231 protein-coding genes, 7 pseudogenes and 1 other annotated feature (2 of these 239 running past the window's edge) are annotated in these 227,483 nt (G+C 51.4%); of the genes and pseudogenes, 95 read left to right on the top strand and 143 right to left on the bottom strand.

All coding sequences use genetic code 11. The annotated features are described in order from the left end of the window. The 4 genes from dcd to cobA all read right to left on the bottom strand — a co-directional run. Window positions 1–519: the 5' portion of a dCTP deaminase gene (gene dcd, locus NF683_RS16145; protein WP_038483741.1), read on the bottom strand. 48 nt of this gene lie to the left of the window's left edge; 519 of the gene's 567 nt are visible here — the first part of the coding sequence; the start codon lies at window positions 517–519; its stop codon lies beyond the left edge, outside the window. An 11-nt stretch (window positions 520–530) separates the two neighbouring features. After that, complete coding sequence (gene apbC, locus NF683_RS16140; protein ID WP_051626459.1) at window positions 531–1,331, bottom strand: iron-sulfur cluster carrier protein ApbC; 801 nt, start codon at window positions 1,329–1,331, stop codon at window positions 531–533. A gap of 154 nt (window positions 1,332–1,485) precedes the next feature. Beyond that, complete coding sequence (locus NF683_RS16135; protein WP_089038179.1) at window positions 1,486–2,610, bottom strand: coiled-coil domain-containing protein; 1,125 nt, start codon at window positions 2,608–2,610, stop codon at window positions 1,486–1,488. 159 nt (window positions 2,611–2,769) lie between these two features. Further along, the gene (cobA, locus tag NF683_RS16130; RefSeq protein WP_089040862.1) at window positions 2,770–3,540 is read right to left on the bottom strand and encodes a uroporphyrinogen-III C-methyltransferase; all 771 of its coding nucleotides are present in this window, start codon (window positions 3,538–3,540) and stop codon (window positions 2,770–2,772) included. A 311-nt stretch (window positions 3,541–3,851) separates the two neighbouring features. Between cobA and NF683_RS16125 the strand changes: the two genes are divergently transcribed. The 4 genes from NF683_RS16125 to NF683_RS16110 all read left to right on the top strand — a co-directional run bounded on the left by NF683_RS16125 (window position 3,852) and on the right by NF683_RS16110 (window position 8,044). Next, window positions 3,852–4,751, top strand: coding sequence for a GGDEF domain-containing protein (locus NF683_RS16125; RefSeq protein WP_089038178.1), 900 nt, complete (start codon window positions 3,852–3,854; stop codon window positions 4,749–4,751). A 28-nt stretch (window positions 4,752–4,779) separates the two neighbouring features. Further along, window positions 4,780–5,118, top strand: a complete 339-nt coding sequence (locus NF683_RS16120; protein WP_089038177.1) for a 4a-hydroxytetrahydrobiopterin dehydratase — start codon at window positions 4,780–4,782, stop codon at window positions 5,116–5,118. Continuing rightward, window positions 5,119–6,309 carry an amino acid aminotransferase gene (locus NF683_RS16115; protein ID WP_089038176.1) on the top strand — a complete coding sequence of 397 codons (1,191 nt, stop codon included), beginning with the start codon at window positions 5,119–5,121 and terminating at the stop codon, window positions 6,307–6,309. Window positions 6,310–6,559: 250 nt separating this feature from the next. Continuing rightward, complete coding sequence (locus NF683_RS16110) at window positions 6,560–8,044, top strand: NCS2 family permease (protein ID WP_253920442.1); 1,485 nt, start codon at window positions 6,560–6,562, stop codon at window positions 8,042–8,044. A 6-nt stretch (window positions 8,045–8,050) separates the two neighbouring features. On the opposite strand, the gene NF683_RS16105 is transcribed toward NF683_RS16110, so the two are convergent. From NF683_RS16105 to leuC, 18 genes are all read right to left on the bottom strand, one after another. Further along, window positions 8,051–9,385 (bottom strand): MATE family efflux transporter, encoded by a 1,335-nt coding sequence (locus tag NF683_RS16105; RefSeq protein ID WP_089040861.1) that lies wholly within the window; start codon window positions 9,383–9,385, stop codon window positions 8,051–8,053. A gap of 165 nt (window positions 9,386–9,550) precedes the next feature. Continuing rightward, on the bottom strand, window positions 9,551–10,135 hold the full coding sequence (locus NF683_RS16100) for a YceI family protein (protein WP_253920441.1): 585 nt from the start codon (window positions 10,133–10,135) through the stop codon (window positions 9,551–9,553). 72 nt (window positions 10,136–10,207) lie between these two features. Then, entirely contained in the window at window positions 10,208–10,762 is a 555-nt protein-coding gene (locus tag NF683_RS16095) for a cytochrome b (RefSeq protein WP_253920440.1), read from the bottom strand. 236 nt (window positions 10,763–10,998) lie between these two features. Beyond that, window positions 10,999–12,198 carry an O-succinylhomoserine sulfhydrylase gene (locus tag NF683_RS16090; protein ID WP_253920439.1) on the bottom strand — a complete coding sequence of 400 codons (1,200 nt, stop codon included), beginning with the start codon at window positions 12,196–12,198 and terminating at the stop codon, window positions 10,999–11,001. Window positions 12,199–12,256: 58 nt separating this feature from the next. Continuing rightward, window positions 12,257–13,780 (bottom strand): amidophosphoribosyltransferase, encoded by a 1,524-nt coding sequence (purF, locus tag NF683_RS16085; RefSeq protein ID WP_089038171.1) that lies wholly within the window; start codon window positions 13,778–13,780, stop codon window positions 12,257–12,259. Between the two features lie 167 nt (window positions 13,781–13,947). After that, on the bottom strand, window positions 13,948–14,538 hold the full coding sequence (locus tag NF683_RS16080) for a CvpA family protein (RefSeq protein ID WP_253920438.1): 591 nt from the start codon (window positions 14,536–14,538) through the stop codon (window positions 13,948–13,950). Between the two features lie 3 nt (window positions 14,539–14,541). Further along, on the bottom strand, window positions 14,542–15,186 hold the full coding sequence (locus NF683_RS16075) for an SPOR domain-containing protein (RefSeq protein WP_253920437.1): 645 nt from the start codon (window positions 15,184–15,186) through the stop codon (window positions 14,542–14,544). Window positions 15,187–15,228: 42 nt separating this feature from the next. After that, window positions 15,229–16,563 carry a bifunctional tetrahydrofolate synthase/dihydrofolate synthase gene (gene folC, locus NF683_RS16070; RefSeq protein ID WP_089038168.1) on the bottom strand — a complete coding sequence of 445 codons (1,335 nt, stop codon included), beginning with the start codon at window positions 16,561–16,563 and terminating at the stop codon, window positions 15,229–15,231. Next, window positions 16,556–17,575, bottom strand: a complete 1,020-nt coding sequence (accD, locus tag NF683_RS16065; RefSeq protein WP_089038167.1) for an acetyl-CoA carboxylase, carboxyltransferase subunit beta — start codon at window positions 17,573–17,575, stop codon at window positions 16,556–16,558. Before accD ends, folC begins: the two co-directional genes overlap by 8 nt. A gap of 90 nt (window positions 17,576–17,665) precedes the next feature. Further along, window positions 17,666–18,469, bottom strand: coding sequence for a tryptophan synthase subunit alpha (trpA, locus tag NF683_RS16060; protein ID WP_089038166.1), 804 nt, complete (start codon window positions 18,467–18,469; stop codon window positions 17,666–17,668). An 8-nt stretch (window positions 18,470–18,477) separates the two neighbouring features. Next, complete coding sequence (trpB, locus tag NF683_RS16055; RefSeq protein WP_038483713.1) at window positions 18,478–19,716, bottom strand: tryptophan synthase subunit beta; 1,239 nt, start codon at window positions 19,714–19,716, stop codon at window positions 18,478–18,480. An 86-nt stretch (window positions 19,717–19,802) separates the two neighbouring features. Beyond that, complete coding sequence (locus NF683_RS16050; protein ID WP_089038165.1) at window positions 19,803–20,438, bottom strand: phosphoribosylanthranilate isomerase; 636 nt, start codon at window positions 20,436–20,438, stop codon at window positions 19,803–19,805. Next, window positions 20,435–21,394, bottom strand: coding sequence for a tRNA pseudouridine(38-40) synthase TruA (gene truA, locus NF683_RS16045; protein WP_253920436.1), 960 nt, complete (start codon window positions 21,392–21,394; stop codon window positions 20,435–20,437). Before truA ends, NF683_RS16050 begins: the two co-directional genes overlap by 4 nt. A 204-nt stretch (window positions 21,395–21,598) precedes the next feature. Next, window positions 21,599–22,990 (bottom strand): type IV pilus assembly protein FimV, encoded by a 1,392-nt coding sequence (locus tag NF683_RS16040; RefSeq protein ID WP_253920435.1) that lies wholly within the window; start codon window positions 22,988–22,990, stop codon window positions 21,599–21,601. 168 nt (window positions 22,991–23,158) lie between these two features. Next, entirely contained in the window at window positions 23,159–24,271 is a 1,113-nt protein-coding gene (asd, locus tag NF683_RS16035) for an aspartate-semialdehyde dehydrogenase (protein WP_089038162.1), read from the bottom strand. 128 nt (window positions 24,272–24,399) lie between these two features. Then, window positions 24,400–25,479 carry a 3-isopropylmalate dehydrogenase gene (gene leuB / locus NF683_RS16030; protein WP_038483705.1) on the bottom strand — a complete coding sequence of 360 codons (1,080 nt, stop codon included), beginning with the start codon at window positions 25,477–25,479 and terminating at the stop codon, window positions 24,400–24,402. Between the two features lie 42 nt (window positions 25,480–25,521). Then, window positions 25,522–26,169 (bottom strand): 3-isopropylmalate dehydratase small subunit, encoded by a 648-nt coding sequence (gene leuD / locus NF683_RS16025; RefSeq protein ID WP_089038161.1) that lies wholly within the window; start codon window positions 26,167–26,169, stop codon window positions 25,522–25,524. A 3-nt stretch (window positions 26,170–26,172) separates the two neighbouring features. Then, complete coding sequence (leuC, locus tag NF683_RS16020) at window positions 26,173–27,624, bottom strand: 3-isopropylmalate dehydratase large subunit (RefSeq protein WP_089038160.1); 1,452 nt, start codon at window positions 27,622–27,624, stop codon at window positions 26,173–26,175. A 197-nt stretch (window positions 27,625–27,821) separates the two neighbouring features. Here leuC and NF683_RS16015 point away from each other — a divergent pair, with 197 nt between their 5' ends. After that, window positions 27,822–28,721, top strand: a complete 900-nt coding sequence (locus NF683_RS16015) for a LysR family transcriptional regulator (RefSeq protein ID WP_089038159.1) — start codon at window positions 27,822–27,824, stop codon at window positions 28,719–28,721. Between the two features lie 90 nt (window positions 28,722–28,811). Here the strand turns inward: NF683_RS16015 and bla are convergent, their stop codons facing one another. From bla to NF683_RS15995, 4 genes are all read right to left on the bottom strand, one after another. After that, window positions 28,812–29,705 carry a class A beta-lactamase gene (gene bla / locus NF683_RS16010; RefSeq protein WP_089038158.1) on the bottom strand — a complete coding sequence of 298 codons (894 nt, stop codon included), beginning with the start codon at window positions 29,703–29,705 and terminating at the stop codon, window positions 28,812–28,814. Between the two features lie 64 nt (window positions 29,706–29,769). Beyond that, window positions 29,770–30,336 carry a GNAT family N-acetyltransferase gene (locus NF683_RS16005; protein WP_253920434.1) on the bottom strand — a complete coding sequence of 189 codons (567 nt, stop codon included), beginning with the start codon at window positions 30,334–30,336 and terminating at the stop codon, window positions 29,770–29,772. Window positions 30,337–30,433: 97 nt separating this feature from the next. Continuing rightward, window positions 30,434–30,973, bottom strand: coding sequence for a GrpB family protein (locus NF683_RS16000; protein WP_253920433.1), 540 nt, complete (start codon window positions 30,971–30,973; stop codon window positions 30,434–30,436). Between the two features lie 89 nt (window positions 30,974–31,062). Continuing rightward, on the bottom strand, window positions 31,063–31,959 hold the full coding sequence (locus NF683_RS15995) for a LysR substrate-binding domain-containing protein (RefSeq protein WP_253920432.1): 897 nt from the start codon (window positions 31,957–31,959) through the stop codon (window positions 31,063–31,065). Between the two features lie 150 nt (window positions 31,960–32,109). Between NF683_RS15995 and NF683_RS15990 the strand changes: the two genes are divergently transcribed. Both NF683_RS15990 and NF683_RS15985 read left to right on the top strand, forming a co-directional pair. Continuing rightward, window positions 32,110–32,712, top strand: a complete 603-nt coding sequence (locus tag NF683_RS15990) for a glutathione S-transferase family protein (RefSeq protein ID WP_089038154.1) — start codon at window positions 32,110–32,112, stop codon at window positions 32,710–32,712. A 361-nt stretch (window positions 32,713–33,073) separates the two neighbouring features. Continuing rightward, complete coding sequence (locus NF683_RS15985; protein WP_089038152.1) at window positions 33,074–33,532, top strand: MerR family transcriptional regulator; 459 nt, start codon at window positions 33,074–33,076, stop codon at window positions 33,530–33,532. Between the two features lie 311 nt (window positions 33,533–33,843). Here NF683_RS15985 and NF683_RS15980 read toward each other — a convergent pair whose 3' ends face one another. From NF683_RS15980 to NF683_RS15970, 3 genes are all read right to left on the bottom strand, one after another. After that, window positions 33,844–34,827 (bottom strand): M23 family metallopeptidase, encoded by a 984-nt coding sequence (locus NF683_RS15980; protein WP_089038151.1) that lies wholly within the window; start codon window positions 34,825–34,827, stop codon window positions 33,844–33,846. After that, window positions 34,827–35,504, bottom strand: a complete 678-nt coding sequence (locus tag NF683_RS15975; protein WP_089038150.1) for a DsbA family protein — start codon at window positions 35,502–35,504, stop codon at window positions 34,827–34,829. The genes NF683_RS15980 and NF683_RS15975 overlap by 1 nt, the downstream gene beginning before the upstream one ends. 111 nt (window positions 35,505–35,615) lie before the next feature. Beyond that, window positions 35,616–36,530 carry a cation diffusion facilitator family transporter gene (locus NF683_RS15970; RefSeq protein WP_253920431.1) on the bottom strand — a complete coding sequence of 305 codons (915 nt, stop codon included), beginning with the start codon at window positions 36,528–36,530 and terminating at the stop codon, window positions 35,616–35,618. Between the two features lie 304 nt (window positions 36,531–36,834). Between NF683_RS15970 and NF683_RS15965 the strand changes: the two genes are divergently transcribed. Beyond that, window positions 36,835–37,356, top strand: coding sequence for a glutaredoxin domain-containing protein (locus tag NF683_RS15965; RefSeq protein ID WP_446718653.1), 522 nt, complete (start codon window positions 36,835–36,837; stop codon window positions 37,354–37,356). A gap of 11 nt (window positions 37,357–37,367) precedes the next feature. Further along, entirely contained in the window at window positions 37,368–37,592 is a 225-nt protein-coding gene (locus NF683_RS21450) for a hypothetical protein (protein WP_446718652.1), read from the top strand. A 151-nt stretch (window positions 37,593–37,743) separates the two neighbouring features. Here the strand turns inward: NF683_RS21450 and NF683_RS15960 are convergent, their stop codons facing one another. Both NF683_RS15960 and NF683_RS15955 read right to left on the bottom strand, forming a co-directional pair. Then, window positions 37,744–38,244: an AAA family ATPase gene (locus NF683_RS15960; protein WP_089038148.1), complete on the bottom strand. Its 501-nt coding sequence runs from the start codon at window positions 38,242–38,244 to the stop codon at window positions 37,744–37,746. A gap of 21 nt (window positions 38,245–38,265) precedes the next feature. Further along, entirely contained in the window at window positions 38,266–39,384 is a 1,119-nt protein-coding gene (locus NF683_RS15955) for an FAD-dependent monooxygenase (protein ID WP_089038147.1), read from the bottom strand. 104 nt (window positions 39,385–39,488) lie between these two features. On the opposite strand from NF683_RS15955, the gene NF683_RS15950 reads away from it, so the two are divergent. Beyond that, a complete protein-coding gene (locus tag NF683_RS15950) occupies window positions 39,489–40,397 on the top strand; it encodes a LysR family transcriptional regulator (RefSeq protein ID WP_089038146.1) in 909 nt (302 codons plus the stop codon). Window positions 40,398–40,565: 168 nt separating this feature from the next. Here the strand turns inward: NF683_RS15950 and NF683_RS15945 are convergent, their stop codons facing one another. The 10 genes from NF683_RS15945 to NF683_RS15900 form a co-directional block, all read right to left on the bottom strand. Then, a complete protein-coding gene (locus NF683_RS15945; protein ID WP_089038145.1) occupies window positions 40,566–40,931 on the bottom strand; it encodes an SH3 domain-containing protein in 366 nt (121 codons plus the stop codon). 88 nt (window positions 40,932–41,019) lie between these two features. Further along, complete coding sequence (locus NF683_RS15940; protein WP_089038144.1) at window positions 41,020–41,361, bottom strand: 5-carboxymethyl-2-hydroxymuconate Delta-isomerase; 342 nt, start codon at window positions 41,359–41,361, stop codon at window positions 41,020–41,022. A 54-nt stretch (window positions 41,362–41,415) separates the two neighbouring features. Then, window positions 41,416–41,943: a GNAT family N-acetyltransferase gene (locus tag NF683_RS15935; protein WP_157698002.1), complete on the bottom strand. Its 528-nt coding sequence runs from the start codon at window positions 41,941–41,943 to the stop codon at window positions 41,416–41,418. 34 nt (window positions 41,944–41,977) lie between these two features. Further along, window positions 41,978–42,601 carry a peptidase E gene (locus tag NF683_RS15930; protein ID WP_089038142.1) on the bottom strand — a complete coding sequence of 208 codons (624 nt, stop codon included), beginning with the start codon at window positions 42,599–42,601 and terminating at the stop codon, window positions 41,978–41,980. Between the two features lie 255 nt (window positions 42,602–42,856). Continuing rightward, a complete protein-coding gene (locus NF683_RS15925) occupies window positions 42,857–43,291 on the bottom strand; it encodes a glyoxalase superfamily protein (protein WP_089038141.1) in 435 nt (144 codons plus the stop codon). After that, a complete protein-coding gene (locus tag NF683_RS15920; protein WP_275050941.1) occupies window positions 43,288–44,604 on the bottom strand; it encodes an MATE family efflux transporter in 1,317 nt (438 codons plus the stop codon). The genes NF683_RS15925 and NF683_RS15920 overlap by 4 nt, the downstream gene beginning before the upstream one ends. A gap of 379 nt (window positions 44,605–44,983) precedes the next feature. Beyond that, a complete protein-coding gene (locus tag NF683_RS15915) occupies window positions 44,984–45,376 on the bottom strand; it encodes a TipAS antibiotic-recognition domain-containing protein (RefSeq protein WP_089038139.1) in 393 nt (130 codons plus the stop codon). 460 nt (window positions 45,377–45,836) lie between these two features. Next, window positions 45,837–46,454 (bottom strand): LysE family translocator, encoded by a 618-nt coding sequence (locus NF683_RS15910; RefSeq protein WP_232471476.1) that lies wholly within the window; start codon window positions 46,452–46,454, stop codon window positions 45,837–45,839. An 88-nt stretch (window positions 46,455–46,542) separates the two neighbouring features. After that, window positions 46,543–47,097: a cysteine hydrolase family protein gene (locus tag NF683_RS15905; protein ID WP_089038138.1), complete on the bottom strand. Its 555-nt coding sequence runs from the start codon at window positions 47,095–47,097 to the stop codon at window positions 46,543–46,545. A 287-nt stretch (window positions 47,098–47,384) separates the two neighbouring features. Next, on the bottom strand, window positions 47,385–47,891 hold the full coding sequence (locus tag NF683_RS15900; RefSeq protein WP_089038137.1) for an Lrp/AsnC family transcriptional regulator: 507 nt from the start codon (window positions 47,889–47,891) through the stop codon (window positions 47,385–47,387). 57 nt (window positions 47,892–47,948) lie between these two features. On the opposite strand from NF683_RS15900, the gene NF683_RS15895 reads away from it, so the two are divergent. Then, window positions 47,949–49,109, top strand: coding sequence for an MFS transporter (locus NF683_RS15895; protein WP_253920430.1), 1,161 nt, complete (start codon window positions 47,949–47,951; stop codon window positions 49,107–49,109). Between the two features lie 106 nt (window positions 49,110–49,215). Here NF683_RS15895 and NF683_RS15890 read toward each other — a convergent pair whose 3' ends face one another. Together NF683_RS15890 and NF683_RS15885 are read right to left on the bottom strand one after the other, a co-directional pair. After that, window positions 49,216–49,680, bottom strand: a complete 465-nt coding sequence (locus tag NF683_RS15890) for a GNAT family N-acetyltransferase (protein ID WP_089038135.1) — start codon at window positions 49,678–49,680, stop codon at window positions 49,216–49,218. A 91-nt stretch (window positions 49,681–49,771) separates the two neighbouring features. Continuing rightward, on the bottom strand, window positions 49,772–50,251 hold the full coding sequence (locus NF683_RS15885) for a RidA family protein (RefSeq protein ID WP_089038134.1): 480 nt from the start codon (window positions 50,249–50,251) through the stop codon (window positions 49,772–49,774). A gap of 148 nt (window positions 50,252–50,399) precedes the next feature. On the opposite strand from NF683_RS15885, the gene NF683_RS15880 reads away from it, so the two are divergent. After that, window positions 50,400–50,603 carry a hypothetical protein gene (locus NF683_RS15880; protein WP_198361468.1) on the top strand — a complete coding sequence of 68 codons (204 nt, stop codon included), beginning with the start codon at window positions 50,400–50,402 and terminating at the stop codon, window positions 50,601–50,603. A 173-nt stretch (window positions 50,604–50,776) separates the two neighbouring features. On the opposite strand, the gene NF683_RS15875 is transcribed toward NF683_RS15880, so the two are convergent. Further along, window positions 50,777–51,232: a GNAT family N-acetyltransferase gene (locus NF683_RS15875; RefSeq protein WP_253920429.1), complete on the bottom strand. Its 456-nt coding sequence runs from the start codon at window positions 51,230–51,232 to the stop codon at window positions 50,777–50,779. 89 nt (window positions 51,233–51,321) lie between these two features. Next, complete coding sequence (locus NF683_RS15870) at window positions 51,322–52,044, bottom strand: DUF4336 domain-containing protein (RefSeq protein ID WP_253920428.1); 723 nt, start codon at window positions 52,042–52,044, stop codon at window positions 51,322–51,324. 431 nt (window positions 52,045–52,475) lie between these two features. Here NF683_RS15870 and NF683_RS15865 point away from each other — a divergent pair, with 431 nt between their 5' ends. Next, the gene (locus NF683_RS15865; RefSeq protein WP_253920427.1) at window positions 52,476–53,297 is read left to right on the top strand and encodes an SUMF1/EgtB/PvdO family nonheme iron enzyme; all 822 of its coding nucleotides are present in this window, start codon (window positions 52,476–52,478) and stop codon (window positions 53,295–53,297) included. Further along, window positions 53,290–53,832: a carbapenem self-resistance protein CarG family protein gene (locus NF683_RS15860; protein ID WP_089038130.1), complete on the top strand. Its 543-nt coding sequence runs from the start codon at window positions 53,290–53,292 to the stop codon at window positions 53,830–53,832. Before NF683_RS15865 ends, NF683_RS15860 begins: the two co-directional genes overlap by 8 nt. Window positions 53,833–54,036: 204 nt before the next feature. On the opposite strand, the gene NF683_RS15855 is transcribed toward NF683_RS15860, so the two are convergent. The 6 genes from NF683_RS15855 to NF683_RS15830 form a co-directional block, all read right to left on the bottom strand. Then, the gene (locus NF683_RS15855; protein ID WP_253920426.1) at window positions 54,037–54,810 is read right to left on the bottom strand and encodes a class I SAM-dependent methyltransferase; all 774 of its coding nucleotides are present in this window, start codon (window positions 54,808–54,810) and stop codon (window positions 54,037–54,039) included. Window positions 54,811–55,035: 225 nt separating this feature from the next. After that, window positions 55,036–55,401: a cupin domain-containing protein gene (locus NF683_RS15850; RefSeq protein WP_253920425.1), complete on the bottom strand. Its 366-nt coding sequence runs from the start codon at window positions 55,399–55,401 to the stop codon at window positions 55,036–55,038. A gap of 145 nt (window positions 55,402–55,546) precedes the next feature. After that, window positions 55,547–55,861: a YdeI/OmpD-associated family protein gene (locus tag NF683_RS15845; protein WP_125747370.1), complete on the bottom strand. Its 315-nt coding sequence runs from the start codon at window positions 55,859–55,861 to the stop codon at window positions 55,547–55,549. A 336-nt stretch (window positions 55,862–56,197) separates the two neighbouring features. Then, on the bottom strand, window positions 56,198–56,656 hold the full coding sequence (locus NF683_RS15840; protein ID WP_089038126.1) for a GNAT family N-acetyltransferase: 459 nt from the start codon (window positions 56,654–56,656) through the stop codon (window positions 56,198–56,200). Window positions 56,657–57,022: 366 nt separating this feature from the next. Further along, entirely contained in the window at window positions 57,023–57,550 is a 528-nt protein-coding gene (locus NF683_RS15835; RefSeq protein ID WP_198361467.1) for a GNAT family N-acetyltransferase, read from the bottom strand. Between the two features lie 351 nt (window positions 57,551–57,901). Further along, entirely contained in the window at window positions 57,902–58,384 is a 483-nt protein-coding gene (locus NF683_RS15830; RefSeq protein ID WP_253920424.1) for a GNAT family N-acetyltransferase, read from the bottom strand. Window positions 58,385–58,922: 538 nt separating this feature from the next. On the opposite strand from NF683_RS15830, the gene NF683_RS15825 reads away from it, so the two are divergent. Further along, window positions 58,923–60,236 carry a hypothetical protein gene (locus tag NF683_RS15825; protein ID WP_253920423.1) on the top strand — a complete coding sequence of 438 codons (1,314 nt, stop codon included), beginning with the start codon at window positions 58,923–58,925 and terminating at the stop codon, window positions 60,234–60,236. Window positions 60,237–60,256: 20 nt separating this feature from the next. Here NF683_RS15825 and NF683_RS15820 read toward each other — a convergent pair whose 3' ends face one another. After that, window positions 60,257–60,775, bottom strand: a complete 519-nt coding sequence (locus NF683_RS15820) for a zinc ribbon-containing protein (protein WP_089038123.1) — start codon at window positions 60,773–60,775, stop codon at window positions 60,257–60,259. 163 nt (window positions 60,776–60,938) lie between these two features. On the opposite strand from NF683_RS15820, the gene leuS reads away from it, so the two are divergent. The 5 genes from leuS (at window position 60,939) to NF683_RS15795 (ending at window position 66,578) form a co-directional block, all read left to right on the top strand. Next, on the top strand, window positions 60,939–63,524 hold the full coding sequence (leuS, locus tag NF683_RS15815; protein ID WP_089038122.1) for a leucine--tRNA ligase: 2,586 nt from the start codon (window positions 60,939–60,941) through the stop codon (window positions 63,522–63,524). Beyond that, on the top strand, window positions 63,521–64,033 hold the full coding sequence (locus NF683_RS15810; protein ID WP_253920422.1) for an LPS-assembly lipoprotein LptE: 513 nt from the start codon (window positions 63,521–63,523) through the stop codon (window positions 64,031–64,033). The genes leuS and NF683_RS15810 overlap by 4 nt, the downstream gene beginning before the upstream one ends. Continuing rightward, window positions 64,030–65,097 (top strand): DNA polymerase III subunit delta, encoded by a 1,068-nt coding sequence (holA, locus tag NF683_RS15805; RefSeq protein WP_089038120.1) that lies wholly within the window; start codon window positions 64,030–64,032, stop codon window positions 65,095–65,097. The genes NF683_RS15810 and holA overlap by 4 nt, the downstream gene beginning before the upstream one ends. 100 nt (window positions 65,098–65,197) lie before the next feature. Next, window positions 65,198–65,626 carry a PA2779 family protein gene (locus NF683_RS15800; RefSeq protein WP_089038119.1) on the top strand — a complete coding sequence of 143 codons (429 nt, stop codon included), beginning with the start codon at window positions 65,198–65,200 and terminating at the stop codon, window positions 65,624–65,626. A 13-nt stretch (window positions 65,627–65,639) separates the two neighbouring features. After that, window positions 65,640–66,578: a PA2778 family cysteine peptidase gene (locus NF683_RS15795; RefSeq protein ID WP_253921904.1), complete on the top strand. Its 939-nt coding sequence runs from the start codon at window positions 65,640–65,642 to the stop codon at window positions 66,576–66,578. A 40-nt stretch (window positions 66,579–66,618) separates the two neighbouring features. Here NF683_RS15795 and sthA read toward each other — a convergent pair whose 3' ends face one another. From sthA to NF683_RS15750, 9 genes are all read right to left on the bottom strand, one after another. After that, window positions 66,619–68,010: a Si-specific NAD(P)(+) transhydrogenase gene (gene sthA / locus NF683_RS15790; protein ID WP_038483647.1), complete on the bottom strand. Its 1,392-nt coding sequence runs from the start codon at window positions 68,008–68,010 to the stop codon at window positions 66,619–66,621. A gap of 100 nt (window positions 68,011–68,110) precedes the next feature. Next, window positions 68,111–68,365 carry a (Na+)-NQR maturation NqrM gene (nqrM, locus tag NF683_RS15785; RefSeq protein ID WP_009723507.1) on the bottom strand — a complete coding sequence of 85 codons (255 nt, stop codon included), beginning with the start codon at window positions 68,363–68,365 and terminating at the stop codon, window positions 68,111–68,113. Window positions 68,366–68,568: 203 nt separating this feature from the next. Continuing rightward, window positions 68,569–69,801, bottom strand: a complete 1,233-nt coding sequence (gene nqrF, locus NF683_RS15780) for an NADH:ubiquinone reductase (Na(+)-transporting) subunit F (protein ID WP_089038117.1) — start codon at window positions 69,799–69,801, stop codon at window positions 68,569–68,571. Between the two features lie 68 nt (window positions 69,802–69,869). Beyond that, entirely contained in the window at window positions 69,870–70,487 is a 618-nt protein-coding gene (nqrE, locus tag NF683_RS15775) for an NADH:ubiquinone reductase (Na(+)-transporting) subunit E (RefSeq protein WP_009723509.1), read from the bottom strand. Window position 70,488: 1 nt separating this feature from the next. Continuing rightward, the gene (locus tag NF683_RS15770) at window positions 70,489–71,157 is read right to left on the bottom strand and encodes an NADH:ubiquinone reductase (Na(+)-transporting) subunit D (protein WP_089038116.1); all 669 of its coding nucleotides are present in this window, start codon (window positions 71,155–71,157) and stop codon (window positions 70,489–70,491) included. A gap of 2 nt (window positions 71,158–71,159) precedes the next feature. Further along, complete coding sequence (locus tag NF683_RS15765; RefSeq protein ID WP_089038115.1) at window positions 71,160–71,981, bottom strand: Na(+)-translocating NADH-quinone reductase subunit C; 822 nt, start codon at window positions 71,979–71,981, stop codon at window positions 71,160–71,162. Continuing rightward, the gene (locus tag NF683_RS15760) at window positions 71,981–73,207 is read right to left on the bottom strand and encodes an NADH:ubiquinone reductase (Na(+)-transporting) subunit B (RefSeq protein WP_089038114.1); all 1,227 of its coding nucleotides are present in this window, start codon (window positions 73,205–73,207) and stop codon (window positions 71,981–71,983) included. Before NF683_RS15760 ends, NF683_RS15765 begins: the two co-directional genes overlap by 1 nt. Further along, window positions 73,207–74,556, bottom strand: coding sequence for a Na(+)-translocating NADH-quinone reductase subunit A (locus tag NF683_RS15755; RefSeq protein ID WP_089038113.1), 1,350 nt, complete (start codon window positions 74,554–74,556; stop codon window positions 73,207–73,209). The genes NF683_RS15760 and NF683_RS15755 overlap by 1 nt, the downstream gene beginning before the upstream one ends. 317 nt (window positions 74,557–74,873) lie before the next feature. Continuing rightward, a complete protein-coding gene (locus tag NF683_RS15750; RefSeq protein WP_089038112.1) occupies window positions 74,874–76,328 on the bottom strand; it encodes a glyceraldehyde-3-phosphate dehydrogenase in 1,455 nt (484 codons plus the stop codon). Window positions 76,329–76,582: 254 nt separating this feature from the next. Here NF683_RS15750 and mfd point away from each other — a divergent pair, with 254 nt between their 5' ends. Together mfd and NF683_RS15740 are read left to right on the top strand one after the other, a co-directional pair. Next, window positions 76,583–80,032: a transcription-repair coupling factor gene (gene mfd, locus NF683_RS15745; protein ID WP_198361466.1), complete on the top strand. Its 3,450-nt coding sequence runs from the start codon at window positions 76,583–76,585 to the stop codon at window positions 80,030–80,032. Window positions 80,033–80,138: 106 nt separating this feature from the next. Continuing rightward, window positions 80,139–81,266, top strand: a complete 1,128-nt coding sequence (locus NF683_RS15740; protein WP_089038110.1) for a L,D-transpeptidase family protein — start codon at window positions 80,139–80,141, stop codon at window positions 81,264–81,266. 89 nt (window positions 81,267–81,355) lie between these two features. On the opposite strand, the gene NF683_RS15735 is transcribed toward NF683_RS15740, so the two are convergent. The 6 genes from NF683_RS15735 to NF683_RS15710 all read right to left on the bottom strand — a co-directional run bounded on the left by NF683_RS15735 (window position 81,356) and on the right by NF683_RS15710 (window position 89,132). Beyond that, window positions 81,356–81,619 (bottom strand): Lpp/OprI family alanine-zipper lipoprotein, encoded by a 264-nt coding sequence (locus NF683_RS15735; RefSeq protein ID WP_009723517.1) that lies wholly within the window; start codon window positions 81,617–81,619, stop codon window positions 81,356–81,358. Window positions 81,620–81,841: 222 nt separating this feature from the next. Next, on the bottom strand, window positions 81,842–82,474 hold the full coding sequence (locus NF683_RS15730) for a L,D-transpeptidase family protein (protein WP_089038109.1): 633 nt from the start codon (window positions 82,472–82,474) through the stop codon (window positions 81,842–81,844). 174 nt (window positions 82,475–82,648) lie between these two features. Beyond that, a complete protein-coding gene (locus tag NF683_RS15725; RefSeq protein ID WP_089038108.1) occupies window positions 82,649–83,113 on the bottom strand; it encodes a hypothetical protein in 465 nt (154 codons plus the stop codon). Between the two features lie 53 nt (window positions 83,114–83,166). Then, a complete protein-coding gene (locus NF683_RS15720) occupies window positions 83,167–83,628 on the bottom strand; it encodes a DUF6586 family protein (protein WP_253920421.1) in 462 nt (153 codons plus the stop codon). Next, window positions 83,625–86,252 carry a type I DNA topoisomerase gene (gene topA / locus NF683_RS15715; RefSeq protein WP_038483622.1) on the bottom strand — a complete coding sequence of 876 codons (2,628 nt, stop codon included), beginning with the start codon at window positions 86,250–86,252 and terminating at the stop codon, window positions 83,625–83,627. Before topA ends, NF683_RS15720 begins: the two co-directional genes overlap by 4 nt. Window positions 86,253–86,573: 321 nt before the next feature. Then, window positions 86,574–89,132, bottom strand: a complete 2,559-nt coding sequence (locus NF683_RS15710) for a DUF3141 domain-containing protein (protein WP_253920420.1) — start codon at window positions 89,130–89,132, stop codon at window positions 86,574–86,576. A 228-nt stretch (window positions 89,133–89,360) separates the two neighbouring features. Between NF683_RS15710 and NF683_RS15705 the strand changes: the two genes are divergently transcribed. Both NF683_RS15705 and lipA read left to right on the top strand, forming a co-directional pair. Next, window positions 89,361–90,347: a LysR family transcriptional regulator gene (locus NF683_RS15705; protein WP_038483619.1), complete on the top strand. Its 987-nt coding sequence runs from the start codon at window positions 89,361–89,363 to the stop codon at window positions 90,345–90,347. Window positions 90,348–90,594: 247 nt separating this feature from the next. Continuing rightward, the gene (gene lipA, locus NF683_RS15700) at window positions 90,595–91,653 is read left to right on the top strand and encodes a lipoyl synthase (RefSeq protein ID WP_038483617.1); all 1,059 of its coding nucleotides are present in this window, start codon (window positions 90,595–90,597) and stop codon (window positions 91,651–91,653) included. Between the two features lie 114 nt (window positions 91,654–91,767). Here lipA and lipB read toward each other — a convergent pair whose 3' ends face one another. The 11 genes from lipB to NF683_RS15645 all read right to left on the bottom strand — a co-directional run bounded on the left by lipB (window position 91,768) and on the right by NF683_RS15645 (window position 102,224). After that, window positions 91,768–92,433, bottom strand: a complete 666-nt coding sequence (lipB, locus tag NF683_RS15695; protein WP_193060126.1) for a lipoyl(octanoyl) transferase LipB — start codon at window positions 92,431–92,433, stop codon at window positions 91,768–91,770. Then, complete coding sequence (locus NF683_RS15690; protein ID WP_089038102.1) at window positions 92,430–92,741, bottom strand: HP0495 family protein; 312 nt, start codon at window positions 92,739–92,741, stop codon at window positions 92,430–92,432. The genes lipB and NF683_RS15690 overlap by 4 nt, the downstream gene beginning before the upstream one ends. Before the next feature lie 145 nt (window positions 92,742–92,886). Then, entirely contained in the window at window positions 92,887–94,086 is a 1,200-nt protein-coding gene (locus NF683_RS15685) for a D-alanyl-D-alanine carboxypeptidase family protein (protein WP_193060125.1), read from the bottom strand. A 69-nt stretch (window positions 94,087–94,155) separates the two neighbouring features. Continuing rightward, window positions 94,156–95,130 carry a septal ring lytic transglycosylase RlpA family protein gene (locus tag NF683_RS15680; RefSeq protein WP_089038100.1) on the bottom strand — a complete coding sequence of 325 codons (975 nt, stop codon included), beginning with the start codon at window positions 95,128–95,130 and terminating at the stop codon, window positions 94,156–94,158. A gap of 2 nt (window positions 95,131–95,132) precedes the next feature. Then, on the bottom strand, window positions 95,133–96,149 hold the full coding sequence (mltB, locus tag NF683_RS15675) for a lytic murein transglycosylase B (protein ID WP_089038099.1): 1,017 nt from the start codon (window positions 96,147–96,149) through the stop codon (window positions 95,133–95,135). Between the two features lie 47 nt (window positions 96,150–96,196). Continuing rightward, window positions 96,197–97,360 (bottom strand): rod shape-determining protein RodA, encoded by a 1,164-nt coding sequence (gene rodA / locus NF683_RS15670; RefSeq protein ID WP_193060122.1) that lies wholly within the window; start codon window positions 97,358–97,360, stop codon window positions 96,197–96,199. Continuing rightward, window positions 97,360–99,267, bottom strand: a complete 1,908-nt coding sequence (gene mrdA / locus NF683_RS15665; RefSeq protein ID WP_193060121.1) for a penicillin-binding protein 2 — start codon at window positions 99,265–99,267, stop codon at window positions 97,360–97,362. Before mrdA ends, rodA begins: the two co-directional genes overlap by 1 nt. Window positions 99,268–99,302: 35 nt before the next feature. Beyond that, complete coding sequence (gene rlmH, locus NF683_RS15660) at window positions 99,303–99,770, bottom strand: 23S rRNA (pseudouridine(1915)-N(3))-methyltransferase RlmH (protein WP_038483601.1); 468 nt, start codon at window positions 99,768–99,770, stop codon at window positions 99,303–99,305. Continuing rightward, a complete protein-coding gene (gene rsfS, locus NF683_RS15655; RefSeq protein WP_038483599.1) occupies window positions 99,767–100,153 on the bottom strand; it encodes a ribosome silencing factor in 387 nt (128 codons plus the stop codon). The genes rlmH and rsfS overlap by 4 nt, the downstream gene beginning before the upstream one ends. Window positions 100,154–100,260: 107 nt before the next feature. Continuing rightward, the gene (gene nadD, locus NF683_RS15650; protein ID WP_193067926.1) at window positions 100,261–100,920 is read right to left on the bottom strand and encodes a nicotinate-nucleotide adenylyltransferase; all 660 of its coding nucleotides are present in this window, start codon (window positions 100,918–100,920) and stop codon (window positions 100,261–100,263) included. Beyond that, window positions 100,917–102,224, bottom strand: coding sequence for a glutamate-5-semialdehyde dehydrogenase (locus NF683_RS15645; RefSeq protein ID WP_253920419.1), 1,308 nt, complete (start codon window positions 102,222–102,224; stop codon window positions 100,917–100,919). Before NF683_RS15645 ends, nadD begins: the two co-directional genes overlap by 4 nt. A 186-nt stretch (window positions 102,225–102,410) precedes the next feature. Here NF683_RS15645 and NF683_RS15640 point away from each other — a divergent pair, with 186 nt between their 5' ends. Genes NF683_RS15640 through NF683_RS15630 form a run of 3 tightly spaced genes read left to right on the top strand, consistent with a single transcriptional unit; the run spans window position 102,411 to window position 105,612 of the window. After that, entirely contained in the window at window positions 102,411–103,268 is an 858-nt protein-coding gene (locus tag NF683_RS15640; RefSeq protein ID WP_253920418.1) for a hypothetical protein, read from the top strand. Next, window positions 103,261–104,193, top strand: coding sequence for a GGDEF domain-containing protein (locus NF683_RS15635; protein ID WP_089038093.1), 933 nt, complete (start codon window positions 103,261–103,263; stop codon window positions 104,191–104,193). Before NF683_RS15640 ends, NF683_RS15635 begins: the two co-directional genes overlap by 8 nt. 27 nt (window positions 104,194–104,220) lie before the next feature. Beyond that, entirely contained in the window at window positions 104,221–105,612 is a 1,392-nt protein-coding gene (locus NF683_RS15630) for a bifunctional DedA family/phosphatase PAP2 family protein (protein ID WP_253920417.1), read from the top strand. Between the two features lie 10 nt (window positions 105,613–105,622). Here the strand turns inward: NF683_RS15630 and NF683_RS15625 are convergent, their stop codons facing one another. The 3 genes from NF683_RS15625 to mpl are packed head-to-tail and all read right to left on the bottom strand — an operon-like array spanning window position 105,623 to window position 108,296. Then, window positions 105,623–106,246 carry a LysE family translocator gene (locus NF683_RS15625; protein WP_193059891.1) on the bottom strand — a complete coding sequence of 208 codons (624 nt, stop codon included), beginning with the start codon at window positions 106,244–106,246 and terminating at the stop codon, window positions 105,623–105,625. A 2-nt stretch (window positions 106,247–106,248) separates the two neighbouring features. Beyond that, entirely contained in the window at window positions 106,249–106,914 is a 666-nt protein-coding gene (locus NF683_RS15620; RefSeq protein ID WP_253920416.1) for a flavin prenyltransferase UbiX, read from the bottom strand. Beyond that, window positions 106,911–108,296 carry a UDP-N-acetylmuramate:L-alanyl-gamma-D-glutamyl-meso-diaminopimelate ligase gene (mpl, locus tag NF683_RS15615; RefSeq protein WP_253920415.1) on the bottom strand — a complete coding sequence of 462 codons (1,386 nt, stop codon included), beginning with the start codon at window positions 108,294–108,296 and terminating at the stop codon, window positions 106,911–106,913. Before mpl ends, NF683_RS15620 begins: the two co-directional genes overlap by 4 nt. Window positions 108,297–108,538: 242 nt before the next feature. Between mpl and NF683_RS15610 the strand changes: the two genes are divergently transcribed. From NF683_RS15610 to pepQ, 8 genes are all read left to right on the top strand, one after another. Then, entirely contained in the window at window positions 108,539–108,925 is a 387-nt protein-coding gene (locus NF683_RS15610) for a glutaredoxin family protein (protein WP_253920414.1), read from the top strand. Window positions 108,926–109,250: 325 nt separating this feature from the next. Further along, window positions 109,251–110,822 (top strand): ABC transporter substrate-binding protein, encoded by a 1,572-nt coding sequence (locus NF683_RS15605; RefSeq protein ID WP_089038089.1) that lies wholly within the window; start codon window positions 109,251–109,253, stop codon window positions 110,820–110,822. A gap of 151 nt (window positions 110,823–110,973) precedes the next feature. Beyond that, window positions 110,974–112,023, top strand: coding sequence for an ABC transporter permease (locus tag NF683_RS15600; RefSeq protein WP_253920413.1), 1,050 nt, complete (start codon window positions 110,974–110,976; stop codon window positions 112,021–112,023). Then, on the top strand, window positions 112,020–112,964 hold the full coding sequence (locus tag NF683_RS15595; protein WP_089038087.1) for an ABC transporter permease: 945 nt from the start codon (window positions 112,020–112,022) through the stop codon (window positions 112,962–112,964). The genes NF683_RS15600 and NF683_RS15595 overlap by 4 nt, the downstream gene beginning before the upstream one ends. Window positions 112,965–112,971: 7 nt before the next feature. Beyond that, the gene (locus NF683_RS15590) at window positions 112,972–113,988 is read left to right on the top strand and encodes an ABC transporter ATP-binding protein (protein WP_038483575.1); all 1,017 of its coding nucleotides are present in this window, start codon (window positions 112,972–112,974) and stop codon (window positions 113,986–113,988) included. After that, window positions 113,985–115,046, top strand: a complete 1,062-nt coding sequence (locus tag NF683_RS15585; protein ID WP_253920412.1) for an ABC transporter ATP-binding protein — start codon at window positions 113,985–113,987, stop codon at window positions 115,044–115,046. The genes NF683_RS15590 and NF683_RS15585 overlap by 4 nt, the downstream gene beginning before the upstream one ends. Before the next feature lie 49 nt (window positions 115,047–115,095). Next, the gene (locus NF683_RS15580; RefSeq protein ID WP_089038085.1) at window positions 115,096–116,007 is read left to right on the top strand and encodes a LysR family transcriptional regulator; all 912 of its coding nucleotides are present in this window, start codon (window positions 115,096–115,098) and stop codon (window positions 116,005–116,007) included. An 84-nt stretch (window positions 116,008–116,091) separates the two neighbouring features. Then, window positions 116,092–117,381, top strand: a complete 1,290-nt coding sequence (pepQ, locus tag NF683_RS15575; protein ID WP_089038084.1) for a Xaa-Pro dipeptidase — start codon at window positions 116,092–116,094, stop codon at window positions 117,379–117,381. Between the two features lie 84 nt (window positions 117,382–117,465). On the opposite strand, the gene NF683_RS15570 is transcribed toward pepQ, so the two are convergent. Continuing rightward, window positions 117,466–118,074 (bottom strand): OmpW/AlkL family protein, encoded by a 609-nt coding sequence (locus NF683_RS15570; protein WP_198361465.1) that lies wholly within the window; start codon window positions 118,072–118,074, stop codon window positions 117,466–117,468. A gap of 520 nt (window positions 118,075–118,594) precedes the next feature. Continuing rightward, window positions 118,595–119,068, bottom strand: a complete 474-nt coding sequence (locus NF683_RS15565) for a GAF domain-containing protein (protein WP_089038082.1) — start codon at window positions 119,066–119,068, stop codon at window positions 118,595–118,597. Window positions 119,069–120,028: 960 nt separating this feature from the next. On the opposite strand from NF683_RS15565, the gene NF683_RS15560 reads away from it, so the two are divergent. The 6 genes from NF683_RS15560 to NF683_RS15535 all read left to right on the top strand — a co-directional run bounded on the left by NF683_RS15560 (window position 120,029) and on the right by NF683_RS15535 (window position 126,532). Continuing rightward, on the top strand, window positions 120,029–121,381 hold the full coding sequence (locus tag NF683_RS15560; RefSeq protein WP_089038081.1) for a TULIP family P47-like protein: 1,353 nt from the start codon (window positions 120,029–120,031) through the stop codon (window positions 121,379–121,381). Between the two features lie 68 nt (window positions 121,382–121,449). Next, window positions 121,450–123,612, top strand: coding sequence for a TULIP family P47-like protein (locus tag NF683_RS15555; protein ID WP_253920411.1), 2,163 nt, complete (start codon window positions 121,450–121,452; stop codon window positions 123,610–123,612). Between the two features lie 22 nt (window positions 123,613–123,634). Further along, on the top strand, window positions 123,635–125,032 hold the full coding sequence (locus NF683_RS15550) for a TULIP family P47-like protein (RefSeq protein ID WP_253920410.1): 1,398 nt from the start codon (window positions 123,635–123,637) through the stop codon (window positions 125,030–125,032). A gap of 27 nt (window positions 125,033–125,059) precedes the next feature. Further along, complete coding sequence (locus tag NF683_RS15545) at window positions 125,060–125,578, top strand: inclusion body family protein (RefSeq protein WP_253920409.1); 519 nt, start codon at window positions 125,060–125,062, stop codon at window positions 125,576–125,578. 57 nt (window positions 125,579–125,635) lie between these two features. Beyond that, window positions 125,636–126,151 carry an AidA/PixA family protein gene (locus NF683_RS15540; RefSeq protein WP_089038077.1) on the top strand — a complete coding sequence of 172 codons (516 nt, stop codon included), beginning with the start codon at window positions 125,636–125,638 and terminating at the stop codon, window positions 126,149–126,151. 24 nt (window positions 126,152–126,175) lie between these two features. Then, window positions 126,176–126,532, top strand: coding sequence for a hypothetical protein (locus NF683_RS15535; protein WP_193067464.1), 357 nt, complete (start codon window positions 126,176–126,178; stop codon window positions 126,530–126,532). A gap of 456 nt (window positions 126,533–126,988) precedes the next feature. On the opposite strand, the gene NF683_RS15530 is transcribed toward NF683_RS15535, so the two are convergent. From NF683_RS15530 to NF683_RS15520, 3 genes are read right to left on the bottom strand one after another with little or no spacing between them, the layout of a single operon-like run. Further along, entirely contained in the window at window positions 126,989–128,038 is a 1,050-nt protein-coding gene (locus NF683_RS15530; protein ID WP_038486701.1) for a 2,3-butanediol dehydrogenase, read from the bottom strand. Between the two features lie 26 nt (window positions 128,039–128,064). Further along, window positions 128,065–128,841: an SDR family NAD(P)-dependent oxidoreductase gene (locus tag NF683_RS15525; RefSeq protein WP_253920408.1), complete on the bottom strand. Its 777-nt coding sequence runs from the start codon at window positions 128,839–128,841 to the stop codon at window positions 128,065–128,067. A 58-nt stretch (window positions 128,842–128,899) separates the two neighbouring features. Then, window positions 128,900–130,714, bottom strand: coding sequence for an NAD(P)/FAD-dependent oxidoreductase (locus NF683_RS15520; RefSeq protein ID WP_253920407.1), 1,815 nt, complete (start codon window positions 130,712–130,714; stop codon window positions 128,900–128,902). 293 nt (window positions 130,715–131,007) lie between these two features. Between NF683_RS15520 and NF683_RS15515 the strand changes: the two genes are divergently transcribed. Then, window positions 131,008–132,993, top strand: coding sequence for a sigma-54-dependent Fis family transcriptional regulator (locus tag NF683_RS15515; protein ID WP_089038074.1), 1,986 nt, complete (start codon window positions 131,008–131,010; stop codon window positions 132,991–132,993). Window positions 132,994–133,096: 103 nt separating this feature from the next. Continuing rightward, window positions 133,097–133,492 (top strand): annotated as a pseudogene (locus NF683_RS15510) (AAA family ATPase); the annotation flags it as partial. A 514-nt stretch (window positions 133,493–134,006) separates the two neighbouring features. On the opposite strand, the gene NF683_RS15505 reads toward NF683_RS15510, so the two are convergent. Together NF683_RS15505 and NF683_RS15500 are read right to left on the bottom strand one after the other, a co-directional pair. After that, the gene (locus NF683_RS15505) at window positions 134,007–135,389 is read right to left on the bottom strand and encodes a DEAD/DEAH box helicase (protein WP_253920406.1); all 1,383 of its coding nucleotides are present in this window, start codon (window positions 135,387–135,389) and stop codon (window positions 134,007–134,009) included. Next, window positions 135,386–135,997: a hypothetical protein gene (locus NF683_RS15500; RefSeq protein ID WP_230805108.1), complete on the bottom strand. Its 612-nt coding sequence runs from the start codon at window positions 135,995–135,997 to the stop codon at window positions 135,386–135,388. Before NF683_RS15500 ends, NF683_RS15505 begins: the two co-directional genes overlap by 4 nt. Before the next feature lie 102 nt (window positions 135,998–136,099). On the opposite strand from NF683_RS15500, the gene NF683_RS15495 reads away from it, so the two are divergent. Then, the gene (locus tag NF683_RS15495) at window positions 136,100–136,321 is read left to right on the top strand and encodes a helix-turn-helix domain-containing protein (protein ID WP_230805107.1); all 222 of its coding nucleotides are present in this window, start codon (window positions 136,100–136,102) and stop codon (window positions 136,319–136,321) included. Window positions 136,322–136,535: 214 nt separating this feature from the next. On the opposite strand, the gene NF683_RS15490 is transcribed toward NF683_RS15495, so the two are convergent. Genes NF683_RS15490 through NF683_RS15480 form a run of 3 tightly spaced genes read right to left on the bottom strand, consistent with a single transcriptional unit; the run spans window position 136,536 to window position 138,522 of the window. Continuing rightward, a complete protein-coding gene (locus tag NF683_RS15490) occupies window positions 136,536–137,351 on the bottom strand; it encodes a hypothetical protein (RefSeq protein ID WP_044630691.1) in 816 nt (271 codons plus the stop codon). 15 nt (window positions 137,352–137,366) lie between these two features. After that, window positions 137,367–138,101 carry a HupE/UreJ family protein gene (locus NF683_RS15485; protein WP_170968126.1) on the bottom strand — a complete coding sequence of 245 codons (735 nt, stop codon included), beginning with the start codon at window positions 138,099–138,101 and terminating at the stop codon, window positions 137,367–137,369. 52 nt (window positions 138,102–138,153) lie between these two features. Then, entirely contained in the window at window positions 138,154–138,522 is a 369-nt protein-coding gene (locus NF683_RS15480) for a hypothetical protein (protein WP_137094712.1), read from the bottom strand. Between the two features lie 133 nt (window positions 138,523–138,655). Between NF683_RS15480 and NF683_RS15475 the strand changes: the two genes are divergently transcribed. Beyond that, window positions 138,656–138,931 (top strand): metal-sensing transcriptional repressor, encoded by a 276-nt coding sequence (locus NF683_RS15475; protein WP_008957440.1) that lies wholly within the window; start codon window positions 138,656–138,658, stop codon window positions 138,929–138,931. Between the two features lie 34 nt (window positions 138,932–138,965). Further along, window positions 138,966–140,336 carry an MFS transporter gene (locus tag NF683_RS15470; RefSeq protein WP_008957441.1) on the top strand — a complete coding sequence of 457 codons (1,371 nt, stop codon included), beginning with the start codon at window positions 138,966–138,968 and terminating at the stop codon, window positions 140,334–140,336. Window positions 140,337–140,687: 351 nt separating this feature from the next. Here NF683_RS15470 and NF683_RS15465 read toward each other — a convergent pair whose 3' ends face one another. Genes NF683_RS15465 through NF683_RS15460 form a run of 3 tightly spaced genes read right to left on the bottom strand, consistent with a single transcriptional unit; the run spans window position 140,688 to window position 141,864 of the window. Then, window positions 140,688–141,128 carry a DUF411 domain-containing protein gene (locus NF683_RS15465; RefSeq protein WP_008957442.1) on the bottom strand — a complete coding sequence of 147 codons (441 nt, stop codon included), beginning with the start codon at window positions 141,126–141,128 and terminating at the stop codon, window positions 140,688–140,690. Window positions 141,129–141,141: 13 nt separating this feature from the next. Further along, entirely contained in the window at window positions 141,142–141,276 is a 135-nt protein-coding gene (locus tag NF683_RS21310) for a hypothetical protein (protein ID WP_008957443.1), read from the bottom strand. Window positions 141,277–141,312: 36 nt separating this feature from the next. Then, complete coding sequence (locus NF683_RS15460; RefSeq protein WP_044630687.1) at window positions 141,313–141,864, bottom strand: hypothetical protein; 552 nt, start codon at window positions 141,862–141,864, stop codon at window positions 141,313–141,315. 357 nt (window positions 141,865–142,221) lie between these two features. On the opposite strand from NF683_RS15460, the gene NF683_RS15455 reads away from it, so the two are divergent. Then, window positions 142,222–142,593 (top strand): copper resistance CopC family protein, encoded by a 372-nt coding sequence (locus tag NF683_RS15455; RefSeq protein ID WP_230805106.1) that lies wholly within the window; start codon window positions 142,222–142,224, stop codon window positions 142,591–142,593. A 51-nt stretch (window positions 142,594–142,644) separates the two neighbouring features. After that, entirely contained in the window at window positions 142,645–143,502 is an 858-nt protein-coding gene (locus tag NF683_RS15450) for a copper resistance D family protein (protein WP_092490837.1), read from the top strand. 149 nt (window positions 143,503–143,651) lie between these two features. On the opposite strand, the gene NF683_RS15445 is transcribed toward NF683_RS15450, so the two are convergent. Beyond that, window positions 143,652–143,993, bottom strand: a complete 342-nt coding sequence (locus NF683_RS15445; protein ID WP_231658664.1) for a hypothetical protein — start codon at window positions 143,991–143,993, stop codon at window positions 143,652–143,654. A gap of 901 nt (window positions 143,994–144,894) precedes the next feature. Then, window positions 144,895–146,172: an ATP-grasp domain-containing protein gene (locus NF683_RS15440; protein ID WP_230805104.1), complete on the bottom strand. Its 1,278-nt coding sequence runs from the start codon at window positions 146,170–146,172 to the stop codon at window positions 144,895–144,897. A 533-nt stretch (window positions 146,173–146,705) separates the two neighbouring features. On the opposite strand from NF683_RS15440, the gene NF683_RS15435 reads away from it, so the two are divergent. The 6 genes from NF683_RS15435 (at window position 146,706) to NF683_RS15410 (ending at window position 152,421) form a co-directional block, all read left to right on the top strand. Next, window positions 146,706–147,206, top strand: coding sequence for a cupredoxin domain-containing protein (locus tag NF683_RS15435; protein WP_230805102.1), 501 nt, complete (start codon window positions 146,706–146,708; stop codon window positions 147,204–147,206). 14 nt (window positions 147,207–147,220) lie between these two features. Then, on the top strand, window positions 147,221–147,886 hold the full coding sequence (locus NF683_RS15430) for a response regulator transcription factor (protein ID WP_009288249.1): 666 nt from the start codon (window positions 147,221–147,223) through the stop codon (window positions 147,884–147,886). Beyond that, window positions 147,873–149,207, top strand: coding sequence for a sensor histidine kinase (locus NF683_RS15425; RefSeq protein WP_230805100.1), 1,335 nt, complete (start codon window positions 147,873–147,875; stop codon window positions 149,205–149,207). The genes NF683_RS15430 and NF683_RS15425 overlap by 14 nt, the downstream gene beginning before the upstream one ends. 68 nt (window positions 149,208–149,275) lie before the next feature. Further along, the gene (locus NF683_RS15420; RefSeq protein WP_230805098.1) at window positions 149,276–151,099 is read left to right on the top strand and encodes a copper resistance system multicopper oxidase; all 1,824 of its coding nucleotides are present in this window, start codon (window positions 149,276–149,278) and stop codon (window positions 151,097–151,099) included. A 9-nt stretch (window positions 151,100–151,108) separates the two neighbouring features. Further along, window positions 151,109–151,879 carry a copper resistance protein B gene (locus tag NF683_RS15415; protein ID WP_050713463.1) on the top strand — a complete coding sequence of 257 codons (771 nt, stop codon included), beginning with the start codon at window positions 151,109–151,111 and terminating at the stop codon, window positions 151,877–151,879. A 131-nt stretch (window positions 151,880–152,010) separates the two neighbouring features. Continuing rightward, window positions 152,011–152,421, top strand: coding sequence for a hypothetical protein (locus NF683_RS15410; RefSeq protein ID WP_230805096.1), 411 nt, complete (start codon window positions 152,011–152,013; stop codon window positions 152,419–152,421). Window positions 152,422–152,599: 178 nt separating this feature from the next. Here the strand turns inward: NF683_RS15410 and NF683_RS15405 are convergent. From NF683_RS15405 to merT, 7 genes and pseudogenes are all read right to left on the bottom strand, one after another. Further along, window positions 152,600–152,914: pseudogene (locus tag NF683_RS15405) on the bottom strand (IS30 family transposase); the annotation flags it as partial. A 95-nt stretch (window positions 152,915–153,009) separates the two neighbouring features. Further along, window positions 153,010–153,144, bottom strand: coding sequence for a hypothetical protein (locus NF683_RS21305; RefSeq protein WP_008957399.1), 135 nt, complete (start codon window positions 153,142–153,144; stop codon window positions 153,010–153,012). A gap of 81 nt (window positions 153,145–153,225) precedes the next feature. After that, window positions 153,226–154,875: a mercury(II) reductase gene (merA, locus tag NF683_RS15400; protein ID WP_008957401.1), complete on the bottom strand. Its 1,650-nt coding sequence runs from the start codon at window positions 154,873–154,875 to the stop codon at window positions 153,226–153,228. After that, complete coding sequence (gene merF / locus NF683_RS15395) at window positions 154,868–155,113, bottom strand: mercury resistance system transport protein MerF (protein ID WP_008957402.1); 246 nt, start codon at window positions 155,111–155,113, stop codon at window positions 154,868–154,870. The genes merA and merF (NF683_RS15395) overlap by 8 nt, the downstream gene beginning before the upstream one ends. 73 nt (window positions 155,114–155,186) lie before the next feature. Then, the gene (gene merF / locus NF683_RS15390; RefSeq protein WP_008957403.1) at window positions 155,187–155,444 is read right to left on the bottom strand and encodes a mercury resistance system transport protein MerF; all 258 of its coding nucleotides are present in this window, start codon (window positions 155,442–155,444) and stop codon (window positions 155,187–155,189) included. Between the two features lie 2 nt (window positions 155,445–155,446). Further along, on the bottom strand, window positions 155,447–155,743 hold the full coding sequence (merP, locus tag NF683_RS15385) for a mercury resistance system periplasmic binding protein MerP (RefSeq protein ID WP_006911918.1): 297 nt from the start codon (window positions 155,741–155,743) through the stop codon (window positions 155,447–155,449). 13 nt (window positions 155,744–155,756) lie between these two features. Then, on the bottom strand, window positions 155,757–156,107 hold the full coding sequence (gene merT, locus NF683_RS15380) for a mercuric ion transporter MerT (protein WP_008957404.1): 351 nt from the start codon (window positions 156,105–156,107) through the stop codon (window positions 155,757–155,759). Window positions 156,108–156,180: 73 nt separating this feature from the next. Between merT and merR the strand changes: the two genes are divergently transcribed. Next, entirely contained in the window at window positions 156,181–156,627 is a 447-nt protein-coding gene (merR, locus tag NF683_RS15375) for an Hg(II)-responsive transcriptional regulator (RefSeq protein WP_006911920.1), read from the top strand. Between the two features lie 78 nt (window positions 156,628–156,705). Further along, on the top strand, window positions 156,706–158,007 hold the full coding sequence (locus tag NF683_RS15370; protein ID WP_253920405.1) for an ISL3 family transposase: 1,302 nt from the start codon (window positions 156,706–156,708) through the stop codon (window positions 158,005–158,007). Between the two features lie 49 nt (window positions 158,008–158,056). Here the strand turns inward: NF683_RS15370 and NF683_RS15365 are convergent. Then, window positions 158,057–158,767: pseudogene (locus NF683_RS15365) on the bottom strand (IS30 family transposase); the annotation flags it as partial. Between the two features lie 989 nt (window positions 158,768–159,756). Here NF683_RS15365 and NF683_RS15360 point away from each other — a divergent pair. The 5 genes from NF683_RS15360 to NF683_RS15340 all read left to right on the top strand — a co-directional run bounded on the left by NF683_RS15360 (window position 159,757) and on the right by NF683_RS15340 (window position 164,697). Further along, window positions 159,757–159,963 carry a DUF2933 domain-containing protein gene (locus tag NF683_RS15360; protein ID WP_153844206.1) on the top strand — a complete coding sequence of 69 codons (207 nt, stop codon included), beginning with the start codon at window positions 159,757–159,759 and terminating at the stop codon, window positions 159,961–159,963. Window positions 159,964–160,003: 40 nt separating this feature from the next. After that, window positions 160,004–160,348 (top strand): hypothetical protein, encoded by a 345-nt coding sequence (locus NF683_RS15355; protein WP_022522184.1) that lies wholly within the window; start codon window positions 160,004–160,006, stop codon window positions 160,346–160,348. A gap of 220 nt (window positions 160,349–160,568) precedes the next feature. Beyond that, window positions 160,569–161,906 (top strand): APC family permease, encoded by a 1,338-nt coding sequence (locus NF683_RS15350; protein ID WP_008958468.1) that lies wholly within the window; start codon window positions 160,569–160,571, stop codon window positions 161,904–161,906. A gap of 27 nt (window positions 161,907–161,933) precedes the next feature. Next, window positions 161,934–162,392 carry a hypothetical protein gene (locus NF683_RS15345; RefSeq protein WP_008958467.1) on the top strand — a complete coding sequence of 153 codons (459 nt, stop codon included), beginning with the start codon at window positions 161,934–161,936 and terminating at the stop codon, window positions 162,390–162,392. Then, complete coding sequence (locus NF683_RS15340) at window positions 162,385–164,697, top strand: heavy metal translocating P-type ATPase (RefSeq protein WP_008958466.1); 2,313 nt, start codon at window positions 162,385–162,387, stop codon at window positions 164,695–164,697. Before NF683_RS15345 ends, NF683_RS15340 begins: the two co-directional genes overlap by 8 nt. Before the next feature lie 22 nt (window positions 164,698–164,719). On the opposite strand, the gene NF683_RS15335 is transcribed toward NF683_RS15340, so the two are convergent. Together NF683_RS15335 and NF683_RS15330 are read right to left on the bottom strand one after the other, a co-directional pair. Then, entirely contained in the window at window positions 164,720–165,976 is a 1,257-nt protein-coding gene (locus NF683_RS15335) for an ISL3 family transposase (protein ID WP_253920404.1), read from the bottom strand. A 109-nt stretch (window positions 165,977–166,085) separates the two neighbouring features. After that, window positions 166,086–166,808 (bottom strand): cytochrome c biogenesis CcdA family protein, encoded by a 723-nt coding sequence (locus NF683_RS15330; RefSeq protein ID WP_022522193.1) that lies wholly within the window; start codon window positions 166,806–166,808, stop codon window positions 166,086–166,088. Between the two features lie 247 nt (window positions 166,809–167,055). Between NF683_RS15330 and NF683_RS15325 the strand changes: the two genes are divergently transcribed. From NF683_RS15325 to NF683_RS15285, 10 genes are all read left to right on the top strand, one after another. Next, the gene (locus NF683_RS15325; protein ID WP_074211540.1) at window positions 167,056–167,691 is read left to right on the top strand and encodes a peroxiredoxin; all 636 of its coding nucleotides are present in this window, start codon (window positions 167,056–167,058) and stop codon (window positions 167,689–167,691) included. A gap of 71 nt (window positions 167,692–167,762) precedes the next feature. Continuing rightward, window positions 167,763–168,170: a heavy metal-responsive transcriptional regulator gene (locus NF683_RS15320; protein WP_058579630.1), complete on the top strand. Its 408-nt coding sequence runs from the start codon at window positions 167,763–167,765 to the stop codon at window positions 168,168–168,170. A 78-nt stretch (window positions 168,171–168,248) separates the two neighbouring features. Then, complete coding sequence (locus NF683_RS15315) at window positions 168,249–170,723, top strand: heavy metal translocating P-type ATPase (RefSeq protein ID WP_172420649.1); 2,475 nt, start codon at window positions 168,249–168,251, stop codon at window positions 170,721–170,723. Window positions 170,724–170,756: 33 nt separating this feature from the next. Continuing rightward, window positions 170,757–170,882, top strand: coding sequence for a hypothetical protein (locus tag NF683_RS21300; RefSeq protein WP_258955997.1), 126 nt, complete (start codon window positions 170,757–170,759; stop codon window positions 170,880–170,882). A gap of 65 nt (window positions 170,883–170,947) precedes the next feature. Continuing rightward, a complete protein-coding gene (gene dsbG, locus NF683_RS15310; RefSeq protein WP_022522190.1) occupies window positions 170,948–171,778 on the top strand; it encodes a thiol:disulfide interchange protein DsbG in 831 nt (276 codons plus the stop codon). Window positions 171,779–171,839: 61 nt separating this feature from the next. After that, window positions 171,840–172,517: a TVP38/TMEM64 family protein gene (locus NF683_RS15305; protein ID WP_230806301.1), complete on the top strand. Its 678-nt coding sequence runs from the start codon at window positions 171,840–171,842 to the stop codon at window positions 172,515–172,517. 90 nt (window positions 172,518–172,607) lie between these two features. After that, on the top strand, window positions 172,608–173,135 hold the full coding sequence (locus tag NF683_RS15300; protein WP_053856991.1) for a DsbE family thiol:disulfide interchange protein: 528 nt from the start codon (window positions 172,608–172,610) through the stop codon (window positions 173,133–173,135). A gap of 68 nt (window positions 173,136–173,203) precedes the next feature. Beyond that, window positions 173,204–174,016, top strand: coding sequence for a prolipoprotein diacylglyceryl transferase (gene lgt, locus NF683_RS15295; RefSeq protein ID WP_022522187.1), 813 nt, complete (start codon window positions 173,204–173,206; stop codon window positions 174,014–174,016). After that, complete coding sequence (locus tag NF683_RS15290; RefSeq protein ID WP_022522186.1) at window positions 174,013–174,555, top strand: protein-disulfide reductase DsbD domain-containing protein; 543 nt, start codon at window positions 174,013–174,015, stop codon at window positions 174,553–174,555. Before lgt ends, NF683_RS15290 begins: the two co-directional genes overlap by 4 nt. After that, window positions 174,556–175,290 carry a sulfite exporter TauE/SafE family protein gene (locus NF683_RS15285; protein WP_230806305.1) on the top strand — a complete coding sequence of 245 codons (735 nt, stop codon included), beginning with the start codon at window positions 174,556–174,558 and terminating at the stop codon, window positions 175,288–175,290. It begins immediately after the preceding gene. On the opposite strand, the gene NF683_RS15280 is transcribed toward NF683_RS15285, so the two are convergent. Further along, a complete protein-coding gene (locus NF683_RS15280) occupies window positions 175,287–175,712 on the bottom strand; it encodes a MerR family transcriptional regulator (protein ID WP_044630842.1) in 426 nt (141 codons plus the stop codon). The genes NF683_RS15285 and NF683_RS15280 overlap by 4 nt on opposite strands. Window positions 175,713–175,915: 203 nt before the next feature. After that, window positions 175,916–176,323: a Cd(II)/Pb(II)-responsive transcriptional regulator gene (gene cadR, locus NF683_RS15275; RefSeq protein ID WP_004364961.1), complete on the bottom strand. Its 408-nt coding sequence runs from the start codon at window positions 176,321–176,323 to the stop codon at window positions 175,916–175,918. A 95-nt stretch (window positions 176,324–176,418) separates the two neighbouring features. Between cadR and NF683_RS15270 the strand changes: the two genes are divergently transcribed. From NF683_RS15270 to NF683_RS15235, 8 genes and pseudogenes are all read left to right on the top strand, one after another. Then, window positions 176,419–177,315 (top strand): cation transporter, encoded by an 897-nt coding sequence (locus NF683_RS15270; protein WP_004574643.1) that lies wholly within the window; start codon window positions 176,419–176,421, stop codon window positions 177,313–177,315. 3 nt (window positions 177,316–177,318) lie between these two features. Then, entirely contained in the window at window positions 177,319–177,831 is a 513-nt protein-coding gene (gene lspA / locus NF683_RS15265) for a signal peptidase II (protein WP_004863699.1), read from the top strand. A 21-nt stretch (window positions 177,832–177,852) separates the two neighbouring features. Beyond that, window positions 177,853–178,722: pseudogene (locus NF683_RS15260) on the top strand (ISL3-like element ISPpu12 family transposase); the annotation flags it as partial. A gap of 48 nt (window positions 178,723–178,770) precedes the next feature. Then, a protein-coding gene (locus NF683_RS15255; RefSeq protein ID WP_253920403.1) for an IS3 family transposase occupies window positions 178,771–179,987 on the top strand; the annotation gives its coding sequence in 2 pieces (ribosomal slippage) (window positions 178,771–179,056 and window positions 179,056–179,987; 1,218 coding nt in all). Then, window positions 179,046–179,162 (top strand) — a sequence feature (AL1L pseudoknot). (Overlaps the previous gene by 117 nt.) 38 nt (window positions 179,988–180,025) lie before the next feature. Then, window positions 180,026–180,451: pseudogene (locus NF683_RS15250) on the top strand (transposase); the annotation flags it as partial. 41 nt (window positions 180,452–180,492) lie between these two features. Then, a complete protein-coding gene (locus NF683_RS15245; protein WP_275050940.1) occupies window positions 180,493–180,705 on the top strand; it encodes an IS3 family transposase in 213 nt (70 codons plus the stop codon). A 127-nt stretch (window positions 180,706–180,832) separates the two neighbouring features. Continuing rightward, window positions 180,833–181,138: an integrase core domain-containing protein gene (locus NF683_RS15240; RefSeq protein WP_456362363.1), complete on the top strand. Its 306-nt coding sequence runs from the start codon at window positions 180,833–180,835 to the stop codon at window positions 181,136–181,138. A gap of 37 nt (window positions 181,139–181,175) precedes the next feature. Beyond that, window positions 181,176–182,141, top strand: a pseudogene (locus NF683_RS15235) (ISL3 family transposase); the annotation flags it as partial. Between the two features lie 112 nt (window positions 182,142–182,253). Here the strand turns inward: NF683_RS15235 and gmtX are convergent. From gmtX to gmtY, 4 genes are read right to left on the bottom strand one after another with little or no spacing between them, the layout of a single operon-like run. Next, window positions 182,254–182,883, bottom strand: a complete 630-nt coding sequence (gene gmtX, locus NF683_RS15230; protein ID WP_230805935.1) for a gamma-mobile-trio protein GmtX — start codon at window positions 182,881–182,883, stop codon at window positions 182,254–182,256. 15 nt (window positions 182,884–182,898) lie between these two features. Further along, window positions 182,899–185,856 (bottom strand): gamma-mobile-trio integrase GmtZ, encoded by a 2,958-nt coding sequence (gene gmtZ, locus NF683_RS15225; protein WP_253920401.1) that lies wholly within the window; start codon window positions 185,854–185,856, stop codon window positions 182,899–182,901. Next, window positions 185,748–186,623, bottom strand: coding sequence for an integrase repeat-containing protein (locus tag NF683_RS15220; RefSeq protein WP_253920400.1), 876 nt, complete (start codon window positions 186,621–186,623; stop codon window positions 185,748–185,750). Before NF683_RS15220 ends, gmtZ begins: the two co-directional genes overlap by 109 nt. Before the next feature lie 5 nt (window positions 186,624–186,628). Then, entirely contained in the window at window positions 186,629–188,065 is a 1,437-nt protein-coding gene (gene gmtY / locus NF683_RS15215) for a gamma-mobile-trio recombinase GmtY (protein ID WP_230805931.1), read from the bottom strand. Between the two features lie 129 nt (window positions 188,066–188,194). Here gmtY and NF683_RS15210 point away from each other — a divergent pair. Then, window positions 188,195–188,656: pseudogene (locus NF683_RS15210) on the top strand (AAA family ATPase); the annotation flags it as partial. A gap of 3 nt (window positions 188,657–188,659) precedes the next feature. Further along, window positions 188,660–189,838 (top strand): vWA domain-containing protein, encoded by a 1,179-nt coding sequence (locus NF683_RS15205; protein WP_253920399.1) that lies wholly within the window; start codon window positions 188,660–188,662, stop codon window positions 189,836–189,838. Window positions 189,839–189,935: 97 nt separating this feature from the next. Here NF683_RS15205 and NF683_RS15200 read toward each other — a convergent pair whose 3' ends face one another. Together NF683_RS15200 and NF683_RS15195 are read right to left on the bottom strand one after the other, a co-directional pair. Next, window positions 189,936–190,466, bottom strand: coding sequence for a cytochrome b (locus tag NF683_RS15200; protein WP_089038071.1), 531 nt, complete (start codon window positions 190,464–190,466; stop codon window positions 189,936–189,938). A 121-nt stretch (window positions 190,467–190,587) separates the two neighbouring features. Further along, window positions 190,588–191,148, bottom strand: coding sequence for a hypothetical protein (locus NF683_RS15195; RefSeq protein ID WP_253920398.1), 561 nt, complete (start codon window positions 191,146–191,148; stop codon window positions 190,588–190,590). A 169-nt stretch (window positions 191,149–191,317) separates the two neighbouring features. On the opposite strand from NF683_RS15195, the gene NF683_RS15190 reads away from it, so the two are divergent. Continuing rightward, the gene (locus tag NF683_RS15190; RefSeq protein ID WP_253920397.1) at window positions 191,318–191,710 is read left to right on the top strand and encodes a RidA family protein; all 393 of its coding nucleotides are present in this window, start codon (window positions 191,318–191,320) and stop codon (window positions 191,708–191,710) included. A 20-nt stretch (window positions 191,711–191,730) separates the two neighbouring features. On the opposite strand, the gene NF683_RS15185 is transcribed toward NF683_RS15190, so the two are convergent. Continuing rightward, window positions 191,731–193,182 carry a cobyric acid synthase gene (locus NF683_RS15185; protein WP_253920396.1) on the bottom strand — a complete coding sequence of 484 codons (1,452 nt, stop codon included), beginning with the start codon at window positions 193,180–193,182 and terminating at the stop codon, window positions 191,731–191,733. Window positions 193,183–193,359: 177 nt separating this feature from the next. Here NF683_RS15185 and NF683_RS15180 point away from each other — a divergent pair, with 177 nt between their 5' ends. Further along, window positions 193,360–194,280 (top strand): glutaminase, encoded by a 921-nt coding sequence (locus NF683_RS15180; RefSeq protein ID WP_089038067.1) that lies wholly within the window; start codon window positions 193,360–193,362, stop codon window positions 194,278–194,280. Between the two features lie 7 nt (window positions 194,281–194,287). Here NF683_RS15180 and NF683_RS15175 read toward each other — a convergent pair whose 3' ends face one another. Then, window positions 194,288–195,148, bottom strand: a complete 861-nt coding sequence (locus NF683_RS15175) for a bifunctional transcriptional activator/DNA repair enzyme AdaA (RefSeq protein WP_253920395.1) — start codon at window positions 195,146–195,148, stop codon at window positions 194,288–194,290. Window positions 195,149–195,330: 182 nt separating this feature from the next. On the opposite strand from NF683_RS15175, the gene NF683_RS15170 reads away from it, so the two are divergent. Continuing rightward, window positions 195,331–195,924 carry a LysE family translocator gene (locus NF683_RS15170; RefSeq protein ID WP_253920394.1) on the top strand — a complete coding sequence of 198 codons (594 nt, stop codon included), beginning with the start codon at window positions 195,331–195,333 and terminating at the stop codon, window positions 195,922–195,924. On the opposite strand, the gene NF683_RS15165 is transcribed toward NF683_RS15170, so the two are convergent. After that, window positions 195,889–196,803, bottom strand: coding sequence for an AraC family transcriptional regulator (locus tag NF683_RS15165; RefSeq protein ID WP_253920393.1), 915 nt, complete (start codon window positions 196,801–196,803; stop codon window positions 195,889–195,891). The genes NF683_RS15170 and NF683_RS15165 overlap by 36 nt on opposite strands. Before the next feature lie 80 nt (window positions 196,804–196,883). On the opposite strand from NF683_RS15165, the gene NF683_RS15160 reads away from it, so the two are divergent. Next, window positions 196,884–197,045: a DUF1206 domain-containing protein gene (locus tag NF683_RS15160; RefSeq protein WP_232471474.1), complete on the top strand. Its 162-nt coding sequence runs from the start codon at window positions 196,884–196,886 to the stop codon at window positions 197,043–197,045. Between the two features lie 45 nt (window positions 197,046–197,090). Here NF683_RS15160 and NF683_RS15155 read toward each other — a convergent pair whose 3' ends face one another. Then, on the bottom strand, window positions 197,091–197,576 hold the full coding sequence (locus NF683_RS15155; RefSeq protein WP_253920392.1) for an Lrp/AsnC family transcriptional regulator: 486 nt from the start codon (window positions 197,574–197,576) through the stop codon (window positions 197,091–197,093). Between the two features lie 142 nt (window positions 197,577–197,718). Here NF683_RS15155 and NF683_RS15150 point away from each other — a divergent pair, with 142 nt between their 5' ends. Then, on the top strand, window positions 197,719–198,330 hold the full coding sequence (locus tag NF683_RS15150; RefSeq protein WP_253920391.1) for a LysE family translocator: 612 nt from the start codon (window positions 197,719–197,721) through the stop codon (window positions 198,328–198,330). 335 nt (window positions 198,331–198,665) lie between these two features. On the opposite strand, the gene NF683_RS15145 is transcribed toward NF683_RS15150, so the two are convergent. From NF683_RS15145 to NF683_RS15125, 5 genes are all read right to left on the bottom strand, one after another. Then, complete coding sequence (locus NF683_RS15145; RefSeq protein WP_089040854.1) at window positions 198,666–198,983, bottom strand: antibiotic biosynthesis monooxygenase family protein; 318 nt, start codon at window positions 198,981–198,983, stop codon at window positions 198,666–198,668. Between the two features lie 91 nt (window positions 198,984–199,074). Continuing rightward, entirely contained in the window at window positions 199,075–199,482 is a 408-nt protein-coding gene (locus NF683_RS15140) for a DUF4019 domain-containing protein (protein ID WP_193060414.1), read from the bottom strand. A 170-nt stretch (window positions 199,483–199,652) separates the two neighbouring features. Beyond that, entirely contained in the window at window positions 199,653–201,062 is a 1,410-nt protein-coding gene (locus NF683_RS15135) for a YfcC family protein (RefSeq protein WP_253920390.1), read from the bottom strand. A 71-nt stretch (window positions 201,063–201,133) separates the two neighbouring features. Further along, a complete protein-coding gene (locus NF683_RS15130; RefSeq protein WP_253920389.1) occupies window positions 201,134–202,387 on the bottom strand; it encodes an allantoate amidohydrolase in 1,254 nt (417 codons plus the stop codon). A 213-nt stretch (window positions 202,388–202,600) separates the two neighbouring features. Beyond that, window positions 202,601–203,266, bottom strand: coding sequence for a DUF1028 domain-containing protein (locus NF683_RS15125; protein WP_089038061.1), 666 nt, complete (start codon window positions 203,264–203,266; stop codon window positions 202,601–202,603). Window positions 203,267–203,445: 179 nt separating this feature from the next. Between NF683_RS15125 and NF683_RS15120 the strand changes: the two genes are divergently transcribed. Both NF683_RS15120 and NF683_RS15115 read left to right on the top strand, forming a co-directional pair. Further along, window positions 203,446–204,303 (top strand): FadR/GntR family transcriptional regulator, encoded by an 858-nt coding sequence (locus tag NF683_RS15120; protein WP_253920388.1) that lies wholly within the window; start codon window positions 203,446–203,448, stop codon window positions 204,301–204,303. A 170-nt stretch (window positions 204,304–204,473) separates the two neighbouring features. Next, window positions 204,474–205,217 (top strand): class I SAM-dependent DNA methyltransferase, encoded by a 744-nt coding sequence (locus tag NF683_RS15115; protein ID WP_253921903.1) that lies wholly within the window; start codon window positions 204,474–204,476, stop codon window positions 205,215–205,217. Between the two features lie 79 nt (window positions 205,218–205,296). Here the strand turns inward: NF683_RS15115 and NF683_RS15110 are convergent, their stop codons facing one another. From NF683_RS15110 to NF683_RS15075, 8 genes are all read right to left on the bottom strand, one after another. Continuing rightward, window positions 205,297–205,782, bottom strand: coding sequence for a YehS family protein (locus NF683_RS15110; protein WP_089038059.1), 486 nt, complete (start codon window positions 205,780–205,782; stop codon window positions 205,297–205,299). Window positions 205,783–205,792: 10 nt separating this feature from the next. Continuing rightward, window positions 205,793–206,215, bottom strand: a complete 423-nt coding sequence (locus tag NF683_RS15105) for a tetratricopeptide repeat protein (protein WP_253920387.1) — start codon at window positions 206,213–206,215, stop codon at window positions 205,793–205,795. A 244-nt stretch (window positions 206,216–206,459) separates the two neighbouring features. Next, on the bottom strand, window positions 206,460–207,575 hold the full coding sequence (locus NF683_RS15100) for an alpha/beta hydrolase family protein (protein ID WP_253920386.1): 1,116 nt from the start codon (window positions 207,573–207,575) through the stop codon (window positions 206,460–206,462). Further along, window positions 207,557–210,697 (bottom strand): efflux RND transporter permease subunit, encoded by a 3,141-nt coding sequence (locus NF683_RS15095; RefSeq protein WP_253920385.1) that lies wholly within the window; start codon window positions 210,695–210,697, stop codon window positions 207,557–207,559. Before NF683_RS15095 ends, NF683_RS15100 begins: the two co-directional genes overlap by 19 nt. Continuing rightward, entirely contained in the window at window positions 210,697–211,836 is a 1,140-nt protein-coding gene (locus NF683_RS15090) for an efflux RND transporter periplasmic adaptor subunit (RefSeq protein WP_253920384.1), read from the bottom strand. The genes NF683_RS15095 and NF683_RS15090 overlap by 1 nt, the downstream gene beginning before the upstream one ends. Then, entirely contained in the window at window positions 211,826–212,584 is a 759-nt protein-coding gene (locus tag NF683_RS15085) for a MipA/OmpV family protein (RefSeq protein WP_253920383.1), read from the bottom strand. The genes NF683_RS15090 and NF683_RS15085 overlap by 11 nt, the downstream gene beginning before the upstream one ends. A gap of 122 nt (window positions 212,585–212,706) precedes the next feature. Beyond that, window positions 212,707–214,014 (bottom strand): sensor histidine kinase, encoded by a 1,308-nt coding sequence (locus NF683_RS15080; protein ID WP_253920382.1) that lies wholly within the window; start codon window positions 214,012–214,014, stop codon window positions 212,707–212,709. Beyond that, entirely contained in the window at window positions 214,014–214,685 is a 672-nt protein-coding gene (locus tag NF683_RS15075) for a response regulator transcription factor (protein ID WP_253920381.1), read from the bottom strand. Before NF683_RS15075 ends, NF683_RS15080 begins: the two co-directional genes overlap by 1 nt. 232 nt (window positions 214,686–214,917) lie before the next feature. Here NF683_RS15075 and NF683_RS15070 point away from each other — a divergent pair, with 232 nt between their 5' ends. From NF683_RS15070 to NF683_RS15050, 5 genes are read left to right on the top strand one after another with little or no spacing between them, the layout of a single operon-like run. Further along, window positions 214,918–215,484: an isochorismatase family protein gene (locus NF683_RS15070; protein ID WP_089038051.1), complete on the top strand. Its 567-nt coding sequence runs from the start codon at window positions 214,918–214,920 to the stop codon at window positions 215,482–215,484. Continuing rightward, window positions 215,459–216,484 (top strand): GlxA family transcriptional regulator, encoded by a 1,026-nt coding sequence (locus tag NF683_RS15065; RefSeq protein WP_253920380.1) that lies wholly within the window; start codon window positions 215,459–215,461, stop codon window positions 216,482–216,484. Before NF683_RS15070 ends, NF683_RS15065 begins: the two co-directional genes overlap by 26 nt. Before the next feature lie 45 nt (window positions 216,485–216,529). After that, window positions 216,530–217,333 (top strand): helix-turn-helix domain-containing protein, encoded by an 804-nt coding sequence (locus tag NF683_RS15060; RefSeq protein WP_232471472.1) that lies wholly within the window; start codon window positions 216,530–216,532, stop codon window positions 217,331–217,333. 52 nt (window positions 217,334–217,385) lie between these two features. Then, window positions 217,386–217,844, top strand: a complete 459-nt coding sequence (locus tag NF683_RS15055; protein ID WP_089038049.1) for a carboxymuconolactone decarboxylase family protein — start codon at window positions 217,386–217,388, stop codon at window positions 217,842–217,844. 45 nt (window positions 217,845–217,889) lie between these two features. Further along, window positions 217,890–218,096 carry a YrhK family protein gene (locus tag NF683_RS15050; protein WP_253920379.1) on the top strand — a complete coding sequence of 69 codons (207 nt, stop codon included), beginning with the start codon at window positions 217,890–217,892 and terminating at the stop codon, window positions 218,094–218,096. Between the two features lie 71 nt (window positions 218,097–218,167). Here NF683_RS15050 and NF683_RS15045 read toward each other — a convergent pair whose 3' ends face one another. The 10 genes from NF683_RS15045 to NF683_RS15000 all read right to left on the bottom strand — a co-directional run bounded on the left by NF683_RS15045 (window position 218,168) and on the right by NF683_RS15000 (window position 224,447). Continuing rightward, window positions 218,168–218,899 (bottom strand): carbon-nitrogen hydrolase family protein, encoded by a 732-nt coding sequence (locus NF683_RS15045; RefSeq protein ID WP_253920378.1) that lies wholly within the window; start codon window positions 218,897–218,899, stop codon window positions 218,168–218,170. Window positions 218,900–218,915: 16 nt separating this feature from the next. Beyond that, window positions 218,916–219,446: a GNAT family N-acetyltransferase gene (locus NF683_RS15040; protein WP_253920377.1), complete on the bottom strand. Its 531-nt coding sequence runs from the start codon at window positions 219,444–219,446 to the stop codon at window positions 218,916–218,918. Between the two features lie 64 nt (window positions 219,447–219,510). Further along, window positions 219,511–220,068: a dihydrofolate reductase family protein gene (locus tag NF683_RS15035; RefSeq protein ID WP_253920376.1), complete on the bottom strand. Its 558-nt coding sequence runs from the start codon at window positions 220,066–220,068 to the stop codon at window positions 219,511–219,513. A 15-nt stretch (window positions 220,069–220,083) separates the two neighbouring features. Continuing rightward, on the bottom strand, window positions 220,084–220,863 hold the full coding sequence (locus NF683_RS15030; RefSeq protein ID WP_253920375.1) for an alpha/beta fold hydrolase: 780 nt from the start codon (window positions 220,861–220,863) through the stop codon (window positions 220,084–220,086). Window positions 220,864–220,999: 136 nt separating this feature from the next. Further along, the gene (locus NF683_RS15025) at window positions 221,000–221,578 is read right to left on the bottom strand and encodes a DJ-1/PfpI family protein (protein ID WP_253920374.1); all 579 of its coding nucleotides are present in this window, start codon (window positions 221,576–221,578) and stop codon (window positions 221,000–221,002) included. A 115-nt stretch (window positions 221,579–221,693) separates the two neighbouring features. Then, window positions 221,694–222,239 (bottom strand): nucleotidyltransferase family protein, encoded by a 546-nt coding sequence (locus NF683_RS15020; RefSeq protein WP_253920373.1) that lies wholly within the window; start codon window positions 222,237–222,239, stop codon window positions 221,694–221,696. 57 nt (window positions 222,240–222,296) lie between these two features. After that, the gene (locus tag NF683_RS15015; protein ID WP_253920372.1) at window positions 222,297–222,728 is read right to left on the bottom strand and encodes a GFA family protein; all 432 of its coding nucleotides are present in this window, start codon (window positions 222,726–222,728) and stop codon (window positions 222,297–222,299) included. Window positions 222,729–222,782: 54 nt separating this feature from the next. Next, window positions 222,783–223,208, bottom strand: a complete 426-nt coding sequence (locus NF683_RS15010; protein WP_253920371.1) for an N-acetyltransferase — start codon at window positions 223,206–223,208, stop codon at window positions 222,783–222,785. A gap of 217 nt (window positions 223,209–223,425) precedes the next feature. Continuing rightward, window positions 223,426–223,989, bottom strand: a complete 564-nt coding sequence (locus NF683_RS15005) for a flavodoxin family protein (RefSeq protein WP_253920370.1) — start codon at window positions 223,987–223,989, stop codon at window positions 223,426–223,428. A 32-nt stretch (window positions 223,990–224,021) separates the two neighbouring features. Further along, window positions 224,022–224,447 carry a VOC family protein gene (locus NF683_RS15000; protein WP_253920369.1) on the bottom strand — a complete coding sequence of 142 codons (426 nt, stop codon included), beginning with the start codon at window positions 224,445–224,447 and terminating at the stop codon, window positions 224,022–224,024. A 102-nt stretch (window positions 224,448–224,549) separates the two neighbouring features. Here NF683_RS15000 and soxR point away from each other — a divergent pair, with 102 nt between their 5' ends. Next, the gene (gene soxR, locus NF683_RS14995) at window positions 224,550–225,011 is read left to right on the top strand and encodes a redox-sensitive transcriptional activator SoxR (RefSeq protein WP_172420555.1); all 462 of its coding nucleotides are present in this window, start codon (window positions 224,550–224,552) and stop codon (window positions 225,009–225,011) included. Window positions 225,012–225,085: 74 nt separating this feature from the next. Here the strand turns inward: soxR and NF683_RS14990 are convergent, their stop codons facing one another. Next, complete coding sequence (locus NF683_RS14990; protein WP_253920368.1) at window positions 225,086–225,493, bottom strand: hypothetical protein; 408 nt, start codon at window positions 225,491–225,493, stop codon at window positions 225,086–225,088. Window positions 225,494–225,668: 175 nt separating this feature from the next. Here NF683_RS14990 and rlmF point away from each other — a divergent pair, with 175 nt between their 5' ends. After that, window positions 225,669–226,613, top strand: a complete 945-nt coding sequence (gene rlmF / locus NF683_RS14985) for a 23S rRNA (adenine(1618)-N(6))-methyltransferase RlmF (protein ID WP_253920367.1) — start codon at window positions 225,669–225,671, stop codon at window positions 226,611–226,613. Between the two features lie 651 nt (window positions 226,614–227,264). Here the strand turns inward: rlmF and NF683_RS14980 are convergent. Beyond that, window positions 227,265–227,483, bottom strand: partial view of a DSD1 family PLP-dependent enzyme gene (locus tag NF683_RS14980; protein WP_253920366.1) — the end only. Its footprint extends 915 nt past the window's final position; 219 of the gene's 1,134 nt are visible here — the last part of the coding sequence; its start codon lies off the right edge, out of view — the gene reads right to left on this strand; the stop codon is at window positions 227,265–227,267.

Below are 227,483 nucleotides of genomic sequence, written 5' to 3'. Positions count from 1 at the left end.
GCGATCTTTATAAGATGTTTCACACATCTCATCCGACTCAAGGAACAGCATCTGAGCTACCCCTTCATGGGCATAAATCTTGGCAGGCAGGTTGGTAGTATTTGAAAATTCAAGCGTCACATGCCCTTCCCACTCTGGCTCAAGCGGCGTTACGTTGACAATAATGCCACAGCGCGCGTAAGTGGATTTTCCAAGGCAAATCGTCAGCACACTGCGCGGAATACGAAAATACTCAACCGTGCGTGCTAATGCGAAGGAATTCGGCGGGATAATACACACATCACCCTTAACATCGACAAAGCTTTTGTCATCAAACGCTTTGGGATCGACAATAGCCGAATGTATGTTGGTAAACACTTTAAATTCATCGGCACAGCGAACGTCGTAACCGTAGCTCGACGTGCCATAAGAAATAACGCGCTGATCATTCACATAGCGCACCTGCTCAGCTTCAAACGGTTCAATCATGGCATCGCTTTGTGCCATGCGACGAATCCACTTGTCAGATTTAATACTCATTTGTTACGTCATCACTCGCTAAAAGAAATAGTGGGGCCGCCGCTATGGCTGGCATTTACCGATTGCGCCACTTGTTTGGCAATATCTGCAAACGTGCGACTCACTGAGCTATCGGGTTCGGAAATCACGCTGGGGCGACCAGAGTCAGCTAGCTCACGAATAGAGAGCGTTAACGGCAACCGCCCAAGAACTGTCGTATCATACTCTTCCGCGATGCGATCGCCGCCACCGGTACCAAAAATAGCCGCTTCGTGGCCGCAATTTTCACAATGATAAAGACTCATGTTCTCTACCACGCCAAGCACTGGCACATTGACCTTACGGAACATCTCAATGCCTTTGCGGGCATCAAGGAGCGCAATATCCTGAGGCGTGGTGACAATCACGGCGCCTGAAACAGGCACTTTTTGCGCCAGCGTCAGTTGGATATCGCCGGTACCTGGCGGCATATCAATCAGCAGGAAATCCAGATTATCCCATTGGGTTTGTGTCAGCATTTGCTGAAACGCACCAACGACCATCGGGCCACGCCAGACCATCGCCTCACGGGTGTTAACCATAAAGGCCATCGACATCGCTTGAAGGCCGTGCGCTTCTAGCGGCAGAAACTTATTGTCCTCCGTCGCCTGAGGCCGCACGCCTTCTTTAACACCCAGCATTTGCGCTTGGCTAGGGCCGTAAATATCAGCATCCAGTACGCCAACACGATACCCCTGGGCAGAAAGCGCTAGTGCCAAGTTCACAGTAACGGTCGATTTGCCGACTCCACCTTTCCCCGATGCCACTGCTACTATATGTTTTACACCGTCCATCAATGGCACTCCTGTCTATTGCGACTAATCTATCCGTGGTTTGAATGATACTCCTAGGCGGCCCATTTCTAAACCAACATGCAAAAAGCGGATGCAGGGGCTGCCTACATCCGCTTTATTACGCTAGCAATCAGCGCACGATCAAGTGTATAGATCAGTTACTGTTTTGTTGGCCCTGCTCTTCAGAACTTGCTTCTTCAGCTTGCTCAGAACCATTCGAATCAGCGCTGCCACTCTCTTCATCTGTCAAAGAAGGCACTTCGTCATTCGCCGCATCGTTTACATGTAAGCGACCCTCCAACGAAGAAAGCTCGTCACGCCAGTCACTGAGCTGGGTTTCCAGGCGTGCAAGCTGACCTTCACGAGCCTCAATATCACTTTCAACGTTAGCTAGTTCTTCACGACCAATATCCAGCGCGACCATGAGATCATCCATCTCGCTGCGCACTTGGTCGAGGCTCTGTTGCTCTTCTTCACGCAGTTGAGTTAACGAATCAACCTCGCTTTGCAACTCATCCCGCTCACTGGTGAGCGAGTCACGCTCGCTTTGCAAATTATCTAATTCACTTTGAACGGCTGACACCTCTTCCTCAGTACCGGACAGCTGTTCGCTAGCTTCACTAATCTGGGTTTCTAAACCCGACAGTTCCTCTTGAGCGGCACGAAGCTCGTCAACGGCCTCCTGACGCTCTTGTTCAGCTTGCTGACGTGCCGATTCCGCTTCTTGGCGGGACTCTTCGGCACTTTGACGAGCTTCTTCAGCTTCCTGGCGAGCAGACTCAGCCTGGTCTCGCGCGCTTACCACTTGATCACGTTCTTCTTTTAGTGATTGCAGGTCAGCTTCAGCGCTTTCTACTTGCTCACTTAACGCATCGACTTCTTGCTGAAGTGCATCACGCTCAGCGACTAGTTCTTCAAGACGCGATTGCACCGCATTTGTCTCACCCTGAGCGGTCTCTAGATCGCTTTGTGCCTGAGCCTGCTGCTCTTCCAGCGATGCCATTTCCTCACGCATTGCACTTAAATCGGTCTCAGCTTGCTCAACTTCCGCAATTCGCTGGCTAAGCTGGTTATTATCTTGCTCGACGCTGGCTAACTGGCCCTCTAACGTTTCGACACGCTCTTGCCGTGTGCCCGAGTTCGATTGCGCCATAATTGCCCAAATAACAGCAATGGCGGCAATACCAGCAATACCTTTGACACGGTTGTCTTTAAACAGCGTTTTCATGTCTGGCTTACTCGCTGGCGCTTGATTATCCGAGTGGTTTGCTTCTGGCATACTGCGTCCCTCTCTTCTTTATTAGGCTACCGATATCAGCAGCGTTGATAGACATTTAGCACCTGACATTCTTTTACTAGCATACACATCTAGCAACATCTAGCCAGCGAACAACGTATATGACTAACGGCGCATACGGTTAGCCGCTTGTTGGTTAGCCTAGTGGTTACTTTCCTTAAAGCCTATCGCATCCGCAGCGGCAACCTCAAACCAAGAAAGCGTGGCGTGTAACGACACAACACTACCAATAATCAATAACGTAGGCGGCGTAATCTCACCTTGGTGAAATGCTTCAGGCAGCTGTTGCAAAGAACCAATATGCGTACATTGGTGCTGTGTTGTGCCCTGTTCAATCAGCGCCAAAGGGGTGCTGGATGCGAGACCATGGTCCATCAAAGCCTGGCAAATGGCCTCTAAGTTGCTCAGCCCCATATAAAATACCAAGGTTTGTCCAGGGCTAGCTAACGCCTGCCAATCAAGCGTGCTCTCTCCATGTTGCAAGTGGCCCGTGACTAAGCGAACCGACTGCGCATGGTCTCGGTGTGTCAGAGGAATGCCTGCATAAGCGGCACAACCGGATGCCGCTGTAATACCCGGGATGACTTCTACCACCACATTTTCAGCCATGAGCGTTTCTAATTCTTCTCCACCTCGGCCAAAAATGAAGGGATCTCCCCCCTTGAGACGCACAACTTGCTTACCTTGCCTGGCCCAAGCCACCAATGTCTGGTTAATTTCATTTTGAGGGACGCTGTGCAACGCCTTCGCCTTGCCAACGTAAAACCGCTCAGCCTTAGGCCCAATCAGGGCTAGCACTTCATCGCTAACGAGGCGGTCGTATAGCACCACTTCTGCTACCTGAAGCCGCTTATACGCTTTCAACGTCAATAGTTCTGGATCCCCTGGGCCAGCACCGACCAAACTTACCAAACCACCGCCAACTTTTTGAGCGCTAGCCGAGTGGCCTGTCTTTATAGTGGCTGCTTTTACTTCGCTCAAAGAAACACCCCGACAATAAAAAATGATCCAATCTATTAAAAAGCAATAGACCTTCCTGTGTCGCGCCAAAGTTTCTATGGAAGACACTTAACGTCACACCAAAATTCCTTTATAGAATATATATAGATCAATTGATTTTAAAAAAAGCAAGCATTGTCAGTAATGGCTTACATATTAGTTACGTTTTTAGGGCTAACCTTTACGATTAACTTTTATTTGGCATATGCTTTGGAGCTTCACGCATGCTCGTGAATGATACAGCCCCAGTACCGCAAAGTACTGATAGCCTGATATCCCAGATACCTGGGGTTATTTTTCAATTCTATCGATCACACTGCGGCCGTATGCACTTTCCCTACCTGGAAGGCGGGGGCGAGGCGCTGGCACACATCGACCGACAACAATTAGCGCATGACGCTGGCCAACTTATTGAACACCTAACCGGTCACGATCACCCCAAAATAATGTCATCTATTGAGCGATCTGCACGCTGGATGCTACCGCTCACGACTCGCTTCCGCCTCCCCTTCCCTAAAGGAAAGCCGCACTGGATTGCGGTAAGTGCTAACCCCTCCCCGGCATCCAATGGTGTTCGCTGGAGCGGCATCATGATGGATATTACTGATCAAGTCGCTGAAGAGCAGCGACTAAGAAAACTCTGCGACACCGACCCTTTAACGGGATTGCCTAACCGTCGCAAACTCATGGTGCACTTAACGCACCTAGCCTCATTAAGCACGCGGCATGGGACGCCTTTATCTATCATGATGGTAGATATAGATCATTTTAAACAGCTCAATGATCGTTGGGGACACTTGCAGGGCGATAGCGTACTTGAACAACTTGCCGTGCAAACTCAGCAACTCCTGCGCTGCGAAGATATGGTGGCAAGACTTGGCGGTGAAGAGTTTATGGTCGTGTTGCCGCTTACACCGCTGCAACAATGCCATAAACTCGCTGACCGTCTCCGACATGCCATCTCAAGCTACGATTTTGGAATCGGTGCCGGCCAAGTAACCGTGAGCATTGGTGTAGCGGAGTATCGGTGCGGTGAGCCTTTAGCCAACTTAATAGAGCGCGCTGATCAAGCGTTATACAGCGCGAAAGAGGTTGGTCGCGACTGCGTATGCCTTCTATCCTGATTTGAGCAATACCCAAAGGAGGCAACCCATGACAACGCTAGCTCAGAAAACCTGCGAACCTTGCAGTGGTAATGCCATACCGCTCACTTATAGCGCATGCCAACCCCATCTAGCAGCGCTTTCAGAGTGGCAGATTGTTGACCACGATGGCATCATGAAGCTGACGAGACAGTTTACGTTTCGCAACTTTGCCGATGCCCTGGCATTCACCCAGCGCGTTGGCGATATAGCAGAGCAGGCTGGGCACCATCCTGTCATTGTTACTGAGTGGGGTAAAACCACCGTGACATGGTGGTCTCATGCAATAAAGGGCCTGCATCTTAATGATTTCATTCTTGCCGCCAGAACCGACGAGGTAGCCGAATAAATGTTTGAGCAAATTGAGCGAGTCCCAGGAGATGCCATTCTCGGGCTGATCGAAGCTTTCAAAAAAGACACCAATCCCCAGAAAGTCGATTTAGGGGTTGGCGTATATCGCGATGCACAAGGCAATACGCCGGTCATGCGCGCTGTCAAGGAAGCAGAAGCTCGCCTGCTCAAGAATGAAACCACCAAGACCTATATTGGCTCTCACGGTGCCCCTGCTTACGGTGATGCTGTGCTGCCTATGGTATTAGGTGCAGATTCTTCCGTATTGAAAGCCAACCGCGCGAGCGCTACCCAGTCTCCTGGTGGAACAGGTGCACTACGCTTAGCCGCTGACTTTATTGCTCACCAGCTTCCTGGAAAAGGAATCTGGGTCAGCGATCCTACTTGGCCAAACCATCACGGCATTTTCACCGCTGCAGGTATCGAGCTTCACAAGTACCCCTACGTTGATGCTGACAACCGCCTTGATTTCGATGGCATGTTAGCGGCACTGAAAAAGATTCCTGAAGGCGACGTTGTGGTGCTTCACGCCTGCTGCCACAACCCGACCGGCTTTGACCTGTCTAAAGATCAGTGGCATGAAGTAATGGCAGTACTGAGCGAGCGCAAACTGCTGCCATTGGTTGACTTTGCTTACCAAGGTTTCGGGGAAGGCCTGGACGAAGATGCCTATGGTGTTCGTCTGCTGGCCGAAAACCTTGATGAAGTTATCATCACCAGCTCCTGCTCAAAGAACTTTGGCATTTACTGCGAACGCACTGGCTGCTTGATCCTAATTGCAAAAGACGCCGAGCAGATGGAGAACGTTCGCTCTCAGGCTGCCATTGTGGCCCGTGAGAACTACTCTAACCCTCCCGCCCACGGCGGCGCGATTGTTAGCGAAATTCTCCACGACGCTGAGCTGTCTGCAATGTGGCGTGAAGAGCTGACCGAAATGCGTGATCGCATCAATACGCTGCGTCGCGACTTCGTTGAAGCCCTTAAGCCTTACGGCCTTGCTGAAAAGTATGCATGCGTTGCAGAGCAGCGCGGCATGTTCTCTTACACCGGTTTAACTCCGGAGCAAGTAGACCGCCTGCGTGATGAGTTCGGTATTTACATGGTGCGCTCTGGCCGTGCCAACGTTGCAGGATTCTCACACGAGAATTTACCTTACCTCGCTAAGGCCATCGCTGCCGTTAACGAATAACGCCAGTGAGTTGTTAACCTTAGTGTCAACAGCTAAAACGCCCAGGCAAATTGCCTGGGCGTTTTTGTAGATGAATTGAAGATAAGCCACTGAACAGGCAAGCGATTGTTATGTACAATTGCCCGCTTGCCGCCAGAGCCTGGGGCGCCCGTGCGGCGTCCGCTACAACGCAATGCTTGACCGATCAGTCAAATCTTCGGCACACTCAGCATAGCCTTGTATACAACACACCATAACTAAGAGGCCTAACATGGCGGCTGTCGGCACTCACTATCCGTGGTACAAAAAAGAAGACACCGACGCGTTCTTCGCGCTGTTTCAAAACAATATTGCCAACTTTGTCATTATCGCAATTACCATGCTGGGCATGGGGTTTCCCACATCCATTGTGTATGGTCAGGTGTTGCCGGGTGCCGCAGTGGCAGTCATGGCAGGCAATTTTTATTACGCATGGAGTGCCGCTAGACTCGCACGAAAAGAAAACCGCAGCGATGTCACCGCGCTCTCCTACGGCATCTCCACGCCGGTCATGTTTGTGTTTCTATTCGGCGTATTGCTCCCCGCCAAGCAGTTAACCGGTGACGCGGAGTTAGCCTGGAAAGTTGCCGTGGCCGCCTGCTTTATTAGCGGCGCAATAGAAGCCTTAATTAGCATCGTTGGCCGCTGGGTGCAGTATCACCTCCCACGGGCCGCCATGTTGGGCGCTGTTGCTGGCGTCGCACTCACCTTTATTGCCGGTGAGATGCTATTTAAAACCTTGGAAATGCCTATCATTGGACTGCTGGTGCTCGGCATTATCATTGTTGGTCTTGTGGCACGCGTCAGCATGCCGTTTAAGCTACCGACATCGCTGTTTGCCATTGTGGTCGGTACTGCGATGGCATATTTGATTGGCGATGCGGGCAGCGAACGCTTTAGCGATGCTTTTACCCATTTAGGGTTCTACCCCCTGCTGCCTAATTTGGCATGGTATGAAGGGTTAGGCTTGCTGTTTAGCGGCATGCTGGCCGTACTTACCGTCGTGCTCCCCATCACCCTCTATAACGCTATTGAAACCATGAATAATGTTGAAGCGATGGAAGCGGCTGGCGATAAATACGATGTGCGTGAGTGCCAGGCAGTGGATGGAGCAGGCACGATGATCGGCGCTCTATTTGGCGGCGTATTCCCGACAACTGTTTATATCGCCACGGTGGGCGCGAAATGGATGGGCGCAGGACGAGGCTACAGCATTTTAAACGGTGCCGTTTATGCCCTCGCCACCATGTTTGGCCTGATCGCTGCCTTAGCGGCCATTATTCCGGTCTCAGTAGTGGCCCCTATCTTGGTATTTGTCGGCATGTCGATGATAGCCACTGCGTTTCAAGCGAACGATACCCGCTATTACCCGGCCATTGCGCTGGCGATGCTGCCCTACTTTGCCAACTACGTGATGACACGCTTCAACCGGGGTGCTGGTGACGTCGTCAGCGATATTTCCAGTGCCATTGTTGTCATGGGACAAGGTGCGATGTTTATGGCCATCTTCCTAGGGGCAATGACAGTGTCGGTGATCGACCATCATTTCCGGCGTGCAGCCGCATTCGCCGCTATTGCGGCAGGCTTCTCATTTGTAGGACTGATGCACGCCCCAAAACTGGCCTTTAACGCGGCGCCTGAATTTGTCATGGGTTACTTGGGCATGGCATTACTGTTTATGTACTTCTCATTCCAGGAAGCCCCCAAGAAGCACTAAACTGGATTACTTGCTGAATCCCGCCTGCCGATGCGGGCGGGATAAAATGCGCTTGAGCACTATCCAAGCAACCATACCTGCCAACACGTTACCCAATGCCGCGCCAGCGGCTAAGCCTGTCCAACCAAACAACTGCGCACCCAACCATAAACATGGTAGATAGCAAATAAACAAGCGTGCGCTTGAAAGCAGCATTGCTCTAAGTGGCCAGCCGAGAGCGTTACCTGCAGACACCACCAGCATACACACGCCCAGCGCAGCATAACTTGGCAACAAAAAGCGAATTAGCAGCGCGAGCTCACTTTGCACCTCCTGGTTCCCGGCTAACACCATAGCCACCCAGGGTGAAGCCAGCGCCAGCAACAGCCCCAGGCTAAGCTGCCATATCAACGCGACATTCACTGCCAAGCGCATCAGCTGCTGAATCTGTCCCCAGTCGCCCGCACCATAGCAACGCCCAAGCCATGGTGGTAGCGACATCGTCATCGCCAATATCACCATCAGCGAAACCGTTTCGAGACGGCTGGCAAGCCCCCAAGCCGCCACCTGGGTATCTCCTAGGCTAGCAACGGCCGCAATCGCCAACATCGCCGCCAGTGGCGGCATCAACTGACTAACCATCGCGGGAGCAGCGATACCGGTAAAAAGCCGCCACGAGCGACTAGCTTCTTGCCATAGCGCGGTATTCGTCGTCCACTTTTGATGCTTTAGTTTAATACTGCTGAATAACAGCCCCACAAAAAATGCAATGGCGGTCGCCCAAGCCGCGCCCGCTAGCCCCCAGCCCTGCCAAGAACCAATACCAAAAATAAATAGCGGGTCCAATCCCAGGTTAATAAGGCTACTGAGCACCATCATCTTACCTGGCAGCCGTGTATCGCCGTGAGCACGAAACACGCTATAGATAAAATAGAGCAGCGCGCCTAGCCAAGCTGAAAATAGCTGTGGCCCCCAGTAAGCGCGTATATAAACCAGCGCGCTATCATCGGCACCTAACAGCCTAAATATGGGCACTTGAAGAAACCAAAGCGCAATGACTAGTAGGCCGATGACAAGCCCACCGGCAATTAGCACAAGGCTGCTTAACCGCTTCGCTCGAACGTCTTCTCCAGCGCCTAAGGCGCGGGAAATAAGCGCCGCAATCGCGATCCCCATTCCCACTTGAATGCCAATAATCAGAAAGGACAACGGAAAGGTAAACGACTGAGCGGCCAAGGGCGCTGTTCCCAAACGGGCAATAAAAGCACTATCTACAAGCTGGAAACCCAATAGCGCCAACACACCAATGGCCATCGGCCACGTTTGACGCCATAAGGTTATCGCCAGCTCGCGTTGCTGCATAATGACCGCTGCCAAAGAGAAATCCTCAAAACAGAGTAGATAGCGGTGAACGCCACCTAGTTAACAATACTGACAACCTACGAGATGTAAGTTGTTTCTGGTAACTCCCAACGCAAAAGCGCCACCACCCAGGCAAGGGTGATGGCGCTTTCTGCTTACGCTCGCTTACTGACGAATGCCTTCAAACGTCACGTAAAGCTCCAGCTCGTGCATCGCTTCTGGGAAGTCACTCATATCAATACCGAAATCACCCAGCGTTAACATGGTGCTGCCTTCAAAACCTGCACGGTAATTGCCCCAGGGGTCATCACCTTCGCCCATCAAGGTAACAGGCATTTCAATTTCCTGCGTCTCGCCATGAAGCGTTAACTCACCGGTTACGACGCCTTCATTTTCACCCGTTGATTCAAAACCTGTTGAAGTAAAAGTTGCCGTAGGATATTCGCTGGCATCAAGAAAATCGCTGCTTAAGAAGTGACGATCACGCTCTGCATGATTAGTGTTCAGGCTTCCCACCTGCACTTCCATTTCTACAGAAGAGGCTTCTAAATCCTCGGGGTCATATGAAAATTGACCGTCAAACTCTTCGAAAGTACCCAGAATATAGGAAAAGCCGAGGTGGCTAATTTTGAACTGAACAAAGGCGTGCTGGCCTTCAGTATCAATTTGATATTCTGCTGCTTGCGCTTGGCTGAACGTCGCTAGCGAAGCGGCGGCAATTGCAGTAGCAAAAGCGGTTTTCTTTAACATCGTGGAAATCTCCTTTATTTTCCTAATAAACACTACGAGCAAACTATCAGCGCAGTGGACAAAAAAATTCCATTATTGCTTGCGGCCATGAGCAGGATTCACCATCCGCACGAGTGTCGAGTGGCGATCCCACCAATGATGCTTCATCGCGGCTAGCGCATGCCCTGCGGCCAATACCATAAGCGCCAGGGCGCTGTACCAGTGCACATCGCCTGCCAGACTAGCTTGATCAGGAAGCCCGTGAAGCAGTGCCGGCACTTCAAACCAATCAAACACCCTAATTCCGCGCCCATTGGCGGTAGAAATCAAATAGCCACTAACAAGCACTAACAATAACAAGACATACAACATTATGTGGCCAGCATGGGCAGCTAGACGTTCAAAGCGACTACCCTCTGCATGAGGCGTTGGTTGAATTAAGCGCCATATCAAGCGAGCAAAGGTAGCAATTAACAACAAGATACCAATCGAGCGATGCACCCACGGCCCTTGGTTATACCATGTATCGTAGTAACCAAGATCTGTCATCCACCAGCCAAGAACAAACAACCCCACAATCGTTAGTGCACTAAGCCAGTGAAGAGCAATACTAATGACTCCCCATCCACTCTGCGTGTTCCGCCACATCCTTGCTTTCCTCGTTCTAAACAGCAATTGGTCATGCCTGCTGTAAGCACATTTCTACCTAAAGCATACCGTCTTAATGATCAAAACACTGCTGAAAAAAGCAGAACACACCATTCGTAAAAAACGTTTGTTAAAAACATTGCTAAATGTTGTAGTTACAAAAACGCCGTCAGCGAAGCAAGCAATAAAAAAACCGGCCACGAATGACCGGCTTATCAAAACGCTATTTGAATCGCTCAGCCAGCCGCCAAAGCATCCAACCCAGCGGCAAGATCGCGCTGAATGTCAGCCTGGCTTTCCAGCCCCACCGCTACGCGAATCAACCCAGGGGCGATACCTGCGGCTTCTTTCTGCACATCGGAGAGACGTCCATGCGTTGTGGTGGCTGGATGGGTAATGGTGGTTTTAACATCTCCGAGGTTACCCGTTATAGACAGCATTTTGGTGGCGTCAATGACCTGCCAAGCTCCCTCCTGGCCACCTTTCACCTCAAAGCCCAATACGGCACCAAACCCTTGCTGCTGTTTTTTGGCAAGCGCATGCTGAGGATGGGCTTCTAAGCCACTGTAGTGCACTTTATTAACGGCCGGGTGTTGATCTAGCCAGAGCGCCAAAGTCAGCGCATTCTCGCAATGTGCTTTCATGCGCAACGATAAGGTTTCAAGCCCTTTGGTGAAAATCCAAGCATTAAAGGGACTCAGGCAAGGCCCGCAAGTACGTACCACACCAAACACTTCTTCCAGCACGTCGTGTTTACCAACCACCGCGCCACCAATAGCACGTCCCTGGCCATCCAGATACTTCGTTGCAGAATGGATGACTAAGTCAGCGCCAAGCGCAATTGGCTGCTGAAGTGCCGGTGTTAAGAAGCAGTTATCAATCGCCAACAATGCACCACTTCGCTTAGCAAGTTCGGCTAATGCTGGAATATCCGCGACTTCAGACAGCGGATTGGACGGTGTTTCCGCAAACAACAGCTTGGTATTTGGGCCGATGGCCTCTTCCCAGGCAGAAAGGTTAGATAGCTCTACATAACGAGTCGTGATACCAAATTTGCCCAGATATTTGTCAAACAAACTCACGGTAGAACCAAACAGCGAGCGCGATGCAACGATTTCATCGCCGGCACTTAGCAGTGCCAACGCCGTCGATAAAATGGCCGACATACCCGAACTTGTTGCCACGCATCGCTCTCCACCTTCAAGCGCCGCCAAACGGCGCTCGAAGGTATGGACCGTCGGATTAGTAAAGCGAGAATAGACGTTGCCCGGCTCCTGCCCCCCAAACTTGCGCGCGGCTTCAGCCGCGCTTTCGTAAACAAAGCTTGAAGTGGGAAAAATGGGCTCGGCATGCTCTTGCTCAAACGTACGGTGATGGCCCGCACGAATGGCAAGGGTCTCTAGCGACCAATCATCCTGGTGACTATTATCATGCATGGCTGAGCACCTTTAAAACGTCAATAAAAGTTGTAATACGAGCTATTAATCCGCGGTATTAGTCGTCAAGATCGTCATCATCTTGGTTGTGCATACCCACTAGCGCATGGTCACCCGCACTTTGATCTTTGGCTGCGTCATTACGACTCGCTTCAAGCACAGCCAAGTAGGCATCATCAATGTCACCAGTGACATAGTTACCGTCGAAGACAGAGCAGTCAAACTCATCCATTTCAGGATTAACCTCACGGCAAGCCGCTTTCAAATCTTCCAGGTCTTGATAGAAAATTCGATCCGCACCAATCAGCTGACCAACCTCTTCTTCTGTGCGGCCATGCGCAATCAGTTCTTTTGCCGCAGGCATATCAATGCCATAGACATTAGGGTAGCGAACGGGCGGAGCAGCTGAGGCGAAATACACTTTACGGGCCCCTGCATCGCGCGCCATCTGAATAATCTGCTTACAGGTGGTTCCACGCACGATAGAGTCATCCACCAGCAGCACATTTTTGCCTTTGAATTCGACATCAATGGCATTCAGTTTTTGACGCACCGATTTTTTACGCTGCGTTTGGCCAGGCATAATAAACGTGCGGCCAATGTAGCGGTTCTTCATAAACCCTTCGCGATAGGTCACCCCTAAGTGCTGCGCCATCTCAAGGGCAGAAGTGCGCGACGTATCGGGAATTGGGATAACAACGTCAATATCGTGATCAGGCCATTCATTAAGAATGCGGTCGCCAAGCTTGCGCCCCATCTGCATACGCGTGCCATACACGTAGGCACCATCAAGAATAGAGTCGGGGCGCGCAAGATAGACATGCTCAAAAATACAAGAACGCAGCACAGGTCTATCAGCACAGACCTGAGTATGAATCTGCCCCTGCATGTCGACAAAAATCGCTTCACCGGGCGAAAGGTCACGCTCCAGCTCAAAGCCGCCGACATCTAAGGCGACAGATTCCGAAGCAATCATGACCTCCTGCCCTTCGTCACTTTGGCGAGTGCCAAACACTACAGGACGAATGCCATGATGATCCCGAAATGCCACCATACCAAAACCGTTAATGATCGCGACCGCCGCGTAGCCGCCTTTGCAGCGCCGGTGCACTCTACGAACGGCATCAAAAATGTCCTCGGCTTCCAGGTGCAAACCCTGTTTACCCAACTCATGGGCAAATACGTTTAGCAACACTTCGGAGTCAGAGCTGGTATTGATGTGACGAAGGTCCGTCGAGAAAAGTTCTTGCTTTAACTGATCAGAGTTAGTCAGATTACCGTTGTGAGCCAGCGCAATACCGTAGGGAGAGTTGACATAAAACGGCTGAGACTCAGCTTCGCTAGAGGAACCTGCGGTTGGATAACGCACGTGACCAATGCCAAGGTTACCTTTTAGGCGAGCCATGTGGCGGGTATGGAACACATCTCGAACCAGCCCATTACTCTTGCGCAGTAGGAAGCGTCCCTCGCTCCAAGTCATCATGCCGGCAGCGTCCTGACCCCGATGCTGAAGTACGGTCAGAGCATCATAGATTCCCTGATTTACCGCCTGCTTGGCCAGAAGGCCCACTATACCGCACATTCAAGTTACCTCGCTTTAGTGCCATGGTTCACCGTAGCAAACCCGTACGTTCATCAAACGAATGTAAGCCACTGCCTATTTCTCGGTCGCAAAAGCGGGCATTGGTAGACAGCAGCTAACTGTATTACTAACTAAACATCACGTCGCGCCATCATTAAACAGCGCACTCACTGGCCAGCATTTTCAGATGTTGGCGTAAAAGACTGTGGAACTGGCTCTTCCTGAGCGCCGAAATCTGGCAACGAAATATCGCGGAGCGAGTCAGGTGCTTGCGGTAGCTCCCGTTCCCATTGATCTAACTGGCTTACCGCCCAATCGCGCAGCTCAATAAACGTCGGCCGTAGCTCAGCTTCTTGCCAAGCCTGTAACTCAGCCAAGGGCGTTAGTGTAATAAGGACGGTTGCCACCAATAAAATGACAGCGCCACGAGCAAGCCCAAAAGCAGCACCGGCAAAACGGTTAAGCAACCCCATACCGACCCACTCTACCGCCGCATGAACAAGGCGGATCACAATCCCGCAAAGTAAAATGACTGCAAAAATCACTAAAATAAATGCCAACACTAAGCGCGCATCGAAACTGTCGATGAACCCGCTCATTAGATCTGCTACCGGCTCTGCCAAGACGCGCGCTACCAACAATGCGACTACCCATGCGGCCAGCCCAAGAGCTTCCCTGACAAATCCGCGCATAAAGCCGGCCAGCATGGAAAGTGCTAGCACCGCCAGGAAAAGCGCGTCTATCCAAGTAAGTGCCATAAGTTAATTTCTCACTCGCACTAACAGGCCCTGTACATTGGCACGCTGTTTAATAATCGCCATCGCAGACTCGCCGTCTTCAGACGTCGCATAAGGGCCAACATAAACAGAGGTAAGGTTATTATCGCGCTCACGTAGGTAGGCGCTAAACCCCGCCTGAGTAAGCTGATCGCTTAGTCGCCTTGCGTTACCCGCATCACCAAAGCTGCCCACTTGAACGGCCCACTCGCCTTGGGAAGAAGATGTTGGGCCAGCAGCATTCGATGATGTGTTAGAAGAGCTGGTAGACGCGTTATTACGGTTATTGGCAGCCATTAACTCAGCAATTGGATCACCTGCTCCAGCACTCTGAGCATTAGAACTACTGGCTTGATCGGTTTGTGGCTGCCTTGGATTGGCATCAATTGGCACACTATTGGTCGCGCTATCTACAGAACGACCTTCACTTGAGGACGTGTTGATAGATGACGGCATTTGCGGAACCGGAACATCTTGCTGTGTTGCCTCAACAGGCCGTTCAATAACAAACGTAGGCTGAGGGCGCTCTTCTCGGGGAGCAGGATCACTCATCAACCACGGCACGAAAATCGCCAGCAACGCGAGTAAAATGACAATACCACTGATGCGTTCCGTTTTACCGTATTTCATATCCCTCTCCATCAAGCTTAGCGAGCACAACGGTTAGGCCGATTAAGCTTGCGGCAGTGTTATTTCCAACAAGGCCGCAACTGTAAAAAACGAGCCGGTAACTAACACCCGGTCGGAGGGTGCCAACTGCTCAGCCATTATCTGCACTCCAGCCTCTGGGGAACTGGCGCAACGATGTACACGCCCACCCAGAGATGTGATACGCGCCGCCAATTCGGCAGCTGACCGACCACGCTCACCCTCCAACGTCACGCATACCCAGTCAGTAATGCGGGGTAGCAAAGCGCTAATAACACCATCAGCGTCTTTATCATTGAGCATGCCGATCAACGCCCACTGCCGGCCACCTTCAGGCACCGATGGGAGTCGCCTAGCGACATAATCGGCTGCATGAGGATTATGCCCGACATCCAAGCACCACTGCCCTATCCACTGCATACGTCCTGGCACTTGCACCTCATGAAGCGCACGACGGCATGCGTCTGCATTCACCGCTAATCCGCTAAGTATCAATGCTTGGAGAGCCGTTGCTGCATTATCAATCGGCAAACCGGGATCAGGAAGGTCTGTCAGAGAAATAACCTCTCCCTGGCAGCTCAGTCCACTCCAGCTCCATTCAGACAGGCTATCAGCGGCAGAGTCATCAGCAATTGAGTGGCTAAACGCCTCACCAAGACAGTAAACAGGAGCGGCAATCGCATCAGCAGCCTCTGCTACACTGCTGGGAAGCAGTCGACTGCCCAATACGGCGGGTTTTGCAGCACGAAAGATGCCGGCTTTTTCCCGGCCAATTTGGGCAATATCAGACCCCAAAAAATTGGCATGATCCTGAGCAATGGTGGTGACAATAGCAACGTCTGCATCAATGATATTGACGGCATCCAATCGCCCACCCAGACCAACTTCGAGCAGCGCTAAGTCGAGGTTTTCCTGTGCTAGGCACCAGAGGGCGCACAGCGTTCCCGCCTCAAAATAGGTTAAGCTAATTTCAGGCGTTTGTAGCCTAGCTTCCTCTACGCGAGAGAAACCAGTCATTAGCCGCTGGTCGTCAGCATAGTCACCATTGATCGTCACGCGCTCGTTATAGCGCACTATATGGGGCGAAGTATAAGTACCTACCCGCAAACCGTGCGTGCGTGCGACAGCATCCATCATGGCAAGGGTTGACCCCTTGCCATTCGTACCCGCCACCGTAATCACCTGTGTTGCAATCGGTCGACTTAGCAACCCCATGCGCTTGGCAACTTCTGCTACGCGCTCAAGCCCCATATCAATCCCTACAGGGTGCAGGGTTTCAAGGTAGTGCAGCCATTCGGCTAAAGACCCAGGAGTTAAAGCGTCAGAAGCTAAAGATTCAGGGGCTATAGACTTAGACATTGCGGGTCGAATCGTCGCTCTTAACGGTGCTGGCTTCGCTATGCGTTTCAGGCGTATCAACGTCTGTTGCATCTACAGCATCGGCTATTGGCGCTTCATCAACCAACGGCTCGTCAATCGATGCGTCGTCACTGACATCACCTTCGCTAGGCAGCGCGATATTATGCGTCAGCTTACGCAGCACACCACCAACACGAGCACGCATATCATGACGATGCACAATCATATCTACGGTGCCGTGTTCCAGCAGAAATTCACTGCGCTGAAAACCTTCCGGCAGCGTTTCACGGACGGTTTGCTCAATAACGCGCGGGCCAGCAAAGCCAATCAAGGCATTGGGCTCGGCGATATTTAGATCGCCCAGCATCGCTAGCGACGCGGATACCCCGCCAAACACTGGATCTGTCAGCACAGAAATGTAAGGCACACCCGACTGCTTAAGCTTTTCAAGCGCTGCCGAGGTTTTGGCCATCTGCATGAGTGAAAACAGTGCTTCTTGCATCCGTGCCCCACCAGAAGCGGCAAAGCAGATCAGCGGAAGCCGCTCTTCAAGGGCAATGGTTGCCGCGCGGACAAACTTCTCGCCCACAACCGCCCCCATTGAGCCACCCATGAAGGTAAATTCAAACGCAACAGCTACAACCGGAAGCCCGTCTAGCTCGCCACGCATAGCAACCAGCGCATCTTTTTCACCGGTCTCTTTTTGGGCAGCCGTTAAGCGATCTTTGTATTTTTTAGAGTCGCGAAATTTCAAGCGATCATTAGGCTCAATCTCAGCCGCAATCTCTTGGCGATTCTCTTTATCCAAAAACCAGTCCAAACGTTTACGCGCGGTCAACCGTAAATGGTGGTCGCACTTGGGGCAGACGCTGTGGTGCTTCTCAAGCTCAGGGAGATAGAGAACCGCTTCGCACTTGGGACATTTACGCCAGAGGCCATCGGGCACGCTGGCGCGACGGTCTTTACGCTGGATACGCCCCATGGAGGGCACAATCTTGTCTAACCAGCTCATATCAAAAAGTTTCCGTATACGTCATGCTTAGCAACGCCAAGCTTGATGAGTGTCGTCAATCAATTCAGTGTAGACGATGAGGGAATGCGCTTAGGCATCCATCGCGGTGCGCATGTCGCCCAACACGCTTTTAAGCTGACCAGCAATGGTTTCAGGTGCGTCAACGCTCTCTGCAATACGGTTCACTAGCGCACTGCCAACAATCACACCATCAGCGACTTTCGCCACTTCAGCGGCGGTCACACCATCGCGGATACCGAAGCCAACACATAATGGCAAATCGGTCATTTCGCGCAAGGGCGCGAGATGCTCTGCCACATCGTCAGCATTGAGTGTAGCAGCACCGGTAACGCCCTTAAGCGAAACATAATAGAGATAGCCCTCACCGTGGGCGCATATTGTAGCGGCACGAGCATTGGAAGTGGTAGGCGCAACCAAGAAAATCGCTGCTAAATCGCGAGCTTTTAACAGCGGGCCAAGCTCATCAGCCTCTTCAGGCGGCATATCTACCACGAGCACGCCATCGACGCCAACGCTTGCCGCTTTATCAGCAAACGTTTCATAGCCAATCCGCTCTATCGGATTGAGATACCCCATCAACACGATAGGCGTTTTAGCATCCACTTGGCGGAACTCAGCGACCATATCCAGCAGATCAACCAAGCGAGTGCCCTGCTTAAGCGCTCGCTCACAGGCCTTTTGAATCACCGGGCCATCGGCCATTGGGTCTGAAAACGGCACGCCAAGCTCAATAATATCAGCCCCCGCCTCTACCAGGGCATGCATAAAGCCCACAGTGTACTGAGGCGCAGGGTCGCCGGCGGTAATATAAGGAATCAGGGCCTTACGACCCTGCTCTTTTAATTCGGAAAAACGCTGGTCAATACGGTTCATGCTAGCCCTTAAAACTCAATGCCATCGATGTTCGCAACGGTCATGATATCTTTATCACCACGACCAGAAAGGTTGACCACGATATGCTGGTCAGGGCGCATGGTCGGTGCCAGCACCTTCGCATGAGCAAGCGCATGGGCGGATTCCAATGCTGGCATAATCCCTTCCATGTGCGTCAGTTCACGAAACGCTTCCAGCACTTCTTTATCGTTTGCGGCTACGTAGTTAACTCGCCCAACATCTTTCCATAGCGCGTGTTCAGGCCCAACCCCTGGGTAGTCGAGGCCAGCAGAAATCGAGTGCGTGTCTGACACTTGTCCCGCTTCGTCAGACATTAAGTAAGTTCGGTTGCCATGCAAAACACCACGCGGCGCATTGGTCGAAAGCGGCGCAGCATGTCGGCCTGTTTCGATACCATCGCCACCGGCTTCGACACCGTACATCGCCACCGCATCATCTTCGACGAAGGGATAGAATAGGCCCAAAGCGTTGGAACCACCGCCCACACAGGCAATCAGCGCATCTGGCAAACGCCCAATTTGCGCTAATGACTGTTGGCGCGCTTCACGCCCCACTACCGAGTTGAAATCACGCACCAACTGCGGATAAGGGTGCGGACCCGCTACAGTGCCAATAATGTAGAACGTGTTATCAACGTTGGTGACCCAGTCACGCAAGGCTTCATTCATTGCGTCTTTAAGCGTACGAGTGCCTGATTCGACCGGGATCACACGTGCGCCCAATAGGCGCATACGATAAACGTTCAGCTTCTGGCGCTGAACGTCTGCCGCCCCCATATAAACGTCACACTCCAGGCCTAAGCGAGCTGCCACAGTCGCCGTAGCAACACCGTGCTGGCCTGCTCCGGTTTCAGCAATAACCCTGGGCTTGCCGGTTTTTTTGGCTAATAGCGCTTGGCCAATGGTGTTATTAACCTTATGAGCACCGGTGTGATTTAAGTCTTCACGCTTCAACCAAATTTGCGCGCCACCTAGCGACTGTGACCAACGCTCTGCATGGTAAAGCGGCGATGGACGCCCCACATAATGGGCAAGGTCACGGTCAAACTCAGCCTGGAAATCGGGATCATCACGCAGACTCAAATAGGTCTGCTCTAACTCTTCCAGGGCAAAGCTCAGGGTTTCCGACACAAACCGGCCGCCGTAGGGGCCAAAATGACCACGGGCATCCGGCATTCGGGTCAGGTCGCTGAACTTGGTTTCAGTCGCTGAGACAGTCACAGGCATACCTCACAAGATCGCCAGAACAGGCAAACAATAAATGAACTAACAATGAGGCGTAGTCACCCTGTTGGGTACGCTACGCAATGAGCTTAATGGGCGCTGGCTAACGCCACATTTTGAACAAAAGATGCCATTAACTCGGCATCTTTTATGCCATGAGATATTTCTATACCGCCAGAGACATCAATAGCATAAGGCATTACTTGGTTAACCGCAGAAGCCACATTATCAGCCGTTAACCCACCAGCCAGGATAACAGGTTTTTCTAAGGTTGCGGGGATTCTAGACCAATCAAACGTCTCTCCCGTTCCCCCTGGGATACCAGGTCGATAGGCATCTAATAGTAGCGCCTGTGCAAGCGAGTAGTCAGCCGCCGCCTGATGCAGGTCGATATCATCACGCATGCGCAGTGCTTTAATCCAAGGCCGTCCAAACTGCTGACAGAACGAGGCTGGCTCATCACCATGAAACTGAATTAAATCCAAGTAAGGTAAGCACTGCTCAATGAATTCTGCGGGCTGATTAACAAACAATCCCACTCGCGTCACAAAGGCAGGCACTTCCACTGCCAACTCTTCCAGCACAGCAGGCGTTATGCTGCGGGCGCTCTTAGGCCACATCACGAAGCCAAGCGCGTCCACACCCAGCGATGCTGCCAGCGCGACGTCCTCATGGCGAGTTAAGCCACAGAATTTAATCCGCGTACGACCAGAACGCGCGTTCATAATGAGGCCTCCTGCTGCTCTGAAGGCGCTGACTCTTGGTTTAAAAGCGTCTGACTCTTAAACGTCAACTTGCGCCGTGCCGCAATGCGCGGATTATCAGGTAACTGACGCTCCCCGGTCCACTCACCGGTAAATGCGAGCAGGTTGGGGCCTAACGGCTCTTTGGGCAGATCAAATCGTTCATCATAAAGTGAGTCTACAAAATGAAGGCCACAGGCTGGCGCTGTGACATCGCCTTTTCGGCGATTCTTCAGTGCCAGCAGGCGCGCAATGTGCCCTTCATCTTGTGAACCGCGCCCTACGCTAACCAGTGCCCCCGCAATATTGCGAATCATGTGGTGCAAAAAAGCATTGCCCTGAATATCAATGACCACTATTGGCCCATAGCGTTTCACTTCTACAAAGTGCATTTGCCGCCAAGGCGTTTTGGACTGGCAGCCCGCCGCTCGAAAGCTGCTGAAGTCATGCTCGCCTACCAGAGCCTGCGCAGCCCGATGCATGGCATCGGCATCTAACGGATCTCGACACCAAGTTACGTTGTGGCGCTCTAACACCGGACGACTAAGTTGATTCAACAAAATATAACGATAACGACGCCCAAGTGCGCCCAAGCGGGAATGGAAGTCATCGGACACAGGTTTTACCCAGCGCACAGCGACGTCTCTAGGAAGATTGGTATTACTGCCAAAAATCCAGGCTTTCTCAGAACGCTGAACAGGCGGGTCAAAATGGATGATCTGACGAGTGGCATGCACGCCAGAATCGGTTCGACCACTGGCATGAATACGCACTGGCGCGCTGGCCACTTTCTCTAGCGCATCTTCCACCGCTTGTTGAACAGAAGCTGCGTGTTTCAAACGCTGAAAGCCGCAAAAGCGCGTACCATCATATTCAATGCCCATCGCTAGGCGCCCCGTTAGGGGCTTTGTTTCGTCAAAATGGTAAAACAGCGTCATGAAGCCACGTCACATAGAAGATAGTTAGGGTGTACCATTATCCCGACGTCGAGGCTCAAATGCCACCTCTTCGACTTCCCAGCGTTCCTCGACGCTCTTTCCTCCATATTGGTTGCGCCCCACGCCTGGAAGTGAAGACGTCTCCTGCCGTTCGGCCTCAACTATCGGTACTGGCTCACTGTTAGCTGGTACTGTATCGGCCGTTTATGAATCCCGCGCTGGTGGCTCAGTAGTAGAAGAAGGCGTGGTAGTTGAAAACGTAGTAGGTGAAGACGTAGCAGGTGAAGACGTAGCAGGTGAAGACGTAGTAGGTGAAGACGTAGCGGTTGGCATCGTATCAGCGTTATAAACTGAGGAAGTGGGTGCAACATCTTCCCACTGCCGTTCACGACGCCTACGCGACCAGACTAGCGCTCCCAACAAAAGCGCTAACGCAGTACTAGCAAGCGGCCATTGATAGGCAGTAATGCGCTCAACAAGCGTGTCTGACGCACTCTGCGAACGGTTCAGGTTAAGCATCTCGTTAGCTGTATGGCTGTTTGCCATCAGCGCGGCACTCCCCGCCAGCACATCAGATACTGCTTGAGCTTGCTGAAGCTCGCGCTGAGAAGCACTCAATGCTTGTGCTAGCGACGCCACCTCTTGACGCAGCACCGCTAGCTCATCATGCATTTCTTCGCGCTCGTCAAGCGCCGCTAGCAGCCTATCCTGACCCTCCAACAGCTGTTCAGCGAGCATTTGCTCGATGGCGACAGTATCGGATGTTTGCGGGGATGGATTAGTGCCCTGGTCGACACTTTCCATGGTTGGCTCGCCCGCCTGCTCCATGCTCGAATCACTAAGGGTTTCAGGTTTTTCTTGGGGCTCGACCTGACGGCCTACAGGCTGGCGCATCGCTTGAATTGCCGGGGCAGCATTGCTGGACGTTCGTGACGCAACCTGTTGACGGGTAGGGATATTGAGCGTCTGGCCTGCACGGAGCTCATCTACATTGCCAGTGGGAAACGCAGCAGGATTAGCGGCTAAGAGCGCCGTCATCATTTGCTGAATGGTTACATCGGCTGGCTTCACCCTTGCGGCAACGCTCCAAAGAGTATCGCCACTGGCTACGTAGACAATATCGCGTGCGGCCGATGCCATAGAAGCGGCTGCGCTGCTGGTCGCTTCGGCCGAGCCAATGGCGTCAATAGGGCTACCTAACGCGTATTCGGGTGGATCAAACAACAGCGTTAAAGCGCGCGTCTGCCGCCCTTCTGGCGAAGAAATCGTTAACAGTAGATCCAACCATGGCTCATGAACTGCCTGGGAAGAGCGCAGCAAAAGTCGATGCCCGGCAGGCTGCTCCTGAACCTGAACACTGATACTTGCGGTAAGGGGTGTCCACTCCAACCCCAGCGCTCTAAACGCCGATTCGTTTGCCAGGTCGACACGTAAATCACTCAGCGCGAAATGCTCGCTTTCCTGAAGCGGCACAGTGGCTTCAAGCGGCGCATCTAACGGCGAACTTACCGTTGCCTGGCCCAACCCAAGCGCCATTGCCAGCGGGCTAATAGCGCTCAGCGATAGCCCCAACATCCCTGTTAACTGTTTTCTCATAAAGGCCTCTGCTGCCTTTTATTTGATTGCGGCTAAGCCACACTTTCTTACATTTACTTAGCAAAATTACACTCTGCATCCTTTTTACCACACCCAGAGAATAAAAAAACGGGAAGCTGCGTACAGCTTCCCGTTTTTATCAACGCCTTTATTTAAGCGTGGCGTGCTCTACTGCTCGCGTAAGATCTTCAGCATACGCTTGAGCGGCTCGGCAGCACCCCATAACAACTGGTCACCAACACTGAAGGCTGACAAGTATTCGCCGCCCATATTCAGCTTGCGAAGACGACCGACCGGTACTTGCAGCGTGCCAGTCGCAGCAGCGGGCGTTAGGCCAGCAACTGTAGCGTCTTTGTCGTTCGGGATCAGCTGAACCCACTCATTATGCTTAGCAATACGATCTTCAATCTCGTCAAGCGGCACATCTTGCTTCAGCTTAATAGTGAACGCTTGGCTGTGAGAACGCATTGCACCGATGCGCACGCAAAGGCCATCGATGGGGATCGGGTTGTTTTGCAAACCTAAGATCTTGTTAGTCTCAACGCTGCCCTTCCACTCTTCACGGCTTTGGCCGTTATCAAGCTTGGTATCGATCCATGGCAGCAAGCTACCCGCTAACGGCGCACCGAAATTATCCGTGGGGAAGTCACCACTACGCATTGCAGCCGTCACTTTACGGTCGATATCCAGAATCGCGCTAGAGGTATCTTTCAGCTCTTCGCCTACGCTGTCGCGCAGTTGACCCATCTGGTTCAATAGCTCGCGCATGTGCTTGGCGCCTGAACCGGAAGCTGCTTGGTATGTCATGGAGGTCATCCACTCGACCATGTCTGCTTCGAACAAGCCACCCAAGCCCATCAGCATCAGGCTCACGGTGCAGTTGCCGCCGACAAAGGTTTTAGCACCCTTCGCTAACTGGTTATCGATCACCTTACGATTGACCGGATCCAGAATAATGGTCGCTTCGTCTTCCATACGCAGGGTGCTGGCCGCATCAATCCAGTAGCCTTTCCAGCCCGCCTCACGTAAATCTTTATAAACCGGCTTGGTATAGTCGCCACCTTGACAGGTAACCACCACGTCCAGTGCTTTTAACGCATCAATATCAAACGCATCTTTCAGTGGAGGCACGTCCACGCCGATATCGGGGCCAGGCTGACCAACTTGGGAGGTGGTGAAAAATACCGGTTCAATACCGTTAAAATCACCATCTTCCTGCATGCGCTGCATCAGCACTGAGCCAACCATGCCACGCCATCCCACGAAACCGACTTTCAACATGTGAAGTCCTCCAACTAAGAATGAGAGCGATATTATACACAAATATTAGACACAACGTCGGCCACCCCTAGGGTGGCCGACTGTTAATACCTTTCAGCGTCAATTAGTTAGCACGCTTTATACATAATTTAATTTTTTGCGAAGGCCGCCAATACGGCATCACCCATCTCATCGGTAGAGACACGGCGCGTTCCTTCAGAGGCAATGTCAGCAGTACGCAAGCCATCATCCAATACACTGCCAACAGCGGCTTCAATGCGCTCAGCCATGGCGGTTTCATTCAATGAATAGCGTAACATCATCGCGACCGACAGCATCATCGCTAACGGGTTAGCAATATTCTGCCCAGCGATATCCGGCGCGCTACCGTGGCAAGGCTCGTACATGCCCTGCCCACTCTCGTTTAGCGACGCTGAAGGCAACATGCCAATAGAGCCGGTAAGCATGGCAGCGGCATCGGAAAGAATATCGCCAAACATGTTGCCCGTCACTACCACATCAAACTGTTTCGGCGCGCGCACCAACTGCATGGCGGCGTTATCCACATACATATGGGAAAGTTCAACATCCGGGTACTCTGGTGCTAAACGCTCCATCACTTCACGCCACAGAATAGTGACTTCCAATACGTTGGCTTTATCGACCGAGCAGAGTTTTTTGCCGCGCTTCTGAGCCATTTCAAAGGCGACGCGACCAATGCGCTCAATTTCGCTTTCAGAGTAGATGTAGGTGTTAAAACCCACCCGCTCGCCGTTGCGCTCTTCAATGCCACGTGGCTGGCCGAAATAAATGCCACCGGTAAGCTCGCGGACAATCATAATATCCAGCCCAGCCACTAACTCCGGCTTCAAGCTAGAGGCGCTAGCCAACTGCGGATAAAGCATGGCCGGACGCAGGTTGCCGAACAAACCTAAGTTTTTCCGCAGACCTAACAGGCCTTTTTCAGGACGCTTGGAAAGGTCTTCGAGTGTGTCCCATTTGGGGCCACCGACAGCGCCCAGCAAAATAGCACTGGCTGCCTTGGCTTTTTCAAGGGTTTCAGCAGGCAGTGGCTCACCGTGAACATCGTAAGCAGAGCCACCGACAAGTCCTTCTTCGACGTCGATATCCAAACCAGCTTCCTGGCAGGCCTTCAGCAAACGAGCCGCCTGAGCCGCAATTTCAGGGCCAATACCATCACCCGGCAGCAGTAATACCTTATGAGTCATGCAATTTCCTTAGCATTTCAAACGTTAAAGGTGAATGAACACTTACGCAGGCTGACGGAACAACCAAGGACGCTGCTGGCGGTGTTTTTCTTCAAACGCGCGAATTGCGTCTTCGTCCTGCAGAGTAATACCAATATCGTCCAAGCCGTTCAGCAGGCAGTGCTTACGGAACGCATCCACCTCAAATTCGAGAATTTCGCCACTGGGCGTAATGACCCGCTGATTTTCTAAATCTACGTCTAATTGATAGCCTTCGCTGCCTGCCACTTCCGCAAACAGGCGGTCAACAACGTCTTCTTCCAAGGTAATCAGCAGAATGCCGTTTTTGAAAGCATTGTTGTAGAAAATATCGGCAAAGCTTGGCGCAATCACCGCTTTAAAACCAAAATCTTCGAGCGCCCACGGGGCGTGCTCGCGGGAGCTACCACAGCCAAAGTTGCGGCGCGCCAGCAATACTTCAGCACCTTGGTACCGCGGTTGGTTCAAGACAAAATCTGGGTTCAGCGGGCGCTGCGAACAGTCTTGTCCTGGCTGGCCTTCATCCAGGTAGCGCAGTTCATCAAACAAGTTCACGCCAAAGCCAGTGCGCTTAATCGACTTCAAAAACTGCTTCGGAATAATCAGGTCGGTATCGACATTAGCACGGTCAAGCGGCGCGACGATTCCTTCTAAACGTTCAAACTTTTTCATGGCTTAGGCCTCCTGCGCGTGGCTAGTGTCGTTAGCGGGTAAGGTACGTACATCAACAAAGTGACCAGCAATCGCTGCCGCCGCGGCCATCGCAGGGCTCACCAGATGTGTGCGACCGCCGTAACCCTGGCGACCTTCAAAATTGCGGTTAGACGTTGATGCACAGTGTTCACCAGCGCCCAACTTGTCGGCATTCATTGCCAAGCACATTGAGCAACCCGGCTCACGCCATTCAAAGCCTGCTTCAATAAAGATTTTATCCAAGCCTTCTGCTTCCGCCTGGCGTTTCACCAAACCAGAGCCCGGCACCACCATGGCAAGCTTAATCGAGCCAGCGACTTTATTGCCTTTCGCTACCTTGGCCGCTTCGCGTAAATCTTCGATACGCGAGTTAGTACAGGAGCCGATAAATACTTTATCGAGCTTGATATCGGTAATTTTCTGGTTTGCCTGCAAGCCCATATATTCGAGGGCACGCGCATGGCTGCGCTGCACGGTGTCATCCAGCGCGGCTTGGGGATCTGGCACTTGGCCGGAAATACCGGTGACCATTTCCGGGCTAGTCCCCCAACTGACCTGAGGCTCGATCTCTTCAGCTCGCAGAGTAACTACTTTATCGAACTGCGCATCGGCATCGGAAACCAGGTTACGCCAATCGGCTACGGCGGCTTCCCACTGCTGGGTGGTGGGCGCAAAGGGACGCTCGGCCAGGTAATCAATCGTCGTGTCATCGACGGCAATCAGGCCCACACGGGCACCCGCTTCAATGGCCATATTGCATACGGTCATGCGGCCTTCCATAGAGAGCGACTCAATCGCACTACCGGCAAACTCAATGGCATAGCCCGTACCACCAGCGGTGCCAATCTTGCCAATAATCGCCAACACCACGTCTTTAGCGGTCACGCCCAGGCCAAGTTCGCCTTCCACGCGCACTTGCATGTTCTTCATTTTTTGCGCCAGCAAGCACTGGGTCGCCATGACGTGCTCAACTTCTGAGGTGCCAATACCATGGGCCAAGGCACCAAATGCACCGTGGGTAGCGGTGTGGGAGTCGCCGCACACCACGGTCATACCAGGCAACGTTGCGCCCTGCTCTGGGCCTACCACGTGCACGATACCCTGGCGCGGGTCGTTGATTTTGAACTCTTCAATGCCGTACTCAAGGCAGTTATCGTCCAAGGTTTGTACTTGGATTAACGACACGGGGTCTTTAATACCGCTATTGCCTTCAGCGCGCTCTTTTACCGTCGTAGGCACGTTGTGGTCAGGCGTTGCCAAGTTAGCATCTAAACGCCAAGGCTTGCGATTAGCCAGGCGCAGTCCTTCAAACGCCTGGGGCGAGGTGACTTCGTGAAGCAACTGGCGGTCGATATAGATCAACGCCGTGCCGTCGTCACGCTGTTTCACCAAATGTTGATTCCAGAGTTTGTCGTAAAGCGTTTGACCTGACATGTTGCTCTCCTGGGCATTGCCCTGCTAGTTCGGTATGGCAGCCTCTACGTGCTGCTTATGTGGCTATACAGGCAGTGTCACGCGAGTCGCGCATAAAAGCAATTCATGTTATTCATAGATTAGATTCCAAACTGGAATACTTATTCAGTAGCACCTATTAACTACCTAGTTAGAAATACCTGTTCAGGGAGTCGCAAGTGGATACTCAAAGCCTGCAAGCATTTCTGGCCGTTGCCGAAACCCAGAGCTTTTCCCGCGCGGCAGAACAACTGTATTTAACCCAGCCTGCGGTAAGCAAACGTATCGCTACTCTGGAAGACCAACTTGGCACCCGGTTATTTGACCGCATCGGGCGGCGCATTGCGCTGACCGAAGCGGGCAATGTATTACTTCCCAAAGCACAGCACATACTGTTTACCGTGGAAGACAGCCGCCGAGCACTCGCCAATCTTTCCGGCCAAGTAGGCGGTAAGCTAATGCTAGCCACCAGTCACCACATCGGCCTACACCGACTGCCCCCGCTTTTAAAGCAATACACTCACCGCCACCCGGAAGTGGCGTTAGACCTGCACTTTCTGGACTCAGAGCTAGCCTACCAAGGCGTGGTCGACGGCACGCTGGAGATGGCAATAGTCACTCTCGCCCCCCACCCCGTTGAACAGCTTCACGTGGTAGAGCTATGGCGCGACCGGCTGTGTTTTGTCTGCGCCACCGACCACCCACTGGCGCAGCGTACCCGCCACACCAGCAGCCCGCTCAGCTTGACTGAATTATGTGAATTCAATTGCGTGCTGCCAGGTGCCAAAACCTTTACCCGCACCTTGATTGGCCAACGTTTTGCCGAAGTGGGCCTACAGCTTCCCGTCAGCATGGCGACAAACTATTTAGAAACGCTGAAAATGATGTGTAGCGTGGGCCTGGGCTGGAGCCTACTACCTGAAAACATGATCGATAGCGAACTCATCGAGCTCAATGTAGACACCGCTCCCATCCAGCGCCCGTTGGGCTATCTCGTCCACACCAGCCGTACGCTTTCCAATGCCGCTAAAAAAATGATTGAAGAACTGGAAAGCACCCGCCACGCCACTCTCAACTAGCCGCACGCACCAATGTTGTGGGCACGCACCAATGTTGCGGGAAAGCGATACGCGGGCCTATCAATCACCCGCGAAGCGATGCCTGAACAATTACAAAGCGCTATCCGTCTCCACAACCTCTCGGATCACACTGCCCAATTCAGCTATCGCGCTATTTCGTTCTTCAAAGGATGCGTCAGTTTCGGTGATATAAAACGCCACAATGGTAGGCTCGCGCTCAGGCGGCCATATAACAGCGGTTATCGATCTTGAACCAAAACCACCGGCTCCCGTTCGATCTCCAATTACCCACTCATCAGGCATTTGTGACCTAAACAAGCCATCAGCCACTTCATTATTAACCAACCATTCACGCAGCTGGTTTTTCGACTGGGGCGATAACGCGTTTCCCACTACCAGCTTCTCAAGGTTACTTACCATTGCATTGGGCGTGGTGGTATCACGCTCATCATGTGGAGCAGCCTCGTTTAGCTCTGTCTCCCAACGGTCCAAACGCGTGACACTATCCCCCAAGTCTCTCACAAACGCCGTCACGGCCTGCGGTCCACCAATCGCCTGTAAGATCAGGTTAGCCGCGGTGTTATCGCTGGTTGTCATCGTCGCTTCGCAGAGTTCAAACAGCGATATTGCCCGGTTATCCGCATACGCTTCGGTAACGGGTGAATAGGTGACAATGTCAGAAGCAGATACTTTCACTTGTCTTTCGAGTTGCTCACTTCCTTCATCCACACGCTGCAGCAGCGATGCACACGCTAAGGTTTTAAAAGTGCTGGACATCGCGAACAGCTGGTCTGCGTTGTATTCCCAGCGCTGCCCAGTTTCCAGGTCATAGGCTGCAAAACCAACGCGTGCATCCAACTGCTCCTCTATACGCTCAACCTCTGTAAGCAAATTATCATCCTGAGCCATCAACACAGAAGGAACCGCTATTAAGCAAATCGATATAACCCAGCGCGAAACTCGTTGTTTGCAATCCACTTTCATCATCCTTTTAAAATCTATAATGAGGGTAGAAGGTGCCCGCCGCATACAGGGCCTGGAAGGTTTATTAATCGAGAGAAGTTGGCGGCTGGTCACTTACCAACCTTCCATACAACGCGGAATCAGAGACAACACCATTCACTTCCCATCGCTGCCGAAGCACCCCTTCTAGAGTAAAGCCAAGCTTCTCAAGCGCTTTCGCTGAAGCGTGGTTATCTGGGTCAATTTCAGCTTCAATACGACGAAGCCCCAGTGCATTAAAGCCATACTGTATCAAGGCTTCACCCGCCTCATTAATATAGCCTTTGCCCCAATAGCGTTGGCCTAAGCCAAAGCCGACCTCAGCACGCTTAGACTCTTTGTCATAACTAAACAGCATGCACTTACCCACCAGATCACTTGTTGACTTTAGATATATCCCAAGCACTAGTGACTCTTCACGCAGCATCGAAGCGTTGCTGACATCAACAAAATCCAAAGCGTCCTGAATATCTGACCAAGGTGCCGTATTCCAATATTTCATCACTTCAGGGGAAGAAAATATGTCTAGCAGGCTTTCTGAATCAGCGGCTGCTAATGGCTGCAGTGTTAGCCGTTCGGTTTCGATCACTGGGAAAAACAACCCTTCTGGCATTCATGCCTCCTTTTTTGCATGACGCCGCCAACACGTGCAGCTTTACAAGCCGCAACGTAAAGCGGTTATCACACCTAAGCTATCTATATTGCACTTCCTATATTGCACTTTTCAGTGCCTCCAGGATAAAACTCGCTTTGGCAGCCGTATAGGCTTCTCTATCTGACTTAAATTCTGCCGCCCATAACCGCTTATTCTTCTCATACCGTTGGGCTAGCTCAGCATTGGTACGCAGTATGTTTCGAAATGCCAAGCGCTGATCCCATTCACGGCTACCGTAGACCATGAGGTGTAGGTGATGCGTCCTACGCCCCTCGGCCCACCGCATAAGCCAACGCCGACCAACTAGCGAAGCGTTAAACGCCATTGATGTTCCATAGCCTGCGCGGCACAACGGTTCCATTAATTTGTCAGCACGTGACATCGAGTCCACGCCAGCCAAGATATCGATAACTGGTTTGGCAGAAAGCCCCGGTACGGCTGTACTCCCAACGTGTTCGATCGCCAAAAAATCATCTGGAAACAAATCAAAGAGACGCTCTCGCTCCTCCTCAAACATTCGTTGCCAGTTAGCATCATATGGGAAGATTACCACTTCCTCATTAATCGCCCTGTTAAGGGACTCTGCTTCATCCATCGTCACTATCCCTTGCTCTATCAACCTGATCAAAAATCACCATGGTCATGCACAACCGTCCGGTCACTGCGGCGATGTTATTACCACGCCTAAACTGAACGTTCATAGCGACAGACCTCGGTTATTTTCTGTGCGTCGTGAAGCCTAAGTGACAACGCTTTTGCCAAATCACCCGCCCAACGCACCGACACCAAAGGATGCCCAGAGGAAGAGCTGACCAGCACAATATCAATACTAGGCAGTGCCGGCATTTCATGGGCAGCATCGACTTCGACCAAATCACTCGGCAAGGAAGCCGTCGCCGCCGCCGTGATGGCCTTGCCCTGCCGAACCAACCCCATCAAAGCTCCGGTATTGGCACTGAGCGCCTTAATGCGGTAAGAGCGGCGTGTTTTGTTTAGGCCATCCAAAGCCGAGCTGTGAAATTTGCAGTCGGCTTCATACAGAGCTAAAGGCAACGTTTCGTGCTGCTGCCAGTCAAATTCCGGGTGCTGTATCCAGATTCCCTTATCAAGCATCAGCACATGGCCCTCATCACTATTGGCCGCTCGCGTCAGGATAGCCAAGTCCAGCGCTCCCTCATCCAGCTGGTTTCGCAACGTGATGGTAGGCGCGCAGATTAGCTGCAGTTGAACACTAGGATGTTGGTCATGAAGGGTATCTACCAACAAAGGTAGCAGGCTCTGGGCGTAGTCATCTGGGCTGCCAATACGCAACGTCGGTAAAGCGGCGCTCGATCTCAGTTGAACTAGCGCCTCATCATGCATTGCCAGCAATCGGCGAGCGTAGCTGACAAGACGTTTGCCCTCGTTGGTGAGCTCTAGATTGCGGCCTTCTTTAAAGAACAAGCTGCAGCCGACCTGCTCTTCCAGCCGCTTCATTTGCATGCTGAGCGCGGCCTGAGTTCGGTGCACCTGACGCGCGGCACGGGTAAGGCTGCCGGTATCAACCACGGCAATATAGGTGCGCAGGAGATCCATATCCATGTAACGAGGCCTCTATCCATCAGCCCCACTGATGGCTGATATTAGTACTATTCGTTTGTCGAACTTCGCGGAAAGCGAAACACTGTCCTCCGCGGCTTGGGTGTGAATTCCAGACCGGCCACCTTCGCGTTCAAATCACAGGAGACGACGATGATCTTGCACGACTACCTACCCTCCGGCAACGGCTACAAAGTGCGCCTATTACTGAATTTGCTGGATAGAACTTATGACTATCGCCATTACGATATCGTGCATGGAGAAACGCGAACTCCAGCATTCTTGCAGAAGAACCCCTCCGGCAAGATTCCAGTACTGGAACTCGACGACGGCCGCTTTCTCAGCGAGTCGAACGCCATTCTCTACTATCTAGCCCAAGAGAGTGATTATTGGCCGGAAGATCGCTGGGACCAGGCCCAGGCCCTGCGCTGGATGAACTTTGAACAGTACAGCCACGAACCCAACATCGCCACACCGCGCTTCTGGCTAACTCACCTTGGCCTGAACGATGAACGCCAAGCACAGCTCGCAGGTAAACAAGCACTAGGGCGCGAAGCGTTAGCGCTTATGGACGATCACTTAGCAAGGCAGGATTGGTTCGTCGCAGGCCGCTACACCATCGCGGATATCGCTCTCTTCGCTTATACCCATGTAGCGGAAGATGGCGGGTTCACATTGGCGAATTATCCCAACGTTTGCCGATGGCTGGATCGGGTAGCGTCTCACCCGAACCACACTGCGATCATAGCGGAGTAGGTACGTTTCCATGCTGACAATTGCTTTGCTTAAAATTGCCCCAGCTCAACTTCATATCGCTTTCTATTGGCTGACACAGCCACGCTGTTAAAAATCGGGTTGTCGGCGATACCTTCAGTAGATTTCCTGTGATAATGACCAAGCGCTTTTTAGCGGTTTGCCGCCAAGGGGACAAAAAACCAGCTGCGCGTGCTTGGCCATCATGGGAAATCTCTTGATAGCCTAGTTCGCTAGGAGTGCCCTCAATGGCCTGTTGCGAGTGGCCACCATGATCGTGGTGCCGCTCCTCCCAATGAGCGATGGTTTTGAAGTGCAAACCTTATAGCAACTATAGCTTCAGCCCTGCATAAGGAGTTTTACCATGTCGATGATCGGCCAAAGTATCAGCATTGGTGAGCTAGCACGACGAACCGATTGCAAACCTGAAACAGTTCGTTATTACGAGCGTATTGGGCTACTGCGCGATGCGACACGAACCAACGGGGGGCAGCGCCGCTATGGAGACGACGCGGTGCGGCGTTTGACCTTCATTCGTCATGCCCGAGACTTTGGCTTTTCGGTGGAATCAGTGCGAGAGCTTTTGGCCATGTCAGATCAACCTGAGATGCCTTGCCAAGAAGTCGATGCCATCGCCACACATCACCTAAAGAAAGTGGAATCCCGCCTTCAGCGACTGTCCGCACTGCGTGAGGAGCTTCAACGAATGGTCACGCAGTGTGCCGGTGGCAAAGTGGAAAGCTGCCGAATCATTGAGGTCATCAGTGATCATCAGCTCTGTATCACTGAAAACTCGCATGGAGGTGCTAACGACTTGAGTTAGAACTAACGCTACGCCCCACGCCCAAGAAGAAATAAGCCGCTAGCATGACACCAGCGGCGGTCCCAAGGCTAAATCGCTAACACCAAGATTTGGTGCTTAGGTAAACAAGACGTGGAGCACACCAACAGCCGTCATCAAGCCTGCCACAAGGCTTACCAAACACCGCATGGTGGCAAGAGAAACCTCTTCCACACCTACTTACCTGTGTTGCAATAGATGAGTGATTACACGGCTCGGGTTCCAAAACGAAGCAAGCACACGTTCACATTACTTACAGTCCATACAACGTTGCTAAGCACAGATGGTTATAACTAGTTATACGAGATCGAGTCATACATAGACGCCGTACCGATAGCTTGTTCCAAGCGATTTCTTGCCTCGTAAAGTGATGTTTGATATTCACTTTGAGTCAGTTGTTCGCCTAGCATGATGCGTTGACCTTGGCCAAGGGGATCAACAGGTTGGTTATTGATCCTCACTTCATAATGCAGGTTGGGGCCAGTGGTGACCCCAGAGGCACCTACCTCTCCAAGCAGCTCTCCCGCGTTGATTAAATCCCCAACCACTAACTGGGAGGAGAATCGGCTAAGGTGTGTATAGCGACTAACGACCCCTGTGTCGTGCTCCACCTCAACCACCTGCCCATATCCCCCCTGGCGACCCATAAAGGATACGCGCCCAGGTGCGATGGCGATAACTGGCGTCCCCGCTGGTGCAGCCAAATCAATTCCATTGTGAGGGCGGACTCCTCCATACACAGGATGTCGTCGATTGCCAAAGCGAGAGGTTAAGCGAGCACTAAGCACGGGTAACCGCAACGTGCCTAGTAGGGTATTGCTTTTGAAAAGAGCAACATCACCCTTTGGGGTTTCTGGCCAGATAACCTCTAAGGGCTCTGTCTGGTCAGGAAGAGCAGCATAATTGAGGCGTGGTGGCCCAACACGGGCGCCGTCCTGGCGTCGATCTTCCTCCCACACTAATTGAATACGTTCGTTGCCTGAAAGCTCCAGCGGCGCTGCGATAAACTCGCTGAGCAGTATTTCTAATTTACTGGCGAATCGCGTAGGGACATCTTCTGCTGCTAAAGCCTCGTAGAGGGTGGTATCAATGATCACATCACGACCAAAGGTCAGGGTATCAACGCTATCAAGCGGTAAAAGGCCTTCTTGCTCGCTAGCCTTTTGTAAACTGACAAGACTATGTTTAGACGGTGGCAATGAAAGATGCGCTTGCCAATTAGCTTCCACTAGCAAGGGGTAAAACCCCACCAAGCTTAGTAAATACCAGCGCTGCATCACTGACCACCCTCTTTCTCAGAATTTTCAGCTACTTCACTCTCAACGGCATCAATCAGCTCTTGCATACCAAAGGGGTCTAAAGGTTGGTCATTGACAAAAAAGGTTGGTGTTTGGCGAATCTGATTAGCTCTGACATCCGCCATGTCTTGATCAATTACCGCCTGCACCTCAGCAGAGGTCAATTGTTTTTCCGCAGCCGCTCGATCAAGGCCCGCTTGGCTAGCGATATCGAGGATAGCAGATTCATCAAAGCTGCCATGCGAAGCCCATTGGTCCTGGTGAGCTAGCAGCCTCTCCAGTACCGGCTCAAAGACGCCCTGCCGACGGGCGGCTTCTAATACCCGAATGGCCTTGTCCGATACGTCGCCATGGAAAGGGGTGTAGCGCACGATAAGTCGCACTTTTTCTGGGTAGGTCTCCAGAATGCTTTTTGTCAGGGGATAGAAAGCACGGCAGGCTTCACAAGCTGGATCGAAGAACTCCACAATCGTCACCGGCGCATCTTCTCGCCCCAAGATGGGGGAATGTGAACGCACCAAGGAGTTGTCGGCCTGGGCGCCGCTCTCATTTGCTGCCTGAGCTTGTATGTCTAAGAGCGCAGGTTTCGATACAGCGACGATGGCAGTGGCCAGCATTAACGTGCTGGCCAAGATAAAAGACGCTTTCTTGAACATTTTTTCTCTCTTTTTTAGCAATGGGGTGGAAAGCCAAGTTGAAAAATAAGCCAATTACGCTGGGAGTAGGCCGCCCGCTACCAACTTGAGCCCAGAGCCAGCCTCGGTCTATCACTCATGCCCATATAGATTGGCATTTTGATGCGCGTGGTCGCTATGCTCAAACTCTAGGCTGGAATGAGCAATACTGAAGCGCGTTTTCAACTCCTCCTTGATCTCTGCTTTGACGGATTCAAGCTGCTGCCAACCGGCTTCTGTCAGAACCACGTGGCAGTCAAGGGCTACTGTATTTTCCTGCATCTGCCATAGATGCACGTGGTGAATATCCTGGACTCCGTCGATATCTTGCACCGCTTCAACGACAGCCTTCCCGTCAATGTTCGGGGGAGAACCCAGCATTAGCGTACGGATAGGACCACCAATTTCAGAGAAAGCGAGGTAAAGAATATATAGCGCAATTCCTATGGTGATCGCGGGGTCTACCCAGCGCATGTCATACAGCAAAATAAGCGAACCTCCGATAATCACGGCGATGGAAGCAAACGCATCCGATAAGTTATGCAGAAAAAGAGCGCGGATATTGACACTCTCTTTTTGCATTGACCAAGTGAGCACGGCGGTAAGAGCATCAACGACAAGCGCGACGCCACCAATAATCACGATCGTCCATCCCTCTATCTCAGGAGGATCGATCATCCGCATAGCGCCTTCGTAAATCAGATAGACGCCGACAATAATGAGGGTGGTGTAGTTGATGAGTGCTGCCACTATCTCGATGCGGCCATAGCCAAAGGTCATGTACGCATCGGCGGGCCGCCTGGCGATTTTACGAGCGGCAAAGGCAATAACTAGCGCTGCCATGTCAGATAAGTTATGTAATGCATCCGCGATCAGAGATAGGCTTCCCGCCATAACGCCACCGACAATTTGAGCGATGGTTAAGAGTCCATTGGCCCATATGGAAATGCTGACACGCCGGTCGCCAGAGGCAGGATCAATGTGGGAATGATCATGATAATGTCCCATCGGCTACTCTCTCTAGAACTATCTGTTCTCGGTACTATAAAACCTCTAGCAACTAAAGCTTCAACCCTTGCGCACTGTCTATCTGCACCGCTGGATTGGGAAGAACATCCGCTGCCTCAAGGTAAAGCCTTGTAACCTATTGAAAAATGAAAAAAAGTTGCTATGGATCATATTCTGCCCGCTGGGTTCAGACTCGTTTCAGATTAATACCGTATAAGAAAGCAGTGACAACAACTCTTGCCTGTGTGCGGCACAAAGGTTCTATGCTTTTAATTAACACCATGTTTTTAACAAAGGAGGCACAATGCCAAGGTCAACACCTACTACCTCTGCACGGGTTTACCGGATGAAAACCGCCGAGCATATGTGCCCGTTCGGTTTGAAAACGGTTGATCTACTCAAGCGTAAAGGCTTTGAGGTTGACGATCATACGTTAACCTCCCGTGATCAGATAGACGCGTTCAAGGCTCAAGAAAACGTCGACACCACGCCCCAGGTATACATCGGTGATAGCCGCATTGGAGGCTATGAAGAACTACGCAAACACTTAGGTTTGAACGTTTCCAATTCAAAAGAAAAGACTTATCGGCCCGTGCTGGCGATTTTTGCCGTCGCTCTACTAATAGGTCTATCGATTAGCTGGGCCGTCCAGGGTTCGTTTCTCACAGCGCGCATGCCGGAATATGCAGTGGCTACCGCTATGGTGCTACTTGGCCTACAAAAACTGCAGGATGTCGAAAGTTTCAGCAATATGTTTTTGAACTACGATTTGCTGGCTCAGCGCTATGTGCCCTACAGCTACGTTTACCCTATGCCGAAACACTAGCTGGCCTGCTTATGCTGGCCGGGGCATTAACCTGGTTCGCCGCGCCGCTTGCCCTCTTTGTTGGTACGGTAGGTGCCGTCTCTGTGTTTAAAGCCGTGTATATCGACAAGCGGGAGCTGAAGTGTGCCTGCGTAGGCGGAAACAGTAATGTGCCGCTGGGCTTTGTATCGTTAACCGAAAATCTGGTAATGATCGCCATGGGTCTGTGGATACCATTACGCATGTTGGTAAGTTAAGCCTACCTTTCTTACGCTAAAGCGTAATCTGGGGCAGATAATTAACTGGACTATATTCAGGTTGTATTCAGCTAATTCAACCAAGGAGGGACGTCGGCCCACGAATGCAGATAAAACGGCACCAAACGCATCTAGATAAACAGCACGGACGTTATGTCAACGCCCGCTCGACAACCTGGACATTGAATCCCTCTGATTCTTCGGGAGGCTCAAAGTAGCCCGTTACCATCCTGAAAACCTCCTCGGTATCGAAGCTCGCCCGCTCAGGCTGCTCCCTTTGGCGCTGTTTCAGCTGTTTTAGACAAACCTCGTCTTCTGCCATCACATAGTACAGTTCGTGGGGTATCCCGCGTGGCGAGTAGATATCCTTAAACCATGCCCTTTGCTTCCTGGTATTGCCGGGGAAATCTAGAACCACAGTGGTGCCTGCCAAAAGTATTTGCTCAACGTGTTCCCTAAGCAATGGCTTAAGGCGTGACGAGTAGCTGATGTAGTCGTTGAAATCGTTGATTTCGCCAGGAAAAAGAGCAGATAACCAGTCATCCTCTGAAAGCAGCACGGCGCCGCGCTCACGCGCAATGCTGGCAGACAGCGTGCTTTTTCCAGCGCCCATCTTTCCGCAGAAAAATATTAACGTTCCATAAGAACTCATTTCTTACTCCTTTAACTACGCCTACTGCGTTTCTAATCCCTGCATCCATAACAGGCTTAATTGCTCAGCAGAAATGCCTAAAGTCGCTGGCTGAGACGCAAGTTGTGTTCCAAAAATTCTCTCGGCCACCTGTCTTCCAACGGTTTGAGCTGAGGACGTCTTAACGATTCGCTGCTGATAAAAACTTGTCAGAACACTTTCCAACTCACCTTGCTCTCCCAAAAGCCTGACAAGATGCCACGCATCTTCCAGCGCTTGACATGCTCCCTGCCCAGATGTTGGTAAAGACGCATGGGCCGCATCTCCAATAATGACAACATTGTCTTGATGCCAATAAGGCAGGGGATCAAGATCATGAACAAAAATGCGATTGAGCGATGCTGCATCATAGAATTTCAGCACGTTGCGTACCGGGTCAGGCCAGCAGCGAAAACGCTGATGCAGCTCATCATACCAAGCAGATAAGGGCCGTTGTTTATCAATATCGGCATTCCATGCGCCAGCCCAGAAACATAGCCCATTATTCATAGGGACAATTCCAAACCGCTCACCCAAGCCACGAAAATCATGGATGGCGTTATCTAAAACACCTTCATTCAACTGACTGATACCAATGATATTAATGAATCCTTGATAACGGGGGCTCACCTTTTCGGCATATAGCGTGTGACGCACCACCGAATTCATTCTCCCATCGGCTCCTACCACCACGTCAAACTCTTGCTTTAATCGGTCAATATCCTGCGCCGTCATTGGGCAACCAAGGTGTATTTTTACCCCCAAATCATCCAACCTCTTGGCCAGTATGCCCATAAGATCACGGCGCAATATTGTTATACTGGAGAAGCCACTCCGCAGGTTCACTTCCTCAATATCAAGCTCACCCTGCCAAACGCCAAATTGATCAAACTGACGCATTAAACGGGGAGCACCACCCAGGTGTTTTAGCTCTTTTTCCACCCCCATCTGTTGCAGAACAAAAATTGCATTTGGCCATAAAGTCACGCCAGCACCAATGGACGAGACCTTACTGTCACGCTCATACACGCTCACTTGATAGCCTTGTTGTGTGGCGAGTATTGCCAGCGCTATTCCAGCAACCCCTGCACCAACAATGGCAATACGATTAGTGTTTTTCATCGACCCTACCTCAATAGTTAAATTCGGTAGAGATTGTCACAAAGCCACTCTCGGGGATAAACACGCTATTATTGCGTTATTAATCCCATTTTATGAGAGAATCTATGATTGAAAAAATCGAGCTTCAATGGCTACTGAGCTTTCAGGCGGTATATGAACAGCTGAGCTTTAAGCGTGCAGCGGAGCAGCTTCAATTGCCAACATCCAATGTCAGCCGCCATGTCGCGTTATTGGAGCAACAACTTAGCTTGCGACTATTGGAGCGCACCACCCGCAAGATGATACCAACCGCTGCAGGCAAGCAACTTTATCAAGCTATCACGCCGCTCACACGAGCAATGAATGACGCACTTGAAGAAGCCTCACTGCATGGTGACTCTTTATCCGGCCACCTTAAGATCATCATGCCTGACCTCCCCTTTCTGGCCGAAATCACCGCAAATTTTTGCCTCCAGCATCCTCAAATACAACTAAGCTGCGACACCCAATTAAACCCTTCGGAAGGCTTGTTAGAAGGGTTCGATCTAGTATTACGTTTCGGTAGAGGGCCATTGGAGGATTCTGGCTGGGTCGCTAAAGAAATCCAACGCTGGCCGAGTTGCGTAGTTGCCGCGCCGCAGCTTCTTGAGCATCACCGATTGCCGAGCTCACTGGATGAACTGAGCAAAGCGCCCTGCATTACCAGCCTGTCTGTCCTGCAAGGCATGCCCTGGCGATTCAAGCATAACCAGACCATTCAGGTGCAATCCAGCTATAAGGTCAACAGTGGCTACATGGCTAAAGCTGCCGCGCTGAAGGGACTTGGCTTTGCTATTTTACCCACTCATGCATGCCAAGCAGATATAGAAAATGGATCGCTTATCAAGATTGATCTTAACTGCCAGCCAGAGGATCTCGTGTTATATGCGTTTTACTCGGGAAAAAAATACCCGCTGGAAAAAGTGAGAGTATTTTTGGAACACCTAAGATTAGCAATTGTGGATCTTGATTCAGATGGAAATAAAGTCTCGTGATGACCTCCTCTATATCAGCTTCCACCTGCTACTCAACGTCAGCCTGAAGACATATGCATGGTAGTTACGCTTATAGCCGCACCCTAAAGCCTGCGACTGGGCTACCATCATAAACGATGCGAGGAACAAGCGTCCGGCGGCAAATTGATGGCATTGCCAGCACCGCGACTACTCTTCAACCTCTTGCAAATTCTCTAATGGAACCCACCCTGATTCTTTGCTGGTAGATTTTTCACACCATAGCCATCCATTCAAAATTCTTGCGCCAGTTAGTCGCTCACCTTCCCGCACATTAAGCTCTCTAGCTGTGTAGTCATCAAGTGCACGCCCCACTGAATTTCCTAGTCGCTCAATAACTTGCCCAGGCACCCAGCCTGGTTCCTGCCCGGGAGAACTGCAGAAAAACCAGTTATCCCACTCTTCAGCTCCCTCATACTCCTCGCCAACAACAAGAGGGTCACCTTTTCTGAAAGTGATTGGGTTAGGAAACTCACTTTCATGTGAACTAACAACGAGATATTCCTTGATGCTCATATGGCTCTCTAACTCTGATTAACGCCCATTTCAGATATGCGAACTTGTGAGCATTACAATGGCCGCAGGTCGCGCATACCTCACCTTGCTATGACTCACTCACCCACTTTGAATAACTGGCACGCTCAATATCCACAACCTCGACGGTTAACGAGCAACGTGGAAGCTCAAGTGTTTGCAATTGCGCTAATACCGATCTTGAAAGCATTTGCTTTTGGGCAAGGGTTCTACCTGACAGAATTTTTAACACCACATGCACAAACTCAGACGTTGCCTGCCCCGTCAGGTAGCTTTGGTAAGCGATTGATCTGACTTTTATATCACTACCATCTGCCTCAAATAGCGCTGACGTCATGGCACCTGAAAATACCAATGGTAATATCAACTCACCGTCCAGTGATGCGGAATGCTCAACAATGCAATGTGGCACGAACTACTCCAAAATATAAACCCCAAGGAACTGCCGCCGCCATTACTGCGCTTGTCAGGGCAAAGGCTTTGAAAGGCGGAACGAAAAGTTTCCATAGCCCAATTCTCTATAGAAATTTAAAGCGTCCGCATTGAACTCCATTACCTCTAGCTTGATATCCTCAGCACCTTTCTCTTTTGCATAAGTTTCAGCAGCAGACATAAGCTCGCGGCCTAGCCCCCTTCCACGATGGCTTTCGGCCACTACTATTGTGGCTACGTGCCCACGGGGCCGAGAAGTCAGAAATGGGTATGGCGTTGAAGTTGATACCGACACAGCCACGACGCCTGTTAATACGCCATTGTCCTCCGTCACGAAAACCGCAGAGTCACCCACATTCATGAATCCCCGCCAATATGGCTCATCACGATTACTTCCATCTGGCTTCGCAAAGTCATGCGGCATATGCGAATAGTGAATGCTATTGATCTCATTAGAAAGCTGGAAAATGGCTTTCAGATCAGCTTCCCTAGCTTTACGGACAGGCAATTTACGACTTCCTTGTTCTTCTATAATAAGCTTAGCGGCGCGAGGAACAAGCACCTCGTAACCACAGTCAGCGAACAGCTGTGTCTAGTTAAGTTTTGGCCGTCCAGACGTCAAACTCATCGCCATTGATGATAATTGCTTGCGTATTACTAATTGGGCAAAGGTCTATTTTTTCATCATAGCTAGTGATTATGCTTTCAACGACTTGCTTGAAAGGAGCGTTGGTATGGTGTGGTACCGGATAAAAATCAACCATATTTAATGATGAAAAAGAGACTACACTAGGTGCCGCCGTGAAATCGTCCATGTCTTTCACATATTCGATGTTAGGTGACATAACGATAGAGCCTGCAGACTCTCCGATATACATTTTCCCTGAACTTATTTGTTCCTTTATGATTTTATCTGCACCAGTTCTCTTCAATTCTTGAAGTAAAAAGAAAGTATTTCCACCAGTGACATAGATATAGTCATTTTTTTGAAGCTTGCTGTTTATCTCTTCACTTGGAGCAGTTGAAATCTCAAGCTCATCAACAATTAGCCCACACTTCTCGAGTGCTTCTCTGCCTGCGGCCACATAAAAATTGACCTCTTCGACTAGACTTGCAGTAGGAATGAACGTAACCGTTTTTCCTACACATTTTGCGCTGGTAAATTTCACAAATAGATCGGCAACATCTACGAAAGATGAAGTTAAAAACATGTTTTTCATTCGACTTCCTTATTGTCTAAATGCTGTCATTATAGAGGCTTAACAGGCTGTAGAAAATCCATTTCCGAGCCCTATCTACCACCTTCCATGTTGGTTAGTTTTGGGTAAAGATCATTGCGATACTTCGGATGGAAAACCGATAAGTCTAACTTTTATTCGATCAGGTAATGTAGCGTGCGCTCAAACATACCTAGGTAGAGGTGTGGACGGTTCGCAACTCCCGCCCACATTACCTGGTTGAAGTGCCGGCGCTATTTACCTGCGGCGCACGAGAGGCTCGACGATTAATTGCGGCGTGCCATCCGACGTCTTTTGTGGTGACCGACCTTCTTGATCAATGACGCCCCTAATACGACGGCGCATGTTGGAGAAGCTCGCAAATTGGACGGTATCGATTGGCTGGTCCAGCTGTATCGAAAGCCTATAGCTTTTTCCCACCTTAGATATCGCAACAATCCGGCCGCTAAAATTTTGCCCCAGGTACTGGCCACGAACCTCTTCATGGATATTGAAGGGCGTTGGTTCGGCACCTGACAGCCGAGCATAAAGCGTGTTCCAGTCCCGCACCCCGTTTTGCTGGGCGATGAGCTCCAGCGCTTGAGCGTGACTAATCTGTGTTCCTGCAGCGGCAAGCGCTTGGCGCAGCGATTTTGCCTGCGCCTTGGCTTCCGCGAGCGTTTTCAGGCTCATGTCGGTTCTCCCTGTATTGCCAGCCCGAATCCGGAGCCGGTGGTATGCCGTTTCAGGCTGGCAATCACGATGACAACTGCAAGACTAGCCATGAGGCCATCGGCAATTGGAAACGCGAACCAAATCGCCTCGGCGTCTTTGGTGAACCCAAGCGCAACAATCAGTGCCGGACTCAGTAAGAAAGGTTTGGTTAACGTCAGAATCGCTGCTCTCCCCGGCTGTCCCACCGCTTGAAAATAGAGCGCTAGTACTAGAAGCGGACCAACGACGAAGTAAAAATACATCATCGGACGCAGGATCGCTCCCACTTGGGCCACTACGACGGGTTCCCGGACAAAGCCCGCCCCAATATAGTGGCTGCTGCCGAGCAGAATGATCTCAACTGCAACGCAATAAAACAGTGCTGTGCCGAGTGCGAGTCGCAGTACAGCATCCGACCGAAGGTAGAGCCCCGCGCCGACATTGTTCCCGACAATACTCTGGGTTGCGAGCGCGATAGCCATCAAGGGTAGAAAGATGAAGCTGAAGATCCGAGTGACGATCCCGTAGGCCGCGATAGTGTCGGCATAGCCAACCTCTGCTGTCAGCCGCAGGGTTGCGATCAGAGTCGCCGAGACAAGCGCGATACCGATGAAGCTGAGACTGAGAGGTGCCCCAAGGGCTAGTATAGGGCGCCAGCCCCCAGACCAGCGATATCTGCCGAGCGATGAAAGCGGCAGTAATCCGTCTCCACGCACACGCAGGCCAATCAATAGCCCCAAGCCCAGGCCCTGGGCTAGCACCGTGCCCCAGGCTGACCCGGCGACGCCGAGGTCAAAAATAACGATCAGCACATAGTTCAATGCAATATTAGCAAGCGTCACCCCAACCGACATTAGCGCAATGAACCCCGCCCGGCCCTCATTGCGCAATGCATCCGCATGCAGCCCAAGCAGGAACTGTAACGGCGTCGCATAGATCATGATCGATAGATAAGTGTGGGCCATCCCAGTGATGCCGTTCTGCCCATCCGTCAAGTAGCCAACGGCGGCACGCCCTCCTACCAGGAAGATCACGATCAGAGTGAGTGAGATACAGAGTGCCAACCCATGTGCTCGGGTGAAGACTGCCGCAGCCTGATCTCTTGCGTCCGCGCCCAGGTGACGGGCCAGAAGACTCGACATACCACCGCTGACAAGAGTCGACAGGGCAACGGTGATCATAAAGGCCGGAAAGACGATGCTGACGGCAGCTAAGGCATTGGTGCCGACGAAGTGCCCTAAAAAAGTGGCGTCGACAACATTCAGCAGCCCGTTCATTGTCATGACGAGCATCATTGGAAATGCATTAGCTAAGAAAGTTCGCCCTATGGGGGCAATCAAAAAACGATTGTCAGGTGAGTGTCGGGACGACATCATTCACTCCTCAAATGAGGCATTTCGTTCTTGATGGGGGCCTGCATTGCCCACCTACGAAATGCTTCGAGAGTGAGTATGTTCGTACCGTCGGGCTTCACCGTGACTTGCGTCTGCAGGCGGCAGGTGCCCGATACCTTTAGCCGCAGACTTTAGGACCTTACCAACGCATATGTCAAGCAGGAAGGCATCAGCCTAGTCGTAACGAGATATCTAGCTTTGAAGTTTTTATAGCCCTACCTCCTCGAGGGTTAAGGGGCAAATAATAACGCCCGAAGTATCCGCCTGCCTTTGCTTGTTATGTGTTTTTCAACTTCTGATACGCGTAGAAGCAGATTGAATCACCCACAAAGTTGATCATGTTTGAATGGTACTCAGTATGGAATATTTTCATACCTTCATTCTCACCGTAAAACAGCGCCATTCCAATATATGCTTTTTCACTAGGAACGTAGAAGCGGCTGACTATTTCATAGTGTTCAGCTATCAACTTTTGAACACCTTCATTGCTAGGATCAGCAGCATCTACATGAGAAACCATCTTTTTATAAAGAACGTCCCAGTCAGAATGTACTTTAGCTCGATCTACATGAGACCAGTTATTCGTTTCCGATAGACTCTTTGTTTGTTCTTCGCTCAATGCGACTCTACATTCTTCGCGAAATTTTTCACTTAACTCATTTATGTACATACTTTCCCTATTTCCAATAAAGTAAAAACGACCAATTCAGATTTTCACATAATACTCGCCATCATACGCTTATCGATTGCATGAATTTTATTCTCATTGAGCCTTCTCACTTGACTCAGTTTTCTTAGCTAAGCTAAAAGATGCTTCTACGTCCGGCCACACTTGGCCGAAATATTCAAAACACCCACCTTCACTATGCACTAAATTGCCTTATCAAGCCTGAATAACTAAACCATCTATGAGGGGAAGCTTTATGGTCATTCAATCCGCGAGCTTGACCATTATCACTCACAAACTATCGAAAACTTGGAAGTTCTATGAAGCTCATTTCGGCGCACGTCCAGTTTTCGACTGTGGTTGGTTTATATCTGCCGAGTCAGCTCATCAAGACCTTCTCCATGACCGGCCCGAAAACCCAAAAACCGGGTTTCGTCCGCACAAACGATCAGATTCATAGATGTTAAGCCTTTGCTATCAGATACGATCCGGCTCCAACCATTAAACCACCAGCCGTCACTTTAACTGCTCGTTCTGCTCTATGGTTAATGACAAATGACGCAACGGCCCCCGCGAAATATGCATAGCCTAATTTGACACCACCCACGGCGACTATGGTTATCATCGCAATTGCTGCGATATCCAATGTCCGGATAGTGGCCAAATCAACAAAAGTAGGGAACAAGCTCGCGTAGAAAAATATAGCTTTTACATCACCAAGAGTGAGGAGTAGGCCAGAGAAAAAGCTTGCTGATAATTTCGATGCTGACCGGCCGGAATACTCCACCTGCAATGGAGCTTTCGATCTCATGAGACTTATACCAAACCAGATCAAATACGCGCCTGCCAAATACCTCAATATCAAGAAAAAGCTACCCACAACGTCTGCCAGCGCAGTCATCCCTAAAACAGCTAGCAATACAAAGATAAGATCACCGACTACAATTCCCGCCGCCACGGCACAGCCGTTCGAGAATCCGGCAGAAGAAGCGCGAGCAACGACCAAGGCGACACTAGTGCTGGGAACTAGCGCTAAAGCTGACATCACTGTAAACAGAGCTAATATTTCGACTAAACTCATAGTAATTCCTGGGCTTAACGCCGATCAGCACGCGCGGCTACGAAATGGAGGCGCAGACGTTTAGTAGCCGTCGCGGTGGTTAGCAGTGTTAGAACAAATCCAGTGCCTGTTCAGTGCGAAGAATAGACGCATACTCTCCATCCAGGTTGGCGAGAGACATAGCATGAACCTCGCTTGCAGACCGCAGGACACCTGAATAATCCGTTTTTGGGAAGGTGAATGTACCGTCCGCCACGACATATACTTTGAGCCCGAGATTACCTGCCGTGCGCGCAGTCGCCTCCACCGAATTATTGGTGCTCACCCCGACTATCACCACTTGCCGTATGCCCCGCACATGCAACCATCTTTCGAGCCCTGAATGAACGAACGCATCTGGGACATTTTTCTCCACTACGTGCTCGCCAGCTAGCGGCGCCAACGCCTCTTGAAACTCTGCGCCAGGCTGACCCGGCCAAAATGGAGAGCCGGGAGTTCGAGAGATATGTCGAATGTGGATGATCGGGAATCCGCTCTTTCTCCATGCAGTCTGCAGATACTTGATATTGCTTTCGGCATCTGGGTTGTTCCGTTCTCCAACAGCCGGACTGCTCATGCCCTTCTGCATGTCGATAATTAAAAGGGCGACGGTTTCTTTATTCATGAGTTTTCATCTCTAACGCTGTGCTCATCAGTAAATTAGAAGCGTAGCGAGTAATTTATCCGTGTGAAACGCCTTGATACTCATAGTCACTACTGTGGCATCGACCTTTCCGATAACACTGACCCGCCCAACCGGTCATGTTTATCCCGGCCCACAAGCCTGGAGAGCTGGGCATTGCTGGCTTCACCTGGGTTAGAGAAACGGTGACCATTGCAGGATCGGCCTTGCCGCACAAGCTGTTTCACTACCGCCTGGTTGTCAGCGGTTGGGCTGAGTCGCCCTTTCCATCATTCATCTCGCTCGAAATGCAGCTCTGGCATCGGTCCTCGTTCCAGATAGGTGCCAAGCACAACATAGCTGTGGGTTGAATGTACTCCCTTGATCTTCTGAAGCTGGGACAGAAGCTTTTCAAGGCCGGCGGGCCCAGAGCAGCGCAACTTAAGGATCAGGCAGGTATCACCTGTAACCGTGTGAATCTCTTCCACATCGGCCAGTTTCCGCAGGGCAAGGATGGATTCCGTTATGTCTCCGCCCTCGGTCGTGACGTGAATGAAGGATAAGAGTGGGCAACCGATTTTTTCGCCATCAAGCTTCGCCACTGTCCCCCGAATAACTCCTTCGCGGCGCAGGCGTTTTACACGTTCATGCACCGCCGGAGGCGATAGATGGACTTGTTCAGACAGTTCGACATAAGACCGATCCGCCCGCTCGGCGAGCAGCCTTAATAACATTCGGTCAATGCGGTCAAGACCTGACCTATACGAGGTGCCTTGCCGTATACCATTCGTTTTCATCGCCACAATCCCCTAGTTCAATTGCTTTAGCCGCACCAAAAGCTAGGATACTGCTATATGACATATTACAAAAACGGTACTATTTCGAACGGCATTAGGTTAATCCAGGTAATCGCTTTGCTTTCTGGCGTTCTCCTTGTTGGATCGAATGCCTTTGTTCTGACCCCAATCCTCTCGGAAGTAGCCCAGGGGCTGGCAACGGAACCCTATCGTATCGCTTGGTCGATCTCTGCCTTTGGCGCGGCCACCGCAATTTCGGCCCTGACTCTTTCAGGGCTGATAGACAGGGCGCCAGCCGGGTGGGTCTTGGGCAGTGCCGCGTTACTGTTGGGGTTAGCGCAGGCATCAAGCGGATCAAGTCAGAACTGGATTTGGCTTTGCTTGTCGCAGGCGGTTGCGGGGATGGCGGTCGGTGTTCTTCTGCCTGGTGCCTATGCTACGGCCGTGGCGACAGCCCCGAAGGGACGTGAAGTGTCAAGACTTGGTATTGTGCTTACTGGTTGGGCGCTTTCTCTGGTATTGACAGTGCCATTGGCAGCCTTCATTGCCGAAAGGATCGGATGGAGAATGGTCTATGCGCTGCTAGCCGGGCTTTCGGTGCTGACCGCCCTAGGGCTGGTGACGGGTCTGCATGGTGTTCGCGGTGGTGTTGTATTACGTACACCTCCTTGGCGGGCACTACGGCTGCCGGGCGTGACGCGGCTGCTTTTGGTGATGTTTACCTATATGACCGCCTTTTACGGTAGTTTTGCTTTTTTTGGCGAAGGTATGCGGCAGGCTTTTCACCTTTCAGCAGAAGGTGTCGGAGCATTTGTAGTGGCTTATGGACTAGGGTTTGGTCTGGTTGGTATTGGGCTTGGGATCGTCGCGCCAAAGATCACACATCGTTATATCTTATTGGTACTGTTCAGCATCGCAATAAGTTATGCATGCTGGCATTTTGCACTTGGCATTCGACTAGTCGCGCTTATAGCAGCCTTTATTTGGGGAGCGCTAAACCAGTTGGGGCTGAATGCATTGGTCGTTTCGTTGAACCAGCACGCCGCAGAAGCGCGAGGCACTGTGATGGGACTTAACACGGCAGTAACTTATTCAGCGGTTTTTGCCGGGCCACTGGTTATGAGCCCAATCTATGCTGTCGCAGGCTTTACCTCGGTGTCCGCTCTTGCCGCCGTCTTCATTGTGATTGGCGTATTGCTCAGTTTGAAGGCCGAATAACCTCCAAATGAGTACCGTCATAAGCCCCAACCGTAAAAGCAACTCCTCCGTGATACCGCCATACAGAACGCGGTCGAGGAGTGGCACGGTGAATAGCTGCGACTTGTTAGGCTTCACGATCTTTGATCATAATTTCTGTCTGAACACCATTCCAATCTGCCAGCTCTAAACTACGCCAACCCAGCTTGCGATAGAGCCCTTGCTGGTCTGGAGTGTGCAAATATAATCTCGTAACTCCCCATTCCCACGCCTTCCTTTCTGCCACTTCACAAAGTTTAGCTGCGACTCCACGGCCTCTGTAACCCGGCATTACAAAGATTCCTGCAAGCCAAGGTGCTAGGTCTTCTCGCCCCTCTAAATCACAAACTCTCAAAGCACTCGTACCCAACGGAACGCCATTCTCATGCGCTACCCATGCGAGTGGTAACTGGTCTCGATTTTTGTGAGAAACCAGCTTCTCGTACCGTCGATCGTAGCTTTCTCCTGGGATTATATTTCTCCAGTGATCTGCCATTGCAGGTGCAAGCAGAGAGACAAACTCTGGAACATCTTCAAGATAATCAATTCTCAAGCTTGGCTCCTTAGGTTACGCCTAACGTTTGATATGAGTGACGACCGGAAGCGGGCGCAGCACGCTGGAAGGTGTCCGCCCCATGGAATGGTTAGACGTCACGGTGCGGTGAGAACTCAACGATGGCCTCAATTTCCACAGCAAACCCCTTGGGCAATGAGCCAACACCAATGGCGGAACGGGCATGCTCACCGCGCTCACCAAGCACTGCGACAAGTAGGTCAGAACAGCCGTTGATGACTTCCGTGTGAGAAGTAAAGTTTGGGTCGGCATTCACCATGCCAAAAACCTTGACGACACGCTGCACCCGCTCAAAGCTTCCAAGCGCCTCTTTGATGAGCGCCAGAAGGTACAGTCCGACCTCTTGAGCATAGACCCGGCCCTGCTCGACAGACACTTCCGCCCCTACTTTTGGGACAGTGCCTGCGTCTTCGCGCAGAGGAGCACCCTTACCAGACAGATAGAGCGTGGTCGACGAGATGACGTAGGGACGAAAGTTGCCCCTTGGTTTGGTGACGGAGGGTAGTTCTAGACCTAGCGAGCGAAGACGTTCTTCCACAGTTGGTTGCATTGTAAGTTCCCTATGTCCGCTTTTTGAGGCTCCGTGACATCTAACGCCGCATTCAGCAGTTTGTCCGCTGCAATGCTTTGATACTGCCCTCAGCTCAGACCGTTTGGTTAAGCTGAAAAGGCGACCAAACCTGACAGGAGAAGGCTCAATGAACTTTTACAGTAGCACTCATCGTCACTACTGTGGAATTGATCTGCATGCCCGTAGCCTGTATGCCTACATCCTTAATCAACAGAGGGAAACCCTGTTACATAAAGAGATTCCCGCTAGCCCAGAACCTCTACTTCGGCTAATCGAAACCTACCTGGATGATCTAGTGATCGGCGTCGAATGCATGCACTGCTGGTACTAGGTCGCTGATTTCTGTGAAGACCAGGGCATTGCTTTCATTCTCGGTCATGCCCTTTATATGACAAATTCTTCTGGAAAGAATTTAGACAGCTTTAGCTGGCCCGAAGGGAAAAATAAATCCTGCCCTTTTTGTTTTTTAAATTTACCAAAGTAGAACCTTTATTAGCAGGCGACCTACAGCACAAGTTTGAACCCTTCATGTGTGGCTTTGAATCCGAGTTTTTTATAAAACCTGATTGCATCTTGGCGCTGCTTGTCACTTGTCAACTGAACTATTGTACAGCCTTTATCTTTTGCCAACTTTATAGCATGTTCAAACATTTGCTCACCGAGGCTTTGAGCACGATAGTCGCTATGAATTCGAACACCTTCAATAAGGCAGCTCCAACTACCTAGATGTGTAAGATAAGGGATGAATGTAATTTGAAGCACCCCAACTAGCGAATTTTCCAGCTCAACGACAAGCAATTCGTTGTTTGGGTCTCGTGTAATCGCTTCGAACGCAGCAATATATGCGCTATTCAAAGTAATGGCTGAGTCTTCTCTTTGACTACCAAGCAGATCATTTGAAAGCAAAGCTACAAGACTCTCCAGATCTTCAGATTTAGCTGAGCGATACTTTAAATCCATTGAAAGTTCCTTTTTACTGCTGACTGCTAATGCCTCAAGCTGTGACGCGAAGCCTCCGGCAGCCTTGACTTTTCATGTGTGGCTATTGATTATTTTACCCATCGAAAAGCACGCTTTAATTCGGCAACACCATTCGTTTCATACCAACGACCATGGGCAATGATTACCTTATCAGGACTCCATTCCAGAATTTTATCAATCGCCTTTTTTAATTGCTTATGGCGCCCTATATATGCCATTCGCAAATCAATTGGAAGCTTGCCGTCAGGATCCAAATTACCGGCAAGCCACATGAATATCCTAATAATTAGTGATTTTTCCATTTGAGCCTCAAAGTTCTCGATTAAATCAGCAAGGATAAGCGTATTAGAACCTTTATGGTAAAAGACTACCTCTTCTAAAATCCTGCTCCCTTTAACGATCAATTGCTCTATATCCCCTCGCCATTCAATTTCTGGCTCATCTGAAAGATCCTTATCAAATTCCCAACCAGCTTTTCGCGCAGCGTCCCGAGAATCAGGAGATGCCCAGGATATTGCGTTTGGATATAGTGCTTTCCATTCACCAATCCACCAGTAGTGAATTCTGTTGGGAGACACGAGATGTTTAACTTCTCCTAGCTTTTCAATTTCTTCTTTCAAGTGCTGAGTAAGCTCGACCGGAGAATGTATAAATAATGCCCCAGAGGATAACCGAACAATCGTCATCCTAGTAGGAAAGCTTACTCCTTTAAACTTTATGAGTGGCCCATCCACAATCCAAATATCTTTGGCAACAGGTTTGAGAACCTGTATAGGCTTATATGTTTCCACTGCTTTACTCCTGCATCTTTAACTGCTTCAACCAAGATAAGTAACGCCTTGCTACTTACTTTCCTTGACCGATTTTACTTTGAAGGTAACGGTGCGAACGCCTGCATAGGCTGCGTCGGCGGCATTCTCCGCATCAATTGTTGCCAACGCCACCGATAATGTCAGGTCGGTCGCTGTTCTGCTCAGTAGCGAGGCCTTAGTCAGAGATACCGTTTTCTGCTTCCCCAAAGACTAGCCCACAATGCGACGGGAGGTTTGCTTCCGTCATGAATTAGCGATGGCTTTTAAAGCAGATTATTAACTACAATGAGCGTAACGTAAAAATCGAAAAACTTGTATTTTTCCAAAAATATAATTGAGCGCTAGTAGACCTGAGGCTTTAGATTTTGAAAAATGTCGCTGGAATTTTGTGTTTTCTTTTTTGTACACCTGTGTTTGCGCAGAATAGTTTTCATTTGCCAGGCGAGTCTAAAGTAGAGGGTGGAAGCTTTTACGTCGGCACAGTTTTCGGCGACCAAGATTATGCTGGCAATGCCAATCTTTCTACCCCGTCATTCTTGATAATGAAAACGGAAGTACCGTATCGGCTCTATCAGGAAGTGCAGTCCTGGGCATTCCAGCATGGTTATTCATTGGGCGACGCCTGTGATGGCGCCACAATTGACGGCTGTCGGTCAGACAACCAGAGTAGCGGCCAGCACCCTGCCGTTAATGTCACCTGGTGGGATACCATTTTGTTTGCCAATGCCCTAAGCGAATACCAAGGGCTGACTCCCTACTACCTAGACACCGAGGGGGCGCCGCTTAAAGCCATACCGGAAATCGATGATAGCTCCGGCATACGAAGGGAGCCTAAAGCATCGGGGTACCGTTTACCTGATATGGTTGCATGGCAAGTCGCGGCTAGAGGTGGCTATGAAGGTATTGCAGACGGCTCCTATGGCTACCCTCATTCAGGCAGTCCACAACCAGAAGCAGTCGCCAACTTCCCCTCTGAAGATGGCACCGTATCGGGTACGTTGCCCGTAGGCTCTAAGCTTCCCAATGCTTTGGATCTTTACGATATGAGCGGTAACGCGGCGGAGTGGATTGATGAAAGAAACCATTACGCTCAGGGAATCCCCATGTATTATTTTTGTGGTGGCAGTTATCAACAAGCCGTCACTAACGTGCTATCAGGTTGTGATGTACATTCTCCGGGGTTTGGAATGCCCAATATCGGTTTCCGGTTAATAAGAGCGGTCGATGAGTAAGCACCTATTCTTCCTGCTGGTTTACTTTTTTAGCACTAATGCCATGGCGTTTTCTCAGCTTGAGTTAACCGATGGCGTAAACCGTATTGATCTCAACAGAAACGGTATGGAGGATTATGTCATTGCCTCGATATATGACAGAAACATGTCATATAGTAATAATTCGCTGACCTTCTTCATTCGCTTGCCTAACGGCGAGCTCAGCATTATACCAGCAGCCAATCGAGATACATTCACTTGGCTAGATCATCGCATTTTCTCCGGCGCCATAACGATTCGGGACAACCGCCTTTTCGAGTCCGATAATGGCGTTTTTCTAGTGGTCGCCAAAAAGCATACTGAGAATAGGGATTTGTTTGGGCCTGGGCCTTTTACGTTTGAGGTTTACGGTATCCAACAATCCAGCCAACACCCCGGCGCCCCACTTTATGAGTGGTCACTATTGAAGACTTTTGAGTCGACTGGGCAACATGAGTCTTCCGAGCAGGCTTTCCTGGAAATCGACGCAGAGGCGCTGAAGCGGGGCAATAACTGAGCGCCCTAATCATTTCCTTGAGTAACGGTTAGACAACGCTTAGCATTACTTGGTTGATGCTTACGTGAACACGTAAGCATCAATGATGCCCGTCAAACAGTGTCTTCTTCTACTTCTTGTATGCTGGATTTTTTCGCCTCGCCTGAACTAGCCCAAGGTACACACTAAACCGAGAAAATCACATAATAGCTTTCGAGCAGCATGTTAGGCGATTTTTCGTGCTTTAATTGCGTACACCAATGGAACCTGTTGTCCCTTATATAACATTTGATACCCTAAGTCTGGCACCAACTCTAAACCATCAAAGCAATTATAAGGGCTATAGGGATGCTCAGAGAAAGACTCTATAGCTAACCCTGCACCAATTAAAACGCTTATAACCTCACTCATTGAATGGGACCAAGTCACCACAGTTGATTTAGTGCCATCGCAGTTTTCAGTATAAGTACCTTCCTCTTCAACATCAGGGGCACCGCGAGAGAAGTACGAGTAACCTGACAACAAGTCGCAAAAAGCATGAAACTCAATCAGATGAAATTCGCCACCAGTTTTTAATGATTTAGCGACTGTTTGTGCCCAATCCGCCAAATTGGATAGCCAGCACAAAACTCCGTATGAAGTAAATACGATATCAAATTTCTGTGTGTTTTCACGACCAAATTGAACAACGTCACTTTCGATAAAATTTGCTTTTAAGCCTAAAGACTGCTTCAGTAAGTTTGCCTGTTCGATTGCATCAGCAGACAAATCAACACCCGTGACCTCTGCACCTAAACGAGCCCAAGACAGGGTATCTTGACCAAAATGACACTGTAGATGTAATAAAGATTTCCCCTCTACATTTCCAACCTGTTTCAGCTCTACTGGGTTTAACGAGCATTTACCATTTTTGAATGACTCAATATCGTAGAACGACGATTCAACGTGTACTTTGGTTCTTTTGTCCCATGCCTCTTTATTTATGCTCAAATAATCCATTTCACGCCTATACAGTATATTTTATCGTTTAACGAGACGGTAGAAAACCCCTTTTCGAGCCGCCTCTACCGCCTATCACCCTAATTTATTTACTCAGCGAGTTATCTGCCTGAATCGTCATAATATTGGAATTCAGACGTTTGAGGGTCCACCTTAAGAGAGATGAAGCCGGAACGAAAAATACATCTCCGATGTTTGGCATTGTTAGCGAAAGATAGCCTATCGCTATATCCACACATCATTTTCCGCCCGAAGCTCGCCGCCGGAGTCCCCTGTATTGACCACGCCTTGAGGCTCAATAAGGAGGACATGGCATTCATCTTCAGCGAAGGGCCGATGCTCCACACCCCTGGGAACAACATATATCTCTCCTTCGGATAGATGAACAGTACCATCTCGGAGTTCAATGCCCATTGCTCCTTTGACTACCAAAAAAACCTCGTCCGTATCTTTATGATCATGCCAAACAAAATCCCCCTGAAACTTTGCCAGCTTGATCTGATAGTCGTTCATCTCCGCGACAACGCGTGGCGACCAGTGTTCAGCAAACTTACTGAATTTTTCGGACAAATTAACTACGTCTGATTGCATTGGTGTATACCTCCACCTTCTCGATAACGCCTTGCTCATTTACGCAACGGTTGTAGCGATTTTTTGTGCAACAGTGAACATTGTGAATGCATAAAAAGGAGCGTAGACCGCTGAATCAAATGGAGCAATTTGTTATGCATTAGTTTCATTTTGCTACTGGTTTTTTCTTTTTATCTATCAAAACATCCTGTTGCCATTTACTAGGTTTCTTGTCAGTGCGATGTATACACCCTACCCAGCAACAAGGTCTTTTTTTTCCTTCTAGAAGCTCTTCAGTAGCTCGAGCTATCCGTTTTACTCTAGTTTTCTCTTGTTTGGCGTCTTCAACCCAACAAATAAACTCATTACGGCCAATTGCCGATAAGGCTTCCCAAGTATTAATGAGGCCTTTTTCAGTTAATGCTACGGCCAAATCAACGGGCAATTCATGCACTAGGCCTCCGGAAAGTTTTGGCTTCATATTTAATCACCTAATTTCTGGTTTTGCGGGCCAACGCTCGAAATACATAAGAATGGCCGGATCGTAGGCCAGCCGTCCGGTCGGGTCGTTACGGTACTGGGAGATGGAAAACGGACAAGTCGAGCTTGTGCTCGATCAGATATAGCGTGTTCACAGATGCTTGACGGGAGCTGGTCTTGGTAGTTGATCCCCCATGGCATTCTGATCGTGGTTATAAGCCTTGAAGCGCGGCATGCTGACCACTCCTCATCTGTTTTTCCCGATCCTACCAAAACCATCGTGCCGTAAACACTTGAAGCAGTTCAAACCCAAAATACCAAGCGTTGAAAATCCGTCTTAAACGCTTTTGTTATGGGCAACTTTGACGCGCCTGACCATCTTAATGTGAGAAATTCCCGTACTCTTAGCAACGTAGGATTGACCTGAAACCTTAAAGCCCAGCTTTTCATACATTGATACGGCATGTAGCCTAGCATTTAAATAAATTTCTTCAGCTCCCTTTTCAAGCGCTTCATGTGTCAGTTTCGTTAGGACACTTGTGCCTAAACCCTGCCCTTGCATGTCTGGGCGGACTACCATCTGAGATATCTTAAAGATTCGTGGGATTGCTTCGCTTAGCCGACCATATGCGCACAACGAACCATTCTCAATTGCAGCGATATGAAAACTACTACTTTCGAGTGCATCAAACAATATTTCTCGCGGAAGACCAGGAGCTCGGAAAAATAAGTCATACCGTAAATCCAATGCTTCTTTGTATAACTCATCCGTGCTTTCTAAGTAAATAAATTCCATTTTATCTCCCTTGCCCATAACGCCTGAGTTGATTGGCGTTTGTAGAGCAGACACAGCCTACGGAGCAAACATCTATTTCCAACGACTTGATATTCCTTGAGCCTGATCCCCCAACCCAGCCCGTTTGGCTAAGCTAAAAAGGCGACCAAACCTAACAGGAGAAGCCTCAATAGGCGACCGAAGGAAATACCCTTGCGGTATTTTTTCTGTAAGCCATCAACAGCCAACGATGACAGATAAAGCAGTATCACTGCTCAGGGTCTTGATATTGACCGCTTACGCGGCCAATAAAAATACTGTGGCCTATTGACAGGCAGAAGGCTCATAGGCGCTATATGTAGTTTCTAACTTCATCAATGGTTCTGGTTAATTTATTTCTTTCTTCATGATGAAGTCATTTTGCACTTCATTACCCATTATAAAGCGATGTGAACCAAATTCGTAAAAACCATTCTTCTTATAAAAATCTATTGCTGCTAAGTTTTTCTCCCAAACACCTAACCAAGCAAAGCTTTTAATTAATTCCTTTGCTCTTTTAACCCCATGACTGAGCATAATCTTACCCAAGCCTCTAGATTTATATTGGGCCTTTACATAGATCCTTTCGATTTCTAGTCCATTTTCATTTTTTAAATCAGATTGAGCGCTATTGACATTTAGCTTAAGGTAACCAGCAAGCTCATCATCTACTCGAATAAAATAAAACTCACTATCTTCATTCATAATTTCTTGACGTATTTTATTTCGTTCAAATGCTTGATCCAGATAAGTCTTCATCACTTCATCGGAACAATACGATTTAAACGCTTCAAGATATGTCGACCTTCCAACTTCAACTAATTCGTCAAGGCTTTTAACATCACATTTTTCCAACATGATCTTTTCGTTAGTCAAAATAACCCCCTTACATCAATGTATCTTTTTCATATAACAGTTTATTAGTGCGCATGCGCATTATCCTGAAAGCCCTGTCTCTCTAAAAGCATTCCAATCTATTGATAAAAAAACACCACCATCTCCCGCCCTAAAGCCTGCTATAAAATGCGCGTGCGTGGGATAGAAAACCAACAGATCCAGCTTGTACTCGACTAGGTAGTGTATTGCATGCTCAAAGGTGTTTTTTTACAGTCTAAACACCCGCCTAAGGGGCTAGCAACGCACTGCTAACAAATACAACAACCGTATCCACTTCGGTGCAACGTGACCGGAAGCGCCGTGCGTTAATAACTCCTCTTAAGCCGTTGATTATGCCCAAAGTACTCGCTTCATTAGCTGCGCACCATCACCATAACTTTTACACACTTCTTGTTCTAATGGTGTAAAACCTTGTTTTTGCCAAAACTGCATTGAGTTCTGAACAGACACTAGCCGAATTTCTCTGTAGCCTGAGACGATGGCAACGTTCACTAAATGCGCCATCATTTTTGAGCCAATACCTTTGCCAAACGAATTACTCGACACAGCTAAATCGTGGAGAAACAAAATTGATCCTTCTGTCCCTTTCGGTAGCTTGTTGAACAATTTCGGTGGCATTTTACTGTTCCAAGAATGCGCTAACGAATATCCCATTAGTTGCTTATCATCTCTATAAATAAAACAACTACCTGGCGATCTCAGCCACTTATCCTGCAATACCTCTAGGCTCTCTGGTTCAACCAAATGGTAGACTTCTGTTTGCAGTCTCAATATCTCAGGCCAAGTTGTTTCCACGATAGATTCTATTGACATACTCTGACCTAACATACGTTGGGCATAACAGCGTGTTCTAGCTCATTAGTCCGAGGATATGCACTTGATGGCTTCACCCAGGTACGGCTTAGAGCTACCGCAGCGCTTTCGGCTAGTTAAAAAAAGGCACGCTACCGCCCCGGTACAACTGGGCTGCGTTAACACGCTCCGCTGGCGACCGTCTGTGTTTTTCTTGTCTGATACTACGTTAAGCAAACTATCTATTTTTGACATTACTCAGTTTTCTTCGACATGGCAAAGTCCTTTCGCGGGTGCCTCATTCACTCGTTCCTCGCGATATTCGTTACCGCGCGCTACAAGTTGCTTTGATTGGTTATAACGGCGCGGCTAGTGTTGGCGGCATTATCATCGCGCGCTGAAGCGCCCTCCCACAATAATTCGAGGTCTATGGGCAGCAGCACGCACCGCACTACATGAATGCACTTATTGTTACGTTTATGCGAAGTTTCCCGCGCCTTCTGCTAGCCAATTGTTGAAAAGCCTATTAGCCTGCTAACTCAACCAGCAAGGGATTGAGATGCAAGAGACAACGATGCGGCAGCGGGTGGCGGGTGTTTTGATTCTGCTTGGGCTGTTCGCTCAAATTATTGGCTTTATCGGCGTGATACCGACGGCGCAGGCGGTGAGCTATGTGCTGTGGGTGGCGGTGGCGCTGCTGTGGCGGGATATTCCGCGCCGCTCGCGCATTCAGGCGGGGGTATTGATTACCCTTGGAGTGCTGATGCTAGTGGTGGCGCGGGTGATGTATGGTGCCAATGTAAATTGGCCTGCCATGCTTCAGGGCAATGTGTTTGTGGCCACGATGCTGGTGGGCGTTAGCTTTATTTCGTTGATTGGCACCCAGGGTAATAAGCGCCCACCGGGCAAACGAGTGACCGGTGCAGATGGCGTGCTGCGCACGTGGCTAGGGGTTCACTTTCTCGGCACTATTCTGAATCTTTCGACGATTTTTATGGTGGGCGACCGCTTAGCCAGGCGCTCTCCGTTAACCATACCCCAGCTGTTGGCCTTAAATCGTGGGCTTTCAAGTGCGGCATTGTGGTCGCCCTTCTTTGCCTCTATGGCGGTGGTGATTGCCTTGGCGCCCGACGTTCAGTACGGCCAGATTGCGCTGATTGGGTTTCCGTTGGCGATGCTATCGGGGCTATTAACCACCCTAGAGTTGAGGCGTCGGTTTGATTTAACCGAGATCGACGGCTTTTCACTTTCACCACGCAGCCTGTTAATGCCGGCGAGCATGGCAGCACTGGTGATGCTGTTTCATTTTTGGCTGACGCCGTCGCTCACCATTGTCAGTATTATTACCTTTTTACTGCCAGTGGTAGCGGTGCTGAGCAACCTACGGGAAGGCACCCGCTTTACCCTGCGGCGCATTCGCCAACACACCACCACAAGGCTACCCGCCATGCGCGGGGAAATTTCGCTGTTTTTAGCGGCGGGCTTGTTAACGCTGGGGCTTTCTACCCTGGTAGCGGCCGCAGCAGGTGACGAATGGACGCTATTTGCTACCTTTGGCATGTGGCAAGCCATGGTGAGCTTTGCGGCGATTACGCTGAGTGCGCTGGTGGGATTACACCCGATCATTGGCGTTTCCGTGCTGGCATCTATTTTGAATTTAGCAAGTGGTGAGCAAACGCTGTTTGCCTTTGTTGCCCTGAGCGCCTGGGCGGTAGGCACCAGCGTTGGGCCGTTATCTGGCATTAACCTTTCGCTGCAGGGGCGCTACGGAATTAGCGGCTACCGCATGATGAAAAACAATTTTCTGTATGCCGCCATGATGAGCCTGCTCTCGCTGGGCGCGATCGCAGGCCTGAGCATCTGGGTCAATTAAGTGATGAGTGCGCTAGCCGCTTAGGTTTCGACGATTTTACTGGGAAAGCGGTAGAAATAGCGGTGGCCACACTGGTGGCATGGTTCCAGGCGCGAGACGCTTTCTAGCATCACCTGGGCATCGCAGTGTACGCACGCCATCAGGCCCGGTGCGGCAACTTCACCCTCGCAGTAGTCGGCACGAGCAGCTTCCAAGTCATCTTCGAAGCGTTCGCGCTCCACCACGCTGCGGTCGGCGATTGAAAGCAGCGATTCCGCTACCCGCCGTGAAAGGTTGTCGATATCGATGCCCAACCAGCTAGCAACCTGTTTACCGGTATCCGCCATGTAGTAGCGCATATCTTTCAGGTCACGTTCTACCCAGGCACGCAGCAGGGCTAACTCATCTTTGGTGTACTCTTCCAGCTCCGCTTCAAAGGCAACGGCGTCGTCCAAATCCTTTTGTAGATTATCCCAGGTAAGATCGTTAGCCCCGTCCTGCATACGTTCTAGCAGGCGCTCGTAGCCTTCGCGCAAACGGTGATCGTTATGTTGTTCCATGGTACCTCTCCTTTTGTCGACCCAAGGTGCGGCCTATCATCGGCTAACCGTTCAAGGATACACCTGCATAGGATACAATCGACGTTACTTATCTGACAGCCGTCATCCATTATTCACTTTGCGCCCTTTTTGGGCGAATTACCCCAAGGCATTGAAAACACCGATGGACGCACATTACAGCCCCCGTGAGATTGAACGTGACGCTCAGCAGTACTGGGATAAACACCAGTGCTTCAAAGCAGTAGAAGACGCTAACCGCGAAAAGTTCTACTGCCTATCCATGTTCCCCTACCCCAGCGGCAAGCTGCATATGGGTCACGTGCGTAACTATACTATCGGCGACGTTGTGTCCCGTTTCCAGCGCATGCAGGGTAAAAATGTCATGCAGCCCATGGGCTGGGATGCGTTCGGTATGCCTGCGGAAAATGCCGCGATTCAAAACCAGGTGCCGCCCGCGAAGTGGACCTATCAAAACATTGATTACATGCGTAACCAGTTGAAGGCACTTGGCTTTGCCTACGACTGGAGCCGCGAATTCGCTACCTGCGATACCAGTTATTACCGCTGGGAGCAGTGGTTCTTTACCAAGCTGGTCGAAAAAGGCTTGGTCTATAAGAAAATGTCCACGGTGAACTGGGACCCAGTTGACCAAACGGTACTGGCTAACGAGCAGGTAATTGACGGCTGCGGCTGGCGTTCTGGTGCACCGGTAGAGCGTAAAGAGATCCCGCTGTGGTTCTTGAAAATTACCGACTACGCCGATGAGCTGCTGGCAGATCTTGATAATGTCGAGTGGCCCGAACAGGTCAAAACCATGCAGCGCAACTGGATTGGTAAATCCCGCGGCGTTGAGATGACCTTTGATATTCAGGCGGAAGACGGCAGCGCCTGCGAGCCGCTGGCGGTGTATACCACCCGCCCGGATACGCTGCTGGGTGTCACCTACGTGGCCGTCGCCGCTGGTCACCCGCTGGCTAAGCAGGCTGCCGCGCAAAACAGCGAACTGGCAGCGTTTTGTGACGAGTGCGCCAAAGGTGGCACGTCGGAAGCCGAAATGGCTACCAAAGAAAAACTAGGCATGCTCACTGGGCACAAAGCCATTCACCCGCTAACCGGTGATGAAGTGCCGGTGTTTGTGGCCAACTTTGTATTAATGGAGTTTGGTACCGGTGCGGTTATGGCGGTTCCTGCCCACGACCAGCGCGACTGGGAATTTGCGACCAAGTACGGCGTAGAACTCAAGCCGGTGGTGGCCGATGCCAATGGCAACCAGCCGGATATTTCCGAAGGTGCTTATGTTGAGCACGGCACGCTGATTAACTCAGGCGAATTTGATGGCCTGGAATTCCAGGCGGCGTTTGATGCAATTGCCGCGAAGCTTACTGAGCTTGGCCGTGGTGAAGTAAAAACCAATTACCGTCTGCGTGACTGGGGTATTGCTCGCCAGCGTTATTGGGGTGCGCCAATTCCTGTGAAATACGGCCCGGAAGGCCAAACCGTACCGCTCTCCGATGATGAACTGCCGGTAGCGCTACCCATGGAAGTCACCGTGGATGCTTCCGGCTCGCCGCTGAAGAGAATGCCCGAGTTTTCTGAACTGGGCGATGGTTGGGTGCGCGAAACCGATACCTTCGATACCTTTATGGAATCATCCTGGTACTTCGCCCGCTTCTGCTGTGCGGATAACCACGAAGCAATGTTGGACGAGCGCGCCAATTACTGGCTGCCCGTTGACCTGTATATCGGCGGTATCGAACACGCGATTCTGCATCTGCTCTACGCCCGCTTCTTCCATAAACTGCTGCGCGATTTCGGCATGCTGGATTCCGATGAGCCGTTCCAGCAACTGCTCACCCAGGGCATGGTCATCGCGGAAACCTTCTACCGCTTTAAAGATAACGGTGGTAAGGAGTGGTTCAATCCCGCTGATGTAGAAGTCAAACGCGATGAGAAAGGTCGTCCGTTAAGCGCTGTTCTAATCAGCGACGGCCTGCCGGTAGAGATGGGCGGCATCGAGAAGATGTCTAAATCGAAAAACAACGGTGTTGACCCTCAGTCGATGATCGACAAGTTTGGTGCCGATACCGTCCGTCTGTTTATGATGTTTGCCGCACCGCCCGAGCAGTCGCTGGAGTGGTCGGATTCAGGCGTTGAAGGTGCGCACCGCTTCTTGAAACGGATTTGGCGTCAGGTGACCGAGCACCTTGCGGCTGGTACACCGGGCGAATTGACGGTTGATGCGTTAAACGACGACCAAAAAGCACTGCGTCGTAAGACCCACGAGACAATCAAGAAAGCCAGTGATGACATTGGCCGCCGCACTACCTTTAATACCGCCATTGCCGCGGTAATGGAACTCTCTAACGCAGTGGCCAAGTTCGACGATACGTCCGAGCTAGGCCTAGCGGTCAGTCGCGAAGCGCTTGAGGCATGTGTGCTGCTGCTGGCACCCATTACACCGCACCTGTGCCATACGCTGTGGCAACAATTAGGCTATGACCAGCCCGCCATTGAAGCTCAGTGGCCGAAGGTGGATGAAGCCGCGCTCACCCGCGATAGTATCGAACTCGTCGTGCAAGTGAACGGAAAGCTGCGCGCGCGCCTAGAAGCCCCGGCCAGCGCAGATAAAGCCGCCATCGAGCAACTGGCGATGGAGAACGAAAACGTCCAGCGCCATCTGGAAGGTAAAACGGTTCGGAAAGTCATCGTTGTACCCGGCAAGCTGGTTAACATTGTGGTGAGTGGATGAAACCATCCCAACACGTTACACGCCGTCGTTTCCTCGCTACCAGCATCGCCGCCTCAGCGGCGGTGTTGCTCAGTGGCTGCGGGTTTCGCTTGCGCGGTTCAGATTCGATGCCGCGCCTGCCTGCTCTGTCACTAGAGGGCGACGACAAAAGCGCCTTGGCCCAACAGCTACGCATCCGGTTACTACAGCAAAGCAGCGAGGTTTCTGATGGCGCTCCCTGGCGGGTCACGCTGGGCTCACCGACGCTTCGCCAACGCCGTATTGGCAGCGAAGGGCGTGCCAGCCAAGAACATGAGCTAACGCTAAGCACGTCTCTCTCCGTACAGCAGCGAGAGGACAATGCTTATGTGCTTAATAATGCAACGATAACGACCGATACACGCATTCGGGTCAGCGATGATGACCTGCTCAATCGCGAAACCCTCTTTCAAGAAGCGGAACAAACGCTAACGCGACAACTGGCTGAGCGCATTGTCGAAAGACTGGCGAACCTTGAGGCCATTCAGTGAAGGTATTTTCGGATCAGCTTCCCGCGGCCTTAGCAAAAAAATTGCCTAAGGTGGTGATTGTTGCCGGTGATGAGCCACTGCAACATCGTGATGCCTGTGATGCCGTGCGCTCAGCCGCGCGGCAAGCGGGTGTTGAAGAGCGGGAAGTGCTTGATGTAGAGCCTAACTTTGCCTGGGGCCGACTGCTGGAAACCGCCAGCAACCTCTCTTTATTCGCCTCTAATAAGCTTCTGGAACTGCGGTTGGGGACACACAAACTTGGCCAAGATGGCAGTAAAGCACTGGCACAGTATGCGGAATTGATGGATGGCAGTGACGACTTGCTGCTGATTAGCATGGGCAAGCTAGACGCCAAGCAACAAAAAAGCGCTTGGTTTAAAGCACTCGATAAACACGGTTTATTTGTACCTGTATGGCCCGTTGATGCTTCGCGATTAGGCTACTGGCTGCGGGATCGCGCATCGCTGCATGGTTTGCAAATTGACCTAGAAGCGGCTCGTTTATTGGGTGAGCGCACCGAAGGTAATCTGTTGGCCGCTGATCAAGAGCTGCAAAAACTCGCGCTGATTCATCCACCTAACACTCGCCTTAATGTTGAAAGCATTGCCCAAGGCGTGGAAGACAGCACCCGCTTTGATGTGTTTAACCTTGCGGATGCCTGTTTAAAAGGAGAGCCAAGCCGGACCTCGCGTATCGTTAACGGGCTGCGCAGTGAAGGGGTTGAAGCTCCCATCGTGCTTTGGGCACTCAGTCGCGAGCTACGCACCCTGCTTTCGCTGCACCAGCATTTGGATCAGGGACAAAGCTTTGAGCACGCGTGTAAAACTCAGAAACCAATGATTTTTGATAAACGCCGCCCCGCTTACCAAAAAGCGATCAGTCGCCTATCAATGAAACGTTTACACAAACTCCTGCTGATGGCCCAACGGTTAGATCTTGCTGTGAAAGGGGCTTCTGCGGTGCCCTTATGGCCAGGGCTTCATGACCTAGCCATGACCATGGCGGGCGGTAAAGGGCTGTTAGCTGAATCCCCTTGGACCTACCGCATTAGTGCAAATAATTAGCACTTTTCGTTTTCGCCTTAAATCCAGTACGGTTTATTTCTATACTATTGATTCAGGTTACAAATTACCTTGCTCCCCGATACGTCTAAGGATGAAGACAATGAAAAAAGTGCGTGCTTATCTCTCAAGCTTACTGATCGCTGCGTTAGTCATTACCAGCCTACCTGTTGCCGCTGCGCCCACAGCCCCGCAGAGTATGGACGCTACCTCTACAGACTTAGCCTCTACAAACTTAGTCTCTACCCAATCTGTTTTAGCAGGCGACCGCGCAGGTGCTGACCGCGAGCGTATCAATGAAATTCTCGCCCGTGCAGATGTGCAAGAAGAGCTGCTCAAGCAGGGTGTCGATCTAGATGACGTTGAAGCCCGCGTTGCCGCACTAAGCGATGCAGAAGCGCAGCAAATGGCCGAACAACTCGAACAGCTGCCCGCCGGCGCCGGCGTGATTGGCGCCCTGTTTGCGGTATTCGTTATCCTACTAGTGACAGACATTCTCGGCCTGACCGATGTTTATCCGTTCACTCGCTGATTTGACTGCCATGATGAAACACCTTTTAAACGCCCGCTTTGCGGGCGTTTTACTGCTTACCCTACTGCTGCCCACTCTGCTTAGCGGCTGCGCCAGAAGCCCGGTGCTGTTAGAAAGCACTAAAGCTAGCCTAGCACCGCAAACTGAGCTGACCGAAGTACCGTTTTACGCCCAGACGGCGTATCAGTGTGGCCCAGCAACACTGGCAATGGCGCTCAATCACCAGGGGGTAGATGCAGGGCTTGAGCAGTTAATCCCACAGGTATTTCTGCCTGGGCGAGAAGGTAGCGTTCAGCCTGAAATGCTAGCCACTGTGCGCCGTTATAAGCAGTTGGCGATCCCCGTTCGTGGCACCATGGATGCATTGCTCGGCCATTTGGAAGCAGGTGACCCTGTAGTGGTGATGCAAAACCTCGCCTTGCCAGCTTTCCCGATGTGGCACTACGCGGTGGCCATTGGTTTTGATTTACCTAATGAAACGCTGATTTTACGTAGTGGCGAAATCGAACGACATACGATGTCGTTTAGCCGCTTTGATGCTACCTGGGCACGCAGTGAGCGCTGGGGATTTGTGGTTAGCGAACCAGGCAGCCTGCCCGAAGGCGTTACCGCCCGCAATGCGCTGGAGGCCATTAGCGCTTACGAGGAGCAGCATGGGCCTGTAGCAACACTTTCCAGTTGGCAAGCCTTTGTAGAACGCTTCCCTGCTAATCCGCTGGGTCAATTTGCACTCGGCAATGCGCTATACGCCGATCAACAACCTCAAGCAGCGCTGGAAGCCTTCGAATCAGCCACACAGCTTGACCCTGCCATGGGCGCTGCATGGCTCAATGTCGCCATACTCAGGCTTCAGAAGGAAAATAGCGAGGGTGCGCGCGAAGCACTCACTCAGGCTGCCACCTTAGACGGTGACTGGCAGCCACGCGCGCAGCAACTGCTGGATGGTTTGTGAGGCGTGAGTATGGGGGCATAGCCCCCCTACTTAAAACATTTTAAAACACTCGGTTTAAGCCATTTTGCGCCGCCACCCGGTACGCTTCGGCCATGGTGGGGTAATTGAAGGTCGTATTGATGAAGTACTTCACCGTATTCGCATCCCCTTCCTGCTGCATAATGGCCTGGCCGATGTGCAAAATTTCCGACGCCTGGTCACCAAAGCAATGGATACCCAGAATCTCCAGCGTGTCTTGGTGGAACAAAATCTTCAGCATTCCCACCGTATCGCCGGTGATTTGCGCACGAGCAGTATCTTTAAAGAAAGCTTTACCCACTTCGTAAGGTACTTTGGCTTCGGTCAGTTCACGCTCGTTGGGGCCGAAAGAGCTGATTTCAGGAATAGTGTAGATCCCAGTGGGTACATCGCTAACGAAGCGATACTCTTTTTCCAGTAGCTCGTTACAGGAGTTTAATCCCTGGTCGTAGGCAGCACTGGCAAGACTCGGCCAACCAATCACATCGCCTGCAGCGTAAATATGCGGAATCGCGGTGCGGTAGTGCTCATCAACGCTAAGCTGGCCTCGACCGTTTGCCTCTAAGCCAATATTCTCAAGTCCAAGGCTATCGGTATTCCCGGTACGGCCATTCGCCCAAAGGAATGCATCGGCGCGGATTTTCTTGCCCGACTTCAGATTTACGGTTACGCCGGCTTCATCACCTTCGACACTTTTATAGTCTTCGTTATGGCGGATCAGCACACCGTGTTTACGCAGATGGTAGGAAAGCGCATCACTGATCTCATCATCCAAAAATGACAGCAGACTATCGCGGTTGTTGATCAAATCAACCTTAACACCAAGACCCGAAAAGATAGAGGCGTACTCGCAACCGATCACACCTGCCCCAAAGATCACCAGTGTCCGCGGGGTATGGGAAAGGCTGAGAATCGTATCAGAGCAGTAAATACGTGGATGACGAAAGTTAATATCCGCCGGACGATAAGGCCGAGAGCCGGTAGAAATAACAATTTTCTTGGCTACCAGCTCTTCCACGCCTTCCTGCCGGTCTCGCACCACCACGGTATGCTCATCTTTAAAACGCGCCACTCCATGAAACAGATCAATGCGGTTGCGCGCGTAAAACGTTGTGCGCATTTCGACCTGTTTATCGATGGTGCCACGCGAGCGCTCCATCACTTTAGGGAAAGAAAACCAGCGGGGTTCACCGATATCGCGGAACATGCGGTTGGTATTGAACGCCATGATCTGTTTGACCTGATGGCGCAGCGCTTTTGAAGGGATCGTGCCCCAGTGGGTGCAGTTACCCCCCACCTGGGCCTGCTTTTCAATAATCGCCACTCGCTTACCATGCTTTGCGGCGTTAATAGCAGCGCTTTCCCCAGCGGGACCAGTACCTATCACCACAACATCGTAATTGTGAACGGCCATACGACTTGGATCTCCTTATTCCTGACTTAAAAGCGCTCTCAACGATGGCATTTACATAAACGCTCGCGGTAAGCGAACGTCTGAGCAGCCAATGGCTAGATTAACGACGCGTTGCGTCATAACCTAGGTCAGCTCCACGGCTTTCATCGCTACGCCGACGTACACTTCCACGCTTGCGGTTTTCTTCTTCGCAAACCTCATCTTTACCGCCGCAGATGTCACAGCCTTCTTTTAGGCCTAACTGATTTAATCCACCACAGGAACCCGCAATAGGTTTGCGGCCCATTAAGACGCCAACGGCCATTGCCGTCATTACCAGTGCCATAAAACCAAATACCAGTAGCCAGATTGTCATGTTCACCTCCCAGCATTGCATTAACTGCTCACCTGCCGACAACGGTCATGTCGTTAAGTGCCGTAGAATTTTAATGCCTATTGTACCTCAGCCACTTCAAAATGATCAGGCAACTCATCGTTTTTCAACCATTCACATACAAACGGGGCTGACCAAAAGGCCAGCCCCGCTCATGCCCGAAGGCAACTTACACAATCACGTTGTTAACCGCCGAAGTCATCCAGCAGGATGTTTTCCGGCTCCACGCCCATATCGAGCAATAGCTTGATAACAGACGCGTTCATCATGGGCGGCCCACACATGTAGTACTCACAATCTTCCGGAGCTGGGTGGTCCTTCAGATAGTTTTCGTACAATACGTTGTGGATGAAGCCTGTCGGCCCTTCCCAATTATCTTCTGGCTGCGGATCGGAAAGCGCCAAGTGCCACTCAAAGTTCGGGAACTCTTCGGCTAGCTGATCATACTCTTCATTGTAGAAGGTCTCACGCCAAGAGCGCGCACCGTACCAGAAAGTAATTTTACGATCTGACTTCAAGCGTTTGAGCTGATCGAAAATGTGGCTACGCATTGGCGCCATACCCGCACCACCACCAACAAAGATCATTTCCGCATCAGTGTCTTTGGCAAAGAACTCGCCAAACGGCCCCATAACGGTCACTTTGTCGCCCGGCTTCAAATTGAAGACGTAGGTCGACATAAGGCCCGGCGGGTGGCTTGTACCCGGAGGCGGCGTCGCGATACGAATATTGAACTTGAGGAGGCCTTTTTCATCCGGGTAGTTAGCCATAGAGTAAGCGCGGATAACTTCCTCGTTATTCTTATGGGAAACTTTGAACATATCAAATTTTTCCCAATCGCCACGATACTCTTCTTCGATGTCAAAATCGGCGAACTTAATATCGTAAGGCGGCGCTACCAGCTGTACATAACCACCGGCGCGGAAGGCAACTTCCTCACCTTCGGGCAGCTTCAGGTTCAACTCTTTAATAAAGGTCGCGACGTTGGGGTTCGCGGTAACTTCACACTCCCACTTCTTAACGCCGAAGACTTCTTCAGGCACTTCTACTTTCATGTCCTGCTTCACAGGAACCTGACAAGACAGACGCCAGCCTTCTTTCTTCTCACGCATAGTGAAGTGAGACTCTTCCGTCGGCAAAATAGAGCCGCCTCCCTCTTCTACTCGGCACTTACACTGAGCGCAAGAACCGCCGCCACCACAGGCAGAGGAAAGAAAGATTCCGTTTGCAGCTAAGGTGTTAAGAAGCTTACCACCAGCCTGAGTCTGCAGGGTGTGCTCGGGGTCGCCGTTGACTTCAATCGTCACGTCCCCGCTACTCACTAGCTTGCTGCGCGCTGCCAGAATGATCGCCGTTAAGCTAATAACGATGATCGTGAACATGACAACACCGAGCAAGATGACAGATGTATCAACCATGTCGGTTTCCTATTGCTGAAGGTTTTCTGTACCTCGGCAGCCTGAGCTGCCGAGAAAACCGGCTCCGATTAAAGCTGAATGCCTGAGAAGGACATAAAGCCCAACGACATTAAGCCAACGGTAATAAACGTGATGCCAAGACCCTGAAGACCGCCAGGCACGTCGCTATACTTCAGCTTTTCACGGATACCAGCCAACGCTGTAATCGCAAGCGCCCAGCCAACACCAGAACCGAAACCGTAGATTACGGATTCACCGAAGTTGTAGTTACGCTCAACCATGAACAGTACGCCACCTAGGATGGCGCAGTTAACGGTAATCAGCGGCAGGAATACGCCCAGCGCGTTGTATAGCGCAGGAACATATTTATCGAGGAACATTTCCAGAATCTGAACCAGTGCGGCAATAACGCCGATGTAGCTCAGAAGACCCAGGAATGAAAGATCGATGTTTTCAGCACCGCTTATGCCAGTCCAAGACAAAGCGCCTTCAGCCAGCAGCAGGTTGAACACTAGATTGTTGACCGGAACCGAGATTGTCAGTACGACAATAACGGCAATCCCGAGGCCAAATGCAGCGGAAACCTTCTTAGATACCGCCAGGAATGTACACATCCCTAAGAAGAAGGCCAGCGCCAAGTTTTCAACAAAAACCGAAGCAACGAAAAGGCTTAGATAGTGTTCCATGTTACACGGCCTCCTTCGGCTTGGTGTTGTGCTTCATTTTGAACTCGTTCTCTTCTACCTGCTCAGGATTGACTGAACGTAAAACCCAGATCAGTAAACCGATAATAAAGAAGGCAGAGGGAGGCAGGAGCAGCAGACCATTGGGCACATACCAACCACCATTTTGCACTGTTGGTAGGACGGTAAAGCCAAAGATACTGCCAGCACCCAGCAACTCACGGAAGAAGCCAACGATCATTAAGATTAAGCCGTAGCCCAAGCCGTTACCGATACCGTCAAGGAACGACATGCTCGGCGTATTGGACATCGCAAAACCTTCCGCACGGCCCATTACGATACAGTTGGTGATGATCAGGCCCACAAAGACCGACAGCTGCTTAGACATTTCGTAAGCGTAAGCTTTGAGGATCTGGTCAACCACGATAACCAGCGACGCAATAATGGTCATTTGAACAATGATACGGATCGAAGACGGAATATGGTTCCGGATCAACGATACGAACAAGTTCGAAAAGGCCGTTACAAAAGTAACCGCTAGCGCCATTACCAGCGATACGCTCATGCTGGTCGTAACCGCTAGAGCAGAACAGATCCCCAAAATTTGTAGTGCAATGGGGTTGTTCTTAAAAATCGGCGCCGTTAAAACACTTTTTGCATTTACATCCGCCATGATCAAGCCCCCTCAACGTCGTCGAAGTCGGTATCGGTGTCTTCGGCATCTTCTGGTTCAGTACCACTACGGAAGTTAGCCAAATACGGAGCGAAAGCCTCTTCGCTGAACCAGAACTGCAGCATGTTGGTCACGCCGTTACTGGTTAGCGTTGCACCAGAAAGCGCATCAACTTCGTACTCGTTGCTTGCGCCACCTTTGGTCAGGTGGATTTCCGGTGAGAGGTCGCCCTCTTCGTCGTAAATCTTCTTACCTTCCCATTGAGCTTGCCAGCGCGGATTATTTACCTCAGCACCGAGACCCGGCGTTTCGCTATGGTCGTAGTAAGTGATACTGACGATAGTGTTACCGTCGCCTTCAACCGCGAGGAAGCCCATCATACGGCCCCAGAGTCCTTGCCCACGAATGGGCAGAACAATCTGCTCGGGGTTTTCAGCATCACCGACAAGATAAACAGTCGCGAAGTTCTCAACACGAGACAGGCCTGCAATGTCGCGATCACCGGAAAGCGTACGACCCGTTGCAGGATCACTCGAGGCTTCAAAGCCATCGAAGGTAGCTGGGTCGAATTGATCGGTGTACTCACCGGTATCCAGCTCAACTACACGTGCGGTAATTTGCGTGCTGAACGCTTCCTCAACATCCATGCCCGGCTCATAGAGACCCGCCACGTTAAGAATGTTGGTTTTACGATCCAATTCCTGGTTGAGCTGCTGCATAGGTCGCAGCGCAACGGCAGCCGTCGAAACGATTACCGAGCACACGATACACAGCGAAAACGCTACGGTTAGGATCTTTTTGATGGAGTTGTTACCTTGTGCCATTAGGCATTCTCCTCGGCCGCTACGCCAGTCCGCTTGAGACGGCGTTTAATATTGGCCTGGACGAACATGTGGTCAATCAGCGGCGCAAATAAGTTAGCGAACAGAATGGCCAGCATGATGCCCTCAGGAAAGGCGGGGTTTACCACACGGATCAGAACGGTCATCACACCGATCAACGCACCAAACACCAAGCGCCCCTGGTTAGTCATGGAAGCAGACACCGGGTCCGTTGCCATAAACACCATGCCGAAAGCGAAGCCACCAATCACCAAATGCCAGTACCAGGGCATTGCAAACATGGGGTTGCTGTCAGAACCAATCAGATTAAACAGCGTACTGGTGACGACCATGCCCAGAAGAACACCCAGCATGATTCGCCATGATGCAATACGCGTCCACAGCAGTACTGCCGCACCAATGAAGATCGCCAGTGTCGAGACCTCACCCACTGAACCAGGGATAAAGCCAAGGAAAGCATCCCACCAGCTCATGGTATCAGTCAGCGCTGTCATACCGTCTTGGAACGCCATGGAGAGCGCAGTTGCACCAGTATAGCCATCAGCGGCTACCCATACGGCATCACCTGAGATTTGCGCTGGATAGGCAAAGTAAAGGAACGCACGGCCAGTAAGCGCGGGGTTCAAGAAGTTTTTACCCGTGCCGCCGAAGATCTCTTTACCGATTACCACACCAAAGGTGATACCCAGAGCAACCTGCCAAAGCGGAATTGTCGCCGGCAGAATCAGCGCAAACAGTACCGACGTTACGAAGAAACCTTCGTTAACCTCATGACCACGCTTGATTGCGAACAGTACTTCCCAAAAACCACCCACCGCAAACGTGACAAGATAGATAGGCAGGAAGTAGGTCGCACCAAGGACAAAGTTAGCCCATAAGCTGCTGGGATCATGTCCACCCGCCAGGGTCATCATGATCGCTTCACGCCAACCGTTCATTGAGGCATAGCCTGCATCAATGGCGGTGTTGGCCTGCCAGCCTGCGTTCCACATACCGAAGAACATCGCCGGGAAAGTACACAGCCAAACGGTGATCATGATGCGCTTAAGATCGATACCGTCACGCACGTGGGCGGTGGTTTTAGCAACGCTGGGGGGCGAGTAGAAAATAGTATCTACCGCTTCGTAGAGCGGGTAGAACTTTTCGTACTTACCACCTTTATGGAAGTGCGGCTCGAGATTATCGAGTGTTTGTCGAATACCCATCATCAGGCCTCTTTCTCGATCATGGTGAGATTGTCACGCAGGATAGGGCCGTACTCGTATTTGCCTGGGCAAACATAGGTACACAGTGCCAAATCCTCTTCGTCTAACTCAAGACACCCAAGTTGCATGGCAACTTCAATGTCACCCACGATCAGCGTGCGTAGCAGCTGTGTTGGCATAACATCCAGAGGCATAATGGCTTCATATGCACCGATCGGCACCATGGCACGTTCAGAGCCATTGGTTGACGTGGTTGGTGCATAATTGCTCAGGCCTTTAATCTTAGAAATGTAAATGCCCATGATTGAGTGCCGATTAGCCCCCATAGACATCCATCCCAAGAAGGTGCGCTTGTTACCTTCCTCGAGCAAGCTTACTTGGTTATGGAAACGTCCCAAGTAAGTCAGACTCCCTTCAGCGGAAGCACCAGAGAACACAGAACCTGAAATAACACGGGTGTCATCGGGTTTGATGACCTCACCTGCTAACAACTCCTCCGTACTGGCACCAATACGGGTGCGCAATAAACGAGGATTTTCAGCACGCGGGCCGCCGACAGCAATAATACGGCTTGTATCAAGCTTGCCTTCTACAAACAGCTTGCCGAACGCAATCACATCCTGATAACCGATGTGCCACACTTTTTTGTGCAGGGCTACCGGTGAAAGATAATGAATATGCGTTCCTACCAAACCTGCCGGATGCGGGCCAGCAAAGCTCTCAGTCTTTACGCCGCTGACATTACCACCAGGAATGGAAGCATTAGCACCCGTACACAGAAAAACGTTGCCCTCGGTCAGGCGGGTTAGCACCTTGAGGCCGTCTTCAAATGCCTGGGAGTTTTCGTTGATCACTACCGCAGGGTCAGCGCTGAGTGGATGAGTATCCACAGCAGTAACGAAAATATCGGTAGGTGTGCTGTCGATAGCTGGCGTGCGAGAGAAAGGCCGGGTGCGCAAAGCAGTCCAAAGCCCTGACTCAACCAGTTGATCAACAACAGATTGACGTTCAAGCTGCCCTAAAGCGTCACGATCATGAGAAGCAAATGTCATCGCTTCTTCATTTTCATCGACTTTAATAACGACAGACAGCAGACGTCTCTTTTCGCCACGGTTAATAGCCACGACTTCACCGCTGGCGGGCGCTGTAAAGCGTACACCATCAATTTTCTTATCGGTGAAGAGTAATTGGCCCAGTTTGACCTTATCCCCTTCCTGAACTTCCATCGTCGGCTTCATGCCAACGTAGTCGGTGCCCAGGATTGCCACGTGGCGCACAGGCCGCGCATCTTCAATACGCTGCTCGGGCGCTCCCGTGATGGGGAGATCCAGGCCTTTTTTGACTTCGATCATAGTCTCGCCCAGTTGATGGATCGGATATACGAAGGTAAGGGGTTCGAATGCTTATTTCTGTTCAGTAAATTTTTATTGTCTGTTCAGATTGTTACCAGTCAGGCTCAAGCACGCTTGAACCACCCCGAAAAATCCATCGTATTATAAAGATAAGCGCGGCCAATGACCACATCCCTGACAGCCTCCTAAAGTGCTATAGACGCTTGAACTGATCTCGCTTTCAACACCAAAAAAGCCACCCGGAGGTGGCTTTTGGTACAACTTAGCGGTTAAAAGCGCATTAACTGCTGCTTAAACGCCATTAATGCTCAAACGGCTTAATGCGGCAGCTTCAAAAACTTCACATTAGACATATGCTGAAGAATACGAATAACTTGGCAGCTATAGCCAAATTCATTGTCATACCACACATAAACGACGGCGTGGTTACCGTTTGCGATGGTGGCTTTAGCATCGACAATACCCGCATGACGATTGCCAACAAAGTCAGACGATACAACTTCGGCTGAATCCACGAAATCAATCTGCTTCTGGTAGGAGGAATCAATCGATACGCGACGCAGGTAATCGTTCAACGCCTCTGCATCGGTGCCCTTTTCCAAGGTTAAATTCAAAATAGCCATAGAAACATTGGGCGTAGGCACGCGAATGGCGTTACCTGTGAGCTTACCTTCAAGTTCAGGTAGCGCTTTTGCGACCGCTTTTGCTGCACCTGTTTCGGTCAATACCATATTCAGCGCCGCACTACGTCCACGACGGTCGCCTTTGTGGTAATTATCGATCAGGTTTTGGTCGTTGGTGTAGGCGTGTACGGTCTCTACATGCCCCGTCACTACGCCATATTCATCATTTAGCGCTTTTAGCACTGGCACAATGGCGTTGGTAGTACAGGACGCTGCCGACACAATACGGTCATTATCGCCAATCGTTTCATGATTAATGCCGAATACGATATTTTTGATATCGCCTTTGCCAGGAGCCGTTAACAATGCTTTCTTAGCACCCTTGCACTCAAGATGCTGACCCAAGCCAGCCTCGTCGCGCCAGATACCGGTGTTATCAACAATTACAGCGTTGTCGATACCGTAGACAGTGTAATCAATTTCACTCGGTGAATCGGCGTAAATAACCTGAATCACATTACCATTGACAATCAGTGTACGCGCTTCAACGTCGACGGTAATCGTGCCATCGAAAGGCCCATGTACCGAATCACGACGCAGTAGGCTGGCACGCTTCTCAAGGTCTTTTGCCACATCGCCGCGGCCACGCACAACAATGGCCCGCAAGCGCAACAGATTACCGCCGCCCGCTTTTTCGACCATTACTCGCGCCAGCAAACGACCAATACGGCCAAAGCCATAAAGCACTACATCTTGAGGCTCGCCTTTACTGCCATTCGGCTGAAAGCCATCAATAATTTCAGCAAGCTCTTCACGCAGGAAAGCATCAAGATCACTACCACCCTGGCGCTTAAAGTTAACGGCCAGCTTACCAACGTCAACATGAGCAGGCCCGAGGTTCATCTCGCTCATCGCTTTTACGATGGGGAACGTATCTTCAACAGATAGCTCAGTGCCTTCAATTTTGCGTACAAAGCGGTGATCTTTGAGGATGCGAATGACTGACCGCTTAATCAGGGAGCGACCGAACATAGTGGCGACAACATTGTTTTGGCGATACAGCTGGCCCACCAGTGGAATCATTTGCTCAGCCAGAGCTTCGTTGCTTTGCCATTCCTGAAAAACGTTTTCGAGAGCTTGCTGACTCACGTGCGGCCTCATTGGGTAGTGAAAAGAAATTTCTTAGAACATTATCCTGGGCTTACCTACATGCCGCAATGAATGGATAGTCGCACAACATGTAGGGGTATTACAGAAAAAGCGGATTGACTACAAACCACAATAGTGTATCGGAACCACAAGGCTTACTTAACTACTAGTGGTTGCTTTGCGCAGGCCTCTGCCTGAAAGTACTGATCGTGTATGATCCAGATTCCGTTTCAGCGCAAAACGATACCGTGACTATGTCCTCTTTTTCTCTGCTCGAACCGCCCCAGCCCAAAGGGATTCGCGACACGCTCTACCTAACAGCGCCGCCGGGCAGTGCAACTGCCCTGGCGCTGGCTCAGGTCGCGTTAAGCGCACCATTATTGGTTATTACGCCGAATACTGCCAGCGCACAGCGCCTGGAACAGGATCTGGCATTCTATAGCAATGTTCCCGTCCTGCCCTTTCCAGATTGGGAAACGCTGCCTTATGACAGCTTCTCCCCGCACCAGGATATTATCTCGTCACGCCTACGCACGCTGCGCTTACTGCAGGATGGCGTACGCGGCATTGTGCTGGTGCCAATCAATACGCTGATGCAGCGCTTGCCCCCCGTATCATACATCGCTGGGCGCGTGATGACGCTAAAAGCGGGCGCCAAACTAAATCGGGAAACATTTCGCGAATCGCTATCGCGGGCAGGTTATCGTGCCGTAGAAACGGTCTACGAGCCTGGCGAATACGCCATGCGCGGCGCAATCATCGACCTTTTCGCCATGGGTATGGATGAGCCAATTCGTATCGATTTGTTTGATGACGAAATCGATACATTACGCCATTTCGACCCTGGCAATCAGCGCTCTACCCATAAAGTCGATGTGATTGAGCTACTCCCAGCTCATGAGTACTCACTCAGCCGCAGCGCCACTGCTTGCTTCCGGGAACAGTTTGAAACGCTTTTTGATGTTGATCCGCGCCAGTGCCCTCTCTATAACGACGCACTGAAAGCCATCCCGTCCCCGGGCTTGGAACAATATTTGCCACTGTTCTTCGACGAAACCGCTTCTTTATTTGAGCACGTTACCGATGACACCCGTGTAGCACTGCTGCCAGGTGTATTCGAAGCAGCTGAGCAGCACTGGCAGTCTATTGAATCACGCTACGAGAATTTGGGTGTTGACCCAACACGCCCCCTTTTACCACCGCTTCGCGCGTTCATTCCCGTTAATGACGTTTTTTCGGCGATCAAAGCTCGCCCCCGAATCGAACTAACCAAAGACAACACGCAACGCCATGCCCTGGCGCCGAAAGCCCAAGCGCTACCCTCGCTGGCAATTAACGCTCGCGCCAAGCAACCCCTTAACGAACTGGCTAGCTTTCTGGATGCGCAGCAAGCTACGCGGGTACTGTTTGTTGCCGAGTCACGGGGACGCAGAGAAGCGTTAGAAGAAGTGTTGGCGCCGCTTAAATTAAGCCTGCCCCATATTGATAGCTTCCAAGACTTTTTAAGCAGCACTGACCGCATAGCCATTACTGAAAGCTTGGTAGGCAGCGGCTTGTGGCTTACCGAACCGAATGTCGCGGTGATCAGCGAGACCGAACTCTTTGGCGATGTCGTGCGCCAGAGCCGGCGACGAGAAAAAGCGACCGACGACAACGAATTGGCCGTGCGCCATTTATCTGAGCTACGAGAAGGCGCACCAGTTGTTCACCAAGCACATGGCGTCGGCCGCTACTTGGGGTTGGAAACCCTTGAAGCTGGCGGTCAAGCTAACGAATTCCTGGCGCTTTCATATGCCGACGGTGCCAAGCTTTATGTCCCGGTCGATAGCCTGCATCTTATTTCTCGCTATAGCGGCGCTGATGACGAACTCGCTCCGCTGCATCGGTTAGGCTCAGATCAGTGGGAAAAGGCACGCCGTAAAGCGGCTGAGAAAATCCGAGACACTGCCGCTGAGCTACTCGACATCTACGCCCGGCGGGAGGCTCAGGAAGGCTTCATTTATGATACGCCGGGCGATGAATACGTTCGCTTCTCTGCCAGCTTCCCATTTGAAGAAACCCCTGACCAGCAGGCAGCCATTGAAGCAGTTATAAGCGACATGATCTCTCCTCAGCCAATGGATCGCGTCGTTTGTGGCGATGTAGGCTTTGGCAAGACCGAAGTCGCCATGCGTGCTGCATTCCTGGCCGTTCAAACCGGTCGCCAAGTAGTGGTGCTTGTGCCCACCACGCTGTTAGCCCGCCAGCACTTTGAAAACTTCCGCGACCGCTTTGCCGACACCGCTGTGAATATTAGTCTTATTTCGCGCTTCACAGGCGGCAAGGAAATGACGCAAACCTTGGAAAGCATCAAAAATGGCCAAACCGACATCGTAATCGGCACCCATAAGCTGCTGTCTAAAAGCGTTGAGCTGCCCAAAATGGGGCTTTTAATTATCGACGAAGAGCACCGCTTTGGGGTCGCACAGAAAGAGAAACTCAAAACGCTGCGCGCCGAAATCGACATTCTGACGCTAACGGCAACACCGATTCCGCGCACCTTGAATATGGCCATGAGCGGTATCCGAGATCTTTCGATTATTGCCACTCCACCCGCGCGGCGCTTATCGGTCAAAACGTTTGTGCAACAGCGAGACAGCAGCGTCATTAAAGAAGCCCTGCTGCGTGAAATATTACGCGGCGGACAAGTCTACTTTTTGCACAATGAAGTCAAAACGATTGAAAATGCTGCTGAACAGATTCGTGAACTGGTGCCAGAGGCACGGGTTGCTGTTGCTCACGGCCAATTACCCGAGCGCAGCCTTGAGCGAGTCATGTCAGACTTCTATCATCGTCGCTTCAATGTACTAGTGTGCTCTACCATTATCGAAACGGGCATTGACGTGCCCAGCGCCAACACGATTCTGATTGAGCGCGCCGATAAGTTTGGCTTGGCCCAGCTACACCAACTGCGTGGCCGCGTTGGACGCAGCCACCACCAAGCATATGCTTACCTACTAACACCGCCCCCCAAGGCAATGACACGAGATGCCGTAAAGCGCCTGGAAGCGATTAGCGCCTCCGATGATCTCGGTGCTGGTTTCACCTTAGCAAGTCACGACATGGAGATACGTGGCGCAGGCGAGCTCCTGGGCGACGAGCAGAGCGGCCAAATGGAAACCATCGGCTACACGCTTTACATGGAGATGCTGGATCGCGCGGTGAAGGCTATTCGTGCGGGCAAAACGCCTAACATTGACGCCCCCTTCAACACCGGTGTCGAGATTAGCCTCAATTTGCCAGCATTGATTCCAGATGACTATATTCACGACGTACAACAGCGCCTGGTGATGTATAAACGTATCGCCAACACCCAGAGCGACGCTGAACTTAAGGAGCTACAAGTCGAGCTTATTGATCGCTTTGGACTCCTTCCTCAGCCCTTGAAGAACCTGATACGCCAGACTAGGCTTCGCCACCGCGCTGAACAACTAGGTGTCGCGCGCATTGAAGCCGGTGAAAACCGTGGACGAGTACTTTTCAACGGCTCTACCCAGGTCGATCCATTAACACTTGTGACACTCATTCAAAAATCGCCACAGCACTACCGACTGGATGGCTCAGACACTTTACGGTTTGAATTCCCAATGGAAACTACCGAACAGCGTTTTGATAAAGTCGAAGCTCTGCTTACAACACTCAATCAAAAAGTAGCGGCGGCGTGAACCTTGGGGCAAACTTGTATGAAAGCCCTACGCACGGCCCTCTAACTGCCGCCCATGACAATGCTAGTTTGCAGCAATGTGGCGCATAAATTAATTAGGAACCACCATGAACATTCGTAAGCTATATAACGCCTGGGGCCCAACGAGCTTAGCTGTCTTACTTACAGCAAGCCTCTCTACCCCTATTTATGCACAGCCCTCAGCCGATACAGCTGAAGGCTCAACCCCTGCTACAGAAGAGGTGCTTACCAGCGCTGACCAGCTCGCTGAGCAAAGAGAACTACCCCGCGGCCATTTTCGTCTTCCTGAAGAAGGCGACATTATTGGAGAACACTACACCGTCGTCGTAGAAGATCCTGAAGACACACTCATCGATATCGCGCGACGCCATAACATTGGCTACGAAGAAATTCGTATGGCCAACCCAGGCGTCAGCATGTGGGTACCTGGGGAAGGCACAGAAATCGTTATACCTGCGCGCTATATTTTACCGCCTGCACCCCGCGAAGGCGTGGTCGTAAATTTGTCTGAACTGCGACTCTATTATTATCCGGCTGACAACCCCGGCATTGTTGAAACCTACCCTGTCAGTGTTGGCCGTGAGGAATTTGCCACACCGGTCGGCATTACCCGCACGACCGTAAAGGTAAAAGATCCTGCCTGGGCGCCGCCAGCCTCTATGCGTCGTGAAGCAGCTGCACGTGGCGAGCCAGCCCCGTCTATTGTGCCTGCTGGCCCCAACAACCCACTGGGTCGTCACGCTATATTGCTGGCGATGCCTAGCTACCTGATTCATGGTACCAACCGCCCTGAAGGCGTGGGCATGCGGGTCAGCCGCGGCTGCATCCGCATGTTCCCCGAAGATATCAAATCGCTCTACGAGCGCATGCCTACCGGCACTCAAGTCAACTTGATGGATGCACCGTTTAAAGCAGGCTGGGCAGCGGACGGCACACTGTTTGTGCAGTCTTACCCTCAGCTTGAAGAAAACGTTGGCGATTTTGAGCCACTGCTTAATGCCATCGAACGAGTAAGCGAACTGGCTGAAGACCAAGCAGAAGTTGACTATGCCCAGGTAAAACTAGCAGTAGAAAATCCGGATGGTCGCCTTATAGCGCTGTATGGCCCTCAAGCACCAGCGCCAGCCCCTGCTGAAGAAGAGCCTGTGGAGCTTGATGGATTATTCGAAGAAATTGAGCTCACAACAGCGACACAAGCCGAGGAAGAGGCATAACCTTAGTCAAAATAAAAAAACCCCGCCGAGGCGGGGTTTTTTTACATCTACAGCAACCCTAAGTTTTAACACTTAGAGCCCAGGCAGAATTACTTCTGCATGGAACGCTGGAACATGCGGTTCATTTCTTCACGGTTCTGCTGAGACATCTGCAGAGCAGCTTGCGCATCGCGCTGAGCTTGGTTAGCAGTGTTCATTGCTTGTGAAGCCATGCTGCGTGCTTCTGCGGCATCAGCCTGTGCAGATTCAGCAGTCATGCGAACTTCTTCCAGGGCGCTGGTAGAAGCACAGCCAGCCAGGATTGCCAGTGAAGCGGCAGCGGCAGTCATCTTCAGAGCAGTCTTCAGAGTCATAATGTTCTCCTTGAGTCTTCCTTGGGTACAACGTTAAGGGTATGACAAATTTAAGGCTAAAGCGTTAGCTCAATTTTGTCTACCTGCGGTGCAGGTTCTTTACAGCGACTTGTACCATGGCATTACACCAATGCACGCAAGTCAAACGCTGTTTTATAATAGACCACAGCGGTTGTCTATAGCCACGTATTTAAAACCTTTAACTTCCTTCAACAGCATAGCCTATCGGATCACTACGCGAGTGCCAACACCTACCAGCGACGCAACGCGCTCAATTTGCTCGTTGGTGACAGCAACACAACCCTGAGTCCAATGGAACCGGCCATGAATATCTGGATCACCCTCACCAATACCATGTATACCAATGGCACCGCCTAATGCCGTATTCTGCGGTGGTGAGCCGTGGCGCTGATAGTGATCAAAATAAGCATCATAATCCGCTTGGGAGTAAATGCCTTTTTCGAGCGCCATCCTCGCATGAGGTGGCGTAGGATAATCGATACCAATAAAGATATGCCACTGACTTTCGTAATTAAATCGATTAATTCGAAACTCGCCAAGCGGTGTCACGTTATCACCGCGAATCCGTTGGGTTTTCGCCCCACCTCGCCCAAGGGATATGGGCGCGTAGTGCTCAACCAACGCATTACCACGGTAGACACTCAACGTGGCGTCTTTGTCATCAATTAACACCCATAGTTCATTGCTGTGACGCGGGATACTCGCACGCGAAAGCAGCGTCTCAACCAGATCTGTGGGCTCATAATTATTTAAGCTACCGGAAGTCGCTGCACTGGCCACAGCAGGCCAGCCCAGCGCCAACGCTAAAAAACGGCGACGGTTTACAGGCATCATTATCGTTCTCTATATAGGCCAGCATCACCAGCCAACAAAGCATTTGTGGCGGTTGTTATACCTTATTCTCACACCAAATGTCAGTGCTTTCAAAAAAGCCAAAAAACAAGCCAGTGCGCCAATATGGCAACCGCGCCCTTATTAAACGGTAGCTAAATCACTTCACATACCCGCCTAGATATCTTCGAATTCTTGCATACTCGTTACTAGCTTGCGCGCTTCAGCATGATGCCCTTCTGCCAAGGCGTTAAAAAAAGTTTCCTCTGGCTCTATTTTTGCCCGTGATGCACGGTGCTCATAGAGGTCCTGTAGCTTGCGATGCGACTCAACCGCTACGCGAGTTAGTTCATCAATTGAGTCTGCTATCGTTTGTTGCGCAAGCGCCTCAAGCACTGGAGGCTGAGGAAAGTCATTAGGATCATCAAACCATATTTCCAACACTTCTTTATGATTAAAGCCATCACTAAAAAGCGCCTCTAGCCCAGTCTTCATCCGGAGCTCGCTGTCGGCTAAATACGTTAACGCCATGGCAAGACGTTGATGGTCACTTGAATCGGCTGCGGCACGATACTGACGCGCCATGCGCCCATGATAATCCGCGGCCCATTCAACGAAGTCTTTGACTTGGTTATAGCGCATCTATATCTCCTCTTGCGACTCACTCTCTCTAGGCAATACGTTTGACGTTATAACTACCACTCTTGGCTAGTTTCACGTAGCGCTGCAATATCGCGTTTTGCAGCATGAAGGTTAGTTAACAGCTGCTCAGCAACACTCACCTGGCTGCCGACAGCGATCATTGAGGGGTTCTGCACTGCGCGCTTACTTGCCCCCTCGTCACTGTGCAGCTTCTCAATTTGCCCCACCAGCCAGTGCAACCAGCTATCCGGCTGCTGCAGCATATCTCTTAAGCGCTGCAGCTCAGCAACGGCAGGGCCCTTCTCATTAAGGAGCACTTGCCAGCCATGCTCGTTAAGACGCGCATGCTCGGTCACTTCTTTGAGCAGCGAGTTTAATGCCAGCTCAAAGAGCGCCAAGGCGCTCTCTTCAATCGCCATTTGACGAGCCTGAGCATGCTCGTCATTACCTGTTGGAAGACCAACCAAAAGCTCAGCTTGATAAAGCAGTTGGTTGGTACGAGAACGTGGGCTCACTTGCGCTTATCCTCCACGTGCCATTTACCCGCCTCAAACGTGGCTTTCCAGCCGGTTGCTTTGCCTTCTTCATCGGTCATCACGTACTGCTCTTTATTTTTCCGTGAATAGCGAATTTGCGCAGGACGGCCATCCGGGTCTTCGCTGGGCGCCTTTAAGATAAAGTGATACTTTTCCGGTAGTTCGTCGGCGTGGGCTTTTAACTCTTTTACCAGCGGTGGACGAGTTTCACGGTTTTTAGGGAACTTGCTGGCCGCTAAGAACAAGCCGCTGGCACCATCGCGCAGTACGTAGTGATCCTCTACCTTTTGGCAGGCCAGCTCCGGCATCGGAATGGGGTCCATTTTGGGCGGTGCCACTTCACCACTACGAAGCAACTTGCGGGTGTTTTTACACTCGCTGTTGGTGCAGCCGAAATATTTGCCAAATCGACCTGACTTAAGCTGCATCTCAGAACCACACTTATCGCATTCGATAATGGGGCCGTCGTAGCCTTTGATTTTGAACTTGCCCGCTTCCACCTCATAACCATCACAATCAGGGCTATTGCCGCAAATATGCAGTTTGCGACCCTCATCGATGAGATAGTTATCCATGGCGGTTCCGCACTTCTGGCAACGACGCTTGGCACGGAGTGCGTTGGTTTCTGCTTCTTCGCCTGCATCTTCGGCAACAGCTTCTTCACCAGGAATTAAATCAATGGTGGTTTTACAGCGCTCTTTGGGCGGCAAGTTATAACCACTGCAACCCAAGAACACACCGGTGGAAGCCGTCCGAATTTGCATTTTGCGACCGCAACTTGGGCAGTCAATATCCGTAGGAACCGGCTGATTAGGGCGCATTCCTTCGTCGCTTTCGGCTTTGCTAAGCTCCTGGCTGAATTCACCATAGAAAGCGTCCAGCAAGGCTTGCCAGTTACGCTCACCTTCCGCAACTTCATCCAGGCTATCTTCCATTCGAGCCGTGAACGAATAATCCATCAAATCCGGGAAAGACTCTTTTAATCGTTCGGTGACAATATCACCCAATTTTTCAGCATAAAAACGGCGACTTTCCAGCTTCACGTAACCACGATCCTGAATCGTGGAAATGATGGCAGCATAGGTAGAAGGACGGCCAATGCCCTGCTTCTCGAGCTCTTTTACTAAGCTGGCTTCCGTATAACGCGGGGCCGGTTTAGTAAAGTGCTGTTGCGGGTCAAGCTTTTCAAGCGCCATTGCCGTGCCCTTCGGCAAATCAGGCAGGCTTTGGTCTTCATTTTTACCTGATGGCTTCATCACCCGCGTGTAACCATCAAACTTGAGCACTCGCCCTTTGGCGCGCAAGTCGTAGCCATCAACCTCAACACTCAGCGTGCTGGAAAGGTACTCAGCAGGCGTCATCTGACAGGCCACAAATTGTCGCCAAATCAGCTCGTAGAGACGCTCTGCATCACGCTCCATTCCAGAGAGGTCACTGGCCTTGCGCTCAACGCTAGAGGGCCTGATCGCCTCGTGGGCTTCTTGGGCGCTCTCCTTGCTGCTGTAACGGTTAGCAGAGTCTGGTAAATAGCGTGCTCCGTACTCATCACCAATAAACGAGCGAACACTCTCTACCGCATCCTTTGAAAGATTGGTGGAGTCGGTACGCATGTAGGTAATGTAGCCGGCCTCGTAGAGGCGCTGAGCCATGGTCATGGTTTTCTTAACAGAGAACCCTAACCGGCCGCTGGCAGCCTGCTGCAGTGTTGAGGTAATAAACGGCGCGGTAGGCTTAGAGCTTGTCGGTTTGTCTTCACGGGAGGTAATCGCAAGCTTGGCTTTGCGCAGTTGCTCAATGCGTGCCAGCGTGTCCTTTTCAGAGGTAGGACGGAAGGGCTTACCATCCTGACGCACCAACGCAAATCTAACCAGCTCGCCATCCGGGGAAGCGAGATCTGCATGCACATCCCAAAACTCCTCAGGAATAAACGCACGAATTTCTCGTTCACGCTCAACGATCAGGCGAACCGCGACAGATTGAACACGACCTGCTGATAAGCCCCGGGCAATCTTGGCCCACAGCAACGGTGAAAGCATAAAACCAACAACGCGGTCCAAGAAGCGGCGCGCCTGCTGCGCTTCCACTCGGGGAATATTTAGCGCCCCTGGCGACTTAAACGCATCCTGAATGGCATTTTTGGTTATTTCATTAAATACAACGCGCTTATAGCGACTGTTATCACCACCAATCGTCTCGCGCAAATGCCAGGCAATTGCTTCCCCTTCGCGGTCCAAATCCGTTGCGAGATAAACAGCATCAGCTTTTTCAGCCAGCTTCTTTAATTCAGCGACGACTTTTTCCTTACCCGGGAGCACCTCATAGCGCGCTTCCCAGCCGTTATCCGGGTCGATGCCCATCCGCCGAATTAACTGATCATGAGCCTTTCGCTTTTTGTACTCTGCTTTCTCTTCCGCCGACATCTTGCGTGTTGCCGCAGCCTGGCGAGCGCGCTCCTTCGGGTCGGAGGCTGCCTTACCTGAGCCGCTGGTCGGCAGGTCACGGATGTGACCCACGCTCGACTTTACGATGAAATCGTTGCCGAGATACTTATTGATCGTCTTCGCTTTCGCAGGCGACTCGACGATGACCAGTGACTTGCCCATAGTGCTCCACTTTCCTAATGCTCAGGCGCTATCGCCCATGCTCTGAATACGTTGTCGCCTGTTGTTACCACTTGACGACCATGAGAAAAATGCGCCTACCCTACCCCAGGCCTGCAACAAGCGCCAGTAACAACCGACGCATAAGTAACAACCGACGCATAAGTAACAAACTAATGCTGAAGCGCAAGGTGTCTATCCGTACTATTTTTCATAATGAAGTAGCTAGACACTAGACTGCCAATACGCAGACGGCAACCCAAAATACGGAAACAAAAAAACGCCCCTGTATCAAAACAGGGGCGTAGACAAACGTTACAACACTTAGCGCTTGCGCGGTGGTTTCCTACGCGATGCCGCTTTTGGTCGAGGCTTGCTTGCTTCTTTAGCTGCATCTGCTGCTACATTATTAGTAGCAGGCACCGTTTCGGTAGATGCGCGTTGGGTAGCCTCCTTTTCCGCCGATACTGTCTCTGTCGACACGCTTTCAGCTTCTGTCACCACGCTTTCAGCTGGAGAGCTTGCAGCGGTTTGCGTATCAATAGCCGCCCCTTGGTCACCTGCTTGCTTAGTGTCAGTAGCGGGTGCGCTCACGACTTTTGGCTGAGTAGCTTTTGGTTGAGCGGCTTTCGGCGGCCTTGCTTGATCAAATAGCGTCTTCACCTGTTCAAAACGCTCTGCTGCGTGCTCGGATAATTCACCGCTCGCGGCGAACACATGCATAAGGTGCTCAATATATCCGTCGATGTCACTGCTGCTTTGCCCTTTTAACAGCTCGGGCAATGACGATAGCGCTCGCTCACGATCTAATTTCAGGATAAAGAACTGATCGCGCACCAAACGCTTAAATTCACTCAACGTTGAACTAGGCTCTAGTTCAGCACGGGAAGCACGTAACCGTTTGAAATTGCGTTCATCTGTCGCTGGCGCTCCGCCTAACACATAGATAACTGAGCGCATGACTGCTTCGTGAGCGCCACCCTGGGCTATTTTATTGCGCAGCTCATTTTTGCGGTTTTCAACAAAACGCTGATGCTCTGGCTCGGCTCCAGGACGACGACGATGCACATGCGCATCGCCATGCAAACCTACCGCTGCTTGCAATAGAGGCTGTCCGTAAATGTCCATAAACAGCCTTTCCGTCGTGCTATCGCGTAAATCGCGCACGGCATTGAGATTAGCGACGATTTGATCGGAGCACATCGTTTCTAATGCTTTGAAAACATTATCTTGACCCACTTGCTGACGATTGCTGCGCACTGCTTCAGCCATCACCGGCAGCGGAACAGTCAGCGGATTACGATCAGATAGAAGCTTGTAGCCTAATCGGATAGGATGCATACGACGAATCCAGCGTGCCGCTTCTGGCGTCATCATAGCCTGCACCCAGGGTTGAACGTATAGTCGATAGAAACCAAGGTTGATCTCAGAAATACGTGCAACCGTTGCAAACCGACGATCATCCTCTGGGATATGCATTACATCCTGATCCAGCTCCTCAAAGTTACGCGATGTGAACTCAAGCAAATAATCACGCTCAAGTAACTCCGCATCATCTCGCTCGCTGACATGCGAGACCGTTGTCTCATACAGCCCGGGCGGCATAACATCGATATAGTCCATGTTGGCCGTGAACTCAGCATGCTCTTTGCGCGACACACTACCGGAAACAAAGATCCCTAAGTGCCCTGTTGTGTCGTGCATGCAGTACACGATCGTCTGCTCGTTGGCGATGATATCTTCTTCGCCTTCGTATAAATCACGAATCCAACCCAGCGCCTGAGGCGGCGGCGTTATGTCGTCACCACGCGAGCAGAATACGACAACAGGTGAGCGCACATTGCGAAGATCAATACGGCGGCCATCGCGAGTCACTAGCTGAGCCGTCGAGAGACGATTACCAACAAATAGGTTATCGACAATATATTGGATCTCTTGGCCACCTAAAACAACGTGACCGCCCCACCAGCGCTCGAACTCTAAATAGCGCTTGGATTCGGTATCAATGTTGTCATACAGATGGTACTGCTTTTTCCAGTAGGTATTGGCTGGATTGAGACGCTCGAAGTTCTGTACTAGCCAAGCACCATCAAACAGGCCGTTACCAATGTCACTCGTTAAAGCAGTAATCCAGCTTCCACCGGTCATACCACCGGTATAGCGCATAGGCGCTTTACCGTGTTCCCCGGCCCAGTAAGAAAGCGGCGCACCGGCAATAAGAATCGGACCAAACACATCCGGCTCAAGTGCTGCAGCCATCATTATTTGCCAACCCGCCTGACAGTTCCCCACCACCATTGGTTTTTCAGCTGTTTCTGGGTGCAGAGCGATAACATGACGCAAAAACGCAATTTCCGCTTCTACCACATCCTCAACGGTTTGCCCTGGTTCAGGAAAAGGCAAAAAACCAATAAAATAGCAAGGGTGACCAGCCTTTAGAGCAACCCCAAGCTCGCTATCAGGCTTGAACCCGCCGATACCAGGGCCATGACCTGCTCTGGGGTCCACGACAACAAACGGTCGTTTCTCAGGGTCAATCTGAATATGGCTGGGGGGAAGAACTCTCAGCAGCTCATAATTGGTTGGATGGGGAAGCGTGCGACCATCCATGAGCACCTCTGTATCAAATCCAAGCACGTTCGGCTTGGTTTGCTCCATATGCTCAAGATATTGATTTCCGCGTTCGCGCATAACATCCCAATACAGGACGCTACGCTCAATACTGTCGCGCCAATAGCCCGCTGCAGCCCGTCCGAATCCGAACGGATCTACCATGCTAGCAAAGGCCTCGCCGACCGGTAATGGAGCCATTTGATCAGACGCTCCTGGCCACAGGCTTTTCAGCGCGCTGCCAGGCAACAAAGGATGAGCGAGAAAGTTCATAAATTCTCCCATTGGGTTGATGCAAAGCATCCGTCCCGAAGCGTTGATGCTGCAATGCAATATAGTTTAGGCCACTCGCTGCATAACGTCGATGCTTACCTTTGCAAATTCATCATTGTTGTCATAAAGACGCCGCACATCATCGGTGGTAGCATTTCCAGCGTAATGCTGAGACTTTTTGTTTTGTGGCACTTTCTATCTTCGGAGGGTGTATACCTAGAGGTTGTTATGTCATCCCTTACACTACTCAACCGTTTGACCTTCCGACAATTACAGGTATTCCAGGCCGTTCACCGCCAGCGCTCCTACTCTCGCGCAGCCGAGCAGCTAGGACTTACACAGCCTGCGGTTAGCGCACAAATTCGTCAGTTAGAACTCGCTCTTGGTCAGCCGCTGTTTAAATATGCCGGTAAAACCCTTCACGTGCTACCTGCCGCGGATACCCTAGCGCTCTCCACACGCGAAATTTTCGGACAGCTCTCTAGACTGCAAATGAATCTCTCGGAGATTAATGGCAGCATTAGCGGTGAGCTGAACATCGCGGCAGTCTCCTCAGCCCAGTATGTGGTGCCTTATTTACTGGCACGGTTTCGAGCACGCTACCCCGACGTACGCATTCGTCTAAAGGTATGCAACCGCAGTCAAGCGCTGGAAAGGCTGGCAGAACAAAAAGATGATGTCGTGATTATGGCCATGGTGCCTGAAGACGACGACCTGGTAGTCATGCCCATTCTTGAAAATGAACTCATCGCTCTCGTATGGCCAGACCACCCACTACTTCACATGGAAGCACCCACATTAGCCGACTTTGCGCGCCATTATGTATTGATGCGTGAACCAGGTTCTGGGGTACGTATCGCATTTGAGCAACTGGCTGTTGACCAAGAAGTCGGCCTTCCCCACCGCATTGAATTAGGCACTAATGAAGCCATTAAACAAGGCGTTATGGCCCATTTAGGCGTTGCCGTTTTGCCCCGTTTGGCGGTTCAACTTGAACTAGAGCAAGGGCTGCTATCCGCGCTCCCTTTACCTAACTTCCCCATTCGACGCTCGTGGTGCACGGTGTATCGTCGCGATCATTTTCCGACACCAGTCGCTGATCTTTTTTTACGCTTTACACGGGAACACCTGCCAGATTTTCGTCGGTATTTCCAAGCCCCCTCTAGCCCACTGCCTAGCCACGGCGTTTCCTGCCTACCTTTACTGTCACTATAGTGGGCTGCCGATTGGCTGGACGGTCTTTTGGCGGTTCGATGAAGGGCGCTTAGTGTCTTGTTAACCAACAGATATGTTACATTAGTCTACTACCTACGTATCATTCAGAATCTTCAGGGTTTGGCATGTATTCGCGCAGGCGATCCAACTGTCAACGCCATGGCATTTAAACGCCATCGCCACAGCATATGGTTAGACGCCACGACGTTTGGGCATTGCCTGCCGCACAGTAGAGAGGCTCTTTTCTATGAGCAATAACCCCACAACGCGCGTCCCTAGCGGCGAAAAATTCCGCAATGAGCATGGCATGTCGGTCATTAAAGACGGCATGAAACAGCGTAAAACGTCGTCAGATGAGGCGTCTCCCAGTCTTGACCGTAAACCTAAATGGTTGCGCGCACAGATCCCTGGGGGCGAACGCTTCGAAGCCGTCAAAAAGAATGTCTCTACGCACCGCCTTAGCACTGTTTGTGCAGAGTCGCACTGCCCTAACATGGGCGAATGCTGGAGCAATGGCACCGCCACCATTATGTTAATGGGGTCTGTATGCACACGCGCCTGCCGGTTCTGTGCCGTGGACACAGGCAATCCGAAAGGCTGGCTGGATCTAGATGAGCCGGAAAACACGGCAAAATCAGTCGAGTTGATGGGGCTGCGCTACATCGTATTGACCTCCGTTGACCGAGACGATCTGGACGACGGTGGCGCTACGCACTATGCCAACTGCATTAAAGCTATCAAATCCCGCACGCCGGAAGTGGTTGTAGAAGCTCTAACACCCGATTTTGACGCTGATAAAGCCGCCATTGAGCGGGTAGTTGATTCGGGTTTGGAAGTGTTTGCACAGAACGTAGAGACGGTAGAGCGACTAACCAGCAAAGTACGCGACCCACGTGCGGGTTATCGCAAAACGCTGAATGTCTTAGCGCATGCCAAACAGTATCGACCAGACATAATTACCAAAACAAGCTTGATGCTTGGATTAGGTGAGACAGACGAAGAGATTCTTAAAACCTTTGATGACCTGAGAGAGATTGGCGTTGATATCGTGACGCTTGGACAATATTTGCGCCCAACCAAAAACCATCTAGCCGTAGAGCGCTGGGTCACCCCAGAAGAGTTTGATCGCTATCGCGTGCTTGGCCTTGAAAAAGGCTTTATGGAAGTGCCGTCCGGGCCGCTGGTTCGCTCTAGCTATCGCGCTGACCGTGTTTTTGAGAAAAACAACCTGGGCCTCGCGTCGCCTGCTGCGGTTCCTGGCCATGAGCCTGACGCTAACCGCATTCCTGCGTTTAACGTCGGATAAACCGTCTAGGCTAGTTGCCTTTTATTGACTATTTTCGCTAGCTCTATTCACTCACTATCTGCACGCAACTGGCACAGCTAACTCAGTTACAACAGTGCCTTGCGTGCAGATCGCTCATGATTGGATAAACGACACATCCACCAACTGCCGATCCAACCGCTGGGCCAGTGCAGACGCTAGTTGACTCCCCACCTGGTGAGCGACAGGCAGCGCCACTAAATCAGCCAATCGCGTTACCTGCATACCCGCATAGCCACAGGGATTGATGCGCCCGAAGGGGGATAAGTCACCATCTACGTTTAGCGCAACCCCGTGATAGCTTGCGCCCCGCCGAATTCGTAACCCTAGCGAGGCAATTTTCGCTTCGCCCTGTTGCGTATCAACATAGACGCCAGGTGCATCTGGCTTCGCCCAGGCAGACACGTCATAGAGAGCAAGTACGTCAATCACTGAGTTTTCTAGCGCAGTTACTAACTCACGAACACCAATCTTGCCACGGCGAACGTCCAGCAATGGATATAAGACAATTTGGCCTGGGCCATGGTAGGTTACCTGCCCCCCACGATCCGTTTTCACGACAGGGATATCACCTGGCATTAACACATGCTCTGGCTTACCCGCCTGGCCCTGAGTAAAAACGGGGTCGTGCTCAACTAGCCAGAATTGATCAGGCGTTGTCTCGTCCCGCGTGTCGGTGAGTTCGCGCATCGCGCTCCACACCGGCAAGTAGGCACGATGGCCAAGCTGATGCAGCTCAATAGGTTGACTAGCCAAGGTCATACCACCATGTGTACGCGACCTGTCGCCTTCAGATCATCGAACAGCTGGCGTAATTGCTGTTCGCCAGTGGCCACAATAGTGACACGCACAGATTGAAAACGGCCGTTACGGCTGTCGACGACTTGCAGTGACGTCTCATCAAAATCTGGGGAATGTTTAACTATCACTTGGCACACGCAGGCTGGAAAATCCTCAGCGGCATCGCCAACCACTTTCAATGAGTAATCACAGGGAAAAGTGATTTTAGGTGGCTCGTTTACTTCAGGCTGACGTAAATCTCTTAGCCCATTTTTCGCGCCTTTTTTCATAGCTCGCCTTTACACGGGAATATATAGATACTTCTGCTCAGGGTACGAGTGCAGTACAGCCTTATAAGATTAGTAGCTTAAGCGCAAAAGACTAAAAATTCTGCGCTTAAGCCCACTCGCTGCTACTAAGCGGTGAAATTACTAATTAATCGATGAAGTTACTGATCAAACCACTGAAGAAACGCCTTACTTGGTCAAATAGGCGCTTGAACAAGCCACCCTCTTCAACATTTTCTAGCGCCACTAGCTGGCGTTCACCGACCATTTCCTCACCTAAATATACTTCTAGCGTACCGACATCATCACCCACGGCAATCGGCGCTTGAAGGTCGCTATCCAGGTTCAAGCGAGCACGCAACTCTTCATTACGGTTGCGCGGAAGCGTCATAAATACTTCACCGTCAACGCCAACACGCAGTTCATTGATATCTCCCCCCCAAACGCGCGGCGTTGCAAGCACTGCACCACGCTCATAGAGCTTCATCGTTTCATAGAAGCGGAAGCCGTAGCTGAGTAGCTTTTGCGTTTCCTGCGCTCTTGCCTCTTCTGAATTAGTGCCCATCACGACCGAAATTAGCCGCATGCCATCACGCTCGGCCGAAGAGACAAGACAGTAGCCCGCCTCAGTTGTCCAACCGGTTTTCAAACCATCGACACTCGGGTCGCGCCATAGCAAGCGGTTACGGTTTGGCTGATCGATGCCACCAAACGCGAAGTTGCGCTGAGAGTAAATAGTAAAGTGCTCAGGGTAATCATTAATAATATGCTGTGCCAACAACGCCATATCGTGAGCGGTGGAGTAGTGATTATCGCCAGGAAGACCTGTCGGATTTTGGAAATTAGTATTGTGCATTCCTAAGCGCGTAGCATGCTGATTCATCAAATCGGCAAATGGCGCTTCGCCACCCGCTAGGTGCTCTGCCATTGCCACGCTAGCATCGTTACCCGATACAATAATGATGCCATGCAGCAAATCATTAACCGAGACTTGATCGCCTACCTCAATGAACATCTTGGAACCGCCGGTACGCCAAGCTTTCTCACTGATATTGACCATATCCGTCAAGCTAATTGTACCGCGATCTAACTCACGCTCGACCAGATAGGCGGTCATGAGTTTAGTCAGGCTGGCGGGTGGTAAGCGTTCATCAGAATTATGTTCAGCAAGAATGCGACCGCTGTTGGCATCCATTAGAATCCATGAGCTCGCCGCCAGCTGAGGAGCGGAAGGAATAATCGTCTGCGGCTGTGGTATCACCTGGGCCATGACCGGCGAAGACACCACGGCAAAAACCGCAAACAAGCAAAGCCCTGCGGTACGGCGAATAGACATCAATACATTCATTTCTTACTTCTCACAACAAAGAAAAAACGTCAACGAAGCACGTTTAATTTAGCTAATAATTGGGGAGAACTATCTCACGATAAACGCTTGTGGGAAGCCCGCCCGACGGAGTTCTTCACGTGCTTGGGTTTCCTGCTTAGGACTCACTGGCCCAACTTGCACACGATGCACGTCAGCATCACTCATCACCCGTACGTTATGCGGGAGTTCACTGACCAGACGTTGCTGCAGCTGTTGGGCTCCTTCTTCACTGCCCAATGCCGCAATTTGTAGATAAATAGCATCATCTGCTGCCACTGGCTGCTGAACAGCAGCATCTCGAACAGACCGTTCATTCACAGTAGAAGATGCCGAAGACACCTCACCAACTGGCTGGCTACTTCTACCTTGCTGAGCCAGCCATTGCTCAGGCTCGATAGCCTCAACCCGGACGGCGCCAGTGCCATTATCTAAAAAGCCTAGCCGTGCAGCCGCTGCATAGGAAAGATCTATTTCACGGTCGCTATGAAAAGGCCCCCTATCATTGACGCGCACGATAACAGATTGACCGCTGTCTAAGCTGGTGACACGAGCAAATGTTGGCAGTGGCAACGAACGGTGAGCCGCAGACATTTTATACATGTCATAAATCTCTCCGTTTGATGTGGCATAGCCATGAAACTTTTCACCGTACCAAGAGGCCGTCCCTTGCTTCACGTAGCCCGCCGCATCCGGCAGCACATGATAGGTTTCCCCCCACACTTCATAAGTGGAGCGATTACCGGAACGCGATGGCGGCTCTATGCGAGGCTCAGCGTTTGGCACTTTGCTCACATCCGGCGGCTCTAGCGGATAGGCGTCGCCCGTCATTGCATAGCGCTCCCCCGATGATGCACCATCACTACTTGCTCCACTGCTGGGCGCACCGCTCGTACTTCCAGCAGGCTTACTAGCAGGCTGATTAGCGCTATTTTGTTGAGCTTCATGGCTGGCACAGCCGCTAACCAACGCTATGATGATCACCGCACCACCTATGCCACGAGCCTCAGACAGCACTGTTCTCATAGTTAGCCCTCAACCTGCCGTGCAATCGCCTCTGACAGTTCTGTCACTGCCATTGCATAGAGATGGCTGTGGTTATAGCGGGTAATAACGTAAAAGTTATATTCCCCCAAGCGATATTGGATACTATCATCAGCAAGCTCGAGCCTTAAAGGCACCACAAGCAGCTCTGAATCCAGTGCACTCTGTGGTTCAATGCCAGCTTCAATCGCTTCAGACACAGTCACTTCAGGCTTACTGGTTTGGTTAATAGGAAGCGTATCAGGCGCTGAATCAGGGCCATCGGCCTCATGATAAATTGCCCCATCACGCTGCCAACCATGTACAGCAAAATAGTTCGCCACACTGCCAATAGCATCGACCGGATTCTCCCATAAATCTCGTTTACCATCATCGTCAAAATCGACGGCATAGGCTTGATAACTTGTGGGAATAAACTGGGGATACCCCATTGCGCCGGCATACGAACCATACAGCTCGTCAACCTCAACGCCTTGCTCATGAGCGATTTTCAAAAAAGCCGCCAGTTCGCCGCGAAAAAAGCCACCACGAACAGGATGGTTGAAGGCTAATGTTGCTAATGAGTCTAATACGAGGTGGCGCCCTTTGTGTTTACCGTAATAGGTTTCAACACCAATAATGGCAGCAATGACCTCTGGCGGGACACCATAAACGTCCTCAGCCCGAGCAAACGCATCCTCATACTCACTGATGAACTCGGCTCCCTCCTCAATACGCTGCTGAGTTAAGAATATATCTCGATACTCATACCAACGTAAGCGGCGTTCAGCCGCACCTTCCATCGCGTCCAAAACAGATTGGTTAAAGCTGGCTTGATTCAAGGCATCTGTTAGCCATTGCCGAGGAATGCCTTGTTCTGCTAACTCGTCAACTAGCTGTTGCGTACCTTCGTGCTGCTGCGGATCAAAAGGCGACGCGTCGTCAGCCCATGCAACCGTGTAAGAGCACGCCAATAACATAGCTGCTACGCAGCCGCTTGCTTTACTTCGGGCCCATTTCATTAACTTACCACTCCTGTGAAAAAGCACCGCTACTTATCCATTCGATACTAGCGCGGCAACAACCGCCGATGGGCATGTATTGACATGAGAATACCGAACCCTGCCAGCAAGGTCACGCTGGAAGTCCCGCCATAGCTCACTAGCGGCAGCGGTACGCCAACAACGGGCAAAATACCACTTACCATGCCGACATTGACAAACACATATATAAAAAACGTCAGGATAATACTGCCTGCAAAAAGTCGCCCGAAGGTGTCCTGAGCAGAGGCTGCCAGCCAAAGACCTCGCCCCACAATCATGACATACAGCGATAGCAGCACGAGCATTCCCACCAGACCAAACTCTTCACCCAGCACGGCAATAATAAAATCCGTATGGCGCTCAGGCAGGAATTCTAATTGAGACTGGGTACCCTCAAGCCAGCCCTTCCCCCATAAGCCACCGCTGCCTATCGCGGTTGTTGATTGAATAATATTCCAACCCGCCCCTAAGGGATCACTATCCGGATCCAGGAACGTTAAAACCCGTTGACGCTGATAGTTGTGCATATTCATCCATAGAACAGGTAGTCCTGCCGCAATTAAGGCACCAATTAAACCAATTAGACGCCAGGATAAACCTGCCAAAAGCACAACAATCACCGCCGCGCTGGCCACTAAAAGCGACGTCCCAAGATCCGGTTGAATAGCCGTAAGCACCACCGGCAAGCCGATGATCACCGCGCATACAAAAATATGCTTGAAACGTGGCGGTAATTGGCAACGGTTCAGATAGGCAGCCACCATCAGTGGCACCGCTAATTTCATCATTTCAGATGGTTGAAATCGAATAACACCCGGTATCTCAAGCCACCGCTTTGCCCCCATCCCCACATCACCCGCTATTTCAACTGCTAACAACATAGCTAACCCCAAGCCGTAAGCTAAGGGAGCCCAGCGCAGAAACGTGGAAGGCGATAATTGAGCAATAACCACCATAACAGCGATAGCAACACCAAAACGTATCGCTTGCGCAATCACGGTATCAATACGCTGCCCGGAAGCGCTATAAAGCACTAATAGCCCACCCCCCATTAGCAACAGCAGCAAACCTAACAGCCACGGGTCAAGGTGAATCCGCTCCCAGATGCTTTTGCGCCGAGCAATACCGCTATCGGGTGGGCGTACTGGATAACGACGCAGTGGGCGAGAGAGGGTTTGCCATGACCTCATTAGTTGCCCTCCACGTTGGCAGTATCTTCTTCCAATGCTTCTTTAACTTCTTCAGCGTCTGGCGCATCGTCTCTTAATATCCATGCATCGGTCATCGCACGCGCCAAATGAGCGGCATGCGTACTCCCGCCCCCAGCATTTTCAACAATAACTGAGACCGCAATTTGCGGATCGTCGATGGGCGCAAACGCCATAAAAAGAGCGTGATCGCGTAAACGCTCTTCAAGTTCTGCGGCGTTGTAACGCTGATCTTGACCAAGCGAGAACACTTGGGCAGTGCCTGATTTACCCCCCATACGATACTCTAGCCCCACCCCTGTGCGGCGTGCCGTGCCTTCTCTCCCGCTGATTACTTTTTCCATGCCGCTGAAAACACGGTCCCACCAGCTGTCATTATCCAACTGAATATCGGGCAGCGTATCCGGCAAATCCAGCGCTAAGGGCTCGTCACCTATTGCTAACGCAAGACGTGGCTTTATCCAATGACCGCGATTAGCCAATGTAGCCGTTGCACTCGCCAGTTGTAACGGAGTTACTTGCCAGTACCCCTGCCCGATTCCCACAGAGAGTGTTTCACCGGGATACCAAGGCTGATTAAAACGCGCCCGCTTCCAGTCACGAGACGGCATCAGGCCGGTGCTTTCGCCTTGCACGTCATGAGCAACACGTTGGCCAAAGCCAAAATTGGTCATTTGTTCATGCAGATTATCGATACCCAGATCATGGGCTAGGGTGTAATAATAAGTATTGTTTGAAACGGCAAGAGACCGCTCCATATCTACTCGGCCATGCCCCCAGCGCAGCCAGTTACGATAGCGACGAGAGTCGTTGGGCAACTGATAAAAACCAGGATCATTAATCGTGCTATCGGGTGTGATAACACCCTCGACTAGTCCCGCAAGCGCCAAAAAAGGTTTAATGGTTGAACCTGGCGGATAATGGCCACGAATTGCTCGATTAAACAGCGGGAGGTCGATATTTTCCTGCAAGCCGCGATAAGAAGCGACATCAATTCCCGTCACAAACTGATTACTATCAAAGCCAGGCGTCGAGACCATAGCGAGGATTTCACCCGTCCCAGGAACGATCGCGACGATAGATCCACGCCGGCCATCTAACAGCTCGTAAGCCAGCATTTGCATTGACTTATCAAGCGTTAAAGTAAGGTTTTCCCCAGGTACCGGATCAGTACGACCGAGCTCTCTAAGTACACGCCCACGCGCATTCGTTTCAACTTTACGCAGCCCCGCCTGCCCGTGCAGTTCCGTCTCGTAAAAACGCTCAATCCCCGTTTTACCAATAAAGTGTGTTCCCGCATATCGCCCAGCATCGAGGGTTTGCAGCTCTTCTGCGTTGATGCGCCCTACGTAGCCCAGCGAATGGGCCATCATTTCGGCATCAGGATAGTAACGGAGCAGTTGCGCCTCTACTTCGACCCCTGGTAGACGATGTCGATTCACCGCTAGCCGTGCGATTTGGTCTTCGCTCAAATCACTCATTAAAAGCGCGGGTTGAAACGGGCGTTGGCGTTGCCGTGAACGGACATTGAACGCTTCAATATCATCTTCGGGCAAGTCTAGAAGCTCAACTAACAGCGCCAGCGTTTCATCTAAATCATCAACGCGTTCGCGCACCAACGTGAGGTTATAGGTAGGGCGATTTTCGGCAAGGAGGACGCCATTGCGGTCATAAATCAACCCCCGATTGGGGGGCAGCGGTTCGACACGGACACGGTTTTTTTCGGAGCGAGTACTATATAAATCGTGCTGAACGATCTGCAAGTATGCTAATCGTCCAGTTAGCAATCCCGTCAAAACAACCACCACTAAGACGGCAAGTAGCGCCCTGACACGAAAAATACGCAATTCTTGCTCAGGGTTTTTAAGCGTGTCATGGCGCTTAGGCATGGGTAACGATGACTCTCAAATCAGACAAAAAACAATTATCGATGATAGGGATGACCTACTAGCAGTGTCCACGCCCGGTAAAGTTGCTCAGCCAGCATTATACGTACCAGTGGGTGAGGCAACGTGAGGGGCGATAAAGACCATGCTTTATCGGCCATTGCTGAAAGGGATGGCTCTAAGCCATCAGGTCCTCCCACCAACAACACAATATCTTTGCCCAACATGCGCCAAGCGTCGGCCTCGTCAGCAAGTTGCTCGGTACTCCAGGTTTTACCCTTAACCTCAAGTGCCACGATATACTCGTCGCCACGAAGCTTGTCACGTATACGCTGAGCCTCTTGTGCTCGTGCTTTGGCTATATCAGCATTTTTGCCACGCTGACCGAGTGGAATCTCTTCAATTTCAAGCGAGAAGTCTCGAGGCAGCCGTTTGCGGTAGGTCTCAATGCCCTCCTCAACCCACGCAGGCATTTTGGTGCCCACCGCTAACAGCCGGATCTTCATGACATCGTGGCTCGCTCTTCAAACCGTTTGAGCGATTCACTAATAGCCCCAGCGTCATTGGGTAGGTCTGCCCATAAGCGCTCAAGATCATAAAGGGCTCTGGCTTCAGGCAACATAATATGGACAACCACATCGCCTAAATCGACCAATACCCAGTCAGCATTATCGCCACCTTCAACACCTCGGGGCGCAAGGCCTGACGCTTTGGCCTTTTCCACAACATTTTGCGCTAAGGCAGCCACGTGGCGAGTAGACGTACCACTGGCGATTAGCATCAAATCAGTAACTTCAGTCAGCTTGGAAACATCTAACTGCGTAATATCTCGTGCTTTAAGCTCTTCTAGGGCATCAACCGCTAGATTTTTAAGTGTATCGATGTGCATGGCTCCTAAAGGCAACCCCTTGTTGTCGTAAGCTCAGCAAAAGCAAGCTCAGTGATATTCAGTCAATCAGCCGGCCATTGTAACGGCTTCTTTCCTGACTGCCAGCGCTATTCACCAGAATGATAGAAACCGTGCCGCAGAATGGCTTCCTCGACGGCCTCAGGCAGTAGATAACGAACGCTTTTGCCCTTTTCTAAACGCTCTCTTATATAAGTAGCCGAAATCGCCATCATGGAGGGCAAGGCCAGCGTCAGAACGTTACCATTAGGGCTTCGCATTAGTTCATCTACACTATCGACTTCACGATTCCCCACCAGTTCCCTTAATTCCTCAGGCCAACGCGCGTTATAGCCTGGTCGAGCAATCACAACGAGATGTGCTAAAGAGAATATCTGACTAGCTTTGTGCCATTTGGCTAACCGCAGAAAAGCATCGAACCCAATGATCATCACTAGACACGCGCTATCGCCATACGCTTGCCGCAATTCAGCAAGCGTATCCACACTATAAGAAGGCCCTTCGCGGCGTAGCTCCCGATCATCAGCCATCACACCGGGTGTGTCGCTAATGCCTAGCCTTAACAACTCAAAACGCTGTTCCGGCGACACCTGAGGCGTATCACGCAGAGGCGGCTGAGGTGCGGGAATCATATGCAAACGATCAAGCCCAAGGGCTTCACGAACCTCAACGGCGCTTCGCAAATGCCCCAGATGTACAGGATCAAATGTGCCCCCCAGCATGCCTATTCGCATGGGTGTTGAACTCATTGCCTGATTTGCCCATCACCAAAGACCACATATTTCTGCGTTGTAAGCCCTTCTAATCCAACCGGCCCTCGCGCATGCAGCTTATCGGTTGAGATACCAATTTCCGCACCCAGTCCATACTCAAAGCCATCAGCAAAGCGCGTAGAGGCATTTACGATGACTGAGCTTGAGTCGACCTCAGCCATGAAGCGTCTCGCTAGACTGATGTCTTGAGTCACAATGGCATCGGTATGATGGGAGCCATATTGCTCGATATGCTGAATCGCCTCATCCATACCATCGACGACTTTAATCGCCAAAATAGGCGCAAGGTACTCAGCGCCCCAGTCTTCTTCTGTGGCCAACGCTGCTTGGGGCAGCAATGCTCGTGTACGCTCGCAACCACGTAGCTCTACATGGTGCTCGGCGTAGGCACGAGCCAACTCTGGCAGCACGATATCGGCAATCGGCGCATCCACCAGCAGCGTTTCCATCGTATTGCAGGTGCCATAGCGATGCGTTTTGGCGTTTACCGCGATGGCCAGCGCTTTAGCGGGATCTGCCGTAGTGTCGATGTAAACGTGACAAACCCCGTCGAGGTGTTTAATGACCGGCACCGTTGCTTCGCGGGAAATGCGCTCGATCAGAGACTTACCACCTCTTGGAATAATGACGTCGACGTACTCGGGCATGCTAATCATCGCACCCACTGCAGCGCGATCGGTGGTGGCAACAATCTGTACGGATTCAGCTGGCAAGCCAACATCGGCTAGCCCCTCCTGGATACAACTGCTAATCGCCGCATTTGACGCACTGGCCTCAGAACCGCCGCGTAGCAAGCAAGCATTACCCGATTTTAAGCACAGGCTTGCTGCCTCAAGGGTAACGTTCGGGCGAGATTCATAAATAATGCCAATAACCCCTAGCGGTACGCGCATTTTGCCAACTTGAATTCCGCTTGGGCGATAGCGCATATCGTCAATTTCGCCAACGGGATCTGGCAGCGCAGCCACTTGGTGAAGGCCTTCGACCATGGCATCAATTCGCGCATCATTAAGCGCCAGACGATCAAGCAGTGCAGCGTCTAGGCCAGTTTCTTTGCCACGCTGCAAATCAAGCGCATTAGCTTCCAGTATTAACTGTCTAGAGGCCGTCAGGCGCGACGCCATTGCCTCGAGCGCACGATTTTTCAATCCTGTATCAGCACGACGTAGCTCTCGAGCAGCAGCCCTAGCGCCTTGACCGAGCACCTGGATATAAGCGGGCACATTCCCCGCAGCTAATTGCTGTAGGGCTATGTTTTGGTGTGCGTTTGAACCGCTCATACTTTCTCCCTGTCTTATTGCGTATGCAAGGCAAGTTGCATTCTATGGTAGTGGTACTAGGTGTTTGGCAGTATGTTACGCCATTAGGGCGTTATACTGACGCTATTAATGATTACATTTCGACGCCCACGCCTGGTCAAAGTGCTCCATGGGCAATCTTGAATTAAAGGTGAATAGTAAGCCACCATGCAAAACAAGTACAAAATACGCCTGCTAAGAGCCAACTTGTTCGCAGCGGCGTTAGCATTAGCGTCCTGGACATATATGGCGCAGCCAGCGGCCGCGCTAGTACTTTGGTTGTCTGTAGGCTGGCTTTTTGTTACTGCGCTATTGCTCGACTTTAGCCATCGTCGTTCTAAAGGCCTACCTTGGCAAGTGCTCACCGGGGCGCTACTGCTGGGGCTAATTGCCGTGGCTCCAGAGCGCCATAGCTTTTTAATATGGGCGTGGGCGGCAATGTTTATGCTGCCTCAGAAACGCTGGGTGGCCGTGTTCAATACGTGCGCCGCGTTGATTAGCTGGTCATTCATTGCCCCTCTTCTTAGCTTACCCGAAGCGCTGCTACTGTTGGCGGCATTGATCACACTAGGCGTGCTGTCCAGCGCAAAAGCGTGCCAGTTAATCGATATTAACGGCTCCATTCGCAAACGCCTTCGGCTAATCCCCGGGTTAAATCTATGGCCTAGCGGGCAGCTGCTGAGAGACCTCAGCCGCGAACAAACCCGTTCTGAACGTGAAGCCATCTATGCAGAGTTATTAATTATCCAAGTAAAACGCCATCAGCTTTGGTCGTCGGGGCAAAAATTATGCAGCCTCATATACAGCTTCGAACACGTTTATCGCTTAAATAATCAGACACTTGCCGCCTTGATGTTGTCGCATAACCCAAAGGAAGCCGCCCAACGCCGCAAGCTTCTCTGCGCAGGCCTCCCAGAAACACAGCACTCCCACCACCTACCACTAATGGATATAGAGCTATCGGGTCTATCCGTCGAGGCGCTAGTTCAGCTCCCGCCTCAACAACGGGAAGGTAACAATGATTGACCAACTGCGGCACAGACACCTGATGACTTTTGCCTACACCGCGAGTGTGATCCTAGTAGCAGGGTACACATTCTGGCTTTATCGCATGGGCAATTATCACGACCTTTTAGTGCCAATGTTTGTGACACTGCTGCTACTTACTGCGTTGTTAATGCACCACAGCCAGGCGTTAAAGCCTGTTATTCCCCGCGCTATTTTACTGGGTAGCAGTTATGTCATTACCCTGGCCGCCTTCTACAATCATCCTAGCACCTCTACGATTTGGATCGGACTGCCCACGGCCGCTGCATTTTTTTTACTACCGCTATCGAGCGCTTTCTTGCTAACGGTATTTTCCAGCCCCTTATGGTGGCTACTAACCCGTCACAGCGATGCATCCTCAGAGACAGTTATTGCTTATACCGCTCTCATTCTGCTGATGGCCTTACCACCATGGGAGCACGCACGACAGCGAGCATTGCTGAGGGCAACAGACCCAAACGACAATGATTGCAATGCTTACCATATTGATACGCTAAAAGAGCGTCTTCACAATGAGTTTCTGCGCGCAGCAATGCTCAACAAGCGCTTGGCAGTCTTAGTGATGCATTTACCCCAACTTGATATGGCGGAAGAGCAATTTGGTTCACGCGCAAAAACGGCGCTGCTGGGTGCGCTCTGTAACGAAGTCAATAGCCGTTGCCGCGACCACGATCTGTTAGGCCGGGCAGGCAACGCCACGTTCTGGTTAGTGCTGCCCGACACAAGTGAGAGCGGTGCTATGTTGGTGCGCGAGCGGCTTCAACGCGCACTATCACAACGTGTTCTAGTAGAAACGGGGCAGTTAGAAACCCGTATTGCTGTTTGCCTACCATGCCGAAATGAGAGCTTTGAACGCTACATAAATCGCCTGGAAGCTCGTGCAAACGCATTATCTATCGCCTAATGCGGATTAAATGGAGCAGTATTTTTCATGGCTGATGCGCTTTTTGCCCTGTCACTCTCGCCAGCTATGTTACTACTGTTGGTTGCACTGATTTCGCTGCTTGAATCCCTTGCGCTGGTTGGCTTATTGGTGCCTGGTGTTGTGTTAATTACCGCCGCTTCGTCCGTGGCGGGGCATGAAGCCATTGCCCTGCCATGGCTAATCGGTGCTGCGTTAATAGGCGCCATTCTGGGGGATAGCATTAGCTACCTGCTCGGCTACCACCATCGTGAACAGGTCACTAACCGCTGGCCTTTATCCATGCACCCAGAATGGCTTGAACGCGGCGTACGTTTTTTTAACCGTTATGGTATCCATTCAGTATTTATTGGTCGGTTTGTAGGTCCAGTCCGCCCCATTATTCCGCTTATTGCAGGTATGATGCGGATGCCAAAGCGCACTTTTTTGTGGGCCAATATCACCTCCGCAGCCCTGTGGGCTCCCGCTTATGTGCTGCCTGGCTACTTACTAGGAAGAACCTGGCAACAGCACCTCAACCTCCCCCCAAATATAGAAACGGCAATCATTACATTAAGCGCCTGTATCGTCGTGCTGGCAGTGATTTTTTCCTGGGGAAGAGCCCAGGTTGGACGCCACGGTTTCATCTACTTGGCAACAGCACGTCTTATTCGCCGTATCCCCTTTATGCGTCGGTCGTGGCTCTCAATGAGCCTTAATGATGAAGTGCCGCTAGCCTCGTTACTGCTGTTTTTGATCACGTTGGCAAGTGTCTCCGCCTGGACTCTGCTAGTAATCAATCACCAAGGCCCGCTGGCAATAGACCTACAAGCACAGCGACTGTTTAACTGGTTAACCAATGAACCACTTCAATTAATCAGCGTAGCCTTAGCTAAAACAGGGGATGCACTTGGGATTAGCGCACTACTTTTGCCTTTGGCCGTTTGGCTGATCCACCATAAACGCATCGATGCTCTCTGCCATTGGGTCTTTGCCATCGGTGGCGTTGCGCTGCTCAATACAATAGGAAAAATGGTTTTTGAGCGTACTCGACCAGCAACACCAGAGCACTTAATTGGCTCATTTTCATACCCAAGTGCACACACCTCCACAACGGTTGTTATTGTAGGGCTAGCAGCGGCTTTTATTGCGGCAGAATTGCACCGCAAACAACGCGTTTGGGTTTATTGGCTGGCCATTATCTTAGCAACACCCATGGCGTTATCGCGCTTGATATTAGGCGTTCATTGGCTAAGTGATCTCATCGGCGGCGCCCTCTTGGGCTTGCTGGTATGCGCCCTCATTCGGCTGAATTGGCAGCGACGCGTTAGAGCTCCTTTACCTCATTGCCCATGGGGCAGACTCGTGGCTTCCACCACCGCGCTGCTAGTTTTGCGGATTATCCTGCTGCCACCTGTCTAGCCATTCGGTGCTATCCCAGGGCCAGCCAGATTCCCACGCCTATCATTAATGTCCCCGCAATGCGATTAAGCAACCTTACATTGCCACTTTTGCCCAGCACGTTACGCAGCGTTTTTCCCCCTGTTGCGTAGACCAGCATGCTGGCAAACTCGATCACTAAAATAACCGCAATCAGCAGGGTTAACTGAGGCGCAAGTGGCCGACTGCCATCTAAAAACGGCGGCAACAGCACCATAAAAAAGGCCCAGCCTTTAGGGTTGGCCACTGCCGTGACTAATCCCTGAGTGGCCAACTGCACTCGCCCTGCAGCAGGTCCGGCATTCAGTTCGGCAGGAATAGCCATACGCCCTCTAGAGCGCCACATCATAATGCCCAAATAAGCTAAGTAAGCGCCGCCTACCCACTTAAACGCAATGAACAGCTCTGGCTGTCGTAGCATTAACGCGGCCACACCAGCACCTGCAGCGGCGGCCACAATACCAACACCCACTAACTCGCCTATCATCATCCACAGTGTTCGCTTTACCCCCTGGGTCATGCCCAACACCATGGCCAGCGTCATACACATCCCCGGCGTTAGTGAAACGAACAAAAAAGTGGGTACAAACACTGACAGCGTCGCCCATGACATCATCATTACTCTTCCGTGTTGTTTACTTCGTTATCTGTATCGTTCGACGTGGTTTCATACCCCTCTCCCCAACGCGGTACAAGGCGGTGGGCAATACCTAACTGATTGAGTATCCGGGCGACCACAAAGTCGATCAAATCTTCTATCCGTTCTGGGCGATGATAAAAGCCGGGGGCCGCAGGCAAAATCACGACACCCAGGCGGCTTAGCGCCAGCATGTGCTCCAGGTGAATGGGCGAAAATGGACTTTCACGCGGCACGATGACTAATGTCCGCCGCTCTTTGATGGCAACGTCAGCGGCACGCTCAATTAAGTTATTGCTCGCGCCAGTTGCGACTGCTGACAACGTACCTGTAGAGCAGGGGCAAATTACCATCGCAGAGGGAGCACCGGATCCCGATGCCACGGGCGCCATCCAGTCTTCACGCCCAAAACAGCGGATTTGACCGGGCTTGGCACCACTCTGCTCAGTAAGCGCCTCTACTAAGCGCTTTGGCTGAGCGGGTAACGACACATCCGTCTCAGTGGAAATGACCATGTGTGCCGCTTTGGAGATCATTACCCACACTTCATGCCCTGAGGCCACCAGTACGTCGATCAAGCGCAGGCCATATTGCGCCCCTGAAGCACCTGTCAGCGCCACCGTCACCGGAGGTTTAAAGTCTGTCACTCAGTTTGCTCCTTGGCAGCCAACGCACTCAATAAACGCTGGTGAACGCCCTCGAAACCGCCGTTAGACATCACAACGATACGGTCGAGTGGCGACGCGTGAGCAACAACCGCCTTAACAAGTGCATCGATATCGCTATATAGCTCAGCGCGTTCGCCTTGTTCAGCCACTAACGCCTCCATTGACCAGTCAAGCCCTACTGGTTGAAACCAGAACACTGCATCCGCATCGGCAACGCTCTCGTTTAGTCGAGCACGTAGAGCGCCTAAACGCATGGTGTTGGAACGTGGCTCAATCACCGCGAGTAGTCGCCCTTTGGTGGTGGCTGCGCGCAACCCTTTTAACGTCGCTGCAATCGCTGTTGGATGATGGGCAAAGTCATCAATAACTTGTACGCCGTCCACTTCACCGATGATTTCCTGACGCCGACGGGGCGTTTTAAAACGCGCGAGAGCGGCACAAGCGCGAGCGAGATTCACACCGCAACGGCTCGCTGCAGCAAGTGCCGCGAGTGCATTGCGCGCGTTGTGCTCACCGGTTAACGCCCACTCGACCACGCCGTCCTCTTCGCTGTTTGCCCCGATGTGAAGCACCTGAAAGCGACTACCATCCTCACGTTCCAAACGCAGTTGCCACTCGCTGCTCTCTAACGTGCCGAAATGCTCGACCGACGACCATGCCCCCATTGCCAGAACACGCTCCAGCGCTGGCTGTTGATCAGCAACCAGCAAGCAGCCTTGGCTCGGCACCGTTCGCACCAAATGGTGAAACTGGCGTTCAATCGCAGCAAGGTCAGGAAATATATCGGCATGGTCAAACTCCAAGTTGTTCATCACCGCAACCTGGGGGCGGTAGTGAACAAACTTAGAGCGCTTATCAAAAAACGCCGTATCGTACTCGTCAGCCTCGACAATAAAGGGACTGTCGTGATGACCTAAGCGTGCCGACACGCCAAAATTACGCGGCACGCCGCCAATTAAAAACCCAGGCGTTAAGCCAGCGCTTTCCAATAGCCATGCTAAAAGGCTGGCAGTGGTGGTCTTACCGTGAGTACCTGCAACGGCAATGACTTGCCTGCCAGGCAGTACATGTTCAGCCAGCCACTGAGCGCCTGAGGTATAGGGCAAACCGCTATTTAGCAGCGCCTCGACTTCCGGATTACCCCGCGATAGCGCATTTCCTACAATGACAAGTGCAGGCTGATCAGCAAGGTTTTCGGCGCGATACCCTTCCATCAAGGTGATCCCTGCCTCTTCCAACTGGGTACTCATGGGAGGATACACATTCGTATCTGAGCCGCTCACCTGATGCCCTAACTCCCGCGCCAGCAAAGCCAGGCTCCCCATAAAAGTGCCGCAGATACCCATAATATGCAGACGCATAGGTGAAGCGCTCCTTACTCAACCAGTTAACTAAGCTGCTGAGACTAGCATGCAACGTTAACTGGCTCATCTAGTTCAAGGCAGGTCTGGGCTTTAAAACTAGCGCCTAAGCTCGTTCAGAAGTGACAAAACGCCCAGTTTGATGCAGGATGCGGCTACCTTTTTGCTCATGATCTCTTAAATACGATCATTCATACATATCCTATCGCTGACCAGTGTCAGTGCTACCGAGGGAGCTTACGATGCGCGTTTTAATTCGCTATTTCTTCAGAGGTGTTCGCCTTATTCTAGCCCCCGTCATGTTGATCTCAGAGAAGCTTTCAACCCCCAAAGCGGTAGAGCGTACCGAGGAAGAACAAGCTAAGGTCGATGCTGCCTGTGAACACTTGGCCCTCTACCAGTTCCGGACGTGCCCTTTCTGTATCAAAGTACGCAAAGAGATCGCTCGGCTGGGCCTAAAGATCGAATTGCGCGATGCTCAGCTAGACCCTGTCCATAAAAAAGCCCTTCAAGAAGGCGGCGGCAAGGTCAAAGTTCCCTGCTTAAAAATTAATCATGAAGACGGCCGGGAAGAGTGGCTCTACGAGTCAGATGCCATTAACCGCTGGTTACACCAACATTTTGCTTAAAACACATTTATACAGATGCCGCTATTGAGCAAAAGCGCCTTAATAGCGGCTCACACTCCCTCCACCTTCGTCTAACCTCCCCTCCTTGCAAGGCCGTACCCAGCCCAGTCATTCAGCAGATGAATGATACCTCTCATTATTTCGATTGTATGACGCGCCCCACACTCTCTATGTTTATAGCGAACAGAATATTGTTAGAACAGCTTACAAGCTGACCGTGTCTGTTTTGCTGGTTTTTAAGAGCACTTAGTTTTAAATACACTGTTTTTAAACACACTTGCTTTGGCCAGCAAAGTGAACAATAAACAATACAAAGGGAAACATTATGACGTTTAAGAAAACGCTACTGGCTTCTGTTATTGGTGCTGTGGTTGCAGGCACGACGATGCTGCCCATGACCGCGAGCGCAGAAACCCTGCGCATTGGTTACTCTGCCGATCCTGAAACCCTCGATATCCACGAGCAGTTATCTGGCGGCATGTTGCGCCTCTCACACTTAGCGTTTGACCCGTTGGTACGTTGGACAAAAGATTTCGAGTTTGAGCCGCGCCTGGCGACCGAATGGGAACAGGTAGACGAAACCACGACACGCATGACGCTGCGTGAAGGCGTCAAGTTTCACTCAGGTAACGATTTCACCGCCAAAGACGTGGTATGGACCATTGAGCGTCTCAAAGAGAGCCCCGATTATCGCGCTATTTTCGAGCCCGTCGCAGGCGCCGAAGCAGTTGACGATTACACTGTCGAAATTACAACCACTGAGCCCTACCCGCTACTGCTCAACCTTGCGACTTACATTTTCCCCATGGATAGCGAGTTCTACACGGGAGAAACGGAAAGCGGCAATGAAAAAGCAGAAATCGTAAAAGCGGGCAACTCATTTGCATCGCGAAATGCATCGGGCACAGGCCCGTTTATTATCACTGAACGCCGCCAAGGTGTCCGCGTTGATTTTGAACGCTTTGAGGATTACTGGGATACCGAAAGCGAAGGCAACGTTTCTAAAATTGTCCTGACCCCTATTGCTGAGAATGCCTCACGCGTGGCGGCACTACTGTCAGGCGGCGTTGACTTTATCGATGCCGTACCGCCCAACGATCTGGACCGTGTTCGCGAAGCCGATAACGCTAACCTAGTAGAAGTGGATGGTACGCGCATCATTGGCTTCCAAATGAACGAAGAGCGCGTTGAAGCCTTCCAGGATGCACGTGTGCGACAAGCCGTTGATCTGGCGATTAACCAAGAGGGTATTGCCGACCGCTTAATGCGCGGCTTCGCCACGCCTGCAAGCCAGTTCTCTCCCGCAGGCTATTCCGGCCACAACCCTGACTTAGTGCCTCGTTATGACGTTGAACGCGCCAAAGAGCTGATGGCAGAAGCGGGCTACGAGGAAGGGTTCAGCGTTGACATGATCGCGCCCAACAACCGCTATGTGAACGATGCTCAGATCGCTCAAGCAGTGGCAAACATGCTGGCACAAATTAACATTAACGTTAATCTGCGCACGATGCCCCTCGCTCAATACTGGCCTGAGTACGATGAGCGCGCTTCCGACATGGCGATGATTGGCTGGCACGCTGACACCGAAGACACCGCCAACTTCTTCCAGTACCTCTCTTTCTGTATTGATGAAGAGACTGGCGCTGGCCAGTACAACTACGGCAGCTACTGCAACGAAGAAATCGACGCACTTGTGACTGCGGCAGATAGCGAAACCGATCTCGAAAAACGCAATGAAATGCTGCGTGAAGCCGAAGCCATGCTTTATGAAGACGTGGGCTACATCACGCTGCATTGGCAGAACCTTGCCTATGGTGCAGCTAACGGCGTTGATATCGAGCCGGTTGTTAACGCCCTAGACTTCCCCTACCTAGGTGATCTGGTAATTAGTCGCTAATTGCCACGCTTACTTTCAAACGTGCAAGGATGCTTCGTTCCCCAAAGCTTTGGGGAACGAAGCGTTGTATGTGGTTAACAGCCTCATCATAGGCTTCGCCCTAACTTGCAATTAACTCTCTATTAAACCTATGACATAGGTGGCGTACGCCATGATTGCTTTTTTAATCAAGCGCCTGATGCACGCGATATTGGTGATGTTTGTCATCAGTGTACTGGCCTTCGCCATCCAGGATAACCTGGGTGACCCTGTACAACAGATGGTCGGTCAGTCGGTTCCCGAAAGCGAGCGTGAAGCCATTCGCGAGCGCTTGGGCTTAAATGATCCGTTTTTAGTTCAGTATGTACGCTTTGCGAAAAACGCCGTTCAAGGCGATTTTGGCGACTCTTATTTTTATCGTGAACCTGCGCTGGAGGTTATCGCCCGGCATTTGCCCGCAACCCTTGAACTGGTGTTTGCGGCTACGCTGATTATTGTGCTTTTCTCAGTACCGATTGGCGTTTATAGCGCGATAAAACCTCGCTCACCTGTATCACGTTTTTTTATGGGGGCTTCGATCATCGGCATTTCGATACCGGTGTTTTTGACCGCCATCTTATTGATTCAGATTTTTGCGATTGGCATCACTATCACGCCGTTTCCTGAAAGTACCAGTTGGGGAGCTTGGCTCAATGGCCTGCTATCGACAGAAGGCAATATGCCGTCGTTTGGTCGCGGCTATGATTTAGTACATGTGGTAGGCCACTGGGACACTAACTTAGCCACCTGGAGTGGTTTACAGCACCTAGCATTGCCCGCGATTTCACTCGCATCGATTATGTTGCCGCTGTTTATCCGCCTGATTCGCGCAGAAATGATGGAAGTGCTGCAGTCAGAGTACGTGAAGTATGCCCGAGCCAAAGGCATTTCAATGCGACGCGTTTACTTTGTGCACGCGCTAAAGAACACCATGCTGCCGGTTATCACCGTTGGCGGCGTACAGATCGGCACCATGGTGGCTTACACCATTTTGACCGAAACCGTTTTCCAATGGCCGGGCATGGGACTGATGTTCCTTGATGCGATTAACCGAGCCGATATACCGCTGATTGTTACCTACCTGATGATTGTCGGCGTCATTTTCGTGGTGACGAACACCATTGTGGATTTGATCTACGGCTTCGTTAACCCCACCGTAAAACTAACAGGTAAGCCCGCATGACAACGCCCACAACAACGACTGCACCCAGCCGCTGGGAACGCCTGCGCGACTCTTACTTATGGTACAGCTTTAAGCGCGACCGCACGGCTCAACTGTGCCTCGCAGTATTTATTTGCTTAGTGATCGCAGCGTTTTCAGCCCCATTGCTAGCCCCTACCGATCCTTATGATCTGGCTCAAATCGACATTATGTCGTCCGAGCTGCCCCCCTTTTGGATTGAGGGTACCGATGAGCGTTACAGCCTAGGCACCGACGCCCAGGGGCGCGATTTGTGGTCGATTATTCTCTACGGAACCCGCGTATCGCTACTGATTGGCTTTGGCGCGGTCATACTTCAAGCACTGCTCGGCGTAACGTTCGGCTTAATGGCAGGCTACCTAGGCGGCCGCGTCGACGCGTTGCTAATGCGCTTGGCCGATATCCAGCTGTCATTTTCTACCCTGATGGTCGCTATCGTGGTGGGCGCTCTAGTGAAAGCCACTATGGGCAGCGCGTTTTACAGCCAATATGCCGTGCTCATGCTTATTTTGATTATCGGGTTAGCCGAATGGCCACAGTACGCACGTACGGTGCGTGCTTCAGTACTGGCTGAGAAAAACAAAGAGTACGTCGATGCTGCACGCGTCATGGGGCTACGTAGCAAACGCATTATGTTCCGCCATGTGCTGCCTAATACCATGTCGCCGATTTTTGTTATCTCAACGGTGCAAATTGCCAACGCGATTATTTCAGAGGCTGCGCTGTCATTTTTAGGCTTGGGAATGCCCGAAACCCACCCATCGCTTGGGTCACTCATCAAATCGGGCTTTGACTATATCCAATCGGGGTCTTGGTGGATCACCCTAATTCCTGGAGCAGTACTCATTGTGCTGGTGCTGTCTATCAATCTATTGGGCGATTGGCTACGTGATGTCATGAACCCACGACTCTATAAAGGCTGAGGACACCATGGCACTACTTGAAGTCTCTCAACTCGATGTACGTTTTGCCCTTCGCCAAGGTGAAGTGCGCGCTCTACGCGATGTCAATTTCACCCTGGAGCGCGGCGAGCGCTTAGGCATCGTAGGCGAATCTGGCGCGGGTAAATCCGTGGCTGCCTTCTCGCTACTTAACCTAATCGCCAAACCCGGCTTTATAGCGGGTGGCAGCATAACGTTTGAAGGCCAGACGCTTAACACCATGTCTGAGCGCGGCCTGCGCAAAATACGCGGCAACCGCATCTCGATGATCTTCCAAGATCCGATGATGACGCTGAACCCCGTGCTCTCGATTGGTGAGCAGATGGTCGAGTGTTTAAAAGCCCATCGACGGATCTCCACCAAAGAAGCCCGCGCGATTGCCCTGGACAAGCTGCAACAGGTACAAATCCCATCGCCAGAAACACGCTTGGATCAATATCCCCACGAGCTTTCTGGCGGTATGCGTCAGCGTATTATTATCGCCATCGCCCTACTGCTCGATCCCGATATTATCATTGCCGATGAACCGACTACCGCCCTGGACGTGACCATCCAAGCGGAAATCATGGCGCTGTTGCTTGAGCTATGCGAACAGCACAACGTGGGTCTGATTCTCATCACCCACGACCTGGGGGTAGTGAGTCAGGTCACCCAGCGCATGCTGGTTATGTACGCCGGTCGCGTTATTGAGCAAGGCCTCACACGGGAAATTATCAACGATCCTCAGCACCCCTATACCCAAGGGCTGATCAACGCGTTACCGCAAATGGCGACCCCAGGTGAAAAGCTCAACCAGATCCGTGGCAGCATGCCATCACTCTCTAACTTACCTAGCGGCTGCGCGTTTCATCCTCGCTGCGACTTCATCAATAGGGCAGATGGTCAACCACGGCCTGCCTGCACCCAGCAAGTGCCTGAATTTGTCGAATCCGGCAATTGCCGTGTCGCCTGCCATATGGTGGCTGAAATGCTTGAAGATCGTCGCCTGAAGGAGGAAACACAATGAGTGCTCAGGTCGAAACTCGCCACGCTGCGCCCACGCAAAATGAAGAGAGCAGCGAATCGTTACTACAAATTCGTGGCCTTAAGAAGCGCTTTTCATTATCAGGGGATTTTTTGGAACAGCTGCGCTTTAAAGGCGGCAAGCTGGTGCGTCATCAAGAGCATGTACACGCGATTAATGGCGTTAACCTTGATATCAAACGCGGAGAAGCACTGTGCGTGGTCGGTGAATCTGGCTGCGGTAAGTCCACCGTGGCACGCACGGTAATGGGCTTACTCACCCCCACAGAGGGTGAAATCCGCTATGACGGGCAGCGCATTGATAATTTGAGCTCTCGCCAGTTATTACCTTATCGCAAGCGCATGCAGATGATTTTCCAAAATCCTTATGCCTCGCTTAACCCACGGATGACGATTCAACAAACGCTGGAAGAACCGCTGCGTTTGCACCACCCAGACTGGAACCGAGAGAAGATACTCGACAAGGTCCAAGACGTTATGAGGTCGGTGGGGATAGACCCCGATTGGGGCAAGCGTTTTGGGCACGAATTTTCCGGTGGCCAACGCCAGCGTATCGCCATAGCACGCGCCCTAGCCGTTGATCCTGAGTTTATTGTTGCCGACGAGCCCATTTCGGCACTGGATGTCTCCATTCAGGCGCAAGTGCTCAACCTGCTGATGGAAGCACAGCAAGCGCGTAACCTAACCTATCTATTTATCACTCACGATTTGGCGGTTGTGGAGCACTTTGGTACCCGCGTAGCGGTGATGTATTTAGGCACGGTGTGTGAAGTGGCCACAACGGCAACGCTATTTGCGAAACCGCGCCATCCCTATACCCAGGCGCTGCTATCCGCGATTCCCCGCTTAAAAGATGACCGCCCCCAGCATATTCGTCTTACCGGAGAAGTGCCCACGCCGGTCAACTTACCGAGCGGTTGTGTCTTCCATGGCCGTTGCCCCCATGCCAACGCCCGCTGTCATCAGGAAATCCCTACCCTGCAAACACAGGGTGACGGCACTCGCGTTGCGTGCCACGCTGTTGAAGAAGGCCGGCTATGACGCCAATTTTAACGACAGCATCACGTTTGGCAGGACGACGAGGTAAGGCATGGAAATTCGCTGGCTAGAAGACTTTATCGCCCTGGCCAGAACGCGACACTTCTCTCGCGCAGCGGATGAACAGCACGTCACACAGCCCACCTTTTCCCGGCGCATTAAATTGCTAGAGGAAGAGATGGGCGTGACGCTGATCAACCGGCAGACGTTGCCACTTTCGCTAACCCCGGCGGGAGAGGAGTTCCTGACACTGTGCGAACAGGTAACCGATCGTGTGCGCTTAACCCGTGACCGCGTGCGAGAAATCAGCGCCGGACAGCAGCGCCGTATCATGGTGGCTGCTCCACAGAGCTTACTCCCGCAGTTCTTGCCAGAATGGCTCGCTGCTACGGGTTGGCAAGAGCGCATACAGCCCTATTTGCGAGCAACCGGGTGGGCGGCGAGCGACTATTTTCAAGCACTTGGTCGGGCAGAGTGCGATCTTGCTATCTGCTATTGGCCAATCGGACGTTGCGATTTAGATATCGATACCAGTGCCTGCACGTATCGGATCATTGGCCACGAGCGCTTGATTCCTGTCACAGGCCTCGATGCGAATGGCACACCTTGCGCGTTGCTACCCGGCTCGCGCCAGCAACCCGCGCCTTGTCTGGCCTATCCAAAACGCGGCTTATTGGGCTCAGCGGTAAAGGCGCATCTCGCTCGCTTACCGCAGAGCACCTACCTCACGGCGCAAAGTGAAAACCTCTATGCGGCGGGTATTAAAGAGCTAGTGCTGCTCGGCTACGGCATGAGCTGGTTACCCGAACGCAATATAGCCGCTGAGCTCGCCAACGGCACATTAATCAGAGCCGGCGATAGCCGCTGGGATGTCCCGATGGAGCTACGACTATATCGGCACCAAAACCAGCATCACGCAGAGCTGGATAGCCTGTGGAGTGAGCTTGCTCCACCACGCAGTTAAGCCCGTAGTTAAAGCACTAGCCCGACTTGATACCGTACCCTGAGCCACTAGCCAAGCCGCCATTGATAAAAGGACACCACCTGCATGTCAGCCTCTTTGTTTAACTTGCAGCGCAAACACTTAGCGCATTTACAGCAAGCCTATGCAGACCTGTTGACCAGACACGGTCTCGATAGCTTAGCCATCTATAGCGGCCACGCCAGTGCACACTTTGGCGACGACCAAACGCCAACCTTCCAAACGTACGGCCATTTTATGCACTGGGTAGGCATGGCCGATATTCAGCACAGTTGGCTGGTGATTCAACCCGGCAAGCGCCCGCAGCTGTATTTGTATGCGCCAGCAGATTTCTGGCATTTGCCTACTCGCCTGCCTGAAGAGCCATGGGTAACTGAGTTTGATATCCACCTGTGCAGCGAAAAGACCACACCAACGTTAGCGGGTCGCGCGGCAGTGATCGGTGATATTGAGGCCACCACACGCCTAGCACTAGACGCGCAGTATCAGCCCGAACCGCTGGTTAGGGCCCTCGATGAACTGCGCATGTTGAAGACCGCTTATGAAATAGCCTGTTTAAGCGAAGCCAACCGGCTTGCCATCGCAGGGCATCAAGCCGCGCAGGCTGCTTTTATTGGCGCATCAGCGGAGTTAGATATTCAGCTGGCCTACCTGGCTGCCAGCAGACAGCGGGAGTCTGATGTCCCCTATCAGAACATTATTGGGCTAAATGATCATGCGGGCGTATTGCACTACCAACACTATGATCTAAATAGCCCTACGCAACGACATAGCCTATTGGTTGACGCTGGTCGCCGTTTTCGCGGTTACTGCGCAGATATTACACGCACTTATGCAGGCCCTGACGCGCCAGGCATCTATCGCGATTTAATTGACGGTATTCACCAGGTAAAAGACACGCTAGTGGAAAGCGTTGCTCCAGGCGTCGAGTTCATTGCGCTACATGAGCAAATGCATCGTTTGCTGGCAGATATCCTTATTGCCAATGACCTTTTTCAGGGCAGCGCAGAACAGGCAATTGATGAGGGAATCACGCGAGCTTTTTGCCCACACGGTTTAGGGCATTCGTTGGGGCTGCAGGTTCATGATGTGGCAGGGCTTCGCCATCCAGATGGAACGCCCTCACCCGCTCCTGAGCAGCACCCAGCGCTACGTTTAACCCGTACGCTGCGCCCTAGCATGGTAGTAACGATAGAGCCTGGGTTCTACTATATCCCTATGCTGCTGGCCCCATTGCGCGACAAGGCACTACCGATTAACTGGAAAGTCGTTGATTCGTTAGCCAACTGTGGCGGCATCCGTATTGAAGATAACGTCGTTGTCACAGAGAGTGGCTTCAAAAACTTGACCCCCTGATCAACAAAACGCCCGACCCAAGGATTAACTCCCCAGGCCGGGCGACTATCAGATCGCGGGCAAGATCACCCTGCGCACTTCTCGTTAGAAGCGGTAGGTGACGCCACCACCGATAGTAACGGGTTCCATGTTTACTTTACCAACCTTGTTACCACCTGCATTGATGTCGGCATTCACGTCTGCATAGCTAACATAACCGTTTAACATGATGTTATCGGTAACCGCTAAATCAACCCCCGCCTGACCGATCGCACCATAGCTTTCATCAACGCTTAAGCCTGTGGGCTCGCCTGAGAAGCGAGTATAGTTCAAGCCAACGCCTACATAAGGCTGAACTTTAGAGTCTAAACCGCCCATCGGATAGTAGTTAACCAACAGATTAATCGGCAGGCGGTCTACGCTACCTGCGCTGCCACCAGGACTGGTGTTGAGGTCGTGTTCAAACTTCTCGGAGCTGTTCAGTTCAGCGCCAAGCTTATCGGTGAACAGGTAACCCGCGCCAAACGTAAATCCTCGCGCGCTTTGTACGTTTAGGTCTGCCGCGCCAACATTGCCATTTCCAGAACCCGTATCCGTTTGGGCGACACCACCACGTACGAAAACGTCACCTGCTTCGTAAGCGAGTGCTGCTTGGCTGGCGATCAATGCGCTAGCGGTAAGAACAGCAGCAGAAACTAATTTTAATTTACTCATCAGGGTCATCCTCTTACATCTTACTCGGGATTGGTGCCGGTAACTCCAGCTACCTATACAATATATACCAATCGAACAGCGTTTCCAAACTTATTGTGTTATTTTAATATAAGTTTTACATATCAAGCACTGCCGAAAAACAGAATTGGTTATAAAAGTCAAGCACAAAGGACAGACATAAAAAAAGTCCCCCGAAGGGGACCCAGGTGGAGCACGCCAGCTCACTCAGTGTATCGCTTACCGATCTCTGTCGGGGCGATGTAGCAAAGAAGGAAGAGACACCCATTTAACGCCGGTAACTCTGTTCATTTGCTTCTTACCTAATATATAGCGAACTGCGTGCCAATTTAATTTTTAATGATTAAAAACAATGTCTTATTAATAATTAAAACTGAATACTTATCGAAAGGCGTTGTTGCCAATGCCAAAGCGCACCATCTATGCGCATGACAGGTTGGTTTTGCCTCATAACGAATCGCTCAATTGGAAATTCCGTTTAACGTTGAGCAGAGAAGTGCTTCTAGCGTGATCGGTTGATCTCGTCTTCAGCACATGCTGCTAAATCTTTTAACACCTGACGCTGCTGCTCATTTAAACGCCGTGGCACGGAGTCAATAATACAAAGCGTTCCTATCCTGAAGCCATCCACCGTTGTCATTGGTATGCCCGCGTAGAAGCGTATGCCTCTATGTACTTTTACCAAAACAAAGTCTTTAAAACGACTGTCTTGGCTGGCATCTTCAATCTCAAAAATTCCTTCTTCCTGAATGGTATGGGCACAAAGCGACTCTGTGCGACACGTTTGGGTAAGCGCGATCCCTTGTCGGGATTTAAACCATTGGCGATCTTCATCGACTAACGTTACCAGCGCAGCCTCTACACCAAAAAACTGAATTGCCAGCCGAACAATTCTATCGAAACGCTCTTCTGGCGGGGTATCCAAAAGCGCTAGTTGGCGCAGCGCCTGTAGCCTTGCTTGCTCACCCTTTACCATGGCAACACCCTCTTCTTAGGTAATGGATAGCGTCATTCACGCAGCAATGCTGCTTAGATCGTTTTGATTAGTAAAATGTATGCATTAATTCATCTTTTGTCGCTGATTAGACAATTATTCTGCACTTACACTCGGCCTTCTCTGATAACTATCACTTTATAATCATCAACTTAAATCAACCCGCACATCCTTTCAAGATAACACTCAAAATGTCTATTCTCGCGCCAATAATTAATTTAACCCCACAATTATGCATAGAGCCGTTCAGCTAGGCCCTCGGGTTAGCAAAAAACGCACCATATAACGGTAAATTGTCTTGCCCCGATATCATTGCTTAGGCTGCAAACATTTAACCACCAACGTATCCCCTGCCCAGTGCTCCCCAACCATAAGGCATTTGCGGTGACTTAATTGAAACGATTGTCCTCGAGGGCATCTTCAATCTCAAAAATTCCTTATTTCTAAATCACTTGAATACAAAATATACTCTTGGAAACACGTTGACCAAGCACTAATTTCAGTAAACTTTCAAGACAACCCTCATCCTAATTGGCTGTTATTTTTAAGATAAATCATTACCACCAACTAAATTTAATAATGCAAAGACAAAACACTGGAAAATGCAATAAGATGGTCTACGCTAATTCTTAATACTTTTTAACTATTTGGAATCACCAGAATTCTAATCGGCAGCTACTTAACCCTGCGGAGGTAACTGTCTGTTCAAACAGCTTTATTCTAAGCATTTCGGGTCTTCTCATTAGGGCGAAAAATAATTTTTTATGTCTACTTTATTTCTCTTATAAGTTTTTATTGATACACATAACATCTTACTTTCACTCTGTTACATTTTCGAAGAACCTTATCGATTGTTAAAGGCTTACCTAACTAAGCATTTGATTAATTTTACTTATGTGGCGTGAGAGATAAAAAAGAGTCGGTCACAATAAAGGAGTGTGCATGGATACCTATCAGTACGACTACTCTTATGCACTGACCAAAGACAAGGTCAATGACATCATGAGTACCAACCTTGCATCGGTTTCGATGCCCCTTGTTTATACAGACCATGACTCTGTCACAGGTGCTATTACCACTATTAATGTCAACCTCGGCGTATGGAGCATGGCAGATGGGGGGCAGAACAGATTAATGAAGCTCAATATACCGATTAAAGAAGGTTTTATGAGTATATCGGGCCTGCCAGGCGTTAATGGCAGTTGGGATATGACTGGGGTTTCACTGCTGGTGGAAATTACGCTCGGCTGGCTTGGGCCCGGAAATCAACAAGAACTCGATGGCGAAGGCTCTCTGACCAGCTTAGTCTTCTCTCCCTCCGAAGCCAGCACACCCAATGACCCCGGCTATATCGCTATTCTCACTGTAACAGACCCATCAGGACAAATGACAAGTGCCGCCACCGGCATGCTAAAACAAATTGCGCAACAAGCATTTTATGAAAGCCGGGATAATCTGCAGTACATCTTCGCAGGTGTCGTTCCGGTGCCTGCTGGGGCGACCACATGGTTACGCCCATATAAGTGGCAATACTTTGTTGCATCTGGTGATATTGAAGCACTTTGCTTTCTGTCGATGCTCGATGATTCGCCATTTCCTGCCACCCCTGCGTTTGATTCCACAGCGCTGACGTCTGGTTGTAACGCTGTTGCACTGATTTCTCAACAAGCTTTTTTTAAAAACACGCTATTGCCCGGCATTGAAGACACCTTTCCCAAGGGAACATTTTCTGTACACCAAACCAACCAGCATTCGGTTATTTCTAGTAATGGGGCGTTTGATGCGCAGATTGATGGCGACAATATCAACACCGACTCCTTTTCTCTTTGGCCTTCCGATGCTGGTGACGGACTCCAGACATCCTCTGCTGGCGGCGGCCCACTTACCTTCCTTTTTGGTCTAGCCGACTTGCCAGATGCCACTTATAGCTGGACGTCAAAAACTGTCAATCCGCTTTCTTTAAATTATTCGACCGGGGTGATGACTTTTGAAGAAGACCCTAGCCCACAGACGACGCATGATCAGGATATTCCTTGGTATGACTACATCATCCTCGTTGGGCTAGGTTTAACGCTCCCCGGTCTGATTGCCGATATAACCGATGCGGTCAACCATTATGGCGACCAAGTGAATGCTGTGGGCATGGCTAATATTAACGCCGCCGTACAATCAACTTTTGATAACGATGTCGTCAACGTAGCCAGCCTCCTCGACTGGCAAATTGATGGCCAGTCGTTCAGCTTGACCGAGGGAGGCCTAGACGGAGCCCTCTATTTTCGTGGAAACCTTTCCTGACCACCCCTCTTAGCTGATCTGAGCATAAGTTGGAGTGAATACTCATACAGTGACGAAGGAGAAATACCATGACCGATAGCACTTCACTTGCCCCAGCTGCTGTAAAGGAAATTGACGCCCGTGCGGTTGCCGAGACATACAATTGGGATACCGTTGTAGCACTACATTTTGACACGACCAACCGAGCACTTACTGACAACTGGAGCAGTGTTGATGATAGAGCCAAGAACATCTCACAGTCAGCCAGCGATGATCCAAGCTACCAACTCACAGCCAGTTTGGACGCTTGGCAGCTGTCTACCGGAGGCGATGGCAAGAACATCAATATGAGCGTTCCAGTTTCTGGTGGTAACTACCTAGCAGGTGGCCAAAGTTACTCACTGGATGGGCTTGGGATGAGCGTTATTATCCAAATTAATATGGATTGGATTCCAGACCCAGACCAGAAGGCTTTTGTGATCAACGAAGGGGTTGGTGCCATCGTTGCCGATCTCGATAATAGCGTTGTGGATGCTGCGCTTATCGAGGATTTTGCAACTAACGGTGTCACGATTAGCAGTAATTCTGCGCTGTCTACCGTTACGCCAGGCGCCGCTTGGGTGGTGACCGCGGAGGACAGCTCTTTCTATTACATGTTTTATAGTGAAGACAAGGATCAGGATAAGTTTCTCTCTGTCTATCAATACACTGATTCCTTCCAGAGCCAGCTTCGTGCCCTTAGTCAGGAAGCTGGCGGAACAGCTGCCGTCGTCGTTATGAACATCGTCAATCCACCAGATGCTGGCAGTATCGGTAACGCGGTATTACCAGAGCTTCTTAGTGAGTGGTTCAATACCAATATTGGCTATTTTAACTTCGTTTTCTCAGTAATAGATCTGACTCCCCAGCTCGGCCAGTCTCCCAACTATACCTGGATTGATCCCACAGCCACCAGTTATGCCGTGGTGGACGAGCAGACCATGGAAAGTTCGGTGATGGGTGTATTGACGATGATTCAGAACAATACTCCCGGATCAAATCACCAGGTGTCACCTAATGCCATTCCAAGAGGCGAGGATGCCAACGGGGCCGATACAGGCTTGCTGATTAGCGGCCCGAACTTTGTGAAGAATATGATCCTAGCGGGTGCCAAGAACCTCTTTGACGAGGCGACAGACGAGGATTTCACTACATTTAATGATGGTCTGTCTGTAAAAAACGTCAATAAGTTGACTTACGGCTACTTCAAGATGGATGACGACCCGTCTGCCACAACGGCAGACGACGGTTATTCCTCTCAACTAGACGAAGGGATTCTCCCTGAGGGGCTGGTAAATGCCTTCAGGACTCAGGGCCAGTATGGATATATTTATAACCCTGACCTCCGAAACGATTCAGTTAAAGTCAACATCAAGGGAAGTCAATGGTTCCTAAGCGGTAACGGGGATGAGTACATCGTAGATCTCAATGACGGCAAACTCGAATTATACACCGCCACCCAAGTCACCATTGAAGCTAATCAGTTTGAAATGAGTTTGGAACACAGTTTTCTGGAAATCAAATTCATTGACTTAACCTACCACCAAAGTTGGCAATACGACGTCCATATTAATTATACCGAGCAGGTGAGCCTAGGTCTGAAAACGGTCACGACGTCTTCCGGAGACACGAAACAGATTTTCAATTTCACCCAGTCCGTACGCAATATGACGGTCAATGTCACAAAAACCCAAGCCGAAATAGACTTTGAAATTGTCATGGGAGCGGTCACCGCGTCCCTCGCCTTGATTGCTGTTATTGGCCCGGTTGTGGATGGCCTTGCTGCCTCTGCAGAAGTGACAGTTGCCAGTGTTGATGAAGGCTCGGCCCTTCTTGATGAAGAAAGCTTTTTCAGTGCACTTGGTGAGGACAGCGAGAGCGAAGAACAAAATGTCGCCAACGAAGAAGATGCGCTGGCGAATGGTGCTGAACAAGCTACAGGGCGAATGACGCGGATCAAAAATGCTTTCAATTCGACTCGCTGGAAAGTATTCGGTGGTGTCACAGCAGCTTTGACTGCAGCGTATGGTGTTGAAATGACCGTGGCGGCTATTTTGGAGTCTGTATACAAAAACGATTGGGAAAACGTGCCTGGCTTTGACGAGTTTGCCAACGATGCCATCGCGCCTTATACCTTCCCTGGTGTCAATGGATATGAGCTCAAATCAGCATGGCTCGCCGATTCTTTACAAATTGGCCTGAAAACCAAGTAAACAGCGACAAAGGAAAGCAGCCATGTCCACCCAAAATGCTGCCGCAAATACCTATAATTGGGATACCGCTTTTGCTATTCCGATTCCTGACGTCAATAAAACCATTGTGGATCAGCAGTCATCACCGCACAGCTTCTCGGTTACGGCAGAAGGTTCTTACACAGCCTCCGCTGATTTCTCGGACTGGCAAGTCTGTATGGGTGGGGATGGCAAAAACATCCGTATTTCCATCCCCATGAGCAACATCGTTGTTGACTACACCAGTGGCAGTAAGGTTACCGTTGATGCTGGCAACGCAACGATAGAAATCAACCTTCACTACATTCCCCACAGTGCCGCGAATGACGACTCATCGAACTTGGTTGCTCTGGTTGCAAAAACCAGCTCAGACAATGCCTCAACTCCAGTAGCCGCTTTGGTGGGAGAGGTATCACTCACCCCCAACCCTGGAAGTGTCACTCAGGCCGTATTTGGCCAAGCCCTTTTAGATTGGATCTGCGCTAATTTAAGCGAGTTCAACCATGTATTTTCAGTGGTTGATCTCAACCGAATGATTGACCAGGGACAGTGGGGGTTCGTAACACCAAATTATACAGAGTACGCTTACCTAGATGGCAATTCGCTAAGCGACAGCGTTCTTGGCGTGCTGACGATGACAGGTGATCGAACCGGGCAATCGTTGAGCGAGCAGGTTTCTCCTAATGCCATCCCAGCGAATAGCGAAGCCGGTTTTCTCGTCTCCCAGGAAAGAACCTTATACGATCTGGTACGACCCGCCATCATGGTTGCCTACCCTGGGCTGAATAGCGATAACTTCCTGATGAGCAATGATAAAACCAAACTTTATCTGGATCAGGGGGTATCAGTGGATATGCCTCCAGTTGAACATGATGGTTCAACTTATCACCCTATACTCACATCCCTTACAGTAGAAACCGATGGAGAAACATTCATCGTAACCAGCACAACCAGCACCTACATCACTTTTGGCATTACATCAGAGACAACCGCAACCAACTGGTACACGCTAAATCTCGGTAGCTCAAATAATGGGCAAACCATCAATTTCGTACAAACACAACCAACTGACCAGCAGTATACAGTTCACCAGGATCCGGGGGTCGTCGTTACCGAGATCATCATATCGATCATTGTCGGCCTAGTGGCCTTGATTTGCGCCCCTCTGACGGAGGGGGCATCACTCGTGATCGGTGGGCTTGTGATTGGGCTGCTATTGGGTGCTTCAGAAATTGCAACAGGTGCCATTGAGTCGGTCAATAAAGAGACATCACCTTCTGTGGATTTGCTTTTGATTAATGCCGTTGATCCTATCAAATGGACGGGAAGTGACTCGTTCAAGCTTGATTATGTACACCCAAATATTTCCTTACAGCTGGGCGGAGATCCACTCTTCGTATAACACACGCAACGCTAATTCAGGAGAACCATGATGGCTGATACTGAAAAAATCATTGATGTACTGATCGCTATTGATGCCGAGTCAGTCATTCAAAAGTACGGAACTAATACAGACTCTGATAACCCTCAGCAGATCGCTACCAGCGCGAATTTTATCTACATGATTGTGCGTAGTGACGAAGCGGTTTCTGGAAACGGCGGCGCGGAGTTGACCATTGCGGCCCAGACACTAGACGTTATTCGTTGGCGAGAAACTTCGTTGACGCTAAACGGCACTTACTCAACCATACTTTATGAGTTCGATTCGACCAATAGCGACGGCCTGATCACCCCTCCCCAGCCCATAACTGTAGAGGTAGATACCCCCTTACCGGTTGCTTCTGATCCCCTTCATCCATCAACCCAGACGATCAATGACTATTTCTGGAACTGCACGGTCACCAGAGCCGGAAATGTAACCTACCACTTCAAGTTCATGATTGTTGATCGTGATAATAATGTACAGGGTTACTATTGGTGGGATCCCTTCATTCAGATCACTGACTGATTTTATTCTCTGAACCTCTTTCAACCAAGAGGACAAATACAACAAGGAGAATGCTGCATGGAACGAAGCACCACGCCACAAATCATCGATATATTGATGGCGGTCGACGCGGATACCATCGCATCAAACTACCTCCCTGGAACCCCATCCAAGCCAACGCCGATTGACGAAACGATGATTTACTTGATCGTCCGGCAAGACAATGGGGCCTTCGGGGAGGGAACGGGGGAGCTAAAAGTAACTGCTCGTACACTAGACACCCTCAGATGGCGAGAGACATCACTTTCTGCAAATGCGACATACTCAGCAATTCTGTACCAATACGAACCCGTGGGTGGAAAACAGAACATTCTGTCAACACCTTATCCAGTTGTCGCAGAAGTCAAAACCCCGCTTCCTGTTCCTGGTGATCCTCTTCACCCTGTGACTCAAACAATCAACAGTTATTTTTGGTCGGCACAAGCGGTTGCTGAAGGGGAAATTACCTACGCGTTCAATTTTATGCTCACAGATCGGGACAACATTGTTCAGGGCTACTACTCGTGGGATCCATTTATTCAGGTCACTGCTTAACAACTTCAGCAGAAGGATATTGTCATGGCAACTGATTCTACTCACTTCGTAAAATATCGATTGAAAAGCCCAAATCTGAAGGAGCAGTACATCACCTTCAGCTCTAGAACGCCTAAAACGCTACAAATTGCCCAAGATCATCCATTAGTCCAGAAATTGGCAGAAACTGACTCCAAAGCAGCCAGCAATGTGGAGCAATTAATCCAGGAACTATTGACACATGAAAAGCGCTTTTTCGCATGGCTAGGGGCTAGCGAATCACACATGGAGCAATTTATGAATGACCCTGTCAGCGCCTTGAAGCTGGCGATACCTGACCTGCCAGACTCCTTCTTCAACGAACTTGATTCGCTGCCCAAGATATTCCAAAAAAAGACGTAGCCTAGTGCTAATGACAGTCAGTTAAGCCTAGCTGGCATTAGCCGATGGGCTGGTTTTTTTGTTTAATAAGTGCCTGACGGTGACTCCCCCCAGCCCTCCGAGCCGCCCTCGTCATTCCCGCAGGCCCTTAGCGGGAATCCATGTTGACCTGGGGTTTCGGGCTGCTGCAGGCCAAGGTCAAGGTGGATTCCCGATTACCCCACTCGGGAATGACGGTGTGGTGACTCGGGAATGACGTGCGGCGCTCGCTTTGGGAGGTGGCCGCTTTGTTATATGGGGCTTGGGGATAATGCCAGTAAGCCTTAGCTGACTGGCAGTGTAGTCTAGTGCTGTGTATTTTAGCGATCACGTTATCGAAGTATGGATCGGGTCCCCTCCCACTTCAATAAGCGCGATGCGCCAAAGGTGTAAAAAAAGGCCATCATAGGATGGCCTTTGGTCGATGCCCGTATAGCGCTATGGCGTGACGATTATTTTCACCTGCGCTTTATCACTCAACAGCGCCTCGAATCCCTCTTCAACAATATCTGCTAGCGGAATACGCTGGGTTACCATATCTTCAGCGCGGAAATAACCTCGCTGCATGAGTGCCATTACCGCCGGATAAACATGGCGATAGGCAATAATGCCCTTCATGGTACGCTCTTTAATGACCAGATCGTTGGGATGGAAACTGGCCTCCCCTTCCCAAATACTGACCACGATCACTTCTCCGCCTTCGTGAGTGCTGTGCAAGGACTGATTCAGTACGGCTGGAATCCCGGTCACTTCGAACGCTACGTCAACGCCACCGTTGCTCAACATTTGTAGCTTAGCCACTGCATCTTCTTGCTGCGGATCCACCACGATAGCGCCAAGCGCTTCGGCCTTCGCTTTACGTGAAGGTGCTACCTCGACGGCGTAAATTTGAGCGGCGCCTGCCGCTTTTAGTGCCTCGATGGTCATTAAGCCAATCGGGCCTGCGCCAAATACTGCTGCGCTATCCCCAGCCTTCAAACTACTTTGACGAACGGCATGCAAAGCAACCGCCGCTGGCTCTACCAGTGCCCCTTGCTCGAAGCTGAGGTCATCCGGCAGCTTATGCACCATATGCTCCCCCATCACGGTGAACTCCGAGAAGCCACCGCCGCCACCAGAAAGGCCATGGAAACCCAATAGTGGCGTGAGGTTGTAGCGCTCCATCTGATAAGCACCGTTCTGGTTAGGTGACAGAATCGGTTCTATGGCGACGCGATCCCCCACTTTCACCCGGGTTACTTTATCGCCGACCTCAACCACTTCACCAGCGAATTCGTGCCCCATGATAATCGGTGCTTGCTCACCGCTAATGGGGTGCGGCTTATCGACCGGAATAAAAATCGGCCCAGCGGCGTATTCGTGCAAATCGCTACCACAAATACCACACGCCGCCACCTTAACTTTTACCTCATGAGGGTCGTTAATCGTCGGTATCGGCATTTGCTCAACACGCAGATCTTTCGCTGCATACCAAACCGCTGCCTGCATAGTGCTCTTTTCGTCTTTGCTATAGGTCATAGAGAGAATCCCCCATCTACTGCAATGGCTTGTCCAGTTACGTGTTCGGCGCAAGCCAGATAGACCACCAGTTGCCCCATATCCTCAGGCGTTTGCGCTTCGCCCTGAGGCAGTAAAGTTTTTTGATGCCTCTCCCAGGAAGCCTGCTCAGTTTCCCCCTCTTCGCGCCACCTTCCAGCAAGACCATCTTCTCCCCGCCACATACCAGTGCCGACGACCCCAGGGCATAGCGCATTCACTGTCACGCCATCGGATGCGACTTCCTTAGCGACAGCATTGGTAAAGCCAATGACCGCAAACTTAGAAGCGGAATAATGGGAAAGATTAGGAAACCCAACCTTGCCAGCGATGGAAGAGACGTTAACTATCCGCCCATATCGGCGTGGCCGCATGACTTCTAACTCAGCCTGTGTACACAGAAATGTACCTTTGGCATTGACCGCCATAACACGATCCCACTCCTGCGCAGACAGCTCCTCAACCGAATGAATACTGATAATTCCTGCGTTATTGACAGCAATATCTAGTTGTCCGAAATATTCTTGCACCGCCTGTACCAGCATATGCACCGATTCGGAGGACGAAACATCGACCTGTAGCGCAATACTACGACGGCCAAGCGCTTCGACCTTAGCAGCCGTTTCTTCTGCAATTTCGATATCCAAGTCGGCGACGGCCACATCCGCACCAGCTTTTGCCAGTGCCAGAGCAATGCCCTGGCCTATGCCACGCCCTCCGCCGGTGACTAATGCAGTCTTTCCATTCAATTGCATGAGCGTCTCTCCTCTTTAATTAATTGAACCGAGCCGGTATACCGACTCGTATAAACGCTCAGCCCAAGTGATGAACTGGTTGCAGGCCATAAACAGGGGTATCTAGCCCTTCCATGCGTGCTTTTAACTGCAGCGCTAAATAACGTGAGTAGTGCCGCGACTGGTGTAGGTTGCCGCCATGGAACCACAGTGCCTCTTGCTGAGTGGGTTTCCACATATTGCGCAGCTCACCTTCCCATGGGCCCGGGTCTTTGGTGGTGTCGGAACCTAGCCCCCAACACTTGCCGACTTTATCGGCCACTTCTTGAGAAATAAGCCGCGCCGCCCAGCCATTCATCGAGCCATAGCCGGTGGCATAAACAATCAAATCAGCATCAAGCTCGCTGCCATCAGTCAGCGTGATGGAGTGAGGGTTAATTCGCTCAATGCCCACGCCGCTGCGCAGTTTGATGTCGCCACTGGCCACCAGATCACAGGCTCCCACATCGATGTAATAGCCCGAACCGCGGCGCAAATATTTCAAAAACAGCCCAGATTCATCGTCGCCGAAATCGAGCATAAAGCCTGCGCTCTCAAGCTTTTGGTAAAACTCGGCGTCACGCTTTTTAATCGCTTCAAAAGCGGGGCGCTGAAAATCCGGTAATACTTTGTACGGAATCGAAGCAAACACTAGATCGGCTTTTTCATGGGTTAAGCCATTCGCCACAGCCTCTTCCGAATAAAGTGGTCCTAACACCTCTTCCATCAGTGAGTCTGACTTCACAATATGAGTAGATGAACGCTGGAGCATGGTGACATCGGCATCGTGCTCCCATAACGCGGCGGCAATGTCATGGGCCGAGTTATTAGAGCCCACGATGACGCATTTCTTACCTTTATAGGCATCCGGCCCGGGGTGTTGGCTAGAGTGCTGCTGCTCGCCTGCAAAGTTTTCTGCCCCTGGGAATTTAGGTACATTCGGCATCCCAGACATACCGGTAGCCATTACCAACTGCTTGGGCCGTAGCGTGATCTCTTCGCCGTTGCGCTTAACCTTAACCACCCACTCACCTGCGGCTTCGTCGTAGCTAGCATTCTGACACTCGGTGGAACTCCAATAATTGAGCTCCATCACTTTTGTGTACATTTCCAGCCAATCACCCACTTTGTCTTTCGGGGCGAATACCGGCCAGTTATCTGGGAAAGGGATATAGGGAAGGTGGTCGTACCACACTGGATCGTGCAAGCAGAGTGACTTATAGCGCTTACGCCAGGAGTCTCCCGCGCGCTCGTTTCGCTCAATGATGATCGTTGGCACACCCAGTTGCCTGAGCCGTGCACCTAAACCAATACCGCCTTGGCCACCGCCAATAATCACGCAGTAAGGTTGCTGGGTGTAGCCCAGCTCCGCTTCTTCACGCTCCCGTGACTCCAACCACGTTTCACGCTGCTTATTGGCACCGTGCTCAGCTCCTTTGGGACGATGGTGATTGCACTGCTCAGGGTAGTCGTTCAGTGCTTGCATGGTAGTTAACAACGTCCAGCACTTGCCTTCTTTAAGACGCAAATAGCCTTTACCGCGGGCAACCGCGGTATTGAAAGTAAACCACGCATCGTAGATGTCGCCGTTTTCAGTGGCCTCGCCGTCTAACTGCCAGTCCGTAGGCTGTGCGTTATTGAGCGTGGCATTGAGCATGGCCTGAATTTCATCTTTGCCTTCGCAGGTTTTTAAATTCCAGGTAAACGTAAGAAAGTCACGCCAGTAGCACTCGTCTCCAAACAGAGACAGCACTCGCTCAATATCCTGGGTTTGAAGGGCAGTATCGAAATCCTGCAGCCACGCTTGAACAGTCTCCGTGGGGGTTTGCTGGACTTGTGCCGTTATCTTTGACATAGCGGGTACTCCATGTGCATTTGTTATTGTTGAGTTAACTGTGATGCACCCAATACATAGCAGCTGCCGTGCCAAACCAACCATATAAAAAATAAGCAACTGAAAAATATATAATTTATTCACATACAGACAAATAGATAAGACAGCAAAAGTGCCGTACACCTGTCACGCCGTTTACAGATTGACGTTACAGGTGTAACGCACGACTAACGGCGTAAGCAGACCACGTTGACTCTGGGGGTAAAGCGCATAGGCTGAAAGAACAATAACGACAGCGCCCAACGAGTAACGCCATGCTGCACTCCACGCTTGCACCTACACGGCTTCAATCTGAACAACGTCAACATATCGAGCATATTTTTCAGCTCGGTGAAGGGCTAGATACCCCCAGCTTGCCTGCGCAGGCCCCCATTCGTCGCTCCTGGCTGCGCTGCCTGAACGAGTATCAGCTAGACCCCACTCATCCACGCCCAGCACGGGTAGTGCCGCAGCAAACATTGATTGAGCACCGCGAGTCTGTTGATGAATTACTGCATGTCGCCCGCGCCGGGGTCGATCAGCTTTATGGTCAAATAGCGCAGCTTGGCTACGTACTACTCGTCACCGACCACCGTGGCATTACCGTTGAGTTTCGCGGCGACCCCAACCAGGACCAGCAATTACGCAAAGCAGGCCTCTACCTGGGGGCTGACTGGGATGAACGCTTTGCAGGCACCTGCGCTGTCGGTACCTGCTTGCATGATCGCCAGGCCATTATCTGCCACCGTCAAGAACACTTCGATGCATCCCATATCTCGCTGACCTGCACCGCCGCTCCTATTGCTGACCCTCAGGGTAATGTGATGGCCGTGTTAGATATCTCCGCGCTGCAGTCGCCTACCCAGCACGAAAGCCAGAATTTCAGCCTATCGCTGGTAACGCTTTATGCGCGCATGATTGAGGATGCCTATTTTCTGCAGCGCTACCGCGACTGCCTTATGGTGCGTCTAGATACCTCGCGGGAATTTGTGCACGTCAACGGGCGTGGTTTAATCGCCATTGAAGAGAATGGACAGGTCATCGCTGCCAACGCTGTAGGCCGCGAGCTAATCGCCGAACACCAGCACCGCTGGCCACCTTGGTCGGCAAATCACACCCCTATGCTGGGTGAACTGTTCGAGTGTGAGATCGCCGATATACTCAGTATTAATAGCGGTACTGATGATCAATTGCGTGCCTTCCGCGCTCGCGCCAGCAACACCATCCACTTTATAAGTTTGCTGGAACCCCGCCGCCCCCGCATGGCGCAACGGGCAACACCGCTTACTTCTGAACTGCCGGCCCCCTTAGCTCGGCTGGGTGCCGACGACCCAGCGATGCGCAAAGTGCAAAAACTAGCCGACCGCTTGCGCAATGAAGCTAACGTGAACGTACTGATTAGCGGCGAAACCGGCACCGGCAAAGAGGTGGTTGCACGGGCGCTGCACGAAAGCGGCAACCGCGCCAAACAACCGTTTATTGCCGTCAACTGTGCAGCCATTCCCGAGTCACTGATTGAAAGCGAACTGTTTGGTTACGAACCAGGCGCCTTCACCGGCGGCCGCTCAAAAGGGATGCGCGGGCTTATTCCGCAGGCCCATGGAGGCACGCTGTTTTTAGACGAAATCGGGGATATGCCGTTAGCGCTACAAACCCGACTGCTGCGCGTGCTGTCCGAACGGGAAGTGATGCCACTGGGGGCTAACACGCCAGTTAAAATCGATATTCGCGTTATTACGGCCACCCATCGCCATATCGAAGAAATGATCCAGCAAGGGGAATTCCGCGAAGACCTCTATTACCGGCTCAACGGTGCTCAGCTTCGACTGCCAGCGCTACGCGAACGCGCCGATAAACTGTTTGTTATTCGCCGCGTGTTTGAAGATGTCGCCGCCGAACGCGCCACGCAAATAGCGCCGCGACTTCGCGCAGATGCCATCAGTGCGCTACTCGCGTATTCATGGCCCGGTAATATCCGTCAGCTCAAAAATGCCCTCGCCTTTGCCCTCGCCACCTCAGAAAGTGACGAAATAACCGTTCACGACCTGCCAGAGCAGTGTCTTAGTCAGCGTATTACTCACAGCGCGGCGGCCCAACTTGAAACGAACGCCAATGAAACCCTTTCAGATTCGCTTATCCACCTACTTAAGCAACATCACTGGAATATCAGCGCGGTTGCCCGTGAGCTAGGCGTTTCGCGTCCCACGGTATACCGGCAAATGCAGCGCCAGGGGATTGTGCCCCCCAACTGGCAGGGCTGAAAGCCAATCGCGCTATCGACGAGTTGGCCTTGGGGTTTACCCTCACGTACACTTGTTTGAATCTATTTTTAAACAACGCGTTTCGACAAGCCGAGGCTCCCCCATGGCGTTTGATTCAACCTCTTCTTACATTGCAACTGATGCACTCAAACAGGCAGTCAATGCTGCTGTTGTGCTGCAGCGTCCACTACTCATCAAAGGTGAACCCGGTACCGGCAAAACGCTGCTGGCCGAGGAACTCGCCGAATCCCTGGGCACTAAGCTGATTACTTGGCATATCAAGTCCAGCACCAAAGCCGCCCAGGGGCTTTATGAGTATGATGCCGTCAGCCGCCTACGCGATTCCCAGTTGGGCGTTGAAGGGGTGGAAAATGTCGGTAACTACATCAAGCCCGGCAAGCTGTGGGAAGCTTTCACCGCGGGCGAGCGCGTGGTGCTACTGATTGATGAAATCGACAAAGCGGATATCGAGTTTCCCAACGACCTGCTGCAAGAGGTGGGACAATAGCCCGCAAAAATATACTATATGTGTAACGAATGAGTGATTTTTCATACAGCATAAGGGATTTGATATCTCTAATAATTAGTATATATACTATATTGATATACTATTGAAAACCATCTTGAGCGCAAATTAGCCATGAATGAGGTTGATCTCAAAGCTGAAGTGTTCTTAGGGTGTTCACGAAATACCCGTGTAAACTGCTGGACGATACAGATTACGATGAGCAGTCGATGAGCTTTTTAATTGCTAATGAGTATGAATATGCATGCTTCAGCACGATCAACCAACAGTGAAGCTGTTTACGCTTAGCTGGTTTTAGCAGCTTCATGGCTAATCATAACCCAACTGTCTTTTGGGACTCAGATATGATTCAGTTCAGCTCGATTAGTTTCATGCCCAGATTATACGACCTACAAGCGCCTACAATAGCTTCGTAAACCTACCAGCTAACTAAATATCTTCACCTACTGCTTAAGCTTTTGGCCTATGCCTGTTTATTGAACGGATGCTATATAAGAGACAGTAGGTGATGGTGGTAATATTCCGAGAAGCTCAGAGTAAGCAACGGCGGTTCGACCGATAACATTCCATTCTCGTTATAGCTTTTTGCCAAGGTTGATTGGTTATCATGCTCAACTGACCGACTTTCTTCATTTCGGCAGATTTGATTAGAACGTGCTTTTTCCAATTGCAGCCTCAGCTTTTGGGTTTGAAGCATTGCCTGGTCTTCGGGAAGATCGTCAGCAATTCGCTGTGAGTATTTCCGCAGTAGTGGCTCGGCGATCACATAGAGCCATGCTTGATCATCCGAGTCGCCCATTTTGCGTAAAATGCGCCCTAAAACCTGCCGGTAATGCAATTCCGTGCGAATCCTGCTTAGATACGCACATACGCATAATCGTTGAATATCAGTCCCTTCGGATATCATGCTTACCGCGACAATCCAGCGGGTACTGTTATATCGGTATTGGTCAATAAGTTGATGCGCCTTCGGTGTTTGGCTAGTCACCACTACATAGCTTTCACCCTTGTTAATCAAAAGCTCTGCGATTTGATGTGCATGTTCAATGTCAGTAGCCACTACTAGACCGCCTGCATTAGGTACACTATTCCTCTCTTGGTTAAGTCGGTCAATGCTTAGGTCTAGCACCGCATTTAGGATATCGTCGTGTCGCAACAGGTCTTCGTAGCTGATTGGCGACTCACTGAGCAACTGTTGAAATGAGGAAAACGCTTTTACTGATGCTGTACTCTCGCTCTCTTCGGTCAAACGGATCAATGGGTTATCGATAAGCGTAATTCTTGGCGAGCGACATACGCCGTCTTTAATGGCGGATTTCAGGTCATAACGGTAATCGCAGATTACCTTGCCTTCTGGATCGCTGTAGCGAGCTAATGCAATAGGTAAGTCATCCGAACGCCAAGGCGTTCCTGACAGTGCTAAGGTGTAAGTGGCTGCATTTTGGATGCGCTGAATTATTTGCTGGCCCCACGTATTGCTGAGAAGCGGATCATGGCCTGCACAGTGATGTATCTCATCAAAAATGGTTAAGGTGCGATATTCTGTGAATAACGCCCAAAAATCTTCAGGGTGATATTCCATAGACTGGTAGGTATAAGCGGCCCCAACCGATGCAAGCGTATCTCCAAAACGCTGGTTCAACACCACTGTAAAGGTGCGCTGTATGCCAGCCACCACCTCTCTGGTAGGTGCAAAGCAGATAACAAAATCTATACGTCCTTCTTCAAGGAGCCATCGCGTAATTTCAGCGGCCAAACGGGTTTTGCCGCTGGCAGGGGTTGCTTGTACGAACAAATCTCTACTCAGTAAATAGTGGGACTTCGCTAGTTCCAAGCACTCTGATTGCCATTTACGCAGCCTCGTACTCATGAACCCCTCAGCCGATGTAGTGACTTTTCTAGCGCACGTACCCGGCCCATTAAGCGTGCGCTCCGGTCGTAAGCATTACGATGATCCACCACAATACTCGGCTTGAGATCAGGGTATTCGTCCATAAGCTCTCGAAATGCCTCGACTTCACCCAGGGAAGAAAGGAATTCACTTTGCGTTTCCTGCAACATTTTCTCCAAGGCATATTGGCTAGACGCCTTCTTAGTGCTGGGATGATGTTCAATACTGACATCGTCTTTTGGAATAACGGATTTCTCTGTTGTTTCATTTGTTTGCGACACGAGCCGCTGGTGCCATGTGTCAAAACTTTCCCCCTCCAGACACAAGCTCGCATCTCTTATTGAAGGCAACACAAAATAGAGTTGGTCGCGTTTGCGTTTTTCATGATCTTTCTCCACTAAGCCAGTGTTGATTAGCTTTTTAACCCTTTCATAGATAAAACGCCGCAGATCAGCGCGATGCTCTGCGGCTATGCCATGTCGATGTGCGTACTGGTCACGGAGGCTGCGAATAGTGAATTGAGCGTTATCAGTGTTTAAAAGGAGCTCGAAAATGCGCTCATCAATCGAAGGAAGGGTAACCGACATGACCATCACCGTAGGAGAGGTAAAAACGAAAATGCGGATTATAGTCCGTGGCTAGATAGGCCGCAACGAAGGATAGTCCCGCCAAAAGGAAATGAGGCGGGTATGGGTGAGCTAGCGAAGGCGCTGGGAAGCAATATCAGGAAGAAACGAAAGGAAGAAGGTTTCTCGCAAGAGGCTTTTGCCTTGGCTGTTGGCATCGACCGAAGCTACATGGGAAGAATCGAGCGAGGTGAAGTAAGAATAACCGTGGAAAAGCTATATGAGCTCGCTGTCGTGCTCCACTGCGAGCCAGCATCTCTTCTGCCTGCCCAAGACACACTATGAAGGTAAGGGCAAAAACCGGCCAGAAGCGGTCTTTTAGATATTTCGCATATACGCCTAAATGGTTTTGCTAACTGAGCTATTGCATCATCTCATGCGCTTGAAGATGATTTTTATATCAAGTGGTATATCAATAAACCAATACAGCTATAAATACTTAATGACACTGGTTCGAAGAAAACCTCTAGCACTCAAGAGAGCGCTAGAGGCTAATCTGTTAAAGGGCCTTAACTAACTCCCCGTATTCGCCACCCACACGCAAGACAATGATCACATCGTTGTCATTGCGGTTACGGAAGAACCAGCCATGGTTGCCAGTGAAAGCGGCTTCTAGCTCACCTTCATCTTCGGGCACGCCACGGCCTTTTTCGTAGCTAATGGAGTTCCCATTGCCATCACCGTGTGTGTCAAAGTTGACAGGGCCACCTTCGGATACCCAGGCAAAGGTAGCAACCGCCCCTTCTTGCATGGTGAGTTTGTACTCCGTGCCTTCTCCTGGCGTCAGGGTAAAGCTCACCTCATCGCTCCACGGGGACGCTTCTTCCGCTTGCGCCGTCTGTGAAGCAGCTTCCTCCGTCGCTAATGCCTCCGCCAGTGCCATGCTGGCATCGGTCATCACCCTGTCAGAATCTTCGAGTGAAGGTGCTACGGGATCACTCGCTGAGGCTGAATTGGCTGTTTGGGGAGCTATCTCTGCCTCGGACGTCGCAGTCTGAGCATCAGCATCGTTTACCGGCGCAGACTGGCGATCACTGACGATTCCTTGAGATGCCGAGGGTTGAGACGCCTGTTGGGCCATGGCTTGATCGTTGGCTTGGTCGAGTTCGGCTTCCTCAGCCAACTGGGTCTTGATTTCGCCCATCTCAGTCAGCCCCAACAAGCGCCCAGCACCGGTGGGGTCAATGGCATACTCGGCAGGTAACACGACGGTGATCAGCAAAGCGACAGCAATAACGGCGGCCATCAGCGTAGAGCGAAGTAACTTACCCGTTGACGGTAGTTCGGCACGGGTTGGAAGATCAGTGTTATACATTAGGGACTCCCTCAATTAGGCAATGAAATAGCCGGTGAGTTGATAACCCACCAGTATAAAACCAGCACACATCATGGCGACGTTGGCGGTATACGCGTGGCGTAAGAAGCCCGTCGTGCGTCGCCAGAAGCCCATCACAATGAGAATGGCGCTCAACGCTAGTAGCTGGCCGATCTCGACGCCTACGTTGAATGCCAGGAGATTAGGGACGAGACCATCAGGCGAGATATCGTATTCAATGATCTTGCTCGACAGGCCAAAGCCGTGAAACAGACCGAACACCAGTGTGGCGACCTTGGTGTTGGGCTGAAAGCCGAACCAGCGCTGATACGCCCCGATGTTATCGAGCGCCTTGTAGACAACGGAGAGTCCGATGATGGCGTCAATTAGGTAGCTATTGATGCCGATATTGAAGTACACCCCTAACAGCATCGTCGTCGAGTGACCGATGGCAAAGAGGCTGACGTAAATGGCGATATGCTGCATTCGGTAGAGGAAGAAGATGACCCCTAGCAAAAACAGGATGTGGTCATACCCCGTCACCATGTGCTTGGCACCGAGATAGATGAACGAGATCAGGTGAACGCCATAGATCTCCTGGATATACCCTTTGTCGCCTTCAGCAACGGCGTGGGCAAGGGCTTCACCAGTGGCTCCCAGGAGCATCACTAGGAGTGTGAGAAGGGGTAGCGCGTGGCGTCGGATCATAGCAGACAAGCCGAACGCACCCCCTAGTTGGGATGGAAACATAAAACCTCCACGGGTCTGTCATTAAAGTTGGCCGTCAGGGGGACGGCCCCAATCATCCAGTGATGACTGGCCGTGGCGGACGCTCCAAGCGGTAGACGCGACGCAGCGGAAGACCGCTGCATTCGCCTAGCCGCAGGGCATCGCGGAAGTTCGGCTCGACGGTAATGCCTGTCCCAGGCCGATCCGCTTTTTCATGGAAATGACTGCCACTCTCATTATGCAGGTGGCGACTGTCTTCGTGCTCGTGGCCATGGGTATGCCCATGGCCCTTCTGCACATTCTCATGGAGAGACGACTCAACGCCAACCATGCTCGCTGCCCCATGCGCACGCGCCTCACCCACACTGGTGATTACCAGGCTAGGCAGGAACAGCAACAGAAAGGTCAGATAGCCAAGGCGGTGGCGCAGCCGATTGAGCATGTAGAGCAACCAGGATAAAAGTAAAAATCATAAAAATAGATAACTGTCTGCCTTGAACCATAGCGTTGGCAGAATAACGGCGATAGATTACCATCCCCTCCGGGGGGATAGGAATATAATAAGGGAAAAGAAAATGACAATGCATACTCACCAGTCACATCCCGATATCGTCAAGCGCCTGAACCGCGCTCGGGGGCACCTTTCGAGTGTGACCCAGATGGTAGAGGATGGACGCCACTGTCTGGACATCGCTCAACAACTCCATGCGGTAGAAAAAGCCATTCAGCAAGCTAAACGCACCTTAGTGCTGGATCACATCGACCACTGCCTAGACGAAGCCCTGGGTACTCAGAATCAAACGCAACGGGCACGGGCTGAAGAGTTCAAGACGATTGCACGCTACCTGTAAGCGCTTTTAGGCACCCCTCATTTGAGGAAGTTCTATGCTCGATGTACTCGCCCACCGCGTCTACCGCCATCTCTTTCTAGCGCAGGTCATTGCACTGATCGGCACTGGCCTGACCACGGTTGCTCTGGCGTTGCTGGCTCACGATCTTGCTGAAGGTCAGGCGGGCGTCGTGCTAGGCACGGCGCTGGCGATCAAGATGGTCGCTTACGTGGGCATTGCCCCTTTGGTCGGCGCTTATGCATCACGCCTGCCTCGGCGCACCTTATTGGTTAGCCTGGACTTGCTGCGTGCAGCCGTGGTTTGCGCACTGCCTTTTGTTACCGAAGTGTGGCAGATCTATGTGCTGATCTTTCTGCTCAATGCTTGTTCAGCTGGCTTTACGCCCGTTTTCCAGGCGATGATCCCTGACATTCTCGAAGACGAAGAGCAGTACACACGAGCATTGTCCCTGTCGCGTCTCGCCTATGATTTAGAGAACCTTCTTAGCCCGATGGCGGCGGCGGCATTGCTGATGGTGATGGGTTTTGATGTCCTGTTTGTAATCAATGCTCTGGCCTTCGTTATCTCTGCCGCCCTGGTTATATCGGTGATCCTGCCTGCGTCTCACCCCCTAGAGGAAGCCCCCGGCGTCTGGCGTCGCGTTACTCATGGTATGCGGATTTACCTGAAGACGCCCCGGTTGCGCGGGCTACTGGCGTTGAACCTGGCTGTTTCAGCCGCCGGGGCCATGCAGATCGTCAACACGGTGGTACTCGTACGCTCGGTGTTGAATTTGGGCGAGAAAGAAGTCGCACTGGCCTTTGCCGCCGCAGGCGGGGGCTCCATGCTAATAGCCTTACTGCTGCCCAAGGTGCTGGAACGGGTGTCCGAGCGGCCAGTCATGCTGCTGGGTGGCGTTATGATGGCACTCAGCCTCTACCTGGGCTGGCTGGGCCCATCGTTTGCGGGGCTTGTCGGGCTATGGTTACTGCTGGGCGCTGGGGCCTCGTTGGTCATGACCCCCACCGGGCGCCTGCTCAAACGTTCATGCCAGCCGGAGGAGCGTCCAGCGCTGTTTGCTGCCCAGTTCTCGTTGTCACACAGCTGTTGGCTAGTCACCTATCCGTTGGCAGGCTGGCTGGGAGTGAACCTGGGACTGACGGGTACGTTCGCTTTGCTGGGAACGGTGGCCCTGGCGGCAACGGGGCTCGCGGCCCTTATCTGGCACGCACATGACCCGATGGCTCTTGAGCACGAGCACGCTGCCCAAAGTCACACCCACCTGCACTACCACGATGAACATCATCAGCACGAACATGAGGGATGGGAGGGGCCGGAACCTCATCGCCATTCCCACCATCATTCCCCAGGCTCACATGGGCACGTCTTTGTTATCGATGACCACCATTCCCATTGGCCATCGTAAAACGAGTAAGGACGCGGGCTTGGGAAATAAACGTGGGATGCGAACTGCCAATCTTACTAACGCGGGTATACAACATGCTCACCTTTTATTAAGGCGTAATATTAATAGGAGGTTTTTGCGCAAAGTAAGCTTTAACAGGCTTGCTAGTGTGGCAATGTGTAGGTGTAAAGAAAACGACGCAATCTTATTTTTAGCTTACCGTAACGAATCGACCCGTAACGCACTAGCAAAGTAAATCCTAAGTTTAATACAGCGCTTTCGTTTTAGTAATGTATGACTTGAATGCGCCTGCTGTACTACAAGAGTCCGTTAGAACGGCGTGCAGACAGCAGGCGAGCTTTTATCACCCTACTAAAGGGTCATAAATGGCTCATCTTCCTGGCCTGTAAACGTGTACACATTGTAAGGGCTTTCTTGTGGCCCCGGCATACCCGGTGTGCCAATGGGCATACCCGCCAAACCGATACCGTCAATATCGGGTTGTTCCTCAAACAGCGCCTGCACGGCTTCCATTGGAACGTGGCCTTCGATCCAATACTCGCCCATCTCAATGGTATGGCATGAACCCAGGCCATAGGGCACGCCTGCCTGCTGCTTAATATCACCCAGCTCTACATCGTCAATAATCGTCACTTCTACGCCGAGCTCTTCAAGATGGCGTGCATAAGCGTCACAGCAGCCGCACTGGGGGTTTTTATACAATGTTGCCTCTGGCGGTAACGCCGCCTGGGCGGAGACCGCCCCAAGCAGCATGGAACCAGAGAGTAAAAGCTTGGTGCTCATATGTTGCATTATTTTCAACTCCTTAGCGTGAACGACTGAAGAGGTACTTGGCCAGCGAAGCGATCGCCAAGCCAATTAATAACAGCATGGCCAGGGGCATCAACCAGCCTAGCCACCCCATTGACCCCATAAAAGCAAAACATTCCGCGTTCATCATACCATCACTCCTAAAAAAAGAGGCAATCGCCAAGGCTTATTGCGGGCCATGGTGGCTGGGCATGCTTCCTCTCATCTGTTCACGCTGCTCATCGGTCAGTAAGTCCTGCATCTGATTATGCATGCGCACGTTATCAGCCATCATATCGCCATGAAGGTTGGCCATTTGAGCATGCAGCGCCTTTATTTCCTCTGGTTCAGGGCGTTCAGTCTGCATGGTTTGCATCATGTCGTCGCGCAGGTTCATCAATTCGCCCATCCGCTCAAGCTGGGCCGCGCGGTGTTCTTGGCGCATCTCACGCATGGTACTCATCTGCTGCTCGTCGAGCATACCGCCAATGCCGGACATACTCCCCATGCCTTCCATCATTGGACAAGGCATCATCCCGCTTTGCCCTCCCATCATCATTCCTGGGTACATGCCTTCTTGACTGCCCATCATCATGCCCGAACCCATACCGACTTGGCCGTCCATCATATTGCCCTGACCTTGGGCGCCTTGGCTCATACCTTGAGCGAAGATGGCGCTGCTGGGGACACTGAGGCTTGCAGCCAGACCAATGACAAAGATCATCTTGTGCTTAACCATGATATTTCCTCTTATCATGTTGCTGGTCGAGACATCGCCTTATCCATTAAAAATGGAAGAAGGCGGAGTTAGCTTTCGTTATAAGCCTACAACCTATAGGTGGCCCAAAGGTAAAGGAGAAACCGATCCCAATACCTAAGTGTTGTCACAGATCATTTTTTCCGCCATTTTCAGCCCTGCTTCAGGTTGGCACGCTATAACACCTACACATTTCTTTGAAGATTCATACGACGCCATGCGCCTTGTTCGCCAAACAGGGAAAATGAACGATGTAAGAAGGCTCAACCGAATCAGTTTTAGCGCCTCCGCGATGAAGTAACAATATCCATTCAACCCTGAAAAACATAAGGATACGGTATGCAAAAGAAGAAGAGTTCGCTCCCTATCATTCACGCTTCCTTAGCAACGCTGTTGATGTCGCTAGCAATCCCGGCACTGGCCCATGAAGGCCGCGTAAACACTTTACCGAGGGATGGCGTCACCATTCAGGATTCCCCAGCAGAGATTGGCATCGAGTTTGGTGGCATGATGCGCATCACCCAGTTTGAAGTGACAGGCCCAAACGGCCCCGTTCCTCTTGATGGTCAGCCAGGCAGTGAACAGGTCGAACGCTACGTCGTGAAGCCCGGTGAAATTCTTTCGGCTGGGGACTACCAGGTGCACTGGCGCGGCCTATCGGATGACGGACACATGATGTCCGACGGTTTTAACTTCTCGGTCGAGCCCTGACCCGTGGCTTGGTGGTTCTCCGTAAATAGCCTCGATGTCTGGACCGTCGCGATGATTCTCGTGGCGGCCGGGATTTACCTTAGCGCCCTAGTCGCGACGGGGGCCGTGTTGTTTCGTCTAGCGTTTCCCCGGCTCCCTGATCACGACCGGAGGCGCGTCGCCCGCATGGGTGTCCTTTCTGCCTGGGCGGGGGTCATCCTGATTCTGTTCCAGTGGTCTTTAGAAGCTGGTTACCTTGGAGGCGGCAATATAGCGGCTGCAACCAACCCAATGTTGCTCGGGATCGTGTTCGATGGCGCGTCCGGGGGTCGACTAATACTGGTGGTAGCTGGTTTGCTGCTGGTCCAGGCGATTCAGCTTAATAACTTAGCGTTCTCGAAAACAGCCAACAGCTTGAGCCTAGTAGGCGTTTTATTGGTGATGCTGGCATTCGTGCAGGTGGGGCATACAGTAAACACCCCACGCCTCGTTCTGGCTGTCTTGCTGATCGTTCACCTGATGGCGGCAGCATTCTGGGTAGCCTCGCTGTGGCCGCTGTTCCACTTAGTGGGGCAACATTACAACCACGGCAATACCGCCCGCATTCTGACCCGTTTCGGGCAACTCGCCATGGGCGGAGTTGGCGTGTTGGTACTGGCGGGCGTCACTTTGGCCACGCTGCTAACAGGCGGTCTCACACCCCTGCTCACCACGGCATATGGACAGTTCTTGATCGGCAAAGTATTGATTGTCGCGGTGCTGCTGTTATTTGCTGCCGCGAACAAGTGGCGGCTTGTACCTGCCTTTGAGAGCGGCGATGCAACAGCCCCACGACGTTTGCAGCGCAGTATTGCGCTGGAGGTGGTGCTGGTCGTGGTTATCCTGCTGATCACGGCGGTGCTGACAAGGGTGACATCACCGAATGGGTGACCGTCAGGACAACCACCTTAGGTAGTTAAGAACCTAGCTTAATAGCTATAAGCAACGCTATCCGGAAGGCAAGGCCGATGCCATCCGCGCGCGACAAGAGATGCACACCCGCCACGTGGCCGTGGTGGTTCGTGGCATCTTGATGTGGTTCAGAAATTGTAGCCCAGACCAATCGTATAAGCCCAGATACCGTCCTCCTGAAACGCATCGGTGGCATCGTCGGTATCGCTGAACAGGAACTGATACTCAGCGCGAGCGAGGAAATAGGCCTTGGGCAGAACATAGTATTTCATACCCGTTTCCCGTCCCGCGAAGGCGCTGTCTTTGACGCCGTCTCCATAGATACCACCGAGGCTAGCACCGACGAAGGGCCGCGCACGACCATCAAGGAACTGATGGGTTAGGTAACCACGGGTTGAGCCGTTCCAGAAACCATCTGTGACGCCCGCCTTCGCCTTCGACATCGGCGTAATTGACGCTTTGCCGAACACCGGCAACCATGTTATCCCTCAGATACCAACCAAGATCAACAGTCTCACGCCGAAGTTTCCGCTATTAAAATTCCGATCGTTACTGCCAGTTCCAGAGATCGAAAACTCACGGACACCCCCTTGTGGGCCGTACTCTGAGTTTTGGGCGGATGCTGCCCTAGGCAGAACAGCGAGAAGACAAAAAGCCATTGCTGCAGTGTTGACTCTATTCATGAGGAGACCCTTCCTGACATTATTAGGATTGTATTTCCATAATGCACTATTCGTTATCTAGCGCGGATAGTAACGCGACCGATACCTTGGCGATCAAACGACACGGACCCGCACCATCATGTTCAGGGTCTGACATCACACGATCTGTGCGTTAGCACACACGTATATGATGGAATCTGAAAAACTGGCTACCGGATTGAGGATATGTGCTTCACCACAGCCGATCGACTCACCATCGGCATTATGCTCGGCTACATCGTATCCGGACTGATCATTCTTAGGCATCAGTTCCCGGCTGCCTTGCTAGCAACGGTTCTTTACTGATCATTTATTAGTTCTGGTCGACCGGTCGATTCCACCGCCTCGACTGGGTCAGCGACGCGACATGGTTTCTATATGAAGGCCATCGCTCGGCTAGGTGGCTATCTATATCGCTCCAGAGATACCCCTTTAAGGGCAGCCTTCATTGACGAGGTTTCATCCGCGTAGCTGATAATATTGTAAGTTTCCAGGCTTTAAATCCAAATGCAGGAAAAACTTGCGCGCAATTGAAAGGTTGCTGGGAGCAATTTCCGAATAACTAATCGCGGGCCGAAGTGAGGCGATCGCCTTGCAAGATGAGTTCCACGCCCTATCACGATAATCGCATAAGTTGTGGGACAAACTCTTTAGATCATATTTTTGATAACTAATCTTTCATGAGAAGCACAGGTGCGAATCCCCCACCTGGCGTACGGAAATTGGTCGTCTGTCCTCGATAAAGTCTCGCTGCGGCCATTAACAGTGTGCCGCGATAGGTATACAGTCTAACGTCGACCTTGAGATTTTTACGCTGTCCATCGACCAGAACGAGGCGTTCGGAGGGAGGCACATGGGCCTGGGCAATATAGTCGCTTTCCAAGATTTGGCTGAATGTTTTTTTGGTGAGTTTACTTCCCCGGTACACTCCCTTACTTCCGTGGCCTGCGACAGGTTTGAAGAACCACTGCCGTCGCTGTTGCCAAAGGGTATCAGCATTATCAGCGCTGACCTGTAAGGTACGGGGAATACAAGAGCGAAGTAATTCGGCATTTTGAGCGCTCAACCCCCAAGCCATAAGCGTCGCGGGATCTGATAACACAGCCAAGTTGCGTTTGTCCGCGAACAATGCGTGTGCATGGGGATTTGGGGTTATGACTGCGCCTCCGTCCAACCAGGCAGAGTGTAAGGCGGAGTTTCCGGGTGCTTCGAGCCCAAAATCCACTAAGCGATTGTAAACCATATCTACTCGCTTACCGCCGCTGTATAGCATGCCTGACTCATACCGAAGGTCGCCAGGCGAGAGGATGAGAGCATCAATGCCATGACGCCGTAATAACTGCTGGGCAAGTTTGAATTCAGGATAGAGGTATTGCCCCATAGGCTGATCATCAACGATAGCTATCCTCTCCAGACGTCCATTGCCACGCTGGGCACGCCATTCGCTCTCGAACTGGGCTATCACTTTAGCCTCGAAGTCGGCAGACCCGGCCGCACTTTTAGCATCACCACAACACTGCAGTTGGGCCCGTACCAGGATCGCGTTAAGAAATGCACCTCCGGCATTGGTATTGATTTCGATGAGGCGAGGCCCGTCCTCGCCGAGATGGAAATCATAGCCCATGAAGACACCTACTGGGCCGGGGTTTAACTGTGCACTTTGCGGGGCCCAAGACAGTACTTGTCGCTGATAGTCGGGAAGAGCGGCGGCGTTTTCTATGGCCTGAACAGTGGCCCTCATCTGCTCCAGAACCTGAGATGGGACAAAGACAGCGACATTCGAGAAAAGTTGATGCCAGGTCGAACGGATAAAGGCCTCATCGGCATCGTCGCCCAACTGGTCGATAAGACTTTGGGTGGCTGCTCGTCGGTCTAGAGTGATACAGGTGCAGTGCTGGTTCAGCCTTTCTGCTTCTCTCATCCCTGGGGAGCCACTGGTCTTTTGCAAGAGCTGTCCTCTGGTTTTTTCACGCTGATCTAGATCAAACTGGCCAGCATCGGCTGGTCATTGAGTTCATGAGGGCGATATTTAACGAGCTACACCTTCTGCTGATAGATCAACGTCGATGATGAGCGCTCATGGTGCTTGTACGCTCGCATTAACATCTTGTGGCAAAACTTTCAGGAAATGTAGACACAAGGGTTAATATAGATGAAGTGGAAAGCCGACGTCCGGTCATAGCGATAAAAGTAACTAGCGCTACCATCATCATCAACAAGGGGCAACTATTTTCTACCGACAATGATGCGCAGTGATGACCAAGAGCATCCCTGCTGCCGACATCGGCAACTGAACAAATTTCACTATTAAGCGGAAGATGCTGTATTGAATTAAAAAAGGTCCCGAAATAAGGCCTTGCGCTTGCAAGTTTTCGTGATAGCTACTTATCCGGCAGGTCATATTTTTACTGTAGGTTCAGGCTCGTTTCAGGTTAACACCGTATAAAGAATGGGTGACAATAACCTCTGAGGTAAATGACCATGCGCTACACTCTTTTAACAACGTCTTTGTTTGCCCTTTCATTAAGTCTGATCACGGGCGCGGCGCTGGCTGCACCCGGCCACGGCGGTGGTGGCAATAACCTAACCGAGGCTGACGTTGACCGCACGATCAGCCTTGATGCTGGCGATATGTGGTTCGACCCTGAAACGCTAGAAATGGCGGCGGGTGAAATTGTTAAATTTGAAATCACCAACACCGGCAATTTAGAACATGAGTTTGTGATTGGTAGCAAAGAAGCCCAAGAAGAACATCGTCAAATGATGCTAAACATGGCCAACGGCGGAGGCCACGATATGTCGAATATGTCACACGGCGGCGGTCACGATATGGCCAGCATGGACATGGCAGGTGTCACCATTGCGCCTGGTGAAACCGGGACTTTATTATGGAGTGTCCCTGACAATGTTAACGAGCTAGAGTATGCCTGTAACATTCCTGGTCATTATGAATCCGGCATGTACGGTAATTTTTCTCTCTAATCTGACGCAGACCCATGAAACTGTTGCTACTCGAAGATGATGATTTGTTAGCAGAAAGCTTGGCAGAGAGTCTCAAGGACAACGGTTACCTGGTTGATTTGGCCGCTTCATTGAAAGCGGCCAAGTCGCTGATGGCAACCGAGGATTATGAGCTGGCTATTTTAGATGTCGGTTTGCCCGATGGGTCGGGGTTAGATCTTCTCGCTCATTGGCGCAAGCAGAAGCGCAGTACGCCTATTTTGATTTTGACGGCGCGCGATACCTGGGAAGATAAAGTTATCGGACTTGAAACCGGAGCCGATGACTATCTCACCAAGCCTTTCCACGAAGCCGAACTTATGGCTCGCCTGAAGGCCTTGTTGCGTAGGCAGTCTGGTCAGTTATCTCATGTGATTACGCTTAACGGTGTCTCGTTGGATGAGGCGGGTCAACGCGTGTGCTTAGAAGGAGAAACGTGGCGTTCGCTAACAGCAACGGAGTTTCGATTACTGCGCTACTTAATGCTTCATCCAGACCGTATTCACTCGAAAGATCAGCTACTAGAGCAGCTCTACGCCTTGGATCAGGACGCTGCCGCACCTAACTTGGTGGAAGTCTACATCGCTCGTCTGCGCCGTTATCTCGGTAAATCAGTCATTCAAACGCGACGTGGTCAGGGGTATTTCTTTGCTTCACATTGATAGACGCAGTTTACGCATTCGGCTACTCGCATGGTTAGGCGGCGTCGCGCTACTGGTGGTGGTCACCACGTGGCTATTGCACGGGATCTTTTTACAGAGCCTGGCAAGGGATTTTTTAGGTGAACGCTTACAACGTGAAGCAAACCACGCGGTCGCGCAGCTAGAGCAAGACCAAACGACTGTACCGACTGCGCTCGACTCGGTTAGCCAAGGCTATCAAGTCTTTCATCATCTCTACGTACTCCGTTTCAATGGCTCGGTCAGCGCTTCTGACCCGCAATGGCAGCAACAGCTGGCTCCGTTGCTAGATGAGAGCGGCGATGCCCTAATAGATGTGAATCGCGGAACACAGCACATGCTCGTCTATCGCCGCCATTTTGAGTGGCAGGGCACGCAGGGTGTGCTATTGGTGGGCGAGGATTTTTCCCAAGTAGAAGCAGGGCTTGCAGCTTTGCACTGGTGGGTTGGTGGGATCGCCGCCGTGCTTTTAGGGATGCTCATCATACTCAACATGCTAGCGGTTAACCGTGGACTCATACCACTCTGGCAACTGCGCCAACAACTTGAAGCATTGCGATCAGGCAAACGTGATCGCTTGTCATTAGTAGCCCCTTCGGAGCTAGATGAATTAGTCGACCAGTTGAACTGGTTCATGGACGACATTGATCTTCGTCTGAAGCGCTCGCGAGAATCGGTCGCCAACCTATCACACGCATTAAAAACCCCGCTGGCAGCAATTACCCAAGTACTGCGCGGCAATCGGCCCATTGATGAAAACCGACGGCATAAACTGCTCAGTCGTATTGAAGATATTAACGCTCAGTTAGCTGCAGAGCTGCGTCGTTCGCGTATTGCAGGGCCTAACGCGGGTCGAATGGCGAACGTCACGCGAGATAGTTCACGGCTCATCGAGATGTTCCGTAGTCTTTACCCTGAGCGCATTTTCAACCTTACCCACTCGGCACACGAGAAAGACCAAGTGCCTATTGAGGCTCACGACTTTTCTGAAATATTAGGCATCGTGCTCGATAACGCTGGCAAATGGTCGAATAGGTGCGTTAATTGCGATATTGCCGTCTCCACTACCACACTCACGCTCACCACTGATGATGACGGTTTCGGCGTTGCAGAAGAAGATCTTTCGCGCTTGGGAGAGCGTGGCACACGATTGGATGAACGCCGTCCCGGCTACGGCTTAGGCCTGTCGATTCTTGCGCAGTTAATTGCCCGCTACTCAGGGCACTCGCGCTTTGAGCGTAGTCCACTGGGTGGACTGCGCGTTACGGTTACGTTGCCTCTTGCAGTTGAAGTGGTCAATTAATCACTATTCAGCTTTGATTCAGCTTCTTCCATCAAGATGGTGCTATTCACCATTGACGGGAGTTACACATGGCACGCTCAAGCATCATTTCTCACCCGCTTTCTCGCCGGCAGGTCCTAAAAGGCGGCGCTGCCCTAGGAATAGGTTCCGCTGCGGCAATGGGATTAACCCCCGCCTGGGCAAACCCCTGGGGCCGTACCAACGTCTATGCTCAGGGCGTTGAAGAAGGGCCCGAGGTATCGCTGGCGATCCGCCGTGAATCGTTGCCTATTGACGGACAAGAAGCCCAACCAATTACCATTAACGGTACCAGTCCTGCCCCGCTGATTCGTTTGAAAGAAGGTCAAGACGCAGTACTGCGTGTCACCAACCTGCTGGACGAGCCCACCTCCATCCACTGGCATGGTCTCATTCTACCGCCGGAAATGGATGGTGTGCCTGGCGTTAGCTTTGCAGGTATCGCCCCTGGTGAAACCTTTACCTACCGTTTTCCCGTCCGTCAGAACGGTACCTACTGGTACCACAGCCACTCCGGCTTGCAGGAACAGCTCGGCCACGCCGGGCCGTTGATAATTGACGCCGCCGAGCGCGAACCCATCCGCTATGACCGTGAGCATGTGCTACTGCTCACCGACTGGACCTTTGAAGACCCGATGTCGGTGTTCCGTAATCTGAAAACCATGGAAGGCTATTACAACTTCCAAGAGCGCACGATTGCTGACTTCTTTGCCGATGTTCGTAACAACGGTTTTGCTCAGACCGCTGAAATGCGCGGCATGTGGGCTCAAATGCGCATGAGCTCGAGGGATATCGCCGATGTCACCGGTAGTACTTATACTTATCTTCTCAACGGCTATTCTCCTCAAGAAAACTGGAATGCCTTGTTCAAAGCTGGTGAGCGGATACGACTACGCGTGATTAACGGCTCAGCCATGTCTTTTTTCGATGTTCGTATACCTGGCCTGAAGATGACCGTGGTGGCCGCTGATGGACAACCGGTGCAACCCGTTCCTGTTGATGAGTTCCGTATTGGCGTGGCTGAAACCTACGATGTGCTGGTTTCACCTGAAGACGACCGGGCATACACCATCTTCGCCGAAGCCATGGATCGGAGCGGCTATGCACGCGCCACGCTAGCTCCACGTGAAGGCATGCAGGCGGAGATTCCTGAACGCCGTCAAATTGCAGACCGCGGTATGGAAGCCATGGGTGCCCACGGTATGGGCGGTATGGATCACTCCAACATGGCGGGGATGGATCACTCTGGCATGTCCAACATGTCGGGGATGGATCATTCCAGCATGGCTGGGATGGATCACTCCGGTATGTCCAACATGCAAGGCATGGATCACTCTACTATGGGGGGGATGGCAGCCGAGCAGGCCAAAATAGGCGCAAATGGTTTGCTTCTCGCCGGTGAAGCTCAGCCGGGCTCTCGCTATAACCAGGCGGGAATCGGCATTGATCCTGACGAACGACGCGTATTGGTTTACCGGGATCTCAAAGCGTTCACACCATGGCCTGATCGCCGTGAGCCAGGCCGTGAGCTTGAGCTGCACCTGACCGGCAATATGGAGCGTTATATGTGGTCGTTCGACGGTAAGAAGTTTAGCGAAGTGACCGGCCCTATTCATTTTGAGAAAGATGAGCGGCTGCGCCTAATTCTGATTAACGACACCATGATGGAGCATCCTATTCACCTCCACGGTATGTGGATGGAGCTAGAAAACGGCCAAGGGGAATTGATACCACGCAAACACACCCTAAATGTGAAGCCCGGTGAGCGCGTATCTGCGTTGATCACCGCAGATGCAGAGGGCAGTTGGGCGTTCCACTGCCACCTTCTCTATCACATGGATGCTGGCATGTTCCGCGTTGTTCAAGTTTCTTAAGGAGGCAGTATGAAAATTAAGCGCTACTTAACCCTCGCCAGCGCCGCCCTTGGCATGGCCGCCGCCACGACCGCTCAAGCCGAAGATGGCTATGCGGCACCAGACAGTTGGCCAGCGCCCACTGAGGAACATAATATGGGTATGGCACTGTTTGATCGGCTCGAATATAGCGTGCCTGATAAAGGCCCAGAAGCCGTGGTATGGGACTTTCAAGGCTGGTACGGCGGCGATATCAACCGCATTTACCTAAAGTCAGAAGGCGAAAATGTCCAGGGCGACGGCGAAGATGCTGAGTTTGAGTCTTTGGAACTACTCTATAGTCGTTTAGTGGCTGATTTTTGGGAGTTACAGGGGGGGATCGGTTATCAAGGCGGTGTTTTCTCCGATGATCACGCTGAACGCACCTATGGGGTTGTCGGCCTGCAAGGCGTAATGCCCTACGGCATTGAAACCGACGTGGCATTACAAGTGAGTGAAGATGGCGACGTGGCCGCCAGTTTTGAAGGCGAATACGATCTGCGCCTGACTCAGCGGCTCTACCTACAGCCGCGCACCGAAATTGCCGTGGCCGCCAGTGAAGTTGAAGAATTTGGCGTGGGCGAAGGCCTTAACTCGGTTCGTGCTGGCCTACGGCTAGGCTACGAAGTGACCCGACGCTTCGCCCCCTACATCGGTGCCTATTGGGAGAAAGAATACGGCGACACTGCAGATCTCTCCCGAGCCAGTGGCGACAACACTGAAGATACTGGAGTTGTTGCCGGTGTTAAACTAATGTTCTAACGACTCTGGCAGTGTGTAACTTTTAACGTCACCAAATGGTGGCGTTTTTTATTATTTTTATTTTTATATTCAGCTTCATTTCAAAAACCCCAGCTAATATAACCATGTAACCAACCACTGGAGTAGTTATCATGAAAGTTAAATCAATTCTCTTTGGAGCGCTTGTAGCTAGCATTCTTTCAACGCCTGCATTGGCTAACTATGGGACGATCATCCAAGATCTGCCACTACTTGAAAGAGGCGTCTCTTCTACACAATTGCTGGCCCAAGGCCAATCAAAGCGTTTCAATATTAACATTCAACAAGCGACTACGCTGAAGATAGCAAGTGAGCACTTCCCAGGCGCAACCAGCACTGGCAACCGCATTTCAGCTGTTCTTTATAATGAGGCGGGACAGCAGGTAGCAGAAGCTTCCAGCCCACGGGGGCACTTCGAACTTGTTCGTCAGCTGCAACCGGGTAATTATCAGCTTGAGGTAACAGGAAGATCAAGGGGAGGCAGTGATGATAACCGTTATTATGAACTACATGTCGCCTATTGATATCCTTTAGTCTTGACATGAATTAAGAAGGTCAGCCATGAGCTGACCTTTTTTATGAAAAACTAGTATCTCGGCAAACAAATTCAGCTTTAATTCAGGAATTTTCGCTAACTTTATAGTGCCGCAATCGGCGTAAAAACAAGACAATTGGCGGATGCAGACTCTGAGTGCAACACACTCATTGGATGGTTGATGGGCTTTCATGGTACTTGGCCATCAGCTCGCTCATCACCTCTATCGGACATTTAAATCCAAAGCGTTTTCGAGGTCGCATATTCAGCTCAAAGGCAATGGCGTCCAGCTCTTCCTGGCTATGTGCTGAAAGGTCCGTTCCTTTCGGTAAATATTGACGGATAAGACCATTGATATTCTCATTGGCCCCACGTTGCCAGGGGCTGTGGGGATCGCAAAAATAAATCGCAACGCCCGTTTCTTGAGTGATTTTTGCATGCTGTGCCATTTCACGCCCCTGATCATAGGTCATGCTTTTTCGGGTATCCGGATTATCTGGTTGGTATGCGAGAGAGAAAGGTGGCCGACAAACTCAACCCACAACGGATTAGCTGGTTGATGGCTCGCTCAGTACGCTCACTTGCTAGAGAGCAGATACTTCACCAAACAGGCGATGCCCAGGACCAGTAGCAATAGTAGGGCAATTCCGATCACTGGCATTATCCAGCCCATCGCCCCCATCATCCCGCAATCTGGTAGTGTCGTGTTCATCGTGACAGGGCTCCCTGTGGTGTCCATGCCCAAAACCCGTGGTGCCGCCGCCCAGTGGCACCACGGTCGCGCTCATATCGTTCACCCGGCACAGCAGGACAACTGCGTCACATCCTTGGTGAAAGTCTGGGCACAGAGCTTGAGCCCTTCCACCATGGTCAGGTAGGGAAACAGCTCATTGGCGATGTCGTGTACGGTCATGCGTGCGCGTAGCGCCATCACCGCCGTCTGGATCAGCTCACCGGCTTCCCCCGCCACCGCCTGCACCCCCAGCAACCGGCCCGAGTCGCGTTCGGCCACCAGCTTGATGAAACCACCGGTGTCGAAATTCACCAGCGCACGCGGCACGTTTTCCAGGTCCAGCTCACGGGTATCGACGCTGAAGCCTTGCTCGATGGCCTCGGCTTCCGTCAGGCCGACGGTGGCCACCTGGGGGTCGGTGAAGATCACCGCCGGCATGGCGCTCAGGTCCAGGGTGGCTTCGCCCCCGGTCATGTTGACGGCAGCCCGGCTGCCCCCGGCGGCGGCGACATAGACGAACTCCGGCTGATCGGTGCAGTCACCGGCGGCATAGAGCCCCGGCACCGTGGTGTGCAGATGCTCATCGACCAGAATAGCCCCATGTGCGGTTTCCACGCCGAGGCTCGCCAGGTTCAGGGCCTCGGTATTGGGTGTCCGTCCGGTGGCCACCAGCAGTTGATCCGCCCGCAAGGTGCCGGCGTTGGTGTCGACAATGAATTCATTGTCGGTGTAGTCCACACGGCTCGCCTGGGTCTGCTTGAGGACCTCGATGCCCTCGCGGCGAAACGCCGCCTCCACCGCATCCCCTACCGCCGGGTCTTCCTGGGAGAGCAGGCGGCTGCGGGCCAGCACCGTGACCCGGCTGCCCAGCCTGGCGAAGGCCTGGGCCAGTTCCAGGGCCACCACCGAGGCGCCGATCACAATCAGCCGCTCGGGAAGAGTGTCCAGGGCCAGAGCACTGGTAGAGGTCAGGTAGGGGGTGTCGGCAAGACCCGGGATCGGCGGTACTGCCGGTCGGGCGCCAGTACCGATGAAGGCGCGGTCGAAGTGGACGACCTGCTCGCCGCCCTCGTTCAGCTTGACCATCAGGCTATGGGCATCGATAAACCGGGCCTCGCCGTGCAGGACAGTGATGGCCGGGTGGTCGCGCAGAATCCCCTCGTACTTGGCGTCACGCAGTTCCTCGACACGTCGCTGCTGCTGCTCGAGCAGCTTGGCCCGATCCACCACCGGCGCCTGGGCGCTCAGGCCTGCATCGAAGGGACTTTCCGTACGCAAGTGGGCAATATGGGCCGCGCGAATCATGATCTTCGAAGGCACACAGCCTGTATTGACACAGGTACCGCCGACGGTGCCGCGTTCGATCAGGGTGATCCGGGCGCCGCGCTCGGCGGCCTTCAGGGCCGCCGCCATGGCGGCGCCGCCGCTGCCGATCACCGCGATGTGCGGGGCGTCTTCATCACGGCCCTTGGACACCGATGCGCCTGCCGGGGAAGTGGGCCCACTGTTGGCCAGTCGAGCTTGGTAGCCAAGTCGGGTCACGGCAAACGTCAACGCCGAGGCCGGTGTCCCCGGATCAACGGCTACCGATGCCGTCCTCTGAGGATAGGATACCTCCACCGACTGCACGCCGGGCAGCTTCTCCAAGGCTTCCCTGACATGATCCGCACAGCGGTCACAGGTCATGCCGCTCACGTTGAGTTCAATCATCACGTTTCTCCGAGTCTTCATTAGTAAAGCCGGCATCCTGCTTCCGCTTGTGGTATCGCGCGTAGAGAGGTAAGCCGATGACGATGGCCAGGACGGCAAACAGCAGGTAATCGAGATAGCCTGCCAACGCGGCCAGGCCCGCCGTACCGAATAGCACCAGGGCGATTGGCCCGGCGCAACACAGCACCATCAACCCGGTGCCAAGCACGACGCTTATAAATTTCTGCGAATCTTTCACGCTTATTCCTTCACCGTGACGGACAAGCTCGTAAACAACTCACCCGATGACCGCGATGTGCAGCTGCTTGATGTCACTCAGGGGGCGTATTCCTTGATTTGATAGAGCCGTTGTCACAACAGGCGTCGAACTGCTTCTTACGCCAAATCGCATAAATGGTCAGGCCGATGAAGAAGGCCAGGGCCGGCAATAACACAACGTCGAGATAGCCCGTCAGCGCCGCCAGGCCCACCGTGCCAAGCAGGATCACCAGGATCGGCGTAAAGCAGCACAATGCCACCAGGACGGTGCCGATCACGCTCACGCGCAGCAGGGTCTTGGGATTCTTCATGATCACTCTCGATCCGCTTGCGAGGATGTCGGGGTTGATGGATACCCAGCGTTGGTGGTGGCCTCGGTCAATGCCTCCACCGACGTTCGGGCGTCGTCAAAGGTGACCACGGCCTCGAGATCCGCGTAGCTCACGTCGACTTGCGAGACGCCGTCCACCTTGTTGAGGGCGGCCTTGACGGTGATCGGGCAGGCGGCACAGGTCATGCCCGGCACCGACAGCTTCACGGTCTGCAAGGCCGCTAAGGCGGGCGTGCTGAGCAGGGCGAGTAGCGCGATGAAGGCGAAACGAGCTTTCATGGTAGATCTCCTTTTAATAGAACAAGGGCAAGACGTAGGGGAATACCAGGGCGATTAGCACCAGCAGCGATACGAGCCAGAAGATCGCCTTGTAGCCCGTCCTGACCCGTGGCACGGCACACACCTCTCCCGGCTGGCACTTTTCCACTGGCCGAAAGACGCGACGCCAGGCGAAGAACATCGCCACCAGCGCGACGCCGATAAAGAGCGGGCGATAGGGCTCCAGCGACGCCAGATTGCTGATCCAGGCGCCGGAAACGCCCAGCGTGATCAGAACCAGCGGGCCGAGGCAACACGCCGAGGCCAGGAGGGCCGCGACTCCTCCGGCGGCCAGGGGCCCTCGCCCCGTTTTAGGTGTCCGCATTGACGATTCTCCTTTCGGGATGGGGGGAGCTACGATAAGGTTACTTCCGTAGCTTGGTACGGAGTCAAGCATCATGAAGAGACATGCAGATAAAGTGGCGGACACCATGACCATTGGCGGCCTGGCCAAGGCGGCCGGCGTCAATGTCGAGACAATCCGCTATTACCAGCGACGAGGGCTATTATCGGAGCCCGAACGACCTCCCGGAGGTATTCGACGCTATAGTGCCGCCGATATCGACAGGTTGACGTTCGTGAAAACGGCGCAGCAGCTGGGCTTTAGTCTGGATGAGATCAGTGACCTACTTCGGCTGGAAGATGGTGCCCACTGTCAAGAAGCCAGTGCTCTCGCAGAGCACAAGTTAGGGGACGTTCGCGAGAAGATCGACAGGCTTGAAAGAATTGAGAAGGTGCTGAGCGAAATGGTCGACCGATGCCATGCACAACAAGGCAATATCACTTGCCCGCTAATTGCGTCATTGCATGAAGGGCTCAGAGAAGCAGAAGACCCAAGGGAGTAAATCACCTTCAGTTCGTAGAAAACAACGCGGTCAAAGAGTCGCAATCATCTATGGACCATGTCGACAAGGAAAGTTTGCATGACCAGCTTGCCTGACAACATCCTGCACCTTCCCGAGTACCACGTCCTAGCCACCAAGATGGAAGAGCATGATCTCCACTACCAGGTCGAAGCTCCTGAGCCTCTAGCTTGCGAGGAATGCGGCGTTGAGAGTGAGTTTGTCAGGTTCGGCAAGCGCGATGTGGCCTATCGCGACCTACCCATCCACGGAAGGCGGGTCACCCTCTGGGTGGTCCGTCGCCGCTACACCTGCCGGGCGTGTGGAAGGACGTTCCGGCCAGCTCTTCCGGAAATGGTAGACGATCACCGCATGACGCGGAGGCTTTACAACCACGTCGAGAAGGAAGCCTTCAATCACCCCTACGCCTACGTGGCTGATACCACGGGCCTCGACGAGAAGACTGTCCGCGAGATATTCAAGAAGAAGGCTGAGTTCCTGGCAGCCTGGCATCGTTTCGAGACACCCCGCTGCCTGGGGATCGACGAGCTGTACCTGAACCGCCGCTACCGCTGCATCCTGACCAACCTGGAGGAGCGTACCCTACTGGACCTGCTGCCCGGTCGCCAGCAGGACGCGGTGACGAGGCGCCTCATGAGCATGACCGAGCGCCACCAGGTCGAGATCGTCAGCATGGATATGTGGAAACCCTACCGCCGTGCTGTCCAGGCGGTACTGCCGCAGGCTCGCATTGTGGTCGATAAGTTCCATGTGGTGCGGATGGCCAACGAAGCCCTGGAGAAGGTGCGTAAGGGACTCAGGAAGGATCTGAAGCCAAACCAGCGGCGGACCCTCAAGGGCGATAGGAAGATCCTGCTGAAGCGTGCCCACGACGTTTCAGATCGCGAGCGGCTTATCATGGAGACATGGACAGGGGCCTTCCCTCAGCTCCTGGCGGCCTACGAGCACAAGGAGCGGTTCTACCACATCTGGGACAGCACCACCCGGCGTGATGCCGAAAAGGCGCTGGCCCGCTGGATTGACGACATTCCACAGGGGCAGAAAGAGGTGTGGAAGGATCTCGTCAGCGCCGTCAGCGGATGGCGCGAGGAGGTGCTGGCCTACTTCGAAACCGACACCCCAATCACCAACGCCTTCACGGAGTCGATCAATCGGCTGGCCAAGGACAAGAACCGCGATGGCCGGGGCTACTCATTCGAGGTGATGCGGGCCCGGATGCTCTACACCACCAAGCACAAGAAGAAGGTGCCGCAGATCAAGGAATCCCCCTTCCTGGGCAAGGCCACCATGACCTACAGCATGGGTCTTCCCGAGCCTGAGAAAAACTACGGCGTCGATCTATCAACCTTCTGGGAGAGTTAAGGGTTCGAAGGAGCAAGGGGGCTCCATCTACCACTTAATCCGGATACCCGCTTTTTCGAGCGGTGGCCGGCATTCGGTTCAGGGCGGCACTAAAACCTGCTACGGCGGATGTGGCGGTGGCGTCGTCCATTTTTGCGAGGACCAGATAGCCACTGCTAAGCTCTACCAAGGTGCCTACCGCGGACGCGTTATTCTTACCTTTGATCAGATCGCCTTCCCAGTGGCCGGGCATTTCACGCTTACTGACCTCGGGCGGACGTAAGTGAATGCTGACCATGTCAGGGATCTGTCCACGTCGATCCACTTCGCCACGGCGAGGCTTGCGTGTGGTTTTACCTTGTCGCAAGCAGTGAATCAGTTCCTTGCGAAGGTGGCCAACAGGCAAGGCATAAATGGCCGTGTAGATGGTCTCTCGGCAGACGTAGGCATCGCGCAAATTAGGTAGTTTCATCGTCTTGAGCTTGCCGCTAATTTGTTCGGGAGACAAGCGTCGCCGCAACATATGCACGATGAGATCAAACCGCTCGGTGCCTGGCAAAAGCTTACGCGCAGGACGACAGACCTCTCGACGCTTTTCTCGCTGACGTTGGGCATACCGGGCGCAGTAACCGTTCTGGGCCATTTGGTTACGGCGTATTTCACGAGAGATGGTTGAAGGAGCTCGCCCCAGGAGCTGGGCAATATGCCGAAGGCTCATCCCTTGGGCTTGACCCACTTGGATGCTGGCACGTTCTTCAATACTGAGTTCGAGGTAAGACATGGGACAACACCTTAGCGAAATGCTCAGGTGTTGCACTCAGTTTCTGCGGCCAAGGTTAATAAACAACTAAGAGGTTCATAACGGTGACAACGACCCACTCCAGCGCTCGCGCTTATGGTTGCAAACAGGAGAGTACATATGTCCGTTTGGCTTGTAGATCGTTGACCTGCTCGTGCACATGGGCCTTAGGTGAACGTAAACCTGCTGACTTCGCGATAAGAGATTGACGCGTTTACAGAGCAGGAACATGTCGATACGATTTCCCAGGGATATCTGGGCTATGAACGTATTGGCGGCTATGAAGAGCTTCATGAGCACCTGGGAGTTAGCGTTTCAGACCCTAATGCGACCACCTATCGCCCTGTGCTGGCAATTTTTGCCACTGCGTTACTCATCGATTTTTCTGCCAGTTGGGAGGTTCAGTGCATAATATTCACTGCACGCGTGCTAGAGTATGCCGTAGCCACAGCGATCATACCCCCGGGTCTGCAAAAGCTGCAGGGCGTAGCGAGCTTTAGCGCCATGTTTCTCAACTATGACCTGCACGCCCAGCGCCAAGTCCCCTTCAGTTACGTTTACCTTCACGCCTAGATACTTCCGAAGCTACTAATTGCTGGCCGATACGCTTATCTGGCTGGCTGCGCCACTGGCGCTATTCGTTGGCACCGTGTGACAGGTTCTGTCTTTAAAGCGATATACCTCGATAAACGTGAGCTCAAGTGCGCCTGTGTCGGCAACAGTAATACCCATTAAGCTTTGTATCGCTCACCGAAAACCTAATGATGATGGGAATGAGGCTATGGATACCGCTTGGGTAATTATCGCCTACTTTTTGCGAGGCGCTTGATCAGGATCATATTTCCCTCCGATGCTGTTCAGGTTGCGTTCAGACAAATCATCCATGCTGTTATTGGGGTTATTTATTTGATTTTTCCCAAACCAACGGCCTTAACTGCTGTTGGCTCTTTGGGCGAGTTACTGAGGTGATTATGAGTAACAGTACAAGTAGTCGTTTGCTGATGTTGTGGGTGCCACTTGCTGGGTTTGTCATTTGGGCGGGATACCTGATTGGAACCGAGCACCGTCTCCACCTATTTCAGTTCTTACCTTTCCTCTTTTTGGCAGCATGCCCACTGATGCATATTTTCATGCATAAACACCACGGCGGTCATAAGAACAAAATAGACAAGGACTGAACCACTCTATATATACATGTACGCGCCTGGGAGAAAGACCATGAAAACGACACAACAAGAGCACCGCTTGGGTGTTTCCAAAAACACACTGGTGACTCGGAATTTAAAAATCAAGCCTAGTAAATCCAAACGCATTGAAGAAGCGCTGTCAGATATCGACCGACTCTATGGAATGGATAAGGTGGTCTACAACGAGAAAAACCGAAATATCAGCCTTGCTTACGATGCGCTGAGGCTCTGCATCGATGACGTTGAAAAAATTCTCAAGCTCCATGACATACAGGTCAGCGCTGATCGGTGGAACCGCTTTAAGAAGGAGTATTACCGTTTCGTCGATCAGAACGTTAAAGACAACGCTAAACAGGAACCTTGGAGCTGTCATTAATAGTCATAACGGCTACATGACACAACCAGGAGCAAGACTAGCTAGTTTAGGGTAAGAGCTGCTTGCCTGTGGCCTCGCAAAATCAGACCTTCCGTTAGTCATTTGCCATGTGGCTGCACATAGGTTCTATATTTAATTTATATAGCATCAAAAAACACCGCACAGGAGTCCTCGGCAGTTATTGCTGCTGTGGTTGCCGTTAATACAAGGAGTCGCTTTCATGGTTGGGCAGGATAGAACGCCACAATATAAAGAAAACAGTCTTTCGTTGGTCGGTGCCGTTGCATTAGGCACCGGCGTGATGATTGGGGCCGGTATTTTTGCGCTAACCGGCCAAATGGCCGAAATGACTGGTCGGCTATTTCCTCTAGCCTTTCTGGCCGCTGCCGTCATTGTCTCTTTCAGCGCTTATTCTTACGTTAAAATGTCCAATACCTTCCCATCAGCAGGTGGGATTGGCATGTATTTACAGAAAGCGTATGGCCCGACGCTTCCCACCGCCTTTCATGCCCTCCTGATGTATTTTTCCATGGTGATCGCACAGAGTTTTTTGGCGAGAACGTTTGGTTCCTACACGCTTGAGTTGTTTGACCTGGGGGATCGTTCACTATTTGTGCCCCTACTCGGGGTTGGTTTACTGCTAATAGCCTTTTTGATCAATTTATCCGCCAACCGCTTGATCGAGACCGTCGCCTCGGTGCTCGGATTTATCAAAATAGGTGGCATTATAGTGTTTGGTATTGTCGGCGTGTTTATTGCCGACTCCATCGAAATGGGTGCTGGCAACGATGCACCTACGCCTACGATAACGGGCTTTTTAGGTGCTACGGCGCTCGGCATACTGGCATTTAAAGGCTTCACGACGATTACCAATAGTGGTTCGGAGCTTAAAGATCCTAAGCGGAATCTTGGCAAAGCTATCACGATCTCGATTGCGCTATGCGTGGTGATCTATGCCCTTGTCGGTTTTGCCGTTGCCAGCAACCTATCTTTGCCTGAAATTATCGAAACCCAAGACTACTCCCTGGCCGCCGCTGCCCGTCCCGCACTGGGTGAAGCGGCAGTTGCGTTTACCGTCATTCTCGCCATGTTGGCAACGGCGGGCGGTATCATCGCCAGCGTCTTTGCCGTTTCACGCATGCTCGCCATGCTGACAGAAATGAAGCTGGTTCCTCACCGCCATTTCCACATGCCCGGCAGTGTACAAAAGCATACACTGGTGTACACCATCGTATTTGGCTTAGTGCTCACCGCTTTTTTTGACCTGAGCCGCATCGCAGCATTAGGCATCATTTTCTACCTGATCATGGATATGGCCATCCACTGGGGTGTGCTTCGTCATCTCAAGGACAGAGTGGGGGCTAATCCTGTTATTCCTAGCATTGCCATACTACTAGATGCTGTCGTGTTAATCGGCTTTTTATGGGTAAAAGCCATCTCGGACCCCATGGTGCTCATCGTTGCTGGCGTAGTAATGGCTACTCTTTTACTCGGCGAATGGATTTTCCTATCCAAACGCGACGCTTCAAACGATAGCGAGCACTCTCACACTCATTAACGTTAATAGCGTTATAGGAGGTACCAAATGGACGTTAGAACCTTTGGTGAATTGATCGATTGGACCCGTCAGTTACACGAGCATCTTGCAGCTTGCCTTGCTCATTGCGCCGATATACACGAAGAAGAGCGCGCTCGCATGTTGCTCAATTACTTAGCTGCACAGGAAGCGGAAATGCAGCGCGTTGTGGCGCGCTTTGAACAGACTGCTGACGCGAAAGCATTAAAAACCTACGTTTATGACTATTTGGAGCATAAACCTATCCGTACGCATCGTACCTGCGATGCGCCCTATTCCACGCTAAGTGTTGACGACATTTGCCGAGAGGTTTTTGATTTCCATGAACAAACGATAAACCTTTATCGAACCCTCGTTGGCAAAGCGGAAATTCCTGAGGCTAAAGAGCTCTTAGATTCCCTTTTAGCACTTGAAGAGCACGAAGCCATGCGCCTTGTTCGCCAAACGGGGAGAATGAACGATGTCTGAAGACCATAACGAGACAAAGGTGAAAGACCCTGTTTGTGGCATGGACGTTGATCCCCATACCTCCCGCCACCGTGCCGATCACGCGGGTAAGACTTGGTACTTCTGCTCAGAAAAGTGTCAGGAAAAGTTTATTGCCAAGCCTGATGCGTATCTTGAGCCAAGCAAACAGTCACAAGCGTCAGTACCCTCGGGGTCTATTTATACTTGCCCGATGCACCCAGAAGTTCGACGAGAAGGCCCAGGCGACTGTCCAATCTGTGGTATGGCGCTGGAACCTGAGACCGTCTCTGCTGACACCGGCCCTTCGGACGAACTCAAGGACATGACCAGGCGTTTCTGGATCGGCCTAGTACTGACCCTCCCCGTGTTTGCCCTAGAAATGGGTGGCCACGTGTTTGGCCTTATGCATTTTATTTCCCAGCAAACCTCTAACTGGATTCAACTGCTGCTGGCAACGCCGGTAGTCGTCTGGGCAGGTTGGCCATTCTTTGTACGCGGATGGCGTTCGCTAGTGCATCGCAGCCTTAATATGTTCACGCTAATCGCGATCGGTACCGGCACCGCGTTGCTCTACAGTTTGCTGGCCACCCTCACACCGGGCATCTTTCCCGACGCCTTCCGTCAAGCCGATGGTTCGGTGGCCGTTTATTTCGAAGCAGCGGCAGTGATTGTCGTTTTAGTTTTACTGGGACAAGTATTAGAGCTACGCGCTCGTGAAAAAACCTCTGGCGCTATTCGTGCTCTGCTCGACTTGGCGCCTGCTACCGCTCGACGCCTTGATGATCAGGGCAATGAGGAAGATATCTCTCTTGACCAGGTTCAGGTAGGGGATCGTCTCCGGGTGCGCCCCGGCGATAAGGTGCCATTAGATGGCGAAGTGATGGAAGGTCGCTCCAACGTTGACGAATCCATGGTTACCGGTGAACCACTAGCGGTGAAAAAGGAAGTCGGCGATGGCGTCATTGGCGGCAGCATCAATGGTCAAGGATCCTTTGTCATGCGCGCTGACAAGGTGGGCCAGGACACGATGCTGTCGCAGATTGTGCAAATGGTCGCCAGCGCCCAGCGCAGCCGCGCACCCATTCAAGGGCTTGCCGACAAAGTCGCCAGCATCTTTGTACCCGTCGTTATTCTCATTGCTGTTGTGGCTTTCATCGCCTGGTCATTGTGGGGCCCTACCCCGCCGATGGCGTTTGGCCTTATTGCGGCGGTTAGTGTTCTGATCATTGCCTGCCCGTGCGCGCTAGGTCTTGCTACCCCCATGTCAATTATGGTCGGTGTAGGGCGCGGTGCCCAGTTAGGCGTGTTGATTCGCGATGCCGAAGCTCTTGAACGTCTAGAGAAGGTCGACACCGTCGTCGTCGACAAAACCGGCACGCTTACCGAAGGCAAACCACGAGTGACCGAGTTGATTCTCACTGAAGGCATTGCTGAATCGGAGCTTTTGCGCTTGGCAGCTAGTCTTGAGCGAGGCAGCGAGCACCCCTTGGCCCATGCAATAGTCGAAAAGGCTAAAGAGGCAGAGGTAAAATTAACAGAAGCGTTGGACTTCGAGGCTCCCAATGGCATGGGCGTTATAGGCCAGATAGATGGCAAGCGTATTGCCCTGGGCAACCGGCTATTGATGGAAAGCGAGGGCGTTAACACCCAGTCTCAAGACACACATGCCGATCAATTGCGCAGCGACGGTGCTACTGTCATCTTTGCGAGCATCGACGGGAATTTAGCTGGGCTGCTCGCCATTGCCGATCCGGTCAAGGAAACCACCGAAGAAGCCATTCGTTCACTCCAGGCTGACGGCATTCGAGTGGTGATGCTGACAGGCGATAATCGCACCTCCGCCAACGCTGTGGCACGTCGGCTAGGCATTGATGAGGTCGAAGCTGAAGTGCTTCCAGAGGATAAAGGCCGAGTGATTCAGCGTCTCCGTGATGAAGGGCGCATTGTTGTCATGGCCGGCGACGGCGTGAACGATGCACCTGCGCTGGCTACAGCGGATGTCGGCATTGCCATGGGAACCGGCACCGATGTGGCGATAGAAAGCGCTGGGGTTACTCTACTGCGAGGAGATCTTACCGGTATTGCCACGGCGCATAAGCTCTCAAAAGCCACCATGCGTAATATTCGCCAAAATCTCTTTTTTGCCTTTGCTTACAACGCGGCAGGCATCCCCATTGCCGCAGGGATTTTGTACCCCTTCACAGGTATGCTGTTATCACCGATTATCGCGGCGGCGGCGATGTCACTCTCTTCAGTGAGCGTGATTGGCAATGCTTTACGACTTAGGATGATTGCTATTAAGTAACAATATCTGGTTCTTCGTCACTTCACGTGGATTTGGCCTGATCGAATAGGCGGCCCACCGGGCTGCCAATCAGGTAGATCATGGCGATAAAGTTGGCCTCGTTCCGGTAGCCACGTGCTCGTGACCGAGCCGCTTGGAACAGACCATTCATTCCTTCCAGTCTTGCGTTCGTCAGTCCCGAGAGCCAGCGTCTGACCACCGCGTCGGCGTGCCGCTCAAGCGTCGCCAGGGCTTTCCCCATCGGCTTCAGCAGTGGCTTTTCAGACACCGCCGCCTGCATGACCTTGAGGTAGTTCGTGATGCGCCACCGAGCCGCTCTGGGCGTTGGAGCCTTCTGGATCCAGCGTAGCTTCTTCTTGATCACCCAGGCATCGGCCGTGGCGCTCTGATCGGCCACCAACTCCTGGAGCGCCGAAAGCTGTTTGGGTGTCAGGTTCTTGTTATCCAGGTTCTTCAGCAGGGCCCAGCGCAGCGACTTGGGGTGCCCCTGCTCCCGGCGCTCTTTCTTGCGTACCTCGTCCAGCCGCTTGGTGAAGGTCTGTACGATATGGAACCAGTCGACCGTTACCTCGGCCTTGGGAAGGTGCTCGGTCACGCCGCTAAGGAAGGCTGGCGACATATCGCAGACGACCTCGACCACATTATTCGGGTCGCCGCCATGGGCCGCCAGGAAGGCGCTGAAAGCCTGGATGGCATCCTTGCCGCAGCCTGGGACGGCAAAGATAACCGGTTCCCGCTTGCGCTGCATGTCGAGGAACACCGTGACATAGCGATGACCGCGCCGGGAGGCGGTTTCGTCCACGCCGACCGTCACCACCTTGGACAGATCCAGTTCCCCCAACATGCGGCCAACGTAGTGGTGCACGATGCGCCATAGTCGTTTGTCGGAAATCTCCAACTGGCGGGAGACGGCCAGTACCGGCATCTCCTTGACCAGTGACATGGCCGCTTGCTCGAACAGCAGGGTAAAGTCGCTGCCCGGCCGGGCCCAGGGCACCTCTATGCGCTTGACGCCATGGTCAGGACACTTCGTGCGCGGCACGCGAGCATGCAGGTAACAGTGATGCTGAAAGAAGTTCAGATGCCGCCAGGTTTTGTCGGCAAAGTCATGAGCTTGGCAGGCCTTACCACATTCTGGGCAGGGATAGAGACTGCCTCGCTCCGCCTCGACATAGAGGTCCAGGCGGTGGGGCGACACGGCGGTATCCAGGTACTGGTTCTTGAGGATCCAGGGCGCTTCCAAGCCCAGGCCGAGTGTTAGAATCTGGGTGCCGTCCATGTCATACCTCCTGCCGCTGTGGAGGTCATATTCTGGCCCAGCTCAGGGGGCGAATTCCACACCCAACGTCGAAGAGCCAAAATTAATCTCTACTTCTCTGACGGCCTGGCTACCCCAGGGTCGCCAGGGAGGGAAAAAGGTCGACCATGATACTGGAAAGCCGCGTCATGGTACCCGAGACGATGGCGATGCCCATCAGGATCACAACCGTGCCCGCCACGGGGCGAGCATAGGCGCTCCACCTTCCTAGGCTTTGCCGATGCAGAGCGAATCGGTTAATCAGTAAAGTGCTGGCAAGAAAAGGTAGCGCTAGGCCAGCCGAGTAGGCACTGAGATATATCATTCCAGCCTGGGCACTAGCAGCATTGGACGTGGCCATCAAGATGGCGCCCAGGATGGGGCCGATACAGGGCGTCCAGCCGATGGCAAAAGATACCCCGAACACAGTAGCCGAAAGCGGAGAGCCACCCTGGACATTGGGGGTGAACTGAAAGGTACGCTGGAAAAGCGGCAATCGGAACACGCCGGTCATGAAGAGGCCCAGCACGATCACCGCCGAGCCGGCAACCCAGTTGAATTCTTGGCGATACCCTCGCATCAGTTGCCCGATACTACTGGCGCCGAGCCCGAGTAGGATGAACACGATGCTGAAGCCGAAGACGAAGAAGGCACTGAGGGTCAATGCCTCTAACCGCCTGTCGGCTTTACCGGCACTACCGCCTGTGACCACCGACAGGTAGGCCGGTAACAGGGGCAGCGTGCAGGGCGAGAAGAAGGAGACCAATCCGCCGATAAAGGCGCCGACCAAGCCGATGGAAGAGAGAGATTCCAATGTGTTATCGCAACTTAAGTTATGGAGACGGCCAACAAGGGTATTGATACCAATCCCATGGTGCTACCTCCTATCATATCCATTTTAACGCCGTAAGAATTTTAAGGCTTACAGCTGCTTTAAGGTCAACCTTTATTGACAAATTATTTGTCTCCTATCGAATTGCAAATATTACACATCAGGCTTGACCTTAAAGTTGACTTCAAAGTTATGGTGGCTACTCAATGAATGACATGAGGACATTTCCATGGCGCTACAACTGGGCGAGACAGCACCAAACTTCACGATCGAATCCACACAAGGCACGGTCAACTTTCACCAATGGCTTGACGACAGCTGGGCGGTTCTGTTCTCGCACCCCGCTGATTTTACGCCAGTATGCACCACAGAACTGGGCGCGTTTGCCAAGCGAAAGAACGAATTCACCAAGCGGGGTGCCAAACTGGTTGGGGTTTCGGTGGATCCCCTCAGCTCTCACCACGACTGGCTGGGGGATATTGAACAGACTCAGGGCACGGCCCTGAACTACCCCTTGCTGGCTGACGAAGATCAGGTGGTAGCGAAGCTTTATGGAATGATCCATCCCAAAGCCGACCCCAAACTGACGGTGCGTACGGTCTTCATCATCGATTCTGACAAGAAAATTCGTCTCACTTTGACGTATCCACCCAGCACAGGACGTAATGTCGACGAGATACTGCGGGTTCTCGATTCGCTTCAGCTAACTGACAAGCACAAAGTGGCCACCCCAGTTGACTGGCAAAACGGTGACGATGTCATCATCTCGCCATCGCTATCGAATGATGACGCTAGGCAACACTTTCCCGAAGGCTGGAACACCAAGACGCCCTACCTTAGGGTCGTGCGCCAACCGGAGCAATAGGAGCCCCGACCGGTAGATTCGTTGAGTCAGGCTGCCAGAAGCTTAGATTAATAATGTCGTGAGGTAACGCTATGCAAACACTAAGTATCGGCGAGCTTGCCGAACGAAGCGGGGTCGCTAGCCAGGCGATTCGATTCTACGAAAAAGAGAAACTTATGCCTCCTCCGAGGAGGACCGATGCCAACTATCGGCGTTACCCACTGGAAGCTGTGGATCGGTTGCAGTTTATCGTCCATGCCAAGCAGTGGGGCTTCACGCTGCAAGAGATTCGGGAGCTGCTAATGCTTCAGGATGCTAATGGCGACCGGGCGCAAGCTAAACGCATCGCCGGGGAGAAGCTGCACAAGGTGCGCGAGCAGATCAAACACCTCACGCGGATTGAAGCCGTATTATCGAAAACACTGAGCGAGTGTGCAGGCGAAGGGCCTATGCAGGAAGGCTGCCCGATTGTTGAAGCTATCGCTGAGCAGGCTGAATGATCAGCACTTTCTCGACAGCGAACATGGGGAATCAAGCTCGCATATCGGGTCGTCAATAAATAACAGGAGATCTTCATTATGGCGCAAAACGTCGATATCGAGATTCGTGGTATGTCCTGTGCTTCCTGTGTTGGACGTGTGGAACGTGCACTCAGCCAGCAGCCAGGCGTGATCAACGCTCAAGTGAACCTCGCCACCCAGAAGGCGGCTATCCAGGTCGAAGCAGTTACCACGACCACTAGCCTACTCGACGCCATTGAAACAGCGGGCTATCAACCGGTAGTGGAAAGTATCGAGATTCCTGTTACCGGCATGAGTTGCGGATCTTGTGTCTCTCGGATAGAGCGAACGCTAACGAAGCTGCCCGGCATGGTGGAAGTGAGTGTTAACCTTGCTACCCAGAAGGCCTTCGTTCGTTTCCTGCCAGGAGCCGTTTCGTTAACGCGTATTCAGCATGCCATCCGCGAAGCAGGCTATGAACCGCAGGATACCGATACGCCGCCACCAACGGACAGCGAGGATCGGGAAAGAGCCGAGCTTCGCCGTCGAGTCGTGCTCGCGGCAATATTTACGATTCCGGTAGTCATCATCGCCATGGGGAAAATGATTCCCACTTTTGACGCGCTGTTAACGAGTCTAATGCCGCATCGCGGCTGGATGGGCGTTGAGTGGTTGTTGGCCACACCGGTGCAGTTCTATGCCGGGGCACGCTTCTATCGTACTGGCTTCGCCGAACTCCGGCATTTTAATCCTGGCATGAATAGCCTCGTTATGATCGGATCGAGCGCTGCCTATTTTTATTCGGTCGCCGCCCTGCTAATGCCCGCGCTCTTCCCCGTCGGAACCGCCGTGAGCTATTTCGAAGCGGCGGCGGTCATCGTGACGCTAATTCTGCTCGGTCGCTATTTTGAACACATTGCCAAGGGCCGCACCTCCGAGGCTATCAAGAAGCTTCTGCAATTACAGGCGAAAACTGCCCGCGTCATCCGCGAAGATGAAACCGTCGAGCTGCCTATCGACGCCGTCGTCACGGGCGATCGTATTTTGGTTCGCCCAGGGGAGCGTGTTCCAGTAGATGGCATCGTTGAGGAGGGCCACTCCTACGTTGATGAGTCGATGATCAGCGGTGAGCCAGTGCCGGTCGTCAAACAGAAGGATTCCGAAGTCGTCGGTGGCACTATCAACAAGAACGGTGCACTTACCTTTCGGGCCACGCGAGTCGGTGCCGACACTGTCTTGTCGCAGATCGTCAAGATGGTGGAAACGGCCCAAGCGGAGAAGCCCCCCATCCAGCAGTTGGCCGACAAGGTTGCTGGTGTATTTGTTCCCGTAGTCATCGCTATCGCCACGATGACCTTTGCACTCTGGTTCGCTTTCGGACCGGCGCCGTCCTTGTCCTTTGCCTTTGTCACTACCGTTAGCGTGCTGCTAATTGCCTGCCCATGTGCGATGGGCCTGGCCACCCCAACGGCCATCATGGTCAGTACCGGGAAAGGGGCCGAGATGGGGGTGCTATTTCGCAAAGGGGCGGCGCTTGAGACGCTGGCCAAGATGAATACGGTGGTGCTGGACAAGACCGGCACTTTGACCCAAGGACGCCCCGAACTGACTGATTTCGAAGCTATTAACGGTCATGAAAACGACGTGCTGCGACTGGTCGCGGCGGTGGAAGCTCAAAGCGAGCACCCCATCGCTGAGGCTATTGTGCAGGGCGCCAAGACCCGTGGGCTGGAATTACCCCCTGTCAGTCGCTTTAGTGCCGAGCCAGGCTACGGCATTGAAGCCGAGGTCGACGGCCACTTGGTACATGTAGGGGCTGATCGTTACATGCGTCGGCTGGAAATCGACCTCGGCCAGGCAGAAACACGCGCCAAGGTGTTGGCCGAGAACGCCAAGAGCCCGCTCTATGCCGCGGTAGACGGTCAGCTTGCTGCAGTCATCGCGGTGGCGGATCCCCTCAAGGAGGGCTCTGCCGACGCTATCGCAGCACTCAAAGCGCAAGGGCTGGAAGTGGCCATGCTCACCGGCGATAACCGTGCCACTGCCGATGCTATCGCCCGACAGGTTGGCATCCAGCAGATTCTCGCTGAGGTACTGCCCGACCAGAAAGCGGCAGAGATCCGGCGTCTCCAGGCGGAGGGCAAGCGCGTCGCTTTTGTGGGGGACGGGATCAATGATGCGCCCGCTTTGGCCCAGGCCGACGTGGGCATTGCGATCGGCACTGGCACCGATATTGCCATCGAGTCCGGCGATGTGGTGCTGATGAGTGGCGATTTGCGAGGCATCGTCAATGCCACGGCGCTCTCCAAGCGTACCCACCGGACCATTATCGGCAATTTCGTTTGGGCCTATGGCTACAACGTAGCGTTGATCCCCGTGGCGGCGGGCGTGCTCTATCCGTTCATCGGCGTATTGCTCAGCCCCATGCTGGCGGCGGCGGCCATGAGCATTTCCAGTGTTTTTGTGCTGACTAACTCGTTGCGGCTACGCCGTTTCACATCGGATACCGGCAATGCCACACCACGTCCAAACGATGCTGTTCATCGCGCCTAAACCAAACAATGTCGTGTTAACGAGGAATTCAAAATGATGGGAAGTGAAAGCTGCATGTGGGGTATGGCAGGGATGGGCCTAATAGCGATCTTGTTGATTATTGCGCTGGGGCTTGGTGTTGCTGCGCTCATCAAATACCTGTTTTTTAATAAGAAGTGATGAAGCTGGCAACCGAATACAATCGTCCCCCTTGGGTAGATCAGAAACTAATAAAGAGAGCATCCATGAGATATATCCTACCTATCACTTATTGCCTAGCTGCTGCAGGTCTGTTAGGTCTTATAACGTTGCCTGCGTTGGCGCAGGAAGCAAGTACTGATGCCACTGAGAGTCGTCAGGCCAGCAGTGCCACGAATACTGAGTCTCCCTTGCCCAAATCGATTACCGCATTGGTGGATCAAGGGTTCACCTTCCATGGCAGCTTCGAAGCGCCTGACGGTCTCCAAGGCTATGCCTTGTCTTATGATAATGAGCCTATGGCAGCTTATATCTCCTCCTCTTCCGACTACGCCGTCATTGGTACGTTAATCGACCCGCAGGGCAATGCCGTTATGGAAAGCCAGCTTCAGGCTCTGGTGCTGGACCCCATGCTGGAAGCTACCTGGAGTGCGTTTGAAAACACTCGTTTTATCTCGGAGGGGAATGATGATGCTTCGCATATTGTGTACACACTAACAGACCCCAACTGCCCCTACTGCAATGCACTCTGGAAAAATTCGCGCCCGCTCATTGAGCAAGGCGTGTTACAGCTTCGTCACGTGCTGGTCGGTGTGCTATCAGAGGACAGTCTTCGCAAAGCTGCTGCAATCCTTGAATCCGACAATCCGGCCAGTGCTCTCGAAACTCATGAACTGGAATTTCGCAATGGCGGCATAAGGCCGGTGGAGCCGTCGGAGGAGAGTCAAGCGCTTCTTAGAAATCATGCCCAGATCATGCGTGAGGCCGGTGCTACGGGAACGCCAACCAGCTACTACCGTGATGAAGCCGGGAAAGTTCAGCGTATCAATGGCGCAGTGTCGACCGACCAGTTTCGCGAAATATTGGGCGTTGAATGATACACCATAACGGTACAGGGCTGAGATGCGAGTCTCCCCAATCACGACCACTGAGATGCACATGGCAACCAAGCTTAGCGTAAAGCAAACGCTCTTTTTGGGGCTCACTCTATTGATGGGTTTGGCGGCCCTTTATTGGATTCTGATGGAGACCGGCGCCTTGTCGGTCTTGACCGACAAGCAGGCCTTGCGTGAGTGGCTTGATAGGCTGGGCGTCTGGGGGCCGTTGGCCATCATCTTTATGATGATGGCGGCCATTGTCATGAGCCCGATTCCCAGTGGCCCAATTGCGATGGTGGCTGGTGCGCTTTACGGCCCAGTTTGGGGGACGATCTATGTCGTTATCGGTGCCGAAGCCGGTGCTCTGCTCGCTTTCTGCATTGCTCGTTTGCTCGGCTATGAAGTGATGCAACGCTGGCCGCGTTCGCGGCCCATCCTCAACTGGCTGGGAAAGGAGCGCTCTCAGACAGGCTTGATGCTCATCGTTTTTGCATCCCGATTGGTGCCCTTCCTTTCGTTTGATGCCGTCAGCTATGCGGCAGGTATCACCCCCCTGTCTTTCTGGCGCTTTTTGATCGCCACACTGGCCGGCGTGATCCCCACGGCGTATCTAATCGTCATGTTCGGCGAAGTGCTGATTACGGCCGACTCCCGTGGCCTCACAATCGCGCTGATTCTCATCAGTGGCATTACATTGCTGCCTCTGCTGGCGAAACGCTTATGGGCTCGACAGCCATGACCGATAGCAACCGAGTGCTCTAAATCAACTTTCGTAAGCATTAACAATGCTCAGCAGGCACTTACCCGCTACTACCTGTGAGACGTACACGTGAAATTTCGGACATTGCTATTTTTACCCCTATTGGGCTTTTTTGGTTTGAGCTTTTTCTTTTATCAGGGCTTATCAATGGATCCTAGCGCCAGAGATTCACCCTTGTTAGCTCAGCCGTTTCCGCCATTCAGCCTGACAACGCTGGAAGACCCCTCAAGGCTCGTTGATGAATCTCTTTTTAAAGGAAAGGTGACATTAGTCAATGTGTGGGGAGAGTGGTGTCCGACTTGCAAACATGAAATGCCGCAGTTATTGGATTTAGCCGCGCGAGGCGTCCGCTTGGTTGGGATCAACTACAAGGATACCCAGGCAAAGGGGCTCGAGTTTCTTGACGAGTTCGGGAACCCTTTTGAAGTCAACATCTTTGATCCAGAGGGTAACCTAGGTTTTGAGCTAGGTGTGTATGGCGCCCCAGAAAGCTATCTGGTCGATACCGAAGGCACTATTCGTTACAAACATACAGGTTACATAACGTCTGAAGATGTTGAGCGAGTCATCCAAGAAGTCGAGAAGTGGAAACGATAAAACGGTTATGAAAACGCATTATTTTTTTATTAATAACTCCATCTGTAACGCTAAGTTAAGGAAGGTATATGTTGCAATACCCTCAAATTGATCCGATCGCCATCGCCATAGGCCCTCTTCAGATCCACTGGTATGGCTTAATGTATGTCATCGGGCTAGTCGCTGCTTGGTGGTTGGGTCGGCATCGAGCCCACCGACTCGGCCTAAGCCACGATGATATGGGCGACCTGATCTTCTACGGCGCCATCGGCATCATCGTTGGCGGCCGTCTTGGCTATGCGCTGTTTTACGGGCTCGAACAACTGCAAGCAAACCCCCTTTGGTTATTAAAAATCTGGGAAGGAGGCATGAGCTTTCATGGCGGCCTTGCCGGTGTATTAGTGGCTGCCTGGCTGTTTGCTCGCAAACATCAACTGGCTTTTATTCAACTGACTGACTTCATTGCTCCGTTAGTCCCGATCGGCCTGGGAGCGGGTCGCCTCGGTAACTTCATCAATCACGAGTTACCGGGAAGAGTTAGTGATGTACCTTGGGCAATGGTGTTTCCATCCATGATGGAGCTGGGCCCAGAGCCACGCCATCCTTCGGCTCTCTACGAGTTTGCCCTTGAAGGTGTCGTGTTGTTTGCCGTGCTGTGGTGGCTATCGCGCCGACCGCGTCAGCGAGGCCTCATCTCTGGGTTGTTCCTGCTTCTGTACGGAGCCTTTCGCTTCATCGTGGAGTTCGTGCGCCTCCCAGACCCTCAGTTGGGATTCATCGCTTTTGGCTGGTTGACCATGGGGCAGCTGTTGACACTACCGATGCTCATAGCGGGTTTTGCTCTGGTCGCTTGGTCCAGACGTCAGCCAGTGGATAAGCCAAAGGCGGCGTTAAACTCATGAAACAAGTCTTCGCTTTTCTAATGGTGGCACTCTTTATAGTCACACCGGTAGCGGCACGTGAAGAGATATTTGGGGTTGGTGACAAAAGCTCCCCTTTTAACCGTTCGACGCAACGTGACTTTCTACCGGCTACAGAAGCCTTCCGAACCACCGCTTGGCGAGACGATGATCGGGTTTATGTCGGTTTCACCGTCGCCGAAGACTATTACCTTCATCGGCATCAGTTTGCGATTGAGAGTCTCTCTCGAAGTATCAATTTCGGAGAGCTGGCTTTGCCACCTGGTGAGCCAATGTCGCACGCATCTTTGGGGGACATTAATGTTTTCTACAATCAGGTGTTGGTGAGTGCGCCCATCGAGGCGAGCGAGACCGTGATCGGACCGTTGGCCGTCGTGGTGACCTTTCAGGGCTGTTCCGATCAAGGACTTTGCTATCCACCCGAACAGGTCGAACTTATCTCACCGTACGGCTCCCCTCCGGCGACCTTCGCCACCAGCCCCTCCCTTGGTACGGCGGATAGCACCAAAGGCGCTCCTTAAATGAATCCCGCCGACCTGAGCCTGCCGCCGCTGGCGGCGGCCTTCGTCTTCGGCTTGCTGGGAGGCGCGCACTGTATCGGCATGTGTGGCGGCATCATGAGTGCCCTGACCTTTGCTGTGCCCCCCAGCATGCGACAACCTAGCCGTTTAGCAGCTCTGTTGCTCGGCTATAATTTAGGCCGTATCAGCAGCTACATGATCGCGGGTGCCTTGGTGGCCCTGCTCGGTTCCGTGCTCAACCATGCATTGGACAGCTTCGCCCTGGTATTGCGTATCCTGGCGGCGGTCATGTTGATACTGATGGCGCTTTATATCGCCAACTGGTGGAAGGGCTTGCTACGTATCGAGGCACTAGGGCGCGTTCTGTGGCGCCGCATCGAACCAATAGGACGTCGCTTGATGCCTGTTGTAAAAGTGCCCCAAGCGTTCGCACTTGGCTCGCTATGGGGCTGGATGCCTTGTGGGCTAATCTATTCGATGCTGGCCTGGAGTCTTGCTGTAGCCGAGCCATTGCGTGCCGCCGCGATGATGGGGGCCTTTGGGCTCGGCACCTTGCCTGCCGTCCTAGCGACCGGAGTGGCAGCGCGCCGTGTCTCAATATGGATACGTAGCCCCGCGACTCGTACGCTAGCAGCGCTGCTGATTATTACGTTTGCTGTCTGGCAACTCTGGCATCTGCAATCCATGATAGGGATGGTGGATACGCACAGTGCCATGACTTCGCAGCATCACTAATGATTACTTCGCGAATCATTAGCCTCGAAAACTAATTTACCTGTCCCAAGCGATTCGATTAGTTCCTTCAGCCTGAAGCTTTCAGTCATCTTGTCTTGGTTCATGTTATCTAACCATCGCGCTATCACCTGAAGTTCTTGGGTCCGCAAGTGAAGACGTCGCCTTTGAGTGGCGAGTGGTACTGGTTCATTAAACTCTACGGTGCCTTGATCCGCCCAAGATAATATTTGTTTGATCTCTGGAAGACTAACGCCCAGCGAACGCAGGCAGTCGATAAAACGTAGGCGCCCCAAGGACTCTATATCGTAGAGTTGATAACCGTTGCGCGGGTCGCGGTGCGGTTGCAACAACCCTTCCCTTGTATAGTGACGTACCGTTTCTGCCGTTACCCCTCCCGTCTGAGCCAGCTCGGAGACTCGCATTGGCTTACCCTCATTTGTTTACTCGTAGCCAGCTTACAACCGCCAGGCTGCCCAAAGGTCAAGTCTTCAACGGGCGCTTATGGCAAACCTTTCGGTTGTACATCGAAATTTAAAATGGGTAAGCGGATTAAATGGTTGATCTTACCTTTGCATGAGAGTGAGACAGACCGGCATCTCATCGGATTATCTGGTTGATGCTTCACCTACTGCTGGTGCATGTTTCCTTCGCTAATTCCAGCAAGAACCCCACACGCCTCAACTTCCCGGTCATCGTTGCAACTCGCTCTCAGTGAAACGAGTTGTTTCTCAAGCGCTTGCAGAGCGGTTATCTGCGACCGCACATGAGAGATGTGATCATCGAGCAAGGCGTTGACGGCGGTACAAGGCTGATGAGGGTCGTCCTGATAGCTCTGTAGTTCGTGAATCTCAGCCAGTGACAGGCCCAGGATTCTGCAGCGACGGATGAAGGCCAGCCCCTCACCATGCTTCTCGGTATAGACACGGTAACCGTTGTCCTGCCGATCAGGCGGCGGCAACAAGCCCTGCTGTTCATAGAAGCGGATCGTCTGTGTTTCGACCCCTACCAACTGCGCCAACTGACCAATGCGCATCAGCCTCCTCCCCAACGGATTCTTTACTCCATTGACATTATAGTAGCTTTATAGTTTTAAATGGTACCACAACATTGTTCAAGTGGAGTCGTATCATGAGCAAATCCTGTGGTGGCGCCTGTGGCGGTGATGCAACGTCCGCAGCGGATACCGATATACAGGCCTCCTCCGAGGCGCCAGGGAGATGGGTCAGTGTTTATGCTGTGCCGAAGATGGACTGTCCATCAGAAGAACGAATGATTCGCCTAGCCCTGAACGGCTTTGAGGAGATTCGGGCGCTGTCCTTCGACTTGTCGAACCGCCGGCTGAAGGTCGTGCATGACGGCGAGGTCGAGCCCGTCACCTCGAAACTGAAGACCTTGGGGCTAGGCGCCTCGCTTCAGGAAACCGTCGCTGCAAATCCGGAGACCATCAAGGCCGCCGAGTTTTCGGCAGCTTCTGCTAAGCAAGAATCCGGGACCCTGCGCTGGTTGCTCGGCATCAATGCACTTCTGTTCGTGGTGGAAATGACTGCCGGTCTGATCGCCCAGTCCACCGGCCTGATTGGAGAATCCCTGGACAATTTTGCCGATGCGGCGGTGTACGGGCTTGCCCTTTATGCGGTTGGACATAGCGTGAAAATGCAGGTACGTGCCGCGCATCTTGCTGGTGTACTGCAACTGATCTTGGCTGTGGGCGTGCTCGTAGAGGTGGTGAGACGCTTTGTATTCGGTAGTGAGCCTGAATCGCTGGTGATGATGGCTATCGCATTCGTCGCATTGATTGCCAATACCAGTTGTCTGCTGCTCATATCCAAACATCGGGAAGGCGGGGCGCACATGAAGGCAAGCTGGATATTCTCGGCCAACGACGTGGTGATCAACCTGGGGGTCATCACCGCCGGCGCCCTGGTCGCGTGGACCGGTTCCAATTATCCGGATCTGATTATCGGCACCATCGCGGGGGGCATTGTACTTAACGGTGCCAGACGCATTTTGGCGTTGAAGGGTTAAATAATGCTCATTATTGGCAAAAAGCTCTCGCCGTATGCCCTATTGTCCATATCGGGCCTGCTGGCAGCGTCTGATCAGGCTGTAAAGTGGCTGGTGCAGCAATCAATGGCCTATGGCGAGTATGTTTCGGTGACCCCGTTCTTTAACTGGGTGCACCTATGGAACACCGGTGCCGCATTCAGTCTTTTTGCGAATGGTGGAGGCTGGCAGCGCTACTTTTTTATCGGAATCGCGGTAGTGGTCTCGATTTTTCTGATCAAGCTGATCCTTGAAAATCGTCATAAAGGAGAAGCCATCGCTTACAGTCTTATCCTCGGTGGCGCCATGGGCAACCTGATTGACCGGGTCTTTCGCGGCTATGTTGTGGATTCCTTTGATTTCTATTGGCGAGACTGGCATTGGCCGGCCTTCAACCTGGCTGATATTGCAATTGTCCTCGGTGCCTTACTTTTCGTTTCCAGCAGCTTGTTGGGTAAAAAAGCAAACACCAATGCCGAGCCGGATGGATCTGACTGACACCTACGCCTATACAACACCATGACCGAACTTCCCGACAACATCCTTCACCTGCCGCAATACCAAGTACTGGGCTGCAAATCAACCGACGACGAAATGCACTTCCAGGTGGACGTGCCCGATCCCATCGCCTGCGAGGAATGCGGCGTGCAGGGTGAGTTCGTACGGTTCGGCAAGCGTGACGTTCCCTATCGTGATCTGCCCATCCACGGCAAGCGGGTCACTCTCTGGGTGGTCCGCCGCCGATACACCTGCCGGGCCTGCAAGACAACATTCAGGCCCCAGCTACCGGAGATGGTGGACGGATTCCGTATGACACTGCGGCTGCATGAGTACGTGGAGAAGGAATCCTTCAACCACCCCTACACCTTTGTGGCGGCACAGACCGGCCTGGACGAGAAGACGGTGCGCGACATCTTCAACGCCCGCGCCGAGTTCCTGGGGCGCTGGCACCGCTTCGAGACGCCCCGCATCCTGGGCATTGACGAGCTATACCTGAACAAGCGCTACCGCTGCATTCTGACCAACATTGAGGAGCGAACCCTGCTCGACCTGCTGGCCACCCGCCGCCAGGACGTGGTGACCAACTACCTGATGAAGCTGAAAGACCGGCAGAAGGTCGAGATCGTCAGCATGGACATGTGGAACCCCTACCGGGCAGCGGTCAAGGCTGTGCTGCCCCAGGCCCGTATCGTGGTCGATAAGTTCCATGTGGTGCGCATGGCCAACGATGCCCTAGAGAGAGTGCGCAAGGGCCTCAGAAAGGAGCTGAAACCGTCCCAGAGCCGGACTCTCAAGGGAGACCGGAAAATCCTGCTGAAACGCGCTCACGAAGTCTCAGACCGGGAGCGCCTCATTATGGAGACCTGGACAGGCGCGTTCCCGCAACTGAACCGCCCCGGCTTTACCGGAGACTTCATATCTTGAGAGGATGAAGTCATGAACTCACCAAAACGATATTCCCCGGAATTGCGGGAACGGGCTGTTCGTTTAGTTATTGAACAGCAAGGCGAATACCCGTCCAAGTGGGCGGCGATCTGCTCCATTGCCAGCAAGTTCGGTTGTACACCAGAGACTTTGAGAGCCTGGTGCAAACGCACAGAACTCACGCAGGAAAACAGCTCGGTTAACCTGTCTGAACATGAACGACTCAAGCAGCTAGAGCGTGAAAACACCGAATTGAAGCGGGCCAATGAAATCCTCCGTAAGGCGGCTGCTTTTTTCGCCCAGGCGGAGCTCGACCGCAAACCCAATTGATGGTGTCATTTATCGACGAGCATCGTGCTCAGTTCGGGGTCGAGTCGATTTGTAGCCAACTGCCAATCGCCCCATCGACGTATTACCACCACAAGGCACTTGAAACTGATCCTGAACGGCGGGCAGACCGGTATCGGCAGGATGAGTTTCTTACTGCTGAGATTCAGCGGGTGTGGGAGGAAAACTTCTGCGTCTACGGTGCCCGTAAGGTCTGGCGGCAACTCCGCCGTGAAGGCGTTAATGTTGCTCGTTGCACCGTAGAACGGCTCATGCGCCGCCTTGGAATTCGTGGCGTGGTGAGAGGCCAACGACCCTTCACGACCATCAGTGATCCCGGCCAGAAACGAGCACCTGATTTAGTGAAACGTGACTTTACGGCCATGCGTCCTAATCAGCTTTGGGTGGCCGATTTTACCTATGTCGCTACCTGGTCTGGCTTCGTTTACGTTGCGTTCGTCATTGATGTTTATGCACGCTGTATTGTGGGTTGGCGTGTAGCGACATCGATGAAAACGGCACTGGTGCTGGACGCTTTGGAGCAAGCTCTGTGGGCACGAAAACACAGGCAAGGGTTGATTCACCATAGTGATAGGGGAAGCCAATATCTCTCGATCCGCTACACCGAGCGTATGGCTGACGAGGGTATCAATGCCTCAGTCGGCACCACCGGCGACTCCTACGACAATGCGCTGGCTGAAACCATCATCGGCTTGTTCAAAACGGAGGTGATCCATCATCGTGGCCCATGGAGGGGACTGGATGCCGTTGAGTATGCCACGCTGGAGTGGGTTGACTGGTTCAACAACCGCCGACTGCTGGAACCCATCGGAAACGTTCCACCAGCAGAACGAGAAAGGACGTATTATCATCAACTGGAAGAGTCGGGTGAAGCTGCCTGACTCAAACAAACCGGTCTCCGGAATAACCGGGGCGGTTCAAACTGCTGGCCGCCTACGAGCACAAGGAGCGCTTCTACGGCATCTGGGACGCCACCACACGGCTCCAGGCAGAAGCCGCCCTGGACGAGTGGATAGCCACCATCCCGAAGGGCCAAAAGGAAGTCTGGAGCGATCTGGTCAGGGCAGTGGGAAACTGGCGCGAAGAGACCATGACCTACTTCGAGACGGACATGCCCGTCACCAACGCTTACACGGAGTCCATCAACCGACTGGCCAAGGACAAGAACCGTGAAGGGCGCGGTTACTCCTTCGAGGTGATGCGGGCACGAATGCTCTACACCACGAAGCACAAGAAGAAGGCACCGACTGCGAAGGTCTCTCCTTTCTACAAGAAAACCATCGGTTACGGACTGCCGGACTTCGCAGAGGAACTCAACTACGGAGTCGATCTATCAACCATCTGAGGGTGGTATCAGATTGATGGGGTGAAGGTGCCCCATCAACCATTAAATCCGTATACCCCTATGATAATGCCTGTGCCGAAAGCTTCTTCCACAGCCTCAAGGTTGAAGCGATCCATGGGGAGCAATTTACAACGCGAAACGATATGAGGCGCCAGGTGTTTGAGTACGTCGAACTGGACTACAACAAACAACGGCGGCACAGTGCTATTGGGATGATCAGCCCAGAGGCCTTTGAAGCCCGAATGATCGCTTAAACCAGTGTCCACTGTTGCTGGGTAAGATCATCCTGGAGAAGCTCTACGACCTGGGCATCACCCCGTCGTACAGCCGGCCAAGGGGGTCAGCAACGACAACGCCTTCGCCGAGTCGGCCTTCAAGACACTGAAGTACCGGCCGGGATTCCCCGCCGACGGCTTCGCCACGCTGGCCGAGGCGCAAGACTGGGTCCAGCAATTCACCGAGTGGTACAACCATGAGCACCGGCACAGCGCCCTGCGCTACGTCACGCCGAGCCAGCGTCACAACGGCGAGGCCAAAGGCATTCTGACGCAGCGCCGAGAGGTTATTGAAGCCGCGCCACCCGGAACGGTGGTCAGGAGACATCCGGAAACTCAGCCTGCCGGATGTAGTGCACCTAAATCCCGAACGGGACTCAGTGCCACAGGCCGCAGGATTTTAAAGAGCTGAAGTCATTTTATATGGCAACTATGTTGACAGACTCCGGGCCCGGCCGGGTAGCGACTTTACCCTGCTGTTCGAGCAAGCGGCCATGTCACTGGTCAAGGAGATGCCGGTACTGGCCGTCTCCCGCCAGTTGGAGATTTCCGACAAACGACTATGGCGCATCGTGCACCACTACGTTGGCCGCATGTTGGGGGAACTGGATCTGTCCAAGGTGGTGACGGTCGGCGTGGACGAAACCGCCTCCCGGCGCGGTCATCGCTATGTCACGGTGTTCCTCGACATGCAGCGCAAGCGGGAACCGGTTATCTTTGCCGTCCCAGGCTGCGGCAAGGATGCCATCCAGGCTTTCAGCGCCTTCCTGGCGGCCCATGGCGGCGACCCGAATAATGTGGTCGAGGTCGTCTGCGATATGTCGCCAGCCTTCCTTAGCGGCGTGACCGAGCACCTTCCCAAGGCCGAGGTAACGGTCGACTGGTTCCATATCGTACAGACCTTCACCAAGCGGCTGGACGAGGTACGCAAGAAAGAGCGCCGGGAGCAGGGGCACCCCAAGTCGCTGCGCTGGGCCCTGCTGAAGAACCTGGATAACAAGAACCTGACACCCAAACAGCTTTCGGCGCTCCAGGAGTTGGTGGCCGATCAGAGCGCCACGGCCGATGCCTGGGTGATCAAGGAGAAGCTACGCTGGATCCAGAAGGCTCCAACGCCCAGAGCGGCTCGGTGGCGCATCACGAACTACCTCAAGGTCATGCAGGCGGCGGTGTCTGAAAAGTCACTGCTGAAGCCGATGGGGAAAGCCCTGGCGACGCTTGAGCGGCACGCCGACGCGGTGGTCAGACGCTGGCTCTCGGGACTGACGAACGCAAGACTGGAAGGAATGAATGGTCTGTTCCAAGCGGCTCGGTCACGAGCACGTGGCTACCGGAACGAGGCCAACTTTATCGCCATGATCTACCTGATTGGCAGCCCGGTGGGCCGCCTATTCGATCAGGCCAAATCCACGTGAAGTGACGAAGAACCAATTTTTTGTTATTCTTTATCATTAAAACTTACAATTAAATAGCGCACTTATTTATTAATACCAAATCCGGCGATGTTAAATTGAAGATTTTTAGGCGTTAATTATAGCTATTTATCGTTAGCACCTTTTGGATACCATCCACAAATCCCGGCTTGGTTACAGGCTTTCCATTAGAATCTAATAGACGACCATTTGTACCGATAGACCACCCAAAATTTGAGAGCCTGGAGCTACTTATGAAGTCAGAAAGAGCTTTTATCTCGATATCTGTAAGCGAATCATACAAGCGACATTCAACAGTCTTACTTTCTAGACGAAGATCAACCTCAACTTCTTTTACAGCTTTCAACTGATTAAGCTCGTTCCTGAGTTTCCTCTCGCTAGCAACCAGATCAAGGAGTCGATAGCGAATCTCAGGGTCTTCTATTCTTCCTGCCCAAGAAATTGGCTCAGCAGGAGTTGTATTGATAGCTTTTACGGGGTTTTCTGATTTGTAAGCATTTATTAAATCTCTGTAGACTTGCCCTGTAGCGTTTCTTATTGATTGCGTCTTAACGCCACCAAAACTCTCTGACAACCGCCCTATGGTCGCAATGCTGAAATCTTTTGATTTTCGATCAAGTTGAAAATCACATGCTTTTTTGACAACCGACAGATTATTTTTTACACGATTGCTAGGTGATTTTTCCAAAAGCTGTTCGTAAATTTTGTCAACGATTCTAGACACCTTAATACTCCGTATTTATTTTTCAGATGGAAGAGATATTGCTTTAGGTGTTTGGCCATTAAACATTAATTGAAGCCCTTCTTTAATCGCGCCCTCCTCTATCTGCAGGTCTTCCAGCGTGATCACTGCATCTTTGTCCATCAATTCGCTAACAGCATCCCAGCCTCCCAGTCTTGAACGAAGCATTTTGGTGATTTCATTTCCAATCTCTAGCTGCTGCCGCTCTGAAAGGGCAAAGAGCCCTGGCGAAAGCCCATTTTTACGAGCAAATAGATCTAATAGCTGTGTTCTTACCAGTGTTGCTTTTTGAGGTCTAGATGACTGATGGTAGCTGGCAGACTGGCAAACCATGTCAACATGCAGGAAATTACTAACTTCAGGAAAGTTCAAAAAAACACCTGCGTCCTGGTCAGTAGTTATTAAGTTGTGATGGGGGGATTTTGTAGAGTCGTTAATGCTGGAGTTTAGAATATTTATCGAATTCATGGAAAGACGAATTGCTACTATCAAATCACAGACAAGAGAATCAAATCTTGTTACCTCTTGTTCATAGTGGGCTTCAGTAAGTGCTATTTCATGGGAACCTGTGAAGTCTTGCTTTTCACGAAGCTTTTGGTACTGCTCGTCTTCCAAAGTGTCGATTTTCTGTCTTAATTCATCAATGACGATTGATGCAGCTTTGCATTCAAGTGTTATTTCGTTGCATAACATCTGAAGGCCGCCTAAAAAAGCAGGTCCTGAATAAAAAAAACGACAACGAAGACAGTTGCTATTTCCTAGATACCCTGCAGGTGTTGGATGATAAACTTTTGAGCTCTCACCTATCATATCACCGCCAATATCACACTTAGTACGTCCATTAGGACAAATCCCGTAATCCATCATGGTGTAGGCCGCTGAAGGCATTGTCGAATTATTTTTAACCAGTTCACCTCTAGAATTAACTAACTCACTTGTTATTTGGTCCATCTTTCCTTGGCGAATTAACTGATCAACTCTGTTAGCTTGGTTCTTTATGATTAAAGATTCAGCATCGTTTAACGCTTCCCTTATTTCCTCAGCAGTAACTTTTGTATAATAGATCGTCATAACTAAAGATGAGTGACCAACAAGCTTCTGAACTACTTCAGGAGCTATTTTAGCGTCTCTTATAAAAGCTGTTATAAGAGACACACGCATAGAATGAAGAGTAAAAAGGGAATGAAGATTGCTCAAAGAATTTGCATCCTTCTTCCCTTTTCTTATCATTGTAAGGGGTAATTCCTTGTCTTGAATAAGATGTAGAACTCCAGCAAAGCCAGAACTGAGTTTGGCTTGCGTCAGTGGAATACCTCCTTGCAAGGAAGGGTCTCTAAAAAGAAAGCAGCTTCTACCTTTGTACCCATATTTTCTGAGTGTTCTATCATTTTCAGTTTTGACTTGATTAGTCCATTTGGTCGGTTTCTCCAGAGGGTTATACTTTGACTGCCAGTTTCTTAGCTGAATCAAAAGGGGAATAATTCTTTCGTCAACCCATGGAATATCGTATCCTTCAAAAGCATTAGAGGCCGTTTTGTTCGTGCTAACATGGCAAACAACTTCTTTATCACTACCAGGTTTGAAGAAACCTTGATGATATTTTTTGGGAACTCGATATTCTTTGAGAAGCTGGTTGTTTACCCATTTATATTTACCATTTTCTTCCTCAAGAATCTCGTAGTCAGCCTCTCCACTATCAAGCCAACATATTTGGGAGCCTCTGAATGGCATGAAGAGCTGCGTATATATCGCCACTACCCTCACGGGTGACCAAAGTTCGAAAACTCCATCTAGTTTACGCCAAACACAATTAGGATCGCTATCGTCAATGATATTTTTATCAGCAACAAACCACTCACCCACAAAATCAAAGAAATCAGTTGCATATTTTAGTCTTTCGTACAGTTCTGAAAAAGTTAATACCTCCTTTCCTGGTGGGATAATTAAGTGCCTGGCGCGCTGTATATAGCGGAAGGGAAGTGCTGGCTTTGTTGACTCATGGTTATTAAACCTAGGCTGAAAATCAACAGTTAACACCTTCCTATTTATTGGGTTTTCATATCCTTCTAAAACAATAATTTCGCCCGTTTCCTCGCAATGGTGTGAACATAGCCTTTCAATAACGAAGTCAAAAAATTTTTGAAGATGATTTACCGATGATATATTTTTCTGTGAATCTGGCAATGAGTCTATAAAACTATTTATATCTAGCCGAGGAGACTTGGAATCACAAAGGTACTCAGGTAGCACAGGCAGAGTTTTTTTGAAAAATACGAAAAAGTTTTTGATAAGAGATCTACGTGTTGAGTAAGATCCTGTTGAGGTAAGCCAGTCGTCAGCAATTTTTACCCATGGATAGTATTCTTCATTTTCAAATACAGAGATATAAGGATCTTTGTATAAGATCCGATCTATCCTCACGTTAGGCGAAACTGTTTTTGGGTTGTTTGGAAGCTCTGGTATTTTACTAGCAATTTCATCATACTCTTCACGAGTTTTTATTTTTTTGTCATGACAATACTTCTTAATAGTCCTAAGATCCCAAAGCTTTTCTGTACTAAAATTCAAAAAATCGAAAAATGAGCTAAAACCATAATATGCTAAAGGATCCTCAGGCAAAGAGCGGTAGAGTTTACGTAGAACTTTATAATCATTGATATTTTCAATATTTACTCCTTTTTTTCTTATTAATTTAACTGCATCTAGCGGATCTTGATAAACCAAACCAACAAAGCTAGGCCAATCATAGTATTGATCATATTTTGTATAGGTACGAGGAAGTCTTTTCTCCAATTTAACAAGAACCATGTATTCAAAAGGAACTTTTATCTTAACTGATGGTGAATTTAAAAACTCAACCGCCTCCTCGTAAGAAAAATACGATAGTGACAGAAAATCTTGCCAGCTAACCCACCCTTTATTTTTGTAAGTCGTCTGTGGATGGTAAGGAAGCATCGGGTCTTTTTTCTTTTTCTTTTATAATCGGTTGGGTGCCTTATTTTTAATTTTCTTGCGGCCTCTTGTGCTTCTTTAACTGTGGGGTACAAGCCACGCAAGAATTCTTGCCAGCTTACCCAACCTGCCCCCTTGTATTTCCTCTCTGGAACTCTGGTTAACCTTGGGTCTTGTTGGTATCTTTCTACATATTCATTGTAAGTTTTTGCCTTTAGTTTCTTAGCAGCTTTAGCTGCTTCTTCGTAAGTTTTGTACAATTCCTTTTTATTTGTACCAAAGAAAGTGAACCAGTCAACCCATCCTTTTCTTTGATACTTTATATTAGGATGAGCAGGTAGCATTTTATCTTCACGGAATCTAACTTTGTATTCTGTAGTTTTTGTTATTCCAAGGTTCTGAACAGCTTTTTCAGCCTCTTCATAAGTACCATATCTTTGTTGGTCTAAAAAAATAGAAAAACCTTCCCACTCATCTGCATATATTTTCGCAGGATCAGAAGGGAGAAGAGGGTCTTCTTTATACATATTTTTGTATTCTATTGAATTCTCACATCTTAAAGCTTGCGCAGCAGCCTTAGCATCTTCGTATAATGCATATTTTTGAACACCTAAAAAAGACTTCCAGCTTATCCATTTATCTGAATATTTCATCTCTGGCTTGGCTGGCAATCGATAATCTTCCTTATACCTTCTTACATACTCTATCTTTTTAACTATGTTCAGCTTAATTGCAGCAGAACTGGCTTCTTCATAGGTTTCATACTTCATTCACGTTAGTTCCCTTCAATTAAGTCTGATTTTGCATTCTTTGATTTATCACTGACTACTAAGTTGGCTACTTTTTTTAACTCTCGCGCAATTTTTTTTGTATGCGGATCTGTGTATGTTTTCTGGCTTTCTAAAGAACGGTGATGTAACGCACCCTTAATAATATATTCGTCAATATCAGAAGATAAATTTCGCGCTTCGGCTAACCTTTGACCGTACGCATGCCTATGGCAGTGAGGTGAGCCGCCCAATTCGAGATAGTGGCTAAGACCTATTCTTTTAACTGCCTTGTTATGCTTTTGCACAAAAGATTTTATGCTTAAGGGATCTCCGATCTTATTGGTGAATAAAAATGGGTGTTCCCTTCCTGGAAGGGGCTTCACACGCTGTTTTTCGACATATAACCTAAAAAGATCATAAAAGACATCTTGTATATTATCTCCAAATAGGAAGACCGGAAAATATTTACCAACGCTAGAAACTGTAGGATTCTTCCACCCTGCATGGTAAGACCTTTTGCTGGATGTAACTCTATCTTCAAGTCCATATTTTATCTTTAGAAAGGTCTTCCTATTACAGTTAGGGTTGTTTGTTAAGTGCCGGTACCATTGTGGTGCTAGCCCCTCTCTAGGGTGATACACTCGGATTTGCTGTAACCCTTCATTGGGAATTATATCATCAACATATAGATGAAACGGCTCTGACACCCTTAAACCGCCATAGTGCATTAGCATTGTAATTAAAATATTTGACAAATCGTATTTTTCTACACTTCTGTCATTTATAGACTTTCCTTTCTTCAAAAACCCCTGCCCAAGCAAGTCCCATATTCTATCTTCTTCAAAAGGTTTTTGGGGATCTTCTATGATAGAAACTTCGTTTCTATAGCTTACAGCTCTGGTTCTGCTAACTTCATTTGCCTTGTGGTCTGTTGAGTAAGTGTGCTTCAAAAATGATCGGTTCATACGATTATTATAAGCAGCAAGATTCATTAATTTTTCTGTTTTTGTTGCAACACGCCTAGGGTTCAGCAGCTCACTTGCGCCATCTTTTTGATCATATAGCCAATCTGAGTAAAGTGTAATATGGCGAATAATCTCATTACCCGAGCCTTTAGACCTCGGCTGCCACCTAAGACCTGTAGGATCGAAGCCCTCTTCATCTACAGTCCCATCGAAAAGCCGTTGAGCAAATGTCTCAAACATAATTGCGGGATTTTTGAATATATCTCCATTGGCATATGAATAGTCAATCAACAACCTGACAGCCTGAATGGACTTGTCCATCCAACCGCTGCGACGGCCGCGCAGTCTTCTGTAGATCATGTATTCAAGGTGGGACTTCAATATAGCGCCGTTCACCGCTACCGCCTTCATAGCAAGAGAAGCGGAGTGGTTGTCTATCTTGGCTCTAACTTTAACAACAGCGCTGTTTAGATACATGATAAGCTCTACATACTAATAGTACATAGTATGTGGTTATATGTTATTTATCACTGATTGTAAAGCTGATAATTAGCTAAAATACAGGCATATTGTACATAAATAGTATGCTCAATTTAGGGGGTATTTCTGGATCGTATGGAGTTTCATGTTTATGAAACCGGCGAAACCATTCGCGCCGAACAACGCCCGATTATCGTGATCACCTCGAATAACGAGAAAGAGCTACCCGACGCCTTCCTACGTCGCTGCTTTTTCCATTACATCGAATTCCCCGACCGCGAAACCATGCAGGCGATTGTGGATGTTCACTTCCCGGATATCGCCCCCAGGTTGGTCGGCGAAGCCTTGGAAGTGTTTTTCGATCTGCGCAACGCCCCAGGGCTCAAGAAAAAGCCCTCTACCTCAGAGTTGGTGGATTGGCTCAAGCTGCTAATGGCCGACGAACTGGCCCAGGAAGCGCTGTATAACCGCGACCCGGCCAAAGCCCTACCGCCGATGGCGGGCGCACTGGTTAAAAACGAGCAGGATACTCACCTGCTAGAGCGCCTGGCGTTTATGATGCGTCGCCAAAAGAGTACGGGGCGCTAAGCCATGTTTATTGGTCTGTTTGATGCCCTCAAACGTGCCGGTGTGCCCGTTTCTCTGCGCGAATTGCTCGACCTGCACGCGGTGGTCGAACGTGGCGTCGTGTTTGCCGATATGGAAGCGTTTTATCAAGTGGCGCGTACGGTCATGGTCAAAGATGAGCGCTACTTTGACCGCTTTGATCGCGCCTTTGCCGCCTGGTTTAAAGGCCTTGAAGATATGGATTCGGCAATCGAGGCGCTCATTCCCGATGAGTGGCTGCGACGCGAATTTGAAAAGCAGCTCAGCGACGAAGAGAAAGCCAAAATTGAGTCGCTAGGTGGTCTTGAAGAGCTGATTGAGGCCTTTAAAAAGCGCCTGGAAGAGCAAAAAGAGCGCCATGCGGGCGGCAACAAGTGGATTGGCACGGGTGGCACCAGCCCCTTTGGGGCGTATGGTTACAACCCCGAAGGCATACGTATTGGCCAGGATGGTTCGCGCCACCGCCGCGCTACCAAAGTTTGGGACGAGCGGCGTTTTCGCGATTACGATGACTCGCTTGAACTGGGCACCCGCAATATCAAAATGGCCTTACGGCGGCTGCGCAAGTTTGCCCGCCAAGGAGCGCTGGACGAGTTTGATGTAGACAGCACCATCCGCGAAACCGCACGGGATGCGGGGTTACTCAATATTCAAATGCGCCCCGAACGTCATAATGCGGTTAAAGTGCTGCTGTTTTTAGATGTCGGCGGGTCGATGGATGATCATATTCGCGTCTGCGAAGAGTTATTCTCAGCGGCACGTTCCGAATTCAAACACTTGGAACATTATTACTTCCACAACTGCCTTTACGAAGGGGTTTGGCGTAACAATATGCGGCGCCGTAACGAACGCATCCCGACCATGGATGTGTTGCACACTTACGGGGCGGACTATCAGGTGGTGATTGTCGGTGATGCCGCCATGTCGCCTTACGAAGTCACTCACTCGGGTGGCAGCGTGGAACACTTCAATGATGAACCTGGCGGCGTGTGGCTAAAACGCTTGGCTGATACGTTTCCACGCTTGGCGTGGTTAAACCCCATGCCACCCCGTGCCTGGGAGTACACCTACTCGACCCAGTTAATTCGTGACGTTATCGATGACCGCATGTATCCCATGACCATGGAAGGCTTGGAAACAGCAATGCGCGAGCTAGCCAAGTAGCGCTACTTATGTAGCGGCATCATGCCTTCTAAACAAAAGCGGCGCGTCCAATGGAACGCGCCGCTTTTTACAAACTGAATCATCTAACAGATTCTTGCTAGGACATACGCGATAGGACATCGTGATTGGTTAATTTACGATGCAAGATCGCCATCACGACATGGCCCACAATCAACGCCAGTAGCGTCCAACCAAGCTCACCGTGTAATAAGCCGCCGAGCTCTGTCATCCACGTGATTTCCTCGCCGTCAAAGCCCGACATTAAGTTAATCCCCAGCACATCCAGCGCACGACCGGAACCATACTGGCGAATCAGTGCAATCGTAGGCACCGCAATCATCAAGCCATAGAGCGCCAGATGGCCTAGCTTTGCCATCACACTGACCGATGGCGGGCGACGGGAGGCATTAAGTAGTGACCAAACTGCTCTTATCACTACAAGCGTCAGCAGCAACACTCCGACGGTGTAGTGGGTGCCCCATAAAAACTCTTCCACGGGCGTATCCGACAACAGTAAATGCGCGCCGGCACTCAAAAACTGCCATACAAACAGCAGTGCCATCCCCCAGTGCAGCGCCTTACTGACGACACCATAGCGGATATTAGTATCCATTATTGCCAGCGCCATATCGGTTCCCCTTCTTATATAAGATAAATATTGTCGCTATTTTACCCAGGAAAGTGGACGACATCATGACACCAGCGTGCAAGTTCGTTGCATAAAATGGAACGGTTCGTTGTTTTTTAGCCTACAGCGTGGTCGGAAAGTTGTTTAAACCTGACAAAAAAGCCTCTTTGGCCTCAGTAAATGCAGCAGGATCATGCTTAAATCGGCGCAGTATTAGCGCTTCATCAAGGCTCAAGGTGGGCGTCAGGTCATTACTATGCTTAGCAGGATGGCGGGCGCCTAAACCAATGCGTTGCCCCTTCGCGCCATCAAACCAGCGCTTAAACCCACACTGCTGATAGAACGCTTCTTGGGTGGCATCACTTACCTCAACGCGCAGCGGGGCTTTGAGGCTTAACTCGCTGATTAAACGCGCTTTAGCACCATCAACAAACTCGCAAGCGTGGGTTACCGTCATCCCCTCGCCAGCCTCATCCAACACCAGCAATGCTAGCGCCAGGGGTTTACCATCGCCATCGACACCCGCCAACAGACGGGCTGCCTCTTGATCAAACAGCACGTTTTTCGTGCCGGTAAAAATTACCAGCGGCGCTAACCCAGCTTGCTGACCGTATACCTTGGCACACAAGGTTGCCAAACACGCATTACGCGGGGCGCTCTGACTAATATGAACTACCTTCATTACGCTCTCTCATGAGAATTTAAAATCACATCAACAACGGGGAACCCTTAAAAGTTGGCCAGCCTAGAGCAAAGCTTTCGCCAGCACCACCCTCTGCCCCAAAGGAACTACAAGCTAGTGGCAGAGTCGCACCCATCGCGACTCGCTTATTTGTCGCTAAGGAGAGCCAATGCCACAGTATATCGACGATCCCACGTTACCCAAACCGAGTTTCCCTGGTAGCCACATGGTTATCGATGACCATTATGTGTTTATTTCAGGGCTAACGGTTACGGATCTTTCTAACGGCCAAGCCACCCGTGGAGATGTCAAAGAAGAAACTCGCCTCGTCATGCGCGAACTTGAACGCATGTTAAAACAACAGGGAGGCAGCCTGGCGGATATTGTTAGAGTCGACATTCATCTTGCTGACTTAAGGCAGATCAATGCATTAGACAGTATTTACGCGGAGTTTTTTGAACCGGGCCACTACCCAGCACGCACCTGCACCGAGTCACCAAATATTTGCGGGGGCAGCACCGTCGAAATTACTTTGATGGCAAAGCGCCCACCGCAAGAATAAACACTCAGCATTCTGGGCGCTCAATGCGCCCTTAGCATCGCCAACACCGCCTCAATATCCAAGTGCGCTTCCAGCGTATCAGCCAGTCGATCAAGCGCTTGCTCGCGGTGGGCGCGATAATCGACGGGTGCCGCACTTGCTAGCCCTAACGTAGTAAGCAACGCTTGGCAGGCTTCAGGATGATCAAACAACCCATGCAAGTAAGTGCCCATCACTTGGCCATCGATACTGATAGCGCCATCCACGTGGCTACCTAAATCAAACAGCGGCCGATTGAGTGCAGCCCCGTTGCTTACACCATTGTGAATTTCGTAGCCCGTCACAGCCGCTTCTTGCCCGACCATGACGCCGCTGACATTGCGCAGCTGCTTGCCCGCGACCATTCTCGTGGATACCTGCAACAACCCCAAGCCTGCTACCTTCCCGGGCGCGCCTTCCAAGCCATCCGGGTCATCTACCCACTCACCTAGCATTTGAAAACCACCGCAAATCCCCAGCACCTTACCGCCGTAGCGCAAATGGCGAGCAATCGCGTCCCTCCAACCCTGGCGTGTTAGCCAGGCTAAATCACTGGCGGTGCTTTTGCTCCCCGGCAGTATTATTACATCAGCAGGTGGAATCGGTTGTTCTGGCCCTACAAAGGTAAGCGATACCTGGGGATGTAAACGCAGCGGATCAAAATCCGTATGATTGCTGATACGCGGCAGCGCGGGAACAATCACCTTAAGGGTGTGACTGGCTTTCTCAGCGTGAACCCGACCAATGCTATCTTCAGCATCCAGCAGTAGGCCCTGCAAGTAAGGCAAGGTGCCCAGAACAGGCTTACCAGTATAGGCCTCTAACCACTCAAGCCCCGGCTCTAAAAGGGCAATATCGCCCCGGAAGCGGTTAATAATAAAGCCTTTCGTGCGCGTCTGCTCGCTGTCGCTTAATAGCGCCAGCGTTCCTACTAGCTGAGCAAACACACCGCCGCGGTCAATATCGCCTACTAACAAAACCGGACAGTCGGCAGCTTCGGCAAAGCCCATATTAGCGATATCGCCTTTACGCAGATTGATTTCCGCCGGACTGCCCGCGCCTTCGGCAATGATCACATCAAAGCGGCTTTCCAAGGCCTGCCATGCCGCCATGACGCTCTCTTTCGCCGTGCGCTTAAACGCGTGGTAATCCAGTGCATCCATATGGCCATGCACTTTACCGCGTAAAATCACTTGGGCTCCGCGATCTGTCTCCGGCTTTAATAGCACCGGATTCATATCACTATGGGGAACCACACCCGCCGCCTGCGCCTGTAACGCAGTGGAGCGGCCAATCTCACCGCCATCACTGGTCACGGCGCTATTCAGTGCCATGTTCTGCGGTTTAAATGGCGCGACTGAAATACCACGGCGCTTTAACACGCGACAAAGCCCAGCAACCACCGTGCTTTTGCCCGCATCCGAGGTAGTTCCCTGAATCATTAATGTGGTCATGCCCGTCGGCCCTTGCTGAAAGTAGCCGAACTGTAGCCGCCGAACAGCTAGTTAGCAACGGACAAAACCTCTCAACAACGTGCATAGCCCATGGCATTTCGGTATCAACCGCCAGCAGACAAGCCTGCTCGTTTCCGCTAGGGTAGCGCCTCACGCTGCCAAACGAATTCGTATTACATGCAAGAGTTACTCAATAAGATTGCCGCCGAGCTGGCCCTTGAAACCGAGCGCGGAAATGTCGCTGACTATATTCCCCAGCTTGCCCATGTGGACCCCAGCCAATTTGCTATCAGTTTAGCTACGGTAGACGGCCAGCGCTTTTCTGCGGGCTGCGCCACCACACCGTTCTCAATCCAGAGCATTTCCAAAGTTTTTACGCTAACCATTGCGTTGGGCAAATGGGGGGATGGATTGTGGTCGCGGGTCGGGCGTGAGCCTTCTGGCGACCCGTTCAACTCTATCGTGCAGCTTGAGCATGAAGGCGGTAAACCGCGCAATCCGTTTATTAATGCTGGGGCGATTGCGATTGTTGATGCCATCATGATGGGTCACGAGCCTAAAGAGACACTGGCGGAAATTCTTAGCTTTGTGCGCTATATCGCCGACGATAACAGTATCTGTTTTGACCATCAGGTAGCGGCTTCCGAAATGCAGCACAAAGACCGCAATGCTTCTCTGGCGCATTTTATGAAAGCCTTTGGTCGCCTACGCCACGATGTCGATAAAGTGCTCGGCACCTACTTTCACCAGTGCGCAATTGCCATGAGCTGCGAACAGCTTGCTCACGCCGGACTGTTTTTGGCATCGGACGGTGTCAACCGGCCAAGTGATTTACGCGTTGTATCGCCCCAACGAGCGCGACGGATTAATTCATTGATGATGATGTGCGGCCACTACGACGCGTCGGGGGAGTTTGCTTTCCGCGTTGGCCTGCCCGGCAAAAGTGGCGTAGGCGGTGGAATTTTGGCTATTGCACCTGGGCGTGGTTCGCTTGCCGTCTGGTCACCGGGGTTGGATAAATACGGCAATAGCCTACTGGGAACTCGTGCCCTAGAAATGTTTGCCCAAGAAACCGGCTGGTCGGTATTTGGACACTAAGTCAGGGCTAATGCGGCTCAAGCTGAGGAGAATGCTGTGCCGCTTCCCAGGCCTGGACCTGTTGTTTGGTTTCAATCCCCCAGCGATAGCCGCCTAGCGCACCACTTTGCTGAATCACTCGATGGCAAGGAATCAACAGTGCAATAGGGTTAGCACCCACCGCATTTCCGACGGCTCGAGATGATTTCGGCATGCCAAGAGCCTGGGCAATTTGCGAGTAGCTCGCCAACTGCCCTTCAGGAATAGTGAGCAGCGCGCGCCATACAGCAATCTGGAAATTAGTGCCGCTCACGTGGAGCGATAGCGTGGCAGATGTCGCTTTTGTGGTCGTTTCTGCAGATGCTGTAAACAGTGCCTCTACCGCATAACGGGTGGCATCAGGGCGATGGCATAGCGTACTGCGTGGCCACTGTTTTACGAGTTCTGCCAGCAACGCTTCCTGACTGGTAGACGCCACAAAGGCCATCCGACAAATTCCTCTCGGCGTCATCGCCACCAATATTTCGCCGAAAGGTGTAGGGTGCACGCCATAGGCAATCTCAACCCCCTCCCCTTGGCGCTTAAACTCACCCGGCGTGACCGCTTCTAGCTGCACAAAGTGATCATAAAGCCGCGAGCCACCGCTTAGTCCTAGCGCATGCACGGTATTGGCAAGACTTTCTGACGATGCGATCAGTTGTTTGCCCCGCTCCAAGGTCAACGCCTGTAAAAAACGCTTAGGGCTGATACCCGCATAACGACAAAACAGTCGCTGGAAATGGTAAGCACTCAAATGCACCTGAGCCGCCACCGTTTCCAAACTTGGCTGGCTAGCGGCATTGGCCACCATGTAGGACATCGCTTTTTCGATACGGGCATAGTCATTCATAAAGACGTTCTCACCGGAGCTAAACGAGGAAAAGCACAGGGCTCTCTGAACATAGAACAAGCTTAACCAGACCGCGTCATCCGGCCTACCCGAATCTTGCGCAATATCGTGGCATCTCAATTTTGTTCAATACTCTTTTCTCGCGCTCTTGCAAGCTCTTGATTCTGTTTAGGAGGACAACAATGAGCGTTTCACTACTGTTACCGATGTCAGCATTTGCCCTTGCCGCGTCTATTTCACCAGGTCCCGTCAACCTTGTTTGCCTGAGTAGCGGCACCCACTACCCTATTGCCAAAGGGCTTATTTTTGTCACGGGGGCGACCCTGGGGTTTCTAGTGCTTTTCCTGGCGATTGGCGCGGGGCTCTACTCACTGCTAAACGTAGTGCCACTACTGGAGGAAATATTACGCTGGGCGGGGCTACTTTTTTTACTTTACTTAAGCTATCAGCTTTTCCAACATGATGGCGCTGTTCGTGGCCAGAGTACAGATAAGCCACCAGGCTTTATGACCGGCGCGATGATGCAGTGGTTAAACCCTAAGGCGTGGCTGGCGTCTGCCGCTGGCATTGGGGCTTACACCAGCAGTAATGACCCCTACCAGTTATGGCTGTTCGCTGCTCTCTACCTACCCATTTGTTGGTTGTCATTGGCCAGCTGGGTTTATGCAGGTGCTTTTCTTAGACGCTATATTCACCGTCCGTTCGTTCTGCTTACCATTAACCGCACGCTGGCTGCTGGCCTAGCTGCCAGCGCTATTTTCCTGTTGTTTGAGTAGCGGATAGCGATACTGATTGGGTGTTGCCGCCACTAACCGCTTAAATGTTCTCTGGAAGTGGGGTTGGTCGTTAAAACCGGCTAATAAAGCCGCATTAACGATCGACTCCCCCTGCCTAAGCGCCCGCTGGCCAAGCTGAACACGGCGATTAATCAGATAAGCATGGGGGGTAAGCCCATAGTGCTGCTTAAACGCACGGATAAGATGGCCAGCGCTATAGCCGGTTAACTGACATAGCGTTTCCAATGACACATCAAAAGCCGCATTCACGTCACAATAGGCAGCCGCAGCCTGCAAGCCATCCGGCGGCTGCGGCCTAGAGACGGTTGTCTCGTGGGCTAATGCCAGCATCAATGCGGTAAGAAACCCGGTAACCGACGCGTGCTTCATAGAGAGAGTGCATTGCTTATCCAATAAACAAGCCGCCATTTCACAATAGTGGGCATACAGCGCTGGCTGTGAGACCACCGCCGTATCAATATCACTCCAGGTCGGGGAACTAAGCGTGCCTATTTGATAGCGTAAATCCGCTAGCCATTGCGCATCCACATAGAGCATCAAATATGCCCAAGGTTCGTTCTCGATGGGGTTACAGGCATGCACCCAGTCGGGATTCATCATAACCAAGTCACCGGCGCTAATCGGGTAAGTCGATTCCCGATAGAAAAACGTACTGCTGCCTGACGTAATAGCCCCTACCGACCAGTGAACATGGCTATGAGGGGCATAGCACACTTGCCTCGCATCACTGATTTTACGCAGTTCGACATAAGGCAGCCGTGAGTCGCGCCAAAAAACAGGCGGCGACCCAGCACGCGGAGACCCAGCCTGAAGAGACTTAGCATGTAAAGACTTAGCACTTGGAGACTTATGGCTCATCTTCTGCTCGCATCATCAAAAAATAGCGAATAGCCTGATAACTTGACCTACGCTAAACAATAGCACAGCACACGCACAGTATGGCGCGCCGGAAAAGCACCGGCCATCGTGATGCTATTACTCTTTTTGGAAGCCAGCCCTTTGGCCAGTGGTTGCTTGCCTTTGCCGCACTGGGGCTTTTTGTGTTTGGTCTCTACAGCCTTTTAGCAGCCGTTTATCGCTGTATCAATACCAAAATGTAGAGACCATAAAATGCTTTTAAATGCCTCCACCATCTCTCGACTGGACTAAGCCTTATCGCTATTATCCAATGGCAATGTGCCATACTCTTTCACTGGCTGAATAGCAAAGTTGCTGCGAATATCGCTCACTCCTGGTAAGCGCAGCAACGTCCCCGTTAAAAACGCCTCGTAAGCTGCCAACCCAGGTACTACCACCTGTAGCAAAAAATCCGACTCACCAGACACTAGGTGCGCAGTGACTACTTCCGGCAGTTTAACCACGGCTTCTCGGAAAGCATTGGCTTGCTCTTCATGATGTCGCTCTACCTTAATGCCCACAAACACCGTTAACTCCAGCCCGACGCTTCGACGATCAAGTTCCGCGTGGTAGCCACGAATAATGCCGCTTGCTTCCAAGCGTCGCACTCGGCGTAAACAGGGAGACGGCGACAAGTTTACTTTCTCTGCGAGTTCCACATTGGTTAAGCGAGCATCCCCCTGTAGCAACGCAAGAATGCGTCGGTCGGTAGCATCTAATTGATCATTTGGCATAAATAAGCATTTCCTTACTCTTAATTGGCACAAAATATCAATAACTGATGTTACATGAGCGTAAATGGCAAGAAATCACTCACCAATTTAACGGTACCATGCCCTTTATCAAGCCACTAGGTGAAATCTTGAGGGAGCGGTGATGGAAATCGGTCTTTTTATTAGCGCATTAGCCATTGTTTACCTGATTCCAGGCCCGGATATGCTACTGGTGCTGCATACCAGCAGTACGCTGGGCCGCGGGCATGGGCTAGCCACCGCGCTAGGGTTAGCCATCGCCCGAGGACTGCATGTGGCGTTAGCCGGTTTGGGCTTGGCCGCCCTATTTGTCGCCGCTCCGTGGCTTTTTGATGCTGTTCGTTATCTCGGTGCGGCCTACTTGATTTGGGTGGGCTTACAGCTGATTCGTAGCAAACGGAGCACCGATACTAACCAGCCACAAGCATCGCTCACCGGTAGCTATTACCTAGCCTGGAGACGGGGTCTGTTAACGAACCTGCTGAACCCAAAATCGCTGCTGTTTTGTTCGGTGTTATTACCCCAGTTCGTTCACACCCAACAGGGTGACGTTGCGCTTCAATTTACTCTATTGGGGGCTGTGCTAGTGGGCGTGGGGCTTGTGTACGATGCGCTATATGCCTGCTTGGGAGCGCAGATGCAACGCTGGTTTGCCAGCCATCAAAAAAGGCAAACACTGCAACGTTGGGTATTTGGAACGCTAATTATTGGCTTTGCTCTGAGGTTAGCCTCTTAAATTTAAGCAGCAAAAAGCCTGCCTAGGCTGTAATGCCTGTCAGTTAAGGCTGACTGGCACTATCCCCTAGCCCCATATAACAAAGCGGCCACCTTCCAAAGCGAGCACCGCACGTCACTCCCGAGTCACCGCACCGTCATTCCCGAGTGGGGTAATCGGGAATCCACCTTGACCTTGGCCTGCAGCAGCCCGAAACCCCAGGTCAACATGGATTCCCGCTAAGGGCATGCGGGAATGACGAAGTGGCAGGGCCTACGGGAATGACGAGGGCTGGGGTGGAGTCACCGTCAGGCACTTATTAAGCAAAATAACGTAGCCTAGGCTACGTTAATATTTTAAATACCATAATCTCGTTCGACTTTGGCAATGCGCGTCTTAAAATGCTGGTACCACTGCTGATGGCCTAGTCGCTGGGCTTCCTGATGCTCAGCGTGGGCCTTCCACGCTTTAATTGAGGCCAAATCAGCCCAGTATGACACCGTCACACCCACTTCATTTCGGGCAGACTCTACTCCCAAGAATCCCGGCTGCTGTGCTGCAAGTTCAACCATTCTGGCCGCCATTGCGTCATAGCCGTTATCGATCTCAGTGCGTTGTGAGGTAAAAATAACCGCGTAGTAAGGCGGCTCGGGCGTGTTAGCAATACTAGGCATAGCATCACCACTTTGGTACGCGCCGGGTGCGGCATCAGTCATTTACAAATACCTATTACAAAGAAGCATTACACAGAACTATTACACAGAGCTATTGCACATAATAACCACTGACTCGCCACTCACCATTTTCAAGATGAGGTGTTACGGTTTCTACTCCTCTCGCTTTATTTTCAAACCGAGTATGGAAGATAAAAACCATGTAGTCGCCATCGGGCGCACCCGGCATAGATCGGTAGTGAGAGACTTGCACTTGTCGACGTGATTCTACCGGCCCAAACTCATTACGTGCTAACTCAATAATGCGCCTAAGCATGCTAGGCGATAGCGGCGTTTTTAGTAGCGGCGATGAGCTCTCCCAGGCTTGTTCAACCTCACCATTATCAATTGACTCTAACCACGCGAGCGCCGCTGATTCAGCCGTATTTGCAAACGCCTGAGCATAGGTGACTAGGCTAAGCAGTATCGCAGCAAGAAGGAAAGCAGGTGATTTGGGCATGGCAGACTCTGTGACGGCTTGGTGGCTTTTACCTGTTAAGTGATTATCGGACAATGACCGAATTTCTTTAGGATCAAACCACATAACAGCAAAACGAAGGGGGAAAATCCTTCTGGATTCTCCCCCGTCACTGCTGCGTCAGCCGTCAGTTAACCGCCTAACGACCGTACTTAATAACCAACGTAATAGCCTAATACCAGCGCTGCCCAGCACATAACGTAAACCAGTACCAATAAAGGGGTAATAACACGTAGCCACTGCGCGTAGGAAACCCGGCCTAGCGCTAGCATGGCAAGGGTGCCACCAGACGTTGGCACAATCAGGTTAGTCAAACCATCTCCCACCTGGAAGGACGTGATCATTAACTGACGGCTCATGCCAATTAAATCTGCTAAGGGGATCAAAATCGGCATGGTAACCAATGCTTGACCCGACCCGCCCGGAATAAACAGGTTGATCACGCCTTGAATCACACTTGAAGCGACAGCCGCCACGGCGGTAGGCATATCCCCCACCAGAGAGCTAAGGGAATTAACAATCGTATCGATAATCTGGGCATCTTTAAGGATGACCTGAATAGAGGCTGCAACACCAATCACTAAGGCACCGGCGGTTACCGATGAGGCGCCTTCCATCATCTGTCTTACCAGCGCATTGGCTCCCAGGCCGTTAGTGAGTCCAATAACAATCGCCATCAGCAAGAACATGGCGGCAATTTCATTGATGTACCAACCGCGAATAAACACACCGATTAGCATGATAATCAGGCCAGCAATAAAAATAGCTAATGTAATGATGTTCTGGCGGGTCAAGGTATAGTCTTCGAGACGCTTGGTTAGCTCGGCTGGGTTGTCATCGTGGTAGTCCATTTTGACAACGTAACGGCAGATAAAAAGCGTCAAGGTAGCCAGACACGCAACCACCATCAACGTGCGTAACCACCAGCCTGAAAACGTAGGTAATTCACCAATACCTTGCGCAACGCCAACGGTATATGGATTGATCGGCGATAAAGCGAAGCCAATGCCGATGCCCCCCACGGCCATCACAACGCCGACTAAACGAGAGCAGCCAATGGCAGAAGCTATCAGTACACCAATGGGTACGAGCGCAATATTATTTTCGAAACCAACCGCAACGCCAAAGAAGCCATAGATAAAGGTACCAGCAGCAATAATCAGGTTGCGGCTTTTAATGCTATTTTCAGCGCCGACGCGATGAACGGCGACACCAATGGCATTTTCCAGCGCGCCTGTCTTCTGCAGAATATGAAACAGCCCACCAGCAATAAACACGATAAACAGATATTGCGACGCATTAATCAGACCTTGCGGTATGGCGACGAAAATCTTGAAAAAATGCAGATTCGCAACATCTGACAAGTACATGAAAGATTCAGGAATAACGGTCGTACGACCATCGACAGTCTGACGTTCAAACTCGCCTGCGGGCACAATAAACGTCATTAGGTAGGCGGCGACCAAAATGAAGAAAATCAGCACCATCGGGTCCGGTATTTGTTTGTACCACTTACCTGATGCAGGGGCTTTTGTGTCTGAAACTTGCTGTTGTTGGCTCATAATCAACCCTTATGATTTTTGTGGCTTTATGTTGAGCTAGTTGGACAAACGTCGTGATACAAGGCTGCCAGCTATTGCTGTTGGGCGAGTCGCTGACAGGTGTTTAAGAGAACCTCAATGGCAACGCCGAGATCCTCAGGCTTGATAGCTTCGCTGGGGTGGTGGCTGATACCGCCGCGACAACGAACAAACAGCATGCCGATGTCACACAAGTCAGCCATGGCTAACCCATCATGGCCTGCGCCGCTGAACAGTACCCGTGGCTCAATTCGCGCATCCTTAAGCGCACTCTGCATGGTATCGATAAGGTGCTTGGCGCATTGAACAGCAGGTTGTTCATAGGTATGACGATGCTCAAAGCCAAGATTCAAGGCTTTCAGAGACGCGTCAATTTGGCTTAACAGTTGAGTTCTTGCTTGACGGCGAAGTGCATCATCCGGCGAGCGTAACTCAATGCTCAAGGTGGTGGTCTGAGGGATAACATTGACGCCATTAGGTGCGTTCTCAATCTTGCCCACAACACCGACGAGTTCATCGGTGCTTTTGCATAACGTATCGACCAATTGGATAACGTGGGCAGCACCCACCAATGCATCCTGGCGCATGTGCATAGGAACGGTGCCAGCGTGACCTGCCAAGCCCTTGACCATTATCTCGTGGCGTTCGATCCCAGTAATTGCACTTACTACTCCCACCGGCACATCAGCCTGCTCAAGCTGAGGGCCCTGCTCGATATGTGTTTCGATAAAAGCAATCACGTCTTCCGGTAGATAGCGATCTGCATCGATTCGTTGAGTGTCGCAACCGAAGTCAGCCAGCGCCTGCCCAAGGGTTATGTCCTGACTATCGCGGGCTTTAAGCATCTCTGGATTAAGCGTGCCCGCCAGCACTTTAGAACCAAGTAAGGTAGAACTGAAGCGTGTCCCCTCCTCGTCGCTAAACGCCACCACATCAATGTGAAAGGGCATTTCGATCGCGTTTTCATGCAAGTAGCTAACCAAGGCAAGCGGCAGAATAACGCCCATCATGCCATCGTACTTGCCTCCATTAGGAACGGTGTCCTGATGCGATCCGAGCAACAGCGTCCTGGCACCGGCTTGTGGACTGGCATAACGACCGATCAGGTTCGCGGCGTTATCCATGCGCACAGACATACCCGCGCTTTTCATCCACATTGTAAGTTCATCGAGCACAGCGCGGTGTTCAGGGGTGGCGCAGCGGCGGGTAACGCCATCGCGTTCAATATTGTCGGTTTCACTGAACTTAGCGGCATCTTCTAGCCACTTCCACGCCTGTTCTCCGGCCTGGGTTAAAGAAAGCGTCATGGTTGCCTCAAGGGGTTATTGTTTGGCTGCTGCTCAGCACGGCTATTTATCATGATAAATAGCCTATGAGAGCGTCAAACATGCTGTCAAACCCTTAAGGAGGTGGACGAGCAGGCATTCCGACTGGGAAAACAAAAAACTCAGTCAGAATAAAAGGTTAAATTTTTGGGGATTCTCGGCTTTTAGACTTATGTCTAAATTACGTGGTGGTGGTTAATGACGATGCGGATTGTCAGCGGTGGGCAGACGAGCAAGAAATGACTGAAAATCACCATCCTGCTCGATACGTAAGTGAAGTTCGCTCAGTGCAGTAATCGCGTTCGGGGCATAATCGATACGCAAATCGTAGGGCAATCCACCTGGGGCGCATACTTTCAGAGCCGCTGAGAGCGTGCCACGATGATCCCCGCCCTGCTGCTGAGCAGCACTCAGCGCGGCTATCAAAGCGCTAGCCATGTCATTACGCTGACGAGTCTCAAGATAAGCCGCCTCCATGGCGGGAATAACATCTAGACTGGTCAACATATTGCCTGCAATCAACAACCCATCGCTGATTCGCATCTCAGCAACCGAGACGTTTTCATCGCCTGTCCAGCCTGCGGCAACGCCATGCCGATCCATTAACGCCACCTGTCGCCACGCAGCGCCTTTGTCCTGTTGTTGCAGGCTACCGATAATATCCGCCACCTTTTCGCCGTTGGCTAAGCGCTGCAGCCCTTGTTCTGCACTGAATACATTGGTGCTAAAGCCCTGGGTAATAGCGGCACCAATGCCCGGTAGCAAATGGGGAACAAAACCACCCAGTGCAGGCCCTCCGGTGGCACATGCGATACCGAAAGTGTCAGATTGTTTATCCAGTGCGATCAAACTGTAGGTCATGATGGGTTACTCGATTATTAGGTAGAAGGAGTCTTTAAATTTATCATTATAAATTATTTTCACCTCGCTTCTAGCGGCTTAACGCAGCTATACACGAGGCGACATTTGCTAGACATCACGCCACTTCAAGGGGATGATTCTTACTAAAACAGCCTCTTTCAATGTTAGCTGAGACAACCATGAAGCAAGCACGCCAACCTGCTAAACCTAAGCGTACCGACGTAATCAGTGAGGCGATAAAGGAATACATTGCGCAACATCAATTAAAGCCCGGCGATCGACTTCCGCAGGAACAAGAACTGATCCAAGCGTTAGATGCATCCAAAGGTACGGTGCGTGAAGCTCTCAAAGGACTTGAAGCCCAAGGGTTGGTTCAAACGCGAACAGGCCCAGGTGGCGGTGCCTTTATCAGCGAAGTCAGTGATGATCGAGCGATGACCTTGCTGGGTAACTATTTTTTCTTTCACTCTCCCACCATTCATGACATCTATGAAGCACGTAAAGCGCTCTGGCCAGCCCTGGTAAAGAGTCTTGAAGGTGTGCTCGATGCGGATGCCTTTGATCGACTGGCGTCAGTAATGACCTTTTATGACCACCCGCCAGCATCGCTAGAAGAAGAGCGCGAGCAGCGATTGAAGGAATTGGAATTTCATTTAGTTCTGATTGATTATTGCCCTAACCCTCTATTGGCCTTGATGTGCCGATTTCCAGTGCGTTTGCTGATGAATATGACCGTCTGTCAGCGAATCTACGCACAGCCCAACCCTGAGTTACGCCGCCAAGGCTATGATTATCAACGCCAGTTACTAGAGGCGTTGCGTAAAGGAGACATTGAGCTCGGCTGCAAGATTGTCAGCGAACACATGCAGATGGCGCAAACACTTATGGAAGCCAGAGAGGCAATGCTGGAAAAAACTTTCTTTAAAGCTGGCAATGACGGCGCTATCGATAGCAATCGTGACTATCTAGCGCTAACAGGGTATGCGCAAGCTAAGCAGTTAGCTGAGCAAAATGGCGGCAGTAACTCTCTTAAATAAACACAATTAAATAAACACAATTAAATAAACACAATTTACCTATGATATCTCCCGCTTTTTGAAAAAAAGCGGGTGTGACCTTGTCCTCGCTTCTAAAACCTTGCTCGCTCGTTTACTATGCGCCACCCCAATATTTTAGCGCCCACCATTAGGCTACTATGTCCGCCAATCTGTCCGCCAACGCACTCTATACCGACCTATCTGGTTACTACGATTTGATGTGCGTCGATATTGACTACCAAGCGCAAAGCAACGCCATTCGTCGGCTCCATCAGATTTTCGGCAACGGCGGGCACACGCACCTTGATTTAGCCTGTGGCACGGGCCCTCATGTCCGCCATTTTATTGATTTTGGTTATCTCAGCAGTGGTCTTGATATTAACCAACCCATGCTGGATATCGCCGCCAAGCGTTGCCCAGAAGCGCTTTTTTCACGGCAAGACATGAGTGCATTCGAAACCAGCGAACCCCTCGACTTGATCACCTGCTTTTTGTACTCAATCCACTACAACGATGGGATTGAAAAACTAAAAGGGTGTATTTCCAGCGCCCATAGCGCACTAACACAGGGCGGCGTTTTCTATTTTAACGTGGTCGATAAAAACAAAATTAATAACGATTTATGCGTTAAACACAGTGCCAGACAAGATGACAATGTCTTCACGTTCCGCTCGGGTTGGCACTACGGCGGGCACGGCGAAAAGCAATCGCTTAGGCTGAGTATTGAAAAAACCAGCGCAGGCGCCACGCAAGTCTGGAACGACGAGCATCCGATGGTAGCGGTCAGCTTTACGGAATTAACCACCCTACTGGCGCCTTATTTTGAGGTGCATGTATTTGAGCACAACTACCAGACCATTACCCCTTGGGATAACCTTTCAGGCAATGCGATTTTCGTCTGCGTGAAGCATTAGCATCGGTAAAGCAGAGAGGCTGCCAAGGTTGCCCCTCTTGCTTTTACCTCACAGCAGATAGTGCGCAGAAGCCCAGGGCTTAAGGTGTTGCGTCTGCATCGGCCGAACCAGGTCGTAGCTGGCGCTGAATACCGAGTAAGAAATTACGCAGCATTTGATCTTTACACTCACGGTAATTTTTATGGCTTGGCTTACGGAAAAAGGCGCTGAGTTCATGCTGGCTCAGCGGTAAGCCCACCTGTTCAAACACTGCCAAGATATCGTCTGCTTTTAAATTCAGTGCAATGCGCAGCTTCTGGAACACCATATTATTGTTTAGTTGTGCTTCAGGCACCGGCTGCGGGCCTTCACGCTTGCCACGTTTAAAGCTGATAAAGCCATTCAGAAACGCCGCCAACTCTCTATTTTTCATCGTGACAAAAGCATCATCTTCGTCTTTTTTCAGCCAAGCCGTCACCTGCGCTTGACTCACACTGACGTCAGCCAGTGAGAAGATGTTCACGATGGTGCCGTCTTTTAAATCAAAGGTGTAGCGGATGCGGCGAAAAATATCATTATTGGTCAAAATAGACTTCCTAGTGGGTCGTTAGCGTTTCAAGCAACTGGTCGATTTCTGCTTTCAGCTCGTCATCTTCAATGCCTTCGGCGCTGGCTTTCGCATGTTGCAATCTTTCGATGGCGTCATCCGTTTGACCTAACTGTACTAGCAACGTTGCCATGGAGAAACCGATAGAGGCCATATGGTCTTTCGAGTTCTTGGCAATGGCTTTCTCAAGCGCCTTTTGGTAAATCGGCAGCGCATCCTCTAACTCTTCGGTAAAGTCAGCCAAGGTTTCCCACTGCTCTGGGTGGTCTTTATCGGTGTTTTCGTTGTCGGTGCAAATCGCCTGCAACTCGGCATAGAGCGGATCAAACGCTTCTCTGTCATCTTTAGCCGCGGCTTTCATTAACCGCTCAGCTAGTTCATAAACCGCTTTATATATTTTGGTGTTAATCATTACCAACCACCTTCCTTTCATTAAAACAAACATCAAAATCAACCAACAAGCCGGCTTATCTAGGTATCTTCGATAAAAACTATGGACGCCAGCTCGATAGTTAAAAGTCACGGTAGCGGTATTCCACCATAATCACGCTATTATAGCCTTTGATAGCGCACCACCGGGTGATCATTTTACCGCTTTCGATATCAGCAAGGTGGCTTTTCACTTCCTTGTGACGTTTTCCGAGAGATACACACCTTTAGTTGCTATCTACTGCGGATCTTCCTTCGGATGTGGGCTGGGTCTCCGCCTTGGGGAACCTATTCAGCCAGCTGGCTAGACTGTCGAGCACACCGTCGGCAAAAATAGCGTCGCCAAGAAACCAGATCTTGAATAGTTTCAGCCAAGCATCCGTGCCTTGATGGTCAGGTTTGACCTGATCTGACTTCATCAGGCTATGGTCGGCGCCGTCGATGCGGTGAACTTCGAAAAACGGTGCGGCTGAACGCTCAAGCAGTTGACGATAGGCAGTCGCGCTGGAAATCGGATCGACATAGGCATCATGGGAACCAAAGAGCGCCAACATAGGTACCTTGATAGCCTGCAGGTCGCTACGCCCATCGGCTTGCCAGTTGCGTTTCGCGAAGCCCCAGAAAGCTTCGCTCATTGGCTCAACGTCTACCTCACCTTCGATATGCTCCAGATAGGTTGTATAAGGTGCATTGCGCTGTATTAATGCGTTGACCTGTTCAGCGGCATACTCTTCCGCCTTGATCTCTTGCTCTGTCAGGCCTTCTGCGATCATACGTTGACGTCCAGAATAACGCGATTGATCCATCCAATTGACCGCGCCCGACAGCGAGATCAGGAAGGTAATATCATCGCGCAAGTTAGCGACCTTGGGCAGCACCCAGCCTGCCTGACTAAACCCAATCAGGCCAGTTTGCTTCTCCCCCAGGCCAACGTTTGTATGCAGAAACTCAATAGCCTCTGCAACTTCATCGGCCCGATCTGCCATTGACTGCATTCGCCAATCGCCTTCGGACTCACCCACGCCGGGTTTGTCCCAGGACAGCGAGCACCACCCTTGCTCCGCAAACAGACGCCACAGGGGTTCGTAGTAGCCATAAGCATCGCGCGGCATATCGCCGGAGCCGTGCACAAAAACCACGCATGAATCAGGCATAGCCGTCGAGCTTGGCAGTACCAATACGCCTTTCAGGGTATGACCAGCGTGAACGAAACTGATCTCCCTACGCACCAAGGAGTCATCATCAGCGATAATAAAAATTGCCCCTAAGCCCAGGCATAGCAGCAAGACAACAGCAATACGCCTAGCACTTGTGCTCTTAGTACTTACTGAGAAGAGTGGCATGGGGGTTCCTTGGTGGGTTTGGTTGACGGAGCGGCCTGGCGGGGTCGTTTCAGATCCTGGGTAATAGCCATTAGCACAGGTACCAGGAACAGCATTAGAACGGTGGAGAATAGCTCGCCAAAGGCTAGCGAGGCCGCAGCAGGCTTCAGGTATTGGGCTTGTTCGGAGCTTTCTGAGAGCAGCGGCAGCAAACCAATCACCGTAGTGGTCGTGGTAAGGAAAATCGCCCGAAACCGACTAGTGGCTGCAGCCTGAATAGCGTCATAGGGGGCCATGCCGTCGGCCACAAGCCCGTTGTGGCGGCTCAGCATCACTAGACTATCGTTCACGACCACACCGGCCAGGGCTAACATGCCGAACATCGATAGCAACGACAGAGCTAGGTCGAGATACAAGTGGCCGAGAATGGCGCCAACAAAACCGAACGGGATAATTGCTAGGATAATAAAGGGTTGCCAGTAGGATTTTAGCGGCACCGCCATGAGCACGTAGATCAGTACCATAGCGATTAATAGCGCTTTCTTTAGACCACCCTGCAGTTCACCCATTTCTTCCAGCTCGCCTCCGGGACGAACCGCCAAGTCCGGGTACTGCTGCTGGAGCTGTGGCACAAGTTGGCTCAACACGGCCCGTGCCACCTCCTCAGGGGCAACCACGTTACGATCAATGGTTGCCGAGACCAGATTGACCCAACTGTTGTTTTCCCTGTACAGCGCCTTGGGCTTGAGAACCCGCTCAACGTCGGCAATGTCAGCGAGCAAAAACCACTGGCCCTGGTGGTTGCGGACGTGGGATTGCAATAGGTCATCCATTGTATTGCGTTGCTCGATAACATATTGCACCAGGACCGTTAGCTCAGTGTTATCACGCTGAACTTTCTGCACCTCAGCGCCGCCGAAAGCAGAGCCCACCTGCATCGCGAGGGTCTGTTGATCAAATCCTAGGCTCTCGGCGGAGGGTTTAAGCGTGACCATAAGTTCGCTCTGAGCCCCAGCCATCGAGTCACGAGGGTTATGCACCCCATCAATACTACCCAGGTAATCCTTGAGCACGTTGCCAGCCGCAACCAACGTCGCCTGATCGCCACTGGTCAATTTGATCTGAAAACCGCCACCCACCTCTTCAGAGCCCGTAAAGTGTAATTCAAGGCTTCCTTCAAGCAGACCAACCTGCTGGCGCCAGCGCTGAATAACGTCTTGGACATCGATGCCTGGACGCTCTGTCACCGGCGTTAGCTCCGCATAAATACTGGCGGATTCAGCATTGCTAATCGCTTCAAAAATAGTCCGCACTGGGGCTTGATCCAGACCATATTGCTGTTGCAATAGCGCATTGACAGCGTCCCCTTCGCGGCGGATACGCTCAACATTGGCGCGAGTCAGCTCAAACGGCGCTCCAGGGTCCATCTCCAGCGTTATGCTGACAACCTGGCCGGGCACCTCTGGAAAGAACACGCTTTTCACCAGCCCTTTCATGGTTAGTCCCAAGACGAATACCGCGACGCTGATAAAAAGGATGATCACGGCATAGCGGTGGCGGACAGCCAACGTGAGCAGAGGCACGTAGCAACGGTCGCGCAGAAATAACAACACAGTTTGGGCGCCCAGTTGCACCGGCAGCCAGAGACGAGCCAGTATCCACCGTGGGGGCTTGCCAATATCAATGCTGGCAAGATGAACAGGTAAAATGAACTTACTTTCCAACAGTGAAAACAGCAGCGCGAGAATGACCACCCCCGAAAAGCTCGCTAGCACTTTACCTAAGGGATTATCGAGGATCAGCAGCGGGAAAAAAGCGGCAATGGTGGTTAGCACGCCGAAAACGGTGGCCACCGACACCCTGGCCACTCCAGCCTCAGTGGCGGCGATGGGATTATTATTGAGACGGCGTTGCTCGAATACGCTTTCCCCGACGACCACGGCGTCATCAACCAGGATACCCAACGCCAGAATGAAACCGAACGTGGTGATATCATTCAGCGAGTAATCCATCCAACCAGTGCCAGACACAGCGATAGCGCCCAATACCGAGACAGGGATGCCCATGGCCACCCAAAAGGCGAGTTTCACATCAAGAAACAGGGCTAGGATTAGCACAACCAGCACTAAACCTTGCAGACCATTTTTGGTTAGCAGGACCAGACGGTCGGCGATGTAGTCAGCGCTATCGCCCCAGGCGACCACCTCAACTCCCTGAGGCAATTGGCGGCGAAAGTCATGCAGCACATCATGAGTAACTTCGGAAATACGCAGCAGGTTTTCACGCTGACCCACTAATATTTCCATGCCCGAAGTGGGCTGACCATTAAAGCGAAACCGATAGTCACCCTCGACTGTCGTATCCTGGATAGCGGCGATGTCCCGTAGCAATACTTGATCGCCGTTATGCTCCTTGACGATGGGAATGGCCCCGAATTCGGGCGCATACTCAGTGTCACCATCGGTTCTGATATAGATTCGACCCGCGCTAGTTCTCAGGGAACCAGCCTGAAATTCCAGCGAACTGGCACGAATACGTTCCATCACATCGGGCACGGTCAGGTTTAGCTGGCGTAACTTCCGGCTGTCGACTTCAATGCGCAGCTCCTGTTTATGCAGCCCCCAGACATTCAATCTCGATAGTTCAGGCTGTGCCAGGAGCGCCCACCTTAACCGCTTGGCAAGCTCATGTAGGGTAGCCTGCTCAGCATCACCGTAAACGTTGATATAGAGCGCCGGATAGTCAAAGGCGCTGGCGTCGATTTGCGGCCTTTCGGCCCTGGCGGGTAACTCGATCCCGCTATCCATTCGCAATCGTACCTTGTCCAGCAGCCTATCAAGGCTTTGCCCACTAGCTCGTCTAAGCGTAATTGTAGAAAGGCCATCGCTGGAGACCGCTGAAAGGCTGCGAACCCCTTCCAAGCCCTCTAAAGCCGTTTCAATTTTCTGGCTGACCAGGGCATCGACCTTGTTGGGAGGTGCGCCTGGAAACACGGTAGTAATAGTAATGCTATCCGGCTCGACGCGGGGAAAGCCCTCTATACGCATGTTGTTCAGTGTGACTAGGCCCACTAACAGGATAAAGGCCATCAGTAGATTAGCGGCAACCGGATTACGGATAAACCAAGCGGTCAGTACGTGCATCACCAAGCCTCACCGATGGTTGTCCGTACACGCTGCCCCGGTAGATAGGAGGACAGCGGGACAGCAACGATTTGCCATTGATCGTTATCGGACGGCGCTCTTACCAGCACGCGGTCATCGCGGTGGGACAACACATCGACCACGCTACGAGCCAGGGTACTGCCGCCCTCTTCAACCCACCAGATCGAGCCATCGACCGTCAGTGCCGATGCAGGGATGCTAAGGGTGTTTTCCTCTATGCGGCCTTGAAAGCTAGCTTTAACGAAGTCGCCTACCAGAACAGCAGTCTCGGCACTTTGGAGATCGAGATGCACGATATAGTGGCGTGTTGTAGCATCAAGATAGCCACCGCCCTCACGTATGTCTGCCTCGCCAATGGGCTGGTCCAGGTCGTTGTAGAGCACTACTTTTTGTCCCTGGATAGGATGATTAAGCCGTTGCCAGTCGCTCTTACTGATACTGGCGGCCAACTCATAGTGAGCATCACCTATCAGCCGAGCGACCGGATCACCTGCCATTAGCATTTGCCCCGGGCTGACATAGCGCTCGACAATAAAGCCGCTATAGGGCGCTCTTACCACCGTTTGGTCGAGTTCCCGCTGCGCCATATCAACACGGGCTCTGGCAGCTTCAACCGCAGCATCGGCAATATGGCGTTGAGGAAGGTGCAGAGCCAAATCATTGGGCGGTTGTTCTCTGGCGCTTGCAAACTGCCGCCTGGCCACCTGGGTAGCGTATCCCGCCCGCTCCTGCTCTAGCTCCGCCTCACGGAACAAGCGCTCGGCATCAGCCCGTTCTGCCTGATAGCGGGTGTCATCAATGACCACCAGTGGCTCTCCCTCACTAACGCGACTGCCAGCCAAGGCGCGGTCATGCACCCTAACAACAGCACCACTGACTTGCGCTTTCAGTTCGACTGCCCAACGTGACGTCACCTCGGCATAGGCTTCAATCTGCACAGGCTGCTCACCACGGCTGACTTGCTCTACGCTAACGAGAGGCGGAAGCGGTGCCTGGTTGCGTTGCTCAACCTCACTAGGGCTCTCAACCTCAGCAAGCAGCCCAGTGACAGCTAACAGGATGCCTATTGCCAGAAACAAGGCCAGAACGCGGCTGTTGAGCAGCCTTCTAAAACGCATAGAGATAGCCTGCGCTGATAGACCACAGATGATCATTATCGACGATAGGACTATCGTGAACCTCGTCGGAAAAACGGCGCTGGCTGAAGTCAATCAACAGCCGGTGGGATTCGCCAAACGAACGGGATAGGCTAATACCGGCCTGATATTGATAGGCACCTTCAGGACGGTATGCAGGACGCCCTACCTTCGCATCATCAGCATCAACCCCAACGTAGTAGCGTGCTACCTGACTGCCCGCGTAGGTCAGTGAAACATGCGGCTCAATACGCCATTGCTGAAACTCAAGGGGATAACCGTAGCCAATTACGGCCGAGCCTCCATTATGGTTGCCGGAGATATCCTGCCGGTAGCCTAATGTCAGGTAACCTAGTGAACCAAACCAGTCGACACTCACTGCGGCAGTGTAGATGTCGTCGAGTTTCTTCATATCCTTGAGCTCAGGACTGTTACCCCGCTCAACATCGCCGAAGGCGTCATAACTAATCGCCGCGGACAAGGCCCAATTGTCTCCTCCCGCTAGATAGCTACCCAGTGAATAGTCACGAAAGAACCAGTTATCCGACTCCCACTCGATATAGGGCAGCAGACCTGCATTGTCCTTACCGCCTACGTAAAGGGACGGTTCCGTATAGGCAATAAGCCCGATAGCAAAGGTGTCGGCGCTTTCTTGATCCTGGCTGAAGGACCATGGTGAATAAGTGGCCAGAATAGCCGTCGCCAGGGGAATAAGAGAACAAATCTTCATTGGGTTGACTCCGTTTTGAATCAGTAACTCAAGGTGAAGTGAGAGGCTGATGTTTGCGGAGTCGATTGTCAGACAGAGGGTATTAAGCGGGTCTTAAGATAGTTAGGTGGGAATGGCGATAATTACCAGCGTAGGGTTACGCAAGCCCTCGGGTAGTCAAGGACGAACTCAAACTGCCAATCAAGCCGGTTGGCTATACGCTCGACCAACTGCAGGCCTAATCCGAAGCTGACCGTTTCAGATTTGCCAGCAGCGTCTACGGGGTTTGAAATAACCAACGAGTTATCTGTAATCACTAGGGTAATCGTCCCACTACTGGTGTGCTGGAAAGCATTACGGATCAAGTTGGCTAGTACAATGCGAAACAGATCATGTTCAATGTTGATACTGCTGGCCTGATCGTTAAGTGACACCTGAATGTTTTTATTCTCAACCAGATACTGCATATCCACCAACAGTTCGCTACACAATGCGCCTGGCCAGACGATGGACTTTCCAATAGGCCTGGAGGATGGGCGTGCCAGCCACAAAAGGGCTTCCGACAACAAAATCATATTGGCGCAGGCGCGACTAGCCCGCAACAGAGAAGGGAAATTAGGGTCCTCAGGGGCAGTTCTCACTCCTAACGTATCCAGGGAGGCCTGAATAATCGCCAGGGGGGTTCTCAACTCGTGGCTAGCATGGCGCAAAAACTGCTGCTCACGTTCGTTGTATTCTCTTACCTGTTGTAGTGTCGACAGCAGTTGATTGGCAATTTGGTTGAGCTCACTGATTGAGAACTGAACATCAATCTCACTGCCTGGATGCTGCTTGACCCGACTTGACCACTCCACGAGTAGCGATAGAGGCTTCACTGCGCTCTTAAATAGCCAGGAGATAACCAAAAATAGCACCAGGCTAAATATCCCAGTCACCAGGCTAGCCTCGATCAATGCCTGCTTGAAAATAGCTTCGGCCAAGGCATCAATCTTGTCAGCCTCTTCAAACTCCAACAGGTAAAGGCCACCGGTCTGCTGTTCTTGAGACCGCTCTTGAGACCGCTCTTGAGACTGCTCTTGTGACTGAACGCGCGAATAGAGCAAATAACCGTATTCACGAATACCCTGCTCATTAACTCGCTCTATTTCCAGCGGCTCCAGGGGTTGAATTTGACTGCTAGAAAATAGCTGCCGGATCTCTAAGGGAATATCATCCCACTCCCGGTAGGCGCTCACGTCACCTCGCTGCGGCAGTACATAGTCGGGGTTGTTATTGGCCGCCTGCTGCAGCTTAATCGCATCAAGATGCATATAATACTTAGCCGCCTGACCCACCTGATAAAAGCTGAAAATAGTGACCAGCGCAATCTGCCCAATAAAGATGGCAATGGCCAAATACAGCAAGTGCTGTCGAGACTGGGCGGCTAAACTACGAACCGGATTGGAAGACATCAGAGCGTCTCCACAAACAGCGACAGCCCAACCCCGACATGGGTATGAATGAGGAGCTGTTCAAAAGGTTTATCAACCACTTTACGCAGTTGGTGTAAGTGCACGTTGACGGTTCCCTCCTCCACCTCCTCACCTGGCCAGACATGCTCCACAATTTCGTTTCTCGAAACCACAACGGGCGATCGACGGGCAAGCAATAACAGAATTTTCCAGCTGGTCGGCGTCAGTTTCAGCTCCTGATCAGCACGAATGGCCCGGTGCTCTTTTGGATAGATCCTGAGATCAGCAATCCGTATACATTCACGCTCGGGGTGACGACGGCGGTACAGCGCATTCAGTCGGGCCAAGAGTAGCGGCATCGTGCAAGGCTTGATGACATAGTCATCGACACCGGCATTAAACCCCTCCATTTGATCGCCTTCCATATCGCAAGCGGTCAGCATTAGTATCGGCGTATCAACACCATTAGCCCTCAATTGCCGACAAACATCGATGCCCTGCACCTTCGGCAGCATGTTATCCAGGATCAAACCGTCATAATGCTGCTGGGATGCCAGGGTGATACCGCTGGCTCCAGTATAGGCAAAGTCGCATTCGACACGGTGCAATTCCAGGTACTCGGAAATAGCCAGTGCCAAGTCCCGGTCATCTTCAATGATTAATATTTTCATGGCGGCCGACTACGCGAAAAAAGAATAATTAGCTTAAATGGAAATGCCTTAATATTACATTAAGCCTGCCGTTTTTGAGGCGTGTGCATAAGTTGTCGCTTCCCCGCCTTAGTTTGCCGCCACCATTAATGCTATGTGGCCGAAATTGACCGCTTTTAGACCGCGCAAGGTATCGTTGGCTGAAATGGGAATAGCTAATCTGTAGCCTCACTTCAACACGATGAGATTAGCCATGACCCAGTCTAAAACCGCACTGCTATTAATTGATGTTCAAGCGTCCTTTCCCGCCCGCGATTATTGGGTAGAATCACTAGCGCAAGCATGGCGCCCCAAGCAGCGGGCGATGCTAGACGCGGCGCAGGCAAATAACATACCTGTTGTGCGCATTTTTCATGAAGAACCTGGTAGCCAAGGCGCTTTTGACCCCGCTAATGGCCTAATTCGCCCGCTTGATGGTTTTGACGATGAAGCGGCGATGACCTTCCATAAGCGTGTCCATAATGCATTCAGCGATACTGAGCTTGAAAATTGGTTACGCGAACGCGGCATTACGCAACTTGCGATTAGCGGTATTCGCACAGAACAGTGCTGCGAGACAACCACCCGGATAGCGTCAGATTTAGGTTTTAGCGTTGATTTTGTCAGCGATGCAACGCTGACGTTCCCTATGACGCGTAACGGCATTACATGGTCAGCCGATGATATTAAGGCACGTACCGAACTGGTACTTGAAGACCGTTTTGCGCGTATTATCAGCACACAAGACTTGATCAATGAGTGGCAAAACACGCGTGAGTAAAGAGCAACAAAACAGTCAACCGCTCTCCCAAAGAGCCAACACCCTGCGGATTGCGGTATTGATGATGCCTGGCCAAGTGCCACTTGACTTGGTCGGGCCTCTTCAAGTCTTACAATGTGCCGACCGGCTATCAATCGATGTTGAGGTTTGCTATGTCGGCCCAAAGACCGCTATGCCGTGGTTAGGACCGCTGACGCTTAGTGGCATTGACCCGTTACCCGAACAACTTCCTCCTCAACACCTACTGCTAATTCCAGGACAGTATCGCAATAGCGTTGAGCCATTGGCACAGCAAGAGTGTGTTAGTTGGCTTAAGGCAAACGCATGCTATGCGGAAACGCTGATGACGGTTTGCTCCGGCACGCTATTACTGGCTGACGCAGGTTTGCTGGAGGGGCGACGCTGCACCACGCATCACACATTAATCGAGCAGTTACAGGCCAAAGCGCCAAAGGCCAAGGTGCAAAGCGATTGTATTTTTATTGAAGATGGCCGCTATTTAACCAGCGCTGGGATTTCAACCGGTATAGATACCATGCTCTACTGGCTTACCCGCGCTTGCGGTCATTCATTAGCGCTAGCGGTGGCGCGAGAGATGGTGCTATATCTTCGCCGCAGTGGACAGGAGCCCCAGTTGGGAGCCTGGCTTGAGGGCCGCAATCATGTGGATGAACGGCTGCATCGCGTTCAAGATGCTATATGTGCCGCCCCCTCGCAAACCTGGCGTATTGAAACATTAGCCACTCAAGCAGCCATGAGTGAGCGCCATTTTCGGCGCCGATTCAAAAGCCTCACCGGCATGATGGTGGGTGAATACATTATGGGGTTGCGCTTGCAACGCGCTAAAACATTAATGACCGAGACGCCATGGACACTAGCAAGGGTGGCCGAAGCATCTGGATTTGGTGATGAACGGCAACTAAGGCGTATCTGGGCTCGCCATGAGAAAGTACCACCGAGTGTATGGCGTCGCGCTAGTTCTCAAAAGCTGCTGGATTGAGACAATACGAGCTACCATTAGGAAAACATATCGCTGGTTGAACCCATGACCGATCTTATCCTGCCAAGCAATGCTAACTACCTCAATTTTCGGCATCGCCTACCTGATAAGCGTTTAGCCCCGTGGGTACAGTGCCTTTGGTCAATGGGTGGCTCAGGGGATGTTACTGGCCCCAGAACCGAAAAATTTTATCCCGATGCTGGCGCTAGTCTCAGTATCAAGCTAGCTAGCTCTCACCCCATCATTACGCTCTGTTTTAACAGGCGAACGCTAATAGAAACACTCGACGCCCAAACTCCCTGTCTGGGGATTCGCTTTAAAGCAACAGGCGTTCACTGCCTGCTAGGCTTGCTACCCGAAGCATTCGCAGATAAACCGCAGCGCTTAGATAACGAGCTTGAAACACCGGCGTTACAAGGGTTAATGCCCGTGGCGGAGCACCTCTACCGCCTGGACGCACAGCAGGGTTTACGCCTGTTAGAAACATGGTTGTTACACCGGCTAAAGAGCCAGTCACTGGTCAATAGCCGCACCCTCAGGATTGTTCAAGCGATTGGGGAACTAAAGCATCCCCCTCAACAGTTAGGCGCCACACTAGGGGTGACTAGGCGAACCCTGGAACGCAAATTAAAGCGCGAGGTGGGCGTTACGCCAGGCCAATTAGTCGCCTATGCCCGACTAGACCGTGCCCGTCACAGACTGCTTGAAACTGCGCTGCCCCTAGCGGAAATAGCCCTACAATGCGGCTACTATGACCAAGCCCACTTCACTCACGCTTTTCAATCACTCGCCTATGAAACGCCCGCCGCCTATCGCAAGCGTAAACTGTCGCAAATTTACAAGGCGTAAAAAAACCTCGACGTTAAGCTGAGCTCTCAACTTACTCACCGAGGTCACTCACATGTCTACTCGTCTATCTCAGCAGTCAGTGTATCGCCTTGTCCCACGCCTAGCTAAAAACCTGACTGCATTAGGCAACGTTGCGGAAGATTCAACGCTTAATCGCACCATCGTTCACTTAGTCAACCTGCGTGTTTCGCAAATAAATCACTGCTGCTTTTGCCAACATATGCATTCCCAAGAGGCCAGAGACGACGGCGAGCATCAAGTTCGCCTAGACGTGTTACCGGCCTGGCGGGAAGCCTCCTGCTTTAGCACACAAGAACGTGCCGCACTCGCCTGGGCCGAAGCACTCACACTCATCAGCCAACAGCCCTCCATCAGCGACGACACCTATCAAAACGCGTTAACTGCCTTTGGTGAGCAGGGGCTAATTGACCTAACTGCCATTATTGTTCAAATCAACAGCTGGAATCGGATATCGGTGGGCTTTCAGTTTGCACCGGACATCCGTATCTAAGCCATCTTAGCTACTTGACAATAAAATTTCAGATGGGTAAATAAAATGAACAGTGTGACGAAACAGCGTCAACAGCTACCTAATATTCTGGGTCTCTTATCCAGTTTATGTTTTTTCTTTGGCAGTCTTTTATTCCTACCCGACAGCGCTTTCTATGCAACCGTAGGCGTATGGTGTTTTGTGATGGGCTCACTCATCATGTTTATTATTTACGCGATGAGTATGAAAAATACGGGCAAGAAATACGTCTAATTGAGCCAATACTCAACGTTAAGATAGCCGCTGGGGTTTTAGCTACCTAGCGGCTATAAGAGGCGATGCCCCTACGCAATACCAATGACGCTAGCACTTTCGCTTTGGGTATCCAGTATAACCACCCCTTCTGACTCGCTATCCATCTGCGCCAGTAATTCACCTTGGTTATTCCAAGCAGCAGACTGACCTACACTGATGAAGTTGTCGCACGGCCCAATACAATTCGCCATGATTACCGGCATCGTGTGTCGTCGGGCCACATCTGGATAATGCACCGCTCCCCTAGCAATGCCATTCGCAGGTTTAGCGACGCTGGCCAGATAAACCTCAGCAGCTAGCGCAACCGCTTTATCAGCGTGGTCTATCTGGAGTGACTCGTAGCAGATCGCAGGCGCAAGTATCATACCGCCTCTTTCGAGCACCAGTTGCTCATCACCAGGTATAAAATAAGGAGTTTCATCAATATGCAGCTGCTGCTTAGCGTAAAGTTGTCGCGCTTTACCTGGCGTGAACCACACCATACCGATCTGCACACCTGCCTTGACGGCGATAGGCATTCCAACGCCTATAAGTAAGCGGTGTTGATCGCTTAATTCCTGAAACACATGGAACTGCTGATCTGCTAACTCAACAGCCAGCGAACTGGCCAGGCGGGGCTCAAACCCAGTAAGCGAAAGCTCAGGGAAAAACACTACATCGGCCTGCTGGGCAACCGCCAACTTGATAAACTCAAGGTGCTTAGCGGTATTCATTGTCACATCACCAGCGACGGGGCGAAGTTGAGCGGCACATATCTTCATTGCGCTTTTGCCTGCCTTATTTTGTAATGCATACCATTGCTGGCAACGTTAACCGGTACAACCTCACTGGGCGACCGTGGAATTCGATAGTATCAAACTGACTAAACCCTGCCTTCTCTGCGACCTTGAGTGATGCACCATTATCAGGCTCGATAATAACCACCACGGAAGCGAGTTGCTTCTGGCTAAATGCCACACTGAGTACCGCTTGCACTGCTTCAGTCGCCAAGCCCATGCCCCAGTACCGTTTAGCCAGTCGATATCCTAGCCCAATTTCTTCTACACCATTAACCTCTTCGGGGCTAACACCGCAAAAGCCAACCAGCTTATCGGTTCCCTTCTCAACCAAAGCCCACGGCCCAATACGGTGAGATATATAACACTCCAAACACCAGTCGATAAATCGCCGCGTTGCGGCTTCATCACAAACGCCTCGGATTGAGTGCTTCATGACGTCAGGATCACTGAGGATCTTGGTCAATTCGGGAACATCGTTTAAGGACAACGTTCGTATAATCAGACGCTCCGTTTCACAAATTTGCACCATTTTCTCCTTGTGCACGATGCCCAAAGCCGCTGTTGCTGCGGTACTGCTTAGGCAGCCTTGAAAATTAAGTTACCTTGTATTTCGTTTGAATAAAATTGTTTGGGAATGCAATCGCTTCGGATTCTTCAAGCCTAATTGGTTTGTTAAGGCTTCCAAACAGAGCTATACCGCCACCTAAAAGCACTGGTGCTTTTGTAATGGTCATTTCATCAATAAGCCCAAGATTGAGAAACGAGGTTATGGTTGACCCACCATCTATATAGGCATGTTCAAACCCTTTACTTTCTAGGTCAGCCATTAAGTCCTGAACCTCACCAGCGTACATTTCCACTTTGCCTTGCAGGTTTTCAGGAGGCTCGCTGATTGAATGGCTAAGCACAACAATATGAAGGTCACCATAGGGCCATTGGTCAGGCGCTAAATTCATCCCCGAGATAACGTCCATGCACTTACGCCCCATCACCATACAATCAACGGAGTCAATAAAGCTCTGAAAGCCCATATCGGGGTTCTCACGCATATCTGCCTCTAAGTTGCCAGCGGTATGAAGCCAGTCAACGCCACCGTCTGGGGTCGCAATATATCCGTCAGCACTTGTTGCTATATAGACAGAACACTTCATAAACATCTCCGTAATTTACAAACCATGACCAAGTGCCAACTTAATGTGCGTAGAGAACTTTTCGGGACTTTCTTGGGGTAACATATGCCCCTCGCCAACAACTTCGTTAATCACAGAGTTGGCTAACAAATGAGCGGTTTGTTGAGCAATAAGTCTAAACATATCACGCGTTTCCGCCCCATAACCTATAACGATTGGAGCACTGATTTTGGAGACCAACTCAGCGTTTATGGCTGGCTGCTCTTGTTGATTCAGTTGATGGGTTAACGTGTACGCTTTAGATATCTGCAGCGCTTGGATACTTTCGTCCTGAGTAGAAAAATACCCTTCTCTATTGCCTGAACCGTCAATTAAGCGCTCAACCGCTAATTGCATATTTCCAGCATGAAAATTTTCAAAAACCGGACTAAACATGGCGCTGGCATCCGACTGCCAAACCTCCATTTTTTCTCCTTGTAAACAGCCTGGATAACCAGGCTCGTACAGGAACACGTTGGACAACGCTAAGTCATGTGTCACCAACATATTAATGATGACATCCGCCCCGTAAGACCAACCAACAATATTTATAGGTTTATCTTTAGGCAAGTTCGACAGCAGTTCAGCTAAATCATTGGCATGCGTATTTAGACCAAAACCACCTGAACAAGGCTCGCCAAAGTGCCTCAAAGTAACAGAAATCACCTCATAGTCAGCTTTCAGGTATTCAATATGAGGAAGCCACATAGCGCCATCGGTGAGCGCCCCATGAACCAGTACTAAGTATTCACCGGTTCCCTCTTGAAAAGAGTCCATTACAGTCATTCCTAAATCTGTTACAAGCTTTTCCCATACTCTAACTAGCACGGGATTGAGCAAAAAATAGCACCACCACAGGTTGCAATAACATTCGGGTGGCAATCACTGTGACCTGCCTGGAGAAAGCGTAATCCTAGCGATTCCAGCGATATTCCATTTGTCGCGCTGTTTTCTCCGCAAGCTCGGTGCTGCGTAACTTGGCGACCAAGTGTAAGCACATATCGATCCCCGCAGAGATGCCACCTGAACTAATGACACCGCCATCGTCTACCCAGCGCACGTCCTCCACCACATCAAGCTGCGGAAACTGAGCTTTTAAATCACCTTGGTCATCCCAGTGAGTAGTTACTCTGCCTTTCAGGCTAGGCTGGGCATTAGCAACTAAGAAGATGCCGGTACACACTGTGGCCACCTGCTGCACTATGGCTGCTTGATCTGCAATCCAGGCCTTTACCTTTTCGTTTGCCATTTCACCCGTGTGCACACCACCGACAATAATCAATACATCGATAGGCGGGTGATTATCGATGGTGGCATTTGGCAACACCTGGTATCCCGCCCGGGCAGTGACTGGGCCGTCTTTTTCAGCAATTAAAAACACTGAAAACGGCGCGTCTTCATCACTGACGCGACTGGCCGTGGTAAAAACTTCAAAAGGGCCCGAGAAATCGAGTACTTCTGCCTGGTCATAGATATAGATGCCAATGTTCATTTGAGGACGTCCTTAGAATCTCAGTCTGCTATTTGCCAACAGTTAAGAGTAAAGCCACCACTGCTCACCATGCGTTACACCGCGCATAGTTCAACACTCATTAAATTAGCTGGTGTTAAACATTTACTACCAACTTTGGCCAAGTTTGAAGCCACCGCTTGTTGTATATCCGAGCTTCAAAATCCGTTCGTTTTGGCCGTTTTGGATTTAATGTAATGGTGTAGCCAAACAGTGGCTCAACGCCAAAAGGAGCCACAATTATTACCTCTCCGCTATCATCCAACGCAGCGCCTACAGCAGTTTCTACTTCTACCCAGAAACTCATGGCATCTTCGGTTGACGTATACGGACAATCCCTATTTCGCTCGTGCATTCTTGCTTGGTTCTTTACTGACCAGGGAAAGGTTGAGACACCCATTAACCTTTGCTGGATCTCACGATCACGAAAATCACTTACGTCGTTTGCGTCGAAGTAAATTAAATCAATGTCGTTCAATGGCGTACTCGCTGCAAAGCCATGCAGCTTGTCCCACACCAAATTTCTAACGAACCCAGCAGCGAGACACCAACCCGGCAACTTCTGCGCAGCCGCAATAGTCAGCGCCTCCATGCGATCAGGATCACTCATTATCCATTGCTTGATCAGCGCTTCATGATCCATCACAACACCTTACCATGGCGTTTTATTCTGACTATCGGAAATAAAACAGTGTATTCATCAATTTGTACGCTGTAATGCTTCGTGAAGCGACTTTAAGCTATCAGGGCCATCATCTAACCGAACACTGCTGCATGACGCTAGTTCCCATGTCGCCGATGAGGTCAAATGTAGATGCACTGCGACGCATGATCCCGTCTCCCCATCGAGCAGTCCAGCGGGGATCCAGACAAGCTCCGTGTCTCTCAATTTATTGGGCACTGAGCTACCACAGGCCGAACAAAAGTCATTCCGATAACCCGTTGGCTTTTGAAAAGAGCGAATATTGGCTTGACCAGAAATCCACTCGAAGCACTCCTCGCTTACAAACGTAGCGGCATTCGCTGAAGAACCAGTCGTTTTCCGACACAAAGAACAGTGGCATTGATAGAAGTTTGGTAGTTCTCCTTTAACGCTGAACTTAACCTCCCCGCAGAGACACTCACCTTTCATTCAACACTCCTATAATACTTCGCATCCAACAGCTCACACTAACGCGACATTGTGTTAACAATAACACTCCATGACTAACTCAGGATGGCCAGTTTGTTCATCAACTTGCTCACCTAATGAAATAAACCCCTGCTTTTTATAAAAGTTGATACTGGGAGTATTTTCCCGGTAGACGGTTAGTTGCAAGCACTCCCTTCGGCTCTTGGCATCATCAAGCATAGCTGCTCCCACACCTCGCCCCTGCAAGCTTGGCGACACAAAAACGGCAGCCAGTGTATTTCCGTATAAACTGTAGAAGCCCGCTATCTGATTGCCAGATTCAAACACAAAAGTTTCCGAGGCAGGGATATAAACATCGCGCATTTCGGTAACCTTTGACGCCCAAAACTCCGCTTCAACAAAAGCGTGCGCTTTAATCGATGCTGAAAGCCAGATCTCCAAAATCTGGTCAATATCCGTCTCACGGTATTTGCGAATCATCTACATGTTCCTTATTGATGGTCAGCTGAGCATACAATAGCTTGTTTTTATTAGCTATTCTTGGGTTCCTTAAGGCTCGTTTCTCGCCATGTGTTACACCGCACTACGATTTAGCCACTGATTGAATTAGCCAGCTTTGTATTGCGTGGTAAGCGTAACGCACCCGCAATGGTGATCTGTCGCAATAACATCTGCTGCGCGCCCAAGTGAACAACCTTTATGCTGCAACAAACCTCTTGCTAACTTGCGCCACCCGCTGGCCTAAATAACGCGCGGCTAGTAAGTCCGTTTCATTTAATACGCCGTCTGTTGAATGAGCGATAAGCCCAGATTGTGCTCCCAGCCGGTTACGCATACCTGGATCGTAGTTGCCCGGTATATCCAAGCCAACCCAGCACATGCCATGCTGATTCGCGAACACTTGCATGTACTGAAGGGTATTCAACTGGTCGCCGCTTAAGTTAGCACCAATAGTAAAACCAGCGGCAATCTTGTCTGCCCATGACTGCTTGGCCCAAAGCTCACTCGTGGCGTCACTAAAGGCTTTAAACTGGGCTGACACACAGCCCATATAGGTGGGAGAGCCAAAGACTAAGGCATCGGCCTTTCCTAATTGCTGCAGCAGCTCGGTGTTACAAAAACGCCCTTCTACGATATCTGCGCCAACGATTTCTATTTGAATAGCATCAACCCCAGGCTGTGCTGCCGCTCCAGCAGCGACAGCCTGGGCGAGTTGCTTAGTACTGCCCAAAGCAGAATGAAACACAACGGCAACGTTCATTACACTGACCCTTTGCGTTACTGTACTACTGGTTACTGAGCATCGCGGTTTAAATTTCGCTCGGCTGGGATGTCGCTTAGGTACTCGACAAACTCCACTTCAAAACCGGCCGGATCGACAAAATAGACATTTTTCCGAAACGGCTCTATAGCGCCAGGTTTGGCAATGGCATAGCCCGCGTTATTGAGCCTAGCGGCAACGGCATCAAGGTTATCGATCACATAAGCAAAATGGGCCAACCCAACGCTGTGACCTTTCAAATCGCGGTTCTCCCCTTCGCCGTGATCGCTTAACGCCAAGTAATTTTCATCGTCACCAAAGTGCACCCATTTACGCGGTTTGCCATACCACTCGCCATGGCCTTCATCCCGCACACGCCAGTGTGGAAAAACTGCCCGATAAAAATCCAACATGGCATCCATATCAGTAACCACCAGATTAACGTGTTCTAAGTACATAAGAGACTCCTTGCGTTAAGTGAGATGCCAGGGTAAAACCTCAACTTAAGTTGAGGTAAAGTGGTTTGTAGAAAAAAATGGCAAAAAAATATGAGGTGAGTAATGGCAGAAGCAATTTGGAGTGTTGGCAAGGTTGCCAAGCGCTGCGGCATTAAAGTAAGCACCTTGCACTTTTACGAGCAGCAAGGACTGATCCACAGCTGGCGTAATGCGGGCAATCAGCGGCGTTATAAACCAGAAGTGCTAAGGCGAATTTCGGTGATAAAAGCAGCGCAGAGAGTTGGCGTCAGCCTGGAGGAAATAAAGCAGGCCTTTGAATCATTACCGAATAACCGCACGCCAACGGTTGAAGACTGGCAGCAGCTGTCAAAAAACTGGCAGCAGATGCTTGATGGCCGAATTGCTTACCTGCAAAAACTGCGCGATAACCTAGCGGGATGTATCGGCTGTGGCTGCCTAAGCATGACTAGTTGCCCACTCTATAACCCCGACGACAAACTGGCTAAATCAGGTAGCGGCCCTGTACTCCTCGATCAGGCAGAGCAGAAAGCCAGAGCCCGATAAGAACCAAACGCTGGTTCCTTAAAATAGTCCTTAAAATAGCTCTTCGAATAGCCCTCAATAGCAGCCCTTACGTCTTAATCTACACCAATGAACCACTTGGGTTTGATACGCCCAAAGTCTCGACGGATATTGGTTTTCAAGGCTTTCTTGGAATCCAGAACGACAGCATCCCGTTCAGTTCTAACAAATACCACCCAATGCCAGAAAGACCTGCCCTGCTCCGTGCTCCACTTGATCGCCAACAACGCCTTATCTGGAAGCGTCGCCCAGGCCTCGAATGGCGTCTCCGTTGGCGCAGCCGTGATACCCAAAGCACACAATAGCCTACGGACATATTCAGTATCTGACCAAAGCGCTGTGTCTTCAGCATAAATACCCAAAGCATTAGCTGTCGCTTTGGCCTGCACGTAAGTAATGCCCGCAAGCGCGGCGCATGCAGCAATCCCACAGCCGGATATTTCTTCTTGAATAACAGGGTTCATTGAGTCTTCCAGTTAATACAGAACTATATGAAGTGGTACGAGGGAAGTTTAGCTAGTAGCCACTGACCTGCTACCCTCGAACTGCCAAGCATGCACATCATAACCATTAAGATTATAATCACTGGCTAAACCAGACCCACTCTACTATCGAACTCCAAGCCTCGGGCCTATTACTGTGAGCATCCCCCATCGAAGTAAAAAAAGCCAAGCTAGGTCTGTTCGCAAAGGCCTGCACCCGAGGAATCGACACAACCAAGGCTATGACTTCCCGGCTCTCGTAAAAAGCCACCCAGCGCTAGCCTCCCATGTAAAACCGAACGCGCATGGCGACCTTTCCATTGATTTCGCAGACCCATTGGCAGTAAAAACGCTCAATGCTGCGTTATTAAACCGGTACTACAACATTGTCGATTGGGATATTCCAGAGGGCGCGCTTTGCCCGCCAATCCCAGGCAGAGCTGACTATATCCATTACATGGCTGACTTGCTGGAGACTGGGCCTGGGCTAGAGCAGCGCAGTATCAAGCTGCTCGATATCGGCACGGGAGCAAATGGAATTTACCCAATACTGGCCTGCCAAGTTTACGGCTGGCAGTGTGTTGGTAGCGACATTAATCCTCAGTCGCTTGAGAACGTAGCCACGATTATCGCCAACAACCCCACACTCAAAGATCGCTTCACGCTACGCACGCAGCACGATAAAAACCACATTTTTGAAGGGATCATTCAAACCGGGGAATTCTTTGACGTCAGCGTATGCAACCCACCTTTCCATGCCTCACTTGATGAAGCTCTTAAAGGTAGCCGGCTTAAACTCAATAACCTCGCTCGTAGTCGCGGTGAACAAAAGGCAAAAAACCAATCCCCCACCCTGAATTTTGGCGGATTGGGAGCAGAGCTTTGGTGCAAGGGCGGCGAACAGCTGTTTCTTAAAAAGCTAATAAAAGAAAGCAAGGTGTATTCAACTCAATGCCGCTGGTTTACTAGCCTAGTTTCAAAAACTGACAATGTTAAGCCTGCCAAGAAGTTGATTGGTAAGCTCGGTGCAGTTGATATACGAGAAATAGAAATGAAGCAGGGAAACAAGATTACGAGAGTATTGGCCTGGACATTCATCTGAGCCGCGCAGGCGATTTATGCTTGCAGGCAGCCTGCGGTAGTCGGCACTAAACACCAAACCAATACGAATTTGATGGTTTGGTGTCGTATGGGCGATTCAAGTCAGAATACGTTGGCGATACCTGGAAACAATGTGGCTTAGCGCCTTGAACTCATCCTGGCAAATCTCCTTGAAGATGCACGACAATAAAGCCGCCATCGCCGTGCCTCTTCAGGCTGATACTACTAATCAACGACAAACAATTTAGCTCCTTGCGTTGTCGATGAGCGATGAAGTTCGGCATTATCGGCAACTTGGTAGCTCGATCCAGGCGTAAGAACAAAGCAGCGTCCATCCGACGTCACCCCATTCTCAGTAGCATCCGAGTTTAGAGTCTGAAGTTACTCTATCGTATTTTAATCGTAGAGACACTCTACGCGCTTATGATTGATCTGTTCACCCGCTTGACGCTACTTAAGGTAGATTACGCCAGCGCCGTAGCAACAATGCCGATGTGCCACGGCGGCTGCGTTGCACAAGTTTTGCGACCGATAAGGCATTGACGAGGTCGCGGTGCGCTTCGCGCAGGTAAGCACAACGGGTTTGGACGGCTGAGATGCGGCGAGAACCGCCAGCTACCAGCTATTCGTTTTTCATAACATTACTTCGTGCTTACCAGCCGTAGAAGCGAGGCCAAGTCTCGATATTGCCATCGGGCAGCACAGCTTGGTACTCAGGATGTTGTGTACCGGTAGCACAAGCGTGATTGGGCAGAATGCGCAACCGCGTGCCGATGGGGAAACGTTCCGCGATACTGCAGTCCGGCTCTCCGGTACCGGCCAGGATCCCATGCTCCTGATTGGCAGCACTCAAGATATATCCCTCCAGCAC

It is taken from the genome of Halomonas sp. MS1, assembly GCF_024182575.1.
GTDB lineage: Bacteria > Pseudomonadota > Gammaproteobacteria > Pseudomonadales > Halomonadaceae > Vreelandella.
This window is presented reverse-complemented; position numbering and strand designations above follow the sequence as displayed.

Excerpts from the sequence above, each read along its gene's own strand:
- NF683_RS15130 (WP_253920389.1), bottom strand. The coding sequence starts at position 202,387 with ATGACGCTTTCTTTAACCCAGGCCGGAGAACAGGCGTGGAAGTGGCTA.
- rodA (WP_193060122.1), bottom strand. The coding sequence starts at position 97,360 with ATGAGGTCATGGCAAACCCTCTCTCGCCCACTGCGTCGTTATCCAGTA.
- NF683_RS15680 (WP_089038100.1), bottom strand. The coding sequence starts at position 95,130 with ATGAGAACAGTGCTGTCTGAGGCTCGTGGCATAGGTGGTGCGGTGATC.
- gmtY (WP_230805931.1), bottom strand. The coding sequence starts at position 188,065 with ATGTATCTAAACAGCGCTGTTGTTAAAGTTAGAGCCAAGATAGACAAC.
- NF683_RS15305 (WP_230806301.1), top strand. The coding sequence starts at position 171,840 with ATGGCAACCAAGCTTAGCGTAAAGCAAACGCTCTTTTTGGGGCTCACT.
- NF683_RS15185 (WP_253920396.1), bottom strand. The coding sequence starts at position 193,182 with ATGACCACATTAATGATTCAGGGAACTACCTCGGATGCGGGCAAAAGC.
- NF683_RS15505 (WP_253920406.1), bottom strand. The coding sequence starts at position 135,389 with ATGAGTACGAGGCTGCGTAAATGGCAATCAGAGTGCTTGGAACTAGCG.
- NF683_RS15065 (WP_253920380.1), top strand. The coding sequence starts at position 215,459 with ATGAGTGGCAAAACACGCGTGAGTAAAGAGCAACAAAACAGTCAACCG.
- NF683_RS15710 (WP_253920420.1), bottom strand. The coding sequence starts at position 89,132 with ATGAACTTTCTCGCTCATCCTTTGTTGCCTGGCAGCGCGCTGAAAAGC.
- NF683_RS15465 (WP_008957442.1), bottom strand. The coding sequence starts at position 141,128 with ATGCAACATATGAGCACCAAGCTTTTACTCTCTGGTTCCATGCTGCTT.
- rsfS (WP_038483599.1), bottom strand. The coding sequence starts at position 100,153 with ATGCACATCGATACACTTAAAAATCTAGCGGTTGATGCCCTAGAAGAG.
- NF683_RS15060 (WP_232471472.1), top strand. The coding sequence starts at position 216,530 with ATGACCGATCTTATCCTGCCAAGCAATGCTAACTACCTCAATTTTCGG.
- NF683_RS15340 (WP_008958466.1), top strand. The coding sequence starts at position 162,385 with ATGTCTGAAGACCATAACGAGACAAAGGTGAAAGACCCTGTTTGTGGC.
- NF683_RS15480 (WP_137094712.1), bottom strand. The coding sequence starts at position 138,522 with ATGCTCAATCGGCTGCGCCACCGCCTTGGCTATCTGACCTTTCTGTTG.
- NF683_RS15925 (WP_089038141.1), bottom strand. The coding sequence starts at position 43,291 with ATGAGCCTGAAAACGCTCGCGGAAGCCAAGGCGCAGGCAAAATCGCTG.
- NF683_RS15180 (WP_089038067.1), top strand. The coding sequence starts at position 193,360 with ATGCAAGAGTTACTCAATAAGATTGCCGCCGAGCTGGCCCTTGAAACC.
- NF683_RS15525 (WP_253920408.1), bottom strand. The coding sequence starts at position 128,841 with ATGCAATTGAATGGAAAGACTGCATTAGTCACCGGCGGAGGGCGTGGC.
- NF683_RS15980 (WP_089038151.1), bottom strand. The coding sequence starts at position 34,827 with ATGCAGCGCTGGTATTTACTAAGCTTGGTGGGGTTTTACCCCTTGCTA.
- NF683_RS15590 (WP_038483575.1), top strand. The coding sequence starts at position 112,972 with ATGGCACTACTTGAAGTCTCTCAACTCGATGTACGTTTTGCCCTTCGC.
- NF683_RS15070 (WP_089038051.1), top strand. The coding sequence starts at position 214,918 with ATGACCCAGTCTAAAACCGCACTGCTATTAATTGATGTTCAAGCGTCC.
- NF683_RS15415 (WP_050713463.1), top strand. The coding sequence starts at position 151,109 with ATGAAAATTAAGCGCTACTTAACCCTCGCCAGCGCCGCCCTTGGCATG.
- NF683_RS15450 (WP_092490837.1), top strand. The coding sequence starts at position 142,645 with ATGATTCTCGTGGCGGCCGGGATTTACCTTAGCGCCCTAGTCGCGACG.
- NF683_RS15435 (WP_230805102.1), top strand. The coding sequence starts at position 146,706 with ATGCGCTACACTCTTTTAACAACGTCTTTGTTTGCCCTTTCATTAAGT.
- NF683_RS15565 (WP_089038082.1), bottom strand. The coding sequence starts at position 119,068 with ATGGTAAAGGGTGAGCAAGCAAGGCTACAGGCGCTGCGCCAACTAGCG.
- leuC (WP_089038160.1), bottom strand. The coding sequence starts at position 27,624 with ATGTCAGGTCAAACGCTTTACGACAAACTCTGGAATCAACATTTGGTG.
- NF683_RS15355 (WP_022522184.1), top strand. The coding sequence starts at position 160,004 with ATGAAAACGACACAACAAGAGCACCGCTTGGGTGTTTCCAAAAACACA.
- NF683_RS15020 (WP_253920373.1), bottom strand. The coding sequence starts at position 222,239 with ATGGATCATGAAGCGCTGATCAAGCAATGGATAATGAGTGATCCTGAT.
- NF683_RS15600 (WP_253920413.1), top strand. The coding sequence starts at position 110,974 with ATGATTGCTTTTTTAATCAAGCGCCTGATGCACGCGATATTGGTGATG.
- NF683_RS15850 (WP_253920425.1), bottom strand. The coding sequence starts at position 55,401 with ATGCAATCAGACGTAGTTAATTTGTCCGAAAAATTCAGTAAGTTTGCT.
- NF683_RS15840 (WP_089038126.1), bottom strand. The coding sequence starts at position 56,656 with ATGGAATTTATTTACTTAGAAAGCACGGATGAGTTATACAAAGAAGCA.
- NF683_RS15795 (WP_253921904.1), top strand. The coding sequence starts at position 65,640 with ATGAAACACCTTTTAAACGCCCGCTTTGCGGGCGTTTTACTGCTTACC.
- NF683_RS15140 (WP_193060414.1), bottom strand. The coding sequence starts at position 199,482 with ATGCCCAAATCACCTGCTTTCCTTCTTGCTGCGATACTGCTTAGCCTA.
- NF683_RS16000 (WP_253920433.1), bottom strand. The coding sequence starts at position 30,973 with ATGGATGAAGCAGAGTCCCTTAACAGGGCGATTAATGAGGAAGTGGTA.
- NF683_RS15945 (WP_089038145.1), bottom strand. The coding sequence starts at position 40,931 with ATGAGCATCAAGGAATATCTCGTTGTTAGTTCACATGAAAGTGAGTTT.
- merR (WP_006911920.1), top strand. The coding sequence starts at position 156,181 with ATGAAGAGACATGCAGATAAAGTGGCGGACACCATGACCATTGGCGGC.
- accD (WP_089038167.1), bottom strand. The coding sequence starts at position 17,575 with ATGAGCTGGTTAGACAAGATTGTGCCCTCCATGGGGCGTATCCAGCGT.
- NF683_RS15515 (WP_089038074.1), top strand. The coding sequence starts at position 131,008 with ATGCTGCACTCCACGCTTGCACCTACACGGCTTCAATCTGAACAACGT.
- NF683_RS15530 (WP_038486701.1), bottom strand. The coding sequence starts at position 128,038 with ATGCAGGCAGCGGTTTGGTATGCAGCGAAAGATCTGCGTGTTGAGCAA.
- NF683_RS15190 (WP_253920397.1), top strand. The coding sequence starts at position 191,318 with ATGCCACAGTATATCGACGATCCCACGTTACCCAAACCGAGTTTCCCT.
- NF683_RS15350 (WP_008958468.1), top strand. The coding sequence starts at position 160,569 with ATGGTTGGGCAGGATAGAACGCCACAATATAAAGAAAACAGTCTTTCG.
- NF683_RS15420 (WP_230805098.1), top strand. The coding sequence starts at position 149,276 with ATGGCACGCTCAAGCATCATTTCTCACCCGCTTTCTCGCCGGCAGGTC.
- NF683_RS15810 (WP_253920422.1), top strand. The coding sequence starts at position 63,521 with ATGAAACCATCCCAACACGTTACACGCCGTCGTTTCCTCGCTACCAGC.
- NF683_RS15410 (WP_230805096.1), top strand. The coding sequence starts at position 152,011 with ATGAAAGTTAAATCAATTCTCTTTGGAGCGCTTGTAGCTAGCATTCTT.
- NF683_RS15905 (WP_089038138.1), bottom strand. The coding sequence starts at position 47,097 with ATGAATAAAGAAACCGTCGCCCTTTTAATTATCGACATGCAGAAGGGC.
- NF683_RS15605 (WP_089038089.1), top strand. The coding sequence starts at position 109,251 with ATGACGTTTAAGAAAACGCTACTGGCTTCTGTTATTGGTGCTGTGGTT.
- NF683_RS16050 (WP_089038165.1), bottom strand. The coding sequence starts at position 20,438 with ATGAACGCGCGTTCTGGTCGTACGCGGATTAAATTCTGTGGCTTAACT.
- soxR (WP_172420555.1), top strand. The coding sequence starts at position 224,550 with ATGGCAGAAGCAATTTGGAGTGTTGGCAAGGTTGCCAAGCGCTGCGGC.
- NF683_RS15155 (WP_253920392.1), bottom strand. The coding sequence starts at position 197,576 with ATGCCAAATGATCAATTAGATGCTACCGACCGACGCATTCTTGCGTTG.
- NF683_RS15335 (WP_253920404.1), bottom strand. The coding sequence starts at position 165,976 with ATGGACGGCACCCAGATTCTAACACTCGGCCTGGGCTTGGAAGCGCCC.
- NF683_RS15690 (WP_089038102.1), bottom strand. The coding sequence starts at position 92,741 with ATGAAAAAAGGCGCGAAAAATGGGCTAAGAGATTTACGTCAGCCTGAA.
- merT (WP_008957404.1), bottom strand. The coding sequence starts at position 156,107 with ATGCGGACACCTAAAACGGGGCGAGGGCCCCTGGCCGCCGGAGGAGTC.
- NF683_RS15765 (WP_089038115.1), bottom strand. The coding sequence starts at position 71,981 with ATGGCACAAGGTAACAACTCCATCAAAAAGATCCTAACCGTAGCGTTT.
- NF683_RS15160 (WP_232471474.1), top strand. The coding sequence starts at position 196,884 with ATGGCGCGCCGGAAAAGCACCGGCCATCGTGATGCTATTACTCTTTTT.
- gmtZ (WP_253920401.1), bottom strand. The coding sequence starts at position 185,856 with ATGCTTCCTTACCATCCACAGACGACTTACAAAAATAAAGGGTGGGTT.
- NF683_RS15845 (WP_125747370.1), bottom strand. The coding sequence starts at position 55,861 with ATGAAGCCAAAACTTTCCGGAGGCCTAGTGCATGAATTGCCCGTTGAT.
- apbC (WP_051626459.1), bottom strand. The coding sequence starts at position 1,331 with ATGGACGGTGTAAAACATATAGTAGCAGTGGCATCGGGGAAAGGTGGA.
- NF683_RS15280 (WP_044630842.1), bottom strand. The coding sequence starts at position 175,712 with ATGCGAGTCTCCGAGCTGGCTCAGACGGGAGGGGTAACGGCAGAAACG.
- NF683_RS15045 (WP_253920378.1), bottom strand. The coding sequence starts at position 218,899 with ATGAAGATATGTGCCGCTCAACTTCGCCCCGTCGCTGGTGATGTGACA.
- NF683_RS15025 (WP_253920374.1), bottom strand. The coding sequence starts at position 221,578 with ATGAACATTGGCATCTATATCTATGACCAGGCAGAAGTACTCGATTTC.
- NF683_RS15010 (WP_253920371.1), bottom strand. The coding sequence starts at position 223,208 with ATGATTCGCAAATACCGTGAGACGGATATTGACCAGATTTTGGAGATC.
- NF683_RS15570 (WP_198361465.1), bottom strand. The coding sequence starts at position 118,074 with ATGAGTAAATTAAAATTAGTTTCTGCTGCTGTTCTTACCGCTAGCGCA.
- NF683_RS15000 (WP_253920369.1), bottom strand. The coding sequence starts at position 224,447 with ATGTACTTAGAACACGTTAATCTGGTGGTTACTGATATGGATGCCATG.
- NF683_RS15540 (WP_089038077.1), top strand. The coding sequence starts at position 125,636 with ATGGAACGAAGCACCACGCCACAAATCATCGATATATTGATGGCGGTC.
- NF683_RS15910 (WP_232471476.1), bottom strand. The coding sequence starts at position 46,454 with ATGAGTTTAGTCGAAATATTAGCTCTGTTTACAGTGATGTCAGCTTTA.
- NF683_RS15135 (WP_253920390.1), bottom strand. The coding sequence starts at position 201,062 with ATGAGCCAACAACAGCAAGTTTCAGACACAAAAGCCCCTGCATCAGGT.
- merP (WP_006911918.1), bottom strand. The coding sequence starts at position 155,743 with ATGAAAGCTCGTTTCGCCTTCATCGCGCTACTCGCCCTGCTCAGCACG.
- mltB (WP_089038099.1), bottom strand. The coding sequence starts at position 96,149 with ATGAAATGGGCCCGAAGTAAAGCAAGCGGCTGCGTAGCAGCTATGTTA.
- pepQ (WP_089038084.1), top strand. The coding sequence starts at position 116,092 with ATGTCAGCCTCTTTGTTTAACTTGCAGCGCAAACACTTAGCGCATTTA.
- leuS (WP_089038122.1), top strand. The coding sequence starts at position 60,939 with ATGGACGCACATTACAGCCCCCGTGAGATTGAACGTGACGCTCAGCAG.
- NF683_RS15770 (WP_089038116.1), bottom strand. The coding sequence starts at position 71,157 with ATGGCGGATGTAAATGCAAAAAGTGTTTTAACGGCGCCGATTTTTAAG.
- NF683_RS16005 (WP_253920434.1), bottom strand. The coding sequence starts at position 30,336 with ATGCCAGAAGGGTTGTTTTTCCCAGTGATCGAAACCGAACGGCTAACA.
- NF683_RS15040 (WP_253920377.1), bottom strand. The coding sequence starts at position 219,446 with ATGGTGCAAATTTGTGAAACGGAGCGTCTGATTATACGAACGTTGTCC.
- NF683_RS15485 (WP_170968126.1), bottom strand. The coding sequence starts at position 138,101 with ATGTTTCCATCCCAACTAGGGGGTGCGTTCGGCTTGTCTGCTATGATC.
- nqrE (WP_009723509.1), bottom strand. The coding sequence starts at position 70,487 with ATGGAACACTATCTAAGCCTTTTCGTTGCTTCGGTTTTTGTTGAAAAC.
- NF683_RS15950 (WP_089038146.1), top strand. The coding sequence starts at position 39,489 with ATGATTGAAAAAATCGAGCTTCAATGGCTACTGAGCTTTCAGGCGGTA.
- NF683_RS15015 (WP_253920372.1), bottom strand. The coding sequence starts at position 222,728 with ATGAAAGGTGAGTGTCTCTGCGGGGAGGTTAAGTTCAGCGTTAAAGGA.
- NF683_RS15345 (WP_008958467.1), top strand. The coding sequence starts at position 161,934 with ATGGACGTTAGAACCTTTGGTGAATTGATCGATTGGACCCGTCAGTTA.
- NF683_RS15915 (WP_089038139.1), bottom strand. The coding sequence starts at position 45,376 with ATGTACATAAATGAGTTAAGTGAAAAATTTCGCGAAGAATGTAGAGTC.
- NF683_RS15085 (WP_253920383.1), bottom strand. The coding sequence starts at position 212,584 with ATGAAGATTTGTTCTCTTATTCCCCTGGCGACGGCTATTCTGGCCACT.
- NF683_RS15930 (WP_089038142.1), bottom strand. The coding sequence starts at position 42,601 with ATGAAAAACATGTTTTTAACTTCATCTTTCGTAGATGTTGCCGATCTA.
- NF683_RS16090 (WP_253920439.1), bottom strand. The coding sequence starts at position 12,198 with ATGCATGATAATAGTCACCAGGATGATTGGTCGCTAGAGACCCTTGCC.
- NF683_RS15705 (WP_038483619.1), top strand. The coding sequence starts at position 89,361 with ATGTCATCCCTTACACTACTCAACCGTTTGACCTTCCGACAATTACAG.
- NF683_RS15830 (WP_253920424.1), bottom strand. The coding sequence starts at position 58,384 with ATGTCAATAGAATCTATCGTGGAAACAACTTGGCCTGAGATATTGAGA.
- trpB (WP_038483713.1), bottom strand. The coding sequence starts at position 19,716 with ATGCCTGTGACTGTCTCAGCGACTGAAACCAAGTTCAGCGACCTGACC.
- NF683_RS16120 (WP_089038177.1), top strand. The coding sequence starts at position 4,780 with ATGACAACGCTAGCTCAGAAAACCTGCGAACCTTGCAGTGGTAATGCC.
- NF683_RS21300 (WP_258955997.1), top strand. The coding sequence starts at position 170,757 with ATGATGGGAAGTGAAAGCTGCATGTGGGGTATGGCAGGGATGGGCCTA.
- NF683_RS15855 (WP_253920426.1), bottom strand. The coding sequence starts at position 54,810 with ATGGATTATTTGAGCATAAATAAAGAGGCATGGGACAAAAGAACCAAA.
- NF683_RS15685 (WP_193060125.1), bottom strand. The coding sequence starts at position 94,086 with ATGAATGTATTGATGTCTATTCGCCGTACCGCAGGGCTTTGCTTGTTT.
- NF683_RS15595 (WP_089038087.1), top strand. The coding sequence starts at position 112,020 with ATGACAACGCCCACAACAACGACTGCACCCAGCCGCTGGGAACGCCTG.
- NF683_RS15970 (WP_253920431.1), bottom strand. The coding sequence starts at position 36,530 with ATGGGACATTATCATGATCATTCCCACATTGATCCTGCCTCTGGCGAC.
- NF683_RS15860 (WP_089038130.1), top strand. The coding sequence starts at position 53,290 with ATGAGTAAGCACCTATTCTTCCTGCTGGTTTACTTTTTTAGCACTAAT.
- NF683_RS15920 (WP_275050941.1), bottom strand. The coding sequence starts at position 44,604 with ATGCTCGTCATGACAATGAACGGGCTGCTGAATGTTGTCGACGCCACT.
- NF683_RS21305 (WP_008957399.1), bottom strand. The coding sequence starts at position 153,144 with ATGAACACGACACTACCAGATTGCGGGATGATGGGGGCGATGGGCTGG.
- NF683_RS15875 (WP_253920429.1), bottom strand. The coding sequence starts at position 51,232 with ATGGATTTAAAGTATCGCTCAGCTAAATCTGAAGATCTGGAGAGTCTT.
- merA (WP_008957401.1), bottom strand. The coding sequence starts at position 154,875 with ATGATTGAACTCAACGTGAGCGGCATGACCTGTGACCGCTGTGCGGAT.
- NF683_RS15730 (WP_089038109.1), bottom strand. The coding sequence starts at position 82,474 with ATGATGCCTGTAAACCGTCGCCGTTTTTTAGCGTTGGCGCTGGGCTGG.
- NF683_RS15455 (WP_230805106.1), top strand. The coding sequence starts at position 142,222 with ATGCAAAAGAAGAAGAGTTCGCTCCCTATCATTCACGCTTCCTTAGCA.
- NF683_RS15635 (WP_089038093.1), top strand. The coding sequence starts at position 103,261 with ATGATTGACCAACTGCGGCACAGACACCTGATGACTTTTGCCTACACC.
- NF683_RS15200 (WP_089038071.1), bottom strand. The coding sequence starts at position 190,466 with ATGGCGCTGGCAATAATGGATACTAATATCCGCTATGGTGTCGTCAGT.
- NF683_RS15735 (WP_009723517.1), bottom strand. The coding sequence starts at position 81,619 with ATGACTCTGAAGACTGCTCTGAAGATGACTGCCGCTGCCGCTTCACTG.
- sthA (WP_038483647.1), bottom strand. The coding sequence starts at position 68,010 with ATGGCCGTTCACAATTACGATGTTGTGGTGATAGGTACTGGTCCCGCT.
- cadR (WP_004364961.1), bottom strand. The coding sequence starts at position 176,323 with ATGCGCATTGGTCAGTTGGCGCAGTTGGTAGGGGTCGAAACACAGACG.
- NF683_RS16135 (WP_089038179.1), bottom strand. The coding sequence starts at position 2,610 with ATGCCAGAAGCAAACCACTCGGATAATCAAGCGCCAGCGAGTAAGCCA.
- NF683_RS15545 (WP_253920409.1), top strand. The coding sequence starts at position 125,060 with ATGATGGCTGATACTGAAAAAATCATTGATGTACTGATCGCTATTGAT.
- NF683_RS15360 (WP_153844206.1), top strand. The coding sequence starts at position 159,757 with ATGAGTAACAGTACAAGTAGTCGTTTGCTGATGTTGTGGGTGCCACTT.
- NF683_RS15325 (WP_074211540.1), top strand. The coding sequence starts at position 167,056 with ATGGCGCTACAACTGGGCGAGACAGCACCAAACTTCACGATCGAATCC.
- NF683_RS15520 (WP_253920407.1), bottom strand. The coding sequence starts at position 130,714 with ATGTCAAAGATAACGGCACAAGTCCAGCAAACCCCCACGGAGACTGTT.
- NF683_RS15105 (WP_253920387.1), bottom strand. The coding sequence starts at position 206,215 with ATGATTAACACCAAAATATATAAAGCGGTTTATGAACTAGCTGAGCGG.
- NF683_RS15495 (WP_230805107.1), top strand. The coding sequence starts at position 136,100 with ATGGGTGAGCTAGCGAAGGCGCTGGGAAGCAATATCAGGAAGAAACGA.
- NF683_RS15370 (WP_253920405.1), top strand. The coding sequence starts at position 156,706 with ATGACCAGCTTGCCTGACAACATCCTGCACCTTCCCGAGTACCACGTC.
- NF683_RS15170 (WP_253920394.1), top strand. The coding sequence starts at position 195,331 with ATGAGCGTTTCACTACTGTTACCGATGTCAGCATTTGCCCTTGCCGCG.
- NF683_RS15430 (WP_009288249.1), top strand. The coding sequence starts at position 147,221 with ATGAAACTGTTGCTACTCGAAGATGATGATTTGTTAGCAGAAAGCTTG.
- NF683_RS15460 (WP_044630687.1), bottom strand. The coding sequence starts at position 141,864 with ATGGTTAAGCACAAGATGATCTTTGTCATTGGTCTGGCTGCAAGCCTC.
- NF683_RS15560 (WP_089038081.1), top strand. The coding sequence starts at position 120,029 with ATGGATACCTATCAGTACGACTACTCTTATGCACTGACCAAAGACAAG.
- NF683_RS15205 (WP_253920399.1), top strand. The coding sequence starts at position 188,660 with ATGTTTATTGGTCTGTTTGATGCCCTCAAACGTGCCGGTGTGCCCGTT.
- NF683_RS15470 (WP_008957441.1), top strand. The coding sequence starts at position 138,966 with ATGCTCGATGTACTCGCCCACCGCGTCTACCGCCATCTCTTTCTAGCG.
- NF683_RS16125 (WP_089038178.1), top strand. The coding sequence starts at position 3,852 with ATGCTCGTGAATGATACAGCCCCAGTACCGCAAAGTACTGATAGCCTG.
- NF683_RS15625 (WP_193059891.1), bottom strand. The coding sequence starts at position 106,246 with ATGATGTCATGGGCGACGCTGTCAGTGTTTGTACCCACTTTTTTGTTC.
- NF683_RS16075 (WP_253920437.1), bottom strand. The coding sequence starts at position 15,186 with ATGAAATACGGTAAAACGGAACGCATCAGTGGTATTGTCATTTTACTC.
- NF683_RS15990 (WP_089038154.1), top strand. The coding sequence starts at position 32,110 with ATGATCTTGCACGACTACCTACCCTCCGGCAACGGCTACAAAGTGCGC.
- NF683_RS15640 (WP_253920418.1), top strand. The coding sequence starts at position 102,411 with ATGCAAAACAAGTACAAAATACGCCTGCTAAGAGCCAACTTGTTCGCA.
- purF (WP_089038171.1), bottom strand. The coding sequence starts at position 13,780 with ATGTGCGGTATAGTGGGCCTTCTGGCCAAGCAGGCGGTAAATCAGGGA.
- NF683_RS15725 (WP_089038108.1), bottom strand. The coding sequence starts at position 83,113 with ATGCGCTATAACCAAGTCAAAGACTTCGTTGAATGGGCCGCGGATTAT.
- NF683_RS15550 (WP_253920410.1), top strand. The coding sequence starts at position 123,635 with ATGTCCACCCAAAATGCTGCCGCAAATACCTATAATTGGGATACCGCT.
- NF683_RS15555 (WP_253920411.1), top strand. The coding sequence starts at position 121,450 with ATGACCGATAGCACTTCACTTGCCCCAGCTGCTGTAAAGGAAATTGAC.
- NF683_RS15285 (WP_230806305.1), top strand. The coding sequence starts at position 174,556 with ATGAATCCCGCCGACCTGAGCCTGCCGCCGCTGGCGGCGGCCTTCGTC.
- folC (WP_089038168.1), bottom strand. The coding sequence starts at position 16,563 with ATGTCTAAGTCTATAGCCCCTGAATCTTTAGCTTCTGACGCTTTAACT.
- NF683_RS15075 (WP_253920381.1), bottom strand. The coding sequence starts at position 214,685 with ATGAAAATATTAATCATTGAAGATGACCGGGACTTGGCACTGGCTATT.
- NF683_RS16100 (WP_253920441.1), bottom strand. The coding sequence starts at position 10,135 with ATGTTAAAGAAAACCGCTTTTGCTACTGCAATTGCCGCCGCTTCGCTA.
- NF683_RS15610 (WP_253920414.1), top strand. The coding sequence starts at position 108,539 with ATGCGCGTTTTAATTCGCTATTTCTTCAGAGGTGTTCGCCTTATTCTA.
- NF683_RS15030 (WP_253920375.1), bottom strand. The coding sequence starts at position 220,863 with ATGGACTCTTTTCAAGAGGGAACCGGTGAATACTTAGTACTGGTTCAT.
- mrdA (WP_193060121.1), bottom strand. The coding sequence starts at position 99,267 with ATGCCTAAGCGCCATGACACGCTTAAAAACCCTGAGCAAGAATTGCGT.
- mfd (WP_198361466.1), top strand. The coding sequence starts at position 76,583 with ATGTCCTCTTTTTCTCTGCTCGAACCGCCCCAGCCCAAAGGGATTCGC.
- NF683_RS15960 (WP_089038148.1), bottom strand. The coding sequence starts at position 38,244 with ATGAGTTCTTATGGAACGTTAATATTTTTCTGCGGAAAGATGGGCGCT.
- NF683_RS15080 (WP_253920382.1), bottom strand. The coding sequence starts at position 214,014 with ATGTCTTCCAATCCGGTTCGTAGTTTAGCCGCCCAGTCTCGACAGCAC.
- NF683_RS15760 (WP_089038114.1), bottom strand. The coding sequence starts at position 73,207 with ATGATGGGTATTCGACAAACACTCGATAATCTCGAGCCGCACTTCCAT.
- rlmH (WP_038483601.1), bottom strand. The coding sequence starts at position 99,770 with ATGAAGATCCGGCTGTTAGCGGTGGGCACCAAAATGCCTGCGTGGGTT.
- NF683_RS21450 (WP_446718652.1), top strand. The coding sequence starts at position 37,368 with ATGCTGGCCGGGGCATTAACCTGGTTCGCCGCGCCGCTTGCCCTCTTT.
- leuB (WP_038483705.1), bottom strand. The coding sequence starts at position 25,479 with ATGACTCATAAGGTATTACTGCTGCCGGGTGATGGTATTGGCCCTGAA.
- NF683_RS15825 (WP_253920423.1), top strand. The coding sequence starts at position 58,923 with ATGCAAGAGACAACGATGCGGCAGCGGGTGGCGGGTGTTTTGATTCTG.
- NF683_RS15800 (WP_089038119.1), top strand. The coding sequence starts at position 65,198 with ATGAAAAAAGTGCGTGCTTATCTCTCAAGCTTACTGATCGCTGCGTTA.
- NF683_RS14990 (WP_253920368.1), bottom strand. The coding sequence starts at position 225,493 with ATGAACCCTGTTATTCAAGAAGAAATATCCGGCTGTGGGATTGCTGCA.
- NF683_RS15220 (WP_253920400.1), bottom strand. The coding sequence starts at position 186,623 with ATGAAGTATGAAACCTATGAAGAAGCCAGTTCTGCTGCAATTAAGCTG.
- NF683_RS15475 (WP_008957440.1), top strand. The coding sequence starts at position 138,656 with ATGACAATGCATACTCACCAGTCACATCCCGATATCGTCAAGCGCCTG.
- nqrF (WP_089038117.1), bottom strand. The coding sequence starts at position 69,801 with ATGGTTGATACATCTGTCATCTTGCTCGGTGTTGTCATGTTCACGATC.
- NF683_RS15630 (WP_253920417.1), top strand. The coding sequence starts at position 104,221 with ATGGCTGATGCGCTTTTTGCCCTGTCACTCTCGCCAGCTATGTTACTA.
- lspA (WP_004863699.1), top strand. The coding sequence starts at position 177,319 with ATGCTCATTATTGGCAAAAAGCTCTCGCCGTATGCCCTATTGTCCATA.
- NF683_RS15035 (WP_253920376.1), bottom strand. The coding sequence starts at position 220,068 with ATGAAGTGTTCTGTCTATATAGCAACAAGTGCTGACGGATATATTGCG.
- asd (WP_089038162.1), bottom strand. The coding sequence starts at position 24,271 with ATGTTGAAAGTCGGTTTCGTGGGATGGCGTGGCATGGTTGGCTCAGTG.
- NF683_RS15965 (WP_446718653.1), top strand. The coding sequence starts at position 36,835 with ATGCCAAGGTCAACACCTACTACCTCTGCACGGGTTTACCGGATGAAA.
- NF683_RS15885 (WP_089038134.1), bottom strand. The coding sequence starts at position 50,251 with ATGCAACCAACTGTGGAAGAACGTCTTCGCTCGCTAGGTCTAGAACTA.
- truA (WP_253920436.1), bottom strand. The coding sequence starts at position 21,394 with ATGACGCTGTTTTACCATTTTGACGAAACAAAGCCCCTAACGGGGCGC.
- nadD (WP_193067926.1), bottom strand. The coding sequence starts at position 100,920 with ATGAGTTCAACACCCATGCGAATAGGCATGCTGGGGGGCACATTTGAT.
- NF683_RS15095 (WP_253920385.1), bottom strand. The coding sequence starts at position 210,697 with ATGCACGTACTGACCGCTTGGTTTATCCGTAATCCGGTTGCCGCTAAT.
- NF683_RS15535 (WP_193067464.1), top strand. The coding sequence starts at position 126,176 with ATGGCAACTGATTCTACTCACTTCGTAAAATATCGATTGAAAAGCCCA.
- NF683_RS15900 (WP_089038137.1), bottom strand. The coding sequence starts at position 47,891 with ATGAAAACGAATGGTATACGGCAAGGCACCTCGTATAGGTCAGGTCTT.
- bla (WP_089038158.1), bottom strand. The coding sequence starts at position 29,705 with ATGAAAGTGGATTGCAAACAACGAGTTTCGCGCTGGGTTATATCGATT.
- NF683_RS15145 (WP_089040854.1), bottom strand. The coding sequence starts at position 198,983 with ATGCCTAGTATTGCTAACACGCCCGAGCCGCCTTACTACGCGGTTATT.
- lgt (WP_022522187.1), top strand. The coding sequence starts at position 173,204 with ATGTTGCAATACCCTCAAATTGATCCGATCGCCATCGCCATAGGCCCT.
- NF683_RS21310 (WP_008957443.1), bottom strand. The coding sequence starts at position 141,276 with ATGATGAACGCGGAATGTTTTGCTTTTATGGGGTCAATGGGGTGGCTA.
- NF683_RS15500 (WP_230805108.1), bottom strand. The coding sequence starts at position 135,997 with ATGTCGGTTACCCTTCCTTCGATTGATGAGCGCATTTTCGAGCTCCTT.
- NF683_RS15290 (WP_022522186.1), top strand. The coding sequence starts at position 174,013 with ATGAAACAAGTCTTCGCTTTTCTAATGGTGGCACTCTTTATAGTCACA.
- NF683_RS15165 (WP_253920393.1), bottom strand. The coding sequence starts at position 196,803 with ATGAGCCATAAGTCTCCAAGTGCTAAGTCTTTACATGCTAAGTCTCTT.
- NF683_RS15740 (WP_089038110.1), top strand. The coding sequence starts at position 80,139 with ATGAACATTCGTAAGCTATATAACGCCTGGGGCCCAACGAGCTTAGCT.
- NF683_RS15975 (WP_089038150.1), bottom strand. The coding sequence starts at position 35,504 with ATGTTCAAGAAAGCGTCTTTTATCTTGGCCAGCACGTTAATGCTGGCC.
- mpl (WP_253920415.1), bottom strand. The coding sequence starts at position 108,296 with ATGCGTCTGCATATTATGGGTATCTGCGGCACTTTTATGGGGAGCCTG.
- lipB (WP_193060126.1), bottom strand. The coding sequence starts at position 92,433 with ATGACCTTGGCTAGTCAACCTATTGAGCTGCATCAGCTTGGCCATCGT.
- NF683_RS15320 (WP_058579630.1), top strand. The coding sequence starts at position 167,763 with ATGCAAACACTAAGTATCGGCGAGCTTGCCGAACGAAGCGGGGTCGCT.
- NF683_RS15055 (WP_089038049.1), top strand. The coding sequence starts at position 217,386 with ATGTCTACTCGTCTATCTCAGCAGTCAGTGTATCGCCTTGTCCCACGC.
- NF683_RS16110 (WP_253920442.1), top strand. The coding sequence starts at position 6,560 with ATGGCGGCTGTCGGCACTCACTATCCGTGGTACAAAAAAGAAGACACC.
- NF683_RS16105 (WP_089040861.1), bottom strand. The coding sequence starts at position 9,385 with ATGCAGCAACGCGAGCTGGCGATAACCTTATGGCGTCAAACGTGGCCG.
- NF683_RS15315 (WP_172420649.1), top strand. The coding sequence starts at position 168,249 with ATGGCGCAAAACGTCGATATCGAGATTCGTGGTATGTCCTGTGCTTCC.
- dsbG (WP_022522190.1), top strand. The coding sequence starts at position 170,948 with ATGAGATATATCCTACCTATCACTTATTGCCTAGCTGCTGCAGGTCTG.
- NF683_RS15820 (WP_089038123.1), bottom strand. The coding sequence starts at position 60,775 with ATGGAACAACATAACGATCACCGTTTGCGCGAAGGCTACGAGCGCCTG.
- trpA (WP_089038166.1), bottom strand. The coding sequence starts at position 18,469 with ATGAACCGTATTGACCAGCGTTTTTCCGAATTAAAAGAGCAGGGTCGT.
- NF683_RS16040 (WP_253920435.1), bottom strand. The coding sequence starts at position 22,990 with ATGAGAAAACAGTTAACAGGGATGTTGGGGCTATCGCTGAGCGCTATT.
- NF683_RS15090 (WP_253920384.1), bottom strand. The coding sequence starts at position 211,836 with ATGCGTTTTAGAAGGCTGCTCAACAGCCGCGTTCTGGCCTTGTTTCTG.
- NF683_RS15895 (WP_253920430.1), top strand. The coding sequence starts at position 47,949 with ATGACATATTACAAAAACGGTACTATTTCGAACGGCATTAGGTTAATC.
- merF (WP_008957403.1), bottom strand. The coding sequence starts at position 155,444 with ATGAAGAATCCCAAGACCCTGCTGCGCGTGAGCGTGATCGGCACCGTC.
- NF683_RS16095 (WP_253920440.1), bottom strand. The coding sequence starts at position 10,762 with ATGTGGCGGAACACGCAGAGTGGATGGGGAGTCATTAGTATTGCTCTT.
- NF683_RS16115 (WP_089038176.1), top strand. The coding sequence starts at position 5,119 with ATGTTTGAGCAAATTGAGCGAGTCCCAGGAGATGCCATTCTCGGGCTG.
- NF683_RS15050 (WP_253920379.1), top strand. The coding sequence starts at position 217,890 with ATGAACAGTGTGACGAAACAGCGTCAACAGCTACCTAATATTCTGGGT.
- NF683_RS15995 (WP_253920432.1), bottom strand. The coding sequence starts at position 31,959 with ATGGATATGGATCTCCTGCGCACCTATATTGCCGTGGTTGATACCGGC.
- NF683_RS15955 (WP_089038147.1), bottom strand. The coding sequence starts at position 39,384 with ATGAAAAACACTAATCGTATTGCCATTGTTGGTGCAGGGGTTGCTGGA.
- NF683_RS15490 (WP_044630691.1), bottom strand. The coding sequence starts at position 137,351 with ATGTATAACACTGATCTTCCAACCCGTGCCGAACTACCGTCAACGGGT.
- NF683_RS15585 (WP_253920412.1), top strand. The coding sequence starts at position 113,985 with ATGAGTGCTCAGGTCGAAACTCGCCACGCTGCGCCCACGCAAAATGAA.
- NF683_RS15880 (WP_198361468.1), top strand. The coding sequence starts at position 50,400 with ATGAACTTTTACAGTAGCACTCATCGTCACTACTGTGGAATTGATCTG.
- NF683_RS15645 (WP_253920419.1), bottom strand. The coding sequence starts at position 102,224 with ATGAGCGGTTCAAACGCACACCAAAACATAGCCCTACAGCAATTAGCT.
- NF683_RS15270 (WP_004574643.1), top strand. The coding sequence starts at position 176,419 with ATGAGCAAATCCTGTGGTGGCGCCTGTGGCGGTGATGCAACGTCCGCA.
- NF683_RS15175 (WP_253920395.1), bottom strand. The coding sequence starts at position 195,148 with ATGAATGACTATGCCCGTATCGAAAAAGCGATGTCCTACATGGTGGCC.
- NF683_RS15755 (WP_089038113.1), bottom strand. The coding sequence starts at position 74,556 with ATGATCGAAGTCAAAAAAGGCCTGGATCTCCCCATCACGGGAGCGCCC.
- nqrM (WP_009723507.1), bottom strand. The coding sequence starts at position 68,365 with ATGACAATCTGGCTACTGGTATTTGGTTTTATGGCACTGGTAATGACG.
- NF683_RS15150 (WP_253920391.1), top strand. The coding sequence starts at position 197,719 with ATGGAAATCGGTCTTTTTATTAGCGCATTAGCCATTGTTTACCTGATT.
- topA (WP_038483622.1), bottom strand. The coding sequence starts at position 86,252 with ATGGGCAAGTCACTGGTCATCGTCGAGTCGCCTGCGAAAGCGAAGACG.
- NF683_RS15120 (WP_253920388.1), top strand. The coding sequence starts at position 203,446 with ATGAAGCAAGCACGCCAACCTGCTAAACCTAAGCGTACCGACGTAATC.
- NF683_RS15100 (WP_253920386.1), bottom strand. The coding sequence starts at position 207,575 with ATGCCACTCTTCTCAGTAAGTACTAAGAGCACAAGTGCTAGGCGTATT.
- NF683_RS15005 (WP_253920370.1), bottom strand. The coding sequence starts at position 223,989 with ATGAACGTTGCCGTTGTGTTTCATTCTGCTTTGGGCAGTACTAAGCAA.
- lipA (WP_038483617.1), top strand. The coding sequence starts at position 90,595 with ATGAGCAATAACCCCACAACGCGCGTCCCTAGCGGCGAAAAATTCCGC.
- NF683_RS16080 (WP_253920438.1), bottom strand. The coding sequence starts at position 14,538 with ATGGCACTTACTTGGATAGACGCGCTTTTCCTGGCGGTGCTAGCACTT.
- NF683_RS15580 (WP_089038085.1), top strand. The coding sequence starts at position 115,096 with ATGGAAATTCGCTGGCTAGAAGACTTTATCGCCCTGGCCAGAACGCGA.
- NF683_RS15195 (WP_253920398.1), bottom strand. The coding sequence starts at position 191,148 with ATGAAGGTAGTTCATATTAGTCAGAGCGCCCCGCGTAATGCGTGTTTG.
- leuD (WP_089038161.1), bottom strand. The coding sequence starts at position 26,169 with ATGAAAAAGTTTGAACGTTTAGAAGGAATCGTCGCGCCGCTTGACCGT.
- NF683_RS15125 (WP_089038061.1), bottom strand. The coding sequence starts at position 203,266 with ATGACCTACAGTTTGATCGCACTGGATAAACAATCTGACACTTTCGGT.
- NF683_RS15985 (WP_089038152.1), top strand. The coding sequence starts at position 33,074 with ATGTCGATGATCGGCCAAAGTATCAGCATTGGTGAGCTAGCACGACGA.